The sequence below is a fragment of the Brevibacillus sp. WF146 genome, assembly GCF_001673705.2.
In the GTDB taxonomy this organism is placed as follows: domain Bacteria; phylum Bacillota; class Bacilli; order Brevibacillales; family Brevibacillaceae; genus Brevibacillus; species Brevibacillus thermoruber.
The window spans coordinates 2,496,531-2,727,216 of the sequence record NZ_CP109943.1 but is presented as its reverse complement, the minus strand read 5'-3'; the positions used below and the strand labels follow the sequence as shown (position 1 = coordinate 2,727,216).

Sequence of the window (230,686 nt, the reverse complement as noted above, 5' to 3'; positions counted from 1 at the left end):
CAGCAACCAGGGGGACTTCCACGAAGGGGCCAACTTTGCCGGCGTTCACAAGCTGCCCGTCATCTTCTTCTGCGAGAACAACAAGTACGCCATCTCTGTGCCGTTGAAAAAACAGCTCGCCTGCGAAAGCGTGGCGGACCGCGCGATCGGATACGGCTTTCCGGGCGTCAGCGTGGACGGCAACGACCCGATTGAAGTGTACCGGGTGATGAAGGAAGCGGTGGAGCGGGCCCGCTCCGGCGGAGGTCCGACGCTGATCGAAGCGGTCATGTACCGCCTCGTCCCCCACTCCAGCGACGACGACGACCGCACCTACCGGACGCGTGAAGAAGTGGAAGAAGCGAAGAAAAAAGACCCGATCCTGCTGTTCGGCCAATACCTGAAAGAGGTGGGCCTGATGGATGAGAACAAGGAGCAGGACTTGCTGGCCCGCGTGCAGATGGAAGTGGACGAGGCGACGGAGTACGCGGAAAACGCGCCTTATCCGGCGCCGGAATCGACGCTCACGCACGTGTACGGGGAATAAGGGGGTATCCAGATGGCAGTCATTTCGTTTATTGATGCGATTACCATGGCGATGCGCGAGGAAATGAGGCGCGATCCCAACGTGTTCATTCTCGGAGAGGACGTCGGCGTGCGCGGCGGCGTGTTTCGCGCCACCGTCGGTCTGATCGAAGAGTTTGGCGAAGAGCGCGTCATCGACACGCCTCTGGCGGAATCGGCCATCGTCGGCGTGGGGATCGGGGCCGCGGCGTACGGCATGCGCCCGATCGCCGAGATCCAGTTCGCCGACTTCATCATGCCGGCCGTCAACCAGATCGTCAGCGAAGCGGCGAAAATGCGCTACCGGTCCAACGGCGACTGGTACTGCCCGATCACGATCCGCGCCCCATTTGGCGGCGGCGTGCACGGAGCGCTGTACCACTCCCAGTCCGTGGAAGCGCTGTTTACCAACGTGCCCGGCCTGAAAGTGGTGGCGCCGTCCACGCCGTACGACGCCAAAGGCCTGCTGAAAGCGGCCATCCGCGACGACGACCCCGTCCTCTTTTTCGAGCACAAGCGCTGCTACCGCCTGATCAAAGGGGAAGTGCCCGAGGAGGATTACGTCCTGCCGATCGGCAAGGCGGACGTCAAGCGGGAAGGGACGGACATCACGGTGATTTCGTACGGGCTGACGCTCCACTTCTGCCTGCAGGCGGCGGAAAAGCTGGCCGAAGAAGGCATCAGCGCCCATGTGCTGGATCTGCGCACGCTGTATCCGCTGGACAAGGAAGCGATTGCGGAAGCGGCCGCCAAGACGGGCAAGGTGCTGATCGTCCACGAAGACAACAAGGAAGGCGGCGTCGGCGCGGAAGTGGCTGCCGTGATCGCCGAACAATGTCTGTTTGACCTGGATGCGCCGATCAAGCGCCTGTGCGGCCCTGACGTTCCGGCCATGCCGTACAGTCCGCCGATGGAGAAGTTTTTCATGCTCAACCCGGACAAAGTGCTGGAAGCGATGCGGGAACTGGCGCATTTTTAAGGGGTTCAATAAGGCGATAGGAGGACCGTGGACATGGCAACAAAAGTGCTAATGCCCCAGCTTGGCGAAAGCGTGACCGAAGGCACCATCACCAAATGGCTGGTGAAGGTGGGAGATGTGGTCAAGAAATACGATCCGTTGGCCGAAGTGACCACGGACAAGGTAAATGCGGAAGTGCCGTCCACCGTCTCCGGTCGGGTAACGGAGATCGTCGTGCCCGAGGGAGAGACGGTGGCAGTGGGGACGCTGATCCTGTACATCGAAGAGGAGGGCGTCGCGGCTGAGCCGCAGGCCCCGGCGGCAGCGGAGCCCGTCGCGGCAGCAGCGCCCGCAGCTCCGGCCAAGCCCGTCAGCGCGACGCCGAAAGCCCCGTCCCAACCGGCAGCGGCCGCCGAACGGCAGGGCGGCAAGCAGCGCTATTCGCCGGCGGTGCTGCGATTGGCGCAGGAACACGGGATCGACCTGTCCCGCGTCAACGGAACCGGACTGGGCGGACGGGTGACGCGCAAAGACGTGCAGGCGATCATCGACGCGGGCGGCCAGCCGCCGGCAGCGGCCGAGACCCCGGCAGCGGCGGCACCTGCCCAGCGGCCTATGGAAGCTTCGGCGGTAAGCACTCCGTCCGCCCAGCCCGCTGCGCCGGCCGCCTCCGCTGCGGCGTCGGCAGGCGCGAGCGCCTTTGACATCCCGGTGGCGGCGGGTGATCAGATCATCCCGGTGACGCCCGTGCGCAGGACGATTGCCAACCGGATGGTGCAGAGCAAACACGAAGCCCCTCACGCTTGGACGATGGTGGAAGTGGACGTGACCAACCTGGTCAACTTCCGCAATCAGGTCAAAGAGGAGTTCAAGCGCAAGGAAGGGGTAAACCTCACCTTCCTGCCGTTTTTCATCAAGGCCGTGGTGGAAGCGCTCAAGGAATACCCGATGCTCAACTCCACCTGGGCGGGCGACAAGATCATCGTCAGGAAAAACATCAACATCTCCATCGCCGTGGCGACGGAGGAGGCGCTGTTCGTGCCCGTGATCAAGGACGCGGACCAAAAGTCGATTCTCGGCATCGCCAAATCGATCGAGGATCTGGCGGCCCGCACGCGCGCCGGCAAACTGACGGTGGAAGACATGACAGGCGGCACATTCACGGTGAACAACACCGGCTCGTTCGGCTCCGTTCTGTCCATGCCGATCATCAACGCCCCGCAGGCGGCCATTCTCAGCGTGGAGGCGATCGTCAAACGGCCGGTGGTGATCGACGACATGATCGCCATCCGTTCGATGGTGAACCTTTGCCTCTCGCTGGACCACCGCGTGCTGGACGGCCTCGTCTGCGGCCGCTTCCTGCAAAGCGTCAAGCAGAAGCTGGAGGCCATCGGCCCGGACACCAAACTGTACTAGCCAACGCGACACAAGGCCAGATTCCCACAGGAATCTGGCCTTTCTCATGTTTGCTGAATTTTTGTGTAACCATTTTGTAACCTTTTGCCTGCTTCCGTCGTCATACCATAATGAACCGGTTGGGTTTACCATTTTCCGATGAACAGATTCCCTCTGTTTCGTATTTATGGTAAACTGATAGCGGTTCGACAAAAAGAGAGTGTGAAAGATTACGAGAAGCATGGGAGGACGAACATGGAGAAGAGCAAGAAGACACTTCCAATCGTGTTGGCTACTGCGCTTGTATCCACGCCGCTGATGGTGACCCCGCCATCCGCATATGCAATCGACGACCTGTACGTTGACCCTGAGGACGATACGGCTGGCGAAGAAAGCGCGTATACGATCGAGTTCACGCTGGAAAAAGACTTGAAGAAGGGCGACATCATCTACATCAGGTTTGACAAGGACTTTGACATCGATTCCGACATTGATGAAGACGATATCGATGCCAATGTGGATATTAAGAAAGTCGCAGTCTCCGGCAGAACGATCGAGATCACCGTTGACGAAGCCGTGGATGCGGGAGAGGATATCTCCATCGACATCGACAGCGGCATCACCAACCCGGATGACGAGGATACCTACATCGTCTCCGTGAAAACGTCCAGGGAAACCTGGGAAGACTACGAGGTCGACATCTACGACGACAGCTCAAGTTCGGGCAAGAGCAGCGAATTTGACGTGTCCATCAACCGCACGACAGAAGGTGACACGGCCAAATACGAATTGGGCCCGATCAAGTTGAAGGACAAACTAACCAAAGGCGATTGGGTCACCGTCTACTTCCCGGATGAAGACATGCTGCCGAGCAAAATTAGCACGGACGATGTGGACATCAACGAGTATGAACCCGACGACGTCAGAATTTCCGGCAAGAAAGTGGAACTCAAGGTGCCGTCCAAAGCCGCCGGCAGCAAATCATTGACCATCACGTTCTATGAAGCTGCGGGAATTGAGAATCCCGATGCAGACGACGACTACGTTATCGAAGTCAAATGGGATGGCACTACATACAAATCGGAAAAATTTGAAATCAAACGTTCCAGCTCCAGTTCGACCAGCGGTTCGGGGGACTTCAGTATTACCCTGTCCGACTCCGGTGTGGGAGCGCGTTCCAGCTATACGTTTGAAGCCGACTTTGGCAGCAAGAAGCTGAATTCCGACAGCGACGTAATCATCGAATTCCCGTCCGCCGACATGGTCCCGGGCTATCTCAATCCGTCCGACTTTTCCATTAACGGCAAAACACCGCGCAAGGTGGCGCCGTCCGGCAACAAAATCTACCTGACCACGCCGTACAGCTTCACCTCTTCCAGCAAAGTCAAGGTGGACATCTCGTACGATGCCTGGCTGACCAATCCGAAAACGGCGGGAAGCTACCAGTTGAAGATGACGGTGGACGGCAAAACGATCACGTCCAAACCTTTCACCATCTCGGGTACGTCGGTCACGCCGGCACCGACGCCGACACCGAACCCGGCTCCGGCAGCGGGCACGCCTGCCCAGGTCAACAACAGCACGTCCACCATCACGCTGACCAACACGGCCGTGGGCAAACCGACCGGCGTCAACATCGCGATCAAGGGCGTGACGATGCCGCTGTACAAGCAGCGCGACTTCATCGAGATCGTGTTCCCGGCCGGCTACCGCGTACCTGCCTACATCGCTCCGGCGAACGTGACGGTAAATGGCGTCGCTGCCAACTTCGTCGCCGTTCGCGGTCAAAATGTGCTGGTCTATCCGGCGCAGGACATTCCGGCTGGCGGCGCAGCCAATGTCGTGATCGGCGCAGGCGCCAACATCATTAACCCGTCGGTGAAAAACGCGTACAGCATCAGCGTGTTTACGTCTGAGGAAAAAGGCCTGCTGTTTGCCCGTGCCGTCGGCGTAGGCATGCCGGCACCGGCGCAAAACCCGGCAACGCCGCAGCCGCAGCCGCAACCGCAGCCTGCGGTGACCGTTCCGGCAAACGCGGCGCTGTTTAAACTGAACACGCCGTCGTTCACGCTGCACGGCAAGAGCTACCCGCTGCAGGCGGCGCCATACCTGGCCAACGGCAGCACGACAATGGTTCCGGCGCAGTTCTTTAAAGAAGCGCTGGCGCTGACCACCATCTGGAACAACAATACCGTAACGATTGTCAGCGGCACGAACCAGATCAAACTCACGGTTGGCGCCAAGACAGCCCGTGTCGGCGGCAAGGAAGTAACCCTGCCCGCGCCTGTCGTGCTGAAAAACAACATGCCGATGATCCCGATCCGTTTCGTGACGGATTCGCTCGGCTACAAAGTGGGCTGGGATGCCAAAACGTCCAGCGTGTACGTCTACCGCTAATCCCCAGCGGCGCATGAAAAACCCCCTTCCAATGCGGAAGGGGGTTTTCCGTTGTACGGGGCTGGATGCCGCCTGCCTGTCTACGGCTGAAAGTAGAAAAACATCGGGACGACCAGCGAAATCACCAGCACGATTACCAACACTTTGGCAAACAGGGACTGATTCCTCATCGTAACTACCTCCTGAACCGGGCCTTGCAAAAATTACTTCACGAAAAGTGGAAATTGTCGCGTTATTGTGTACTTCGCTGTGCTAGAATTGGAAGGGGGAGCCTTTCCTTCCTCCTTGCCAATTACACAGGAAACGGGGGTTGACCGGTGACTACAAAAGATTGTACCGAACTGTACCGGAAGTGGCAACAGGAGCTGGCCGCGCGTCTGGCAAAGACGCCGGAGCGCAAACAGCGCTTTGCCACCTCGTCGGATATTGAGATAGATCCGCTGTACGTGCCGGATCCGATTGATGACGCTTACATGGAAAAAATTGGGTTCCCGGGCGAATATCCCTATACCCGCGGCGTTCAGCCCAACATGTACCGCGGCCGTCTGTGGACGATGCGCCAATACGCCGGATTCGGTTCGGCGGAGGAGACCAACAAGCGCTTTCGTTATCTGCTGGAACAGGGACAAACCGGGCTCAGCGTGGCCTTTGACCTGCCGACCCAGATCGGGTACGACTCCGACGATCCGATGGCGGCTGGCGAGGTGGGCAAGGTGGGGGTCGCGATCGATTCGCTGGAGGACATGGAGACCCTGCTGGCGGGAATTCCGCTCGACAAGGTCAGCACGTCGATGACGATCAACGCGCCCGCTTCCGTGCTGCTGGCGATGTACATCGCCGTGGCGGAAAAGCAGGGGGTGCCGTCGGAAAAGCTGTCGGGCACGATTCAAAACGACATTCTCAAGGAGTACATCGCGCGAGGCACGTACATCTTTCCGCCGAAGCCGTCGATGCGGCTGATCACCGACATCTTTGCCTACTGCGCCAAACACGTGCCCAAGTGGAACACCATTTCCATCAGCGGCTACCACATTCGGGAGGCCGGGTCCACCGCCGTGCAGGAAGTCGCCTTTACCCTCGCGGACGGCATGGCCTACGTGGAAGCGGCGCTGCGGGCCGGATTGGACATCGATCAGTTTGCGCCGCAGTTGTCGTTTTTCTTCAACGGGCACAATCACTTCTTTGAAGAGATCGCGAAGTTCCGCGCGGCACGCCGGATGTGGGCGCGCCTGATGCGGGAGCGCTACGGGGCCAAGAATCCGAAGTCCTGGCAGTTCCGCGTCCACACCCAGACGGGCGGTTCGACGCTGACCGCGCAGCAGCCGGACAACAACATCGTGCGCGTGACCATACAGGCCCTGGCCGCGGTGCTGGGCGGCACGCAAAGCCTGCACACCAACTCGCGCGACGAGGCGCTCGCCCTGCCGACGGAGGAATCGGCGCGGATTGCGCTGCGGACGCAGCAAATCATCGCGTTTGAGAGCGGCGTGACCGACACCGTCGATCCCCTGGCCGGTTCGTACTACGTCGAGTACCTGACCGACCAGATCGAGTCCAGAGCGCTGGAATATCTGGAAAAAATCGAACAGATGGGCGGGGCGGTGGCCGCCGTGGAAGCGGGCTACATGCAGCGAGAAATTCAAAAGCAGGCCTATGAAACGCAGCGGAAGATCGAATCGGGCGAAGAAAAAGTGGTCGGCATGAACTGCTTTCAACTGGAAAACGAGCCGCAGCCCGAGCTGCTCCGCGTCGATCCGGCCTTGGGCCGCAAACAAAAGGAGCGCCTGGATGCGCTGCGGGCGCGTCGTGACAATCTCATTGTCGAGCAAACGCTCAATCGGCTGCGGGCAGGCGCGGAGGGGACGGAAAACCTCATGCCGCTGATTTTGGAGTGTGTCCGAAGCTACGCCACCATCGGCGAAATCTGCGGCGTGCTGCGCGAGGTGTTCGGCGAGTACCGCGCCGTGTAGGAACAGCCGCTGTCAAGGATTCACAGTGAACAAGGGGGATCAACATGGAACGAACCATTCGCGTACTGGTAGCCAAACCGGGGCTGGACGGCCATGACCGCGGCGCTTTGGTGGTCGCGCAAGCGCTGCGGGACGAGGGCATGGAAGTGGTCTATACCGGGCTGCGGCAAACGCCCGCGCAGATTGTCAGCGCCGCCATACAGGAGGACGTGGACGTCATCGGCCTGTCGTGTCTGTCGGGCGCCCACAACGAGCTGTTTCCGGAAGTGGTGCGCCTGCTCAGGGAACAGGGGGCGGACGACATACTCGTCATCGGCGGCGGGGTCATTCCGCAGGAGGACATTCCCTATCTGAAATCGCAGGGGATCGCCGAGGTCTTTACTCCGGGGACGCCGACGCGGGTGACAGCCGATTTCATCCGCTCCCAGGTAAAGCGCAAACGGATGAGCCTGCAGCCCGCTCCCAACAAAATCGCCCACATCGGCATCGCCGTCAAAAGCCTGGAGGATGCCCTGCCGTTCTACACGGAGCAGTTGGGGCTGCCGCTGCTGGGGACGGAAGAGGTGGCTTCGGAACAGGTGCGAGTGGCGTTTTTGGGGATCGGCGAGAGCCGCATCGAGCTCCTGGAGCCGAGCGGTCCGGACAGCCCGATCGCCCGTTTCATCGAAAAGCGGGGAGAAGGCATTCATCACATTGCCCTCGACGTGGACGATGTGAACGAGCGCTTGCTCCGCCTGCGCGAAAACGGCGTTCCGCTGATCCATGAAACGGCCAAGCCGGGTGCCCACGGTGCGCAGATTGCTTTCCTGCACCCCAAGGGGGCGCATGGCGTCCTGTACGAACTGTGTCAGGGTCCGGCAGCATCCGAGAGCAAGGAGGAAGCGGCACATGAATGAAGCGATGTACGAAAAAATAGACGACATGTACGAACGGAAGCGGAAGGTGGAGATGGGCGGCGGCGACGAAAAAATCGCCGCCCAGCACAACCGGGGCAAACTGACGGCCAGGGAACGGCTTGACATCCTGCTCGATCCGGACAGTTTCGTGGAACTGCAGCCGTTCGTCAAACACCGGGCCACCCACTTCGGCATGGACAAGCTGGAGGCGCCAGGCGAAGGCGTGGTCACCGGTTACGGCAGGATCAACGGACGCCTGGTGTACGTGTTTGCCCAGGACTTCACCGTCTTTGGCGGAGCCCTGGGAGAAATGCACGCCAGAAAGATCGCCAACATCATGGATTTGGCGGCGAAAAACGGCGCCCCGATCATCGGCCTGAACGACTCCGGCGGCGCGCGGATCCAGGAAGGGGTCGTCTCCCTGGACGGGTACGGCCATATTTTTTACCGCAATTCCATTTATTCCGGGGTTGTCCCGCAAATCTCCGTGATTCTCGGTCCGTGCGCGGGCGGGGCGGTGTATTCGCCGGCCATTACCGACTACGTCTTTATGGTGGAGAAGACGTCGCAGATGTTCATCACCGGCCCCAAGGTGATCGAGACGGTCACCGGCGAAAAAATCTCCAGCGAAGACCTGGGCGGCGCCTCGGTGCATTCCGCCATCAGCGGCAACGCCCATTTCACGGCGGAGACGGAAGAGGACGTGCTGCAACAGGTGCGCCGCCTGCTCGCCTTTCTTCCGCAAAACTACCGCGAGGAACCCCCGCGCCTCCCGTACGAGGGGGACCCGGGCGACTGGCTGGAAGAGCTGATCGAGTTGGTACCCGTGGCCGGAACGAAAGTGTACGACGTGAAAAAAGTGCTGGAGAAAGTGGTGGACCACGGCGATTTTCTGGAGGTGCAGCCCAATTTTGCCCGCAACATTGTGGTCGGCTTCGGCCGCATCAACGGACAAAGCGTGGGGTTGATCGCCAACCAGCCCAAAGTGATGGCCGGCGGGTTGGACATCGATTCCTCGGACAAGCTGGCCCGGTTTATCCGCACCTGCGACGCGTTTAACGTGCCGCTGATCACGTTTGTGGACGTCACCGGCTTTTTCCCGGGCATCAATCAGGAGCACGGCGGAATCATCCGCCACGGGGCGAAAATCCTGTACGCCTATTCGGAAGCGACCGTGCCGAAGATCAGCGTCATCACGCGCAAGGCGTACGGAGGAGCGTACGTCGCGCTCAACTCCAAGGCGATCGGTGCAGATGTGGTCTACGCCTGGCCGAACGCGGAGATTGCCGTGATGGGCCCGGAGGGGGCGGCCAACGTCATCTTCGCCCGGGACATCGAGCAAAGCGACGATCCGGCCGCCACACGGCAGGCGAAGATCGCCGAATACCGCGAGAAATTTGCCAATCCGTACGTCGCGGCGGAGCACGGCATGGTGGACGACGTGATCGATCCGCGGGAGACGCGCAAGTACCTGAAGCTGTCGCTGGAGATGCTGAAGAACAAACAGGAGCAGCGGCCCGCCAAGAAACACGGAAACATCCCGCTGTGATCCGTTTGTTTGGCGGAAGAGTCCCGTACTTTTGAATGTTCAGGCAGTCGGCCGGACGGTTTGCGGGAATGCATGGTAGAAAAAAATTTTTTGCGGTATACTGGTACATGTGGGTAATTGGCAAGGAATGTGAATCCTCCCGGCCCGAGCGGCAGCAGCGTGCGGCATGAGGAGAAAAGCCAGGACACGGCCGCATCGGTGGTGCGGCGGACCGGGGTTCCCGCAAAAATCTGGGCCCTGCCGGCTGCGGAGCAATCATCGCGAAGCGGCAGGCCATCTTTCAGGGAGGAATCGGGTGTGATCAACCAGGAACGATTGCTGAACGAGTTTCTGGAGCTCGTCCAAATCGACAGCGAGACCAAACATGAGGCGGCCATTGCCAAGGTGCTGAAGGAAAAATTGACGGACCTGGGCTTTACGGTGCAGGAAGACGACGCGGCTGCCAAAACAGGCCACGGCGCCAACAACCTGATCGCGACGCTGGAGGGCACCGCCCCAGGGCCGACCATTCTGTTCAGCAGCCACATGGACACGGTCGTGCCGGGCAGCGGCATCAAACCGCAGGTGCGCGACGGTTACGTCTATTCCGACGGGACCACCATTCTCGGCGCTGACGACAAGGCCGGCATCGCCGCGATTTTTGAAGCGATGCGCACGCTGAAGGAGCAAAATTTGCCGCATCCGACGATCCAGGTCGTGCTCACGGTGGGCGAAGAGTCCGGCCTCGTCGGTTCCCGCGCCATGGACGCCAGCCTGCTGAAGGCGGAAATGGGCTTTATCCTGGATTCCGAGGGACCGGTGGGCAAGATCACCGTCGCCGGAGCGGGTCAGTATCGGATTGTGACGAAAATCTACGGCAAGGCCGCACACGCCGGCGTCAATCCGGAGGACGGCATCAGCGCCATCACCGTCGCCAGCAAGGCCATCTCCCGCATGCCGCTCGGCCGCATCGACGCGGACACGACCGCCAATGTAGGCCGCTTTGAAGGCGGCAAGGCGTACAACATCGTGACCGACTACGTGGAAGTCTGGTCCGAGGCGCGCAGCCTGGTGATGGACAAGCTGGAGGCGCAGGTGAAAAAGATGACCACCGCCTTTGAAGAAGCGGCGGCGGAAATGGGGGCACGCTGCGAAAACGACGTGATCTTCATGTATCACGGCTACAAATACAGCGAAGAGACCCCGGTGGTGCAAAAGGCGATCGCCGCCGTGAAGCGCATCGGCCGCGAACCGGAGCTGATTGCCAGCGGCGGCGGCAGCGACGGCAACATTTTCAACGGATTCGGCATTCCGAGCGTCAACTTCGGCATTGGGTACGAAGAAATCCATACGAAAAACGAGCGCATGCCGATTGCGGAACTGAACAAGGCAGCGGAACTGGTGCTGGCGATCATCGCCGAAGTGCTGGAATAAGGAGCGCGGTGTGCGGGCCGGGATACCTGACAGGGGTCCCGGCCATTTTTTGTGCGCGTGCGAGCGGTGCAAGGGAAAGGGTGGCCATGCCGCTTACGCGAAAGGACGCTCATCCCGGGAACATCTCGACGATTGGGACAAGCCATGCCGAACATAGACTGAACATGAGAAGACCCCTGAAACAAAGAAGGGGAGGAGGGGAGTGACATGCTTCGCGTGGCAGTGGGGATGGTGACAGAGGTACGGGAGAAGCGGCCGGGCGTGCAGATCCTGGAAGTGCGCCTGCACGACAGCGGCCTCGCCGAGCCGGCCGTCTCGTTTTTCGACGAGGAGTTCGCCGCGGGCGACGAGGTTCTGGTGAACACGACCGCCGTTCGGCTTCAACTGGGAACGGGCGGGTTCCACATCGTCATGGGGAAAACGGGGAGAACCGTCGAAACGGATCTGTCCCCAGGGGCATGGGGACACGTGATGAAAATGCGCTATGCGCCCTCGCAGCTCGCCGTCGATACGGTGGAAGAGCAGGACAGCCCGTATCACGAACGGTTCCGGGATGAGTCGCTTTCGCTGGAGGGAACACCTGTGCTGATCGGTGAACTGCACAGCCTGCTTCCGGCAGCCGCAGCGGCGGTCGCATGGGCGGCACCGGAAAAACGCCTGGTGTACGTGATGCCGGACGCCGCTTCGCTGCCGATCGCCCTGAGCCGACAGGTGGCGCGCCTGAAGTCGGCAGGCGTGCTGGCGGCAACCGTCACCACGGGACACGCCTGGGGCGGCGACCGGGAAACCGTGACAATCCACAACGGCCTCTTGGCGGCCCGGCATGTGGAACGGGCGGACGTGATCCTGTGCTTTCTCGGCCCGGGTGTGACCGGAACAGGAACGCCGCTGGGCTTTTCGGGCATGCAGTTGGCGGAGGTGATTCACGCCGTTTCCCTTTTGGGAGGCGTCCCCTTTTTCATCCCCCGTCTCAGCTTTGCCGATCCCCGCGAACGCCACTTTGGCGTCAGCCATCACTCGCGGACCGTCCTTGGCCGATTTGCGCTGCGGCCGGTGCTTTTGGTGGTGCCCGCATTTGGCGACGGGCGCGACGACATTGTGCGCAGCCAAACGGCCGATCTGATCCGCGGCGGCAGCCACGTGCCCGTGAGCGGCCCGGCACCGGATCATGGGCATCTGGAGCGGTTGGAGCGGACCTTTGGCCTGTCGTTTGTCACCATGGGCAGGCACTGGCGGGAAGATCCGGCCCCGTTTCAGGCGGCTGTTCTGGCCGGGGACCTCGCGGTGCGGAGCGCTCCCTTTTTGGCCGGGTGTGCTAGCGGCGGGAAACACCGCTGCGTCGGGCCAGATACTCTTGCAGCGTTAGCTCTTTTTTTGACCAGGAGCGGAGTGTAGCGCGGATTTCCCACACTTTGCCGACCATGCGCAGCTGCTTTTCGCTTACATAGGTTTTCATCCCTGTACGCCTCCGATACAATAAGGGTGGACAAGCGTCTTGCTCCCAACTTATGAGGCAGCCGGACGCGTTTAGAACCAGACCCTGCGAAAAAGGATGATGAGCGTGAGCGATCAAGACCGTTTTTACGAAAAGACCATCAGCAGCCAGCCGATTTACGACGGACGGATTATCAAGGTAAAGGTGGATGAGGTGCTGCTGCCCAACGGCAAGACGGCAAAGCGGGAAATTGTCAACCACCAGGGAGCGGTGGCGGTTCTGCCGCTGACGACGGACGGCAGGATGGTGGCCGTGCGCCAGTTCCGCAAACCGCTGGAGCGGACCATCGTGGAGATTCCGGCAGGCAAGCTGGAGCCAGGAGAAGAGCCGCTTGCCTGCGCCAAGCGCGAACTGGAAGAAGAGACGGGGTATCAGGCCGCCAAGTACGACCACCTCAGCTCGTTCTACACCTCACCGGGGTTTGCCGACGAAATCATGCACCTCTATGTGGCCACCGGCTTGACAAAAGGGGAAAGCCGACCCGACGAGGACGAGTTTGTCGAGGTGCTGGAGCTGACGCTGGAAGAGGCGAAAGAACTGCATCGCACGGGAGAGATTTGCGACGCCAAGACCGTCGCGGCACTGTTTGCCTGGGAGAATCGGGTGCTGCATGAACGGGGTTGACAGCCGCCTGCCGCGCTACTTCTGTGACATGCACATCCACATCGGCGGAACGAACAGCGGCAAACCGGTCAAAATCACCGCGTCCCGGCAGATGACCCTGACGCGGATTCTGGAAGAAGCGTCCGAGCGGAAAGGCATGGACGTCATCGGGATCATCGACGCTCACGCCCCGGAGGTGCAGGAGGAGCTGATCGGCCTGCTGGAAAAGGGAGCGGCGGAAGAGCACAGGGACGGCGGCGTTCAGTACAAGCAGACCCTGCTGATTCTCGGATGCGAGGTGGAGATTAAGGAACCGGGACGGGGAGAGGCCCATTTCCTCTGTTACCTGCCGAGCGTGGGGGACATGCGGCTCTTCACCGACTGGCTCTCCCGCCGCTGCAAAAACGTCCATCTCAGCTCCCAGCGGATCGGCGCCACACTGCGGGAACTGCAGGAGAGGGTCGCCGAAGGGGGCGGCGTGCTGGTTCCGGCCCATATTTTCACGCCGCACAAAGGCTTGTACGGAAGCTGCACCGATTCGCTCGCGGAGGTGGCGGATCCCTCGCTGATCCCCGCCGTCGAACTGGGGCTCAGCGCCAATACGGACATGGCCGACCGGTTGACGGAACTGCATGACAAGACGTTCCTGACCAATTCCGACGCCCATTCGCTGGCGAAAATCGGCCGCGAGTACCAGGCGATCGCCATGGGCGAACGCTCGTTTCGGGAGTGGAAACGGGCCCTGCGCAGGGAAGCGGGGAGAGGCGTCGCGGTCAACTACGGTCTTCATCCGCAGTTGGGGAAATACCATCAGACCGCGTGCCAATCGTGCCAGTCGACGCTTCCGGCGGACGCCGTTGGCCGCTGTCCGCAGTGCGGCTTCAAACGGGTGGTCCGGGGTGTCTTTGACCGGATCGAACAGTTGGCTGATTGTCCGCCCGGCGTCCATCCGCCGTTTCGTCCACCGTACGTGGAGCAGGTGCCGCTGGAGTTTATCCCCGGAGTCGGCCCCAGGCTGCGGGACAGGCTGTACCGCGCGTTTGGGACGGAGATGAACATTCTTCACCGGGTCGGCAGGGAGGAGTTGGCCGGCGTCGTCGGCGAGCGGATTGCGGACCTGATCGTCCAGGCCAGGGAAGGACGGCTGAACGTCAAGGCCGGAGGAGCCGGCACGTACGGCAGGATCGTGACGGCGGGCAAGGCATAGGCGCCCGGGTTTCCGCATAAGCTGTACAGTAATCAGCGTTGCGGGAGGGGAACCGGCGTGCGGGCAAGAGTCGGACAAACAATCCAGGCATATGCGAAAGACCATCAGTCGCTTTACTGGTTCACGATCGTACTGTTTGCGATGGGCATTATTTTTGGAGCCGTGATCGTCAATTCCTTGCCGCTTTCCCAGAGGCAGGAGCTGTTCGGCTTTCTGCAGTACTTTTTCAACAATCTCGGCAGCCAGGGCATTCCCGAGCCGACGGCCCACTTCCAGCAGGCGTTCGGCCACTACGCGAAAACGGTGGGGATCCTGTGGGTGCTGGGGCTGTCCATCATCGGCCTGCCGATGATCCTTCTGCTGCTGTTTCTCAAAGGGGTGGTCGTCGGATTTACGGTCGGCTTTCTGGTGAATCAGCTTCAGTGGCACGGCGTGACGCTGGCGCTGGCGGGCGTGCTGCCGCAAAATCTGCTGGTGGTGCCGGCCCTCTTTATCGTCGGGGTGAGCGGCATCTCGTTTTCCCTGCGGCTGATCAAGACGCGGCTCCTGAGCAAACGGGACGTGATTCTGCCCCACTTCGTCGGCTACACCGTGCTGGTCGTCGCCATGCTGGCCGTCCTGACGGTGGCGGCGCTGTTCGAGACGTTCGTTTCCCCCAGGTTGATGCAGATGGTGCTTAATTAAGAATAATTCTCATCTAATAACGTATGCATTTGACTTCTGGAACACCCCTCTACTATAATAGGAGCAGGTTTCATGCGAGCGGGGAGGGGCACTTATGTTGGAAGAAAAGTTAGAGAAGATCAAGCAGCAACTACATTCCCAGAACTATAAACTGACGCCACAACGTGAAGCCACTGTTCGCGTTTTACTGGAAAACGAGGAAGATCACCTGAGTGCGGAAGACGTCTACCTCTTGGTCAAGGAAAAAGCCCCGGAAATCGGTCTCGCCACGGTGTATCGGACCCTGGAACTGTTGAGCGAGCTGAAGATCATTCACAAGATGAACTTCGGCGACGGGGTGGCCCGCTACGATCTGCGCGACGACAACGCCGAGTACCACCACCACCACCTGATCTGCCTGAACTGCGGCACGGTGGATGAGATCTTTGAAGACCTGCTTGTCTCCGCAGAGGAAAAGGTCAAGAATGTTTACAACTTTTATATTACCGACCATCGGCTCACCTTCTACGGCATTTGCCATCGCTGCATTGACAAGGTGAATGTGGAGGACTTCAAATAGAAAAACTTCTCTGTGACGGAGAAGTTTTTCTTTTTTTCCCGCGCCGGGTTATGGAGCGGGACGTCCGGTGGCATGATAAGGAAAGCGCAACGCGAGCCACAGGAGGCGAATGAGTGATGATCATCGGGGTGCCAAAGGAAATCAAGGACAACGAAAACCGCGTGGGGCTGACCCCCGCCGGAGTGAGCGCATACAAACAGGCGGGCCATCGCGTGCTGGTCGAGACGCAGGCGGGGACCGGTTCCGGTTTTTCCGACGAAGACTTTTCCGCGGCCGGCGCGGAGATCCTCGGCAGCGCCAAGGAGGTATGGCAGCAGGCGGAAATGATCTGCAAGGTGAAAGAACCGCTGCCCGCCGAATATGGGTTCTTTCGCGAAAACCTGATCTTGTTTACCTATCTGCATCTGGCGCCGGAGCGGGAGCTGACCGAGCAGCTTTGCGCCAAGAAAGTGGTGGCGATCGCCTACGAGACGATCCAGACCGATGACGGTTCCCTGCCGCTGTTGATGCCGATGAGCGAGGTGGCCGGCCGCATGTCGGTGCAGATCGGCGCGCAGTTCCTGGAAAAGCCGCACGGAGGCAAGGGGGTCCTGCTGGGGGGCGTCCCCGGTGTCACGCCGGCCAACGTGGTCATCGTCGGCGGCGGCATCGTCGGGACCAATGCAGCCAAAATGGCGGTCGGCCTGGGGGCGCAGGTGACGATTCTCGACATCAACGCCAACCGGCTGCGCGAACTGGACGATCTGTTCCAGGGACGGCTGCGGACGCTGATGTCCAACCAGTACAACATCGCGCAGGCAGTGAAGGAAGCCGACCTCCTGATCGGGGCCGTCCTGATCCCCGGATCGCGGGCGCCCAAGCTGGTGACGGAGGAGATGGTCAAGTCGATGTCTCCCGGATCGGTCATCGTCGACGTGGCGATCGATCAGGGGGGCTCGATCGAGACGGTGGACCGGATTACCACGCACAGTGAACCGACATACGTCAAACACGGCGTCGTCCACTACGCGGTGGCCAACATGCCGGGAGCGGTGCCGCGCACGTCGACAATCGCCCTGAGCAATGTTACAATACCCTACGGCCTGCAGTTGGCGAACAAAGGGTATCGCGCCGCCATCGCGCAAAACCGGGCGCTCGCCCGCGGTGTCAACGTGCTGAACGGCCACGTGGTGTACGAAGCGGTGGCCACATCGCTGAATCTGCCGTATGTGCCGCTGGATGACGCGCTGCACGACCTGCCGGTGTAGCGTTCAGAATGGAGCGGGGGACAGGCGCATATACTGGAGGTAACACGGAAGCGGGGAGGATTGTCATCGATGCGATTTCCGTTTCGGCGGCTGATGGAGATACTCCGGTTTTTCCTCCTATTCGTTACCTGCACGCTGTTGTCCTACGGGATCATCAGCCTGCTGTCCGACAGGTTCATGCCAGGCGATCCCTACCGCGAACCGCACGGCAATGCCGTCAAAGTGGTGAAGCTGATCAATGCCCAGGGGTCCGAAGATTGGGACGGGTACCTGGCCCGGCTGCAGTTGTTTTACCTGACGGGAGAGTAACGGTCACCTTTTTCGCGGGAAAAAAGAGGACTTTTCCGCTCCGCGTGGAAAGCATAACAAGACACTTACCTGAAGGGGAACAGCTTCATGGACATGCTGATCGATCAATTCATCCATTTCCTTGCTGTGGAAAAGGGGCTGTCGCCCAATACGCTCGAATCGTATCAGCGGGATATGGTTGCCTATACGGCTTACCTGCAGGAGCAGGGGGTGAACCGTATCGAGGACTCCACGCGGAGCCAGATTATCGGCTATCTGATGACCCTGCAGGAAAAGGGGCGGGCCACGGCCACCCTGTCCCGCAACCTGGCGTCCATCCGGGCCTTTTATCAATTCCTCGTCCGCGACAAATACATAGACAAGGACCCGTCCATCCATCTGGAGACCCCCAAAATCGAAAAGCGCCTGCCCAAGGTGCTCTCGGTCGAAGAAGTGGAACGGCTTCTCGACAGCCCGCCGGTCAACTCCCCGGCGGGGCTGCGCGACAAAGCGATGCTGGAACTGCTTTACGCGACCGGCATCCGCGTCTCCGAACTGGTCAACCTGGATGTGAGCGACGTCAACCTGGAGATGGGATTCGTCAAATGCATGGGCAAGGGGTCCAAAGAGCGGATCATCCCGCTCGGCTCCGTCGCCATTCAAATGGTTCGCCACTACCTGCAGGCGGGGCGGCCGAAGCTGTTGAAGGAGCCGGGCGAGACCGCCCTGTTTCTCAACCATCTGGGCAAGCAGATCACCCGGCAGGGGTTCTGGAAGATCATCAAGCGCTACGCGCAGAAGGCCAACATCCGGACGGAAATCACGCCGCACACGCTGCGCCACTCGTTTGCCACGCACCTGTTGGAAAACGGCGCGGATCTCCGGTCGGTTCAGGAAATGCTGGGTCACGCGGACATCTCCACGACGCAGATCTACACCCATGTGACCCGTTCGCGCATCAAGGACATTTACGCCAAAACCCACCCGAGAGCATAGTCTCTCTTTTTTTCCTCGTCAGACGTCTGACGACTGAACACTTGGATGATTGTTGCAGGAGGCGGTTCACATGCCACGTTTTTCTCGAGTCTTTTTAATTGTGATGGACAGCGTCGGAATCGGGGAGCTGCCGGATGCGGCCCGCTTCAACGACGAAGGCGCCCATACGCTGGGCCATATCGCCGAACACGTCGACGGCTTTGCCGTGCCCCATCTGCAGGCGCTCGGCCTGGGCAATATCGCCCCGCTGCGGAACGTCCCGGCAGCGGAGGCTCCCAAGGCGCACTGGGGGAAAATGAAAGAGATCTCCATCGGCAAGGACACGACGACGGGACACTGGGAGATCATGGGCCTGCACGTGTCTACGCCGTTTCGCACCTATCCGAACGGCTTTCCCGCCGAGCTGATCCGCGAATTTGAGCAGCGGATCGGGCGCAAGGTGCTGGGCAACAAGGTGGCGTCCGGCACCGAGATCATTGAGGAACTGGGCGAGGAGCACATGCGGACCGGCGACGTGATCGTCTATACCTCGGCCGACAGCGTGTTCCAGGTGGCGGCGCACGAAGAAGTGGTGCCGCTGGAAGAGCTGTACCGGATCTGCCAGATCGCCCGCGAGCTGACGCTGCGGGACGAATTTGCCGTCACCCGCGTCATCGCCCGTCCGTTCGTCGGCAAGCCGGGGGCGTTTGTGCGCACGGCCAACCGGCATGATTACTCCGTCAAGCCGTTTGCGCCGACGGTCATGAACCGGCTTGTGGAAGCGGGGTTGACGTCGATTGCGATCGGCAAAATCAGCGACATTTACGCCGACGAGGGCATCACCCGCTCCATCCGGACCAAGGACAACATGGACGGCGTGGACCAGCTGCTGAAAACGATGAACGAGGAGTTTACCGGCTTGAGCTTTGTCAACCTGGTCGACTTTGACGCCAAGTTTGGCCACCGCCGCGATCCCGAAGGCTACGGCCGGGCGCTGATGGAGTTTGACGCCCGCATTCCAGAGCTTCTCGGCGCGCTTGGCGACGGCGACCTGTTGATCATCACCGCCGATCACGGCAACGACCCGGTTCACCACGGCACGGACCACACCCGCGAATACGTGCCGCTTCTGGTCTACCACAAGGGCATCGTCCAGGGAAGCGATTTGGGCGTTCGCGGCACGTTTGCCGACGTCGGCGCCACGATTGCCGAAAACTTTGGCGTCAAGGCGCCCGAGATCGGGGAAAGCTTTTTGGCCAGACTGTAAACGGATGAAAGAATTGGATTGAGAGGGGAAAACACGATGAGCAGCGTACAGGAGGCAGTTGCCTACATCCAACCGAAACTGACGGAAAAACCGTCGATCGGCCTGGTGCTCGGCTCCGGTCTGGGCGTACTGGCGGACGAGATCGAAAATCCGGTCGTCATCCCGTACCACGAGATTCCCGGCTTTACCGTCTCCACGGTGGTCGGACACAAAGGACAGCTTGTCATCGGCAGCCTGCAGGGCAAGCAGGTCGTGGCCATGCAGGGGCGCTTCCATTATTACGAAGGTCACGGACTGGACGCGGTGGTGTTCCCGATCCGCGTCATGAAACAGCTCGGCGTGGAGACGATCATCGTCACCAACGCCGCCGGCGGGATCAACGAGAGCTACAAGCCGGGCAACCTGATGCTGATTCGCGACCACATCAACATGACGTTCCGCAACCCTTTGATCGGCCCCAACGACGACACGCTCGGCCCCCGTTTCCCCGACATGTCGGAGGCCTATTCCAAATCGCTTCGCGCAGTGGCCAAAGAGGTGGCGGCGGAGCTGGGCATCGAGCTGCAGGAAGGGGTCTACGTCGGGCTGCTGGGGCCGAGCTACGAGACGCCGGCGGAGATCCGCATGCTGCGGATTCTCGGAGGAGACGCCGTCGGCATGTCGACCGTGCCGGAGGTGATCGCGGCCCGGCACATGGGGATGAACGTGCTCGGCATTTCCTGCATCAGCAACATGGCGGCCGGCATTTTGGAACAGCCGCTTTCCCACGATGAAGTAATGGAGACGACCGAACGGGTGAAGGCCCAGTTCCTGTCACTCGTGAACGGGATTGTGGCGAAATTGTAGGCAGACAGCAGTACAACAGGTTGAGGTGAAGCAGCATGCGCATGGTGGATATCATTGCGAAGAAACGGGACGGCAAGGAGCTGAGCACGGAGGAGATTCGGTTTCTCGTCGACGGCTATACGAATGGAAGCATTCCCGACTACCAAATGTCCGCCTGGGCCATGGCCGTGCTCTTCCGCGGCATGACGCCGCGCGAGACCGGCGATTTGACCATGGCGATGGCTGAATCCGGGGAGCAGTTGGACCTGACGTCCATCCCGGGAGTGAAAGTGGACAAACACAGCACCGGCGGCGTGGGCGACAAGACGACGCTGGTCGTGGCGCCGCTGGTGGCGGCCGCCGGCATTCCCGTGGCCAAAATGTCCGGCCGCGGCCTGGGGCACTCGGGCGGAACAATCGACAAGCTGGAGTCGTTTGCCGGGTTTCAGGTGGAACGCACCCGCGAGCAGTTCCTCCAGCAGGTGCGGGACATCGGCGTGGCCGTCATCGGTCAGTCGGGCAACCTGACTCCCGCCGACAAAAAGCTGTACGCCCTGCGTGACGTAACCGCCACGGTGGAAGCGGTGCCGCTGATCGCCAGCTCGATCATGTCCAAAAAAATCGCGGCGGGGGCGGATGCCATCCTGCTCGATGTAAAAGTGGGCAAAGGCGCGTTCATGAAGACGCTGGAAGAGGCGGAGACGCTCGCCCGCGCGATGGTGGACATCGGCAGCCAGGTGGGGCGCAGGACGGTGGCCGTCATCAGCGACATGAACCAGCCGCTGGGCTTTGCCGTGGGCAACGCGCTGGAAGTGAAAGAGGCGATCGAGACGCTCGCCGGAAACGGTCCCAAGGACTTGACGGAATTGGCGTTGGCGATCGGGGCGCGCATGCTCATGCTGGGCGGGCTGGCATCGTCCGTGGACGAAGGGCGCGGCCGTCTGGAGGAGATCATCGCCAGCGGCAAAGCCGTGGATAAACTGGCGCAAATGGTACAGGCACAGGGCGGCGACAAGCGCGACGTGTACGAACCGGACCGCCTGCCCAAAGCGGGATTGACCGCACAGGTCACGGCGAAACAGGACGGCTATCTGGCCGGGATCGACGCCGAGACGGTCGGACACGCCTCCGTCGTGCTGGGAGCGGGCCGCTTGACCAAGGAGATGCCGATTGACCTGGCCGTCGGCATCGTGCTGCACAAAAAGCGGGGGGATCAGGTGCGCGCCGGCGAACCGCTGGCCACCCTGCACGCCAACGACGAGCGCCTGCTGCAAAATGCCCTGCAGGAAATGGACGAAGCGTTTGCGTACAGCAGCGAGCAGCCGCCGGAACAGCCGCTCATTTACAAGATTGTGGAATAAAAAGGGAACATGCTTGGAGCCGACCCGTTCGGCGGAACAGGGGGTGCGGTCGATGCCGCACGCCCTGTTTGCATAGAGCGAGAACGGCGGAGAGTGAAGAGCGGTTGCGGTTTTTCTGCGATTCGGATTGAAATGTGCGATTCTCGATAAATTTTTATTGATTAATCAACTGAATTGCGGTTCAATGGAAGAAAAGAGCCTTGCGCAAAAATATAAAAAATTATTTATTGTTAGGAATGAGTTTATAATTTTTTATAATTCTACTTGTCAAATTTCGTTGACACCATTAACAATTGCGTATATTTTTAAGGTGACAGGCAAAATGTTAACGATTTTTTCGAATTTCGTAAAAAACTGATGGAGGTTCTACAAAAATCGTATTTATGAGAAAGCTGGACCATGTTGATAAACAGATCCTGCAGATCCTCCAGGAAGACGGAAGACGACCCTATACCGAAATTGCTCATCAACTTGGCTTGAGCGAGGGCACCATCCGTTCGCGCATCACCCGCCTGTTGCAAGATGGCGTGTTCCAGTTCGTCATTCACCCCGATCCGGAAAAGCTGGGTCTGCACGTTCAGGCCATTATCGGACTGACCACCAAGCTGGGGTCGCAAAACAGCGTGGCCGAGGAGCTGAGCAAGTTTCCCGAGGTGCGGTTCGTGGGTGCGTTCAGCGGCAAGCACGACTTGATCATTCAAGCGTGTTTCCATAATAACGATGAACTCATAACCTTCGTCAACGAGCGCCTCTCGCAAATTGAAGGAATCGCCGCGGCCGACGTGTCGCTGGAACTGAAGCAGTACAAGGATTCCTTCTCTTTCGTTCGTGACGACGAAGTGCCGATCCAGTGAAAGGAGTTGATGCCAGCCGAAGTCATTTGCCGCACTTGTCCATTCGTCGTTTTTGAATTTTCTGAAAAAAGACAAAAAAAGAAACAGACAAAAAAGAACTGTGTATTGGGGGTTATTGCGTTGAAAAAGAGCATTTTTGCACTTGTCAGCTCCATAGCCGTTCTCGGTGCGGCCTTGGCCGGTTGCGGCGGACAGCAAGCATCCACGGGCGACCAAAACGCGCCTGCCGGTCAGCAGCCTGCCGCAAACGCAGAGAAGAAACCGCAGCTTCTGAGACTGAACCTGCATTCCGAGCCGCCGACGGCTGACCCGGGCATTGCGGAAGACACGACGTCCGGTGCGATCATTCAGGCGACGTTCGACGGCCTGACCCGGATTGGCAAGGACGGCAAAACGCCGGAGCCGTCCGTAGCGGAAAAAATTGACATTTCCGAAGACGGTCTGACGTACACGTTCCACCTGCGCGACAGCAAGTGGAGCAACGGCGATCCGGTAACGGCACATGACTTCGAATACGCGTGGAAGCGCGCGCTCGATCCGAAAACCGCGTCCAACTACGCGTATCAGCTCTACTACGTGAAAAACGGCGAAGCCTACAACAAGGGGAAAGCCAAAGCGGAAGACGTCGGCGTGAAAGCGCTGGACGACAAGACACTGGAAGTGAAACTGGAAAACCCGACTCCGTTTTTCCTTGAATTGACCACCTTCAGAACGTATTATCCGGTCAATAAAAAAGTGGTCGAAGCGAATCCGAAGTGGGCGAACGAAGCGAGCACCCACGTGGGCAATGGCCCGTTCAAGATGGAGTCGTGGGAGCACAAGAGCAAGATGGTGCTCGTGAAAAACGACAATTACTGGGACAAGGACAACGTAAAACTGGACCGCATCGAGTTCTCCATGGTGGAAGACGAGACCACCGAGCTGTCCATGTTTGAAAACGGCGAGCTCGACTGGGCCGGCGCACCGATGAGTTCCCTGCCGACGGATGCCATCCCGGCGCTGAAAGACTCCGGCAAGATGACGACCCAGCCGATCGCGGGCACGTACTGGTACAAGTTTAACACCGAGAAACCGCCGTTCAACAACGTGAAGATCCGCAAGGCATTTGCCTACGCGATCGACCGCCAGTCCCTGATCGACAACATCCTGCAGGCCGGCCAGCTCCCCGCCATGGGCGCCGTGCCGCCGTCGATGGCGCTGAACAAGGACGGCTATTTCAAGGACAACGACGTGGAAACGGCGAAAAAGCTGTTGGCCGAAGGCATGCAGGAGCTGGGCATTTCCAAGCTGCCGACGATTACCCTGTCCTACAACACGCACGAGGGGCATCAAAAGATCGCCCAGGCGATTCAGGACCAGTGGAAGAAAAATCTCGGCGTAGACGTGAAGCTGGAAAACAAGGAGTGGAAGGTGTACCTGGAAGACCTCCACGAAGGGAAATTCCAGATTGGCCGCATGGGCTGGCTGGGTGACTTCAACGACCCGATCAACTTCCTGGAGCTGTACAAAGAGAAGGATGGCGGCAACAACGACACCCGTTGGGAAAACCCGAAGTTCAAGGAGCTGCTGAACCGATCCGCGAAGGAGTCCGGAGAGCAGCGCTTGAAGACCCTCGCCGAAGCGGAAGCGATCCTGATGGACGAAATGCCCATCATTCCGATCTATTTCTACACCCTTTCCTGGGTGAAGGACGACGATGTCAAAGGCGTCGTGATCGATGGTCTGGGCGGAGTCGACTGGAAATGGGCGTACATTGAGTAAGCGCGATTTCCCCGCCGCCTGAGCGGTTGCCAGACGGAAACCGGTTCTGCAGGGATAAGGTATATGGAACCCCATATACCTTATCTTTTGCGGGCCGGTTCCAAAGAGACAGACGGCAGCAGGCCGATAGAGAGAGAAGATGGGTGCAAGAGATCGAACCAAAGGGGTATTTGCACAGCCGATTTTTGCACTGCATTCCGCGCGAACGCAGTGCAAAGATGGGTCGTGAAAGCAACAAACAATCTGCAAGGGGGTAAGTTTTTTGATCCGTTATCTTGGCAAGCGTATCTTTTTCATGCTTCTCTCGCTTTTCCTGATCGTAACGGCCACCTTCTTCATCATGAAGGCGGTGCCGGGCGGTCCGTTCACGTCGGAAAAAAACGTTCCGGACGAAATTCGTGCCGCGCTGGAGGCCAAATACAAGCTGAACCTGCCGCTGCACGAGCAGTATCTCGATTACTTGAAGGGCATCATCACCTGGGATTTGGGACCGTCTTTCACGGAAAAATCCTCTACGGTCAATGACATGATCAACCGCGGCTTCCCCGTGTCGGCACACCTGGGTGTGCAAGCGCTGCTGCTGGCTGTCTTCGGAGGCATTACGCTGGGGGTCATCGCGGCGTTGAAACACAACAAATGGCAGGACTATACCGCCATGGTGATCGCCGTGCTCGGATTGTCTGTTCCCGGCTTTATCCTTGCATCATTTTACCAATATTTCTTTGCAATTAAATGGGGCTGGTTTCCTATTGCGAAGTGGGAAGGGTTTGAATACACCATCCTGCCTTCTCTCGCGCTGTCTGCGATGCCGATGGCGTTTATCGCCCGTCTGACCCGTTCCAACATGCTGGAAGTGTTGAGCCAGGACTACATCAAGACGGCCAAAGCGAAAGGCCTCAATACGTTTACGATTACCGTGAAGCACGCGATTCGCAACGCTCTCCTGCCTGTCATTACCTACCTGGGTCCGCTTGTTGCCAACATTTTGACGGGTGCGTTTGTCATCGAGCGCATTTTCGGGGTCCCCGGACTGGGACGCGAGTTCGTTCTCTCCATCACGAACCGCGACTACACCGTCATCATGGGGACGACGGTGTTCTACTCGATTATTCTCGTCGCGGCGGTTCTGCTCGTAGACATCGCGTACACCCTGGTTGACCCTCGGATCAAGCTGAGTGACACAGGAAGGGAGTAATGATTCATGCAACTGACGAAAGAGCATTTCGAGCCAATATCCGTCGACCTTCGCCAGGCGGAGGAAATCAAGCGTCCCAGCCTCTCTTTCTGGGCGGACGTCTGGCGCCGGCTGAAAATGAACAAGGTGGCCATGGCCTCCCTGATCTTTATCCTGCTGCTGGTCGCCTGTGCCATTTTCATCCCGATCTTCAGTTCCCACGACTATTATACGACCAACCTGGCCGGCAAGAACAAACCGCCGTCGGCCGAACACTGGTTTGGGACCGACGACTTGGGGCGTGACGTGTTCGTCCGCGTCTGGTACGGCGCCCGCATCTCGCTGGAAGTAGGGTTTGCCGCAGCCCTCATCGACTTGATCATCGGGATGATCTGGGGCGGCATTGCCGGATTCTACGGCGGCAAAGTGGATGAAATCATGATGCGCATTGCCGATATTCTGTACGCGATTCCGTACCTGCTGGTGGTCATTCTGCTCATGGTGGTGATGGAGCAGGGGGTTGTGACGATCATCATCGCCCTGACCATTACCGGCTGGATCGGGATGGCGCGGATTGTCCGCGGACAGATCCTCCAGTTGAAAGCGCAGGAATTTGTCCTGGCCGCCCGTTCCCTCGGCGCGGACAACAACCGTCTGATCTTCAAGCACCTGATCCCCAACGCGCTGGGGCCGATTATCGTGACGTTGAGCTTGACCGTTCCGACCGCGATCTTTACCGAGTCGTTCCTTTCCTTCATCGGATTGGGGGTTTCCGCGCCGGTCGCATCGTGGGGCACGATGTCGGCCGAAGGCTTGGCGGCGATGAAGTACTATCCGTGGCGGCTGATGTTCCCGGCCATCTTCATCTCCGTTACGATGTTGGCATTTAACCTGTTCGGTGACGGTCTGCGCGACGCCGTAGACCCACGCTTGCGCAAATAGGAGGGATCATCGCAATGGAACGCATTCTTGAAGTGAAAGACCTACATGTCTCCTTCCACACGTACGCGGGGGAAGTAAAAGCGGTACGCGGCGTGAACTTTCACGTAAACAAGGGGGAAGCGGTCGCGATCGTAGGGGAGTCCGGCTGCGGCAAATCCGTGACGGCGCAGACCCTGATGAAGCTGATTCCCATGCCGCCGGGTGAAATCAAAAAAGGGGATATCATCTTTAACGGCGAGAGCATCGTCAAGAAGTCGAACAAAGAGATGGAAGCGATTCGCGGCAAGGAAATCGGGATGATTTTCCAGGACCCGATGACCTCGCTGAACCCGACCCTGACAGTCGGCAACCAGATTATGGAAGGGTTGATCAAGCACCAAAAGATGACGCGCGCCGCTGCCCGTGCGCGTGCCATCGAACTCTTGACCATGGTCGGCATCCCGCAGCCGGAAAAGCGCGTCGACCAGTATCCGCACGAATTTTCCGGGGGGATGCGGCAGCGCGCCATGATCGCCATTGCGCTCGCCTGCTCGCCCAAGCTGCTGATTGCGGATGAGCCGACCACGGCGCTGGACGTGACGATTCAAGCTCAGATTTTGGACCTGATGAAAGACCTGCAGAAAAAGACGGGCACGTCCATCATCCTGATCACGCACGACCTGGGTGTCGTGGCCGAGATGTGCGACCGCGTCATCGTCATGTACGCCGGCAAGGTGATTGAAACGGGAACGGTCGACGACATCTTCTACAACCCGCAGCATCCGTACACTAAAGGGCTGCTGCGCTCCGTTCCGCGCCTGGACCTGAAACGCGACGAGCCGCTTACGCCGATTTTCGGCACTCCGCCGGACCTGCTTCGTCCTCCTGTCGGCTGCGGATTTACCACCCGCTGCGAATCGGCCATGCGCGTCTGCCAGGAGTACGATCCTGAACTGAAAGAAATCAGCTCGACGCAGCGCGCCGCCTGCTGGCTGCAGCACCCGCTGGCGCAAAACCGCGCAGGATCGTAAGAGGAGGGGTAACCAGTGGAGAAACGCGATACGCTGATTGAAGTGCGCAACCTGAAGAAATTTTTCAAGATCGGTGACATTACCCTGAAAGCCGTAAACGATCTGTCCTTTGAGATCAAGCGCGGCGAAACGCTCGGCGTGGTAGGGGAGTCCGGCTGCGGCAAGTCCACGGCCGGCCGTACCATCCTTCGTTTGTACGAGCCTACGGCAGGCGACGTCCTGTTTGAAGGCCAAAGCGTGATGAAGCTGAACCATCAGGAAATGAAAGCGATGCGCCGCAACATGCAGATGATTTTCCAGGATCCGTACGCGTCGCTCAACCCGCGGATGACGGTGGGCGACATCATCGGAGAGGCGCTGGACATTCACGGCCTGGCATCCGGCCAAAAGCGCAAGGAACGAATCCAGGAGTTGCTTTCGCTGGTCAGCCTGAACCCGGAGCACATGAACCGGTTCCCGCACGAATTCTCCGGCGGCCAGCGCCAGCGGATCGGGATTGCCCGCGCATTGGCCGTCGAGCCGAAGTTTATCGTCTGCGACGAGCCGATTTCCGCGCTGGACGTGTCGGTGCAGGCACAGGTGGTCAATCTGCTGCAGCAGCTTCAGGAAAAGATGGGCCTGACCTACATGTTCATCGCCCACGACCTGTCGATGGTGAAGTACATTTCCGACCGTGTCGCCGTCATGTACCTTGGCAAAATGGTGGAGCTGGCCGATAGTGAGAAGCTCTACGAAAAACCGCTCCATCCATATACCCAGGCGCTGCTGTCGGCCATCCCGATTCCGGACCCGGAAGTGGAGCGCAAACGGGAGCGCATCGTCCTGCAGGGCGACGTGCCCAGTCCGATGAATCCGCCCAGCGGCTGCCATTTCCGCACCCGCTGCCCGAAGGCGATGCCGGAATGCGCCGCTGTCGAGCCGGTTTGGAAAGAAGTGGAACCGGGCCATTTCGCGGCCTGCCATTTATACAACTAGAATCGCGAGGACAGGCATTCCCGATCAATCCGATTGGGAATCCTGTCTTTCCTGACAACACTGCACAATGTGGCCTCTGCGAAACGACCGGGTATCACACCCTGAACGTGTTCGTGGAGGCTTTTTTTTACCGCCTGCCTGGCATAATATGGAGCTGCTGATTGAAAAAAGGGGGCTGTTGCTCATGCGGAAAATACGACTGCCGCGTTTTCGAGAAATGCGTTTTCGAGGAATTCGAGAAATACGTTTTGGAGGAAAGGGAATGTCTCTTCGTTGGCTGCGTGATGCGCCCCGGGTGCTGGGGTCGCTGAAGGAACAGCTCCAGGGGTCCCTCGCCACCAAAATGATTGCGTTTGGCATTATTCTTGTTTTGGTCATTATTGGTTCCCTTCAATACATAGCGCTGTCCCTTTCCAAGTCGACGCTGATCGGGATCACGTCCGCCCAGGCGAAAATGCTGGCGGAACAGCATGCCGCCAGCATGGAAGACTGGATTCAGGACATGATGAACTCTGCGCTGGATACGGCGTCCAAGCGCGTAATGACGACGGAGATGGAGCCGCTGATCATGGAGCAGTTCCATCTGCTGCGTCAAAGTCACAAGGAGATTGCGAAAATCTACCTGGTGGATACGGCCAGCGGAAAAGCACTGTACTCGCTTACGGGGCGAAGCGAGACTGATTTCAAGCAGAAGAAGTTCGTTCAACAGGCCGTCTCGACAGCGGCCCCAGTCATCTCAGATGAAGAGATCGTGCAGGGCAGCGACAGAAGCTATCTCTACCTCGCCGCGCCGGTCGGCGAGAAAAACAAGGATACCTCCCGCGTGCTGGTGGTCGGCTTTACGATTGAGCCGATCGTCAGCAAAGTAGAGTCGATTCCGTTCATGCAGGCCGGGTACGCGTTTGTGGTGCGGCCGGACGGGCTGGTGATCGCCCACCACGACCGCGAACACAACGGAAAGCTTTCGCTGGCCGAGAATGGCGACTACGAGGAGATGCTCGAGCTGGCAGGACAAAAGCAAAGCAGCAGCCTGCTGTACGAAGCGGACGGGACGGACTCCTTCGCGGCGCTGGCGCCCATCCCGTCGCTCGGCTGGAGTGTCGTCCTGACCACCGGCACCGACGAGGTGTACGGCGACGTAAATGGCATGGGGCTCTACTTCGCCCTGATCAGCCTTCCCGTCATTGCCCTGTCGGCCCTGCTGATCTGGTGGTTCGCCAAGCGCATCCGCCAGTCGCTGTACGCCATCGCCCAGGACATGGAGCGCATCGGTGCCGGCCGGTTTGACGTGGAGGTCGAAGTCAAAGGCAGCGACGAACTGGCCATGGTGGGACGAAAAATGAACGAAATGGTGGCGGAACTGCGCACGCTGATCTCCCTCGTGCAGGGACAAGCCGCCCGATTGAACGCGGCTGCCGACGAGCTGTCGGTTTTTGCGCAGCAAAACAAAGGGGCCATTCAGCTCATTACGGAAAACGTCACCACCATTTCCGAGCGGGTCTCCCTGCAAACGGGCGAGGTGGCGGCGGCCGTCCGAACCGTATCGGAGATTTCCCAAGGGGTGGAACAAGTGGCGGTAGCGGCTGAATCGACGACGCTGGCCACGACACGCACCTTCGAGCGGGCTCAGGACGGGATGGAACTGGTGAAAAATGTCATCTCCACGGTCCGGCAGGCGACCGGTGAAGTGGAGCGGACGGCCCGGCAGATGCATGGCCTGCGCGACCGGGCCCGCCAGATCACCAGCATCGTGGAGATGATCAGAAGCATCGCCTCGCAGACCAACCTGCTGGCGCTCAATGCGGCAATCGAGGCAGCTCGCGCCGGCGAGGCGGGACGCGGCTTTTCCGTCGTCGCCAGCGAAGTGCGGAAGCTGGCGGAGGAGAGCAGCGCCTTCTCCGAACGCATCGCCTCCATCGCCCATTCGATCAACGACGACGCGATGGGCATGAGCACCCACATGGACGAGATCGTCGCGATGGTCGGCGACGGACTGCAGTCCGTGGAGTCGGTGGGCGTCGCCTTCCAGCACATCGTCTCCGACATCCAGTCGGCGGCGGAGCAGAGCGAAGCGATGTCGGCCGCTTCGGAAGAGATGGCCGCCGGCAACCAGGTGGTAACCAGCTCGATGCACCGGCTCTCCGCCATGTCGGACGAGATCAACCAGTCCCTGAGCGGCGTCGTGGAAACGGTCGACGAACAACTGAACGCCATCGCGCGAATCAGCGAAAATGTGGAACAACTGAAAACGCTGGCGGACGAATTGTCGGACAACGTTCGCAAGTTTGTCATCTGAATGCGGTCCCCTTTCGCCCAGGCGAAGGGGGCTTAGTGTGCAGACAAAGACTGCTGGGGGGAGAAGTACGTTTCCGGCATCCGCTCCATGCTCGACCAGCAGAGACGCATAGACTGCACGCTCCGCACCGATTTGCGGGGGATCGCCAAAGTAGCATCGATACGAAGCCCCTTCAGAGGTGGCGCTCCTTTTTCCCGCAAATCGATGCTCCGCTCGGTAGGGCTCACAAGTCGCTCTGCCGGAAACATGCTTCTCCTTCGATACAATCGGTTTGTCCTCAATCTGCGGCTCCCCTTTCGTTCAGGTGAAGGGGGGGCTTTTTTTGTGCCGAAACGCCATTTCCCTCTTGTGAATATTTTCCTGTCCGATTGGTGAGAATAAAACCATGAATGGAGGGAAGGGGATGCTATGAAAAGGACGCTGTATCTGGGTTTGTGTGTGTTCGTCACATGTGTTGCTTTCTTTTCTCCGATGGCGGTGGCTGCCAACGAAAAGCCCGCACCCGATCAAAAGGAGATGAACTTCGCGCCGCGCGCGACGTCCGCCATCTTGATGGAAGCGGATACGGGAACCGTTTTGTTCGAGAAGAACGCGCATGAAAAACTGCCTCCCGCCAGCATCACCAAAGTGATGACCCTGCTTCTGATCATGGAGGCGCTGGATCGGGGCGAGATCAAGCTGACCGACAAGGTTCGCACCAGCGAACGGGCGGCGTCGATGGGGGGCTCGCAAATTTTTTTGCAGCCCGGGGAAGAAATGACCGTCGATGACATGATCAAGGGCATCGCGATCGCGTCCGGCAATGACGCCTCCGTCGCCATGGCAGAGCATCTGGGCGGCACGGAAGAGGCTTTTGTAGCCCGGATGAACGAGCGAGCCAAGCAGCTCGGCATGAAGAATACGCATTTTGTGAACTCCAACGGCCTGCCGGCCCCCGAACATTACTCCTCGGCGATGGACATTGCGATCATGTCCCGCGAGCTGTTGAAACATGAATTGATCACCAAATATACCGGGACCTATCAGGACTATCTGCGAAAAGACTCGGACAGTCCGTTCTGGCTCGTCAACACCAACCGTCTCATCCGGTTTTACGAAGGGGTGGACGGACTGAAGACGGGCTACACCAGCGAAGCCAAATACTGTCTGACGGCAACCGCCAAGCGCAACAACATGCGGGTCATCGCCGTCGTGATGGGAGAACCCGACACCAAGACGCGCAACGCGGAAGTGTCCACGCTGTTCACCTACGCGTTTACCCACTTCAAGGTGCAGTCGGTCTACAAAAAGGGAGAAGTGGTGCAGCCGATCACCGTGGACAAGGGAAAGCATCCGCAGGTGAACGTCATCACGCCGCAAGCGGTCAGTCTGCTGATGAAGCGGGGCGAATCGCCTGATCACTTCACCAGGGAGGTCGTCTTGAATCCGACGGTGTATGCGCCCGTCAGCAAGGACCAGATTGTCGGTCATATCTTCATCCGAACCAAGGAAGGCAAAGAAGTGAGCCGCATTGATCTCTATCCGGAGCAATCGATAGAGAAGGCAGGCATGTGGGAGATTCTCAAGCGAACCACAAAACACGTCTTGATTGGCTACTGAACAGACATCACGATCGCGAAAAGAATCGAGTTGCCACGAATGTGACCTTCGGCTGCTCGATTTTTTTGTTCTTTTGTCGCCTGGCAGGAAATGGAATGGGCCTGGAAGAAAAGAGAGAGAACTACGGGATGAAGGAGAGTGTGTCAGCTATGAGTCTACGCATCGCCACGGAAACCAAGCAGGACGTGCTGGTCGTCCGTTTGCAGGGAGAACTGGATCACCACACGGCGGAAGAACTGCGCAGCAAAGTGGATGAGATCCTGCGCAATCCGCATATACGCCACATCGTACTCAGTCTGGCCGATTTGGCGTTTATGGACAGCTCTGGCATCGGAGTCATTCTCGGCCGATACAAGCAGATTTCCGCCCGCTCCGGCGAAATGGTCGTGTGTTCGATCAATCCGACCATCTACCGGATTTTTGAGATGTCGGGCCTGTTCAAGGTGATCAAGTTCCGCGAAAGCGAAGCGGAAGCGCTGCACGTACTGGGGGTGGCGTAAGATGACCAAGCGCAATTTCATGACGGTGTCGTTTGCCGCACTGAGCCAAAACGAGGCGTTTGCCCGCGTGGCCGTCGCATCGTTCATCTCGCAGTTGGATGTGACGGTCGAGGAGTTGGAAGAAATCAAAACGGTTGTGTCCGAAGCGGTTACCAACGCGATCATTCACGGGTACGACGAAAACGCGGAAGGCGTGGTCCGCATCTCCGTCAGCATCGAAGACGGCCTGGTCGATTTGGTGGTGGAAGACCAAGGTAAAGGCATCGAGGACGTCGATCTGGCCATGCAGCCGCTCTACACCAGCAAGCCGGAACTGGAACGCTCCGGCATGGGCTTTACCATCATGGAAAATTTCATGGACACGCTGGAGGTGGTGACAGCCGTCGGAAAAGGAACCACCGTTCGCCTGACCAAACGCCTTTCGTGTGCCAAAGCCTTGCAAAATTAGGGGTAGTGCCAATGGGTGCCGATATCAAAAATGCCAGTCAGCCCTTTCTGACCAATGATCAAGTAAAAGAATTGATTGCCAAAAGCCAGAATGGAGATGCCGAGGCCCGCGAGCTTCTCGTCAACAGCAACATCCGGCTGGTGTGGTCTGTCGTCCAGCGCTTTATCAATCGCGGCTACGAGGCGGACGACCTGTTTCAGATCGGATGCATCGGCCTGCTGAAAGCCGTGGACAAGTTTGACCTGGCGTACGACGTCAAATTTTCCACGTACGCCGTGCCGATGATCATCGGGGAAATTCAGCGGTTTTTGCGCGACGACGGGACGGTCAAGGTGAGCCGCTCGCTCAAGGAGACGGCCAACAAGGTGCGGCGGACAAAAGACGAGCTGTACAAAGTGTACGGCCGGTCGCCGACCATTTCGGAAGTGGCGGAGGCGGTGGGCATCACGCCGGAAGAGGTGGTGCTGGCCCAGGAAGCGAGCAGGGCGCCGTCGTCGATTCACGAGACGGTGTTTGAAAACGACGGCGATCCGATTACGCTGATTGACCAGATTGCCGACGACGGCGTCAGCCGATGGTTTGAAAAAATCGCCCTGAAGGACGCCATCAGCCGGCTGAACGAGCGGGAGCAGCTCATTGTCTATCTGCGCTACTACAAGGACCAGACCCAATCGGAAGTGGCAGAGCGGCTGGGCATCTCGCAAGTGCAGGTATCGAGGCTGGAAAAGCGCATTTTGCAGACGATCAAGGACCAGATTGAGCAGTAAGCTCGTCTGGTCTTTTGTTGTGGCCGCACAAACGTTTTCCCCGACTGCATGACCGGGCCGGCAAACGGCGCATACTAGCGGAAGATCGGCAGGGCACAAAGGAGGGGTTGACGTGCAAGAACCTTTGTTTCTGCGACTGCGAAAACGGCTGTCTGTCAAACCGCAGGCGGTGATCACCCTGGGAGACATCTGCCAACTCTATTGGGACGGGGAGCGGGAGGCGGCACTGGCGAAGATGCCTGTCTATCGCGTTCAGCCGGAAGACGGCGATTTGATCATCATCGATATCATGCAGGTGATTCGCAAGATCCGGACCGCCTATCCGGAAGCCAGTCTGGAGATTCAGGGATCGACGCAGATCATCGTGGAAGTGCTCAACCCGCGGAAACGACCCAAACCGGTGCTGGTAGCCGCGGTATGGCTGCTGCTGTTCGTCGGGTCGGGTCTCGCGATCATGAACTTTCATACGGACGTGAGCATGCTTCAGGTCCATCAGCGGATCCACTACCTGATTACCGGGAAGGCAAGCGAGCAGCCGCTGTGGCTGCAAATCCCCTATTCGATCGGGATCGGACTGGGGATGGTGCTGTTTTTTAATCACTTGTTTAAAAAACGGATCACGGAAGAACCCAGTCCGCTGGAGGTGGAGCTGTTCATGTATCAGCAAAGCCTGGACCAGTATTACATCCAGCACGAAAACAAGGAAAACGAGCGGACCAAGTCATGAACGCCTGGCAGTATCTGCTGCTGGTGTTGATCGGACTGGGAGGGGGAGTGGCTGTCGGCAGCGGATTCGTCGCCTTTATCACCGTGCTGGACATCATTCCGCGTCTGACGCAGTTGACCAATGCCCACCGCCACATACGGGCGCTGGAATGGGCGCTGGTGGCCGGGGCCCTCTTTTTTACGATGGCTGACTTTTTTCAATGGGTGGTCCGTCTGCCGCTGGTGACCACCTCTCTGTACGGCCTTTTGGCCGGTGTGTTTGTGGGCACGCTGGCGGCGGGGTTGACCGAAGTGCTGAACGTGTTTCCGATTTTGGCGAAAAGGCTGAACGTGGACGAAAAGCTGATCGTCCTGCTGATGGCGATGGTTTTTGGAAAGATCGGCGGTTCGCTCCTGCAGTGGCTGCTTCGCTTGTAATCGTGTGGAAAATACAGCCATTCATAGATGTGAATAGAAACAGGAACCATATGGATGAACCATATGCATACGGTGGCAGGACTGGCGGCACCTATGATCAGAAGGAGTGAACAAGATGGGGACCAAGACGAAAACGTCCAAATCGATGCCCATGACGAACCAACTGTATCAGCAGCAGGCGGCCAAATACCAGCCGAAGCGAAACGTCCTGCTCAACTCGCTGCGCGCCTTTTGGGTAGGCGGGGCGATCTGCCTCTTGGGACAAATCTTGCAGAACATCTATATCACCTTTTTCGGGTTTACGGAAAAAACCGCAAGCAATCCGACCGTGGCCACCCTGATCTTTTTGGCCGTGCTGCTGACCGGCTTGGGCGTCTACGACAACATCGGCCAGTATGCGGGAGCGGGCTCGGCCGTGCCGGTGACCGGGTTTGCCAATTCGATCGCCTCGGCCGCGATTGAGCATCGCAGTGAGGGGTTTGTGCTGGGGGTCGGCGGCAACATGTTCAAGCTGGCCGGCTCCGTCATCGTGTTTGGCGTGGTGGCCGCCTTTGTCGCGGGCGTCCTGAAGACACTCTGGAAGATGTTCACGTAAGGAGGACAAACGGTGGGTAGCCAAGCAGCGGAATTCCGTGTCAGCCGGCAAACCTGGCAGTTTACCAGGGACGTGCGGCTTGTGTCTACGGCGACGGCGGTCGGGCCCAAGGAAGGGGAAGGGCCGCTGGGGACGTTTTTTGACAAGGTGTATGACGACATGTATGCCGGCCAGGATTGCTGGGAGAATGCGGAGCGCCAATTGATGGAGGACGCGGTGCAGTTGGTCTTGGACAAGGCCGGGTTGACCGAACAGGATGTCGACCTGATCGTCGCCGGCGACCTGTTAAACCAAAACATTACCACCAACTTTACGGCGGAGCAGTTGGCCATCCCGCTCCTGGGCATGTACGGCGCCTGCTCCACGTCAATGCTCACCCTGGCGAACGCGGCGGCGCTGGTGAACGCCGGCTACGTCAACCGGGCGATCGCCGCCTGCAGCAGCCACAACGCGACGGCCGAGCGTCAATACCGCTATCCGACCGAATACGGCGGACAGAAGCCGCCCTCTGCCCAATGGACCGTGACGGGGGCGGGGGCGGGACTGGTCGGTATCGGCGGAAACGGGCCGCGCATCACCTATGCGACCATCGGCAAAGTGGTGGACATGGGCGTGAAGGACCCGTTTGACATGGGATCGGCGATGGCGCCTGCTGCCGTCTCCACCCTGCAGGCGCATTTCTCCGACACCGGCCGTACCCCGCGCGATTACGATTTGATTGTCACGGGCGACCTGGCCGCCGTCGGGTATCCCATTGTCAAGGAATGGATGCAAACGGACGGGTATGACATGGAAGGGGTATACAACGACTGCGGCTTGATGGTGTATTCGCCCGACCAGGACGTGTTCGCGGGCGGCAGCGGCTGTGCCAGCAGCGCCGTGGTCACCTACAGCTACATCGTCGACCAGTTGAACAAAGGGCTGCTGAAAAAAGTGCTGGTGTGCGCCACCGGCGCTTTGCTCAGCCCGGTCAGCTACCAGCAGGGCAATTCCATCCCGTGCATCGCCCACGCCGTGGCGTTGGAAGGAGGAGAATCGTAATGGAATACCTCATTGCGTTCGTGGTGGGCGGATTGATCTGCGTCGTGGGCCAACTGCTCATGGACGTCGCCAAACTGACACCTGCCCATGTCATGAGCACGCTGGTCGTCTCGGGTGTCGTCCTGGACTTTATCGGCGTGTACGACAGGTTGATCGACTTTGCCGGCGCCGGAGTCACGGTGCCGATCACCAGCTTTGGCCACGCGCTTTATCACGGGGCGATCAGCGAAGCGGAACAACACGGGCTGATCGGCGTTGTCACCGGCATATTCGAGGTTACCAGCGCAGGGATCTCCGCAGCGATCGCCTTCGGATTCCTGGCGGCGCTTGTCTTCAAACCCAAAGGCTGAAAACGGACGTGAGCGGGACGGTGACCCTCATGGGCGGACAACGGCGAAAAGTCATTCTGGTAACCGACGGCGATCACGTCGCGCAAAAAGCGGTCGAGACCGTCGCCCGGCAGGTCGGCGGCCGCGCCATTTCCCTGTCGGCGGGAAATCCCACGCCCCTGTCCGGCGAACAGATGGTGGAACTGATCAAGATGGCCGCCTCCGATCCGGTGCTGGTCATGTTTGACGACAACGGCGACTTTGGACAGGGCCAGGGCGAACGGGCGATCGAATACGTGGTCCGGCATCCCGATATTGAGGTCCTGGGCGCCATCGCCGTCGCCTCCAACACCAAATGGGTGAGGGGAGCGTCGGTAAGGGTCTCGGTCGACAACCGGGGGCGGATCGTGGACGAGGCGGTGGACAAGGACGGATTTGCCGACGGCTCGCTGGAAAACCGCATTTACGGGGATACGGTGGACGTCCTCAACGCGCTGCAGGTGCCCAACATCATCGGCATCGGGGACGTCGGCAAGATGCAGGGCAGGGACCATCTGCACAAGGGGTGCCCGGTCACATTGACTGCGGTGAAATGGATACTGGAAAGGAGCGGTTCCCATGGCACAGAAAGACGCGACGAAACGGCGCCCCATCTCGGAACGCGTGGAAGAGAACAAGGAGTATCTGAATGAAAAGCTGGGGGTGGGCATCAGTTTTGACGTGGGTGTGCATGAGTTTACCGTGGGCGGCACACGTCTCCTGCTGTACTACATAAACGGCTTTGCCAGTTCCGACATCGTCGTCCAGGTGATGCGCGACCTGAACAATTTGAGGGAGCGGGACATGCAGTCCCATGCGCTTGAGCATTTGTACCACAAGTACATCCCGTTCTATCAGTTGACCAAGGTGTCCACCACCGACGAGTTTTTGGACAAGTTGCTCGTCGGCCAAGTGGGGATCATCATCGACCGGTCCCCCGAGGCGATCATCATGGACGCGAAGGTGCTGCCCACCCGTCAGCCGGAAGAGCCGGATACGGAGCGAATCGTCCGCGGCGCCCACGACGGGTTTACGGAAACGCTGGTGATCAACACCGTTCTGACGCGGCGGCGGATTCGCGACGAGCGGCTGCGTTTTGAAATCATGCAGATCGGGGAGCGGACCAAAACCGATGTGGCCCTCGCCTACCTCAAGGATGTGGCCAACGAGGAATTGGTCCAGAAGCTGCGGCACCGTCTGCAAAACATCCAGATCGACGGCATCCCCATGGCGGAGAAAACCGTCGAGGAATTCATCATCGGCAAGTCGTTTAATCCGTTTCCCCTCGTCCGCTATACGGAGCGGCCGGACGTGGCGGCGGTCCACCTGCTGGAGGGGCACGTGCTGGTCTACGTGGACACGTCGCCGAGCGTCATGATCACGCCCGCCACCTATTTTCATCACGTCCAGCACGCCGAGGAGTACCGCCAAACCCCTGTCGTCGGTGCCTATCTGCGCTGGGTGCGCTTTTTCGGGATTTTCGCCTCCGTCTTTCTGCTGCCGGTCTGGCTGCTTCTGGCGATGCACCCCTCGATGATACCGGATCAGCTCGCCTACATCGGCATCAAGAAAAAGGCGGAAATCCCCCTGCTGGGGCAGTTCGTCCTGGCGGAATTGGGACTCGATCTGATGCGGATGGCGGCGATTCACACGCCGCAGCCGCTGTCGATCGCGATGGGCTTGCTCGCGGCGATTCTGGTGGGGGAAGTGGCCATCAAGGTGGGCCTGTTTGTGCCCGAAGTGATCCTCTACCTGGCGGTGGCTGCAGTCGGCATGTTCGCCACCCCCAGTTATGAGCTGGGACAGGCCAATCGGCTGGTCCGCCTCTTCCTCATCCTGATGGTCGGCTTTTTTTCCACGACCGGCCTGATGCTTGGCCTGACCGTCGTCCTGGTGGGCTTGGCCTTCACCCGCTCGCTGGATACGCCCTACCTCTGGCCGTTCATTCCATTCAACTACAAGGCGATGAAGGACGTGGTCATCCGCATGGCCGTGCCGATGAAAAACAGGCGGCCGAGCATTGTCCGCTCCCCCGATTCCTCGCGGCAGTAGACCAGTCGGGGAATTTTCTGACAATAAAAGCCACGACCCATTGTCAAACGCACTTTATTGTAGTAAATTGAATGGTAAGCCTAACGGATGCTAGGTGGATACGGCAACTGGCGAATCGCGCTCAGTTGCCTTTCTGTATAAAGACACAACGCAACCGCACGGTATGCAGCAGGAGATTGGAGAGGATTTGGGGATGCTTTTGCACGGGACAAGTCGAGTAAACGAATTGGGACATTTGGAAATCGGCGGCTGTGATGTCACCGAGCTGGCTGCCCGGTACGGGACGCCGCTGTACGTGTACGATGAGGCGCTGATTCGCAGCAAATGCCGGGCGTACATGGAGGCGTTCCGCCAGTCCGGGTTCCGTTTTCAGGTCGCCTATGCGAGCAAGGCGTTTTGCACGATGGCGATGTGCAAGCTGGTAGAGGAGGAGGGGCTGTCTCTCGACGTCGTCTCCGGCGGTGAGCTGTACACCGCCCTGCAGGCCGGGTTTCCCGCCGAGCGCATTCACTTCCACGGCAACAATAAATCGATGGAAGAAATTGTCATGGCATTGGATGCCGGCATCGGCTGTTTCGTCGTCGACAACTTTTACGAGCTGGACATCCTCCGGCAGTTGGGCGAGGAGCGAAACGAGAGGGTGGCGGTGCTCCTGCGCGTGACGCCCGGCGTGGAGGCGCATACGCACGAATACATTTCCACCGGCCAGCAGGACTCCAAGTTCGGCTTTGATGTCAAGAGCGGGCAGGCACTGGACGCGATCAAGCAGGCCCACGAGAGCGCCTGGCTGAACCTGCTGGGCGTACACAGCCACATCGGCTCGCAAATCTTCGAGACGGACGGCTTTATCGTCGCCGTCGAGCGGTTGGCGGAACTGCTGCGAGAAGCAAAGGACCGGTTCGGCTATCTCCCGCAAGTGCTGAACGTCGGCGGCGGCTTCGGCATCCGCTACGTGGAGGGCGACACGCCGCTTCCGCCTGAGGAGTACGTCAAGGCGATCACGACAGCCGTGCGGCAGGAACTGACCGCCCGTGACATCCCGCTGCCGGAGCTGTGGATCGAACCGGGCCGCAGCATCGTCGGAGAGGCGGGCACCACGTTGTATCGCATCGGCTCCCGCAAGGAGATTCCCGACGTGCGCAAATACCTGGCCGTGGACGGCGGGATGACGGACAACCTGCGGCCTGCGCTGTACCAGGCCCAATACGAGGCGGCTGTCGCCAATCGCATGAACGAACCGGCGACGGAACAGGTCTCCATCGCGGGCAAATGCTGCGAGACGGGGGACATGCTGATATGGGATGTCACCCTGCCGCCGGCACAGGCGGGCGACATCCTGGCCGTCACCAGCACCGGCGCCTACGGCTACGCCATGTCCAACAACTACAACCGGATCCCGCGCCCCGCGGTCGTCTTTGTCAAAGACGGCGAAGCGGAACTGGTGGTGAAGCGGGAGAGCCTCGCCGATCTGATCCGTCACGACCTGCTTCCCAAGCGCGCTCAGGTGCTGCGATAAGACAGCGCGTTCAAGCCTTCCCGACATCGGGAAGGCTTTTTGCGGTGCGCCCGGCATGGGCGGTAGCTATAGGGTGAAAGTCCCGAACGGGGGTTGGCTGTACCAACCGTTAGCCTAAGGCAAGGGTGTCCGCCGCGAGGCGGAATCTGAAGGAAGCCGGCGGCAAAGTCCCGACCTGAGGTACACGAACCCGATTTGAGGCTGTTGTACTTGGGCGAGCCTGCCGCACAAGGTGAAGCCCCATACAGCCAAAGGGTACAACAGTAAATTGGGCAGGTACATGGGACGAAGGCTACCGCTCTTACCCGGGGAGGTCTGCATGGTACGCCTACTATCGTTGGCAACCGCCTCCGTGAGGGGGCGTTGAACATGCAGAAGTCAGCAGAGGCCATAGTACCCCAATCGGGGACGCCTGAGGGGGAAGGGCCGAACATCAAGTCAGCATATGTCCCAACCTCTTTCGATACGGTGTGTCGAAGCAGAATTCAGAACTGGAACTTCCTCTGGAGAGTAGGGGTGAAGCCCCGAGGGTACAGAGAAGGGCTGAGCATCGTACGGCAAGCTTGGCGACATGTGCGCGGAGGAAGGAGTATCGTTATGGATCTGCTGGAGAAGGTTCTGTCTCGGGACAACCTCACGGCCGCCCTCAAACGAGTGGAAGCCAACAAAGGCGCTGCGGGAGTCGACGGTGTTTCAACTGAACAACTGCGCGACTACCTTCGCCTGCACTGGGCGACCATCCGGTCGCAAATCGAGACGGAAACCTACAAACCGACTCCTGTTCGCAGGGTCGAAATCCCGAAACCTGACGGGGGAATACGGTTGCTAGGCATCCCTACCGTGGTAGATCGCTTCATCCAGCAGGCCATCCTGCAGGTATTGACTCCCATCTTTGACCCAGAATTCTCCGATTCAAGCCTCGGATTCCGCCCAGGTCGCCGCGCTCACAATGCTGTGCAGAGAGCGCAACAGTACATCAAGGAAGGATTCCGGTATGTGGTCGACATCGACCTGGAGAAGTTCTTCGACCGGGTCAACCATGACATCCTGATGAGCCGGGTAGCCCGCAAGGTGAAGGACAAGCGTCTCCTTAAACTAATCCGCGCTTACCTGCAATCCGGAGTTATGGTCAACGGAGTGTGCGTCTCAACGGAAGAGGGTACACCGCAAGGTGGCCCCCTGAGTCCGTTGTTGGCCAACATTCTGCTGGACGACTTGGACAAGGAACTGGAAAGGAGGGGACACCGTTTCTGCCGCTATGCGGACGACTGCAACATCTATGTCCGCACCAAACGCGCGGGGGAACGGGTAAAGGCGAGCGTGGAGCGATACTTGACCAGGGTGCTCAAACTCAAGATAAACCAACAGAAAAGTGCGGTAGATCGGCCGTGCAATCGAAAGTTCCTCGGCTTTAGCTTTGCTCCGGGAAAAGAGGCACGGATACGCCTGCATCCCAAATCGATCATCCGGTTAAAAGAACGAATTCGCCAACTGACCAACCCGCATTGGAGCATCCCTATACAGGAGCGAATTCAAAAACTCAACCAATACCTCATGGGATGGATCGGATATTTTGCGTTGGCTGAGGCGAAAACCCACCTCCTGCGGATTGAGGAATGGATTCGCCGAAGGCTCCGTCTCTGCCTGTGGACGCAATGGAAACGAATCCGTACGCGATACCGCGAACTTCGTTCCCTCGGTCTTCCCCACAGCAAAGCACTGGAGATTGCAAATACCCGCAAGGGTGCATGGCGAACAACCAAATCTCCGCACATTCACAAAGCCCTTGGTATTACCTACTGGCAACAACAAGGGCTCATGAGTTTGGTGCAGCGATATTTCGCACTTCGTCAAGCTTGATGAACCGCCGTATACCGGACGGTATGTACGGTGGTGTGAGAGGACGGGGGTTAGTCGCCCCCTCCTACTCGATTCCCGGCGGGGAATTGTTCACCATTTATTAATCGTGGGTTTACATGATCTCAAGAGTGGCCTGCCATACTGGGGAGCGAGGAGGAAAGATCCACCATGTGGTCGACGTCATTGGCGGCACCGACTTTATCGTCATCACCACCCCGGAGTGTGCGGAACCGATCGTCGCGTTTCTGATCGAGCAGTTCGGGTCGTACTTCGCCGACATCTATGAGAAACGGCGGGTCAGCGACGACTCGATCCTGTCGATGTCGATGGCCGGCGTCAGCCTGCTTCCCGGCAGGTTTGGCAGCGTGGAGGAAATCGCGCAGCAGGCGGCATGGGTCAAACGGCTGGCGAAGGAGCGGCCCGGAACCGTCTTTGTCTCCGACCAGGACAGGGAGTGCGCGGAAGCGAATGACAGCGGAAGAGATTGGACGCGGGCAGAGCAGCGTGGTAAAATGGGGGCGTTATGACTCTTCCCACGTCTGGAGGCAATGGAATGAAAAAAGCGCTGATCACCATGGAAAACGGCAACCAGATCGAACTGGAACTGTTCGAACAGGAAGCGCCGGGAACGGTGGCCAATTTTGAAAAATTGGCAAATTCCGGATTCTACAACGGCCTGACGTTCCACCGCGTCATCCCGGGCTTCGTGGCGCAGGGCGGGTGCCCGTACGGCACGGGAACCGGCGGACCGGGCTACACCATCAAGTGCGAGACCGAAGGCAATCCGCACAAGCATCTGCGCGGCTCCCTGTCGATGGCGCACGCGGGCAAGGATACCGGCGGAAGCCAGTTCTTCATCTGCTATGACTCCTTCCCGCACCTGGACGGCGTACATACCGTTTTCGGCCGCGTGACGAAAGGCATGGAGCACGTGGATGCGATCAAGCAGGGCGACAGAATGGAAAAAGTGGAAGTGTTCGCCGAATAACGGCAAGGGAACACATCCGTTGCGCAATCGAATCCCCTCGCGGTGGACTGCGGGAAAACGCCCAGGTGAAGACAGGGGCGAAGACAGTCTGCCGGAGGGGATTTTGTCATGCCAAAAGGGCAGACGTGTCCCCATGCGCCAGGAGAACGGAGAGGTGGGGGGCAGGAGCCGCTTCGTTCATCTGGGTTTCTCTGGGTTTACAGCATTTCCAATCCTGTGATAAAACGTAGGTAGTGAACAAACGACCGGCATCGGGAGCGGAAAAACCGGACAACTTGCGGCACAGCCAACCGATAGTGGCTCAGGTCGTGACAGGGCAGCGGTTCAGCATGATGAACCGTTTTTTTGCAGCTCCACAAACGTAGTCAGCTTACTAACTTCTACGGATCCGGAGGGATGTCTTGTGACAGCAGAACTGTTTTTGGAGGACAGCTATCGTTGCGAATGCGCGGCTCGCATCGTGGAGATTTCCGGCGAAAAGGTGATCCTCGATCAGACGGTGTTTTATCCGACGGGCGGCGGACAGGAATGCGACACCGGGACGCTTGAACAGGACGGACGGCTGTTTGACGTCTACCAGGTGAAGCGGGAGGGCGGCCGGATCGTCCATTACGACAAGGAACCGGAAGGACTGGCGGCCGGTCCGGTCACGGCCAGAATCGACTGGCAGCACCGGTATGGAATGATGCGTCTCCACACGTCGCTGCACGTGTTGGCTGCGGTCGTATACGAGAAGTACGGCGCCCTCTGCACCGGCAACCAGATTTACCCGGAGCGGGCCCGCATCGATTTTAACCAGCTTCATGACTTGACGCCGGCGGAGCTGGATGAGATCGTCGCGGAAACCAACCGCGTGATCGCCGCCGATCATCCCATCTCGTACCGGACCATCGGCAGGGAAGAGGCGGAGCGCATCCCCGGGATCATCAAAACGGTGGTCAGCCTGCTGCCTCCCTCGATCAGGGAAGTGCGGCTGGTGTCGATCGATTCCGTAGACGAGCAGGCGTGCGGCGGCACCCATGTCAAACGAACCGGGGAGATCGGCCGGTTGGAGATCACGGACGTAAAAAGCAAAGGGAAGAACAACAAGCGGCTGGAAGTGCGGGTGCTCCCGCTCAACATGGAAAACGCGCGGGGATGAGCCCGTTCCCGGTCACCCGCTCCAAAGGCACGCTTCATGTCTGAGCGACCCGTTCTCCTCCGCACTCGGGGTTGTAACCCTCCGAGTCTGCTGGTATGCTAGAAGATAGCGACTTTTTCGGAGGAGAACGGAATGGACTTTCCTAATCTGTTTCACTTTGAGTGGGAGACGGTGCCGTTTCGCTTGATCGCGTTCGTCATCGCCTTTACGCTGCACGAGTGGGCGCACGCCTACGTGGCCTGGAAGCTGGGGGATGACACGGCCAAGCGGGAAGGGCGCCTGACGCTCAATCCGATTCCCCACATCGATCCGTTCGGGCTGATTTTGATTTTGTTCGGACCGTTTGGCTGGGCCAAGCCCGTGCCGATCAATCCGCTGCAGTTCCGCGGCAACAAACGGCTGGGGATCGTCTACGTGTCGGCGGCCGGGCCGCTGATCAACCTGGTGCTGGCCGTTTTCTTCATGACGATCTACGGCTGGGTGGCGCAATCGAACGTGCTTGCGGGCATGCATGAAATGGCTGCCGTCGCCATTCATGAAACGCTGTTCAACTGCGTGCTCATCAACTGCGCGCTGTTTGTGTTCAACCTGCTGCCCATCCATCCCCTGGACGGCTCCAAAATTGTCCGTTTTCTTTCGCCGCGCCGCTGGGACGGATTCTTTTACAAGCTGGAGGTTTACGGACCGTGGCTCCTGCTGCTGCTGATCTTCCTGCCGGCTCTGCGGGGCCTGATTCTGAATGCGCCGCTGAGCATGACCGTCTCGTGGGTGGTAGATGCGGCTACCGCCATTTTATCGCTGTTCTAGCCAGTGGGAAACGAGGGAGTTACTTGTGTCATACAGCATCAAACTAGATTCCTTTGAAGGCCCGCTCGACCTGCTTCTGCACCTGATCGAAAAGGCGGAGGTGGACATCTACGACATCCCGGTCGCGGAGATTACCGAGCAGTATCTGGCGACGATCGACACGATGCAGCAGCTTCAGTTGGATGTGGCCAGCGAGTTCGTCGTGATGGCGGCCACGCTGCTGTCGATCAAAAGCAAGATGCTGCTGCCGCGAAAGGAAGAGCACGTGTTTCAACCGCTTTTGGACATGGACGTGGAAGAGGCCGACCCGCGCGAGGAACTGGTGCAGCGGCTGCTGGAGTACAAACGGTACAAGCTGTTGGCCGATCAGCTCCGCGAGATGGAGACGGGGCGCAACCAGGTGTTCACGCGTCCGGCGGAAGACTTGTCCCCTTACGTCCGCGAAGAGGAGCAGACGATCAAGGACGTCACCCTGTACGACCTGTTGAGCGCGCTGGAAAAGCTGGTGAAGCGGGTCAAGGAGAGGGACCCGATTGCCAAGGTGTCGCGCGACGAAATTTCCATCAAGGACAGAATGCAGGAAATCCGGCAGCTTTTGCGGGTGGGCGGCGGCATGATCCGCTTTTTCCAGCTTTTCTCGCCGGGGGCGTCGCGCACGGAGATCGTCACCACGTTTCTCGCCCTGCTGGAGCTGATGAAGGCCAAACACGTCACCTGCGTGCAGCACAAGCTGTTTCACGACATCATGATCTGCGAGAATACGGAGAAAGGAGCCCAAGCCGATGGACTATGACAAGCTGAAAGGCGTCATCGAAGGCTTGCTGTTCATCTCGGGCGACGAGGGCATTGACGCCAAGCAAATCAGCGAGATAATCGAAGTGCCGGAAGAAACGGTCGTCGATTTGATCGAGGACATGAAAGCGGATTTTCGCCGTGCGGGACGCGGCATTCAAATCGTGGAGGTGGCCCGCGCCTACCAACTGACCACCCTGCCTGAGCACGCGCCCTATTTTGAGCGGCTGGCTTCATCGCCCAGCCAGTCCACGCTCTCCCAGGCGGCGTTGGAGACGCTGGCGATCATCGCGTACAAGCAGCCCATCACCCGCTCGGAAATCGAGGAGATTCGCGGCGTCAAATGCGAAAAGGCGCTGAACACGCTGCTCTCCAAGCAGCTGATTCGCGAGGCGGGCCGGGCGGAAGGCGTGGGGCGTCCGATCCTGTACGCCACGACCAAGGAGTTTTTGGAACATTTCGGGCTGCGGGAATTGAGCGATCTGCCCGAGCCGCCCGTCAACCTGAACATCGAGGAAGCCCGGATGGAGGCGTCCGCCCTGTTCGGAAAAGCGGAAGAGACGACAAACGACTAGTCGCCTGCGGACAGTTTCGGTACTACCAAACGACTCGTCCCCATATACTGGTACAAACTGCCGGTACTACAATCGTTGGGGAGGACGTTATGAAAGTGCGGAAAAAACTGTCCGGCGTACTCGTCGTTTTTCTTTTTTGGCAGATGCTCTTCATGCAGCAGCAGGTGGAGGCCGCAGACGGCCCCCCCGACGTCTCCGCGGAAGCGGCCGCCCTGATCGATGTGGCCAGCGGGCGCATCCTGTACGCCAAAAACGGATCGAAAAAAATGCGGATCGCCAGTCTGACCAAAACCATGACGGCGATTGTGGCGATCGAGTCGGGCCGGCTTCAGGACGTCGTGACCGTGCCAAAGGAGGCGGTCGGGGTGGACGGCTCCTCGATCTACCTCAAGCAGGGCGAAAAGCTGACGCTCGAAGAACTGCTGTACGGGCTGATGCTCCGCTCCGGCAACGACGCCGCCGTGGCCGTGGCGCATCACGTCGGCGGATCGGTGCCCGGATTCGTCTACCTGATGAATGAGAAGGCGGCGCTGATCGGCATGACCCACACCAACTTCACCAATCCGCACGGTCTCGACGACAGCAACATGCACTATTCCACCGCCGAGGATATGGCCAAGCTCTCCGCCTACGCGCTGCACAATCCCGTCTTTCGCCAGATCGTCTCGACCAAGGTGAAGAGCATCTCGTGGGAAGGGGAAAAATGGGACCGGCGTTTGCAGAACAAAAACAAGCTGCTTCATCTGTACAACGGCGCGGACGGAGTGAAGACCGGCTACACCAAGCTGGCCAAACGCTGTCTGGCTTCCTCCGCGACGCGGGACGGTCGGCAGTTGGCGGCGATTACGCTCAATGCGCCGGATGACTGGAACGACTCGATGAAGCTGTTGGACTGGGGGTTTGAGCACTTTGCCGTGAGCAGGGTCGTTACCAAGGGGCAAACGGTCCAGGTGAGTTTTGCAGCAGAAGATCCGTCCCTCCGCCTGGTGACGATCAACGAGTTCGCCTATCCGCTGCAAAACGGCGAGGCCGAACAGCTCCGCACGCAGGTGGAGCTGGTTCAGCCGTCCGTGACGAAGCGCATGGTCGGCAGGCACGTCGGGTTTTTGCAGGTGTATCTCGGCGACCGGTTGATCGGCCGGGTGCCGCTCACCGTACAGGATTCGTCGCCGGCCTCGACGCCCGGGCGGACGCGGTCGTTCTGGGACCATGTCTGGGAGATCATGGCGGGAGGGATGTGGAGTGCTTAACGTCATCTGGCTCGCCCTGATCGTCATCAGCATCGTGGTGGCCGCCGTCAACGGACGGCTGGATGCGGTCAATCAGGCGGCGTTTGAAGGAGCCAAAACGGGGGTGACCGTCGCGTTCGGGCTGGTAAGCGTGCTGGCGTTCTGGATGGGCTTGATGCGCATTGCCGAGAAAGCGGGGCTTCTGGACGTGCTCGCCCGGCTGTTGGCGCCGCTCATCAACCGGCTGTTTCCCGACGTGCCGAACGGACATCCGGCCATGGCCTACATTTTGTCCAACATGAGCGCCAATCTGCTCGGGCTGGGCAACGCGGCCACGCCGATGGGACTGAAGGCGATGGAGGAACTGCAAAAGCTGAATCCCGACAAGCAGCACGCCACGCCGGCCATGTGCACGCTGTTGGCGATCAACACGGCCAGCATTACCCTGATTCCCACGACCATGATCGCGATTCGCATGCAGTACGGTTCGGCCCATCCGGTCGAAATCGTGGGCACGACGCTGCTGGCGTCGTTCGGCGCCACGGCTGTCGCCCTGCTGCTGGATCGCTGGTACCGATACCGTCACACCCGCAGGCTGAAATAAAGGAGGGAAGCCGGCATGTACCAATGGGTTTCCCTGATCTCGCTGTGGGCCATTCCGGTCACGATCGCGTTCGTGCTGCTGTACGGCTGGCACAGGCGGATTCCCGTGTACGAGACGTTTGTCGACGGAGCCAGAGGCGGGCTGACCACGTCCATCCGCATCCTTCCCCATCTGATCGCGATGATGGTGGCCGTCACGATGTTCCGTGAATCGGGAGCGCTGGAACTGCTGCTCTCCGTCCTGAAACCGCTGCTCGCGGTGCTGCACGTGCCGGAGGAGATCGTCCCGCTCGCGCTGCTTCGCCCGCTCACCGGCACGGGGTCGCTGGCGGTGGCCACCGACCTCATCGCCCAGTACGGGCCCGATTCGTTTATCGGCAGGCTGGCCGCCACCATGCAGGGAAGCACGGATACGACGCTGTACGTGCTGACCGTCTACTTCGGCGCGGTAGGCATCCGCCATTCCGCGTACGCCCTGCGGGTCGGGCTGTGGTCGGATCTGGCGGGCGTAATCTTTTCGCTGCTGATCGTTTCGTACGTCTTTGGCTGAGCCGTGATGGGCTGGCTGGAAAACTTCCCGGTCGAGGGAAGTTTTTTCGTTTTTCTTGTCCACACTGGTAAGAATGGGTATGATGTTGTAGAGGTGAACCATCCATGGAACGGTTGCAAAAAGTGTTGGCACACGCCGGCGTCGCCTCTCGCCGCCACTGCGAAGAATTGATCGTGCAGGGCCGGGTGCAGGTGAACGGCAAAGTGGTGCGGGAACTGGGAACGCGGGTCGATCCCGGCACGGACCGGATCGCCGTGGACGGCCGACCGGTTCGCCTGGAACAGCACGTCTACCTGCTGCTGTACAAGCCGACCGGCGTCATCACCAGCGTCTCCGATCCGCAGGGCCGGCGCGTCGTCACCGATCTGTTGAAAGGAGTAAAGGAACGGGTCTATCCGGTGGGACGGCTGGACTACGACACGTCGGGCCTGCTGCTGATGACAAACGACGGGGAACTGGCCAACATGCTGGCACACCCCTCGTACGAGATCGACAAGGTGTACCGCGCCTGGGTGAGAGGAGTGCCCAGCCCGGAAAAAGTGGACAGGCTGGCGCGCGGAATCAAGCTGGAGGACGGCATGACGGCTCCCGCGCGGGCAAGGCTGCTGAAGACGTCGGCCGCCGGGGATCGGGCGCTGCTGGAGCTGACCATTCACGAAGGGCGCAATCGCCAGGTCCGCCGCATGTGTGAAGCGATCGGCCATCCGGTGCTGACCCTGGAGCGCGTCAAGCTGGGCTTCCTCACGCTGGAAGGACTGGAGCCGGGACAGTACCGGCCGCTGACGACGGCGGAAGTAGAGCGGTTGAAACGGGGCCTGACCCGGGACCGCAAAATCCCGCCGCACCGCCGCTGACCCGGCGCGAGACGTTCAAAATCTGTTCATATCTTGTGCGCTGGCGGAAAATCAAGGAACGCTATAATAAAATAAGGAAGCAAACAGGCCGGCAACAGGCACAGATGGGAGTTTGGACATTCATGGACAAGAGCAATCGCACATACATCAGAGTGGCTGTTTTGGGCGTTTTGCTGGTGGCGCTGGTCTTCGCCGTCTATTCCAGCTTTGTGAAGGACCCCAACGCCGTGAAAGTGGGCAGGGACGCCCCAAATTTCAGCCTGGAACAGCTAAACGGCCCGTCCATCACCCTGTCCGATTTGAGGGGAAAAGGCGTCGTGCTCAACTTCTGGGGGACGTGGTGCGGCCCCTGTAAACAGGAAATGCCCGCCCTGCAGAAGCAGTACGACGCGTACAAAGACAAGGGACTGGTGGTTGTGGGCGTGAACATCGGGGAATCGCCGATCACCGTGGAACCGTTTGTGAAGCAGTTTGGCGTGACCTTCCCGATCCTGTTGGACCGCGAGTCGCAAATCACCAAGCTGTATCGCATCGGACCGATTCCGACGACGTTTTTCATCGATCCGGACGGAGAAGTGAAGGAAATTTTCGTCGGGCAGTTGAACGAGGACATGATCGCCCAAAAAGTGGCCAAAATCTTGCCGTAAGAGAGGAGCAACATGGATCAGCGAAAATGTGAATGCGGACATGCCAATCCGGTCGGCACGCTGCTCTGTGAATCGTGCGGCAGGCCGCTGGAGCAGGAGCTGACCGCACAGACCGGAGAGGCTGCACAGGTCGGACAGGCCGCCTTTCCCGACATGCGTTACGAAGGGATGGCCCGCCGATCCCAGACCTATACCAATACCTTGATTGACCGGGTGTGGAACACCTTTTCATCCGTCAAGGTCGCCATTGGCATCATCATCGTTATCTTGATCGCCTCCGCCATCGGTACCATCTTTCCGCAGCAGCAGTACATCCCCGTGCCGGTGCCGACGGAGGCGGACGTCGCCCGGTTCTACAGCGAGACCTACGGAACGCTGGGGCAGATCTACTACGCGTTGGGCTTCCACAACATGTACTCGTCGTGGTGGTTTGTCACGCTGCTGGTCGCCTTGGGCACGTCCCTGGTCATCTGCAGTCTGGACAGGGTGATCCCGCTCTACAAGGCGCTGAACAAACCGCGCGTCAACCAGCATGTCTCGTTCCTGAAAGGGCAAAAGCTGTACGGCGAAGCGGAGCTTTCCGCCGAGACGCAGCCGGGTGCGGTCGCCGACAAGGCCGCCGATGCCCTGCGGAAAAAAGGCTACCGCATCTTCCGCGACGGCGACGCGCTGATGGCGGAAAAAGGACGCTTCAGCCGCTGGGGGCCCTACGTCAACCACATTGGACTGATTATTTTCCTGATTGGCGTCCTGATGCGGAATATCCCCGGCTTTTACCTGGACCAGTTCGTCTGGGTGCGCGAGGGGCAGACGGTGGCGGTGCCGGATACCCCGTATTACGTAAAAAACGTGGCGTACCATACAGAGTACTGGTCGGAAGAAGAGATGCCGCAAAAGCTCGATCTGAACGGGGGCGCGATTCCGAAAAAGTTCCAGACGGACGCGATTCTCTACCTGAACAAAAACGCCGATCTGCCCGGTGCCAAGCCGGAGCTGGTCGAGGTGAAGCGGGGACCGATCGTGGTGAACCATCCCATGATCCATGAAGACCTGTCTCTGGTCCAGTCGGGCGTGCAGGAGATGCAGTTGGGCGCCCTCAATTTTGTCCTGATCGACAGGCAGGCCGGCGGCAAACCGGTCGGGCCGATCAAGCTGGATCTCTACGAGCCCAATCCGGAACTGCAGGTGGGCGACGGAATCAAGGTTCGCGTACTGGAGTACTTCCCCGACTTCATCATGGGGCCGGACAACAAACCGGCGACGAAGACCAACCTGCCGAATAATCCGATGTTCGCGCTGGAAGTGATCTCGGAAAAAGACAACGTGCGGGAGAAGATGGTGTACCTGCGCGGCACGATCATCACGCAGAAAGCCGACTCCCGTTACACACTGGAGATCAAGATGCCCGACCTGATCGACATCTCGGGACTGATGGTGCGCATCGACAAGGCCGTACCCGTGATCTACTTCGGCGCGATCATCTTCATGATCGGCGTGGTGATGGGCTTCTTCTGGCAGCACCGCCGGATATGGGTGCAGTTTCATGAGGGACGCCTGCTCCTGGCTGGCCACACCAACAAAAACTGGTACGGGCTGCGCCGGGAGATCCAAACTTTGATTGAACAGACGGAGCTGCCGATCGCGCTGGAAGACAGATCGAAAGCGTAAGCGGCTCCAAGGAGGGTAACTGGACGTGCAGCTCATCCAACTGAGTGATTGGCTACTGGATATCGCCTTTGTGCTGTACGTGCTCTCGTCGATTGTGTTCGTCGTCGCGATGACGGGGAAGAACTGGGCGGGACGCGATCCGAAACAGCACGAACTGAAGTATGGCCGGACCGCCTACTGGCTGGCGGTAGTCGGCTTTCTCGCCCAAACCGGCTACGTGGTGACGCGATGGATTGCCGGCGGCCACAGCCCGACCAGCAACATGTTTGAGTTTATCGCGTTTCTGGACTACTGTATTATCCTGGCCTACCTGATCATCTACCGCATCTACAAGCTGACCGTGATCGGCATGTTCGTGCTGCCGCTGGGGGTCATCATGCTGGCGTACTCGTACGTCTTTCCCAAAGAGGTGACGCCGCTGATCCCGGCGCTGCAGAGCTACTGGCTGCACATTCACGTGACCACGGCAGCGCTGGGCGAGGGCATTTTGGCGGTCGGCTTTGCCGCCGGGCTGATGTACCTGGTGCGGACCGTTCCGCAGGACAGGGCGACGAAGAGCACCCGCTGGCTGGAATTTGTCCTGGCCGTGGTGCTGATGCTGGTCGGCTTCATCGGCATGGACTCCACGTTTGCCCGCCTGGATCACAAGACCGTCTTTGAGCTGAACCAGGAGCAGGCGAACAATCAGGGCCAGATGGAGAAAATGAAGGTAGAGTACACCCTGCCGGCCATCGTCGCGCCGAACGGCTCCACGGTTGTCAAAGCGGGACCGATTACGCCGCTGTTCGAGGCGCCCGCCTGGATGGAAGGCAAAGATGCGTCCCGGAAGCTGAATACGATGCTCTGGTCCGTCATCTCCGGTTTGGTCCTGTACGGTATCCTGCGGCTGGTTTTCCGCAAACGGCTGGGGGCGGTCATGCAGCCTTCGCTGAACGGCATCGATCCGGAACTGCTGGACGAAATCAGCTATCGCGCGATCAGCATCGGCTATCCCGTGTTTACGCTGGGAGCGCTGATTTTCGCCATGATCTGGGCGGAAGAGGCATGGGGCCGCTTCTGGGGCTGGGACCCCAAAGAAGTGTGGGCGCTGATCGTCTGGCTGTTTTACAGCGCGTACCTCCATCTGCGCCTGTCGCGCGGCTGGATCGGCGCCAAATCGGCCTGGATGTCCGTCATCGGGTTCGTCATCATCCTGATCACGCTGGTGGTGGTCAACCTGGTGATCGCCGGTCTGCATTCCTACGCAGGGGTGTAGCGCAGGCATACGTCGCAAAAAGCTGGTCTGTCCGCCAGCTTTTTGGACTATCTGATTCACATTCGATTGATAACATGGACCCAAGAGGTGTATGGTATGGAAAAAGCGGCACGCATTCTAGTGGTGGATGACGAGGAACGCATTCGCCGTCTATTGAAAATGTACCTGGAACGAGAAGCTTTTGTCATTGACGAAGCGGACAACGGGGAACAGGCGTTGGAGATGGCGCTGGCGACCGACTACGACATCATTTTGCTCGACTTGATGCTGCCCGGCATGGACGGCATCGAGGTGTGCCAAAAAATCCGCGAGCACAAAGCGACGCCGATCGTCATGCTGACAGCCAAAGGGGAAGAGACCAACCGCGTTCACGGCTTCGAGGCCGGCGTGGACGATTACGTCGTCAAGCCGTTCAGCCCGCGTGAGGTCGTCTACCGCGTCAAGGCCATCCTGCGCCGTTCTTCGGCTACCGCGTACCTGAAGACGGATACGTTCAACAGCCATTCGGTCCTCGTTTTCCCCGATCTGACGATTGACCATGACGCCCACAAGGTGATCGCCAGCGGGCAGGAAGTGAGCCTGACGCCCAAAGAATACGAGCTGCTGCATTACCTGGCGCTGTCGCCGGACAAGGTCTTCACCCGCGAGGAGCTCCTGAAAGACGTATGGCATTACGAGTTTTTCGGCGATCTGCGCACCGTGGACACGCACATCAAGCGGCTTCGGGAAAAATTGAACCGCGTCTCGCCGGCCGCGGCGCAGATGATCGCCACGGTCTGGGGCGTAGGCTACAAGCTTGAGGTGCCGAAGTAACGTGGACGTCATTTTCAAGAGCGTAGTCGGCAAGCTGTGGATGACCATCATCGCGCTGTTTGCCCTGGTGCTGACGCTGTTCAGTCTGATGCTGGTCCAGTCGTTTGACTCCTTTTACTTTCACCGGCAGACGAAAAACCTGCAGGAATTGGCGGAAGGTCTGTCCGAGAGCCTGGCCGCCTACCCGGACAAGCGGGCGGCGCTCGACATCGCCTCCAGCTTCGGCGTCATTCACCGCACCGGCCTGGTGATGGTCGATCAAACGGGCAAGCTCGTGGGCAAAAGCGAAGGCAGAGGGGAGCCGATGGTCCCGGTGGAGCAGCTTCTCGCGGCTCCGGAGCTGAAGCTGTCCGAGGCCTTGGCCGGCAAACACCCCGCGCCGGGGCGCATCCTCTTCACCGACAATCCCAGCGACCGGAACGCGCGGATGCAGATTTTGGCCGTGGCCGTTCCGATCGAGCTATCTCCAGGCATGCGGGGCTCGATCGTCATGTACCAGGCGATTGAAGATTTCGACGATACGGTGCGGGAAGTGCGCAAGCTGATTTTCGTCGTCGGCGTCATCGGGTTCATCTTGACGACGGTCTTCGCCTTTTTCCTGTCGTCGCGCATCACCTTTCCGCTGCGCCAGATGAAAGAGACAGCGCATCGGATCGCGGAAGGGGATTTTCACGCCGAGATCCCGATCCGGACGACGGACGAGATCGGCGAACTGGCCGCTTCGTTCAACACCATGGCCAGCCGGTTGAACCAACTGGTGGACGCCCTTTCCAAGGAAAAGGAGCAGTTGGCCAGCGTCCTGCGCAGCATGGTGGACGGCGTGGTGATGATCGACGAGCAGGGGAAAATCGCCGTCGCCAACCCGCCGGCCGAACACTTTCTGCGCGACTGGAAGTACGAGCATCCGGATGAACCGGTTCCGCTGTTTGCCTTCTATCAGCAGGTGGTGCAGACCGGCCAGGAGGTGACGGAGGATCTGCCCGTCCAGGGCCGAATCTGGTCGCTGGTGATGGTACCGCTGAACGACCGGGAGCAGATTCGCGGGGCCGTGGCCGTGCTGCGCGACATGACCCGGGAGCGAAAGCTGGACAAGATGCGCAACGACTTTGTCGCCAACGTGTCGCACGAACTGCGCACGCCGCTTTCCATGCTGCAGGGGTACAGCGAAGCGATCGTGGACGATATCGCCGCCTCCCCGGAGGAGCACAAGGAATTGGCCCGGATCATTTACGACGAGTCGGTCCGCATGACCAAGCTGGTCAACGAACTCCTGAGCCTGGCCCGAATGGAAGCCGGCCATGTCGAATTGAGTCTGGAGCCAATCGAGCTTCGCCCCTACCTGGAGCGCATTCAACGGAAATTTACCAACCTGGCGAGGGAACGCGAGATTCATCTGCTGCTCGAGATCGACACGGAGCAGACGACGGCGCTCGTCGATCCCGACCGGATGGAGCAGGTGCTGACCAACCTGATCGACAACGCGCTGCGTCACACCCCCAACAAGGGGACGGTGACCCTTCGCGCCCGGGGAGACAAGACGCTCCTGCTGGAGGTGAGCGACACGGGCAGCGGCATTCCGCAGGAAGACCTGCCGTTTGTGTTTGAGCGCTTTTACAAGGCGGACAAGGCGCGGACGCGGGGCAAAGCGGGCGGCACCGGACTGGGATTGGCCATCGCCAAAAACCTGGTGGAAGCCCATGGCGGAACAATCAGCGTGCAGAGCAAACTGGGGGAAGGCACGACCTTTACCATCGCCTTGCCTGACAAAACCAAGCACAAATAGGAGTGGAGAGAAATGATCAAGATGATACTGTTTGACGTCGACGGCGTCATGCTGAGTGAAGAGCGCTATTTTGACGCTTCCGCCCTGACTGTCTGGGAAATGCTGCACAGCCCGCGCTATCTCGGCCTGGCGGGAGACACGTTTACGCCCTGTCCGGAAGAAGCGGAGATCCGGCGCGTCCGCCGGCTCGTCTTTGCCGACGACGACGTGCTCACCTTCATCAAGTCGCGCGGCATCAATTCCAACTGGGATATGGTGTACCTGACCTTCGCCTACCAGGTGATCCGGCTGTGCGAAGCCCTGAAACCGGCACTGGGGCAGCAGGCCACCGATTTGCTGGCCGGCCAGTTGAACCGCGCCCAGCTCGCCCGACTGTCGGAGTGGGCCAAGGCGTACGCCCCTGACTTTACCGTTGAATACGCCAAGTTTACCAAGGATTTTGCCCGAGGCTCCGCGCAGAAGGCGGAAATGCTGCTCTATCTGAACCAGATTGCGTTTGAGCGCTGCGGCGTCGTGACCAACGCCTTCTCGCGCAACAGCGACTTGTGGCGGCTGTGCCAGGAGACGTTCCAGGAATGGTACCTGGGTGATGAACGAGTGGCCGCGTCCATCGGTCGCGAAACGCACCAGCCGGGGAAAAAGGGGTTTTTGACCGACGAAATCCCGATCGTCAGCCCGGAGGAACTGCGCAGCCTGTTTCGCACGTTGAAGGAGAAGGGGTATACGCTCGGCATCGGCACGGGACGTCCCACGATCGAGACGCATGTCCCGCTCAGCGAACTGCAGGTACTGGAATGGTTTGATCCGGAACGAGTGGTGACTGCCAGCCACGTGTTGGAAGCGGAAGAGGAGTTCCCGGCCAGCGCGCCGCTGTCCAAGCCGCATCCGTTTTCCTACCTGAAAGGGCTGCTGGGGCTGTCCACGCCCAATCGCGAGGTGCTTGGCCATCCGCTGCCGATTGCCAACGGCGACGAGGTGCTGATCGTCGGCGATTCGCTGGCGGATCTGCTGGCCGCCCGCGCCATCGGCTGTCGCTTTGCGGCTACGCTGACCGGCTTGTCCGGACAGGAGGCCCGCCGCAAGTTTGAAGAAGAACAGGCCGATTACATTCTCAACGACGTGCGCGAAATTCTCTCCATCCTCGAATAGCGAATCACAAGGCTTCGCCGCCCCGGCAGGGGGACAGGCGAAGCCTGATCTCTCCAAAACAAAAACGGCTCCCGCGGGAGCCGTTTTTGTTACCTGCCCATGCACCCTTTTGCCTACAAGACAAAATACCGCAGATAGACGTACACATGCGACAGGATGATGGACATGATCATCAGCGGAAACGCCACTTTCAGAAATCCCAGGAAGCTGATGTGATGGCCTTCCTTCTCGGCCAGTCCGGCGACGATCACGTTGGCGCTGGCGCCAATCAGCGTGCCGTTGCCGCCCAGGCATGCACCCAGCGCCAGGCTCCACCACAGCGGTTCCAGATTGGTGATGCCCAGTGCTCCCATTTCCTTGATCATCGGGATCATCGTGGCGACGAACGGAATGTTGTCCACAAACGCGGACGCAATCGCGCTCAGCCAGAGAATCAGCAGGGAGGTGTGCAGCGCATTGCCGCCGGTCAGGTGTATGGCCTCTTCCGCCAGTTTGGCGATCACGCCGGTGTGAACCAGACCGGAGACGAGGACGAACAGGCCGACAAAGAAAAAGATGGTGGTCCACTCCACCTGGCTGATCGCGTCTTCCAGGTAGTGTTCACCGGTGAGCAGAAGCAGCAGGAACGCCCCGCTCAGGGCGATCGTTGCCGTTTCCAGATGAAGCACGTTGTGCAGCATGAAGCCGATAATCGTCAGCGCCAGCACGGCCAGTGACTTTTTCAGCAGCGTGACATCGGTGATTTCGTCGCGTTCGTTCAGGTTCATGATCTGGGCCTGCAGTTCCGGCGACGCGACGAGCTGCTTGCGGTACAGCAGCACAAAACAGCCGATCGTGGCGACCATGATGATCGCGACAATGGGCGCCAGGTTGACCAGGAAGGCCATGAAGTCCAGTTCCGGGACAGCGCTTCCAATCATGATGTTGGGAGGATCCCCGATCAGCGTGGCGGTGCCGCCCGCATTGGACGAGATAATTTCGCTGATCAAATAGGGCATCGGGTTCACCTGGAGCTGCCGGGCGATGCTGAAGGTCACCGGCACGATCAGCAGCACGGTGGTGACGTTGTCGAGGAAGGCGGAGGTCACGGCCGTGATGGCGCTCAGGTAGACGAGGATGCGCACGGGATTGCCCTTGGCCGCCTTGGCGGCGCGGATGGCCATGTACTTGAAGACGCCTGTCTTCGCCGTGACGGCGACGAGAATCATCATCCCGATCAGGAGGCCGAGCGTGTTGAAGTCGATGTGCTCGATCGCCTGCTCCTGGTTGACAATGCCAAACAGGACCATGAGGATTCCGCCGGCCATGGCGACGATGGTGCGGTGAAGCTTTTCACTGATGATGAATGCGTATGTAACCAAAAAAATGCCGATGGCGAGCAGTGCCTGGTTTGCCATAACGATCTCCTCTCATGTTTTGACTGGTCTTGGTCTTGTACTATTATACCTGTACCCGTTTGGTCAGGTAAAGAAACGGCCTGGTGCATGAGACCAGGCCGTGCAGAGGAGATCCTGCGGCGAGCGGTCGCGCCTACAGTTCGATCTGCGTCACGCTTTTCACTTCCGGCAGTTCGCCCATGGTGTCCAGCAGTTCGGCGGAGACCGGCTTGTCGACGGAGAGCATCATGATCGCGTCGCCGCCCATGTCGCGCCGCCCCACCTGCATGGTGGCGATGTTGACGTCGTTGTTGCCGAGAATCGATCCGACGCGGCCGATGACGCCGGGACGGTCGTTGTGGTGGATGTACAGCAGATACCCTTCCGGCGCCACGTCGATGGCAAAGTCGTCGATCTTGACAATCCGCGCCCCGTAGCCGTTGAGCCGGGTACCGGCAACCGTACGCGTCTGCTGCGTGGTCTTCAGCGTGACCGTCAGCAGGTTGGTAAATCCGCGATTGTGCGCCGATTTTTTCTCCGTGACGGTAATGTCGCGCACTTTGGCCAGGAGCGGAGCGTTGACGTAGTTCACCTCTTCGCCCAGGCGGAAGGAGAGCACGCCTTTCAGCACGGTCCGGGTCAGCGGTGCCGTGTCCACATCGGTCAGTTCGCCGCTGTAGGCGATGGCGATTTCCTGAATCGAGCCGACCGTCACCTGTGCCAGGAAGTGCCCCAGTTTTTCGCCGAGCGTAAAGTATGGCTGCAGGCGTTCCATGACATGAGCCGGGATGGACGGGAGGTTGACCGCGTTTTTGAACGGCTCGCCGCGCAGCACCTTGAGAATTTCGCCCGATACGTCGACCGCCACGTTCTCCTGCGCTTCCACAGTGGAGGCACCCAGGTGGGGAGTGACGACGACCTGCGGCAGGCCGATCAGCGGGTTGTCCACCGGCGGTTCCACTTCAAACACGTCCAGGGCCGCGCCCGCCACCTTGCCGGTCAGGATGGCTTCGTACAAAGCCTTTTCGTCAATAATGCCGCCGCGGGCGCAGTTGATGATGCGAACGCCGTCCTTCATTTTGGCAAACTCGCGGGAGCTGATGATATGGCGCGTTTCCTTCGTCAGCGGGGTGTGGACGGTGATGAAATCGGCTTGCCGGCAGATGTCGTCCACGGTGGCGTGGGTGACGCCCAGTTTTTGCGCGCGTTCTTCCGTCAGGAACGGGTCGTAGGCCAGCACGGTCATGCCGAACGCCTTGGCCCGCTTGGCCACCTCCGTTCCGATCCGGCCCAGGCCGATGATGCCCAGTACCTTGTTGTTCAGCTCAACGCCCTGAAAGCTTTTTCGGTCCCAGGTTCCCTCCGTCAGTTTTTTGTGCGCCTGCGGGATGTTTCGGGCGACGGCCATCAGCATGGCGAAGGAGTGCTCCGCCGTGGAGACCGTGTTGCCGTCGGGAGCGTTGATGACGACCACCCCGGCTTCGGTGGCGGCGTTGATGTCGATGTTGTCCACGCCCACGCCGGCGCGTCCCACCACTTTCAGTTTCTTGCCGGCGGCCAGCACCTCGGCGGTCACCTGCGTCTGGCTGCGGACGAGCAGGGCGTCGTAGTCCCCGATCACGGATAGCAGATCAGTGGGAGAGAGGTTGGGTTGCCGCACCACTTCCACGTCGGGGGCGTCGAGCAGTTGTTGTATGCCGTGTTCGCTCAGCGGGTCGGTAATCAGGATTTTATACATGAGCAAGAAGCACCTCCTGTGCAGCTTTGACACCTGCCCCCAGTTCCACGGGAGCACCAATTTGACGAAGCGACAGTTCGATGGCGGCGATCACCTGCAGCACGTCGAGCGGTTCGCAGTAGCCCATGTGGCCGATGCGGAAAATCTTGCCCTTGAGGTGCTGCTGGCCGCCGGCGATCACGATGTTGTGGCGGGTGCGGAGCACTTTTCTCAGCTCCTCCGCGTCGAACGCCCCTTGGGGATCGCACGAGGTGACGGTCGGAGAAGCGTACGCGTCCTCGGCCATCAGCGGCACGTTCAGCGCCCGCATCGCGGCGCGGGTCATGTCGCGCATCACTTCATGCCGCTTGATGATGGCGGGCAGTCCCTCTTCTTCCAGCATGGAGCAGACTTCGTCCAGGCCGAACACCAGCGAGACGGCCGGCGTGTACGGCGTCGTGTTTTCGGCCAGGCTTTTGCGGTAGGCCTTCAAGTCGAGGTAAAAGGCCAGCGGCTTTTTCTGGTCAATCACCTGCCAGGCTCGCTCGCTCGCGGCCAGGAACGCCAATCCGGTCGGTAGCATGAACGCCTTTTGCGAACCGGTCACGACGATGTCCACGCCCCAGGCGTCCATTTCGCAGGCGACCGCGCCCAGGCAGCTTACCGCATCCACGATGAACAGCGCGTCCGAATGCTGGCGCACCACCTGTGCCAGTTCGCGGATCGGGTTGAGCACGCCGGTCGACGTTTCGCAGTAGGTGGCGAAGACGGCTTTTACCTGCGGTTTGTCAGCCAGAAACGCCTGCAGCAGATCCGGCGTAACCGCCTTCCCCCAGGGAACTTCCAGGCGGTGGGCAACCACGCCAAACCGCTCGCAGATTTTGGCGAACCGTTCACCAAACGCGCCGCTTACCAGAATCGCCGCTTCTTCGCCCGGCTGCAGCGTGTTGACCACGCTCATCTCCAATGCGCTGGTACCGCTGCCGGCCAGGATGAACACGTCCTGGCTCGTGCCGAAATACGGCTTCAGCCGCTCGGCGGTGCGGGCGAACAGCGCGGAAAACTGTCCGCTGCGATGGCCGATCATCGGCTGGTTCATCGCCTGCTGGACGCGAGGGGGGATGGGGGTAGGGCCGGGTATGCGCAGGATCATTTTGTCGGCAAACATGTGTTTCTCTCCTCCTTGACAAGTACATATGAAAAAAACCTCCCGTTCCCACACTGCTCCTGTTCGCGGAACAGTGAGGGACGAGAGGCTTGCTTCGCGGTGCCACCCTCATTCGTTCTTCTTTTCGCAAAGAAGAACCTTGCCAGGTACGGGACCTGAGAGATAACGGATCAACCGTTCGCGCCTACTGGATGCCCGGGACATCGGTTCAGCGCAACAACTCGGAAGTGCTCATCCTTGGAGGGAACCACCGATTCGCAGCGACCATCGGCTCTCTGAGGGTTTCCCGTCCAAGGCATCTCTTCGTCATCGTTGTTGAAGTATTCAAGCAGTTTCAGATTTGTTATTTACAATATCACGAGGGCATGCGGCCGTCAAGTACAAAGAACACAAAAAAGGAACATTACTGGTAAAAGCGAATTTATCGTTCGTGAAATAATAGCGTTTTCACTGGAAGGAAGCGTATTTTAAGAGTAAAAACCGAACGTTCTTATATCGGTTTCATAAAAAATGGGAATATGGGAGCTGGATCGTTCGGATTTTTCCGCATGTTCCTGGTGGAACTGAACGTATGCAAAAGCCCTGCGTCTCCGCAAGAGACACAGGGCTCATCGTGGATCGGCCCAACGCGATCAGTTGTTGGCGGCGTAGCGGGCCAGGCACTCGTCGATCAGGGCTGCCGCCTTTTCGGGACCTTCCCAGCCCTCGATCTTGGTGGTTTTGTTCTCCAGGTCTTTGTAGCGCTCGAAGAAATGGGAGATTTCCTTCAGCACATGGGGCGGCACGTCGTCCAGGGATTTCACATGGTCGAAGCGCGGATCGTCCACCGGAACGGCCAGCAGTTTTTCGTCCTGCCCCTTGTCGTCGGACATGATCAGTACGCCGATCACGCGGGACTTGATCACGCAGCCCGGGAACGTCGGGAACGTGGTGAGCACGAGGATATCCAGCGGATCGCCGTCCAGCGCCAGCGTTTTGTCCAGGTACCCGTATTCGGTCGGATAGTGCATCGGAGAGTAGAGGACGCGGTCCAGGCGGAAGACGCCGGCTTCCTTGTCATACTCGTATTTGTTTTGGCTGCCCGCGGGAATTTCGATAAACGCGTCAACGACTTTGTTTTCGAAAGACATCAATGCTCCTCCTCATAAAAAAATAAATATGTACGGACTGCCCACATTATAGCAGGAACCGGCAGCAAAAGAAAGAAATGAAAAAACCCCCCATGTCTCGAGAGGCATGAGCGGTTTTTTGGTTTGTGGGAAATTACTCTTCCACTTTAATGGAATCGGTCGGGCATCCTTCTGCGGCGTCGCGTACGTCGTCCTGCAGGATGTCCGGGATTTCGGCGGTATTTGTGTTGTCATCCAGCTTGTTGAAAGCCAGGCCCTCGTCGTCGTAATCGAAGACGTCCGGAGCAGTTGCGCCACAAGCACCGCAAGCAATACAGGTTTCTTTGTCTACCCATGTGGTCATCGTGGTTTCACCTCCCATACCAGATGGTACGTCCACTGTCATAACTCATTTTATTCGTTGTATGAAAAGATTTCAAGAATGAATCGCATCTAAAAATAGACGTCTATCGAAATATGGGAAGTTCCGGCGTCTTCACAGCCGGGTACAGTTTGATCTGAAGCTGCTTGAAATCGCCGCCGTGCACCGCGCCAGTGGCGGTCAACAGCCGGATGGCCGCATCCACGTCACGAATTCCGAGGCTCTGCCACTCATTCGACGACACCAGCATGTCCAGCCGGGCCGTCAGATCTTCCGGATTGTACGCCGTCCATTTTTGATGATGGGTCAGCGCGGCTGCGGCCAGGTACGTGCGGTAGTGGAACGGGTACTGCTTCCACTGGGCGATGCTGACCGTCATCGGCGGCGCTTTCGGCATCGGCTGTTTGGTGACATATGACGACTCCCACGCGGCCAGCGCCTGGTAGACCAGCTCCTGTCCCTTCAGCCAACTGTTTTGGGACAAGGTGAGGCGGGAAGCGATCTCGTCGGGCCCGAGGGCATTACTATTCTGATCGGAAAGCAACTGCTCCATACTATCCAAATAAGCCCGGACGCCGTCCCGGAAGATGCTCTGGGACTGGATCAACAGGGGGGCGGTAGCGAGCGGCACCGGTTTCTCCAACTGCTTGATCGTCTCTTTGGCCGTCTCCGCCAACTGGTTCAGCGAATCGGTCCGCTGCTGTTTGTCCATGCGGCTCCAGTCCGCCATCTTGTCAAAGTGGGCCTGCTTCAGCTCCAGCAGCGGCGCGTATACGGTATAATGAAAACGGATAAAGTCCTGCTCGCTGTACAGTTTTTGTTCCCGCAGCATCTTCTCCTGCTCCTGCGCCTGTTTCTGCGCCTCCGCAGCCGCGGCCTGCTGTTCCTCAATCGCTGCTTTCATGTACCGGGCGCCGAAAAAAAATCCGCCAACAAAGCAGGCAAGTGTTATGATGATCATGTACGCAACCAGAAATTCAGACTTGGTCAATCGCTTGTTCATACAATCCTCCAGTATCCTTTGTACGATAGTAAGTGTGTGTTTGGGGAGTGAAAAAACGAGTACCCATGAGCAGTCCAACCATAACCGAACTGGAGCATGATTTCATGCAGTCTGTCACGCTCAACGGATTGCGTCCGCTGGCGGGAGAACGGACCATCCAAGCGCTGTACTACATCCTGCGCGGCCGCAAGACCAACCAGACGCTGCAGGATGTGCATTTGTTCGCCCTTTATCCGTATTATCGGATGATTCCCCGCCTTTTGAAAGAGGATTGGGATAAAATTGTTGCCGCTCTGCTTCAGCAGGGCTTGATCCGCCTGCTGCCCGCTCCGGGGGAAGGACGCAAGCCGTCCTTTGGCCTGACGGAAGCGGGGGAGACGTACGCCGCAGCCGGACGGGAGAAGTACCGGTTGGGATTCTGGTTCCAGCCGTTTGCCGGGACCGAGGCGGCTGAACCGCTGGACCTGTTTTGGCGCCGTCTGCACCTGCTCGTCCAGACCGTTTCCCACCTGCTGGCAAACGACCTGTCCTTTCAGCCCGTCGTACAGGACAAGCAGGTGCAGCAGTGGGTGAAGCAGCGTCTGGCAAGACCGGAGCAGCGGGAACGCTGGCAGGAACATCTGGCCGACGAGCTGTACCGCCTGCTGGAGCCGCTTCCCGCCTCTGTCCAGGAAGTGGTCATCGCCCGCTTTTCCGGTGCAGCCCAGTCCGGGCAAACCTTGACCCAACTGGCGCTGCACAGGCGGGAAGCCCCTTCGTACATACAGCTTCAGTTTCGTTACGGGCTGGCGCGGGCCATGGAAGCGCTGCGAATTGATAGCGGACGGTTTCCGCTGCTGGCCGAGCTTGCCGGTCCGTCTGGCGAAAGGGAACGGCGGCTGAGCGAAAGCGCCGAGCAGACGTACGCGCTCCTGAGACAAGGATTCTCGGTCGAGGAGATTGCCCGCAGGCGAAGGATCAAACCCAGCACGGTGGAGGATCACCTGGCGGAAATCGCCCTCCGCTGCCCCGAGTGGGACTGCTCGCGTTTTTTGCCGACCGCGTTGGCAGAGAGGATCGTCCAGGCCTGTGAGCAGTTGGGCACGAGCCGGCTGCGCGTCGTGAAGGACCACCTGGGGCCCGACGTCTCCTATCTGCAAATCCGCCTGGCGCTGGCGCGGCGGAAAGGAGGGAAAACGACGTGGCAAACGGGGATCTGCTGACCGAAGCGCTGCGCCGCCACTTTGGCTACGACGCGTTTCGGCCCGGCCAGCGGGAGATTATTTCCCGCCTGCTGCAGGGAAAAAACGTCCTCGGCCTCCTGGCGACGGGCGGCGGAAAGTCGCTGACCTACCAACTGCCCGCGCTCCTCTTGCCGGGAGTGGTCGTCGTGGTCTCTCCGCTGATTTCCTTGATGGTGGACCAGGTTCAGCAGCTTCGCGCCAGCCGGAAAATTCCCGCCGCCTACCTGAACAGCACCCTGGACCCGGCAGATGCCCGGCAAATCATGCGGGACATCGGCAGCGGCGCCTGCAAACTGCTCTACGTGTCTCCGGAAAAGCTGCAGCAGTCGGCCGTGCAGGAGACGCTGCGCCGCGCAGGTGTCTCGCTGGTCGCCATCGACGAAGCCCACTGCATCTCCCAGTGGGGGCATGATTTCCGCACCGACTATCTGCGACTGCCTGACGTGATTGAGAAGCTCGGCAGTCCGCCGGTACTGGCCGTAACCGCCACTGCCACAACAGCGGTGCGGGAGGAGATATGCCGCCTCCTGAAGATTGAACCGGAGGACGTCGTGGCGCTTCCGCTCAACCGGGCCAATATTGCGATCGACGTGATCGCCGCCGACAGCGAAGCCGAGCGCCGGGCGCAGGTGATGGCCGCGATGGACAGCCTGCGCGGGCCGGGCATCGTCTACTGCAGCACGCGGCAGGCTGTGGAGGCGCTCGCCGCCGCTTACCAGTTGGATGGAAAAAAACGGGTGCACGCGTATCACGGCGGCATGAACAGCATGGAACGGATGCTGGTTCAGACGCAGTTTTTGCGCGGCGAACTGGATGTGATCGTGGCGACCAACGCGTTTGGCATGGGAATCGACAAGGCCGATATCCGCTACGTGATCCACTACCACTTTCCCGCCAGCCTGGAAGCCTACGCCCAGGAAATCGGACGGGTCGGCAGGGACGGGGCCCCCGGTTATGCTGCGCTGTATTATGTGGCGGAGGATCTCCACATCCACGCGCACATGCTGGAAAACGAGTACCCGACCGAAGAAGAGGTGGCCCGCTTTCTTCGCCTGCTGAACGGGGACGGTTCGCTGCCTGTAGAGATGCTCGCCGCAGCGGAGATCGGCGAGGACATGGCCCGCCTGCTGTTCTTTTACGCGGAACAGAGCGGCCTCTTGAAGGAAGTAGCCGTCACGCGCGAACAGTACCGCTACGTCCTGGCCGATGCGCCGCCGGACGGCGAAGCGCTCCAGGTGCAGCGGATTTGGCAGGCCACGGAACGGACCAGGCGGCAAAAGCGGCAGAAGCTGTCGGACATGCTGCGCTGGCTGGAGGGAAGCGGCTGTTTGCGCCGCGAGCTGAACCGGTACTTTGGCGAGGAGGATCAATCCTATTCCCTGGCATGCTGCTCCCGCTGCGGCCTGGAACGGTCCCCCTATCTGGAGGATACACCCGCGGCTCCTCCGCCCCAGAGGGACACGATCTGGAATTTGCGGGAGGCGTTGGCACGGCTGCTGCCGAATCGTAAGGGAGGGAAGGGGCCGTGAAGCGTCGATGGGAAGAACTCGATCCGGCCGCTCTGAGGCTCAACCTGTGGCTGACCCAGTTCATCGTGCTGGCGGTGGCCGCAATCGGCAGCGGAATGGTGCACGGATGGGAAGGGACCCTGTCGCTGTTTGCGCTGCCGTCCCTGCCGGATCTGACGCGTGCAGGAGCCGTCGCGCTCGCCGTTGTCCTGGCCAGCATCCTGATGGACCGTTATCTGCCGCGCCGCTGGCAGGATGACGGCGACATCAACGAGCGGATTTTCCTCGACCTTCCCTTTGGGACCACCGCTTTGCTGTGCGCAGCGATCGGGATCGGGGAAGAATGGCTGTTTCGCGGCGTGCTGCTTCCGCTCATCGGCAATGGATGGACAAGTCTGGTGTTCACCCTGGTCCACGTCCGGTACCTGCGGAAGCCGCTGCTTGCCGTCAGCGTCTTTTGCACAAGCTGGCTCCTGGGCTGGCTGTTTGAAACCGGCGGGCAGCTCGTCACGCCGATGCTGGCCCACATGGTGATCGATTTGCTGCTGGCTCTCTACATTCAATACGGATTCGCAAGCGAGAGGAGGAATCAGGAGTGACAAAGGGGAGAAGAAAACGAAAGCCGGAGACGGTCCGGGTGCGGGCGGAAGCGTCAGTGCACGAACTGCCGCCGCGGCGGCTGCGCCACAAACGGGCGCGGCTGTCGTACAAAACCGTTCTCGGCTCCGGCCTGGCCGTTTTCGGCACGCTGTTTCTCACGCTGGTCGTCGTGGAACTGTACCAGGCCCACCAAACGCTGTCGGAAACGGCCCCCCTCGGCAAGAACGAGACTGCACTGGAAGAGCGAGCCGCAGACGGACAGGTGTCTGATTTCGCCCATGCGGACGGTTCGGCGGCTCCGCCTACTCCGCCCGCCGGCTCTACCGCTGTCAGCGGCGGAGAGGGACAACGGGCAGCGGCTACCACAAAAATCGCGAGCAGCGGTTCGCTTCCTGATGGATCGTTGAGCACGGGAGCGAAGGCAGTCGCGGGCGCGGCGGCAGAGAAGCCGACCGCAGGGGCAGCGCCGCGTCCGAACGTGCCGCCGCAAAATCCGGCTGCAGGCGGTGCGACGAATCCGAAGCCGGCCGCAGGAAACACTAACGGCGCCACCACCCCCGCCTCATCTCAGCCGACTTCTTCTTCCGGCGCGGTCCCGGCCGCCAAGCCGGCGCCCAAGGTAAAGCGCCACGTCGTGCAAAAGGGGGACACGCTGTACAAGCTGTCCCGCCTCTATTACGGTAACAACGGAGGGGTTACCCGGATCGCGGGGTACAACGGTCTCAGCCCGGAGGCCCAGTTGAAAGCGGGAGACGTATTGACCATTCCCCTGTCGCCGTGATGAGCCGGCAGTCAAACGGACAAGCTAAAGGAAAACGGACAGGCGGCAGGGGGCGATGGCATGGTCTTTGACTCGATTATCATTGGCGGCGGAATTGCCGGTTTGCAGACGGCGATTCAGCTTTCCCGATGCCTGCGAAAAGTCGCCGTGGTGGACGCCAACGGAGGCAGGTCAACTGCGGCCAAGGCGTACCGCAACATCCTCGGGTTTCCCGACGGCGTCAGCGGTAAAGCGCTGCGCGAGGCCGGACGAACACATGCTGTCCGTCTGGGTGTTCAACTGTTTTCCGACGAAGTGTCGGAGCTCTCCGAACGCGACGGGCTCTTTTCCGCCCGGCTCCGTGTTGCCGGTTCCCATCTCCAGGGGCGTACGGTGGTGCTGGCGGCCGGGATCAGCGACCCGTTCCCGGACATTCCGGGAGTCGGCGCGTGCCTCGGAAAATCGGTCTTCATCTGCCCCGACTGCGACGGGTACGAGACGGTCGGCCAGGCGACGGCGGTCATCGGAGCCGTTCCTCAAGCGGCGGACATGGCCGTCCAGCTCCGTTACTACACCGACCGCCTGACGGTGATAAACCACGCCGGATCGCCGATCGGGCCGTGGGAGGGCGAGACATTCCGATCGCTGTCGCTCGACGTGCTCAACGAACGGGTGGAGCGGTTTGACCACCAAAACGGAATGCTTACCGGCCTGGTCTTGTCCGGCGGCGACACGCTGTCCGTCTGCCGGGCCTTTCTCGCTTTTCCCGGCGCGCGCGTCAATACCGACCTGCTGCGTCCGTTTTCGGTCCGCTTCAACGAAAAGGGGCACGTCCTGGTCGATCCACGTACCAAGGAAACCGACCACCGGAACATCTGGGCCGTGGGCGACGTTATTCCCCATTCCCAGCAGGTGGCGATCGCGATGGGAGATGGGGCGCAGGCCGCGATCTGGATCCACAAGCGCCTGCAGGAAAACGGCGAATAGCATTTCACGGGACGGATCGCTTTTTTCTTTTTCGTGATCAGGCACAAGCAAACGCGGTCGTCCGTATGCTTTGATAGAATCAGGGCAGTGCGGAGGGACAAAAGCGAGATGACCGCCTACATAAGAGATTTGCTGCTGGGCCTGCTGGCATGGTGGTGCGGAAACGGCGCGTTCAGGCTGTTTCCCTCCACGCCGCTCCACCTCGATCGACAGGGGGACTGGATTGCCTTCTTGCTGTTCAAACCGGTCGAATTGGCATTGGCGGCGATGTTGTTTGTGCTGGGGTCGATCGTGTTGGGCGGACTGATCCGCGCCCATGCGGCCGAAGCCATCCGGCGAGGGTTTTCCGGCGGGGGCTGCTTGAACGCCGTGTTGTGCGTTTACGCTGGTTTCCTCGCGTACATTCAGTACGTCAAAATGCCGATGCCGACGGCTGTTTTCGGCGGAGCCGCGCTCTTGTGCCTGCTGGTTCGCATGCTGCGCAGGCGGGCTCTGCAGACGGAAATCATCGAGTTGACGAAAAGCACGCAGCAGCCCTCCCTGCCGGAGGCTTTCCCGGGAAAGCGCAGAATCTGACAGACCTTTACACAATCGGCTGTTCCGGCGCGTCCGGTCGACAGGATTTCCAAGCGCTCTTCCTTCCGCACACGCGGATGGACCCGAGCGCTATATTCTTGCTCGCAAATATGTTATGATAGAGCCAGTCCCGCTTTTTCGCGACGATGTGAAAAATGGTGGATGGCCGTGGGGTATTCGTCGGAAAATGCGGAGAACTCTTACAGGCTCTGGTTCATACTTTGTAGTACGACTGGATGGCGAGGAGGGACAGTCATGCGTGTTGAACGCCTTGGTCAAGACAAGATACGGATCTTCCTAACGTTTGACGATCTGTCGGAGCGAGGAATTGAAAAAGAAGACATGTGGCGTGACATTCCGAAGGTACATGAACTGTTCAACGACATGATGGAACAGGCCTACAACGAGCTGGGCTTTGAAGTGTCCGGGCCTGTCGCCGTTGAAGTGTTTGCCTTGCCAGCACAGGGAATGGTCGTAATCGTAACGCGCGGCAAAACAGGCTCAAAGGTGGAAAAGGAAGAGGAAGAGTACGAGGATGATGATGTATATGAACTGGAGGTCACTCTGGAAGAGAGTGAACTCGTGATCTATTCCTTCCGCGACTTTGAGCATCTGGTTGAAGCAGCTCATCGCATAAACGCGATGCTGACCAACGGAGGAGCCGCTTATTTTTACCAGGGCAAATACTACCTTGTTCTGGAGGAGCTCGATTTGGATCAGGAGCGGTACCAGAAGCTGATTGCGATCCTCTCTGAATACGGAGAAGCGACGCCGACTACCGTTTACGTCCTGGAGGAATACGGCAAGGTTGTCGTTGCTGACGACGCTGTCAAGGAGATTTGCAGACATTTTCGGTAACATGTCTTGCAGACAATTCCTGTACAATAAAACAGCACCTAGCTGCTGCTAGGTGCTTTTGCTGTGTTTACAGCCCGGCGAACAGGTCGTTCTCCTTATCCGCGCTGTCGGGCGCGTACCCCTTGAGGTTGTGCCAGACGAGAATGAAGTGATTCACGGTGCGGACGTTCTCGAGGCGGCCGGCCAGCACGCCCGGGAAGACACGCTCCACGGACATGTGCTGGGTCCGGTGAGCCGCAAGCGCCCGGGCCACCTGCGGGGCGTACTCCGGCGCGCTGATTTCCGTCGTGATCGCTTCGTACGGATCCATGTAGGGAGGCGCGAACATACCGACGTGTTCGCCCGACGCGTGCGTCACATGGTACAGCTTGCGCACCGAAGTGCCGGGGGGAAGCTGCTTGACGGCCCGCGTCGTCGCTTCGGAAATGGCCTGGTGGTCCGGATGGCCGGAGATGCCGTGCGGCGCAAACGTCACCACGACCTGCGGCTGATAGGTGGCGATGGCGGCCTGGATGCGGCTGATCAGTTCGTCTGTCGGCACGGAGGAAAGCCGCTTGTCGGCGTAGTCCAGGAAAAGCAGGTTGTCGATGCCCAGGATCGCCGAAGCCTCACGCAGTTCCCGCTCCCGGCAGAGCGGCAGTTCGGCAGGTGTGCACAGCGGCGGATCTCCCGCCTTGCCTGCCTCTCCGCGGGTGGCGCACACCAGGGAAATGGTTGTGTCCGGCTGCTGCGCGTACCTGCAAATCGTCACTCCGGACGTGAACGTCTCATCATCCGGATGGGCAAACACAAACAGGACATGTTTTTGTTCCATAACAACCCCTCCGTCTGTCAGCGTGCTGCTCTGCCGTCTATTATCGCACAACCCAGACGATTTGACATGCGCGCGGGTGTACGGCAGGGTAATATCCTTTCGTTTCGGGCACGCTAACCGTACTGCTCCGCATATGATGCGCCTCTTGGCGGGGAACGATGCGGGCCTCGCCGCGACAGGAGGAACGCCTGTAACGCCTTTTCGGAGACAAATGGGAATTTTCATCTTCTCATCCCTGATACAAGCGTGTATACTAAACGATGGGTTTACCGACAACTATTTTGAGGTGAATATGTAATGGGTAATCAAGAAATGGTAACCGAAAACACCCAAGGGAAAGAACAAAAGCAGGAGAGCATGAACTTGCTGCAATCTACCCAGACGGTGATCAAGGAAGCACTGGAGAAACTAGGTTACCAGGAATCGATGTATGAACTCCTGAAGGAGCCGCTGCGCGTTCTGACCGTACGCATCCCGGTCCGCATGGATAACGGGGAGGTAAAGGTGTTCACAGGCTATCGTGCCCAGCACAACGACGCAGTTGGACCGACCAAGGGGGGCATCCGTTTCCACCCGGACGTTACAGAGGATGAAGTTAAAGCGCTTTCTATTTGGATGAGTTTGAAGGCCGGCATCGTCGACCTGCCGTACGGCGGCGGGAAAGGCGGAATCATCTGCGATCCTCGTGAAATGTCTTTCCGCGAGCTGGAGCGCCTCAGCCGCGGTTACGTTCGTGCGGTCAGCCAAATCGTGGGACCGACGAAAGATATTCCGGCACCAGACGTCTTCACCAACTCTCAAATCATGGCCTGGATGATGGACGAGTACAGCCGCATCCGCGAGTTCGACTCGCCTGGATTCATCACGGGCAAGCCGATCGCGCTGGGCGGTTCGCACGGACGCGAAACGGCGACGGCCAAAGGTGTAACCATCTGCATCCGCGAAGCGGCCAAACGCCGCGGCATCGACTTGAAAGGGGCGCGCGTGGTCGTGCAGGGCTTCGGCAACGCCGGCAGCTACCTGTCCAAGTTCATGCACGATGCGGGTGCGAAAGTAGTCGGCATCTCCGACGCTTACGGTGCCCTGTACGATCCGAACGGGTTGGACATCGATTATCTGCTGGACCGCCGCGATTCGTTCGGTACGGTTACCAAGTTGTTTACCAATACGATTACCAATAAAGAACTGCTTGAGCTGGATTGCGACATTCTCGTTCCGGCTGCGATCGAAAACCAGATCACTGCCGCCAACGCTCACAACATCAAAGCCAAAATCGTGGTGGAGGCAGCCAACGGCCCGACCACGCTTGAAGCGACCAAAATCCTCACCGAACGCGGCATCCTGCTGGTACCCGACGTACTGGCAAGCGCCGGTGGTGTAACCGTCTCCTACTTCGAGTGGGTACAGAACAACCAGGGCTACTACTGGTCCGAAGAAGAAGTGCAGGAGAAACTGGAAAAAGTGATGGTAAAAGCGTTCGAGAACGTGTACTCGCTGGCCCAAACGCGCCGCGTCGACATGCGCCTGGCCGCCTACATGGTGGGCGTGCGCAAGATGGCCGAAGCGTCCCGCTTCCGCGGCTGGGTGTAAGGCAATCCGTTCAAACGCATTTGACATGAACAAAACCTCCTTGGTCAGACCAAGGAGGTTTTTTCTTGCGGTGATGTTGCGAGCGCTGACCGCCTGCAGGAGCTGCTGTTTACTGCTCGAACAAGCGCTGCAGTTCGCCAAAATCGCGCGTCTGCTGCAGCACCACCATCAGCTTGATGCGGGCTTTCTGGCCGTTCAGACCGTTGGAAAAGACGACGCCCAGCTCTTTCAGTTGGCGGCCGCCACCCTCGTAGTCGTACACGTCCTGTACCTGGCCGTTGTAACAGCGGGACACCAGGACGATCGGCACCCCTTTGTCCAAGAGTTGGCGCAGTACCGGCACGACCGCCGGGGGCAGGTTGCCCAGGCCGAACGCCTCCACCACCAGGCCGTCCACCGGCTGCTCCAAGAGAAAGCCCAGCCAGTTCGGGTCCATCCCCGCGACCGCTTTGATCAGCGGCACGTTGGCATCGGCATGCTCGATCGCATAGTGCTCGCGAACCAGGGGAGCATGGTGGTAGTTGACGCTTTTTTTGGAGATGGTGCCGATCGGGCCGTACGCCGGCGACTGGAAGGTGGCCACGTTGCTGGTATGCGTTTTGGTCACGTGGCGGGCGGCGTGGATTTCGTCGTTAAACACGACCAGAACGCCCTTGTCGCGGCTTTGCGGATCGGCCGCCACACGCACGGAGGAAATCAGGTTGACCGGGCCGTCTGCGCCCAACTCGTTGCTGCTTCGCATGGCGCCGGTCACCACGACGGGTACCGTCACCGGCAGGGTGATGTCAAGGAAGTAGGCCGTTTCTTCCAATGTGTCGGTACCGTGCGTCACGACCACGCCGTCGTAGCCGTGTTGGTTCAGCTCCTGTTCGATAAAGAGACGCAGTTGGTTCATCACGGCGGGCGTGATGTGGGGACTTGGCAAATTCAAAAAGTTGACCATCGTCACGTCTGCATACCGCTGCAAAAAGGGCAGAATTCTCTCCACGGCCTGATCGTCCAGCGGCTTGACGCGCTCGGACGCGTCGACGGACATGGCGATGGTGCCGCCTGTATTGATCACAAGAATCTTTTTCATGGTGCCGTCTCTCCTGTAGCGGGTTTTCAATCAAGCAGTATTCATGGTACGATGAGTGTTAGTCTTGTGTAAAGGAGCAATACGCAGATGATTGCTGTCATCGGAGCGGCCATTGCCCCCGGTATTGCCATTTTAAGTTATTTTTACCTGCGCGACAATCTTCAGCCGGAGCCCGTCTCGATGGTCATCCGGACATTTATTTTTGGCGTTCTGCTTGTGTTCCCGGTGATGGTCCTGCAATACATCATGCAGACGGAGTGGAACTGGCGGAGCGAATTCGTCGCCGGCGTGGTGCAGTCCGCGGTGGTGGAAGAGTTTTTCAAATGGATGGTCGTCTATTTTACCGCATACAAGCATGTGGAGTTTGACGAGCCGTACGACGGCATCGTGTACGCAGTGGCGGTCTCGCTGGGCTTCGCCACGCTGGAAAACCTGTTCTACCTCGTCATCAACGGGGTGGACATCGCGTTGTGGCGCGCGCTTTTGCCCGTGTCGAGCCACGCGCTCTTCGCCGTCTGGATGGGGTACTATCTCGGCCGGGCGAAATTTTCCGGCCAGGCGGGCAAGGAAGTCAGGTACCTGTGGATCTCGGTGGGACTGCCGATCGGGCTTCACGCGGTCTACAACGCCATTTTTCTCGCCACCCAGCACTGGCTGTTGCTCATCGTTCCGTTCATGGCAGTCCTGTGGTGGCAGGGCTTGAAAAAAGTGCAGCGCGCCCACGATTTCGGTTCTAAAACGCTCACCTCCCGTCCACACTAGGACGTGAGGAGGAGAGTCATCGTGCCAAAAAGCCGACGAGCAAAAGTGACGATACGCTGCAACGTATGCGGAGAAACCTTCACCCTTCGCGGCCGTAAAGACCCCAGCGGCGGTGTGGACACCGGCTTCAAGCAGTGCCTGTGCGACAACGACAAGCATTTCAGCATTCAGGAAGAACCCTGAATCGGCGCCCCCTTTGCCTCGGCGCCGGGCGGGGGCGAACATATGGAACGACGGCGGGGTGAAGCCCTGCCGCAAGCAACGGGGACCGGCAAACGCCGGTTCTTTTTTACTGTCTCCACACGCTTCAACTTTCCGTACGGAAATGCATAATCCACCCTCGCTCCACTAACACTATGCAAAGATTTCATTACGTGCCAAGGGGGATGCAAACCGTGCGAACGAAGCTGATTGCGACAGGGCCTGCGCTGGCGGCAGGGGATGGTTTTCTCGAAAGGCCGGCGGGACTGAAGCGGAAAGCGTCTCGTTAGCGAAGGGGGAAGCGGACCGCAGGTCAAACGGATTGACAGGCACAGCTTTTGCCGCCAGCAGAGCGGCTGGAATTGGTGAAGGGAGGATTGGATGAAAAATGGTATACGGAACAGTGGCGCGCGTCCTCTTTCCCGTCGCCCTGGTTGCGCTCGTCGGCGCCGGGGTGTGGGGCTATCAGGAGCACAACGAGAAGAACTCGATTTTGATCAAGGCGGAAAACCAGTATCAGCGTGCCTTTCACGAGCTGAACTACCACATCGACAACCTGCATGACGAACTGGGCAAATCGCTGGTAATCAACACCCGCAGGCAGATGACCCCATGCCTCACCAACGTCTGGCGGCTGGCCAACGCCGCCCAGTCCGACGTCGGCCAGCTGCCGCTGACCTTGATGCCGTTCAACAACACGGAAGCGTTTTTGTCCCGCGTCGCCGACTTTTCGTACAGGGTGGCGGTACGCGATCTGGAAAAGGAGCCGCTGACAAAGAAGGAGTACCAGACGCTGAAAGACCTGCACAAACACTCCAAAAACATCCAAAACCAGCTTCGCCACGTGCAGGCCAATGTGTTTACCAAACAGCTGCGGTGGATGGACGTGGAGACGGCGCTGGCTTCAGACGACAAAAAGTCAGACAATACGATTATCGACGGGTTCCGCACAATTGAAAAAAACATGTCAGAGAACCCCGAGATCGACTGGGGCGTCGGCATCCGAAGCATGGAAACAAAAAAGAAGCAGCGGATCAAAGGGATCGACGGAAAGCCGATCAACAAGGAAGAGGCGAAGCGGATCGCGCTGGAATTTACGGGACTGAGTCCCGCGGAAGCCAAGGTCGAGGTGGACGAAAACGGCAAGGCCGAAGGGTACTCCGCCTACAGTGTCCGGATTACCTCCAAGAAAGCGGGCGCCCCGATCAATATGGATGTGACGAAGCGGGGCGGGAAGGTCGCCTGGCTGATGAACGAACGGGAAGTCGGTGAAGAACGCATCGGCCTGGACGAAGCGGAGGCAAGCGCGCGCAAGTTTTTGCGTGCCCACGGCTTCGGCGACATGGTGGTGGCGGAGAGCGATAGCTACGACAGGCTCGGCATCTTTACCTTCGTGCCGGAGCAAAACGGGGTGCGCCTCAACCCCGATGCGGTCACGGTCAAAACGGCGCTGGACAACGGCACCGTGATCGCGTTCAATGCGACCGAATACCTGTTCAATCACAAGCCACGCAAGCTGCCTGAGCCGCGCGTGACCAAGGAGGAGGCGAGGGCCAAGGTGAATCCCGGCGTCAAGGTGACGAGACAGCGCCTGGCCTTGATCGAGAGCAAAAACGACGGCAAGGACGTGCTGTGCTGGGAACTCACCGGGACGTATGACAACAGCACCTACACGGTTTACATCAACGCCCTGACCGGAGATGAGGAAGAAGTCGTCAAAATGGACACCGGTGCGGAAGGGGAAGCGGGATAATTCCCCCTCGCCGCCGAATAGGGAAAGACGGGGACGTCCGGCTTTCCCTATTTGCCGTTTCCAAAGAAAACAGGTTATAATAAAAAGGAGAGGAGAAAAGGGGGAACGTTCCGTACATGATGCTGCCACGAATTGGACAAACACTCCGCCTGAGCCTCGTCCACGCTTCCGAAAAGCGAAAGGGCCAGACGTTCAAGACCCGGGTCGCCGATCTGAAGGAGCAAATTGTCGTCATCGAGCTTCCGACCAGTGAAAAGACGGGTAGAACCGGCCCCTTTCCCGCAGGGACCGAATGCGACGTGTGGTACATAGGGGACGACGGCACCCGTTACGAGTTCCGCACTGTCATAATCGGCAGGCAAAACGAAAACATTCCCGTCCTGCTGATGAGGCTGCCGGAAAAAAACGCGGTCAAACGAACGCAGCGGCGCCATTACCTGCGCATCAACACGGCGGTGGAAATTGCCGTCAAAACGACGGACCCCATCCGGCGCTACCATTTTCTCGCGCGGACCATCGATCTGAGCGGGGGCGGCATCTCGTTTACGTGCGCAGCATCCTACCGGCTGCAGGAAAAAGACCGGCTGCAGGTGTGGATGTCCCTGCCCGGCAAAACCGGACAGGTGCAGCACGCCTATGCCGAAGTGGAAATCGTCCGCTGCCATCCCGTAGAGGAAAAGGGGCTGCATCAGTGGATCTCCGGGAAGTTCGTGCAGATCAGCGAAGCGGACCGGGCCAAAATCGTCCGCGCCTGTTACGAACGGCAGCTTGATTTGCGGAAAAAGGGTGTACTCGATTGACGGTAACGAGGGAAGGATGACCCCGATGGCCAACGACTTCAACGAGCGCTATCGCCGTTTCTCCCGGCGGGTGGAAAAGGGAATCATCGCGCTGATCGCCATCAGCTTCATCATGCTGACGTTCGGGGAGCTGCTGATCGAGCTTGAACCGGTTCGCGCCTTTTTCGTGGAGACCCACCGGCTGGAAGGTGTGCCGGGACAGCCCTAAAGGTTTGCGCATGCTTCCATACTATGGTACTATTAAAGATAACATAGAGAGTGGCGACGACGCGAAAGGGGCTTCGACAGAAGCTTTTCTTGTTTCTATTTTTCTTCTTTTCTTCCAGGACTTTCATACATAGCAGGTGAGAACAGAATGAACATTGCAATCGACGGTCCGGCCGGGGCGGGCAAAAGCACCGTTGCCCAGCAGGTGGCGAAACGGCTGGCATACCTGTATATCGACACGGGCTCGATGTACAGGGCGCTGGCGTGGGCGGTGCTGAACAACCGCGTCCCGATCGACGACGAAGCGGCGGTGTCCGGACTGCTGCGGGAAAGCGAAATCCGGCTCGAACGGGAACGCGACAGCCAGCGCGTGTTCTGGAACGGTCAGGACATCACCGATCAGATCCGCACGCCCGAAGTGAGCCAGTACGCGTCCATCGTCGCCAGCTACCCGTCCGTGCGGGAGCAGATGCTGGTGCTGCAGCGTCATATGGCAGCAGGCGGCAACGTCGTCATGGACGGCAGGGACATCGGTACCCACGTGCTGCCGGATGCCGATGTAAAAATCTTCTTGACGGCTTCCACCCGGGAGCGTGCCGAGCGGCGGTTGAAAGAACTGCTGGCGAAGGGGCACCAAACCGATCTGGCCACGCTGGAAGCGGAAATCGCCGAGCGGGACAAACGGGACATGGAGCGGGAAGCGGCTCCCCTGCGCCAGGCGGACGACGCCGTGCTGGTGGACACGACAGGGATGACGATCGATCAGGTCGTGGAGCGAATCTTGAAAATTTGCGAACGGTCGGGTGAGTCGATACAGTGAGCACTTATCGTTTTTTCCGCGGCCTGTTCCGCGCCATATTTTCCATCGTCTTTCGTTGGCAAGTAATCGGTGCGGAACATATACCTAAGGAAGGCCCTGTTATTCTCTGCGCCAATCACATCTCGCTGTGGGACCCGCCCCTTTTGGGTGCGGGAATCGACCGGCCGGTGCACTTCATGGCGAAAGAGGAGCTGTTCCGCATCCCGGTCCTCTCCTACTTCATCACCAAGTTCGGCGCTTTTCCCGTCAAGCGGGGGGCTGGCGACCGCGCTGCCATCCGCACGGCCCTCAAGTTGCTGGAAGATGGAAAAATCTTCGGAATTTTTCCGGAGGGGACCCGCAGCAAAACGGGGAAACTGGGACCGGGCATGCCCGGAGCGGCCATGTTTGCCCTGAAATCGGAGGCCGTGGTGATACCGGTGGCGATTGTCGGCCCGTACAGGTGGTTCCGCCCGGTCAAGATCGTGTACGGCGCGCCCATCGACTTATCCGCCCAGCGTACAGCCAAACCGGGGTCCGACACCCTCAAGGAGACCACCGACCTGATCATGTCGCACATTCAGTCGCTGCTTGATCAGCACCGTTCATCGTGAGGCGGTATAGAAATAACAAAGGGTAGAATACTAATTCTGCTGGAACTTCTTGGCTTGTCAACTAACTGCTAGCCTACCGGCGGTAGTTAAAAATATACTGCTCCCGCTTCTTTTTAGACAGCATGGGACTGGATGGTATTTAAGGAGGTTTTATTCATGATGGAAGAAAGCAACGTAAGCCTGACGGATGCAACAACCATTTCCGTAGGGGATGTAGTGAAGGCTACCGTCACCAAGGTGGAAGACAAACAGGCCTTGGTAGACGTAGGCTACAAATACGACGGCCTGATTCCGATCAGCGAGCTCTCTCCGCTGCACGTGGAGAAAGTATCCGACGTGGTCTCCGTCGGCGACACCTTTGACGTAAAGGTGCTGAAGCTGAACGACGAGAAAGAAGAGCTGGTCGTATCCAAGAAAGCCGTCGCCATGGAAGCGGCGTGGGCGGACCTGGAGAAAAAAATGGAATCCGGCGAAATCATTGAAGCCGAAATCAAGGAAGTGGTCAAAGGCGGTCTCGTCGTGGACGTAGGCGTGCGCGGCTTCATTCCGGCCTCCATGGTGGAACGCTACTTCGTGGAAGACTTCTCCGATTACAAAGGGAAGACGCTGCGGCTGAAAGTGGTGGAGATGGACAAGGACAAGAACAAAGTGATCCTGTCCCACAAAGCGGTGCTGGAAGAAGAAGCGAAACAGCAAAAACAATCCGTACTGGAACGCCTGCAGCCGGGCCAGGTGCTGGAGGGAACGGTACAGCGCATGACCGACTTCGGCGTGTTCGTCGACATCGGCGGCGTAGACGGACTGGTTCACGTGTCCGAACTGGCTTGGCACCGCGTGGAAAAACCGTCCGACGTCGTCAAGGAAGGCGACAAGGTACAGGTGAAAGTGCTGAAAGTCGACAAGGAAAACGAGCGCATCAGCCTGAGCATCAAGGAAACCCAGCCGGGTCCCTGGGCAAAGGTGGGCGAACAGTTCAAGCAGGGAGATGTCGTGACCGGTACCGTGAAACGCCTCGTCTCCTTTGGCGCTTTCGTGGAGATCGCGCCGGGCGTCGAGGGACTGGTGCACATCTCGCAAATCGCCAACCGCCGCGTTGCTACGCCGGGTGAAGTGCTGAAGGAAGGCCAAGAGGTGCAGGTGAAGGTACTGGATGTCGTTCCCTCCGAACAGCGCGTCAGCCTCAGCATTCGCGCCGTCGAAGAGGAACGCGCCGAGCAGGCGGAGCGCGCCAGCAAGCGGGAACAGCAGCAGTTCCAGCAGGAAAACAACCAGCCGCTGGGCGTTACGCTGGGCGAACTGTTCGGCGATCTGAAAGAAAAATTGAAGTAAGAACCGAGGGGATACGCGCAGGCGTATCCCTTTTTTCAGGTCCGGTCCGCTGTGGGCGCTGCCCATGACGGACGGGGATAGCAGTGGAACGGGAGGCGGACATGGAGCGAGCGAAGCGAAAAATGGAGCACATCGAGTACGCGTTGGCGACGGCGGACGAGAAGGGAAACGCCTGGGACGATCTGTCGTTTGTGCCAAACAGTTTACCGAATATATCTTATGGTAACACGAAATTGGAGACGGACCTCCCGCCGTTTCGCCTCTCGTCCCCCTTCCTGATCAATGCGATGACAGGGGGAGCGGCGGCCGCCACTGAGATCAACCGGCTGCTGGCGATCGTCGCCCGGGAAAAGGGACTGGCGATGGCCGTAGGGTCGCAAATGGCGGCGCTGCGCGATCCGGCCGTGGTGGAGAGCTACGCGGTGGTGCGCCGGGAAAACCCGGACGGCATCGTGTTTGCCAACCTGGGGGCGGAAGCGACGGTGGAACAGGCGCAGCGCGCGGTGGAGATGATTCGCGCCGACGGCCTGCAGATTCATCTCAACGTCATGCAGGAACTGCTGATGCCGGAGGGAGACCGCGATTTTACCGGCTATCTGGAACGGATTCGGGCGATTCGCGAGGCGGTCGGCGTTCCGGTGATCGTCAAGGAAGTGGGGTTTGGCATGTCCCGCCGTTCGATCGAGCAGGTGGCTTCCGCCGGTGTCTCGATCATCGACGTAGGCGGCAGGGGCGGCACCAATTTTGCAAAAGTGGAGAATCAGCGCCATCCAGCGCCGCTGCCGATGTTTGAAAGCTGGGGGCTGTCGACGCCGGAGAGCTTGCTGGAAGCGGATGCCTGCCGCCTGGATGGCGTCCGTCTGATCGCAACAGGCGGGATCCGGCACGGGCTGGATGCGGCCAAGGCGCTGGCATTGGGCGCTTCCGCCGTGGGCGTGGCGGGCGCCCTCTTGCGCCTGGTGACACACGAGACGCTGGAGGCGTGCCTCGCTGCTGTCGACGCCTGGCATCATCAACTGCGGGTGGCGATGACGGCACTGGGTGCGGCGGAGCCGGCCGATTTGCGGCGGATTCCGGTATTGATCACGGGGATGACGGCAGAGCGGGCGCGGCTGCGCGGCCGCGAACCGGAGCGCTACGCCCGGCGGGACGAGGAGCCGCTCTGATACACTCATGAAAGGCCGCCGGATGAGGCATACTTTGGAAGACACCCGCAACGTGAGGAGATGGACATGAACGAGGGAACGCTTGCGATCCTCATCCAGTGGTGTTTTCTCTGTCTCGTCTGGATGGGCAGTTTCGACCGGCCGCTGAAGCGCTGGGGCCTGACGCGCGCGGGCACCCTGGCCGTGCTCGCCGCGTTTCTCGTTTGCACGTTTGTCAGTTGGCAGCTCACGTTTCTTCCCCTGCAGGTCAGCCTCAGCGGAACGATTCTGCCTCTTCTCTGCGGCGGTTGGTTGTACGGCCGGCTGGCCGAAGACAAGCGCCGCCTCCATTTGCTGGCCGGAGCCGCTGTTGGCATGACGCTGTTCTGGCTGCGCTGGCTCTTTTTTACCGACCCGGTTCTGCAGGTGTGGGACGAAGCGGTTCTCCTGCCGGCGGCAGCGGTGCTGGCCGTGTTCGCCATCGCCCGAAGCGGACTGGCCCGCCTCTATTTGCTCGCCGTTTCCCTTCCCGCCGCCGATGTGCTGTACGCGCTCTATGTGTGGAGGCTGTCGGGGACCGGCGAGATCGGCGGCGGATATGCCCAGGATCTGCTGTGGAGCGCTGCCTCGCTCTGGACCCTGACCGGTTCGTTGCTGGCGGCGACCAGACGGCTGTTTGGATACCGGGAGACAGAATCGTCCCATTCCGATACGCACAGGTGATGCCGATGTTTCGAGAACTGTTTGCCAATGAGTATGTCATTCCGCTGGCGCTCGGGTTGGGTTTCGGCATTCTCTGCCGGCTGTACCTGCTTCGCACCGACTACCGGCAGTATCCGACCTTTCCCCACGGCAAGATCATCCACATTTCCCTCGGCGTCATCGCGTCCGCGCTGGGGTCGCTGGCCGTGCCGTCGCTGCTGAAGCAGGACTACACCGCCGTCACGTTTCTGACCGTGGCGGCCCAACAGTTTCGCGATGTCCGCAACATGGAGCGGACGACGCTCACGGAGATCGACAAGCGGGAGCTGGTCCCCCGGGGCGGGCCGTACATCGAGGGGATTGCGATGGTGTTTGAAGGGCGCAACTACCTGGTCATCTTCACCTCGCTGGTGACGACGTTTGCCACCGTGCTGTTCAACTGGTGGGGAGGCTGCCTGGTGGGGATCGCGGCACTGGTCATCTCGCGCCTGCTCAAATCCGGCCAAACGCTCGCCAGCATTGTAGAAGTACAGCCGGCGGAGGTTCGGGTGGAGGGGAAAGACCTGTACGTGGGCGACATTTACATCATGAACGTCGGCTTGACAAACGCCCAGGAGCTCATCCAGAAACGGGGCATGGGCTTCATTCTGGTGCCCAAGGATGACAACGCCACCGTCTCGATTGCCCATCCGGGGCAGCGGCAGGCGATTTTGCACGACGTGGCGACGCAGATGGGCGTGTTTACCGACGAGGGAGAGCCGTCGCTCACGCCGCTGGTGAAACGGGATCTGGAGACGGGCCGATTGGGCGTGTTTTTGCTGCCGCAGGTGCGCAGTCACGAGCGGGCCAAAGCGGTCATCGAAGCGGTGCCGATTCTGGAGAGCGTCTATCGGATGCCGAAAGAGGCACCTCCAGTCGAACAGGGAGGGTAGGGCCATGTCCGCCAGGATCGTAGCGGTGGTCACCACCAACAAAGAGCACGTCGCCGGGGGCGTTCCCGTTTTCGTCGTCCCCAGCCGGGAGCGAATGCAGCAGACGGCGTTTACGCTGGAAAAAGTGCTGGACGCGATGGTGCACGAACTGGATGACGAGACCCTGATCGTTGTTCGTCACAAGTAGAGTGTGGTATGATTAGCTAGTCAAAACAGATATGAGAGAGAGTGTTGTCAACTATGGGATTGCCAGTGGTAGCCATTGTGGGTAGACCCAACGTGGGCAAGTCCACGATTTTTAACCGATTGGTCGGCGAGCGCATCGCCATCGTGGAGGACAAGCCGGGCGTGACCCGCGACCGCCTGTACGGGAAGGGGGAATGGCTGAACCGCTACTTCCACGTCATCGACACCGGCGGCATCGAATTTGGTGAGACGGACGCAATTCTCACGCAAATGCGCCACCAGGCGGAGCTGGCCATCGACGAGGCAGACGTCATCCTGATGGTGACCGACGGCCGCGCCGGCGTAACCGATGCCGATCAGGAACTGGCGCGCATGCTGAACCGCACCGGGAAGCCGATCGTTTTGATCGTCAACAAGATCGACAATCCGGACATGCGTGCTGACATTTACGACTTTTACACGCTGGGACTGGGCGATCCGTTCCCCGTTTCCGGCAGTCACGGGCTTGGCCTGGGCGACGTGCTCGAAGAGGTGGTGAAGCACTTCCCGGGCGGAGAGGAAGAAGAGCGGGACGACGACGTAATCCGCATCGCCATCATTGGACGGCCCAACGTAGGGAAATCTTCACTCACCAACGCCATCCTGGGCGAAGAGCGCGTCATCGTCAGCGATGTGGCCGGCACGACGCGGGATGCCATCGACACGCCGTTTGAGCGCGACGGACAGCATTACATTCTGATCGACACCGCCGGGATGCGCAAACGGGGCAAGGTGTACGAAACGACGGAAAAATACAGCGTGATGCGGGCGATGAAGGCCATCGAAGAGTCGGATGTCGTGCTGGTTGTCCTGAACGGGGAAGAAGGCATTATCGAGCAGGACAAGAAGATCGCCGGCTACGCCCACGAAGCGGGCCGCGCCGTGATTATCGTCGTTAACAAATGGGACGCGGTTGAAAAGGACGACAAGACGATGCTGCGGTTCACGGAGCTGATCCGGGAAGAGTTCAAGTATCTGGACTACGCGCCGATCCTGTTCGTCTCGGCCAAGACCAAGCAGCGGATTCACACGATTTTGCCGAAAGTCAACCAGGTGGCGGAAGCGCATTCGATGCGCGTCTCCACGGCGGTGCTGAACGACCTGATCACGGACGCGACGATCATGACGCCGCCGCCGTCCGACCGGGGCAAGCGGCTGAAGATCAACTACGCGACGCAGGCGGCCGTCAAACCGCCGACGTTCATTCTGTTTGTCAACGACCCGGAACTGATGCATTTCTCCTATGAGCGTTACATTGAAAACAAAATACGGGAGGCGTTTGTCTTCGAAGGCACGCCGATCCGGATCTGGACGCGCAAAAAAACATAGGGAGAGGAAACAACCATGGTGTTTTTGTCCTGGGTGATCAGTTACCTGATCGGATCGATCAGCTTCAGCTATCTTATCGCCAAAAAGATCGCGGGCATTGACATTCGCTCCCACGGCAGCGGAAACGCGGGCGCGACCAATACCCTGCGCGTTCTGGGGAAAGGACCGGCCATCGCCGTGCTGGTCCTGGACGCGCTGAAGGGGCTGGCCGCGATGGGCATCACACACCTGCTGACAAACGGCGATCCGACGGCGTACGCGCTGTCCGGCCTGTTTGCCATCGTCGGGCACAACTGGCCCGTTTTTTTCGGATTTCGCGGGGGGAAGGGCATCGCCACCACGCTGGGCGTGGCACTGGGCTTCTCTCCTTTGGCCTTTCTCATCACAGTCATCATCACGGTACTGGTCATTGCCGTGACGCGATATGTGTCGCTGGGATCGCTCGTGTTTGTGACACTCCTGCCGGTGTGTCTGTTTTTGCTCTCCAAGGACATGGCGTTCGTCTGGGTCAGCGTGGCCCTGGCCGTCTTCGCCTACGTCCGCCATTACGACAATATCCAAAATCTTCTTGCAGGCAGAGAGCGCAAGCTGGGGGAACCGTCCCAGCGCAATCTGCAGTAGGGCAGGCGTGCCCGGATACACATCGCATGGGAACATGGAAAAGTGGAGGGGGATCATTTGAGTCAGGATGTTGCCGTTATCGGCGCCGGCAGTTGGGGTACGGCGCTGGCCTCGGTGTTGGCGGACAACGGCCATCGCGTGAACGTCTGGGTGCGCGATCCGAAACTCGCCGACGAGGTCAACACTCGTCATACCAATGAAAAGTACCTGCCGGGCGTGACGCTCTCGCCCGGGATTCGCGCGTCTGTCGATCTGCGGGAGGTCGTGTCGGACAAACCGGTGGTGCTGCTGGCCGTCCCGTCGCACGCGATGCGGCAGGTGACGCGCGAGCTTGCGCCCTTTTTGCGCCCGGACGTGCTGCTGATTCACGCCGCCAAAGGCTTTGAGCTGGAGAGTTTGAAGCGCATGTCGGAGGTGATCGGCGAGGAAGTGCCCGAGCCCATCAGCAAAGGGCTGGTTGTGCTGACCGGACCGAGCCACGCGGAGGAAGTGGTGCGCCGGTCGCCGACCACGGTGGTGGTCGCTTCCGCCAGCGAGGATTGCATGCTGCGGGCGCAGGACCTTTTCATGAACACGTATTTCCGTGTCTACACCAACTCTGACCTGGTCGGGGCGGAAATCGCCGGCGCGCTGAAAAACATCATCGCGCTGGGAGCGGGGATGTCCGACGGGCTGGGATTTGGCGACAACGCCAAAGCGGCGCTGCTCACCCGCGGCCTGGCGGAAATTACCCGGCTCGGTATCAAGCTGGGGGCCATGCCGCTGACGTTTGCCGGACTGGCCGGCGTGGGCGACCTGATCGTCACCTGCACCAGCAAGCACAGCCGCAACTGGCGGGCCGGCTATCTGCTCGGCCAGGGCAAACCGCTGGACGAGGTGCTGCAGCAGATGGGCATGGTGGTGGAAGGCGTGCGCACGACCAAAGCTGCGTACGCCCTGGCCAGCCGCAAACAGGTCGACATGCCGATCGCCTCGGTGCTGTACGGCATTCTGTTTGAAGGCAAGTCGCCCCGACAGGGCGTGGAAGAACTGATGGGACGCGGCCGCACGCGCGAGATGGAGTACCTCGGTCCTTTCGGCGTGTAAAGACGCGTAGGCGTTCGCTCACCTTTTTAGGCTCCCGCACATACGTTAATGATGTGGCTGTAACGCCTAAGGCCGTAAGGAGGAGCTGAAACGATGAGCAACAACGTGTCGCGTCGTTTTTTGGACCGTTTGCAGGGAAAAGCGGGAGGAAACGTGGATGAGGGCAGGCTGCGTGCGCTGGCCAGCCAATTCACGCGCAGCGACTTTGAAGACGAAGCCAAACTGCGCCACGTGATCCGATCGCTCGCCGCACTGAGCGGCAAAAAGTTGAACGAGGAACAGGAAGACAAGGTCGTGCAGATGTTCCGCAACCAGGAGATCAACCTCAACGACCTATCCTCGCTCGGCAAGTTGCTGAAGTAAGAGAATTGGGCGATTATGCCCGTTCCCCGCTGCGTAAATCGTCATACAGTATGACTAGGAACAATCATGGCTCTACAGGGACATGGCTGGCCTACAGATTCAAGAAAAAAAGAGGGATGTCATCCCTCTTTTTTTCGTTTCGCGGCTCCGTTTGCCGTCTGGCTCAGCAGGCTTTGCACCAGCGGGGACTGCAGCAGGCCGAGAAGCTGCCCGATGTCGATGTTCCCCAGCGGATTGCCGCCCCCGCTGCTGCCTTCCGTCCCTTCGTTGGCCGGGCTGCTTGTCTCTGCAGACTGCCGTTTGCCGGCCGGCTTTTCCGCAGTCTCCGCATCCGCAGAGCGTTTTCCCAGTCTTTCGAAGATTTGCATCGCGCCGTACAGCGTATCCATCGTTTCTTCGACCTGGCGGATCGTGCTGCTGATCCCCTTGATGTTGCTGCGCATCCGGGAGACGGACGTGCGCAGGTCGATGACTTCCGGCACGGCCTTGCGCGGCGTGACGGCGAGCGATACCTCCTGCGCCTTCTCGTTCAGCTTTTTGCTGGGTATGGGGGCGTAGGGATTACGCCATTTCCGTGTGGTCATCTGCCATCCCTCCAATAGGCGGATTCATCACGATAGTCTATGCGAACGTCCAGAATGAGGTTCACCGGACGGGAGCGGCAGAAAAAGAAGTATGGTATAATGTTTCAAAAACGGAAAAGAGGATGCTGTCGTACATATGCCTATCGATCCAATGACCAAGATGAACATCTCGCTTGTCGCCATCGCGCTGATGTTCGTTTGCAATTTCATGGTGCTCTATGCGCGGAAGACCAAAAACGGCCTGGTGTCGTTCCTGCTGAAGACGGTCGCGTTTCTGATGCTGCTGGCCGTATTCGTGATGATTCTGATCGTGATTTTTGCATAAAGGAGGGCAAGCGATGGCGCAATTGACATTGATCTCGCGTACCGGCACCCATCAACTGCCCGTGGAAACCGATGTGACGATCGTGTCCATCGCCAAACGGCACAAGCTGGGGTGGGGATACGCCTGCGAGCGGGGGATTTGCGCCCAGTGCCGAACGCTGGTGCAGGAGGGAGCCGACTGCCTCAATGACGTGACAAACGAGGAGAAGCTGCGGCTTCGCAAGGCAGAGCGCGTGGAAGGGTACCGTCTGGGCTGCCAAATCCAAATAGTCAGACAGGGGCGTGTGACATTGGCTCACCGCCCGTATTGACAGGGGGCTGACAGCATGGGAAAACTGACGTTTTTGCCCGCGGGAAAAAGCGTAAAGACGCGGCCGGGACAATTGGTCACAAGCGCAGCCCAGGCGGCGCGGGTCGTCATCCCGCAGCGGTGCGGCGGACACGCCTCCTGCCTGATGTGCCGCATCGTCCTGGAAAGCGGAAGATTGTCCGAACCGACGCCGTTGGAGCGGCGCAAGATGCCGGAAGAGGATTTGCGCAAAGGCATCCGGCTGGCCTGTCAGGCGAAAACGACCGGGCAGGACTGCACGGTGCGAATCCCGGAGAGCCGATGGAAGTCGGTCGTGCGGGCGGCGCTGGAGTCGCAGCGCGCCCAGGAAGAAGAATGGTAGCAAGAGGTGTAACAGGTGATGTGGCAAACATGGCGCACTACGTTGCGGCTGCCGGTGATGCTGGCGGTCTTGTCTGCCCTGTTGGGCGGCTGTCTGTATCCGGACGAACGGAAACTGGAGAACCAGATTCCCAGCGAATTTTACCTGGAGGCGACGCAAAAGGCGGTGGAACAGTTCCAAAAGGACACGGGCGTGCTTCCGATTGTGACGAAACCGCTGGATACGCCGATCTTCGAGAAGTACGAGATCGATTTTCGCAGAATGATGCCCAAATACCTGCCGGATGCGCCGGGCAACTCGTTTGAAAAAGGCGGCGTGTACAAGTACGTGCTGATCGATGTGGAAACCAAGCCGACCGTTCGGCTGATCCATCTGGGCGCCGTCAGCAAGGTCGCCGACGTGCAGAGCGCCGTCAACCGCTTCCTGCGGAATTACGACAAGCTGCCGATCAGAGCGGATCTGGGCAACGGCTATTATTCCATCGATTTCGAAAAGATGTCCATGCAGGACGTGCAGGTCCAGTCGACGGTAGGCAGCTATCTGCTCCCGCTCGTCATGAACGCCAAAGGTGAAGTCGGCATCGACTACGCCGCCGACATCGCCAACGTCCTGCGCAGCACAAAAGCGGAGGTCAAGGAAAATACCGACCCGCGCTATGTGATGGCGCGGCATTCCATGTTCGTCCCGGCCAAGTCGTTTCCCTACGAAATGGTAAACGGCGAACCGCGCCTGCTGAAACTGTAAGGAGGCGCAAAGGCGGCCCGTTAAGCGGCCGCCTTTCTCACATGTTCATACATCCCGCCCGACTCGATGCGGATGCTTCCCGGCTGCACAGCCTGCGGCCGGCAGGGGGAGTCCTTCCGCACGTCCGGGCGGTTTTTTTGTTCTAGCGGACCGGAGCGCACATATACATGTATTGTCCACGATTCTAGTACGAGATTATCGGGAAAATACTGGCGGTCAGGGATAATTCGGAAAAATGGTCATAGTGTATCAATAGACAAATAGAAGGAGGTCATCGATGGTGGAACGAGTCGACATCTTTAAAGACATTGCCGAACGGACGGGCGGGGATATTTACCTGGGCGTCGTGGGACCTGTCCGGACGGGCAAATCGACTTTTATCAAACGGTTCATGGAACAGGTCGTCATCCCCAACATCCAGTCGGAGGCAGAGCGGATACGCGCCACGGATGAACTGCCGCAGAGTGCGTCCGGCCGAACGATCATGACGACGGAACCCAAATTTGTTCCGAATCAGGCCGTACAGGTAAACGTGACGGAAGGGCTCAGCATCAACGTTCGGCTCGTTGACTGCGTCGGCTACACCGTGCAGGGCGCGAAGGGATTTGAAGACGAAAACGGCCCGCGCATGGTCAACACGCCGTGGTACGAGGAGCCGGTTCCATTCGAGGAAGCGGCGGAAGTGGGAACGCGCAAGGTCATCCAGGAACACTCCACCATCGGGATTGTCGTCACCACGGACGGGAGCATCGCGGAGATTCCCCGCAGCGGTTACATCGAAGCGGAAGAGCGGGTCGTGGCCGAACTGAAGGAAGTGGGCAAGCCGTTTGTCATCCTGGTCAACTCCACCCGTCCCCGTTCGGAAGAAGCGCAAAACCTGCGGCTGGAGCTGCAGGAGAAATACGACGTGCCGGTGCTGGCCCTCTCCGTCGACAACGTGACGGAACACGAAATCCTGCTCTTGATGCGGGAAGTGCTGTTCGAATTCCCTGTGCACGAGGTAAACGTGAACCTGCCCAGTTGGGTAATGGTACTGGAAAATGGACACTGGCTGCGTCAAAACTACGAAGAAGCGGTGCGGGAGACGGTGAAGGACATCCGCCGCCTGCGCGACGTGGACCGAGTCGTCAGCTATTTCAACGAGTACGATTTTGTGGAGCGGGCATCGCTGGCCGGAATGCACATGGGGCAGGGGATTGCCGAGATCGACCTGTACGCGCCGGACGAACTGTACGACCGCATCCTGATGGAAATCGTCGGCGTCGAAATCAACGGCAAGGATCACCTGCTGAAAATCATGCAGGAATTTGCCCATGCCAAGCGGGAATACGACCAGGTGGCGGAGGCGCTGCACATGGTCCGGACGACCGGCTACGGCATCGCCGCACCGTCGCTGCATGAGATGACCTTGGACGAACCCGAACTGATCCGGCAGGGGCCCCGTTTCGGCGTCCGCCTGAAAGCGACGGCTCCGTCGATTCACATGATTCGCGTCGACGTGGAGTCGGAATTCGCGCCGATCATCGGCACCGAAAAGCAGAGCGAAGAACTGGTCCGCTATCTGATGCAGGACTTCGACAGAGACCCGCTGTCGATCTGGAACTCGGACATCTTTGGCCGCTCGCTGCATTCGATCGTGCGGGAAGGGATCCAGGCCAAGATCACGATGATGCCGGACAACGCCCGCTACAAGCTGCAGGAGACCTTGGGGCGGATCATCAACGAAGGATCGGGCGGACTCATCGCGATCATTCTATAAGACACTGGAAAAAGCGGGCGTTAAGTCCTACGAAAAGCAGGGCAAACAGAGGCTCCCGGCGGGACGGGAAGCCTTTTTTTCTTGGATTTCGCTTAAATTCGACAGGAGGGGGCTTGAATTTACAAGGATGGTGTATTACTATAAGCTTGTCAGAGCGGTAAAAACACCCAATCGTGTGTATAAAACGATTGGATTCGGTTAAGAAAAGTAGTAATACCAACGATGTGGCGTACATTGAGGGGAGGTGAACAAGAAATGAATAAAACAGAACTGATTGCAAAAGTGGCTGAGACCACCGAACTGACCAAGAAAGATGCAACAAAAGCTGTTGATGCAGTTCTTGACGCAATTGCGGAAGCACTGAAAAACGGAGAGAAAGTTCAACTGATTGGTTTCGGTAACTTCGAAGTTCGCGAGCGTGCGGCTCGTAAAGGTCGCAACCCGCAAACCGGCGAAGAGATCGAGATCGCTTCCAGCAAGGTACCGGCATTCAAGCCTGGTAAACAACTCAAGGACTCCATCAAGTAATCGTTACATCGGTTAACGAAACACTTACATAAAAATCCACATTGATGAAATGTGGATTTTTTTCACGTTCTCAGATGCTTCGCGATATGCGGATCGTTTTGTTTTTTTCAGGGGAATGTGATAAGATGGGCTTGTTTCATCCGCAGGAGAGGGAGGTTTTGACATGAAAGAGGTCGATCTGGAGAAAATTCAGCAGGCGGTCCGCATGATCATCGAAGCGATCGGCGACGATCCGGATCGGGACGGATTGCTGGATACGCCCAAACGGGTGGCGAAGATGTATGCAGAAGTGTTTGAAGGCATGAGAATAAACGAAGAAGAGTACTTTGAGACGGTGTTCAGCGAAGATCACGAAGAGATGGTGCTGGTGAAGGACATTCCGTTCTACTCCATGTGCGAACACCATTTTGTGCCCTTCTTCGGCAAGGCTCATGTCGCGTACATCCCTCGCGGCGGCCGTGTGGTGGGCTTGAGCAAACTGGCCCGGGCCGTCGAAGCGGTAGCCCGCAGACCGCAGCTGCAGGAGCGCATTACGTCGACCGTAGCTGACGCAATCGTCCGCAAGCTGGACCCGCACGGAGTCGTTGTGGTCGTGGAAGCGGAGCATATGTGCATGACCATGCGCGGAGTGAAAAAGCCGGGCTCCAAAACGGTGACGTCCGCGGTACGCGGCATCTTTGCGAATGACGCGGCAGCGCGCGCGGAAGTGTTCAGCCTCATACGTACATAACTTGCATAACTTGGAAAGAGAAAAGAGACAGAAAGGTATTGACACCCTGGTTAAAATATTGTATAGTACAGATGTACAGTCGGGATGTGGCGCAGCCCGGTAGCGCGCACCCTTGGGGTGGGTGAGGTCCAGGGTTCAAATCCCTGCATTCCGACCATCTACTTCTATCATGGAAGAACGCCTCTCGTGCCAATCCGATTGGACGAGAGGCGTTTTGTTTGTGCAGGTCGCGGCCATGCCGCGGCAGGATCCGGCTTCCGGCACGTTGGTTTCCGGGCCGGTAGGGGGGACAAACGACCGCGCGAGGTATGGCCGTACCTCCCGATTGGGGAAAAGCCCCAGCCGTGTTCGAATGTCGCGTAAAACGGATCGGCCTGCGTGAACGCATACTTTCGCACGTTTTTTTTCCATGATTCTCTTGCCAGAATGGGTGTGGTTCCCTTATAATAGGCGATGTTCCACTCAGGAATGTTTCGTCGGGATGTGGCGCAGTCCGGTAGCGCGCACCCTTGGGGTGGGTGAGGTCCAGGGTTCAAATCCCTGCATTCCGACCATTTCAACCAAAAACGTCTCTGCTGGGATCATCCGGCAGAGACGTTTTTGGTTTCATGAAGCGTTTGGGCTGAAAAGGCCGTACGGGCTGGCCTGCACCATGTCGGTGATATACCATCCGGTCGTCCCGTTTGCGGACAGCCGCTCTACCACAAACTGCTCCGTCGCTGTCGGATAGGGAGGCCCTGCGGACGTGATCTCCGGGAACGTCACGGTATAGGCAAAGGCGGTCTCGCTCAGCTTTTTCTTTTCCTTCACGGTAATCGGGCCGACCCAGGGGCTGGACACGCCGGTCACCCAGTTCATCTCGTCCGGGATGCGGTTCAACTGTTTGCGAAGTTCGGGTGAGAGGGCGGCGTACTGCAGGGCGCCGCTCCGCGTCTGTTCGCCGCGTCCCCACAGCATCACCGCTTCGTCAGGCGTGGACGGAACGAGATGCTGTTCAATCACGGCAATCTGCTCCTCAATCGCTTCCGGCTGCGGCGTCTGGATGGACAGGGTGCGGGCCGTCTTGTCGTACTGCACGCGGGCGTGGAACAGCTCCTCCAGCCAGTCCTGCAGGACGTAGACGCGGCCGTCGCGAAACGCCGCGTCGTAGATGACGTACCCGTCGTTCCCCTGGGATACGGTCAGTTTCGGTTTGCTCCCCTGCCCGGTTTGTTTCAGGTGCAGCACCAGGGGACGGGTCTCGCCGTCAGGGAGACGAAGCTGCCTGGCCCCGGCAGGGATCGGACACATCTGCTTCTCCTTTTCCGGACTCTGGAGCGTAAGACCCTGCCGGTACGAATCGAGCATCTTTTGTTTCGCCATCACGGGCGGCCTGCTGATGATGACGGCTCTGGCGGACGGCTCCCACTCCACGGTGGCGCCCAACTGCTCGGATGTCCAGCGAAGCGGTACCATCAACTGGTCGCCGGCTGCGTGGATGCCGGCCGGCGTCTCTACGACGGCACCGTTTACCTGAATCGTCAGCGGCGCGTCGGCAGCGGCCGCAAAAGCGGAAGGTGCCCAGCCGCTCATGCATGCAGCGAGAACGACGGTGGCGAGGCGGTATCTTCCTTGCTTCATGGGGACATTCTCCTTCGGGTTTCTTGTCTTTACTGGTATAGACAGGGAAAGGGGTCCGTTCGTTTCGCGTCCGCGCCAGTTTTTTCAATCGGTCGCCGCCGCGGCGCTTCCTTTTGGCAAATTGGCTATTGGCTTCCTGATTTTTCTTCCCTATAATGAGGGGTGAAGACAAGCGAGGAAAGGTTGTTCCCGAATGAAGATGTCCGTATCGTTTCAGCCGTATCTCCACATCACACCGCAGCCCCGGATCAATGGCACGGGCACGTCTCCCGATCCGCTCGGCGGGGACGCGCAGTTTGCCGACCTGCTGCAGGCGGAACTGGCCAGCGGGCAGCGTGTCATCGCCGCCGAAGAGATACTGGCGGAACTGGACGGCTCTCCCGACTGGGAGTTTGACCGGGCCTTCGGTGACGAGCCGCCGCGCGACGCGGAGAAGACGGCGCACACGCCTGTCAGCCGCCAGTCCATCTTGAAGAAAATCAGCGATGTCGCCCGCACGTTCGGGGTGGATGAAGACCTGGTCCGGGAAGTGGTTCGGGCGGAGTCCAACTTTAACCCCAATGCCGTTTCCCGCGCAGGGGCAAAAGGGCTGATGCAGTTGATGGACAGCACGGCACGGGCCATGCACGTGCGAAACGCTTACAACCCCGATGAAAATCTGGCGGGGGGCACCAGGTACCTGCGCAGCCTGCTCGATCGGTACGACGGAAATGTGAAGGTCGCCCTGGCCGCCTACAATGCCGGTCCCGGCCGCATCGACCGCCTGGGCATCGACACCGACGAAGAGCTGGAAGCCCGGTACGATCAACTGCCCCGCGAGACCCAGCGCTACGTTGCGAAAATCATGCAACGGTTGAACGGCGGCGGGACATCATAGGGGTAGCAGTTCAGCAGGGTAAGGAGGAAACAAGGTGGCACAATCGCCATATACGCAGCAAGATTACTTTGTCGTCAAAGCAAAGGAAAACGGCGTTCACGTCATCGGCTTGACGCGCGGTTCCGACACGCGCTTTCACCACACGGAAAAGCTGGACAAGGGCGAAGTGATGATCGCCCAGTTCACGGAACACACGTCCGCCATCAAGGTGCGCGGCAAAGCGGTGATCTACACCCATCACGGCGTGATCGAGACGTCGGAGTAAAAGCAGGCATAGCCTGCTTTTTTGTTTTGTACAATGGTGGTGAGGAGGGATGTCTCATGCCCCGCAGGCTGCTGGCCGCCATTGCCGTCTCCACGCTGCTCGCTCTCATGCTGTCGCTGGTTCCCGGCGTGCCCTGGAACCAGCCCGACATACCCGCGTTCCAAGCGTCTCGCCCGGTCGACCTGAGCGAGCAAAATGTCGTGGATTTATTTACTTTCATGTCGACTCATTATAATATTAAGCGTGTAAAATGGGAAAATCCGTCGGTTCATGTCGATTTGGCCGTTTCCTCCGGTCAGCGTGCGGAACTGCCGCTCGTGTACCGCGATTTTTACTTCCTAGTGCGCGATCTGTTTCGGTTGACTGCCAACGTGGAGCAGGTCTACATCCGCCTGCTGGAAGTGGAACCCGACACGCCGGCCCCCAAGCTCCTGATCGCCGTCGAAGCCCAACGGAAGGACAAGTCAGCCTACGAAACGCCGCCGGAGCAGATTGCCGATCTGGAATCGCACATCAGAGCCCGTTTTCCCGTACGAATCGACCCTTATTTTTACCAGAGAGTTAGTCCCTGACCAAAGAAGTGTGGTATGATGGTAGGGACGGACTTTTTGCCGGGTCCCGGCGAGAAGGTGAAAGCGAACGGAAACAGGCACCAACCAGGTTGAACCGCTTGTGGAGGAGGACGCATGAGCAAAGAACAGACCCCATACGTAGACGAGGTTCGAGCGATCATCGACCAGATCTACCAAAGCATCACCCATTCGTTTGTAGAACAATACGTCGATGTTCCGGCCATAGCGGAAAACCGGCTTGCGCTGTTGTACCTGTTTCTGCTGGAGCGGGGCATGACCAAGGAACGGGCGCGGACGTTCTCCATGTCGACAGGCCTCGTCCAGTTGGGACTTGACATGCACGAGCGCGTCAAAAATGCCTATGACAATTCGCTGGCGGCAGAGCGCAGCCGGCAGCTCACCGTTCTGGCCGGCGACTACTACAGCAGCCGGTACTACCAAATGCTCGCCGAAGCCGGTGAAATGGAAGCGATTCAAGTGCTGTCGGACGCCATCCAGCGGGTAAACGAAGCGAAAATGACGCTGTACATGGCAGAACGCGACGGCCGGCTGTCGTCCGACGAGTACCTGACGCTGCGGACGGAGATTGACACGGGATTGTACGTGGCCATCGTGGACAAGTACGCGGACAGTGAAGAAACGCGCCGGTTTTGGACGGCCCTGTTTGAAGAGACGGCGGCCGTGGAGAACATGCTGGGCGAGTGGGAGCAGTTAAAGTGGCAACAACAGGTTCCCTTTGGCTTCTCCCGCTTTCTGTTGCAAAAACCGGGAGCGACGATCGCCCAGGTGGCGGCGGCTCTGGAAGCGAAAGCGATGGAACTGATGAGCATCTGCGAACAACTGGTTCGTTCGCTGCATCCGCCAGAGACCCGTCACGTGCTGACGTGGATCACCTCCCGCTACTCGCACCGCGTCAACCGGCTGAAACGGGTCATTGAGGAGATGTAGTCCAGGTGAATCAGATCCAGATGAAGGAAAAAGCGAAGTACGTCCATTCCGTGTTTGAAAGCATCGCGGAAGAGTACGACAAGATGAACAACATCATCAGTTTCGGCAGCCACATCGCCTGGCGCAATTACACGATGAAGCAGATGAACATACGGCCGGGCGACACGGCGCTTGACGTGGCCTGCGGCACCTGCGACTGGACGATCGCGCTGGCCAAGGCGGTCGGGGAAAAAGGGCGCGTCGTCGGTCTGGACTTCAGCCAGAACATGCTTGACGTCGGCGCGTACAAGGTGGAGCGGGAAGGCGTCGGCAGCGTGGTCACGCTGGTCAACGGCGACGCGATGCAGCTCCCGTACGAGGACAACACCTTTGATTTCGTCACCATCGGCTTTGCGCTGCGCAACGTCCCCGACATCCAGACGGTGCTGAACGAGATGACGCGCGTGGTCAAACCCGGCGGGAAAGTGGTCTCGCTGGAGGTGTCCAAACCGCCGTTTTTACCGTACCGCAAGCTGTTCTACCTGTACTTTTACAAGATCCTGCCGCTGATCGCCAAATGGACGGTAAACAAATACGAGGAGTATGCCTGGCTGCCGCAGTCGCTGACCCATTTCCCGGACAGCCGCGAACTTGCCCGCATGTTTCAACGGGCCGGACTGGAGCCGGTTCAGGTAAAGCTGTTCATGGGCGGAGTGGCGGCCCTGCACATCGGCACAAAAGCATAGTTTGCCAGTAGGCATCCTTCTGTGGATGGGAAGTGTTTTCACGTGAGTCTTCGCAAATTGAAAATTATTTTGGAAATGATCAAGTTTGAACACTCGATTTTTGCCCTTCCGTTTGCTTTCATGGGAGCGGTCTTGGGCAACATTGTAGTAGAGAACGCCTGGCCCACCTGGAGGGAGATTTTCTGGGTGACCGTGGCCATGGTGGGAGCCCGCAGCGCGGCGATGTCGCTGAACCGGCTGATCGACCGGTACATCGACGCGAAAAATCCGCGTACCGCCAACCGGGCCATTCCGGCCGGACTGATTTCCGTGGCCGAGGTTGTCGTCTTTATCGTTGCCTCTTTCGCCGTGCTGTTTTTCGCCGCCTTCCAGTTGAACGCACTGGCCGTCAAACTGCTGCCGCTCGCGGTGTTTGTCCTGATCCTGTACTCGTACACGAAACGCTTTACGTGGCTTTGCCATTTCGTGCTCGGCGTGGCCATCGGGTTCGGGCCGCTGGGGGGCTGGGTGGCGACGACCGGCCAGGTGGATTTCACCGGACTGCTGCTGTTCCTGTCCGTCATGTTCTGGACCGCCGGCTTTGACATCATTTACGCCTGCCAGGACTTCGAGTTTGACCGCAGGGAAGGGCTCTATTCCATGCCCAGCCGCTTTGGCATCGCCAACGCCCTGCTGGTGGCACGGGCCTGCCACGTCATCACGTTCGTCGGCCTCCTGTCCCTGTACGTTACCGCCAACCTGTCCATCTGGTTCCTGATCGGCGTGCTGATTTCCGGCGCCATCCTGGTGTACGAGCATACACTGGTAAAACCGACGGACCTGTCCAAGCTGGACGTGGCCTTTTTCAACATGAACGGCATTTTGAGCATGGTCATGTTTACGTTTACCATGATTGATCTGGTGATAACATGAGCGCACAAAAATGGGCCGTTGGCATCACCGGGGCGAGCGGCGCCGTCTACGGCGTCAGACTCGTCCGGGAACTGCTGCGCGGCGGCCATACCGTACACTTGATGATCACGGAGGCCGGCTGGCAGGTGTTTCGGGACGAGCTGGACTGGAACACCGACGACCGGGAGGCCCTGATCCGGGAAAAACTGCAGCAGGATTTACCCGGCGCCCTCCATTACTGGGGCATGCGCGATTTCAACTGCCCGGCCGCCAGCGGCTCGTACCGGTGCGACGGGATGGTGGTCGTCCCCTGCTCGATGGGAACGCTTTCCGGCATCGCCCACGGGGCGTCGGGCAACCTGCTGGAGCGGGTGGCTGACGTGATGCTGAAGGAGCGGCGCCGGCTGGTGCTGGTCCCGCGGGAGACGCCGCTGAACGCCATCCAGCTCGAAAACATGCTGAAGCTGAGCCGCCTCGGCGTTACCATTCTGCCGGCCATGCCGGGGTACTATCACAAGCCGCAGACCATGGACGACCTTGTCAATTTTGTCGTGGGAAAAGCACTGGACGCGCTGGATGTACCGCACGAGCTGTTCCGGCGCTGGGGGGAATAAGATCATGCAGAAGTCCTTGCGCATTGGACAAATCCTTTACACCAACGTACTCCCTGTCTACTTTTACTTTGACCAGGAGCGCTTCGAAGACCGGATCGACTTCATCCGGCAGGTGCCCGCCCAGTTGAATCGGGCGATGGCCCGCGGCGAGATCGATCTCGGACCGATTTCGTCCTTCAGTTACGCCGAGCATGCCTCCCGCTATCTGGCGCTGGCCGACCTGTCCGTCAGCGCCAAGGGGAGAGTAGGCTCCATTTTCTTGTTCAGCAAGCGGCCGATCGAGGCGCTGGACGGTGCCCGGATCGCCCTGACCAACACGTCCGCCACGTCGGTCAATTTGCTGAAAATCATTCTGCAAACGTTTTACGGCCTGCACGTCTCGTACGTGACACAGGAACCGGTGCTGGCGGAGATGATGCGGGACGCGGACGGGGCGCTCCTGATCGGCGACGACGCGATTTTCGCCTACCGTCAGGGCGGGCCCTATCACGTCTACGATCTGGGTGAACTGTGGCATCGCTTTACCGGGTACACCATGACGTTTGCCCTGTGGGCCGTGCGCAAAGAGGTGATCGGCGAACAGGCCGACCTGCTGCGCGAGGTTCACGAGGCCTTTTTGGCCAGCAAGGAGAAGACCCGCCAAAACCTGGACCCGCTGGTGGACTACGTGCACGGGCAGTTTGGCGGCGAAAAGGAACACTGGCGTCAGTACTTCCGGGGGCTGGTGCACGATTTCCGGGACGAGCAGCGGACGGGGCTGGAATACTACTACCGGTGCGCGGCGGAGCTGGGCCTGCTGCCCGAACCGGTGACCGTGTCCGTGTGGGAACATCCCGGTTGTCAGTCCCACATTACGTTGACGAAATAGGTGGAGCGGATGAACCTAGTCGATATTTACTTTCAACTGAAAAACGACGTCCAGTACATCGAAAAGGAACTGGAACAGTCGATCGATACCGGCGTGCGGGACTTGTACCTCTCGTCCACACACCTGCTCAAGGCGGGGGGAAAACGGATACGCCCGGTGTTTGTGCTGCTCGGCGGAAAGTGGGGCAACTACGACGTGAAGCGGCTGAAGCACGTGGCCGTGCCGCTGGAGCTGATCCACATGGCGACGCTGGTGCACGACGACGTGATCGACGATGCGGACAAGCGGCGCGGGAGAGACACCGTTCGCACCCAATGGGACAACAAGGTGGCGATGTACACGGGGGACTACATATTCGCCCGGGCGCTGTCCATCGCGGCCGAGCTGCGCATTCCCGAACTGCACCGGATTCTCTCCAACGCGATTGTGGAAGTGGTCAAAGGCGAGATCGAACAAGTGCGCGACCTGAACAACTGGGAGCAGAACTTCCGCGCGTACCTGCGCCGGATCAAGCGGAAGACGGCGCTCTTGATCGCCATTAGCTGCCAGATGGGGGCGATTGCCAGCGGTGCCGGCCCCGAGCTGGTCCGCAAGATGTACCGGTACGGCTACAACGTGGGGATGGCGTTTCAAATTACCGATGACATCCTCGACTTCACCGGAACGGAAAAGCAGTTGGGCAAACCGGCGGGAAGCGACCTGCGCCAGGGGAACATTACGCTGCCGGCGATGTACACCGCCCGGTTCGGCAAGTCGCGCGACCGCTTTCAGGCGTGGATTCGCGACAATACGCTCCGGAATCACGTAGATGAAGCGATCCAACTGGTGCGAAACGACGACGGCATCGCCTATGCGCAGGGGCTGGCGGAGCGGTACATTGCCCGTGCGCGGGAGGCGCTGGCCGGACTGCCGGACAACCAGACCAAGAAGTCCCTGCTCGGCATCGCCAATTTCATGGTGGATCGGAAATTTTAATCGCTTTTTCACGGGGGGGCTGTTGCTTGCCCCACGCTCTTTTGATAAAATTTTCGTTGGTGTGCAAGCACCAATACATAGCTGTACTGGAGGCATACTTACGATGGAAAAAACGTTTCTGATGGTGAAACCTGACGGCGTGCAGCGCAACCTGATCGGGGAAATCGTTTCCCGCTTTGAGAAAAAAGGCTTCCAACTGGTAGGCGCGAAGCTGATGAACGTCAGCCGCGAACTGGCCGAGAAGCACTACGCTGAACATAAAGAGCGCCCGTTCTTCGGCGAACTGGTCGACTTCATCACGTCCGGTCCGGTCTTTGCCATGGTATGGCAGGGCAACAACGTGATTGCGACCGCGCGCGCCATGATGGGCAAAACCAATCCGGCGGATGCGGCACCGGGCACCATCCGCGGCGACTTCGCCACTTCCGTGGGCATGAACATCATCCACGGTTCCGATTCCCCGGAAAGCGCCGAGCGCGAAATCGCTCTCTGGTTCAACGAAGGGGAAGTGCTCTCCTACGAAAAAACGATCCAACGCTGGATCTAAGAGGGATGGGGAAAGACTCCGCACGCGGGGTCTTTTTCTTTTTTCGCCAAATGTCAACAAAAATCGGCAGGATTTTGCAGAAAAAGGGCGAATCGCATGGATAAGCGGCAAAAAGCGCCGTCCCCGCCAACTGAAGCAGCGTCTTCCAGGGGGCGTTTCGCCGCTTCAAAACGTGCAGCGCTTGCCGGCGGGCACGCCTTCCAACACGAGTAAAAGGGGTATTTTCGCAATCATGGAAGACAAGGATTTTCTCCAGTTTATCGCCAACGTAAAGAAACTGACAGGAATCGATCTCGCCCTTTACAAAGAAGCCCAGATGAAGCGGCGGTTGACCTCGCTCAGGCTGAAGCGGGGCTATACCACGTTCGCCCAGTACTTTGAGGCCATCTCCAAGGACAAGGACCTGTTCTACGAATTTCTCGACCGAATGACAATCAACGTGTCCGAATTTTTCCGCAACCCCGGCCGGTGGGAGGTATTGGAACACAAGATCCTGCCCCGCTTGGTCAAGCAGTCGCCCCGGCTGAAGTGCTGGAGCGCCGCCTGCTCCACCGGCGAAGAGCCGTACACGCTGTCGCTGATCCTGATGCGCAACCGCTGGGAGGCGTCGCTGCTCGCCACCGACATTGACGAAGGGGCGCTGGCCAAGGCCAAACAGGGGGTCTACACCGAGCGGTCGCTGCAGGATTGTCCCAAGGATCTGGTGGCCAAGTACTTCGTCAAGGACACGATGAGCTACCGGATTGCCGACGAGGTCAAAAACCGGGTGACGTTCCGCAAGCACAACCTGCTGGCTGATCCGTTCGACTCCCAGTTCGACCTGATCATCTGCCGCAACGTCATGATCTACTTCACCGAGGAGGCGAAGCACGAGCTGTACCACAAGTTCAGCCGGGCGCTAAAGCCGGGCGGCGTGCTGTTCGTCGGGAGCACGGAGCAGATTTTCCAGCCGCAGCAGTATCAGTTGGAGTCGGAAGACACGTTTTTTTATCGGAAAATGGGATAAGGCGGACATGCCCTTGGTATATCCCTGCTGTTTTTTCCCAACACTAATGCTATCTACCAATAGGGGAGGAAGCAGATGGACAAGCAAAAGGTCATCGAAGCATACCGACGCGGTCTGATTACGCTTCAGGAGTGCGGGCAAATCCTCGGTGCGGAAAAGGAGCAGTTGGACAAACTCGTCCGCGCGAATCACCTCCGGCGGCCGCTTTCCTCTTATCTGACGGTTGATCATCACATGTGAGCGCCGCGAATCCGATTGACGCTTCTCCTGCGAGGGAGAAGCGTTTTGCCTGTCTGCGCAGGGCGTACGGACAGTTTGTCACTTTTGTATTTGCACGGACTGACAGGTATGATATTATAACGCTTAAAAGTGATAAAGGACAGCACCCCGCGTCAGAGGAGGGGAATGCTGCCTGAGGATGGAGGAAGCGAGAGATGCGATACTTGACAGCAGGGGAATCTCACGGACCGCAGCTCACCGCCATTATTGAAGGCGTTCCGAGCAACCTGCCCTTTTCCGTCGAAGCGGTCAACGAGCAGTTGGCGAGACGGCAAAAGGGACACGGGCGCGGCCGGCGGATGCAGATTGAAAAAGACCAGGTGAAGGTGCTCTCCGGGGTTCGGCATGGATACACGACGGGCGCGCCGATCACGCTGGTCGTGGAAAACAAGGACTGGACGCACTGGCAGGGAATCATGAGTGCTGAGCCGGTGGAAGGAGCGGAAGAGAAGCGGCGCGTCTCCCGTCCCCGTCCGGGTCATGCCGATCTCAACGGCGCGATCAAGTACCATCAACGGGATATGCGAAATATTCTGGAACGTTCCAGTGCGCGGGAAACGGCCATCCGCGTCGCAGTCGGGGCTGTTGCCCGGCAGCTATTGGCCGCCTTTGGCATCCGGATCGGCGGTCACGTGCTGCAGATCGGCGATGTGGTGGCCAAGCGGCAGGACGTTACGCTGGACGAACTGATCGCCCGTTCCGAGGAATCCCCCGTGCGATGTCTGGACAAGGAAGCGGAGCCGCGCATGATGGCGGCGATCGACCAGGCCAAACAGGACGGCGATTCGCTCGGCGGCATCGTCGAAGTGATCGTGGAAGGCGTACCGATCGGGCTGGGCAGCCACGTCCAGTGGGACCGCAAGCTGGACGGTCGGCTGGCCCAGGCGATCATGAGCATCCAGGCGTTCAAAGGAGTGGAGATCGGGATTGGCTTCGCCGCGGCGGGCCTGCCCGGTTCCCAGGTGCATGACGAGATCGTGTGGAGCCAGGACACCGGATACAGCCGCAAGACAAACAACGCCGGCGGTCTGGAAGGCGGCATGACGACAGGCATGCCGATCGTCGTGCGCGGCGTGATGAAGCCGATTCCGACGCTGTACAAACCGTTGATGAGCGTGGACATCGACACCAAGGAGCCGTTTTCTGCCAGCATCGAACGTTCGGACAGCTGCGCTGTTCCTGCCGCCAGCGTCGTGGCCGAAGCGGTGGTCGCCTGGGAAATCGCTCGCGCCATGTGCGAAAAATTCCCGTCCGACTCGATGGACGACATGCTGGAAAACGTGCGCCAGTATCGCGTGTACACGGAGCGGTTCTGATGGCGGTCGAAACCCTTTACGTGGAGTTGGGGGAGCGCACGTATCCGATCGTGATTGGCGACGGTGTCATGCGGCAGGTGGCGGCCCTGCTGCAGGATGCGGGCATTTCCCCGGCGAGCCGGCTGTTTGTCATATCCGATGAGAACGTAGCCCCGCGCTATCTGCAGCCGCTGAAGCAGGCGCTGGAGACGGCGGGCTATCGCGTGGCGGACTGCGTGATTCCCCCGGGAGAGCAGTCCAAAAGCCTGGCGGTCTACGAACAGGTGATGACCCGGGGCATCGAGGCGGGGCTTGACCGCAAATCGGCCATCCTCGCCCTGGGAGGCGGCGTGGTTGGCGACTTGGCCGGCTTTGCCGCCGCCACCTACATGCGGGGCATCGCCTTTGTGCAGGTGCCGACCACGCTGTTGGCGCACGACAGCTCGGTGGGCGGCAAGGTGGGGATCAACCATCCGCTGGGCAAAAATCTGATCGGCGCCTTTCACCAGCCGCGGCTGGTGCTGTACGATACGGCCGCGCTGCGCACGCTGCCTGAGCGGGAAGTGGCGGCCGGTTTTGCCGAGGTGATCAAGCACGGACTGATCGCCGACGAGTCGTTCGTCGACTGGCTGGAGGAGCATGCGGAGCGCCTGTGGCAGCTTGATGCTGAATGGGTGGGCCGCGCCATTCGCCGGGGATGTGCGATCAAAGCGGCGATCGTCTCGGCTGACGAGACGGAGCAGGGACAGCGCGCCCTGCTCAACCTGGGGCACACCTTCGGCCACGCGTTCGAAGCGCTGTGCGAATACGCCGTGCTGAACCACGGGGAGGCGATCTCCATCGGCATGTGCTTGGCCGCAAAAGTGGCCGAGCGCATCGGCTTTGCCCAGGCAGGCGTTTTTGCGCGGACGGAACGGCTGCTTCGCCTCTTCCGCCTGCCCACCGCCTGGCCAAACGGCCTGGAGCCGGAAGCCGTGCTGGACGTCATGAAGCGGGACAAAAAAGCCGTCGGCGGCAAGCTGGCCTTGGTGCTGCCGCGGGCCATCGGGCAGGTGGAACTGGTCAAGGACGTGGATGAACAGGAGATATTGACAGCGATGAAAGAAGAAGCGGGGGCTTAGAGAAATGGGAGTGCGAGGAATCAGGGGAGCGATCACGATCGAGAACGACACGCAGGAAGAGATCGTTTCCGCCACCAAGCTGCTGCTGGAGGAGATGGTCAGCCGAAACGGCGTACGGGCTGACGACATCGCCAGCATTCTTATCACCACGACGGAGGACATCAAGGCGACATTTCCGGCCCAGGCGGCGCGTCTCCTGGACGGATGGCAGTACGTGCCGCTGATGTGCGCCAGGGAAATTCCCGTGCCGGGCAGTCTGCCCCGCTGTATCCGCGTGATGATGCACGTCAACACGGACAAGGCGGCGTCGGAAATACATCATGTGTTCATGCGCGATGCCGTCAAACTTCGTCCCGATTTGGCAAATCGCGGTTGACAATGTGGGCGTTCTCTTTTACCATAAAGTGAAACGAGGACGCCTCGTTTTACCGGTAATGCAATGATACCGGCAGAGAGTTGAGAGTGAGCAGAGCAGAGTTGAGAAGAGTTAGGCAGAGGAGAGAAGAGCGAGCCGGATGGACCAGCACAGACCAATCCAGGACTCTTCCTGGATTTTTCTTTTTCTCCCCCTATCTCTTCACCTGACAAACGGGCGGGTGCCGCGCCTGGAGCGGTTTTCCACGCGTGTAGGGCGCCCCGCGACGAGAGGTGAGAGAAGAGATGTATTCCCCTACCCTGGCCGAGGTCCAATCCCTTTCGGCCGACTATTCCCTGATTCCCGTACGCATGACCCTGCTGGCAGATGAGGAGACGCCGATCCGAATCTACCAGAAAATTCGCACGCACGATTCGTTTCTCCTGGAGAGCGTGGAAGGCGGAACGCGCTGGGCCCGATACTCGTTCATCGGAATGAATCCGTTTCAAACCGTGGAGGCGCGCGGGGAGCAGATCACCGTCAGCCGCCGCGGCGGGGAGACGCTGACGTTCTGCGGCAATCCCGTTCACTTTTTACGCGAAGAGACGGCCCGCTTCACCAGTCCCAAACTGCAGGGGGCGCCCCGATTGTGCGGCGGTGCCGTAGGTTTCTTCGGCTATAACACCCTGCACTACTTCGAAAATCTTCCGTACCACCGGCAGGAAAGTCTGGATGTGCCGGACATGCGCTTTTGGTTCGTCGATGAACTGATCGCGTTTGACCATCTCAAGCAGGAGATTCAGGTGATGGTGAATCTGCACGTCGACGCGACCGATTCGCCGGAGTCGATCGCCCGCAAGTACGAACAGGTCTGCAGCCGGCTGGAGCAGCTTGCCGCGCAGGTGACCGCTCCGGCCGAGACGGACGGCAGCCGGATTCCTGTCGGCGCCGGCGCGCAAGGCGGGCTGAAACTCGAGCCCAACATGAGCCGGGAGCAGTACGAACGGATGGTGGAACGGGCCAAGTCGTACATCGCGGCCGGCGACATCTTTCAAGTGGTGCTCTCCCAGCGTTTCCGCGTGCGCACGGACGTCGACCCGTTTGCCGTCTACCGGCTGCTGCGCACGCTGAACCCTTCGCCGTACATGTACTACCTGCAGTACGACGGCGAGACGGTGGTCGGAACGTCGCCCGAGCTGCTGGTTCGGGTCGAAAACAATCGGGTGGAAATGCGGCCGATCGCCGGCACACGCAGGCGAGGGCGCACGGCGGCAGAAGACGAGGCCCTGGCCGCCGACCTCCTGGCCGATCCCAAGGAGCGGGCGGAGCACTACATGCTGCTTGACCTGGGGCGCAACGACGTGGGACGCGTCGCCCGGTACGGCAGCGTCCGCGTGGAGGAAGCGCTGGTGATCGAGCATTACTCCCACGTCATGCACATGGTCTCCCATGTGACGGGAGAGCTGCGCGAAGGGCTGGATCCGTTCGATGCGCTGCTCTCCGCCTTCCCGGCGGGAACGGTGTCCGGCGCGCCCAAGCTGAGAGCGATGGAAATCATCGCCGAGCTGGAGCCGGACGCGCGCCATCTGTACGCCGGGGCGATCGGGTATTTCGGCTTTGACGGGACGCTGGAGACCTGCATTACGATCCGCACCCTCCTGTTCCAGAACGGATACGCCTACGTGCAGGCGGGCGCCGGCATCGTCGCCGACTCTGTCCCGGCCAACGAGTATCAGGAAACGGTGAACAAAGCGGCAGCCATGCTCTCCGCTCTGGAGAAGGCGGAGCAGTTGTTTGCCCCAAAGGAGGAACAGCCATGCTGACAACAGCGTTGGAACACATATTGCGCGGACGTGATCTGGACCGTCTGACCGCCCGCCAGGCGATGGGCGAAATCATGGACGGCAGGGCCACCCCCGCCCAGATCGGCGCCTTTCTCGCCGGACTGCGGCTGAAGGGGGAACAGGTGGAGGAGATTATCGGCTTCGTTCAGGCGATGCGGGAGCGGGCGGTCCGGTTCCCGCTGGAACTGCCGGGCCTGGTGGACACGTGCGGCACGGGCGGGGACGGCGCCCAGACGTTCAACATCTCCACCGCAGCCGCCATCGTGGCGGCCAGCGACGGCGTCTGCATCGCGAAACACGGCAACCGGGCGGTCTCCAGCAAGAGCGGCAGCGCGGACGTGCTGGAGGCGCTGGGCATTCCGATCACGCTGACGCCGGAAGCGGCAGCCGACTGCCTGCGGGTGACCAACCTGTGCTTCCTGTTCGCGCCGCTCTACCATCAGGCGATGAAGCACGCGGCCGGCCCGCGCAAGGAACTGGCGGTGCGGACCGTGTTCAACCTGTTGGGACCGCTGACCAATCCGGCGGGGGCCAAGCGGCAGCTCCTGGGCGTGTACGACGGGCAGCTTCTCCCCGCCGTGGCGGCTGTCCTGCGCGAACTGGGCGTGGAACGGGCCCTGGTGGTGGCCGGGGCTGACGGCCTCGACGAATTGACCGTGACGGGTCCGAGCCGCATCGCCGAGCTGCGCGACGGCGAGATCCGCACGTACGAGATCGAGCCGGAACAGTTCGGCTTGAGGCGGTATCCGATGGAGGAACTGCGCGGCGGCGACGCGTATGAAAACGCGACGATCATCCGCGAAGTGTTCGCCGGCAAGCGGGGAGCCGCCCGCGACATCGTCCTGCTTAACGCGGGAGCCATCCTGTACCTGGCGGATCGCGCAATCAGCATAGAGGCAGGCGTGATCCGCGCCGCGGAGCTGATCGACGACGGCGCGGTCCTGCGCAAACTGGAACAAATCCGGCAGGTGGCGGGAGGGATGATTCATGCTTCGTAAGATCGTCGACGCCAAAAGGGAAGAAGTGGCCCGGCTGCACGCTTCCACGACCCTGCAGACGCTGCTGGACGAGGCGAAACGCATGCCCGCCCCGCGCGGTTTTCGCTCGGCGCTGGCGGAAAGTGCACGCCCCGTCAGCGTCATCGCGGAAGTGAAAAAGGCTTCGCCGTCCAAAGGCGTGATCCGTCCTGACTTTGACCCGGAGGGGATCGCACGGGCCTACGCGGCGGCCGGTGCGGAGTGCATCTCCGTTCTGACGGACGAACCGTTTTTTCAAGGAAAGACCGAGTATCTGCGGAACATCCGCGCGGCGGTCGACCAGCCCCTGCTGCGCAAGGATTTTCTCATCGACGAATGGCAAATCGCCGAAGCCAGGGCGTGCGGCGCCGACTGCATCCTGCTCATCGCCGCGATTTTGGAGGGGAAGCAGCTTCGTGAGCTGTCGCAGACGGCGGAAGCGCTCGGCATGGACGTGTTGATCGAAGTGCACGACAGGCGTGAGCTGGAGATGGTGTTCCGCCATGTGACACCGGTGCTGATCGGCATCAACAACCGCGACCTGCGGACGTTTCGGACAGACCTGGCGGTGACCCACGAGGTGGCGGCGGAGATTCCGCCCGGTGTCCTCATCGTCAGCGAAAGCGGCATTTCTTCCCCGGCGGACGTGGAGCGCGTGCGGCAGGCGGGCGCGCGGGCGATTTTGGTCGGGGAACACTTCATGCGGCACGAGGATGTGGCCGAAGCCGTGATCCGGCTGGTGGGAGAGCGGGAAGGCGCCAGCCCGCAGGTGCGGTCGTGACACGGATCAAGATTTGCGGCGTCAAGCGGGCGGAAACCCTCCACCTGCTGGCCCGGCTGGATGTTGACTACGTGGGACTGGTCTTTGCCGAAAGCAGGCGGCGGGTGGATGCGCAGACGGCAGGGGCGCTGCTCGCGTCCGTACCGGATCATCCGCCGGCGGTCGGGGTGTTTGTCAACCCGACGGAAGCGGAGCTGGAGCACGTGCTGGCCCATGTGCCCCTTGCCGTGATTCAACTGCACGGGCAGGAATCGCCCGCCTTTTGCGAAAGCGTGCGGCAGCGGTTTTCCCTGCCGGTCTGGAAGGCGCTGGCGGTCGGGAGCGGCGAGCCGCTGGTGAATGTCGTAAACGCGTACCGGGGAGCAGCCGACGCGTTTCTGTTTGACACCTACGATCCCCGGCAGGCGGGCGGCACGGGCAAACGCTTTTCCTGGGAGCAGATTCCCCTGCTGCGGGAGTGGACGGCTCCCGCCCCCTGCATCATCGCAGGCGGCATCAACGCGGACAACGTGGCCGAGCTGGTGGGCGGATTCCGGCCCGCGATCATCGACGTGTCCAGCGGCGTGGAGAGCGACGGAGAAAAAGATGCGGAGAAAATCAGGCAATTCGTGGAGAGGGTGAGGGAACATGACCGTATCGCAGAAGGAAACGCGTACCGTGCCTGACGAGCACGGACGCTTTGGACCATTTGGCGGCAAGTTTGTGCCGGAGACGCTAATGAGCGCCCTGGCGGAATTGGAACAGGCGTTTGCGGAAGCACGGCGCGATCCGTCGTTTCGCGCCGAGCTGGGGCAGCTGCTGCGCGAATACGCCGGACGGCCGACGCCTCTGACCTACGCCGACAAACTGACGGAAGCGCTGGGAGGCGCGCGCATCTACCTGAAGCGGGAGGACCTCAACCACACCGGGGCCCACAAGCTGAACAACGCGCTGGGGCAGGGACTCCTGGCCAAGCGGATGGGCAAGACGTCCATCATCGCCGAGACCGGGGCGGGGCAGCACGGTGTGGCCAGCGCCACGGTAGCGGCCAAACTGGGGCTGTCCTGCAAGGTGTTCATGGGCGAAGAGGACATCAAGCGGCAGGCGCTGAACGTGTTTCGCATGAAGCTGCTCGGAGCGGAGGTGATCCCCGCCGTCTCCGGTTCCCGCACGCTGAAAGACGCGACCAACGAAGCGATCCGCTACTGGGTCTCCCATGTGGATGAGACGTTTTACGTGATCGGCTCGGTCGTGGGCCCCCATCCGTATCCCTACATGGTGCGGGAGTTCCAGAAAATCATCGGCGAAGAAACGCGCAGCCAGATCCTGGAGCAGGTGGGCCGCCTTCCCGATGAAGTGATCGCCTGCGTGGGCGGAGGCAGCAACGCGATCGGCATGTTTTACCCGTTCCTGCAGGACGAGACCGTTGCCCTGCGCGGCGTGGAGGCGGCCGGACAGGGCGTGGATACCGACAAGCACGCGGCGACGCTTTCCCTCGGACGGCCCGGCGTGATTCACGGCGCGATGACGTATCTCTTGCAGGATCAGTACGGGCAGGTGCAGGAAGCGCACTCCATCTCGGCCGGGCTGGATTACCCGGGCGTGGGACCCGAGCATGCCTACCTGAAGGAAACCGGACGGGTGCAGTACACCTCCGTCACGGACCGGGAGGCGCTGGAGGCGGTTCAACTGCTCTGCCGGACGGAGGGGATCATTCCGGCATTGGAGAGCGCCCACGCCGTGGCCGAGGCGGTCAAACGGGCCCCGCAGATGGGAGCGGATCAAGTCCTGGTCATCTGTCTGTCGGGCCGCGGAGACAAAGACGTGGCGACGATCCAGGCCGCGCTGGACGACGAACGGAGAGGGGGAGACGCACAATGACAGCGTTCGCGAATCGAATCGACCGGCTGTTTGCCGACCGCAGCCGCAAGCGTTTCATCCCGTTCATCACGGTTGGCGACCCTCACCTCGACGCGACGTTTCAAATTGCCCACGCGCTGGTGGAAGCGGGAGCCGACCTGCTGGAGTTGGGGATTCCCTATTCGGACCCGCTGGCGGATGGCCCTACCATTCAGCGCGCCTCCCAACGGGCGCTGGCCAACGGCGTGACCATCGACGACGCCCTGGAACTGGTCGCCAGCCTGCGAGCATCGGGGATGCAGGTGCCGATCGTGCTTTTCTCCTACTACAATCCGGTGCTGCAGTACGGCGTGGAGCGCTTTTTTACCGCGCTGGCGGAAAAAGGCGCGGACGGCATCGTCATTCCCGACCTGCCGGTGGAGGAAAACGGGCCGGCGGTAGCGGCTGCCCAAGCGCACGGGGTGCACGTCATCTCCCTGGTGGCCCCCACATCGGAATCCCGCATCCGGACGATTGGCGCGCAGGCGAGCGGATTCCTGTACTGCGTGTCGTCGCTCGGCGTGACCGGCGCCCGCGCAAGCCTGCGTGAAGATCTCGCCCAGTTTTTGCAGCGGGTCAAGGCGAGCACCTCCGCGCCGACCGCAGTCGGGTTCGGCATCTCTACGCCGGAGCAGGTGCGGGCGGTGGCACAGCACACGGATGGGGTAATCGTCGGCAGCGCGATCGTGCAGGAGATGGAGCGGCACCTGGAGCTGCTGTCCGATCCCGAACAAATGGCGCAGGGTGTCACAAAAATAAAAACGTTTGTACAACAGTTGGCCGGTGCGCTACAATAAGGGGAAAACGTGACTTGACTGGAGTGAGACGCAGATGCTACCGAAGCAGCGCATTCTCGGCGCCCCGGTGTACCAGCCCGGGAAGCCGATCGACGATGTGAAACGAGAATTCGGCCTGACGGAAGTGATCAAGCTGGCGTCCAACGAGAACCCGTTCGGCTGCTCGCCCAAGGCGAAAGAAGCGATTGCCGCCCAACTGGATACGCTGGCCATCTATCCGGACGGCGCCAGTCTGCAGCTTCGTTGGGAGCTGGCCGAGTTTCTCGGCGTCAAGCCGGAGCAGCTGATTTTCGGCAACGGTTCGGACGAAGTGGTGCAGATGATCGCCCGCGCCTATCTGGAGGAGGGCACCAACACCGTGATGGCGACGCCCACCTTTTCGCAGTACCGTGCCAATGCCATCATCGAGGGCGCGGAGCTGATCGAGGTGCCGCTGAAAAACGGCGTGCACGACCTGGAAGCGATGGCGGCCGCGATCAACGGACAGACCCGCGTCGTCTGGGTGTGCAACCCCAACAACCCCTCCGGGACGATCGTTACGCGTGACGAGCTGGAGGCGTTTTTGCAAAAAGTCCCGAAAGACGTCCTGGTGGTGCTGGACGAGGCCTATTACGAGTACGTGGTGGATCCGGCGTATCCGCAAACCGTGCCGATGCTGAAGCACTACCCCAACCTGATCGTCCTGCGCACGTTCTCCAAAATCTACGGCCTGGCGGCGCTCCGCATCGGATACGGCATCGCGTCGGAAGAGATCGTCGGCCACCTCGACCACGTGCGCGAACCGTTCAACACCAGCACGCTGGCTCAGGCAGCCGCCCGCGCCGCGCTGAAGGACCAGGCGTTCGTGGAAGAATGCCGCAAGCGCAACCGGGAAGGCTTGAAGCAGTTGACCGACCGCTTTGACGAGTGGGGACTGTCGTATTTCCCGTCCCAGACCAACTTTGTCCTGGTCGATCTGCAGCAGGACTCCGACGAGGTCTTCCGCAGGCTGCTGGAGCAGGGGATCATCGTGCGCTCCGGCCGGGCGCTCGGATTCCCCGGGTATCAGCGGATCACGGTCGGCTCGGCGGAACAAAACGAAAAGGTTCTGCAGGCGCTCGGCAGCATCGTGGCCGGCGCGTTGAAATAACGAAGAAGATGCCGGCGTCCGTCCGGCATCTTTGTCTACACGTATACAGAGAGGATAGACAGTGGAGATGAAAACGACCATCACAGTAATCGGCGTCGGGTTGATCGGCGGTTCGATCGCGCTTGCCCTGCGGGAGGATCCGCACAATCGGATCATCGGCTTCGACGTCCGGCAGGATTATCTGGACAAGGCGATGACGATCGGCGTCCTTCATGCGGGCACCACCGACCTGCAGGAGGCCGTGCGGGAAGCGGACGTGATTTTTCTCGCCGTGCCGGTGGAACAGATTTACGCCACGCTGGACCGCCTGCGCGATCTGGACCTGAAGCCCGGCGTCATCGTCACGGACGTGGGCAGCACCAAATCGGGCGTTGTCCGGTATGCCGAGGCGCATATCCCGTCCAATGTGACGTTTATCGGCGGCCACCCGATGGCCGGCTCGCACAAGTCGGGCGTGGAAGCGGCTTCGGACCGCCTGTTTGAAAATGCGTACTACGTACTGACACCCGCGCCGGGGACACCGGAGGAGCAGGTGGAGCGGCTCGAGAAGCTGCTGGCGCTGACCCGTGCCAAGGTGGTGCGGATGGACCCGGACGAACACGACCAGGTAGTGGGAGCGGTCAGCCATTTTCCGCATATCCTGGCGTCCGCCCTGGTCAATCTGGTGGCCGGGTACGACGACGAAAACCCCTGGCACCACCGGCTGGCGGCCGGAGGGTTTCGCGACATTACCCGCATCGCTTCCAGCAATCCGCGCATGTGGCGGGATGTGCTCCTGAACAACCGCGAGCACTTGCTGAAGATCGCCGATGACTGGACCAAGGCGCTGGACGGCGTAATGACATTGGTCCGCGAGGGAGACGCCGACGGCATCGAGCAATTTTTCAAGTCGGCGCGTGATTTCCGCGAAGGACTGCCGGAGCGGAAAAAAGGGGCGCTGCCGCCGCTGTACGACCTGTACATCGACATTCCCGACCATCCGGGAGAGATCGGCCGGATCACCACCCTGCTTGGCGCCAAGCAGATCAACATCACCAACATTCAAATCAGGGAGACCCGGGAAGACATGCTGGGCGTGCTGCGGATCACCTTCCGCTCCCTGGCGGAACTGGAAAAGGGAGAAGAACTCCTGCGCTATTTCGATTACAATGTATACAGGCGCGAGTAGACCGGCCGTGCCGTCGTACTTTGGGGCGTAGACGCTTTGACGCGCGACTGCAGCCGACTTTTTGCAACGACTGACGTAACAGAGAAAAAAGGGGAGTGGAACCGTGCTTCGCGTACAACCAGCAAAACGGATAGAAGGGACAGTCCGGGTGCCCGGAGACAAGTCGATTTCGCACCGCGCCGTCATGTTTGGCGCGCTGGCGGAGGGAACCACCACGATCGAAGGCTTTTTGCCGGGGGCTGACTGCCTGAGCACGATCGACTGCTTTCGCAGGATGGGCGTGGACATCGAGCAGGAAGGGGATCGCGTGACCGTCCACGGGAAAGGATGGTACGGCCTGCAGGAACCGTCGCAGCACCTGGACGTGGGCAACTCCGGCACGACCATCCGGCTCATGGCGGGGATCTTGGCAACGCAGCCGTTTCACGCCGTCATGGAGGGGGACGAGTCGATCGCCAAGCGGCCGATGCGGCGCGTCATCGGGCCGCTGCGCCAGATGGGGGCCAAAATTGACGGCCGCAAAGACGGCGAGTACACCCCGCTGTCCATTCGCGGCGGCGACCTGCAGGGCATCTCGTACCAGTCGCCGGTTGCCAGCGCCCAGGTGAAATCGGCGATCCTCCTGGCCGGCCTGCAGGCCAAAGGCGTCACCAGCGTGACGGAGCCGCAGCTCTCCCGCGACCATACGGAGCGCATGCTGCAGGCGTTTGGCGTGAAGGTGGTCCGCGACGGTCTGACCGTATCCGTCGAGGGCGGCCAAACCTTGAAGGGCAGGGCGATCCGCGTGCCGGGCGACATCTCGTCCGCGGCGTTTCTGATCGCGGCCGTGATGATGGTGCCGGGCAGTTCCCTCTTGATCGAGAATGTGGGCATCAACCCAAGCCGCACGGGGATCATCGATGTGGTCCGCGCCATGGGTGGCCGCATCGAGCTGCAGAACGAACGGGTCGTAAACGAAGAGCCGGTGGCCGACCTGCTCGTCACCCATGCCGAGCTTCGCGGCATCGAGATCGGCGGCGAGATCATTCCGCGTCTGATCGATGAAATCCCCGTCATCGCCGTCATGGCCACGCAGGCCAGCGGCCGTACCGTGATTCGCGACGCCGAGGAGCTGCGTGTAAAAGAGACGGACCGGATCGCCACCGTCGCCAGCCAACTGTCCAGGTTTGGGGCAAAGGTAACGCCCACGCCGGACGGTCTGATCGTGGAGGGGGCGACGCCGCTCACCGGCGCGACGATTGACAGCATGGGCGACCACCGCATCGGCATGGCGATGGCGATCGCCGGACTGGCGGCGGTGGGCGAAACGGTGATTGAGAATGACGAGGCCATCAACGTCTCCTTCCCTGGCTTTGCCGACATTTTGGCGCACATCAGCAAAGCGTAAGCAGAACAGAGCAGAAGAAACCCGCCGCGCGCGGGTTTTTTCATCGCTTTTTCCTTTCTTCCGCCGCATTCCTGCCTGAGACGAAATAAGAATGTTGAAAAAAAGATTTGACAAGCGCTTACATTCCGTTATAATAAAGGTACAGTATGGTTTCTCTCCACTCCTATCCAATATATTTTGCACGAATAGTGCTACCGCCGTTTGAATGCGCTTACATCAACGGCGGTCTTTTTTGTTCTTTTTTCGCTTTCCGCGCATATGCTCGTACGGAAACAAGCCGCCAAGTGCGGTCGGGGGAGGGACGAGCCGTGCGGCAGGAAGAGGTCGTGATTCGTGGAGGAAGCGTCGTGACGTCATATGGAGTCGTCGAAGCGGACGTCTGGATTTCCGGAGGGACAATTCGCCGGATCGCAAAAGACAGCTTGCCGAGAGAAGCGAAGGGAACGGCCCGTCCCAACGAGATCGACGCGTCCGGGATGTACCTGCTGCCCGGCTTTGTCGCCATGCCGGAACGGCCGCACGGGCGGATCAGGCGGCTGCCCGAGTACCTCGACGCGATCCGCCTGCTCATCCGGCAGGGATATACCTGTCTGGTGGACACGCTCCAGCCGGAAGCGTGGATGGATCATCCGCAGGTGCGCTATCAGACGGCGATGCACTTCAACAATCTGATCGATTACACGTGGCAGGTGGAACTGCCGGCTTCGCGGCTGAACGGCGAGACGGTGCGCAGGTGGTGCAGCGAGGGATACCGGCTGCTTCGGGTCGTCGTGCGCCGGCCCGAAGAACTTTTTCGGATGGATTGGGAAACGATTTCGCCCCTGCTGACGTCATACAAGGTGATGCTGCAGTTGCGGGTGCCGAAGGAAGCGGGACTGAATGGTGAGGAGCGTCTCCGCCTGCATCGGCAGTGGCTCTCTCTGTGCCGCTGCTGGCAGATCCGCACGTGGGTGGATGGAGAGGCGTTGCTTACCTTTGAGGAAGTCGATCCGTACTACCATGTCTTCCGTCTCCGCGGCGAGCATTGTGAACGGGCGCTGCGCCATCTCGCCGGCCACTGGTTCCGTTCGCTGCCGGTCATCGCCGCGCTGGACGAGGTGCAGGTCAACCTGCGCCGGAGGGAATGGGACCCGGAATCGCTGCTGTGCCTGCTCGTTCGCGTCGCTTCGACAAACGCCGCCAAGGCCGCAGGTCTGTATCCGCGCAAAGGCTGCATCATTCCCGGGGCTGATGCCGACATTCTTTTCCTGAAAAAGGAACACTGGTTGACAAAATTTGTTCTTTCCACTATTCTCAACCTTAGTGATTTTCTTCTGCCAACATCTGTCATGTCAAAAGGAAAGTGGTTGTACCGCAACCAGTGCTTTGCTTCGACCATAGGAATGGGACGATGCCTCCTCGACATCAAGCCTTATAATTATGTCATATAACCCCAAATCTGGGGGTTTTTTCGTAGAGGATTCCGGCCGCCAGGCGAGGAAAAAGAATCGCCTAGGCAGCGCAACTTTTTACATCCCCGGCAGTCTAATGTAACAAAGGCCGCTGAGGGATCGGAATCGCAATAGGAGGTAATCCTGCACATGACCGATTCCCAGCTTATCCGCGAAATAAAAGAAGGCAACCTGGAATGCTATGCCGAACTGATCCGGCGATACGAAAAAAAGATTCTTGCATTTGTCACCCACTTGCTGCGCCAGGCCCATCTGGAGCACATGGCGGAGGATATCTGTCAGGAGACGTTTTACAAGGCGTATAAAAGCATTCACTCGTTCCGCGATGTAGAAGCGACCTTTTCTACCTGGCTCTACACCATTGCCCGCAATACCGTGCTGAGCGAGCTGCGCAAAAGCCGGAATTCGGACGTATACCTCGAGGATAACCCGCAAGTGCCGCTTGCGTCGTACGAGCGCCTGCCGGAGCAGGTCCTGCTGCGCAACGAACGGGAGCACCTGGTCAGACAGGCCATCAACAACCTGCCGGAAAAGCAGCGCTCGGCCTTGATCCTGAGGGAATACGAGCAGATGGATTACAACGAGATCGCCACCATTCTGGATTTGACGGTGAGTTCGGTGAAATCCCTGTTGTTTCGCGCGCGGCAGAGCATTAGAGCACAGTTGGAAGCCTACATCCTGGACCCTCATTTGGATGAAGCTGAAGGGATGAATCGATGATGAAATGTGAAGAAGTACAGGAATTGATGCCGGATTACGCCGACGGCCTGCTGTCCGAAGTGACGCGCCGGCGGATTGACAACCACTTGACGAGCTGCCGCGCCTGCGACGCCGACTACGCGCTGTGGAAAGACAGCGGCGACTGGATGAAGTCGGACAGGGAGCAGTACCACGCGGTCGCGCCTTCCAAGTCGATCGTCGATGCCGTGATGGCCCGAATTCTTTCGGAAGAGAAGTGGGCGATTCCGATCGGGAGAAAAGTGTTTACCGTGACGGCCCGCATGCGTCGCGTGGGCGCGTGTGCCGCGATTATCCTGCTGATGCTCTGTTCGTTTACGTTGTACGTCAATACGAGCAGTACGGAGCAGGCCAACTCCCTGATGATCGACGGGGAAGTGGTGGCGATGGGGAAAAAGGCGCAGGTCATCACGTCCTCCATGCAGACGGCGGACGGCACCTACGTCGTGGAACCGCAGCCGTTGGTATCAGACGAAAAGCCGCTGGTGAAGGGGACCGCCTCGATCGTCCCGTTCAACGGCGATCATGAGCCGACCGACCCGACCAAACCCAACTACGGGATCATGCTCAGTGTGTTTGGCATTTTGGTCACCGTCCTCTCCATGAGTTGGCTGACACGGGCATAATGGTATATGATCTTATAGAAGGGACATACGGAAAAAGACCGTCTTCGGACGGTCTTTTGCGGCTCTTTCGCACGACAAGAGCAACCATACATACGAGGTGAGGACGATGACAGACAAATGGCTGTACGTCATAGACGAAGCGATCAAACGGATTGAAAACGACGAGGTGGAACTGGGGCTCAAAGCGCTGCAAAAGGTGCAGGAGCACGGCAAGGATTTGCCGGAGGTAATGATGTACCTGGCGGAAGTGTGGTACCGCCTCGGCCATCTCGAACAGGCCTCCAGCCTGCTCTCCGACATTTTGCGGGAACATCCCGAGCTGGAGGCGCCGCAGCGGCGCGAATGCCAGATGCTGCTGGCGGAAATCGCGCTGGACCTGAGCGATTTTGAGACCGCGCAGCACCTGCTGTACGAATTGAAGGAATCGGGGTTTGAACACATCCGGCTGGACCTGCTGCTGGCTGATCTGTACGCCATGCAGGACCTCGACGAAGTGGCGGTCAAGTACCTGGAACAGGCCCGCCAGAAGGAGCCGGACGATCCCGACATCCTCGCCGCGCTGGGCGACATGTACTTCCGGGTGGGACGCGACGCGGAGGCGCTGAAGCTCCTGGAGCAGGCCGGGGAGGAGAGCCTGCCGCTACTCATGGCCAAGGGACGCTCGCTCGCCCAAAACGGGCAGTTTGAACAGGCCTATCAGGTGTATCGCCAGGCGTTGGCCCTGGAGCGCTCGGAGGAGGTGCTGTACGGCTGCGCGCTGATGGCGTTTCACCTCGGCAGGCTGGAGGAAGCGGCGGAGCTGGTGGCCAGCCTGCAGGCGATCGACGAGGAATACGTCGCCTCCTATCCGCTTGCGGCGGACATCTACCTCTCGCTCGGCCGGACGGAAAAGGCGATCGATGCGCTGAAGCAATACGTGGCGCTGTCCGGGTTTGACCTGGACCACATTCGCCGCCTGATCGCCCTCTTGACGCAAGCGGGCCGATACGAAGAAGCCAAGGAATACCAAAAGCTGCACGACGAATGGAATGTGGACGACGAATAGCAAACTGCCCTGACAGGAAGCCGCGCTGGCGGCTTCCTGTTTATTTTGCCGTAATTTGGCAAGAATGAAGGGTAAGAAAAACCCTCGCAAAGAAGGGATGCGCAGATGAACTTGGCTGAGATCTTGGTCTACACCGATATCCGGCAGCTCCATCAAATCGCCGATTACTACGGCTGCGAATGCAACCCTCACTCCAAGAACGAACTGATCACGTCGCTTCTCGCCAATTTGCGGTACCGGCAGACCATCGCCCGGGAAGTGGAGCAGCTTTCCCTGGAAGAAGTCCATTTTTTCCTCCTGCTCTTTCTCGACAAGCGCACGGTGCTGTCGCTGGAAGATCTGCTGGCCAAGGCCGGCTTGGCACTGGATGCGCGCAAGGAGCGGAAGGCGGAAGAAGCGCGCAAATTTATCGCCGACGCGATGCGGCGCGGCTGGATCTTTCCGGCGAAAAGCAGGACGGCCGGCCAGTACCAGATTCCCCTGGACATGCGGGAACCGTACCTGCAGGCGTGGCTGGACAAATGGCGGGACACCGTCACGGCAGCGGAACCGGCGGCCTACCGCGACGAAGGAACTGCACTCTGCGACGATATCATGCAATTTTTACAATTCCTGCAGCAGGAGCCTGTGCCGCTGACCGCGGACGGCGCCATGTACAAGCGGTACCAGCAGCAGCTGTTTCAGTTTCTGCACGTCAAGGAAGAGCCGCTCCCGCCGCAGAAATGGCGCTTCGGCTACGGGCTTCACTTCGACCTGTACCCGGACCGGTTTTCGCTGCTCTACGACTTCTGCTACTACCAGAAATGGATCGAGGAGTTGCCGGGACGGGTGATGCTGACGGAAGCGGGGGAAGAACGGCTGAAACAGCCGTATGACGATCACCTGCACCACGATCTGATCCGCTTCTGGATGCGGCTGTACAAGCGGGCGGTCCCCAATCTGCCGATGCTTGTCCAATTGATTCCCCTGTTGGGGGCGGGAGGATGGGTCAGCCAGGACGCGCTTTCGGAGCGGTTGCTTTCCTGGATCAGGCCGTTTTACTACGATGATGCGGTCAATATTTTGACCAACCGCGTTCTAAAAATGATGGTCCATCTGGGACTGCTCCGGGTCGGGCAGGACGAAAGCGGTCAGTGGCTGTACGCCGGGACGTATGCCAGCCAGACATGGCTTCGCAAATACAATGGCTTTACCGAAACGACTATTCTGCTGAAGTGAGGGATGTATCATGGAGTGGCCAAATTTCTATTCCAATGCGTACGGGACAAACAACCAACTGGTGTCGGGGCTGTTGTCGGAAATGGTGATTGACGAGCAGGTGCGCCTGTACCGCAAGCGCACCCTGTACCAGGAGATCGACGAAGCGCTGGCGATGAAAAACAAGGAGAGGTTCATGCGCCTGACCGACGAACTGCGCGAGATCATGGCCTACGAACAATCGTAATTCCGGGCGGGACATGACGATTGCCTGTCTCCTCCTCTTCGTGGTACGCTAGTTTCCAGATGTTAATGGAAAGAGGAGACGCCTTATGCAGTGGAACGTTCAAGAACTGGAGAATTGGGAGGAGCTGCGGACCTACGTGGATACCGCGCTGCTCCCTCTTTATTTGTACCGGCCGGAGAAGCCGGTGAACGAGCACGTGCAGCGGATGAGTTATCTGGTGCAGGTGGCCGCCTCGATCGAACAGCGTTTGAAGGGCCGGGTGCTGATGTTCCCGATCTGTTACCAGATCGGCGACGAGCCGCTTGCCCAACGGCTGCCGGCCGGGTTTGCCCACTACGTCCTGCTGCAGTTCAGCGGGGAGCGGCTGGATGCGCGCGTGGATGAAGGCAGACTGTTGAGGCTGACAGTGGGGGATGAAGACCTGGATTCCGCGCTCCGCTTTGAGGTGACCGTCGATGTCCTCAGCCGGGAAATTATTCGTCTCTGGCAGCACGGCGACCGTCAATAGACGGAGATATTTCAGGAAATACTATATCAATCAGGGTAGAGTTGCCATATTTGACAAAATGGCAACAATCTCTCAATCAGACGAGGTTGGCGCCGGGCGCGTCCCCCGGATATTCTTGACATCTCTATAGGCGTTAGCTATGATTGGGATTGACCTAGTGTATATGTATGGAAATCGCCATTGTTGCGCTATTCTACAGAGTAAGGAGGGAAAAAGACATGGGCGACAAACGGGAAATTTCCAGACGTACGTTTCTCAACTACGCACTCATGGGAACGGGCGGATTCCTCGCTGCGGGAATGATCACACCAATGATTCGTTTTGCAGTCGACCCCTTGCTGAAAGGCCATGCGGGTACAGATAAAGTGGCTGTCGGCAGCGTGGACGAGTTCGGTCCCGAGCCGAAGCGTGTGGATTTCAAGGTACATACCAAGGACGGTTGGTATGAGTCCGAGTCGACGCTGGCTGCGTGGGTGACCAAGAATGAGAAGGGCGAGATCCTCGCACTGTCCCCGATCTGTAAGCACTTGGGCTGTACAGTGGACTGGAACACGAGCCCGGATCACCCGAACCAGTATTTCTGTCCGTGCCACCTGGGACGTTACGACAAGGAAGGTGCGCACATTCTGGGAACTCCGCCGACAGCATCCCTCGATGAATACGAGACGGAAGTGAAGGACGGCAAGCTCTATCTGGGCAAACTGAAACCAAATCCTCGTCCGGGGGTGAGTGGCTAAGATGTTGCAAAAAATGTATGACTGGGTTGATGAGCGCCTGAACATCACCCCGATGTGGCGCGATTTGGCCGACCACGAAGTGCCAGAGCACGTAAACCCGGCGCACCATTTTTCCGCGTTTGTGTATTGCTTTGGTGGCCTTACGTTCTTTATTACAGTCATCCAAATCCTGTCCGGTATGTTCCTGACCATGTACTATGTACCGGACATTATCAATGCGTATGAATCGGTCAAGTACCTGCAGAACGAAGTGGCATTCGGGGTGATCGTCCGCGGCATGCACCACTGGGGTGCCAGCCTGGTCATCGTGATGATGTTCCTGCACACGCTGCGCGTGTTCTTTACCGGTTCGTACAAAAAACCGCGTGAAATGAACTGGGTAGTGGGCGTGCTGATTTTCTTCGTCATGCTCGGCCTCGGTTTCACCGGTTACCTGCTGCCGTGGGACAACACGGCGTACTTCGCGACCAAGGTAGGTCTGGAGATCGCGAACTCCGTGCCGCTGATCGGTCCGTACGCCAAGACCCTGCTGACCGGCGGCGACATCGTAGGGGCGCAAACCCTGTCCCGCTTCTTTGCGATTCACGTGTTCTTCCTGCCGGGAGCCCTCTTGGGTCTGTTGGGAGCACACTTCATCATGATTCGCGCGCAAGGTATCTCGGGTCCACTATGATGAGTCTTCGATTTTAAGGAGGAAATAGCATGGCGAAACATGACAAAGATGCTACCTTCGTCGGAGACTCCCGGATACCGGCGAAGCGCATTCCGAACATTGCCCCGTCGTACTCCGACTTTCCGGGAAAAACGGAGCCGTTCTGGCCGAACTTCCTGTTGAAAGAGTGGATGGTGGCAGCCGTCTGTCTGGTCGGGTTTCTGGTGCTGACAGTCTCTCACCCGTCGCCGCTGACCGACAAGGCGAACCCGAACGATACGTCGTTCGTTCCGCTGCCGGACTGGTACTTCCTGTTCCTGTATCAGATGCTCAAGTATCCGTGGGCAGCAGGTGACTGGGTAGTCCTGGGCACCGTCATCATTCCGGGTATCGCATTTGGCGCGCTGCTGCTGGCTCCGTGGCTGGATACCGGCAAAGAACGCCGTCCGTCCCGCCGTCCGGTGGCAACCGGTCTGATGATGACTGCGCTGGTATCGATTTTCTACCTGACGTGGGCAGCAGACCATGAGCACTCCCTGAACCACGCGTCCAATCACGGCGGAAGCGGCAGTGGAGGAGGGTCCAACGCGGCCGCTCCTGCGCCGGCTGATCCGAGCTTCAAGGCCGATGCACTGTGGACGGCTCAAACGGGCTGCATGGGCTGCCACGGCAAGAACATGGAAGGCGGCATGGGGCCGAATCTGCAGAAGATCGGCAGCAAGTATGACGCGAACCAGATTGCCGAAATCATCAAGAACGGGAAACCGCCGGCAATGCCGGGCGGCCTGATCAAGGATGAAGCGGAAATCAAGAAATTGGCTGAGTACATGGCAACGTTGAAATAAGCCCATACAAGAAAAGCTGACTGACGTTCGGTCAGCTTTTTCTTTAACGGCGCACATAGCGGGAGACGATGTTCATGAGCTGGTTATGGGAGTGGTTCTGGCAGTCTTTGGGGAAAAGGTGGTTTCTCTGGACCCTGTTCGTCGTCAACTTGCTGGGAACCATCTACGGCTTTGTCTGGTACAGCAATCAACTGGCAGCTACCCCGGGGTACTTGCGGCCGTTTGTTCCGGACAGTCCGACGGGGAGTGGACTATTTACCATCGTGCTGTTTACCTACTTGATGGGACGGCACATCCCGGTGCTGGAAGCTCTGGCCGGCATCACCAATTTTAAATACGGCGTATGGGCGGTAGGCATCATCGTGGCCGGATGGCTCTTGGGTGACGAGGTAAGCGGGACGGATATCATGCTTATGATCTCCCATGCAGGCATGGCGGCCGAATCGGTGCTGTATGCCCGATTTTTCAAGCTGAGCTGGCTGCCGGTGGGAATCGCTGCACTGTGGACGTTGAATAACGATTTCCTCGATTACGTCATGGCCATCCATCCGTGGCTGCCTGCCGTGCTGGATCCGTATGAGGGAATCGTCGGTCTCTGCACGGTTCTGCTCAGCCTGATTTCCATTGCGGTGATCTGGTTCACCAACGCGCGGTTCAGCAGAAACAAGGTCTAATCTTGTCCTCCTTTCCATAGTCTGTACTAGGGGAAGGAGGGTTTTTGCTTTGAAAAAAAACATCCGGTTTCTGCTGTTCTTCCTGATCATCGGGCTGATGCTGGCCTGGCCCATCCATACGTTGATCAACAGGCTTGACCGTCCGGCTGAAGAAAAACAGTTGGCCGCGTTGGATCACATAGCGCAAGAACTGTTAACCCTTACGAAAAAAGGGGAGCTGGAGGAGGCGCAGGAGAAGATTCGGCTGCTGGCGGACCGCTTTCCCCAGCAGCGCCTGCCCGTCTCGCTGCGGATCGACAGTCTGAATGCCGTGACGCAGTCAATCCTGGCGGCGAAAAACAGCTTCGCCACGTCGAGCCCAAGCGATCAACTGCTGTGGCATGCGACCCGCGTGAGGATCGCCATCGACGCGCTTACCCATGATCATCAGCCGATGTGGCGGAGCTACTACGTTTCCTATGCCACCCAGATGCAAAATCTGATGGAGTCGGCGGTGGAGCGGAATTTTGACCAGTTTCGCCGGCAATTTGACGAAAACACCCGCCTGTATCTGGCGATCAAACCGGCGATGAGCATCCATCTGCGGGAAGAGCAGATCAAGCAGATCGACGCTGCGTACGATCTCATCTCCAAAGAGCTGCGCCGCAGCCGAATTGAGTGGCAGATGGTTCGGAACGCCCTGCGCGATCTGAACGGCACGATGCAGTCCGCGTTCATCGGAAAGGATCAGAGCGCCATCGCCCTGTTGATTCATCCGGCTTCGCCGTTTCCGGTGTTTGTGGCGATTGTCGGAGCCGTGCTGCTGACGCTGGCGTATGTGGCCTGGAAAAAATACCGCGGGCAGATGCACTCTGCCTGACTGTGCGGAGGCGTACCGGAACATATTCGTCCGACGGGAGAACCTTCCGTTTCCCTGCAGGGCCCCTTTACAGACAGAGAGCTTCTACCTTGTGCGTAGAAGCTCTCTGTTCATTTTTGCAGAAAAACACACCAGCAAAAAATCGGTATGGTACGGCGGTGGATGATGACGGATGCGGCTGCAATGGGGAGCCGGATCGGAAGGGGAAGAGACGTGTACCACCAGCGGACGGCCGTCTGTTTTTGCTCCCCACCGGGGCTTTCCTGCGACAGACGCATAGGCAGCGCGCAAGATCGAAATAATGAGGGATGAAAAGAGGGCAAGGAGGTTGTCATGACCATTAAGTGGGTTTCCTTTCTCGCCGGGTCGTTCGCCGGGGCATTCCTGGCCATTCTCTGTACGGGTCTGATCGCCATCGTGTTTGCCCGGCCATTGATCAAATGGGGGATCGGGCGCTTTACGAAACGGCTGATGGCTGACCGTTACCCGGAAAACATCTGGGAGATGGTGTCGGCGCTCACGAGAACAAGCCCCAGAATCGTCGTGGAAAACAGTCTGCGGGCATCCAGCGGCGGCGTAATCGAGCGACCGTTCGGCAGTCCGCGCAAGTTTCTGGACTTTGACGGCCTGGTTTTTTCTCCCGCTCAGCTTGCCACGCTTCCCGCACCGGAAAACGCTCCCGTCGACATGATGATCACAATCGGCCCGCTTGCCCAACGGCCGCTGATCCTGAACATCCCCCTGATGGCCGGCGCAATGGGCTACGGCATCGGGGTATCCGAGAAAGTAAAAATCGCGATCGCCAAAGGAACGGCAGCGGTCGGAACCGCGACGAACTCGGGCGAAGGACCTTTGCTGCCCGAAGAGAGGGCACTCGCCGCTCATTACATTCTGCAGTACAATTCCGGGCACTGGTCGAAAGAGCCGGAGACTCTCCGGCAGGCAGACGCGATCGAGATTCATTTCGGTCAAGGTGCGACAGCCGGTTCCGCGAGCAGAATCCCGCCCGAGTATTTGAAGGGAAGGGCCCGTGAACTTCTGCAGGTTCCGGACGGTGAGGGCCTCGTCATCCCTTCCCGTCATTCGGAAATCGTCAAACCGCAGGACCTGAAGCCCCTGGTCGACAGACTGCGCTCCCTAACCTATGGCATCCCCATTGGCGTGAAGATGTGTGCCAGCGGAAAACTGGAAGCCGACCTGGAAGCGGCAGTTCAGGCCGGGGTGGATTTTATCAGTCTGGACGGCGGACAGGCCGGCACCAAAGGAGGGCCGCCGATTTTGGAAGACGACTTTGGCCTGCCCACGATTTTCGCCTTGTCGCGTGCGGTGGCTTATCTCAAAAAGCGGGGCGTAAAAGACCGGATCAGCCTCTTGACAGGTGGAGGATATGCTACGCCCGGCCAATGTTTGAAAGCGCTCGCCTTGGGAGCGGACGCCGTGTACATGGGAACAGCCCTGCTGTGGGCCATGACCCATGATCAGGTGACAAAAGCCATTCCGTGGGAGCCGCCCACGCAGCTTGCCTATTACACGGGCAGCCAAAAGGACGAGTTTCAAATCGAGAAGGCCGCGCAGTCTTTGGAGAACTTTTTTCAATCCTTTACAGAAGAGATGAAAATCGCCATTCGCGCGTTGGGAAAAACCTCCTTGAGGGACGTGAACGCGGACGATCTGGTAGCGCTCGACGAATGGACGAGCACGGTAACGAAGGTTCGGCTGGTCAGTCAACCATATGAGATTGTTCCCGGCGCATCGTCAGGTGAAGCGGAACCTGCCGCCGCTGCGCCGACACCGGGAAAGGAATCGGCAGAGGAGCGAGGGACAGAACACGAGCAGCGAAGTGTTCTGAGTCTGTTCCAAACGTTTTGACACGACAAGCGAGAGGAGGGGGCTGACATCAAAGGCACGTGGATCATGACGCAGACATGGGACGATCTTCTGTTTGCCCATTGGCCTGTTCCTGCTGAAAGGATTCGGCAGTTTGTTCCTCCTCCTTTGGAAGTGGATATATTTGACGGCATGGCGTGGATTGGCGTCATTCCGTTTGAAATGAGCGAGATCCGGCTCAGGTTTCTGCCGGTCATTCCCTATACGGTTCCGTTTCCGGAAATCAATGTGCGCACGTACGTGATCGCAGGCGGAAAACCGGCGGTATTCTTTTTGACACTGGACGCGTCCAATCCGGTGGCCATCCGTGCCGCCACATGGACGTATCACCTTCCGTACTACCCTGCCGGAATGACAATCAAACGAACGGCAGCGGGCATCGATTTCCATAGCGAGCGGAAAGGGGGGGTACAGCGGTTCGACGCGATCTACCGGCCCACTTCCGAACCGTTCACGGCGAGACCGGGCAGCATTGAGCATTGGCTGACCGAGCGCTACCGTTTTTGCTGTGTGTGCCGCCGCACGCAGCGGATCTACGGCGGGGACATTTACCATGAGCCATGGCGGCTGCAGGTCGCCCAGGCGGTGATCCGGGAAAACACGATGGCGGACCTGTACGGAGCAGAAATGTCCAAGGCCCCTGTGCACCTGCATTATGCACAGGGCGTGAAAGCGTGGATTTGGCGGTGCAGAAGGATGTTCGGATGACAGGTTGTCGCCTAGTTTTTTCCGTTTCACAATGCTGAAGGTGTACCGGCTCTGTCAGTGGGGACGGCTGTCTTCCAGTCACTCGTGAATGGGCTGCTTGTTTTCGTCCAGCGTAAACCCTTCGCCGAGCACCTCGTGCACGTCATTGACAATCACGAACGCATGGGGATCGATCTCCTGCACGATGCTTTTGTAACGCATCACTTCGTTGCGGCTGACCACGACGTACACGACCTGTTTCTCCTCGCCGGAAAACGCTCCTTTGCCCGCCAGCAGCGTGACGCCGCGACCCAGTTCCAGAATCTGTTTGGCGATCGCGTCGGCGTGATCGGAGATGATGGTGAGCGCCTTTCCGGCGTAGGCGCCGTCCTGAAAAAAGTCAATGACGCGGGCGGCGATGAAGACGGCCACCAGGGTGTACATCGCGCTTTCGAGATTCAAATAGATCAGCGACGCGCCGATCACCAGCATGTCGCCGAAAAACAGCGTGCGGCCCATGCTGATGCCCATGTATTTTTGCAGCACGCGGGCGATGATGTCGACACCTCCCGTGGTGCCCCCGTAGCGGAAAATGATCCCGAGGCCCACCCCGATCGCCACGCCGGCGTACAGCGAGGCGAGCAGCCGGTCGTGCATCGGCAGGGGCAGCACGCCCTCAAACAGGGAGAGAAAGACGGAGAGGGCGACCGTGCCGAGAATGGTGTAGGCAAACGCGGTGCGTCCCAGCACTTTCCACCCGAGCACGAACAGCGGCACGTTCAGGACGAAAAAGACGATCCCCTGGTCGACGCTCGGGATCATCAGCTTGATCAGAATACTGATGCCGGTAATGCCGCCCTCGGCCAGGTTGTTCGGAATGTTGAAGGCGTTGATGCCGAATCCCATGATGGCGGATCCGACGATGATGGCGATGATGCTCTTGAGGCGCAGTTTCATAAGCGTTCTCCCTTCTTGCCGGTGATCCTGCGTCCGGAGGCTTCCTTCCGAGGGAAGCCGGAGGCAGCAGGCCCTCTGTGGGATTCCTCTCGGCGGCAGACACTCGCGCAGTTGGCTGCGGCCGACGCCGTGCGGACCTGCCTGCTTGCCGCATCCGTGCGGACGGATGAAGGCTTGTTGGTAGGTACGACTGCCATTATAATGGAATGTTGATTTGATTGTCCATATCCTGCCAGCCTGCGTATTGAGATTTGGCAAACGCAGGCTTTTCAGGTACGATAAAGTCACGAATATTTTCTGGCAGACAAAGGAGTGACCCGATGAATCAGCGGAAGACCTTGCAGGAGATCCAACAGGAAGTGGACCAATACATATCGCAATTCAAGGAAGGGTATTTCTCCCCGCTGGCCATGATGGCCCGGATGACGGAAGAGGTGGGCGAACTGGCGCGGGAGATCAACCACTACTACGGTGAAAAACCAAAGAAAAAAGACGAAGCGGAGAAAACCATCGACGAAGAGCTGGGCGACGTCTTTTTCATTGTGCTGTGCTTCGCCAATTCGCTCGGCATTGATTTGCAAGAGGCGTTTGATCGTATTATGCACAAATTCAACACACGCGATAAGGATCGCTGGACGAGAATAGAGGAGACGAACTAGAGATGGACAAACAGATTCGCGTAGCAGTAGCGGGAGCCCACGGGCGGATGGGCCAGGAAGTCGTCAGAATGCTGGGACAAGATGCGGAGTTGGTGTACACAGGGGCACTGGACACGCGGGGGGACGATGAGGCGGTCCGCCGGCAGTTGGACGAGATGCGTCCCGACGTGCTGGTTGACTTTACGACGCCGCACAGCGTCTACCGCCACCTTGAACTGTGTCTAAACCACGGCATTCGGCCGGTGGTGGGGACGACCGGACTGACGCCGGAGCAGCTGCAGGAGCTGACGGCGCGGTACCGGGAGGCGGGTCTCGGCGGCATCATCGCGCCCAACTTCGCGATCGGGGCCATTCTGCTGATGAAATTTGCCGCCATGGCGGCGAAATACATGCCGCATGTGGAGATCATCGAGCTGCACCACGACCGGAAGCTGGACGCGCCCAGCGGAACGGCGCTGAAAACGGCGGAGATGATCGCGGCTGTTCGCGAGGAGATCAAACAGGGCCACCCGGAAGAGACGGAAAGCATCCCGGGGGCGCGCGGCGCGGAGTACCACGGATTCCGGATTCACAGCGTGCGGCTGCCGGGACTGGTGGCTCACCAGGAAGTGCTGTTCGGGGCAACGGGCCAGACGCTCTCCATCCGTCACGACTCGATCAACCGCGAGTCGTTCATGCCGGGAGTAAACATGGCGATTAAGGCTGTGATGAACCTGGGCGAACTGATCTATGGACTGGAGCACCTGATTGATTAGGCACGGGCACACCGTTGTGCAACGCTACTTACACCGAGGGAGAGGTTTGCGTGAAAATTGCTTTGATCGCACACGACCGAAAAAAGGAAGAAATCGTTCAATTGGCGATGGCCTACGAGTCCATCCTGCGCGAGCATGAATTGTACGCCACGGGGACGACCGGACTCAGGATCATGGAAGCGACATCCCTACAGGTCACGCGGTTTCTCTCCGGCCCCCTGGGAGGAGATCAGCAAATCGGGGCGATGATCGCCCGCAACGAGATGGATCTGATCATCTTCTTGCGCGATCCTCTGACGGCGCAGCCGCATGAACCGGATATCATCGCGCTGCTTCGCCTGTGCGACGTGCACAAGATTCCGTTTGCCACCAACATGGGAACGGCGGAAGTGCTGCTGAAGGCGCTGGAGCGGGGCGAGCTGCGCTGGCGCGAGGTCGTGCGCAAGGAGGAGCAGGCATGAGCGAGCTGGACATCCTCGCCATCGGAGCGCACCCCGACGACGTGGAGATCGGGGCGGCCGGCAGTCTGCTGCTGGCAGTGAAACAGGGCAAACGCGTCGGCATCCTCGATCTGACCTACGCCGAGCTTTCGTCCAACGGCACCGTGGAGCGCCGGCAGGCGGAGGCGGCGGAGGCTGACAAGCGGCTGGGGATTGCGGTCCGCTATAATTTCGGCTTGCCGGACCGCGGCCTGGAACGGGTGCGCGACGAGGCGATCAGCCGGGTCGTCGACCTGATTCGGCAGACGCGGCCGCGCGTGGTGCTGGCGCCTTACTGGCAGGACCGTCACCCGGATCACGAGAGCGTCAGCCGGATCGTCCGGGAAGCGGTCTTTTCCGCCGGAATTCGTCTGTTTACCGCGGAACGATCCCTGCCCGCCTACCGCCCCAGCCAATTGCTGTACTATTTTATCAACACGACGGCGACGCCAAATGTGGTCGTGGACGTCACGCCGGTGTACGCGCAAAAAATGGAGGTGCTGCGGTCGTACCGCAGCCAGTTTGAAAAAGAAGAAGGCAGCGTCTCTACGCCGCTCAACAACGGGTATCTGGAACTGGTGGAGTACAGGGAGCGCCTGTTCGGGCAGCAGGCGGGCGTCATGTATGCGGAGGGGTTTGTCAGCGCTGCACCTTACGTGCTGACAAGCTTGTAGGAAGGAGAGGACACCCGGATGAAGATTGGCATCACCTGCTACCCGTCGTTGGGCGGGTCGGGCGTCGTTGCCACGGAATTGGGCAAACTGCTGGCGGAGCGGGGCCATCAGGTTCACTTCATCACGTCCAGCATGCCCTTCCGCCTGGGAACGTTTCATCCCAACATTTTTTACCATGAAGTGGAAGTCAATCATTACGACGTGTTCAAATACCCTCCGTACGATTTGACGCTGGCCAATCGGATGGCGCAGGTGGCGCAGAACGAAAAGCTGGACCTGCTGCACGTCCATTACGCCGTTCCCCACGCACTGTGCGCCTATCTGGCCAAACAGATGGTCGGCGAACGGCTCAAGATCGTCACCACCCTGCACGGAACGGACATTACCGTACTGGGATACGACTCCAGCTTGAGCGGCATGATCCGCTTCGGGATCGAACAAAGCGACCTGGTCACCGCCGTGTCCAAGGATTTGATCCGGCAGACGCGGGAACTGCTGCACGTCGACAAGGAGATCGTCCCGGTCTACAACTTCGTGGACAAGCGGCGCTACTACCCCAAAGAGGTGGGCGAGTGGAAGCGCGTGTTCGCACCGAACGGGGAAAAAATCCTGATGCACATCTCCAATTTCCGTCCGGTCAAGCGGGTGCCGGACGTGATCGAGATTTTCCGGCTGGTGCGGGAGCAGCTTCCGGCCAAGCTGATGCTGATCGGCGAGGGGCCCGACCTCGGTTCGGTCCGCAACATGGTGGCCGAGCTGGGGCTGGAAGGCGACACCCATTTTCTCGGCAAACAGGAGGATGTGGCCGAGGTAATCTCCATGGCCGACGTCATGCTGCTGCCGTCGGAAAAGGAGAGCTTCGGGCTGGTGGCGCTGGAGGCCATGGCCTGCGGCGTGCCGGTCGTGACGACCAATGCGGGCGGACTGCCGGAAGTGGTGCCGGACGGTGAGTGCGGCTTTCTCCTGCCGGTCGGGGACGTCGCCGGCATGGCGGAACGGACCGTGCGCCTGCTGACCGACCCGGACCTTTACCGGCGTCTGTCCCGCAACAGCATCCAGCGGTCGAGTGAAACCTTCTGCCACGAGAAGATCACGTCCCAGTACGAATTGCTGTATCGCGAGCTGCTCGGCCCCGGATCGTTGTGACGGTCACGGACGGTGCAGGCTGCTTTTGGCCAACTGAAACAGCTTGGAAACCATGATGAACAGGCCATACACGATTTTCACACAAACGCCTCCTTTGCTGGGCGGACGGAAAACGGGGTGAAGGAGTTGCTCAAGGAACTGGCGGTTCGCATCCTGCGCACGCTGGAGGACAACGGCTATGAAGCCTATTTCGTCGGCGGGTGCGTCCGCGATTGGCTGCTCGGCAGAACCGTGCACGATATCGATATATGTACGAATGCCCATCCCGGCGACGTCATGCGGCTGTTTCCCGATCACGTCCCCACCGGCCTGCAGCACGGGACCGTCTCCGTCAGGCTGGACGGGCAGATGTTCGAAGTGACCACGTACCGGGTGGAAGGTACGTACGAGGACTACCGCCGGCCGAAAGAGGTCCGCTTCGTCTCCGACCTGCACCTCGACCTGGAGCGGCGGGACTTTACCATCAACGCGATGGCGATGGACCGGTTCGACCGTTTGCGCGATCCGTTCGGCGGGCGGGACGACCTGCGGGATCGGCTGATCCGGGCGGTGGGGACGGCGGAGCGGCGCTTTCGCGAGGATGCCCTCCGACTGTTGAGAGCGGTGCGGTTTGCCGCGCAGCTTGACTTTTCCATCGAGCCGGTTACCCTGGCGGCGATGGAGCAAACGGCACCGCTCTTGTCGCATATCGCCGCGGAACGGATTCGGGAAGAACTGCACAAAATCGTCGACAGCGCGGCGCCGCAAAAGGGGATCGGCCTGATCATGCAGACGGGCTTGGCCGGTTTTTCTCCTCTGCTGGATCGCCTGTTCCGGACGTCGCACGAGCAGGCGTGGCGGCTGGTGCACCTGGGCACGCTGAACCAGAAGTGGGCCCTGCTCATGTATGCCGCCCGGTTTGACCCGCAGGAGGCGCGCACGCTCTGTCTGCAGCTGCGGATGTCCAAGCGGGAAGCCGAAGCGATCGCCCAATTCGTCGGGCTTCTGGCGGCGCTGCGGCCGGACTGGGATGAGCCGCGCGATGTGGAGTGGGGACGACTTTTGCTGCAGGCGGGTTGGCCGGTCTGCATGGAAACGGACAACCTGCTGCAGGCGTGCTGGTGGAAGCGGAAGGACCGCCGTTCCTCCCGGTCGCTGATCGCCGCCTACGAGTCGATGCCGGTCAAGTCGCTGCGCGAATTGGCCGTCACCGGTCGCGATCTGCAGGCGGCCCTGGAGCGAAAACCGGGGGAATGGATTCAGCGCGTGCTCATGCACCTGCTGGAGCAGACGGCGCTGCACGGGCTGCCCAACACCCCGGAGGCGCTGGTGGAAGAGGCAAGGAGAGAGGTAGCGCGTCATGAACATTAAGCAGGAAATACTGAAGGCGTTCCACGCCAATCCCGGCCGGTTCATCTCCGGCGAGGAGCTGAGCCAGACCTGCGGCTGCTCGCGGACGGCGGTGTGGAAGCACATCGAGGAACTGCGTCAGGAAGGGTATGAGGTGGAAGCGGTCCGCAAGGCGGGATACCGGCTGCTGGCAGCACCCGACCGCCTGTCCGCCGAAGCGATCATGGCCGGCCTGGACACGAAGCGGATCGGCCAGCACGTGCAGGCATACGACACCGTCGTCTCCACCCAGCCGCTGGCGCATGAAGCGGCTGCCAAAGGGGCGCCGGAAGGGACCCTGGTGATCGCGGAGCAGCAGACCGGCGGCAAAGGGCGCCTGGGACGGGTCTGGCATTCGCCCAAGGGCACGGGTATCTGGATGAGCCTGATCGTCCGTCCCGTGATCCCGCTCCCGAAAACGCCGCAGATGACGCTGCTGACAGCCGTTGCAGTGGCGAAGACGATGCGGGAGGAGACGGGGGTGGCGGTCAAGATCAAATGGCCCAACGACATTTTTGTCGGTGACAGAAAGGTGTGCGGCGTGCTGACGGAGCTGAACGCCGAAGCGGACCGCGTCAACTACCTCGTCATCGGCATCGGGATCAACGCCAACGCCGTCGCGGCCGATTTTCCCGAAGAGCTCAGGGCCATTGCCACTTCGCTTGTGATCGAGAGCGGAACGACTGTCAACCGGGTGCGGTTCATCCAGCGGTTTTGCCGCATCTTTGAAGCGGAGTACGACCACTATCTGCAGCACGGCTTCGACCGGATCAAGACGGAGTGGGAAGCCTGCTCCTACACGATCGGCCGGTGGGTGACCGTCAAAACCATCCATTCCACGCTGGAAGGACGGGCTGTCGGTCTGGACGAGGAAGGCGTCCTGATCGTCGAGGACGCCGCGGGTGCACGGCATAAAGTGTATTCCGCCGACGTCAATTATGGTGCAAACGAATAAGTCTTCTGGTATACTCCTAAGGTGGAGGCCGTATCGTCCGGCGAACGGCACTCCAAACCGGGAGTATTTTTTATCAAGCATCAACACATCGTAATGGACAACAATCTGCTCAGAGCCTGTGTGGACCGAGACAGAAGGAATCCAGCGACCATGGACAAATGTTTGCATGGACACCCTTCTCCCTTTTTCGGCGAGAGGGTTTTTTATTTCCGGATGGGTCCACGGGGTGGGGCGCACAAAGAGGTGGGAGAGATGACAAACAACCTGGCGCCGGTCACCACGTCCGATTTGCGTAAAAAAAAGCGGGACGGCCAACCGATCGCCATGGTCACCGCGTACGACTTTCCTTCCGCCAAGCTGGTGGAAGAAGCGGGAGCGGACATGATCCTGGTGGGAGATTCGCTCGGGATGGTGGTACTGGGATACGATTCGACGATCCCGGTCACGATGGACGACATGCTGCACCATACCAAAGCCGTGACCAGGGCGGTCAAGCGGGCCTTTGTGGTCAGCGACATGCCGTTTCTCAGCTACCACGGGACGGTGGAGGAAGCGGTGAAAAACGCGGGCCGTCTCCTGCAGGAAGGGCTGGCCAAAGCGGTAAAAATGGAGGGAGGCCGGGAACTCGCGCCGATCGTCACGCGCTGTGTGCAGGCCGGCATTCCGGTGATGGGGCACATCGGTCTGACGCCGCAGGCCGTTCACCAACTGGGCGGCTACAAGGTGCAGGGGCGTGATCTGGAACAGGCCCGCCGCCTGCTGGAAGATGCGATGGCGCTGGAGGAAGCGGGCGTGTTCGCGCTGGTGCTGGAATGCGTGCCGCAGGAAGTGGCTGCCGTCATTGCGGACAAGCTGGAGATTCCGGTCATCGGCATCGGAGCGGGACCCTCCTGTGACGGCCAGGTGCTGGTGCTGCACGATCTGGTTGGGTACGGGTCGTCGGATTGGAAGCCCAAATTTGCCAAGCGCTACGCCGACACAGGGACCACCATTCGCGAAGCGGTGGCGGCGTACGTCTCCGAGGTGAAGGACCGCCGTTTTCCGGCTCCGGAACACGTCTTTCACGCGGCGGAGGAAACGGTGAAACAGCTCTACGGAGAAGGAGGGGTCCGGCGATGATCGAGCGCATGCTGCAGGTACCCACGATTGCCGAACTTCGCCGCCATGTCGGCGAAGCGCGCCGGCAGGGGAAACGGATCGGCTTCGTGCCCACCATGGGCTATCTCCATGACGGTCACCTCAGCCTGGTCAAGAAGGCTCGGGAGACGTGCGATTTCGTCGTGATGAGCATTTTCGTCAACCCGCTGCAATTCGGGCCCAACGAGGATTTTGAGCGCTATCCGCGCGATATTGAACGGGACCGCGAACTGGCCCGGTCTGCCGGAGTCGATCTCTTGTTCACCCCGAGCGTGGAGGAAATGTATCCGCGCCAGGTGCTGACGACCGTCTCCGTGGCTCAGGTGTCCGAGCCGCTGTGCGGTCAATCCCGGCCGGGTCACTTCGACGGCGTGGCGACCGTCGTGCTGAAGCTGTTTCACATCGTCCAGCCGGACGCCGCCTTTTTTGGACAAAAGGACGCCCAGCAGCTTGCCGTCATCAGCCAAATGGTGGAAGATCTGTCCGTTCCGGTGGAGATCGTGCCCTGCCCGATCGTGCGCGAACCGGATGGCTTGGCGATGAGCTCGCGCAACGTCTATCTCAGCCCGGAGGAACGGCGGCAGGCCACCGTCCTTTACCGCAGCCTCAAACAGGCGGAAGCGTGGCTCAAAGAGGGGGTCCCGCTTGACGAGATTAAGGAGCGCATGGCGGCGATGATCACGGCGGAGCCGCTGGCCGAGATCGATTACGTCGAGGTGCTCACGTACCCGCGGCTGACGCCAGTTCACACAGCCAGCCCCGGCCAGCGGCTTATTTTCGCCCTGGCGGTGCGGTTCGGCCGCACTCGCCTGATTGACAACATGATGGTTACCGTATAGCTAACACGACTGAAAAGGGGAGGAGACCGCCGTGTTTCGCACGATGATGAAAGCAAAAATCCACCGCGCCACCGTCACGGAAGCCAACCTGAACTACGTCGGCAGCATCACCATCGACAAGGAGATTCTCGATGCGCTGGACATCCTGCCGAACGAAAAGGTGCAAATCGTCAACAACAACAACGGCGCGCGTCTGGAAACCTACGTGATCGAAGGAGAGCCGGGCAGCGGGGTCATCTGCCTGAACGGAGCCGCCGCCCGCCTGGTGCAGCCGGGCGACATCGTCATCATCATTTCGTACGCGATGATGACGGACGAAGAGGCTCGCACCCACAAACCGCGCGTCGCCATTATGGACGAGAACAACAAGATTGCCCAACTGCTGGCGGAGGAAGTGCACGCGACCGTCTATTGACGCGAGCGGCGGGCCTGCATAGAGCCACCTGCCTTGTGAGACAATGAGACTACTCACGCCTCAAGGGGGGTGGCTTTTTTATGAAGCTGGAAGAATGGTTCTCCGCGCTGCGTTCCAAAGCGGAGACGATCGAACGGAAGTGGCCGACGGCGTCGGAGGACGAAAAGCTCCTGCTCGCCGATCAATTGTTTGAACTGCGCCAGGTGAGCGATCGGGTGGTCGATCTGTGGCTGCAGTTTGAGGAAAAGCTGTCCCTCGCGATTCGCCGCATCAAGCAGTTGGAGGGAGAGTACCCGCCTGCCGATGAAAGTCAGCCAGGGACCGCCGCGCCGGCGAAGGCAAAAGCGGGCGCCGACGCATCGCCGGGCGGACATCATGACCATGGCGGGGACGCGGCCGCAGTCAATCTGGGCGCAATCCAGGCGGAAGCGGCCGGCCGTCCCTTCGAGCACATGTACCGCAAAGGTGAAGGGTTTTATCAGCTACGCCTCTATCAGGACGCCCGGCAGTGCTTTGCCGAACTGGTCAAGGAATCGCCGGACTGGGAGAGCGGCCGGCTCTACTACGCCTACAGCCTGTTGTTTTCCGAGGCGAGGGAGGAAGCACTCCGGGAGTTCCGCCTGCTCAGCCGCTCGGCCCAATCGCCGGTGGTGGCGGCGATCAGCTACAACGCGATCGGCTGCATGCTGGCGGAAGAACGGCAGTGGCTGGAGGCGGCACAGGCCTTCAAGGCGGCGCTCGAACACCATCCGGGACAGCGGGAGGCACGGTTCAACCTGGCGCTCTGCTACCTGCAGGACGGCGATGTGCAGGAGGCGCTGGAGACGGTCGAATCGCTGCTAAATGAAGGGGACTCCGACTGGGAAGCGCAGATGCTCTGGCTGAGAGCGGCCCGCATCCTGCAGGCGCGTGACGAGACGGCGGACCCGCAGCCTCCGGACTCGCTGAAACTGCCGACGCGCAAGCTGGACAGCGAGACGCTGCGGGAGATGGCCAGCCTTTACGAATCGTTGGGCAACTATCACCGCGCCCAGGTCTGCTACCACTTTTTGGCGGAGCGGTTTCCCCGCGAAGGGTGGGCGTGGCACGGACTGGCCTGGAACACCTGGCTGATCGCCGGCACGCGGCGGGCGCTGACCCTGATGAAAAAGGCGATCAGCCTCGCGCCGGACAATCCCGACTTTGCCTTCAGCTACGGCTGGATGCTGCTGTTTGACGGCAGGGTGGACGACGCGCTGGCATCGTTTCGCTCGATCCTGAGCAAGCAGCGGGATCACCGGCTGGCCCAGTCCGGGCTGATCACCGCTTACGAGCGGCTGGGGGACACGCCGACGGCCAAACGTTTGGCCGCGCCGTTTACCGAGGACGGGGATCCGTATATTCGTTCGCTCGGGTATTACCATCTCGGCCGGATTGCCGTTGCGGAGGAGAACTGGCGGCTGGCGGAGCAATATTTTCGGCGGGTGCTTCCCCACAGCGACCACTTTCAGGAGATCCCGCTCTACCTGCAGTTGTGCGCCGCCAAGCTGGGGGGACCGACGGCTGCAAGCGAACTTTTGCAGCCGGAAACGGCGCCCGGAGCAGGAAAATTCCCGGACGCTGCCGAATGCTAGGGAAGCGGACGCCCTACTGTCCGCGCACGTACGAGGTGACAAGAGGTTGAATCGATTTATCGTCGTAGACTTTGAGACAACGGGAAGCCACCCGCGGCAGGGGGACAGCATCATCCAGATCGGCGCCGTCGCCATCGACGACGGGCAGATTACGGAGAGCTATTCCACCCTGATCAACCCCGGGCAGCCGATCCCGCCGTTTATTACGCAGTTGACCGGCATCACGGACGACATGGTGGCCGATGCCCCCACGCTGGAGGAAGCGCTTCCCAGGTTCCTCCGCATGCTGGACGGGCGGGCCTTTGTGGCTCACAATGCCGCATTTGACCTGCAGTTTCTGCAAGAAGCCCTGCTGAGCCAGGGCTATTATACGTTTGACGGATATGTGCTGGACACGGTGGAACTGTCCCGCTTTTTGATGCCGATGCAAAACAGCTACCGCCTGGGTGAACTGGCCGACGACCTGCAGATCGAACACGACCGTCCGCATCAGGCGGACAGCGACGCGATGGCGACGGCCCGCCTGTTTTTGCATCTGTTGGACATCCTGCGCCAACTGCCGCTGGTGACGGTGCAGCGGCTGCAGATGCTCGTCTCGTCGTTTCGCACTGACATCGACGTCCTGCTGCGCCACATCGAGATGGAAAAGCTGGCGGAGGTGCCGCTTTTGGACGAATCCGGTACCAAGACGGACGAGTCAGAGCTGTGGGACGTGTACCGTCAGCTTGCCCTGCGCAAGCGGGAAGGACGCGCCAAGACGCCGCTGGAACGCGCCGAGCCGCTGACAAAACCGTTTGCCGAGATGCTGGAGCAGATGCTTGACGAAAAGGCGGCGCTGGGGCGCAGCCTGCCCGGCTATCAGCGGCGGGAAGCGCAGGAAGCGATGATGCGCGCGATCCATGACGCGATGAGCGACGGCGTGCATCTGCTCGTGGAAGCGGGGACAGGGACCGGCAAATCGCTCGCCTACCTGCTGCCCAGCATCGTGTGGGCCAAACAGCACCGTGAGCCGGTGGTGATCAGCACGCACACCATTCACCTGCAGGAGCAGTTGTTTCACAAGGACATCCCCGCTCTCAAGCAGTCGCTGCCGTTTGACTTTACCGCCGCCACGCTGAAGGGGCGGGGCAATTATCTCTGCCTGCGCAAGTTTGAACAAAGCCTGGAGGAGCCCGTGGAGGGAAACAGTCAGGAACTGCGCCTGGTCAAAGGGCAGATGCTCACCTGGCTGACCCAGACGGAAACAGGCGACGTGGAGGAGTTGAGCCTGCCCGCTGCCGGACAGTTGTACTGGCAGCAGGTGAAAAGCGACGCCGCCTCCTGCCTGCACCGCAACTGCCCCTGGTTCAGCCGCTGCTACTATTTCCAGGCCCGGGAGCGGGCGCGGGACGCGGACATTCTGATCGTCAACCACGCGCTCTTGATCAGCGATTTGCAGGCGGAGAACCGGATTCTGCCGCCGTATGAGACGGCGGTCATCGACGAGGCCCACCATCTGGAAGAGATCGCCACCGCCCATCTCGGCAAGCAGTTGTCCACTGCCGGAATGATGTTTTTGCTGGATCGGGCGGCGGCGGAAGAAGGGAGCGTTGTGCGGCGCTTCGCCGCCGAGCTGCAGGATTGGCAGGCGGAGGATGGCGGCAGGGTCGCGGAGACCTTGGCGGAGATGGACAAGCTGTTCCCCGCGCTGCGCGAAAAGGCGCTGCAGATCACGCAGCTTCTGTACCAGTGGGCGGCGGACCGGGGAGAGGAGACCACCGACACCGGGCGGGAAACGGTGCGGTACCGCAAGGAGTCGTTTTCCGGCCGGCACGAACGGATTCGCAGGGCGGCGCGCCGGGTGATCGAAGCGCTCACCGCGTACGCGGCGTCCATGGACCGCCTGCTGCAGTGCATCCCCGCCGACGAAAAACCGCCGTACGAGCTGCGCAGCCTGCGGACGGATGTGTCCGGCCTGGTGGACGAACTTCAGGAAACGGCCGAACTGCTTCACTTCTTTTTGCTGGAACCGGACGCGGAGTACGTCTGCTGGATGGAAGTGGAGGCCCGCACCCCCCGCAAGCACGTCTATCTGCACGCCGCGCCGCTGAAGGTCGCCGATGCGCTCGCCCATCCGCTGTTCGCAGCAAAGCGCAGCCTGATTCTCACCTCGGCCACCTTGACGGTCAAGAACAGCTTTGCTTACATGATCGAGCGGTTTGGCCTGGATCGGATGCCGGAGGAACGGGTGCGTACCCTGGCCCTGCCCTCCCCGTTTGCCTACGAGGAACAGGGGCTGCTGTTCATCCCTTCCGACTTTCCCGCCCCGGGAAAAGAAAGCGACGAACACTACCTGGAAGCGGTCGTGCAGGGCTGCCTGGACGTGATCCGCGCCGCCGGCGGCCGAACGCTGATTCTGTTCACGTCCCACTCGATGCTCCGCCAGGTGTACCAGTTGATGAAGGAGCAGTTGGCGGACGAGCCGTACACCCTGCTCGGCCACGGCATCGACAGCAGCAACCGCAGCAAGCTGGTCCGGCTGTTCCAACGGCTGGAACACGGCGTGCTGCTGGGGACCAGCAGTTTTTGGGAGGGCGTGGACATCCCCGGCGAAGCGCTGAGCTGCCTGGTCATCGTGCGGCTTCCCTTTACGCCGCCCAATCACCCCGTCTACCAGGGGAGAGCGGAGCAGTTGAAAGCGGACGGGAAAAACGCCTTCATGTCGCTGGCCCTGCCGCAAGCGGTGATCCAGTTCAAGCAGGGCGTCGGCCGGCTGATCCGGCATCATTTGGACCGCGGCGTCGTGGTCGTGTTTGACGGACGAATCGTCGAGTCCCGCTACGGCCGGGCGTTTTTGCAATCCCTGCCGCCGTTTCAGGTGCAGACGGGCACCTGGCCGGAGCTCCGCGAGCGGATCGGTCCGTTTCTGGCCCAAGAGACCGGCACGGAGCTGTAGGCGTTGAGCGGCCGGCTGCATGCAATCCCGGCGAGACTCATAAAATGAAGCAATAGTCTCGCAGGGATTTAGGTGATAGAATAAATGCTGGGGAATACGCGTAGGGCTTGGCTGCTGCTGCTGTGCGTCGTGCTGTTTGCCGGCTGCTCGATCGACAGCCATTTGCAGGGAGTGGTAAAGGTGGAGGACCCCTTCGCCAGCGACGACGAACGCGAATTTGTCGGCCTGGTGATCCACTTTCTCGCCCTGCCGCATGGCGAGAGCACGCTGATCCGACTGCCGGGCGGAAAAACCATGCTGGTCGACACGGGAAGCGCGGAAGACTGGCCCGTCTTGTTCGGCATGCTGTCCGAGCGAAAGCTGACGCGTCTGGACTACGTTGTCGTGACCAACGATCAGCCGGAACAAGCGGGGGGCTTTGCCTTTCTCAGCGACCGGATGCCGGTGGATACGGTCATTCTGCCCCGTCTGATCGAGCCGTCGATTCGCAGGCTGGTCCCGCTCAAAGGGGACAAAAAGCTGCTGCCCGTCGCGGACGGCGACGCGATCAGACTGGACAACGACGTGGTGTTGGACGTGCTTCATCCCAGCGAACCGCTGTTTTTGTCTCCGCAGGACAATTCCCTGGTGTTCCGGCTGCGGCACGGCCAGCTTCGCTTTCTCTTCGTCAGCGCCGTTAATGAAAAGGCGGAAGAGCGCCTGCTGGAGAAGCACGGCGGCCAGTTGAAGGCGGAAGTGCTGAAAGTGGCCGACCAGGGGAGAAACCAGGCCTCTTCCCAGCCGTTTCTCACCAAGGTGGACCCACAGGTGGCGGTGATTCTGACCGGCAGGTCCCGAAACGAGATGAAAGACAGCCAGGAGGAAGTGCTCGAACGCCTGGGCGAATCGTGGGCGGAGACCTACATCACCAGCCAGCACGGCACGATCGCGATCCTGTCCAACGGCAGGGATTACCGTGTCGTCAAGCGAAAAAAGTAAGGAGGAAGGACCGTACGTGGCCAAAAGTGAAAAGATTTCGGAAGCGGTCGTTCGCCGTTTGCCGATTTATCTGCGCTACCTGAGTTATTTGCAGCAAGTGGGCGTGACGACGGTATCCTCCCAGCAGATGGGCAAAAATCTGGACGTCAACCCCGCCCAAATCCGTAAAGACTTAGCCGCGTTCGGCGATTTCGGCAAGAAAGGCATCGGCTATGACGTCAACTTCCTGGTGGAAAAAATCCGCCAGATTCTCAAACTGGATCAGGAAATTCGCGTCGCGCTCGTCGGCGCCGGCCATCTCGGCCATGCGATCAGCAACTACAACGCGTTCCTGAAGGATCAGATGCGGATCGCGGCGATTTTTGACAGCGATCCGGCCAAGCAGGGCAAGCAGATTGCGGGCATTACGATCCAGCCGCTGGAAGAGCTGAAGCAGACGGTGAAGGATCGGCACATTCGCCTGGCGATCATCACGGTCCCGGCTGCCGCCGCCCAATCGGTGGCCGATCTCTTGATCGAGGCGGGGATCGAAGGCATCCTCAACTTCGCGCCGACGACCATCCGGACGGAGAAAGAGGTGCGCATCCACTATGCGGATGTGACGTCCAGCCTGCAAAGTCTCGCCTATTATTTAACGTAAGAACGGAGTGGAACGATGAAACAGACGATCTTGACTCACGCCACCGTGATCACCGTAAACGACCAGAACGAGGTGATCCACGACGGAGCCGTCGCGTTTGCCGGCAGCACGATTACGTACGTCGGCCCCACGCCTGAGGACGTGTCCGGCTACGACGAGGTGATCGACCTGAAGGGCAACTACCTCCTGCCGGGCCTGATCAACACGCACGGCCATGCGGGCATGTCGCTCTTGCGCGGATACTCCGACGACCTGCCGCTGCAGCAGTGGCTCGAAGACAAAATGTGGCCGCTGGAAGCGCAGTTTACCGCCGACCATGTGAAATGGGGCACATACCTGTCGCTGATTGAGATGATCCGCACGGGAACGACGACCTTCGTCGACATGTACGACCACATGGACGAAGTGGCCAAAGCGGTGGAAGCGACCGGAATGCGCGCCCGACTGTGCCGCGGCATGATCGGCCTCTGCTCGGAGGAAGAGCGGGCGGCCAAACTGCGGGAGGCTACCACTTTTGCCAAAAACTGGCACAATCAGGCGGACGGCCGCATCACCACGATGCTTGCACCTCATGCGCCGTACACCTGCCCGCCGGAATTTATCACGCAAATTGTGGAACGGGCGGAAGAGCTTTCCCTGCCGATCCACATCCACATGTCGGAAACAAAGTGGGAAGTGGGCCAAAACGAGCGGGATTACGGCCTTCGTCCGGTCGCCCACCTGGAAAAACTGGGCGTGTTCCGCCGTCCGACGCTGGTAGCACATGCCGTTCATCTGACGGATGAAGAAATGGACGTATTGGCAAAATATCAAGTGAAAGTCTCCCACAACGTGGTGAGCAACCTGAAGCTGGCCAGCGGCGTGGCGCCGGTTCCCCAAATGCTGGCGAAAGGAATCAGCGTTTCGCTGGGAACGGACAGCACCGCCAGCAACAACAACCTGAACCTGTTTGAGGAACTGAAGCTGGCCGCCATTCTGCACAAGGGAGTGGGCTACGACCCCGTGGCCGTTCCGGCGGAAGAAGCGCTGCGCATGGCGACCCGCTACGGGGCGGACGGCGTGTTCCAGCCGGATGAGCTGGGTTCGATCGAAACCGGCAAGCAGGCGGACCTGATCGTCCTGGACAGCCATCAGGCCCATTTCCATCCCGCTCACAACCCGGTCTCCCACGTGGTGTATGCGGCCAACGGACGGGACGTGACCGACACGATCGTGGCTGGCCGGTTCCTGATGCGCAATCGCGAGCTGTTGACCGTGGACGAAGAGCGCGTGATTTTTGAAGCGAACCGCGTGTTCCAAACGCTGAAACGGTAAAAGGCTCCTGTCAGGGTAAATGACAGGAGAAGGGGAGCGTAGGTGTAGGTAGAGGAAGTTTTGTTTGGACGCCATGCCGCGCTCATTTTTGCCACACGTCCGTAAGCGGGGCGTGGCGGAACTCCAGTGTGGGCGAGTGGGTCAAGGTTCTCAGCGGCGACGACAACGCTGCCCAGGAGACGCGGTATTCCTGCAGCAGATACCCAAGCACGTCAGGAGATGTCGATCGTTGCGACGGTTTCACGCGCTCACCTCCTCGGGGTGTATCTGTAGTATGGCCGGGACGCCGGGGGGTATGTTTAGCAAGTTTTCCGTACCGTTCTAAAACCTTCCCGCCTCACATAGGTTAAGGAAAAAACGGGACAGGAGGGGAAGGACATGTACGTCCGGCCCAAGCAGCTCTGGTGGCTGCTGCCCATTTTTCTCGGCCTGTTTTTCCTTGGCGTGTCGTTGGGGGCGCTGCACAACCGGCATGACGAGAAGGGCGTGCCCATCATGGCACCGGCGGAACGTGAGGAAGCGGATCGGATGGTCGTGGCCGATCTCTTGGACCAGCTCACCGAGCAAAAGGAACGGCCATTTGAAGTATACCTGCAAGATCACGTCCTGAGCGGACGTTTCCAGGGACAGCGGTTTCAAGTAAGCGGGGAGATCGGCGGCCACCACGTGGAACTGCGGCGGAACGAGCAGGACGTCAGCGTGACGGTGGACGGGCAGGTGCAGGAGCAAACGGCGCTGCCCTATGCCCTGTTCACGCCGCAGGAGCATGCGGTTCTCCTGAAGGACCACCTGCGATCGGTCACGCCGCTGGCCGTGTCGGACCCCTCCAACCGGGCGTGGCAGGGGTACCGCTTGTCCATCCCGGCAGGAGAGGTCACCTCGCTCCTGGCGACGTGGCTGGGACCGTCTTTTCCCATCCAGGAGGCGGGACTGGCCCGCCAGATCGCCGTCGATTACCATGTGTGGTACGATGGTACGACACGGGAATTGCGGCAGTTGGACGTGCTGCTGCAAATGAAGACGCCGGCCGGCATGAAGCAGGACCAGCTTCGCTTCCGGCTGTAACGTTTGGAGGATAAAGGGGATTGTCATTGTGTACGTACGAATCTTTCTAGGGGCAGTGGCCGTTTGTCTGGTGGTCACCCTGGGTGCCGCCTATCACCTGACCTCCACGGTCGTGGGCAAGCGGCACGACTTCGAAGACCAGGTGCGGCAGTGGGTACAGGAACGGACGACGATCGCCCAGATCGATGCGATTGACGAGTACCGCGGCAAGAAGGCGTACGCCGTCGTGCTGGGCAAAAACATGGCCGGAACGCCGGTGGTCGCCTGGCTGACAGCCGACAAGGCCGAATTTGACACGATGGACAGGGCGGTAAGCCGGGAAAGTGTCGAAGCGGCGGTCAAAAAAGGCTTCCCGGACGCGCGGGTGCTGCACATCGTCCCGGGGTTGGACGAGAACAGCCGCTTTTGGGAAGTCACCCTGCAGGATCGCGACGGCCGTTTTCACTATCTCCACTACGACCTGTTCAGCGGCAAGCTGCTCACGTCTTACATCATCTCGCCGGCGTAGACCGGATGCAGATGTACGCTCGCAAGGCCTTTTTCCAAGCGAAAAAGGCCTTTTTGCCGTTCTAGTCGAGTCCCGCTATCCAACATCTGCATACCAAAAACGCTATACGGGTGTGATATACTGGAACCGATGACAGAGAGCACAAAACAACAAGGGGGGAGTAGCTGTGCAACTGCGAAAACGTGCGATAGGCCTCTCGCTGCTGGCGACGCTCACTCTCCTGTTCGGTGGTTGGTTCTTGTACCAGAAAATGGAAGTAGAAGAACCGCTTCGCACCCAAATCGGACAGATGCAGTCAGCGGAACTGACGCACTTGGATGTAAGCAAGGATCGCATTGAGATAAAGCTGCAGGTGACCCGCCCGGATCTGTTCCCGCAGGAATACCGCCGCTTGCTCCAGGAAACCGCGGCCCTGGCCGGGGGCAAGACGGTGGAAGTTGGAGTGGACAACCGCTCCCAAGACCTGGAACAGATTTGGATGGACGGGTTGTTTTCCTTTACGGAAGCGGTGGATCTGCACCAGTACAGCCGCATTCCGCAGATGTTGACGGAGTGGAAGACGGCCCATCGGCTGGATGAAGCGTCCGCATTGATGGACGACCGCAACGTCTACGTCTACATGAAAAAGGGGAAGGACGACTTCTACGCCATCGTTCCCCGTTCGGCCGGAAACGAGGTGACGACGCATGGGTAAGGAGATCTTGTGCGGCGTGATTCCCGGCATCCTGATCTTCCTGCTGTTCCTCGGTGTCAACATCACGCCGTTTCTCGTGTTTGCGGCCGTCCTGACGGCCATTTATTTTCTGATCGTACGGCAGAACCAGGGAAAACTTTCGTTCGGCGGCAAGTCCAAGCCGAGCAAACACGCCGTTCCCGCCTCCAACGTGACGTTCTCCGACATCGGCGGACAGGAGCGGGCCAAAAACGAGCTGAAAGAAGCGCTCGATTTTCTCGTGCACAAGGACAAAATCGAGCAGTACGGCATTCGCCCGATCAAAGGGGTGCTGCTCACGGGTCCCCCGGGGACGGGGAAAACGCTGATGGCCAAAGCGGCGGCCAATTACACCAATTCCGCGTTTGTGGCCGCTTCCGGTTCCCAGTTTGTGGAGATGTACGTCGGGGTGGGCGCCCAGCGCATCCGCGATTTGTTCAAGGAAGTCAAAACCCTGGCAGAAAAGAACGGGCAGGACAGCGGGATCATTTTCATCGACGAAATTGACGTGATCGGCGGCAAGCGCGACGGTCAGCAGCAGCGCGAATACGACCAGACGCTGAACCAGCTCTTGACCGAGATGGACGGCATCGCCACCAGCGACAAGCCGCGCATCCTGCTGATTGCCGCGACCAACCGTAAGGACATGCTTGACCCCGCTCTGCTTCGTCCCGGACGCTTTGACCGGCACATCAGCGTCGATCTGCCGGACAAGACCGCGCGCGAGCAGATTCTGATGATCCACACCGCCAACAAGCCGCTTGCCCCCGACGTCTCGCTGGAAAAAGTGGCGCAGGAGACGTTTGGCTTCTCCGGCGCGCAGTTGGAGAGCGTGGCGAACGAAGCAGCGATTTACGCCATGCGCGAACAGTGCGAGAAGATTGAGGCGCGCCACTTTGCCCATGCGGTGGACAAGGTCATGCTGGGGGAAAAAGTGGACCGGGAAGCGTCGCTGGAAGAAAAGAAGCGGGTGGCGCTGCACGAGCTGGGACACGCGATCGTCAGCGAACACGTGCGCCCTGGTTCCGTCTCCCAGGTGACGCTGAGTCCTCGCGGCAAAGCGTTGGGTTACGTCCGTCAAAATCCGCTGGAGGATCGCTACCTGTACACCAAGGAAGCGCTGGAACAGCAGATCATGGTCTGCCTCGGCGGCGCCGTCGCCGAAGAAATCTACTACGGCGGCCGGAGCACCGGCTCCAAGAACGACTTTGAGCAGGCTCTGAACATGGCGACGGAGATCGTCCAGAGCGGGATGTCCCGCTTGGGGATCGTCCACCTGCAATTCGCGGACAAGACGCAAATACACGAAGAAGTAAACCGGTTGCTGGAGGAACTGCTGGAGAAGACGCGCGCGCTGCTGCGCCAGTTCGACTCCGTGTTCCAGATCGGCCTCAACACCCTGCTGGAAGAGGAAGTGCTGCATGGCGACGCGTTCCGCAGCCTGCTGGCCGAAGCCCGGCAATCGTCCGAGGAGCTGGCGGTTTGATCCGCCGGCTTTTTTTGTGTTCATCACAACGTCTGTCTGGGAAAATGCCGTGCCTGTTTCCCGCTGATCCGTCTTGCGGAAGTCTCGGACTTTTTTTCCGGGACAGGGTACCCAACCGCGCCCGCGTTGAATATTCTACAAGAGCACATGGGAGAGACATCAGAAGGGAAGGAGACCCAATGGCAAGATTAAACCGACGAAAACTGAACAAATCCTTGGGAAAAAGCCCGAAGAACGAGTCGTTCGAGATTCCCTTTCTGCCGCAGACATCGGACCTGGTCTGGCTCGAACGGCTGGAGTCGGAATTGACGGATGAAGACGATTACGAAGAAATCGAGCCGAAACCGGTCCCAACTACCAACAAAAGCAGCGCCGTCATCCCGCCCCTGCAACATGTTCCCCCGCAGAACGTTTCCTCCAATCAAACAATGTTCTCCAAGATCATCAAGGAGCGGAAACAAGAGCAAGGCCATTCCTTTGTCTATACGGATGATCTGAGCGATCAGGCGGTGACGGCCGAAAAGATCGCGAACCGGGCGATCGACGCTTCCAAGATCAAGCCGGGCAGCATCGACAACAGCCTGCTGAAAGACTACGCCGTCGACAGCGCCAAGCTGGCCGACAACAGCGTCACTTCCGGCAAGATTGCCCCGGATGCCATCCAATCCGTCCACATCGGCAGAAACGTCATTACCGGCGAGATGATCCAGGACCGCTCCATTTCCGGTGACAAGCTGATGAACAACAGCATCACGTCGGATAAGCTGGCGGACAAGACGATCGACTCGATCAAGTTTGCCGAGGGGGCCATCCAAACCAAGCACATTCAGGAACAGGCGATCACCAGCGAGCTGATCCAGGATCAGGCGATCACGTCGGAAAAGATCAAAATGGGCGCGATTCAAAAAGGCAATCTGGCCAACTTTATCATCAACTCCGTCAAGCTGGAGGACGGCGCGGTCACGACCGACAAACTGAGGGACGCGGCAGTGACCGCAAGCAAACTGGACGAGGAAGCGGTCGAATCCCAGCACATCAAACACGGGGCGATTCTGCACGAGCATCTGGCAGAGCGTGCCGTGGACAGCGTCAACCTGATGCCGGGCAGCATCGAGGATCAGCACATCGCTCATCTCGTCATCGGCACCCATCATCTGGCTCCGGAGGCGGTCAACGGCCAAAAGCTGGCGCCGTTTGCGGTTCAGACGGAACATTTGGACAGCAGCTGCGTCACCGGCGAGAAGCTGGCCAAGGGGGCCGTCAGCGGGATGCATCTGCAGGCGGCCATCATTCAAACCAGTCATCTGCAGGACAACGTGGTGACCAGCAAGAAAATCGGCGACCAGCAGGTGACCACCAGCAAACTGGCCCATCAGGCGGTGGACGCCGACAAGCTGGCGCCGCGCAGCGTCTACGGGGTCCATGTGGCCGATGAGTCGATCGAAGCCAGACACATCGCCGAGGGGGCCATCACGAAGGAGAAGCTGGCCAGGGGCGCAATCGAGGATGTGCATCTGCGCGAGCGCATCATCAGCAACGTTCATTTAAAGGATCACATCATCCAGACGCACAACCTGGCGGATCACGTGGTGACCACGTCGAAGCTGGCCAGCGAATCCGTCTCCACCGACAAAATCACGGAACTGAGCGTCACGACCCCCAAGCTGGCGGACGGGGCCGTCACATCGGCGAAACTGGCGACGGAGTCCATCAAGGGTCGTCACTTGTCAAAAGGCGTCATCACCGGGGAAAAACTGGCCGACAAATCCGTGCAGGCCCAGCATCTGGTGAGCGGTTCCGTGCAGAACGAACACATCCAGGCAGGCGCCGTGACGGCGAAAAAGCTGGCGGACGGCAGCGTCACCCGGGAGAAACTGGCGGACCGCAGCGTGGACGGTACCAAACTGGAAGCCCGTTCGGTGACCGGGGAGCACGTGGTGAAAGGCAGCCTGACCGGTGAGCACCTGGCTCCCGGCAGCGTGACCCGCGACCTGCTCACCCCCCGGATCGTCGACAGCGACCACATTTGTCCGCAGGCGATCGGCCCTCACCATCTCCAGCCGGAGTTGATCGGCACCCAACTGCTGGTCGATCAGGCGGTCACCCGGGAAAAGCTGGCGGCACGCAGCGTGGACGGCGAAAAGCTGGACGTGTTTGCGGTGACAACGGATCACATCGTCGACCGGTCGATCAATCGAGATAAGCTGGCCAACGGCTCCGTTCATGCCGAACACGTGCAGCGGAAAAGCATCGGGTCTCACCATCTGCAGGAATCCATCGTGTCCGCGGTTCACCTGAAGGAGGAGGCTGTGACTCGGGAGAAGCTGGCAGCCGGCGCCGTGACGCAGGAAAAGCTGGCGGACGGAGCTGTGACGGCCGATAAATTGGCAGACCGCGCCGTAACCGCCAAGCATGTGACGGAGAAGGCGATCGCCGCGGAGCATCTGGCCGATGCTTCTGTCACACCGGAAAAGCTGTCGTTTCGGCCGGTGGAAACCGCCAGCATACAGGGGATCACCCTGCAGCAGTTCGGATTTGTTCCGTTTCGCCTGGCTGCCGGCAAAAAATCGACAGATGTGACCATCCGGCTCAACGTTCCCTACGTGGACCCCCATTACTGTCTGATCGCCATGACCAATCAGGCGGGATGCTGTACGTCGCTCAAGTACACGAGCAGGACCTATGCCGTCGTGAACGTGTTCCGCACCCGTTTTGGCCAGGAGACTTCTGGCGTACTGCAGTGGATTGCGGTCGGGGAAAAAGGAACGGCGCTGGCGCTGAACGAGGAGCTGCCGGTCGTGCTGACGGAGGAGGACGAAGAACCGGACGTCGACCCGAGCGCAGAAGCGGAGACGGAAGAGGCTGAAGATGTCCATGACGATGACTTCGGGCAGCCCGAAGATGTGGAGGGTGACGTCCAAGGGCAAGCACCTGTGCAGCGTGCGGCGACGAATGCGTCGCGCGGGCAGGTCCATTCGGCCCAAGCGGCCATCGAACCGGACGCGGCAGAGGACGCCCGCGGTCCCGCGGAGGCGGCGACGGGATCGAAGCGGGAGGATCCGGTGCCCGAACCAAACGGCCATCCCGTCGAAGCGAAAGAGCGGTTCGCCGAAAACGAACCGGGCGCCGCGCACTCCGTCCATCCGGATGAGACGAATCAACACTGACAGCAGCGAAACGGGGCCTCTCTGGCAGTGCGAAGGGAGGGCCCCGTTTTGTTGCCCCCGCTCACCTGCAGGCGGGACAGTCACATTCGTCACGTTTTACCAGGGTTTGCCGCGATTCGCAGAACCTCAATAAGTTACCATAATATTTTTATGGTCACCTCAGTCCGGTTAGTCTTTCATTGAATTTGTGCATACCCGATAGTATAATTGATTCGTTACAACCAAGTCGGAATTTGTTTGGAATGGCATATTGGAGGGAAAACAAACCGATGATGACGACCATTGCCCAGATCGGGCAGCACGTGGGACAAGAAGTGCGACTGGGCTGCTGGCTTTACAACAAACGCAGCAGCGGTAAAATACAATTCCTGCAGCTTCGCGACGGCTCCGGTTTTATCCAGGGCGTCGTGGTCAAGGCCGAGGTGCCGGAAGCGGTGTGGGAAGCGGCTTCCAAGCTGACTCAGGAAAGCTCCCTGTACATAACCGGCGTAGTGCGTGCGGACGAACGGGCACCCAGCGGCTTCGAGCTGACCGTCACCGGAATCGACATCATCCAGATCGCTCACGATTACCCGATCTCGCTCAAGGAGCACGGCGTTGACTTCTTGATGGACCATCGTCACCTGTGGCTGAGAACGCCGCGCCAGCGAGCCGTGATGGCGATCCGTTCCGAGGTGATCCGCGCCGTTACCGAGTTTTTCCAGCAGCACGGGTTTTACAAGGTGGATCCGCCGATTCTCACGCCGACATCCGCAGAGGGAACGACCAACCTGTTCCACACCAAGTATTTTGACGAGGACGCCTACCTGTCGCAATCCGGCCAGCTTTACATGGAAGCGGCCGCCATGGCGTTGGGGCGCGTCTATTCCTTCGGGCCGACGTTCCGTGCGGAAAAGTCCAAAACTCGCCGCCACCTGATCGAGTTTTGGATGATCGAGCCCGAGATGGCCTTCGTCGATCACGAAGAAAACCTGCGCATTCAGGAGGCGTTCGTCTCCCATATCGTGCAGTCCGTTCTGAAAAACTGCCAGCGCGAACTGAAAACGCTGGACCGCGACACCAGCAAGCTGGAAAACGTGGTGGCTCCGTTCCCGCGCATCACGTACGACGACGCGATCAAACTGCTGCAGGAAAAGGGCAGCGACATCAAGTGGGGCGACGATTTCGGCGCGCCGGACGAAACGATGATCGCCGAGCATTTTGACAAGCCGGTCTTCATCACCCATTATCCGACCGAGATCAAAGCCTTCTACATGAAGCCGGATCCGAACCGGCCGGAAGTGGTTCTCTGTGCCGACCTGATCGCGCCGGAGGGCTACGGTGAAATTATCGGCGGCAGCCAGCGGATTGACGATCCGGTCCTGCTGGAGCAGCGCTTTAAGGAACACAACTTGTCCGAAGACGCCTACAAGTGGTACCTGGATCTGCGCAAATACGGCACGGTGCCGCACTCCGGTTTCGGCCTCGGGCTGGAGCGGACGATCGCCTGGATTTGCGGTCTTGACCACGTGCGCGAGACGATTCCGTTCCCGCGCATGCTGTACCGTCTCTACCCATAATGACCCGACCGTATTCGGCAGCCTGGCTGCCTGACGGCCCGACACCCTGTTGCCGGAGGGCGGCAGGGTGTTCGCTTGCCTGGATTTGCCGGATGACCGGCCCGTCAATGAGGTGAAAGCGTTTCATGGACTCCCATATTCTGCAACTGCTGCAAGAAGGCGCGACGTCCGTCTCCAATCTGCTGTTGAAAATGTACAAGCGCATGTCTCTTTCCGACGAGGAGATGATGCTGATCATCCATCTGCTGTCGTTTCAGCAGGAGGGGAACCGGTTTCCCACCCTGCAGGAGCTGGAAGAGCGCATGTCCCTCACGCCCGCGAGGCTGATCCAGACGCTGCAAAAGCTGTTGAAGGAAGAGTGGATCAGGATTGACGAATACATTGACCAGCAAACGGGGCTGCGCCACGAGCAGTACAATTTGACGCCGCTGTACCGCAAGTTGTACCAGAGCTGGCGCGAGCAGCTCACGGCTTCCCGCATCGTCGACTCGGTGGCGGAACCGTTCGCCGAGGCGGCTGCGGCGTCCGCCGAGGAGCCGGTCGGTCTGTACAGCCGGTTCGAACAGGCCTTCGGACGTCCCCTGTCCCCTTTTGAAATCGAGACGATCCACATGTGGACCGAGCAGGACGGCCACCCGGAGGAGTTGATCCTGACCGCCCTGCGGGAAGCGGCTGCCGTGGGCAAACTGCACATCCGCTACATCGACCGGATTCTCCTGGAGTGGCAAAAACAACAGATCACCAGCGTGGAGGAGGCGCGGCATTACAGTCTGCGCTTTCGCCGACAGGCCCCTTCGCGCGATTACCGGCAACCGCTGTGAGCACGTGAGTCACAGCGGTTTTATGTTGGGCGCGGTCCGGTGCGTGAACAGCCGCTGCCGCGGTTTTGCGGCTGTACACGTACCCAATTCCGCATCGCTTCATACCATATTACGAAATACGTGACGTGTGCCCGTGCGGCATCGGTTTGACGTGCGACGCACGTTGACGCGCTGCCGCCGGGGCACGCAGGTTGGAGGGATGTTGCCGTGGAGAAGCGAAAACGAGGGGAACCGCCCCACTGGGTCATGCCGGGCGTCTTTTCCGGTCATGTCATCATCGAGGAAGCCGTTGAACGGGTTACCTCCGTCAAACTGCCGGAGTTGCTTCCGTTTGAAGGGCCGGCGTCGAAGGAGCGGATCGAACAGCCTGAGGAGCCGTTGTGGAAGGAGCGGATCGAACAGCTCGAGGCGCAGGTGGCTGCGCTGAGGGAATCGCTCGCCGCCTGGGAGGAACGCTTCAAGGCGCTGGAAGCCGAACAGAAACGGGAGTGCGAGTACTTGTACCAGGTCGTCCTCTCCTTGAAAAAAGAGTGGGAGAAAGAGCGAGATGAACATCGCCATCATTAGCCCCGGGCCGTTTTCCGTGCCGCCGGTCAAGGGCAGCTCCGTGGAGCACGATATAGACGAAGTGAGCAAAGTGTTCGGGCCGGGGCATCAGGTGACGATCTACACCCGCACGTGTCCCGACTATCCGCAGTCCGCCCGGGAGGAACACCGGGAGTTCGTCCGCTTCGCCTACAGCGGTCCGCGCCCATACCTGCGCAGGGTGATCCGCGATTTGCGCAAGCGGCAGCCGGACGTGATTCTGGTGGAAAACCGGCCGCATTTTGTACCGGCGCTGCGGCGCCATTTTCCCCGTGCGCCGATCGTTGTGAACATGCACTCCCACGTCTACGCGTCCCCGCCGCTCATCAGCCCGGAACAAATGCGGCGGGTAGGCCGCCTGGCGGACGGCATTCTCACAAACAGCGAGTATTTGCGCAGCCATTTTATCGAAAAACTCCGGCTGCCCGCGTCCAAGGTGCACGCCGTACACCTCGGGGTGGACGTTGCGCCCTATCAGGCGGCCCGAAACAGCCGCGCGGTGAAAAAACTGCGCCGGCAGTTGGGGCTGAAGTCGCATCATCGGGTGCTGTTCTACGCGGGCCGGCTGATTCGCGAAAAAGGGGTCCACGTTTTGCTGACGGCGTTTCGGAACGTAAAAGAACGGGACCCGAAAGCGCGGCTGGTGATCGTCGGAGGGACGGGATACGGCAGCAACCGCGAGAATGCCTACGTGCGCCGTCTGAAAGCCTTGGCGGAACCGCTGGGCGACGCGGTGATATTCGTCAACTTCGTGCCCGGCGCGCAGATGCCGCTGTACTACCAGATCGGCGACGTGGTGGCGACGCCGTCGGTCTGGCAGGAGCCGTTTTGCCGCGTCAATCTGGAAGCGATGGCTTCCGGCAAGCCGGTCATCACCACGCCGCGGGGGGGCATCGGGGAAGTGGTCAACCACCTGGGAAGCGGGTTTCTCATTCCGCCCAAGGAGTGGCCAAAGGAACTGCCGGCCGTCTGGGAGACGCTGTGGAGCGCTCCCCGTTTCCGCTCTGACATGGGACGGCGGGCGCTGATGCGAGCCAGGCAATTCTCCTGGCATGCGACCGCCCAGGAGTATCTGCGTATATTCGAGGAAGTCATCGCCAAACGCACAGGGCGAAAGCAGGCACAGGGCAGGCAGCCGCTGCGCAGCATCGGCTGAGCTGACGACCGGCCGGAATGGGTGGTCGCCCGTTCTTTCCCGGTTGTGGACGTCCGCCCTGTTCAGAAGGGGGAAGCCGCATACCTTATAAGTATCGCAGAGCACAACTGGGGAGTGATTGTCGTGAAAGGGTTAATCTTGTGTGCTGGACGCGGTACCCGCCTGCACCCCTTTTCCTATTCCCAACCCAAAACCCTCCTCCCTGTAGCGAATCACCCGGTTTTACACTACTGCTTACTCAAACTGCGTGAAGTGGGTGTGCGTGACATCGGAATTGTCATACAACCGTCCCAAATGCAAATTCCTCAATATGTGGGCGATGGTAGTCAATTTGGGGCTACCATTACCTTTCTTGAGCAAAAAAAGCCGTTGGGAATCGCCCATGCCGTGCAGCTGGCGCAGCCGTTCCTGCGTGACGAACCGTTTATCCTGCTATTGGGCGATAATTTACTGATGGATTCCCTGCACGAGCTGACGCAGACCTTTACCCGCACCCGTGCGGACGGTGTCGTGATGCTGAGCAAGGTGGACAGACCGGAGGATTACGGGATCGCGGAAATACAGGAGGAGCGTCTGATCTCCGTAGAAGAAAAACCGCAGCGGCCCAAAAGCAATCTCGCGGTGATCGGCGCCTACCTGTTTACCCGCCCGATCTTTGCGTCGATTGCCACCCTGCGTCCGTCCAGCCGCGGCGAATACGAAATCACGGACGCGATCCAATCGATGATCGACCGCGGCTATCACATCGCCCATACCGTCACCAACGGGAAATACACGGATGTGGGAACGATTGAACGCTGGCTCGAGGCCAACCGCTGGATGCTGAAGCAGGAGCTGGGCGTCCGGCACGAGGTCGGCAGCGACAGCATTGTGGAAAACTGCACCATCGTCGGCCCGGTGGTGATCGGGAAGCGATGCCGTATCGAGAACTGCCGGCTGGGTCCCTATGTCGCCATTCAGGACGGCGTTCAGTTGAAAAACTGCAAGCACATTGAAAACAGCATTCTGCTCGAGAACAGCTCGCTCAAGGACGTGGAATGGCCGGTGACCAACAGCGTGTTTGGCCGTTCCTCCCATCTCGCCGGCAGCGCAGCGGACAGCGGAGGGGTGTTTATCCTCAGCGACAAATCCTCCATCCGCATGCCCGGGGCAAAGGGGAATCCGCCATGACGACGATGACGCCGGAGACCCCTACTTTCACCGTTGTCATTCCCACGTACAACCGGGAAGCGTATATCGACAAGGCGATCCGCAGCGTTCTCAAACAGACGTCCACGGACTGGAAATTGCTGATCATGGACGATGCGTCCACAGACCAGACGTACCAGAAAGTGGCCCCCTATCTGATGCATCCCCGCATCCAGTACTACCGGATGGAGGAGAATTCCGGCATTTCCAAGGTGATGAACCAGGCGCTGGCGATGGTGGATACGCCGTTTCTGGTCCAGTTGGATTCGGACGACTGGCTGCCGAGTGAGACACTGTCCATCCTGAAGCGATACATCCGCAAAGACAAGAAGAACACGGCGCTTTTCTACGGAAACGTGAAAATCTGGCGGGTCAGGCGCGGGCGCTGCTGCGATCCGTTTTTGATCACACACAAGCAGTTTCACAACAAATACGACTTTTTACAGTACACCCGCTGGATGGTGGCGCCGCGGTGCTATCGGGTAGACGCCTTGCGGGAGGTGGGAGGATGGGATACCTCTGATCCGTATGAGGGGCGGATCATGGAAGACCGGCGAATGATTCTCCGGCTGATTGAACGGTACCCCGTGAAGTGGATCAACCGCAAGCTGTACAACAGGACCAAGCACCGGGGACAGCTTACCGACAAAGAGATGAAATGGAAACGGAACCAGCTCCGCAGAGAGACCTTCCAGCACTTTCTCATGCGCTGGGGGGACGAATACAAACCCGTCTACGGCTATAAAAGCGGGTATCTCATCATCAAGCGGCTGAAGAGAGTGAGGCGGCAAGACGGATGAGAACCGTGCCGACCACGGGATGGGCGGGGGATCGTTTCTTGACTGCCCCCGCGAACAGCAGCGCGCAGACATGCGCACCGTCCAAAACGGCTCACACATGAAATCGGGAGGCCATCGCATGCATCGGGTTCTTGTCTACCGGCGAAAATTCCTGCCGAAAAGCGAGACGTTCATCTACGAACAACTGCTTGGCCACCAGCGCGTGAAGCCGGTCGTGCTGACGCGGCGGCAGTGCAACCGCGAGCAGTTTCCCTACTGGCCCGTGTACGTGCGCAGACGGTTCAAAGGTCTTGCCGGCTGGCTGAAAAAAAAGAAGATCGCATGCCTGCACGCCCGATTCGGCCCGGCCGGGTTGGAGCTGCTGCCGCATGCGCGGAAGGCGAAACTGCCGCTGATCACCTCCTTTCACGGGTTTGACGCCACCAAGCGCGTGCAGGAGGACCGCCGTTACCGCCGCGCGCTGAAGCGGCTGTTCCGTCAAGGGAAGGCGTTTACGGTCGTCAGCAAGCACATGAAGCGGCGGCTGATCCGGCTCGGCTGTCCCGGCAAAAAAATCACCTTGATCCGCTCCGGGATCGATCTGCGCAAATTTCCCCTGCAGCCCCCGCAGCCGGTCGTCGACGGGGCGTTTCGCCTGTTGAGCGTCGGCCGTTTGACAGAAAAGAAAGGGATGGATACGCTGATAAAGGCGTTTGCCCGCATCCGTCCCCAGTTTCCCCGTGCGACGCTGACGATCGTCGGCGACGGGGAAGAGAAGAAGAAGCTGCGCCGCCTGATCAGGCGCCATCGCCTGCAGCATGCCGTTACGCTGCGCGGCGCCCAGCCTCATCAGGAGGTTGGGCGTGAACTGGCGAACTGCCATGTGTTCGTCATCGCCTGCAAAACGGCGAAAAACGGCAACCAGGAAGGCATTCCCAACGTCCTGATGGAAGCGATGGCGACCGGCAGGCCGGTCATCTCCACCTATCACGCGGGCATTCCCGAACTGGTGGAACACGGCAGGACGGGATACCTCGTACCGGAGCGGTCCGTCTCCAAGCTGGCCGACATGATGAAACGCGTGCTGAAGGAGCAGGACCGGTGGCCGGACGTGGTGATCCGGGCGAGAGAAAAGGTGGAGCGCCGCCACGATATAGAGAAACAGCGCGCAAAACTGGAAGCCTTGTATCTGCGCGTACTGAAAAAGCAGCGATGAGGTGAAACGATGGAGGTAGCCGTAGTAGGTACGGGATACGTGGGTCTGACGACGGCGGTGTCCCTCGCCTTGCACGGACATCGGGTGACGGGCGTGGATGTCGACGCGGCGAAAATCAGCCGCTTGAAGCAAAAAATCTGCCCCATCTACGAACCCGGTCTGGAGGAAGCGTTGGCCCGGGCGGTCGACAGCGGCGCGCTTCGGTTTGCCGCCAGTCTGAACGAGGGCGCCCGCGATGCGGAGGTGCTGTTCATCTGCGTCGGCACGCCGGAAGCGGCCGACGGTTCGGCCGATCTGTCCTATCTGTTTGCCGCCGTGGATGACATTCGCGCCCTGCAGGACGACGTGCCGAAGCAGCGCACCGTTGCCATCAAAAGCACGGTTCCTGTCGGTACGGCCGATCGCGTGGCCGCCCGGCTTGCCGCCTGCGGGGGGATTCACGTGGCGTCCAATCCGGAGTTTTTGCGGGAAGGGAGCGCCTTGCAGGACGCGCTGTCGCCGTCCCGCATCGTGATCGGGGCCGATGCGGATGAGGCGTTTGCCGTCCTGGAACGGTTGTACGAAGGGGTAACGGCGCCGCGCGTGCTCACTACGCGGGCCGATGCGGAGCTGATCAAATACGCGTCCAACGCGTTTTTGGCCACGAAGATTTCGTTTATGAACGAGCTGGCCCGGCTGAGCGCGGTGCTGGGCACGGACGTGCAGACCGTAGCCCGCGGGATGGGGCTGGACAGCCGGATCGGGCCGGAGTTTTTGCAGGCGGGGCTGGGCTACGGCGGGTCGTGTTTTCCCAAGGACACGATCGCCCTGCTGCAGCTCGCCAAACAGCACGGCGTCTCCCTCTCCATCCTGGAGAAGGTGCGGGACGTGAATGCGACGCAGCCGGACTGGTTTATCGCTCGGCTGCGCGAGCGGATGGGGGCGCTGAACGGCAGGCGGATCGCCGTGCTGGGCCTGGCGTTCAAGCCGAATACGGACGACATTCGGGAAGCCCCGTCTCTGAAGGTGCTGGATGTTCTGCTCCGTGAAGGGGCGGCGGTGTCCGCTTACGATCCGGTGGCGTCTCCGGCAGTCGCCCGGCTGTACCCTCAGGTGGCGTTCGCGTCCGACCCGTATGCGGCGCTCCAGGCTGCGGATGCCGCCCTGCTGGTGACGGAGTGGAAACACTGCGTAGACCTTGACTGGCAGCGGGTGAAGGCGGCGATGAACGCTCCCGTGCTGTTTGACGGGCGCAACGCCTGGCCGGCCGAAGCGCTGTCGAAAGCCGGGTTCGTCTATGCCGGCGTGGGCAGAAGCTGACTTTTCCGTCGAGAAAAGTCGGCTTTTTGCGTACGGGGCCATTTGAACCGGATGGCAGAATGCGCTACCATACACATATGGAATGGTTCCCCAACGAGACGAAAAAACGAGGGAGTGATCGCGGTGAACAAAAGCAAAAACCTGCCGAAGCGAAGCGAAATTCCGGCCGAGTACAAGTGGCGGCTGGAGGACATCTACAAAAGCGACGCTGACTGGGAGAACGACGTCCGCAGAGTAAAGGAGATGGCCGAGCAGATCGCGGCCAAAAAAGGCACGCTGTCGCAGTCCGGCCAACAACTGCTGGAGGTCCTGAAGCTGCAGGACGAACTGCTGATGACGCTGGACCAGGTGTACGTGTACGCCCGCATGCGGCGTGACGAAGACAACACCAACAGCACCTACCAGGCGTTGACCGACCGGGCGACCGCCCTGAGCACGCAGGTATACGGAGCGATTTCGTACATACAGCCGGAAATTCTGGCGATCCCGACCGAGCAGTTGGAAGCGTGGCTCAGTCAGGTGCCGGGGCTGGATCATTACCGCATCCTGCTGGACGAGATCACCCGCTACAAGCCGCATACGCTGTCGGCCGAGGAGGAGGCGATCCTGGCCAACGTCAGCGAACTGGCTTCGGCGCCGTCCAAGATTTTCGGGATGCTGAACAACGCCGACATCAAATTCCCGATGATCACCGATGAAAACGGCGAAGAGGTGGAGCTGACCAAGGGGCGGTACGTCCAGTTCATGGAGAGCAAGGACCGCCGTGTGCGCAAGGAGGCGTTCGAGGCGCTGTACGCCACGTACGACAAGCACCGCAACACGATTGCCGCCTCGCTTACGTCTGCGGTCAAGGCGGACGTGTTCTACGCCCGCACCCGCAAATACCCGTCCGCCCTGTACGCCGCCCTGTTTGCCGACAACGTCGACATCTCGGTGTACGACAACCTGATCGCCACCATCCGTGAGCACCTGCCGCTGATGCACCGCTACATCGCGCTGCGCAAAAAGATGCTGGCGGTGGACGAACTGCACATGTACGACCTCTACGTGCCGATCGTGCCGGAAGTGGAGATGAAGATTCCCTACCAGCAGGCGGTGGAGACGATCAAGGAAGCGCTGCGGCCGCTGGGAGAGGAGTACGGCCGCGTCCTCGCCGAAGGATTTGCGGGCGGCTGGATCGATGTATACGAAAACCAGGGCAAAACCAGCGGCGCGTACTCCTGGGGGGCGTACACGACGCATCCGTTTGTGCTGATGAACTACCAGGACAACGTCAACAACATGTTTACCCTGGCGCACGAAATGGGGCACGCCCTGCACAGCTACTACTCCAATCAGACGCAGCCGTACACCTACGCCGACTACAAGATCTTCGTCGCCGAGGTGGCCTCCACGCTGAACGAGGCACTGCTGATGCACCACCTGCTGAAGACGACCACGGACAAAAAGCAGCGGATGTACCTGATCAACTACTACCTGGAGCAGTTCCGCGGCACCGTCTTCCGCCAGACCATGTTTGCCGAGTTTGAAAAAACCGTGCACGCCAAGGCGGAACAGGATGAGCCGCTCACGGCCGACAGCCTGAGCGAAATCTACCGCGAGCTGAACGTGGCCTACCACGGGCCGGAAATGGTCGTGGACAGCCAGATTGATCTGGAGTGGGCGCGCATTCCCCACTTCTATCGCAACTTTTACGTCTACAAATACGCCACCGGGTTCTCCGCCGCCACGTCGCTGGCCAAGCAAATTCTCGAAGAAGGGCAGCCGGCGGTGGAGCGGTACCTGCAGTTCTTGAAGAGCGGCAGCTCCGACTACCCGCTCAATCTGCTGAAAAAAGCGGGCGTCGACATGACCTCGCCGCAGCCGATCCGCGAGGCGCTGGGCGTCTTCGCCGAGATGCTCGCGGAAATGGAACAACTGGCGGAAGCGAAGTAAACGGAAGTACAAAACCGGGACAGAACCGGGACAGCGTGTCCCGGTTTTTTTTGCGTTCTTTTGCTGTGTTCGGTCTGTTGTCCATTTTTTGGTCATATCCTGTAACGGTTTTCCATGTACGACGTAGTACTGTCCAGGGAGAAGTGCCGGGGGTGGCTCCGTCTCGAGGCGGAGAGGAAGTTCCACCCGCTGACTGTTTTGGAAAAGTGGGACTCCTGGCACAATATCCCTTGGAAATGACTGTCACAGACTTGGAGGAATCATTGTGAGCAAACGCGCATCCATCTTTCTTGCTTCCCTGCTGGCCATCACCGCCGGCTGCGGACCGGAAACGGCTCAACCGCCGCAAGAGCAGCCCGCCAAGGCCAAAGTCGTCGAGGTGCTGACGGTGAAGAAGCCGGATCACCCCGTCGTGCTGACCGTGACCGGCATCGTGGAAGCGAAGCGAGATGCCATCCTGCAGTTTGGCACGGGAGGCACGGTAGCGGCCATCCACGTGACGAGAGGGGCGAAAATCGCCCAGGGTCAGCTTCTGGCCTCGCTGGATACCCGCTACTACCAAAAGGAAGTGGAAGCGGCGGCAGGCCAGGTGGAAGAAGCGGCGGCCCGCAAGAGCAAGACGTTGAAGGGTGCGACGGAAGAGGCGATTCAACAGCAGCGTCTGCAACTGCAAAGCGCCCAGAACCAACTGGACAAGGCCAAGCGGGAGTTCGAGCAGGGCCAAAAGCTGTTCGAAGGCGGCGCCATCTCCCGAAGCGAATGGAACGACCGGAAATGGGCCGTGGACCAGGCGCAGATAGCCGTGAACAACGCCAAGCTGGCCCTCGATGAACTGCTCAAGGGAGCCCAGCCCGAAGACATCGCCATGGCCAACGCCTCGCTGAAACAGGCGGCCGGTCAGGTGGAGCGGGCGAAAAAGACGCTCGACGACACCAAAATCGTCGCCCCGTTCGCCGGTACGGTGGTGGATGTCTCCAAGCAGGTGGGCGAACTGGCCAATCCGGGCGAAGCCATCATCCATCTGGTCGATTTGTCGGAGGTGAAAGTGACGCTGGACGTCACCAACGAGCTGATCAGCCAGTTCCGCGAAAAGGCCAAGGTCCAGGTAATCGGCGAAGACGGCCAGAAGAACGAGGGAACCGTCACCTTCGTGTCGCCGGTGGTCGACAAGCAGACCGGGAAGTTTCGGGTGGAAGTGACCGTCCCCAACCCGAAAGGCGCATGGCGCGGGGGGATGGTGGCGACCGTGGAGATCCCCCGGACGATCAACGGTTTTCTCGTGCCGCTGGAAAGCGTCGGCGTGAGCGAATCTACCCACTATGTGATGGCGGTGGAAAACGGCGTCATCGTCAAGCGGGAAGTGAAAACGGGCCAACTGGTGGGAGACCAGATGGAAATTGTCTCCGGCGTCAAACCGGGCGACAAACTGCTGCGCGCCGGCATTACGTTCTACGTTGAGGGGCAAAAAGTGGAGGCGAAAGGGGAATAACGCATGGAAAAGACGATTCTCTTTTTGCTGAAACGGCGCCTGATTGTGTTTCTGGTCACCTTTGTCATCGTCATCGCCGGGCTCGGCTCGCTTTTCAGCTTTCAAGTGGAGCTGGTTCCCAAGACCAACTTCCCGTGGATTACCGTCAGCGTTTCCGGCGGTTCGCTTCCGCCCGAGGAGATGGAAGAAAAGGTCACGAAGAAGATCGAACAGGAGATCAAGTCGATTGCCGACGTGAAAGAGTACTCGTCCACCACCTCCACCGGGCACGTCAGCATCACGGTGATCGCCGAAGAAGGCAAAGGGGACAAAGTGAAGCAGGACGTGCAAAACGCGGTGAACCGCTTGCGCAACGGATTCCCCAAGGCGGTTGACACGGTCAACGTCAACCAGGCCAATTTCGGAGACGATGCCCTGATTGACTATGCCCTGGTGGGGGCGGACCCGCAAACCATGCTCGGCCTGGCGAAGACCGCGATCAAGGACCGGATCGAATCCGTCCCCGGGGTCAAGGAAGTGGAAGTGTCCGACCGCAGTTTTGAAAACCAGATCGCCGTCACGCTGCGGCCGGAACGGCTGTCCGCCTACCGCACGACGCCCGCATCGGTGATGGAGCAGCTCCAGGCGACCAACTGGAAACAGGCCGTCGGAACGCTGGAGAATCCCGGGTTTGACACCGTCGTCATGATCGACAACACCTACACGACCGTCCAGGAAATCAGCCGGTTGAACATCGACACGCCGGAAGGGACGGTGACGCTGGACCAGTTGGCGACGATTGAGGATCTGCGCGGCAAGGTAAAGGATTCGATCGCGCTGACAAACGGCAGCGTGTTCGTTCACCTCAGCGTCAAGCGGGCGGAAGGGAGCGATCTGATCACCACCCAACGGAACGTGGAGGAGGTCGTGAAACAGATCAACGCCGAAGCCGGCGGACGTTATGAACTGAAGGTGATGTTTGAGGCCGCCTCGTACATTCAGCACGCCGTGAGCAACCTCAGCCGGGACGTGCTGATCGGCGGGGCGCTGGCCATCATCATCCTGTTCGTCTTCCTGCGCAACTGGCGCGTGACGCTGGTCATCGCCACGACGCTTCCGCTGTCCGCCTTGATGACGTTCATCGCGATGAAATGGGGCGGGTACAACATCGACATGGTGAGCCTGCTGTCGCTTTCCCTGTCGGTCGGCCTGATCGTTGATGCGGCCATTGTCGTTCTGGAAAGCATTTACCAGTTCCGGGAAAAAGGGGAGCCGCTGCAGCGGGCGATCGTGAAAGGAACGCGGGAAGTGCTGACCCCGGTGTTCACCTCGCAGTTGACGATTATCATCGTCTTCCTGCCGCTGGTCTTTGCCGACTTTGAAGACTGGTTGAAACCGATTCTGCAGTCGATCGCCTTCACGGTCACGTCGGCCATCGTGGCGTCGACCATCGCCGCGTTCTTCTTCGTCCCGGTGTTTTCCGACCGGTTTCTCAACAAGGACAAGAACGTGTCGCTGGAGGGCGAAGGCAAGGATCATGCGATCGTGCTGTGGTTTAACCGACTGCTGCAGGTGGCCTTGCGCCACAGGGTGAAAACCGTCATCCTCGCGATCGTCATCTTTGTCGGTTCCACCTTCCTCCTGCCCTTTGTCAAAATGGGGCAGGGCATCGACGCGAACGAAAACCTGGTGTTCGCTTCGCTGACCATGCCGACCGGGTCCACGCTGGAAGATGCGCAGCGGGCGGGCGTGGCGGCGGAAGCCTCTCTCCGGCAAATACCGGAAGTCAAAGACGTCTTTTTCTTCGGTGACAAGGAGAAGACGGAACTCTTCATCTCCCTGAAGGGAAAGAAGGAACGGGAGCGCGACAAGGAAGCGCTGACCCAGGACATCAACGACCGGCTCAAGGCGATTCCCGGCATTGAGAGCATCTCGACCGCATTTGGCGGCCAGGGAAATGAGCCCCCGGTCCAATTGGACATCGTCGGCGAAGACATGGAGAAAATGCGGCAGCTCGCCGGCGACGTGGAAGCCATGCTGGCAACCATCCCGGGCGTGACCAACATCCGCAACGATTTCAAGGAGGGCAAGGAGAAAATCACCTTGCTCCCCAAGCAGGACGCGCTTGCCCGGCTGCAGGTAGATCCCCGCTCCCTGCTGCAGCAGATCAGCATGATGATCGGGGAACAGCCGGTCACGACGATCACGTCGGACGGGATTGAGGTGGACGTGGTCGCCAGGATGCCGGACAACTGGCTGAAGCATCCGGAGCAATTGCACCAAATCATGATCAGCTCCAAAACGGGTGAGCAGGTGCCGCTCTCCGAACTGGTGGAGTGGCGGTACAGCAAGTCGCCGGTCACCATCGCCCGTGAAAAGGGGGAGCGGATCGTTACCGTTTCCGCTGAACTGCTCGGCAGCGATTTGGGGACGGTGGGCCGCCAGGTGGCGGAGAAACTGCCTGCGCTGGCCGTCCCGGCCGGGTACAAGGTGGAGATCGCCGGCAAATTGAAAGAGCAGAGCGCCAACATGACGCAGGGATTGTTCGTCTTTCTGGGCGTCATCGCCTTGATTTACGTCATCATGGTGGCGCAGTTTGGACGACTGTCCCAGCCGCTGTTGATCATGCTGACCATTCCGATGGCGCTGGTCGGCGTCATCCTCGGGTTTGTGCTGACGCAGCGGATCCTCGGCGAGATGGCGATGATCGGGATCATCATGCTGGTGGGGATCGTCGTCTCCAACGCCATTCTCCTGATCGACCGCATCAACCTGCTGCGCAGCCGGGGCATGGCGCTGATGGACGCCATCCTGCAGGGCACGAAAGACCGCGTGCGGCCCGTGATCATGACCAAACTGACCGCCATTCTCGGCATGCTGCCGATGGCACTGGCCATCGCCGAAGGGTCCGACCTGGAAGCGCCGCTGGCGACGGCCGTCATCTCCGGCCTGATCTTCCACACAATGGTCACCTTGGTCTTGGTGCCGGTCCTGTACTCGCTGTTTGAGAGCGCCAGGGAGCGCCGGCTGGCCCGCAAAGCGGCCCGTCTAGCCAAACGGCTCGCCAAAAAGCAGGCGAAGAACAAGGTGCCGGCCGCCGAACTGTAAGCGGCATCGGTCCGCAGCGAATCCGAACAAGGGCCCCATCCCGGGGCCCTTGCTGCTGGCATCCATGCGCACACGGGCTGCAGCCTGCGCCATACTGCCGATGAGGCCGGTAACTGTCCGGCCTCTTCCCTTTTGCTTGCATTGGTCAGATTTTTCTGTAGAATGGAGGCAGACAAGGAATACCAGAACATTGCGAAAACCGGAAAGGAGAATCGATATGGATCTGCAATTGCAGGGAAGAACGGCCATCGTGCTGGCCTCGACAAAAGGACTGGGAAAAGCGACCGCGCTGTCGCTCGCGGCGGAGGGGGCGAACGTCGCCATCTGCGGCCGTGATGAAGCCGCCCTGGCCGCCACCCGGACGGAGATCATCGACAATACGGGGAAAGAACCGCTGGCCATGCTGGTGGACGTGACCAAAGCCGAGGACATCCGGCGGCTGGTGGACGAGACGGCCGCCCGATTCGGCAGCGTGGACATTTTGATCAACAACGCCGGCGGTCCGGCAGCGGGCACCTTTGATCAACTGACCGACGAGCAGTGGATCGCGGCCTTTGAGCTGAACCTGCTCAGCTTTGTGCGGGCGATTCGCGCGGTGCTGCCGCACATGCGCAGGCAGCAGTTCGGCCGCATCGTCAATTTTGCCTCCTCTTCGTTCAAACAGCCGCTGGAAAACCTGATCCTGTCCAACACCTTCCGCACCGGGATTGTCGGGCTGGCCAAAAGCCTGGCCGTGGAGCTCGGCCCGGACGGGATTCTCATCAACACCGTCGGGCCCGGACGAATCGCGACGGACCGGGTCGCTTCGCTGGACCGGCTGCGGGCGGAGCAGCTCCAGGTGGACGTCGGCGAGGTGAAACGGCAGGTGGAGGCTGCGATTCCGCTCGGCCGTTACGGCCAACCGGAGGAGTTCGCCCGCGTCGTCACCTTCCTGGCGTCCCCGGCCAACAGCTACGTGACGGGCCAGTCGTTCCTCGTCGACGGCGGACTGGTCAAGGCGATCTGACCGCCGCTGTGCTATAATGGATGGAAAATACAGGTGAAGGGGAGCTGGCATGAGCAAGGAAAGTTCGTTTGACATCGTATCCAAAGTGGATCTGGCCGAGGTGACCAACGCCATCCACACGGCTGTCAAGGAGATCGAAAACCGCTTTGACTTCAAAGGCAGCAAGAGCAGCATCACGCTGGAGAAAGAGGAGATCGTGCTGATTTCCGACGACGAATTTAAGCTGGGCCAGGTCAAAGACATCCTCCTCGGCAAACTGGTCAAACGGGATGTGCCGGTCAAAAATCTGGAGTACGGCAAAGTGGAGCCCGCCGCGGGCGGGACCGTCCGTCAGCGGGTCAAGCTCGTACAGGGCATCGACAAGGAGAACGCGAAAAAAATCACCAGCATCATCAAGGAGACCGGCCTGAAAGTGAAATCGCAGATCCAGGACGACCAGATCCGGGTGGTTGGCAAAAGCAAGGACGATCTGCAGGCGGTGATCGCCGCCATCCGCAAGGCCGACCTGCCGATTGAGGTGCAGTTCATCAACTACCGATAAAAAGTTTTGCTTCTATTTTTTCTCTCTTCGCGTATGCATGTACCAATAGGCGACAAGCATCTGCGAAAGGGAGAGTAGGATATGAAGGTCTTTATCGTCAGTTTGCGCAATCTGATCCTGGGCGGCATTGTCTTTCTGATCGTGCTGGTGGCGGGTATCGTACTGCTGGTCAAAGACCCGCTGCATGTATCCGACTCCTACAGACCGGAAGAACCGAGCGTCCCCGCATCCGCACTGCCCGCTGCTCCGCCGGACGGCGCCGCGAAGCCGACCCTCAACCTGGACGTGAAGGTGGAGGGAAGCACGGCTGACGTCAAACTGCTCACCCAGAACTTTCAGTTTGTCGAGGATTCGGGCGATCCCAACCAGGCTGTCTTCGGCCAAGGGCACGCGCACCTGTACCTGAACGGCGAACCGAAGGGGATGATCTACCATCCGGAGTTTCTGCTGAAGAAGCTGCCAAAAGGGGAGCACGAGCTGCGGGTTGAGCTGAACTACAGCAATCACCTGCCGTACAAGGTGGAAGCGGTGCAAAAATTCGTGGTGCAGTAAGGAAAAGGCGTTCCGACAAAGGGACGCTTTTTCTTTCCCGCCGGATGTCGGACCGGCTTCACGACAGGAGAACCATTCCGAAAAAACGTATGACAGGAAGGAATATACAGCCGGCGAATCGAATCAACTACAACAGACAGAATAGTCAGACGTTTAGGGGAGAAGGGGGGCTTTCGATGTTGCGTTCCATTACGATCGGCGACCTGCTGGACGAAACGGCAGGCCGCTTTCCTGACAAGGAGGCCGTGGTCTACAAGGAGCGGAGCCTGCGCTACACGTTTTCACAGTTCCGGGACGTGTGCGACCTGGCCGCCCGGGGGTTTCTCTCGCTGGGGATCCAAAAAGGGGAACACATCGCCATCTGGGCCACCAACGTGCCGGAGTGGGTGATCAGCCAGTTTGCCACGGCGAAAATGGGGGGAGTGCTGGTCACGGTCAACACCAGCTATCGCGTTCACGAGCTGGAATACCTGCTGCGCCAGTCGGAATCCACCACGCTCCTGCTGATCGACTCGTTCCGGGGCGCCAGCTACCTGGAGATGATCCGGGAAATCTGCCCCGAGCTGGACGAGTGCGAACCGGGGCGGCTGCAGTCGGCACGGCTGCCGCATCTGAAAAACGTCATCTACATCGGGGAGGACCGGCAGCCCGGCATGTTTTTATGGCGCGATCTGCTGGAACGCGGCGCGGCCGTACCTGACGGGGAGCGGATGGCCCGCCAGCGGGAGCTGCATCCGGACGACGTCATCAACATGCAGTACACGTCGGGGACGACCGGGTTTCCCAAAGGCGTCATGCTGTCCCACAACAACATCGTCAACAACGCGATCAAGGTGGCCGAGTGCCAGCGGCTGGGCGCGGAGGACCGGGTGTGCATCCCGGTGCCCTTTTTCCACTGCTTCGGCTGCGTCATGGGCACGCTTGCCTGCGTGGCGACGGGAGCCACGATGGTGCCGGTGATTACCTTTGATCCGGGGACGGTCTTGTCCGTCGTGGAGGAGGAGCGCTGCACCGCCTTGTACGGCGTGCCGACCATGTTTATCGCCGAGCTGAACCACCCGTCGTTTGCGGAGCGAAACCTTCGCTCGCTGCGCACCGGGATCATGGCCGGTTCCCCGTGTCCGACCGAGGTGATGAAGAACGTCGTGGAGAAAATGGGCATCCGCGAGATCACGATCGCGTACGGACAGACGGAATCGTCCCCGGTCATCACGCAGACGCGGCCGGACGACACGATTGAGCGCCGCGTCTCCACCGTGGGCAGGGCGCATGACGGCGTGGAGGTGAAGGTGATCGATCCCGTCACCGGAGAGACGGTGCCTCCCGGTGTGCAGGGAGAGCTGTGCACGCGCGGCTATCTCGTGATGAAAGGATACTACAACATGCCGGAGCAGACGGCCATAGCCATCGATCACGAAGGCTGGCTGCACACCGGCGATTTGGCGACGGTGGACGAAGAGGGCTACTTCCGCATCACCGGCCGGCTGAAAGACATGATCATCCGCGGCGGAGAAAACATCTACCCGCGTGAAATCGAGGAATTCCTCTACACCCATCCCAAAGTGCTGGACGTTCAGGTGGTCGGAGTGCCGGACCCCAAATACGGCGAACAGGTGCTGGCCTGCATCAAGGTGAAACCGGGGGAGACGCTGACAGCGGAAGAGGTGCGAACATACTGCGAAGGCAGGATTGCCCGGTTTAAAATTCCGCACTACATCCAGTTCGTCAGTGAATACCCGATGACCGCCTCCGGCAAAATCCAGAAGTTCAAGCTGCGGGAGCAGGCGATTCGCGCTTTCGGCCTGGAGGCGGCGGACGGCATCGAAACCGCGTGACAGACGGACAGCGAAGAGCGTGAAACACGCGGCGAACAGTGAGACGATGTATCGCGAGCAGCGTGGAAAGCGGACAGCGAAAAACGCCGGGGCATGCCCCGGCGTTGCAGTGTGCAGACAAAGTGACTGCTGGGGGGAGAAGCACGTTTCCGGCATCCGCTCCGTGCTTTACCCACCGAACACAAGCTAACGCTCGCGTTCGGCGGGGCCCAGTTTACGCCCAGCAGGGAAGCAGGGACTGCACGCTCCGCATCGATTTGCGGGGGATCGCCAAAGCCGTATCGCTGGGCTTGCTCCACTCGGTAGGGCTCACAAGTCGCTCTGCCTGGAAACATGCTTCTCCTTCGATGCAATCGGTTTGTCTTCAGTCTGAAACGCCGGGGCATCCCCCGTCGCGAAAAGGGCAATCTTTACTTTCCGGCCGTTCTGCACTATGATGGGTGGGAAAAGCTGGAGGAGGCGCTGTTTTTGTCACAAAAAAGCGAAGGCACGGAGCGGTTCCATGCCTTCGCCGGTGTGCGGGGCGTTATACGAACGTTTCCCGCTTTGCCTCGTAGGCGGCGATCTTGTCTTCGTATTGCAGGGTGATGCCGATGTCGTCCAGCCCGTTGAGCAGGCAGTACCGGCGATACGCGTCCACTTCGAACGGATAGGAGAGGCCGGCGTCGTCCGTAATCACCTGCTCCTGCAGATCGATCGTGAGCTGGTAGTTGTCGCGGCTCTCGGCGCGGCTGAACAGCTCCTGCACCTGTTCCTCGCTCAGCTTGATCGGCAGGATGCCGTTTTTAAAGCAGTTGTTATAAAAGATGTCGGCAAACGACGGCGCGATGATGGCGCGGAAGCCGTAGTCCAACAGTGCCCAGGGCGCGTGCTCGCGGGAGGAGCCGCAGCCGAAGTTGTTGCGGGCCAAGAGGACGGTGGCGCCGGCGTATTTGGGCTGGTTCAGCACGAACGATTCGATCGGGCTGCCGTCGGCGTTGAAGCGCCACTCGTAAAAGAGAAACTGGCCGAAGCCGGTGCGCTCGATGCGTTTGAGAAACTGCTTGGGAATGATGGCGTCGGTGTCCACGTTGACGCGGTCCAACGGCGCTGCGATTCCGGTGTGTACGACAAACGGTTTCATTATTGCAGGACCTCCTTGTTCACGCCTTCACGTTTCCATTCGCGCACGTCGACGAAGTGGCCGGCGATGGCTGCCGCCGCCGCCATTTCCGGGCTGACCAGGTGGGTGCGGCCGCCCCGTCCCTGGCGCCCTTCGAAGTTGCGGTTGGAGGTGGAGGCGCAGCGTTCACCTTCCTGAAGCACGTCCGGGTTCATCGCCAGGCACATGGAGCAGCCGGAGTCGCGCCATTCAAAGCCGGCCTCCTGGAAGATCAGGTGCAGGCCTTCTTGTTCCGCCTGCTGCTTCACGGCTTGCGAGCCGGGGACCACCATCGCGTGCACGTGGGGCGCGACGCGGCGTCCCTTCGCCACTTCGGCCGCGCGGCGCAGGTCTTCGATCCGGCCGTTGGTACAGGAGCCGATAAAGACGCGGTCGATCTTGATCTCGGTCATCGGGGTGCCCGGTGTGAGCCCCATGTAGGCGAGGGCGTCCTGGGCCGCTTTTCGCTGCGCCGCCGTCGGGAACGAATCGGGATGGGGGACGGTGCCGGTGATGTCGGTGCCCATGCCCGGGCTGGTTCCCCAGGTGACTTGCGGCGCGATTTCGCTCGCGTCGATTTCCACGCGGTGATCGTACGTGGCACCCGGGTCGGTGCAGAGCTGTTTCCAGCGCTCGACGGCCCGCAGGAAATCTTCCCCTTGCGGCGCGTAGCGTCTGCCCTTGAGGTAGGCGAACGTGGTCTCATCCGGCGCGATCAGGCCGGCCCGCGCTCCCGCTTCGATCGACATGTTGCAGACGGTCATGCGCTCTTCCATCGTCAGTTTGCGGATGGCCTCACCGGTGTACTCGATCACGTAGCCGGTGGCAAAGTCCGTCCCGAATTTTGCGATGATCGCCAAAATTAAGTCTTTGGCGCTGACGCCGAAGGGGAGCTCGCCTTTCACGTGCACTTCCAGCGTCTTCGGTTTGGCCTGCTGGAGGCATTGGGTGGCCAGCACGTGCTCCACTTCGCTCGTGCCGATCCCGAAGGCCAGAGCGCCGAATGCGCCGTGCGTGGAGGTGTGGCTGTCGCCGCAGACGATCGTTTTGCCGGGGAGGGTCAATCCCAGCTCCGGTCCGATCACGTGGACAATCCCCTGATCGGGGCTGTTCAGGTCGGCCAGCGTAATGCCGAACTCCTCGCAGTTTTTCGTCAGCGTCTCCATCTGCTGCCGGGAAATCGGGTCTTTGACATTAAACCGGTCAGCCGTCGGCACGTTGTGGTCCATCGTCGCAAACGTCAGGTCGGGACGGCGGACGCGGCGGCCGGCCAGGCGGAGTCCTTCAAACGCCTGGGGCGAGGTGACTTCGTGGACCAGGTGCAGGTCGATGTACAGCAGGCTGGGTTTGCCGGGCTCTTCGTGAATCACGTGGGCATCCCAGATCTTTTCAAACATCGTGCGGGGTTTCATGTGGACATCCTCCTTCGTGCGAAACTCTTATCACGGTTGTATCATGGCCATGGGAATAGTTCAAAGATATAATTATTATGAGATGGATAGCTTTTGCCTATCGGGAGGTCTTCATGGAATTACGACAGATTCGTTACGTGCTGGCTGTGGCGGAAGAGCGCAGCTTTTCCCGGGCGGCGGGCCGGCTCCATCTGGCCCAGCCGTCGCTCAGCCAGCAGATCGCCAAATTGGAAAAATTGCTCGGGGTTACCCTGTTTCATCGCCTGCCGCAGCACGTGGAGCTGACGGACGCGGGTCAGCGTTTCGTTCAGGTGGCTCAGTCGCTGATCGATATGGCGGAAGGGCTTGAGCGGGAGATGCGCGCCTACGCGGTCGGCGAGAGCGGAAAACTTTTGGTGGGCAGTCTGCCGATCACCGGCGCGTACGTCCTGCCCCGGGTCATCCCCGCGTTTACCAAGCAGTTTCCGGGTGTCGAGCTGCAGTTGATCGAGGACACGTCCAGCAATCTGGAGCAGCTTTTGGTCCGGGGGAAAATCGACGTCAGCCTGCTGACGATGCCGATCGCCGATCCCTCGCTGGAGGTGATCCCCGCCATTCACGAGGAGATTTACCTGGCGGTTCCCCCGCAGCACCCGCTGGCGAAGCGGCAGGAAGTGGATCTGGCCGAGCTGGCCGGACAGCCGTTTATCCTGCTGAAGGAAGGGCAGGGGTTTCGCACGATTTCGCTGCGGCTGTGCGAACAGGCCGGGTTCCGTCCGCGGATCGTCTTTGAGAGCAGCAACATCCAGACGGTGCAGTCGCTGGTGGCGGCGGGGATGGGCTTTTCGTTTGCCCCCAAGATGATTACGCTGGCGCCGGGCACGACGGAGCCGCCCGTCTACCTGAGCCTTACCGGCCGGCCGTTTCGCACGCTGGTCGTCGCCTACCGCAAGGACCGGCCGCTCTCCCGTCCGGCGGAATCGTTCGTCCGTTCCCTGGTGGAGCAGGGAGGCGCGATGTAGCCAAGTGCGGCCCCGCCGGGACAAACGCCTGCGGCTGTGGTACACTTAATCCACAAGAAATCCGAGAAAGGATGATCAGACATGAAGGAAATCAAGACCGAAGCGGAATTTGAACAGGCCATTGCCTCGGAAAAACCCGTGGTCGTCAAGTTTTACACGGACTGGTGCCCGGACTGCCACCGGATCGATCCGTTCATGCCGGAAGTCGAGGAAGCCTACAAGGACAAGCTGGACATGGTCGCCGTCAACCGCGACACCCTGCCGGAGCTGTCGCAAAAGCTGGACGTCTTTGGCATCCCCAGCTTTATCGCCTTTTCCAACGGCAAGGAACTGGTCCGGTTCGTCAGCAAGCTGGGCAAAAGCCGCGAGGAAATCGAACACTTCCTGAACCGCGCGGTTGAAGTGTACGAGGGACTGAAGCAGGCGTAACCAGACGAGAAACCAACCAACCGGGAGACACGACGGCATGATACACATGAAAAAAGACGGGGAATGGCTGGTCGGCCATCTCGCGGAGGACGCCGTGTCCGTGGGCGCGCTGCTCCGGGAGCAGTGGAGGCTGCCGCGCAAGCAGGTTCACCTGCTCTTTCAGCACAAGGAGGTCTTGCTGGACGGCGCACCGGTCGCCCAGCATGCGAAGGCGGAGGCGGGGCAGGAGATCCGCCTCCGTCTTTGCCAGCCGGAACCGCTGGGGCTTGAGCCAGTGGACGAGCCGGTAGACATCTTGTACGAAGACGACCATCTGCTGGTCGCCAACAAACCACCCGGGCTGCTGCTCCATCCCACGGAGCCGCGTCACACCAGGACGCTCGATCATCTGATCGCCGGCCATTTCGCGCGGACGGGCGTGGCAGCCAAGGTGCGTCACGTCCACCGGCTGGACCAGGACACTTCCGGGGTCGTTCTCTACGCAAAGCACGCCCTGGCGTCGGCCCTCCTGGACGAACGGTTGCGGGAGCGGAATATTTCGCGCACCTACATCGCGTTCGTGCACGGAGTGGTCAAACAGAACAGCGGCACGATCACCCAACCGATCGGCAAGGACCGGTTTCATCCCAATCGGCGCCGGGTGTCACCCAATGGCGATCCGGCGGTCACGCACTACCGCGTGGTGGAGCGGTATGCGCAAGCGTCCAAGCTGGAGTGTCGGCTGGAGACGGGCCGCACCCATCAGATTCGCGTCCACCTCAGCCATTTGGGCCATCCCCTTATCGGTGATACCCTCTACGGCGGAAAGGCCGGCATGATCGGCCGACAGGCCCTGCACGCCGCCGTCCTGCGCTTTTCCCACCCGTTTGGCGAAGAGACGATGGAGGTCCGATCACCGCTGCCGGACGATTTGCGCCGTATGGAACAGGCCCTGCGGCAAGCGCCAATGCGCCGCTAGGTGAATACACTGCCAGGGAAGGGAACGAAAGAGGGTGGTGTGATGAAACGACCCGTGATCGGGATCCTGACCTGGCGGGAGGGAAAACGATTTGCCGAGCCGGCCTACTTTCGCCGGCTGATCCGGGCGGGCCAGGCGTTGGGCGGCACGGTTTTTTTGTTTTCGCCGCAGGACGTGTCGCCGTCCGGCAGGCAGGTGCGCGGTTTTGTGCCGGATGGGCGGGGCTGGAGGTCCCGCATGTTTCCCCGTCCCGACGTGGTGATTGACCGCTACCGCTACACGCCGACGGCGGCCTTTCGGCAGTATGTCGCGTTTCGCCGGACCAACGGCTTCCAGTATGCCAACAACCGGCTGGCCAACAAGTGGAACGTGCATAAAGTCCTGTGGCGGGACGCGCGGATGCACCGCTGGCTTCCCGAGGCGATGCTGTACAGCCACGCCCATCTGCGCAGCATGCTCACGCGCCATTCGCTTCTCTACCTGAAGCCGCTGAATGGCACCGGCGGCAGGGGGATTGTCCGCCTCAAGAAGACGGCTGAGGGATACCGCCTCCTGGGGCGAAACAAGGATCGGACCAAAGTGTCCGCGCTGATCAGGCGCATCCCGGCCCTGCTGCGCTGGATCGACCGGTGGAAAAGCGAGAAGATGATCATCCAGCAAGGTCTTCGTCTCGATCTGGTTCCGAAACGGTCAGTAGACATGCGCCTGCTGATCCAGAAAGACGGGAACGGCTGCTGGAGCATCACCGGCGCGGGCATGCGCGTCGGCGGGGAGAGGAGCGCCACGGCCAATCTGCACGGCGGCGGCAAAGCGGTGCCCGCCCAGGCGTTTTTGCGCGCCCGGTTTGGCGAGCAGCGGGCGCGGGAGATCATCCGGGACTGCGAGCAGTTGGCCTATCAGACGGCGGAGACGATCGAGCAGCACTTCGGCCGGATGATCGAGCTGGGACTGGACATCGGCATCGACGTCGACGGCCGGGCCTGGCTGATCGAGGTGAATCCCAAGCCGGGGCGGGAAATCTTCCGCGAGCTGGGGACTCCTCAGGTATACAAGGAAGCCATCCGCAAACCGATTCAATACGCCCTGCACCTCGCCCGGCAGCAGTCCGGCGGCGAGCGGCAGGCGCCACGAGCGGCGCTGTGACAGCGGGGCTTCAGGCTGTTGATAAGGACGTCAGCCTGCCATTTGTCATCAACAGAATGGTCACGTCTCGCAAAAAAGAAACGGGGCTTCCCCAATCGTTCCGGGACAGCCCCTTTGTCATGCAAACAAACACAGTAGGTTTACTCCTGCTTCTTGAACACAGGTGCAATCTTATCGATGCGGTTGGTCCAGATTCCTCCGGTATAGTTGGCGGGCAGACGTTCAAGGTCTTCCACCGAATCAAACCCCTGGGAGACATCTCCATTTCCCACAACCAGAATGGTTCGGGTATCATGGTCGTCCATTCGATTGAAAAACTTGTCGGGCCATCCCCACAGCCAAGGGGCAATCTTTTCCGGAATATGCAGTTCCGTTCTTGCGCAGGCCTCCGGAACATACCCGGTCCATCCCACTGCGATATACGGGAGCAAACAACGCTTCATCGTCGCGAGAGACATAACGCGCAGCTGCGGAAGCTCTTCACGCAGCGCTTCGATCGGCTGATCTCCCCCGTATACCGTCAACTGTTCCAGGCGCTTTTCCGGCAGGGTGGACAAGTACCGGGCCAATTGTTTTCCTTCTTCCGGGTCGTTGCTTTTCACGTGAATCAAGAAGGACTGGTGGGGAAAATGAGCGAGCACGTCATCGAGAGAAGGCATCATGCCGACGCCTTTTCCGCGAAACGGATACGTTTTCCCGTGGTCATACGTATAGCCGTAGCCAATGTCCAGCTTCTTCAATTCTTCCAGCGTATGCTCTCGGGTAACCCCTTTTCCATTGGTTCTGCAATCCAGCGTCCAATCGTGGAAGACGGCAAATTTTCCATCCTTTGTCGGATGGACATCAAACTCGATGAGATCGGCACCCGCCCTGACGGCAGCCTCCATGGACGGAATCGTGTTCTCCAGGTAAGGATGCTCCGGTTTGTGGATGCGCGCGGCTGTACACGTTTCATTGGTGATGCCTTCCATGTTGAACGTTTGAGCCAATCCCCGATGGGCCAAAAGCAAGGGGGTTCCTGTCCGCTCCTCGGCCAGCAGCGACGTATTGTTCACATACATGAAGGCAACGAGCGCGATGCAAAACAACACGATCTTGTTCTTGAAAAACGCACGAAATCTGTTCATTCTACTCTCCTCGTCCATCATGCTTTTCGTACAGAACACCATGATACCATGGATGGGCGCGTTGTTCGACAAACAACGTATGGGGAGGAGGCCTTTTCCAGCGAAACGATCGCCCGCAAAGGGAACGCGCGGAGAAAGCGGACAGTCATATCCGACTCCCTGGTGCGGCGCTGCGATGGCGCCTTTTTGAGTTCCGTGCCGCTGTCGGGAATGGCACCCTGCATTTTTGCGTTTTTGCCGGGGCCTGCCCCTGGACTGTAACGATCAGGACGGGCTGTTCGTATTGAGTAGAGGAGGGGAAAGCGCGGCGCCATTTGACCGGACCGTTTGCGAACATTCATAATAAGAATAGCTTCTGGCGAAACACATGCGGGGAGCCGTTCTTCTTGTGGGGGCACGGATAGGTCCGGCCCCGTTTGGGTCAGAATGGGTAAAGAAGGAGTGATAGATGTGGAATCGCTGCTCAACCTCGTTACAGACTATTGGCCCATCGTCATATGCGCGATCGTGGTGATCGCAGCCTTTCAATGGATCATGCGAAGCCTGTTTCGGCTGTTTGCCATGATGGCGGTGATCGGCGTCATTCTCGTGCTGGTCTTCCATTTCAGCCCGGAGCAGGTGATCGATATGGGACGCACAGCCGTGCAGACCACGCAGGATGCGGTGCAGAAGACGGTCGTCCCCATCCTGGAGTCGGAACTGAAGGACGCGGACATCTTGTTTCATGACGACGGCAGCTATGAAGTAAAGACGGCCAGCATCCGGATCACCGGGAAAAAAGGCGAATCCAAGGCGACTGTCTATTACAAAGAGAACAAATGGGAAGTGGATATCGGGGTGTTGGGTGACATGTTCAAGGAAAAGCTGAACAAAGCGGAGCTGTCCCAGACTACGCTGTAAACGGGAGCGCATGCGGCGGCGTCACGTCATCGAACGCCGCGCCCATCCCGTCTGCCCGGCCGCTCGCCCTTGACCGGATGCACGAAGCCTGAAACGGGCTGGGACCGGCGCATACTTCTGGCGCAACGAACATTCGCAAAACGAAAAAACTGGCATGAGAAAACTCCGGTATGTTCCCGCAATTGGACAAACACCGGAGTTTTCGCGTCTCCCGGCGGAGCGGCTGTCTCTGGCGGCCGTACCTGCCATCCGGTCATGCGGTCATGTGCGCTGCCCTGATGCAAGTCATGGCGTTTCCGCCCTTGATCACACAGGGCGGCAGTTCGGCTGCACCCAACGCGAAAACATGAAGCGAGAGCCGTTTTTTCGGGGCCCGCGTCGTTCACATTCCGTTCATATACGTGTTGTATCCTGTTCACGCCGAAACGGGATGAAAAGGAGAGAACACGTATGGCAAACAGGAATCCGCGAGTCGGGCTGGAGAGGGACCCGGACGTCCAGGCGGCCGAGAGCGTTTAACCCTAAGCGTTGTGAGGATCACAGCCTACGTTTTTGAAAAAGGAGATGGAGAACATGTCGAAGCAACAAACGGGTGGCTGGCGCCCGTTTCTCAATCTGATCAGACAGACGAACCCGCCCGCTCTGCCGCTGGCCATCGCGCTGTTCCTGAGCGTGGCCTCCACCGTGGTGGGCCTGTTCGTTCCGCTGTTCACGAAAGACCTCGTCAACAGCTTCTCGCTCGCGTCGCTGGACAGGTGGCAGGTAGCCGTGCTGGTGGCCGCCTTTCTCGCCCAGTCAATCGCCGGCGGACTGTCGATCTACCTGCTCAACCGGATCGGCCAGGGCGTGGTGGCCGGACTGCGGGACCGCTTGTGGAAAAAGCTGCTCGTCCTGCCGGTTTCCTATTACGACGACCACCAGACCGGGGAGACGATCAGCCGGATGACGAATGACACGGCGGTCGTCAAGGGGCTGATTACGGATCATTTGACCAACTTTTTTACCGGCGCGATCTCCATCGTCGGCTCGGTGACGATCCTGCTCATTCTGGACTGGAAAATGACGCTGCTGATGCTGACCGCCGTGCCGCTGTCGATTCTGATCCTGATGCCGCTGGGGAGGACGATGCACAAGATTTCCCGCGGGATGCAGGATGAGACCGCCGCATTTTCCGCGACCTTGAACCAGGTGCTGTCGGAGATTCGACTGGTGAAGGCGTCAAACGCGGAGGCGATTGAGTACCAAAACGGCAAACGGGGCATCACCAACCTGCTTCACCTCGGCATCAAAGAAGGGACGGTGCACGCACTGATCTCCCCGTTTGTCTCCCTCGTCCTGATGGTGCTGCTGGTGGTCATTCTCGGGTACGGCGGCATGCGGGTGTCGTCCGGAGCGCTCACGGCGGGCGATCTGGTCGCGTTTATCCTGTATCTCTTTCAAATTGTCATGCCGATGAGCCAATTGACAATGTTTGTAACCCACCTGCAAAAGACGAGGGGAGCGACCGAGCGGATCATTGCCACGCTGGAAGCGGCGGAAGAAGACCTGACGGCCGGACGCGAGGTCACCAACCCGCATCAGCCGATCATCCTGGAGCATGTGAGCTTTTCCTACAAGTCGGGCGAACCGGTACTGGACGACGTCAGCTTCACGATCGAGCCGGGGCGGGTCACGGCGATCGTGGGGCCCAGCGGAAGCGGGAAAACGACGCTGTTTTCGCTGATGGAGCGCTACTACCGGCCGACGCGGGGGACGATCAGGCTGGGCGAGGAACCGATCGACGCGTTTTCTCTCCAATCGTGGCGGAGCCAGATCGGGTACGTGTCCCAGGAGAGTCCGATCATCGCCGGAACCATCCGGGAGAACATCTGTTACGGAATGGAAAGGGAGGTCAGCGAGGAAGAGCTGCGCCGCGCCGCGCGCATGGCCTACGCCGATCACTTCATCGAGGAGATGCCGGACCAATACGACACCCAGGTGGGAGAACGAGGGGTCAAATTGTCCGGCGGCCAGCGCCAGCGCATCGCCATCGCCCGGGCGCTTTTGCGCAATCCGCGCATCCTCATGCTGGATGAAGCCACGTCCAGCCTGGACAGCAAATCGGAAATCGAGGTGCAGAAAGCGCTGCAGAATCTGATGAAGGGGCGAACGACGCTGGTAATTGCCCACCGCTTGTCCACCGTCATGGACGCGGATCACATCATCTTTCTGGAAAAAGGCAGGATCACGGGCCAGGGAACGCATGAGGAACTGTTCGCCACCCATGCGATGTACCGCGAATTTGCCACCCAGCAGCTGCGGATCGATCAGCGGACCGCGGCGGAAATCCAATCGGGAAAGGGATGAGGACCATGGCCACCATACTGGTTGTAGACGACGATCCCCACATTCGGGAGCTGGTCGGCGTTTTTCTGCGGGAGGAAGGGTTCATCGTCCTGGAGGCCGCCGACGGCAGGGAAGCGCTCGCGCTCCTGGAAACAACCCGGGCGGATCTGGTGATCCTCGACATCATGATGCCCAACATGGACGGGTGGCAGCTTTGCCGCGAGCTGCGGGAACTTTACGACACCCCGCTGCTCATGCTGACCGCCAAAGGAGAAACGTCGCAGAAAATCAAAGGCTTCCAATTGGGCACGGACGACTACCTGGTCAAGCCGTTTGAACCGCTGGAACTGGTCGCCAGGGTAAAAGCGCTGCTGAGGCGCTACCGGATCGCCGTATCGCAGCGGGTGCAGATCGGCGAACTGCTGCTTGACCGCAAAACCTACGAAGCGCAGGTGGGCGACAAGCAGGTGACCCTGCCGCTCAAGGAGTTTGAACTGCTGTTCAAACTGGCCAGTTACCCCGGAAAGACCTTTTCCCGCGAGCAGTTGATCGAGCAGATCTGGGGGTACGATTACGAAGGGGACGAGCGGACCGTCGACGTGCACATCAAGCGACTGCGCGAGCGTTTTCCGGAAGAGCGGCACTCGTTTCGGATCAGCACCATCCGCGGGCTTGGCTACCGATTGGAGGTTCGTTCATGAAAGGAAAGCTCTTCCTGCGCCACGCGGCGGGCATCGTGTTTGTGCTGGGATTCTTTACCGTGTGCTGGTCGGCCGCCTATTTCTTGACGTCGCTGTACGTCGGCGGGCTGACCAACCAGATGCCCGATTACGTCAGGCAGCTCGTCACCGTGGTGCTCGGCTATGTGCTGGCGGGAATGGTGATGGCTGTCATCGGCTTCTTCGCCCGCTCCAAACAAAGAGCGGTGTGGCAGTCGCTGTACGATGCCCTGCGGCGAATCGCCAAGGGGGATTTCAACGTCAACCTGCAGGTCAAGCCGGGTGAACACCATCCGCTCGGACAGCTTGTCGAGAGCATCAACCACATGGCCGTCGAGCTGAGCCAAATGGAGAAAATGCGCCAGGAGTTCATCTCCAACGTCTCCCACGAGATCCAGTCGCCGCTCACCTCCATCGGCGGGTTTGCCCGGGCGCTGCAAAACGACCGGCTCAGCCGGGAGGAGCGCCTGCATTATCTCGGCATCATCGAGACGGAATGCCAACGCCTGTCGAAGCTGAGCGAGAACCTGCTGAAGCTCACGTCCCTGGAGTCGGACCATCATCCGTTCGAGCCGAAGCGCTACCGCCTGGACCGTCAATTGCGGCAGGTGATCCTCGCCTGCGAACCGCAGTGGGTGGACAAAGGGATCGACATGGACGTGTCCCTGGAGGAAGTGAACGTCGTCGCCGATGAAGAACTGATGAGCCAGGTGTGGGTCAACCTGCTTCACAACAGCGTGAAATTTACCCCAAACGGCGGGAGCATCACCATCCGTTTGGAGCGGAACGGGCAGGACGTGATCGTATGCGTTGCCGACACCGGCATCGGCATCGCCGAGGAGGATCAGCCGCATCTATTCGAACGCTTTTACAAGGCCGACAAATCGCGCAATCGCTCCAGCGGCGGCAGCGGGCTCGGTCTGTCCATCGTGAAGAAAATCGTCGACATGCATCACGGAACCATCAGCGTGAAGAGCAAACCGGGGGAAGGGGCGGCCTTTACCGTTACGCTGCCCGTTGAGCCGTAGCGGGCCTTCCGCTCCGCAGGACTTGAAGTTCGGACGGCCGACAGGGAGGAACGGCTGTGGAGGGCAGATGCTATCACTGGCAAAAAAACAAGCTGATCTCGTCACGGAGATCAGCTTGTTTGCCTGTTTACGCCTGGGAGCCGGCTGCCTGCAGCTTGGCGTTTTCTTCTTCCACGTAGCGGTTGCGCGGATGCTCGCGGCATTCGTCGGAGCAGGAACGCTTGTACTTCACTTCGCATTCCGGGCAGCAGAAGTGCTGCTTGTTGCAGAACGGGTTGGCGCAGTTGACGTAGCGGTCTTCCGGCTTACCGCAGTAGTAGCAGCGGCCGATGACCGTGTCTTCCTCGGTGTGGTTGATCTTCACGGAGATGCGCTCGTCAAAGACGTAGCATTTTCCGTCCCACAGGCGCCCTTTCACCTCGGGGTCCTTGCCGTAGGTGACGATGCCGCCGTGCAGTTGGTACACATCCTTGAAGCCTTCCTTCAGCAGGATGCCGGTCAGCTTTTCGCAGCGGATGCCGCCGGTGCAGTAGGTGAGCACCTTCTTGTCCTTGAACTGGCCCAGGTTCTCGCGGATCCACTGCGGAAACTCGCGGGAAGAGCGCACGCCCGGCTTGATGGCGCCGCGGAAGTGACCCAGCTCGTACTCGTAATCGTTGCGGCCGTCGATGACGACCACATCGTCCCGCTGCAGCATTTCATAGAATTCTTTCGGCGTCAGGTACTTGCCCGTCAGTTCGGTCGGGCTGAAATCGTCTTCCAGACGCCAGGTGACCAACTCTTTTTTCGCGCGAACAAACATTTTCTTGAACGCATGTCCGTCCGCTTCATCTATCTTAAACCAGATGTCCGCAAAACGCGGATCCTTGCGAACGAATTCCATGTACGCGTCGGTCTGTTCGATGGTGCCGGACACCGTGCCGTTCAGGCCCTCCGGCGCGACGATGATGCGCCCTTTCAGTCCGAGCTCCTTGCAGAACTTGAGGTGTTCCGCCGCGTATTCCTCGTAGTCGTCAAGCTGGACGTACTTGTAGTAAAGCAAAACACGATACGGTTTTTGTACTTGCAAGGTACAATTCACCCTTCCTTCTATTCTTATTGAATTTTTGACGCAACCGTGATTATATCACATTGCGCCGAAACATGCCGAAAAAATGTCAGGAAGGATGTGACCATTTGATGTCCGCCGGTCACGCGTGAGCCGCAAACGTCCGCACATGGTCCAGTATGTCCGTATACAGCCGGGTGTGGTAGTACATGCCCAACTGCATGCCGCGTTCCACCAGCGGCTTGTTGTCGCCCGCGTACACCTGGGCGACCACTTCGTAGATTTCGTTGGCATGCGTGACATCCAGGGTCTCGTGGTCGGTAAAATGGGCCAGATCGGCCGTGCCGCCGTACGCGGAGGCGGCGTAGGCGCCGACGAGCGGAGAGACGCGGGCCACAATCTCTTCAATCACGCCGAGGGCGGCCAGTCCCTCCGGGTAGGGGTAGTGCAGGCAGAGATCGGTGACGGCGCGGTTGTACGCCAGTACGGGAATGATCGGACGGCTCGCTTCCCGTTCGGCGTCCGTCACGCCGATACCGCGCAAAAAGAGCTTGTACGTTTCCAGGTGCACATGCGCTGCGTTTATCCGGCCGTGCTCTTCAAACAGGTTTTCCACCAGCGGCATGCGCAGCCGGTAATCAGGCAGATTGGTCAGGATGGCGGACAAAAAGCGGGGGAAATGCTCCACGACGTGATAGATCTGCAGGGCCGCTTCCTTGGCCTGCGCCGAGGAAAACGTTTGGTCGTGCAGCGCGAGAAACAGCGGATGCCGCTCCACCTCGTGCCGGGCAAAGAGCTGCTGCGCCAGGTGCTTCACTTCCGTGTATGCATTTGTCATCGAATCCCTCCTACAGTAAGGTGAGTTCGCGGGCGTCCAGAGCCAGGCCGGGCGGGACATCTCCGTAGGCGTAGGCGGTGGAGCCCAGCTTGATGAACAGCGGGTGGCGATACGTCTCCGCCAGTTCCGGGGAGACGCCGGCAAAGACGTAGGGATACTCCTGCCGGTGAAAGCGGGCCAGATAGGCGAAAAACGCCCGCCGCCCGTCTTCCCCGTCCGCGCAGGCGTAATAGGCGAGATAGGCGTGCGGAAACGGCTCGCCGGGACCGGGCAGGGAAGCGGTCCCGCGCCACCGGCAGGCGGCATGGATCAGGCGCAGCGGGAGAGGGAGCGAACGGGTGACGACCAGCCGGCGCTCCGCCGATTGGTCGATGACTTTGCAGACGGCGCGCAGTTTCCCGCCGTCATGCAGGCCCAAAAACCAGCCATCCCGGCGCAAAAAGCGGGCGCGGTCGGCGTACGCAAACGCAGTGCCCGCCGCCCAGCGCTCGTAATGGGACCACGCTTCCTCGCCGTCGATCGGACAGACGCGCGGCCAGTCTCCGTTCACCGGCCAGAACAGCGGCACGCCAAGGTGGACGGTGCGGCCGATGGGAACCGCCGGCGGGAACACGCTGTTTGCCCGCGTCAGCGGCGAGCGGTGCCGGCTGCTGTCCAGGACGACGGCAAACACCCAGCGGCACGCTTGGCGCAGGCTCTCCACGGCATGACCCGCCAGCCGCTGAAAGGCGCGGGTGCCGGTATAGTCAGGGTGAATCCTGACATCGTGCAGGTAGAACACGGGTTCCGCCCGGCCGTTCAGAAAGCGGACCTGCCGCGTCACCCCGAAGCAGCCGATCAACCGGCCGCGGCGCCACAGCCCCGTGTACCGCGATTCCCCCCAGCTCTCTCCCAGCCGGAAGAAATCGGGGGAGCGATCCACAACAAACAGGTCGCTGCCCGTATCCGTCGCATGGGCCAGGGCCAAGAGCGCGTTGTTGTGTTCCATCGTCAATGGGGATGTCGTGTAGTTCATCTCAGCACACCCACGGTAATCTGCCGGTACATCATCGACCGATCAAGGCCGGTCATCTCCCGGGAACACGCTTCGTCCACCGCCAGCCGCTCCCGAAATGCCTCGGGCAGGGGAGGAGCGGACAGCATGTTGCGGTACAGCAAGACCGCTTCCCGGCTTTTGGCCCCGAGCACGGCGGCGCAAATCGCCGCCCGCTGCGATTCGTCCGACCAGTCGAAAACATTGGAGAGGAAAAAGGCGTCGATGCCCTGCATCTGCGGCAGCGCCTGCTGCAGGGAGAGCGGCAGCACCCGCAGTTTGTGCAGGTTGCGCTTCGCCGCGGCAAAGCCCTCCTCGCTCAAGTAGTGGGGAGCTCCTTCCGGTCTGTCGAGCAGGTACGTGCCAAACATGAGCTGGGTGAAAAAATAGTTGTTGCCGATCAACCGTCTCTCCAGCTCTCTTCTGAACATCATGTCAAAAAATGCGCCAAAGTCCTGTTCCCTGGCCTGGGCAAACATGTGGGCAGGGAAGAACTGCAGGTGGGTGGTTTTGCTCAGCAAAAGACGCACGGCTGTGCGCCAGGCGTCTGTGTTCAGGTAGCGCTCGCGAAAGGCGGCTTGCTCGTCCAAGGTGCGGCAGGACAGCAGCTCCTGCCAGACCTCGTCCCCGTAGAGGTTGAGGCGAATATTTTGGCTGATGAACCGGTAGAAACGCTCCGTCGCGCCGCACTGATTCACGCCAAGCGTCAGCAGGTGCGGATGGCGGTCCCAAAAGGAGCGGGCGTATTCGGGGAGCAGCGGCGACAGGCGGCGGTACGTTTCCTGCCGGTCCGTCTCGTCCGTCTCTCCCGCGAACGCCAGGTATTCCTCGCGGCTCAATTCCCCGATGGCCGCCTTTTTCAATTCGATCAGCGCGGCCTGTGCGGGGTTGACATCTATCGCGTAGATTGTCTGCACATCGTCGCGCAGCAGGGAAAACGCCGTACACCCCCCGGACCCGACGACGGCGATCGTCTCCGGATGGTACCGGTCCGCAAGCGTTCGTTCCACCATGCTGTCTTCGCGAATCTGAGCAAAATACAGGTCAGTCACGGGCAGCTCCCTCCTCAAATTTTCGCAGCATCACCGGCCGAAACCGCTCCCAGTGCGCGAGCATCAGCCGGCCGCGTTCCATCTCCCGCATGAGACGGGAGCGGGATGAAGCATCCGCGGGGCAGGTGAGCAGCAGGATCTGGCTGTCTCCCCGGTCCAGCCGCACGCCCCTGGCGTGCAGCCAGGTCATGACCGCATCGCTGCCGGCCGCCGCGCGGTACAGGGTATGGCTGCCGCGCGAAGACAGGTTGTCCGGCCTGAATCCCTCGATATGCGCAATCCGTTCGACGAAGACGTGGGCCGTTTGCCGAACGGTCAGGGGGATTTTGCGGGTTTGGAGAAGCGGGTACGACCGCTGAAACAGGGTTTTGCAGACGAGCAGCAGGTCGGGATTCTGCAGTTCGGCCATGAAGTGAAGCGTCTCGTCCGGCCATGTGTCCATCGCGCTGCGGAAGAAGTGGAACAGCATCTGCAGATAGGCCTTCCGCCGGGAGTACAGGGGGCCCAGGTAGACAAACCAGCCCTGGTCCGTCCGAAACCGCTGCATCAATTGAAAGGCGGCCAGTCCGGATTCGTCATGGGCCATCAGCACTGCGTCATACAGGGGGAAGCGTTCCGTCAGGTAGGCGGTTTGGTCGCAGTGGGGAAAAGCGCTGTTGGCGGTCTCCACACATGCCTGTCTGTCGGCGGCGGACAGGGAGGAGAGCAGGCGGTAGGAAAACTGGATCATGGTCCCCACCCTTTCCAAAATTTTCGCGCGTCTCCATCCGATTGTAAATCTTCTGACGCTTCGCTGACAAGCACACTGGAAATGGGTCTTCGGTCCCGTTTCTTTTTGGCCAGTCTTGTGTTACATACACAGCCACCCTATCGAAATCAATATCTTGTGTCGAATTTGTCGAAAAATTTATCAGCTTGCTAGATATAGTGGCATCCTGTACACTATGAAAAAGGTTCACGACATCTCGCCAGCCCTCTTTTTTCCTGGAAGGTGCGCGAGAAACACGGGAGAGGCAGGGGTGGCCCTATGAGCGCAGTAAGCACCATTCAAATCGTCAAGCGCAGCGGCGAGACGGAGGACCTCCGCATCGACAAGCTGAAAAAGGTGATCGGCTTTGCGTGCGCCCATTATCCCGCATGCGATCCGCTCGAACTGGAGATGGACGCCTGCATTCAGTTTCGCGATCGCATGACGACCAAGGAAATCCAGCGGATCGTCATGCAGACCGCCGTCGAGAAGACCAGTGTGGACAACCCGGACTGGCAGTTTGTGGCCGCCCGCCTGCTGGCGTACGACCTGTACAAGGACGCCGCCATCAACCGCGGGTACCGCGGCCATTTCGGATACGGCGACTTTGCGCAGCTCATACATACATTGACGGATAAAGGCCTCTACGGCACGTATCTGACGGAAACATACACGGATTTCGAATTGGCGGAATTGGGGGCGTACATCAAGCCGGAGCGGGACGAGCTGTTCAACTATGCAGGCCTGCGCCTGCTGGCCGACCGGTACCTGATCAAGGACTTTGGCGGCGGCGTGATGGAACTGCCGCAGGAGCGATTCATGGTCATCGCCATGCACCTGGCGATGAAGGAAAAGGACCGCCTGAAACACGCCAAGGACTTTTACGACATTCTCTCCAAGCTGGAGATTACGGTGGCGACGCCGACCCTGTCCAACGCCGGGACGCCGTTTCACCAACTGTCCTCCTGCTTCATCGACACGGTGGACGACTCGCTGTCCGGCATCATGAATACGGCCGGGGCCACGTCGATGGTTTCCAAGTATGGCGGCGGCGTGGGCATCTACCTGGGCAAGGTGCGCAGCCGCGGCGCGTCCATTCGCGGCCACAAGGGAGCGTCCGGCGGCATCGTGCCGTGGACCCGCCTGTACAACCAGATCGCCATCAGCGTCGACCAGTTGGGGACGCGGGCCGGAGCCTTCGCCATCTACCTCGACGTCTGGCATGCCGACATTCTGGACTTTTTGAACCTGAAGACAAACAACGGCGACGACCGCATGAAGGCGCACGACATCTTCCCCGGCGTCTGCATCCCGGACTTGTTCATGCGGCGGGTCAAGGAGCGGGGGATGTGGTACCTGTTCGACCCGCATGAGGTCCGTCAGGTGATGGGCTTCTCGCTGGAAGACTTCTACGGCGAAGAATTCGAACGGCGCTACGAGCTGTGCGTCAGCGAAGAGCGCCTGGCGATCAAGACGGAAATCCCGGCCATCGAGATCATGAAGCGGATCATGTCCAGCGCATTTGAGACGGGTACGCCGTTCATCTTTTACCGGGACACGGTCAACCGCGCCAACCCGAACAAGCACGCGGGCATGGTGTACAGTTCCAATTTGTGTACCGAAATCATGCAAAACATGAGCCCCACGGTCTTCGCCGGCGAGGAGCTGGAGGACGGCGACGTGGTGCTGCGCTACAAACCGGGCGATTTTGTCGTCTGCAACCTCTCTTCGCTCAACCTGGGCCGCATCCGCTCGATGGACGACATCGCCCGGATCGTGCCGATCCAGATGCGGATGCTGGACAATGTGATCGATCTCAACTACTATCCTGTCAAACAGGCGGCGGTCACCAACCGGAAGTACCGCGCCGTCGGACTGGGGACGAGCGGCTACCATCAGTACCTGGCGCAGCACGGCATCAAGTGGGAGAGCGACGAGCACGTCGAGACGGCGGACAAGCTGTATGAGGAAATCGCCTACCACGCCATCAAGGCGTCGATGGAACTGGCCAAAGAGAAAGGGACGTACGCCGTGTTCGAGGGCAGCGAGTGGCACACCGGCGAATACTTCGACCGCCGCGGCTATGCGGACGAACGCTGGACCGCGCTGAAGCGGGACGTCGCCCGATTCGGCATGCGCAACGCCTGGACGTTTGCCGTCGCGCCAACGGGCACGACCAGCCTGATCGCCGGCTCCACCGCGTCGACGGACCCGGTCTACGCCAAGTTTTTCGTGGAGGAAAAACGGAGCGGCAACATCCCGCAGACCGCGCCCAACCTGAATGACAAAACCTTCTTTTACTACAAGGAAGCGCACCGGATCGACCAGCGCTGGTCCATCAAGGCGGCGGGGGCGAGACAGCGGCACATCGACCAGTCGCAGTCGTTCAACCTGTACATCACGCCCGAGATTACCGCGCCGGAGTTTCTCGACCTGTACATCCAGGCATGGGAAAACGGATTGAAGACGATCTACTACGTGCGCAACCAATCCGTCGACGTGGAAGACTGTGTGAGCTGTTCCGCATGATGAGCAGCCATCACGCCGGTTCCCCGGTCTCTCTTGGCCGGGGAATCGAATTGCCGGAGGAGTGTGACACGCATGCAATTGGAAAAAAAGCGGCTGTTCAACGAAAGCGGCCAGCGGGGCACGCAGCGCATGATCGGCGGAAACACCACCAACCTGCGCGAGTGGAACCGGATCAAATACCCGTGGGCGGCCAAGCTGTACCGGACGATGCTGAACAACTTCTGGATTCCGGAAGAGGTGCCGCTGGCCAACGACGCCAAGCAGTTTGAATCGCTGTCCCCGGCGGAGCGGCGCGCCTTTGACAAGACCATCTCGTTTCTCAACTTCCTGGATTCGCTGCAGTCGGTCAACCTGCCGAACATCTCCGACTACATCACGGCGTCGGAGGTCTGCTCGCTTCTGAACATCCAGACCTTCCAGGAGGAGATTCACGCCCAGTCCTACAGCTACATCCTGGATTCCGTCTGCTCGCCGCAGACGCGGGAGAATATCTACGACGAGTGGCGCAACGACGAGCGGCTGTTGGAGCGGAACAAGTTCATCGCCGACTTGTACCAGCAGTTCGTGGACAACCCCAACGACGTCAACTTCGTCAAGACGGTCATCGCCAATTACCTGCTGGAGTCGCTGTACTTCTACTCCGGTTTTTCCTTCTTTTATACATTGGCGCGTCAGGGGAAAATGACGGGAACGGCGACGATGATCAAGTACATCCAGCGCGACGAGCTGACGCATGTGGTGCTGTTCCAGAACATGTTCCGCGAGCTGCGGACGGAAAACCCGGACATCTTTACGCCCGAGCTGATCGAGGAACTGCGCGGCATGTTCCACACGGCGGCCACGCACGAAATCCGCTGGGGCCAATACGTGACCAACAACGAAATCCTCGGGATCAACAACGACATCCTGGAGCGGTACATCAAATATCTGGCCAACCAGCGGCTGAAGGCGCTCGACCTGGAGATCCTCTATCCCGCGCATACCGAACACCCGATGAAGTGGGTGGACAGCTTTGCCAACCTGAACCAGACCAAGACCGATTTCTTTGAGCAAAAGGTGACCAACTACACCAAATCGAGCGGCTTGAATTTCGGCGATTTGTAAGAAAAAACGCGTACACATCAGCAAGGAGAGACCTGACATGAGCACAATCGCAATCAACCAACGGCTTGTTGCCCCGGTGAAAATCAAACGGCTGCACGAAGACGCCGTCATTCCCCGGTACGCGCGGGCGTTTGACGCCGGCTTCGACCTGGTGGCGGTGGAGGACGTCTTGATCCCGCCCGGGGAGACGGCGAAGATTCCCACCGGGCTTGCCTTCGCCCTGCCGGACGGCTATGAGCTGCAGGTGCGGCCGCGTTCCGGCATCAGCGCCAAGACGAAACTGCGCATCAGCAACGCGCCTGGTACCGTAGACGCCGGCTACCGGGGGGAGGTATGCGTGCTGATGGACAACATCCGCACGCCGTCCGGCGAAGTGGGTCATACCTGCCTGGACGTCAGCGAAAAACCGGCGACGGTCGACCGGGAAGTGGACCGCCACACCTACCTGATCCGCAAAGGCGACCGCATCGCCCAGGGCGTGCTGGCCCTCGTCCCGCTGGCACAGTTTGAAGTCGTGGACGAGCTTGACGAGACGGAGCGCGGCGCTGGCGGGTTTGGCAGCAGCGGCGTCCAGTAAGGCAGCCGGACCGGCTCCGAAACAGAAAACCCCTGTCCTCCTTTTGCCATGAAAGGGGGCAGGGGTTTGGTCTTTTGTTTGGCTGCGGAATTCGAATTCAGCTCTTGGCAGCCAGATAGCGGCGGACCGTCTCGACGTCCTCCTCAGTGAGCGACGTGCCGTCTTCCTTGACAAAGACGCACGTCCCGTAGACCCAATCGAGGTAGCCGTCGGTGGTCACGGGAAAGTTGTTGGCCTCGATGCCGCGGGCCTCTTCGTTGACGATCAGCGAAAAGCCGGGGAGGCGGTCGTCACGCACCACGTCGTAGTCGCCGCCGACCAGTTCGCTCAGCTCGTCCGCACCGGCAATGGCGACGGGCTCCGCTTCCTCGTGGGGACGTTTGATCAGGACGGTAATCACGGGGTATCACTCCTTCTCCATTATCATAATCGAAAAGAAGGACGGACGCTAGGTATCAGAATCATCAGCCCATTCTGACAACAGCCGGAGGGCTCTTCCCCGTGGTACAATGAGCAGAAAATGGAAGGGGAGGTCGTCTCCGTGGAAGTGGTATCCGTCAATGCGGGCAAACCGCAGACCGTGACATATCAGGGCAGGGAGCTGAGCACCGGGATTTACAAACAGCCGGTCACAGGTCCCGTCTATCTGGACTGGGCGCAGTTGGAGGGGGACGGACAGGCCGACCTGCGCTATCACGGCGGTCCCGACAAGGCCCTCTGCGTCTACAGCGCCGATCATAATGCGTATTGGGAAGACGTGCTGAAACGGCCGTTGGCTCCCGCCGCATTCGGGGAAAACATCACGGTTCGCGGGCTCACCGAAGAAGAGGTGTGCATCGGGGACATCTTTCAGTTGGGAGAGGCGGTGGTGCAGGTGAGCCAGCCGCGCCAGCCCTGTTTCAAACTGAACGTCAGGTACGGTCGGGCCGATCTGGTGGTTCTCGTACAGCAGACCGGCTTCAGCGGCTTTTACTTCCGCGTGCTGCAGCCGGGCCTGATCGGGACAGACATGCCGTTTCGCCTGCTGGAGCGGCAGCAGCACGAGGTAAGCGTCGCCTTTGTCAACCGGATCAAGTATCACGACACGGACAACCGCGCCGCCATCGAGCGGATACTGGCGGTGAAGGAACTGGCTGACAGTTGGCGCGCGTCATTCGAATCGAGACTGCAGGCAGGGAAAGTGTAAACGGACAGGCCGCTTCGGCTGTCCGTCTTTTTTTGCCGATCGCCGGCTGCCTTGCCGGATCGCGCGGAATCGATGCGGCGCCCAAGCCAAGGGCGCCTTTTTTTTGCGTGCCGAGACGAACGCTGCCCATGCCGGCCGCATAGGGTAAATTGACGTTACCGGGCGTCAGCCTGGGTCATGGGGAAAAAAGTGTTGACAGGGAGAAAATAGGGGAAATACAATACATATAATTCCGATTACATTACTATGACTTTTCTGGGGGAGAAACTGGCATGGAACGTACGAAACATGTTCGTCAACCGTTTTACACCAAACTGCTGCCGATCGTCCTGGCGTTCAGTCTGGCCGGCTGCGCCGGATCGCCGGGCGGACAACAGACGCAGTCGGGCGGAGAGCAGGCCAAACCGGGCGGTGAGCAGGCTGCCGCAGCAGGTTCGAGTGTCGAGCTTCTCAACGTCTCCTACGACCCGACCCGTGAATTGTATCAGGACGTCAACGAGCACTTTGCCCAGTACTGGAAAACGAAAACGGGGCAGACCGTCACCATCAAGCAGTCCCACGGGGGATCGGGGAAGCAGTCCCGCTCCGTCATCGACGGTCTGGAGGCGGACGTCGTGACGCTGGCCCTGGCCTATGACATCGACGCCATCGCCCAATACGGCCTGCTGCCCGCCGACTGGCAGAAGCGCCTGCCGGACAACAGCTCGCCGTACACGTCCACGATCGTCTTCCTGGTGCGCAAAGGTAACCCGAAACAGATCAAGGATTGGGACGATCTGGTGAAGCCGGGCATCTCCGTCATCACCCCCAATCCCAAAACATCGGGCGGCGCCCGTTGGAATTACCTCGCCGCCTGGGGATACGCGCTGAAGAAACACAACGGCGACGAGAAGAAAGCCCAGGAATTTGTCACCGCCCTGCTGAAAAACGTGCCGGTGCTCGACTCCGGCGCGCGCGGCGCCACCACCACCTTCGTGGAACGGGGCATCGGCGACGTGCTGCTTGCCTGGGAAAACGAAGCCTATTTGGCGATCAACGAGCTGGGCAAGGACAAATTTGAAATCGTCAACCCGTCCGTCAGCATCCTGGCGGAGCCGCCCGTCGCGGTCGTGGACAAAAACGTCGACAAGCACAACACGCGGCAGGTGGCCGAAGCGTATCTCCAGTTCCTGTACAGCAAAGAGGGGCAGGAGCTGGCCGCCAAACATTACTACCGTCCCCGTTCCGAAGAAGTGAGAAAGGCGCATCAAGCGGAGTTTCCCGACATCGAGCTGTTCACCATCGACGAGGTGTTCGGCGGCTGGGAGAAAGCCCAGAAGACCCATTTCGCGGACGGAGGCGTGTTTGACCAGATTTACCAACCTTGATTTTGCGGTAGGGAGTGCCATCCATGAACAAACGTAAGCGAGCCAAAGGGGTCCTGCCCGGATTTGGCCTGACCATGGGCTATACCGTGATTTACCTCAGCCTGCTGGTGCTGATCCCGCTCTCCGTCCTGTTCCTGAAGACCTCCAGCATGACGTGGGAACAGTTTATCGACACGGTGCTGAATCGGCGGGTGATTGCGTCGTTTCAGGTCAGTTTCCTGACCTCCTTTTTCGCGGCGTGCCTGAATGCGGTGTTTGGCGTGCTCGTGGCCTGGGTGCTGGCGCGGTACCAGTTCCCGGGGAAGCGGGTGATTGACGGGATCGTCGATCTGCCGTTCGCCCTGCCCACCGCCGTGGCGGGGATCGCGCTGGCTTCCATTTATGCGGAAAACGGCTGGATCGGCCAGTGGTTTGCCGTCTGGGGGATCAAAATCGCCTATACGCCGCTGGGCATTTTCGTGGCGCTGACGTTTATCGGACTGCCGTTCGTCGTCCGAACCGTCCAGCCGGTCCTGCAGGACTGGGACAGACAAGTGGAAGAAGCGGCGGCGACGCTGGGAGCGACGCGGTGGCAGACGTTCACCCGCGTGATCTTGCCTCATCTGCTTCCGGCGGTAGTCACGGGATTCGCGCTGGCGTTTGCGCGAGCCCTGGGCGAATACGGCTCTGTCGTGTTCATTTCCGGGAACATGCCGCTGAAGACCGAGATCGTGCCGCTTTTGATCATGACCAAGCTGGAGCAGTTCGACTACACGGGGGCAACGGCCATCGCCTCCGTCATGCTGGTCGCCTCCTTTGTGATGCTTTTGGTCATCAATTACCTGCAGTGGAAGACGAATAAACTGAACGCCGCCCGATCGGAGGGATAACCTGTGACCAATCAGACGGAACCTGTTGTTGTGCGCTGGCTGTTGATCGGCTTGGCCCTCGTCTTTTTGGGATTGTTCCTGATTGTTCCCTTGATCGCGGTCTTTTCCCAAGCCTTCCGTCAGGGGGTGGACGTGTTTCTTGAAGCGGTGAGCGATCCGAATACGCTCGCCGCCGTCAAGCTCACCCTGCTGACGGCGGCGATCAGCGTCCCGCTCAACGTCGTGTTCGGGCTGGCGGCCGCGTGGGCCATCGCCAAGTTTTCCTTTCGCGGAAAAAACGTGCTGCTGACGCTGATCGACCTGCCGTTTGCCGTCTCGCCGGTCATTTCCGGACTGATTTTCGTGCTGCTGTTCGGCAGTCAGGGGCTGTTCGGCCCCTGGCTGGAGGCGCACAATCTGAAAATCATCTTCGCCGTGCCGGGCATTGTGCTGGCGACCACGTTTGTCACCTTTCCGTTCGTCGCCCGTGAGCTGATCCCGGTCATGGAGGCGCAGGGGAAGGACGAGGAGGAGGCCGCGCTGTCGCTGGGAGCAAACGGCTGGCAGACGTTTTTCCGCATCACGCTGCCCAACGTCAAGTGGGGCCTGCTCTACGGGGTGATCCTCTGCAACGCCCGGGCGATGGGGGAGTTTGGCGCGGTGTCCGTCGTCTCCGGCCACATTCGCGGCCAGACCAACACTCTGCCCCTGCACGTGGAGATTCTGTACAACGAGTACAACTTTGTCGCCGCGTTTGCCGTGGCCACGCTGCTTGCCGCCCTGGCGCTGGTGACGCTGGTGGTCAAAAGCGTCATCGAATGGAAGACGGAGCGGCACGAGCAGGCGGAGGAACCTCAGTTTCATGCGATGGGAGAGGCTAGCTGATGAGCATACAAGTGGTCAACATCACCAAATCGTACGGGTCGTTTACGGCCGTCAACGACGTCAGCCTGGAGATTCCCGAGGGGAAGCTGGTCGCCCTGCTGGGGCCGTCCGGCTCGGGCAAGACGACGCTGCTCAGGCTGATCGCCGGCCTGGAGTCGCCGGACCGGGGGCAGATCTACTTCAACGGGGAAGACAACACGCATCGCGACGTGAGAGAGCGGCGCGTCGGGTTTGTCTTCCAGCATTACGCGCTGTTTCGGCACATGACCATTTTTGACAACGTCGCGTTCGGGCTGACCGTCCGCCCGCGCAAGGTGAGGCCGACGAAAGAAGAGATACGCGAACGGGTTCACGACCTGTTAAAACTGGTTCAGCTTGACGGATTGGCCCACCGCTATCCGTCCCAGCTCTCCGGCGGGCAGCGGCAGCGGGTCGCGCTGGCCCGGGCGTTGGCCGTCGAGCCGAAGTTTCTCCTGCTGGATGAACCGTTTGGGGCGCTGGACGCCAAAGTGCGGCAGGAACTGCGCCGCTGGCTTCGCCGCCTGCACGAAAAACTGAAGCTGACGATCGTGTTTGTCACCCACGATCAGGAAGAGGCGCTGGAGCTGGCCGACAGCGTGGTGGTGATGAACGAAGGGCGGGTGGAGCAGACCGGATCGCCGCAGGAGGTGTACCACCGGCCGGCCAATCCGTTCGTCTACGGTTTCCTGGGCAGGGTCAACCTGTTTCAGGGGCGCATCCGCGGCGGCAAAGTGACCCTGGGGGATGCGGAGTTTGCGGCGGAGTGGGCGGATCAGACGGAGGAACTGCCAGCCGTCGGCTACGTCCGTCCGCACGATGTGGAGCTCAGCCGGACGCCGCAGCACGCGCAGAGCCTGGCGGCCGAGGTGCGGCACATCTACGCGCTGGGGTCGCTCATGCGGCTGGAGCTGAAACGGCTGGATACCCAGGAGACGCTGGAAGCGGAAGTGAGCCTGCAGCATTTTGCCGAGCTGAACGTCCAGACGGGCGACACCCTGTACGCCACGCTGCGCAACGTGTACGTGTACGTGGAGCCGGAGAACCGGTTTGTCCAGGCGGCATTGCCGGCTGCCTCCGCGCTGGCTCTCCGGGCAAACGGATAGGGAATGAACAAGAAAAAACCGGTCTGCCGCGTGCGGACCGGTTTTTTGCGACAGCTATTCCCCGTGCTGCTTGGAGCGTGTTTCTTCTTTACTGATCGTGTTGGAGGACCGGGTCTGCGGCGGATTTTCCTTGCCGCCCCTCTCGTTTTTGACGCCGTTATGCTTGGACATGTGCTTCCACCCCTTTCCGCGATTGGCATGGGCTGCATCTGTAGTGTGCCCGCGACGACACTCTTCTATCAGCGGGGAAAGGGACGCGCCGCCGTCCGCAGGCGTCCGCCGTCCATGCCGGCGAAAGACGACAACGCCGCCCGCCATCAGGCGTCCGCCTTCATGCCGGTGAAAGCCGACATCGCCGCCCGCCCGACCCGTTTTTTTGCAAAACGGAGCCGACTCTGCTATGATAAATGTTTGAACGATTGGAAAAAGGCAGGTATTGCGATGATTAGTACACATAACGTGACGCTGCGTTACGGCAAACGCGTCCTGTTTGAAGACGTCTCCATCAAGTTTACGCCCGGCAACTGCTACGGCCTGATCGGCGCAAACGGCGCCGGGAAGTCCACGTTTTTGAAAATCCTCGCCGGAGAAATCGAGCCGACCAGCGGACACGTTTCGGTGACGCCCGGCGAACGGATCGCCGTGCTGAAGCAGAACCACTTCGAGTTCGACGAGTACGAGGTGCTGAAAACCGTCATCATGGGCCACAAGCGCCTCTACGAGATCATGGAGGAGAAAAACGCGCTCTACATGAAGCCGGACTTCAGCGAGGAGGACGGCCTGCGCGCGTCCCAACTGGAAGCGGAGTTCGAGGAGCTGAACGGCTGGATGGCCGAAGCCGACGCCGCCGAACTGCTCACCGGGCTGGGCATCCCGGCAGAGCTGCACGACAAGAAGATGAAGGACCTGACCGGTAACGAAAAAGTGCGCGTACTGCTCGCCCAGGCGCTGTTTGGCAACCCGCACATCCTGCTGCTCGACGAGCCGACTAACCACCTGGACATCGAGTCGATCCGCTGGCTGGAAAACTTCCTGGCCGACTACGAAAACACGGTCATCGTCGTCTCCCACGACCGTCACTTCCTGAACAAGGTGTGCACGCACATCGCCGACATCGACTACGGCAAAATCCAGCTCTACGTGGGCAACTACGACTTCTGGTACGAATCCAGCCAACTGGCCCTGAAGATGGCCAAAGAACAGAACAAGAAGAAGGAAGAAAAAATCAAGGAACTGCAGGAGTTCATCGCCCGGTTCAGCGCCAATGCCTCCAAGTCGAAGCAGGCGACCTCCCGCAAGAAGCTGCTGGAGAAAATCACGCTGGAGGACATCAAACCGTCCAACCGCCGCTATCCGTTCATCAACTTCAAACCGGATCGGGAAGCGGGCAAGAACCTGCTGGCGATCGAGGGCTTGAGCAAGACGGTCGACGGCGAAAAGCTGTTTGAAAACCTGACGCTGACGATCAACAAAGGGGAGAAAGTGGCCTTTGTCGGCCCCAACGAGCTGGCCAAAACCACGCTGTTCCGCATCCTGATGGGCGAAATCGAGCCGGACAGCGGCACGTTTGAGTGGGGGGTCACCACGTCCCGGGCGTATTTCCCGAAAGACAACTCCGAGTATTTCAACACCGACCTCACCCTCGTCGACTGGCTGCGCCAGTTTTCCAAGGAGCAGGACGAGACGTTTATCCGCAGCTATCTCGGTCGGATGCTCTTCTCCGGCGACGAGTCGCTGAAAAAGGCAAACGTCCTCTCCGGCGGTGAAAAGGTGCGCTGCATGCTGGCGAAAATGATGCTCTCCGGCGCCAACGTGCTGATTCTGGACGAACCGACCAACCACCTGGACCTGGAGTCGATCACGGCGCTGAACAACGGGCTGATCGACTTCGAAGGCACGATCCTGTTCGTCTCCCACGACCACCAATTCGTGCAGACGATCGCCAACCGCATCATCGAAATCACACCGAAAGGCGTCATCGACAAGCTGATGACCTACGACGAATACCTGGAAAGCGAAGAGATCAAGCGGCTGCGCGAAGAACATTACGCGTAAGGCCGGATCGTTTTCCCCGAAGGCCCCCGGCTCTTCCCTGCGAGGAGCGGGGGCTTTTCGCGTCCGCCGGTCGGCGGAAGGAGGGCTCACCCGGCGCTGCGCACGGTCAGCGCGATGCGAAACAGAAGCTGGTCCCGGCCGCACTCCGGCTGCAGGCCGGTCAGCTCGCGGATCAACTGCAGCCGGTACTTGACGGTGTTTTTGTGCACGAACAGTTTTTCCGCCGCCGCCGCGTGATTGCCGTCGGCCTCCAAAAACGCGTGCAGGGTGCGAACGAGCTGTCCGTTCCGCTCCCGGTCGTAGCGGCTCAGGCTGTCCAGGCATTCATCGGCCAGGCGCCTGGCTTCCTGTTCGGGGCTCGCTGCGAACAGCACCCGTTCCAGACCCAGCCGGGCAAACCATCGCACGACCAACGGCGCCGATTGGCCGCCGGCAGGGGCGGTCGGGACGGCGTTCAGGGCGGCCCGGCACGCGATCACCGCTTCCCGGTAACTGTGCGGGACGGCCTCCAAGCCGGGATGGAGGCGGCCGATGCCCAAACAGAGCGGGCGCGTATGACGGCGGGCGATGCGCTTAACGCTCTCCACCGCCTCGGGGGATGGCTCCGCCGCCCCTGCGTCGGCGGGGAACAGGAGCAGGATCCGGTTCTCACGGTCCAGGCCGCAGAGGACGGACGGGGAGATGTGTTCCCACTCGCTCCGCAGCGCCTCTAATAGAGCGGCCCGCTCCTTCCAGGTGTGCATGATGTCGGGAGCGCCGGCGTCGCTCAGCACGGCGGCCGCATAGTGGTCCGCCAGGCTCCAGCCGGCTTCTTCCGCTTTGCGGTAGAGGAGGTCGCGCGAACCGTCACAGCCGGCGACCAGCAGGTGCAGGAAGTCGTTGCGAAACCGCTGGCAGGACGCCGCGACCGTCTGGTGCCGCTCGATTTCCAGCGAGAGCAGCGCGGCCGTCTGTTCAATCGCCACCTTTTCCCACGGGTGGAGGTCACGTTCCACCTCCCACAGCAGGATGGCCCCCTGTGTTTCGCCGTGGTGCAGAAGCCAGCGGATCAGGTGACGATCCCGGTAACGCGTGAGGGGCTCACGGGTGGACACATTCGGGCCTGTCCGGCCGAGCAGCTTTTCCAGCGGCGGCGCGTGGGTGACGGTGGCGGGTACGTCCAGCCTTTTGCGAGGGGTGCGCAGGTAAATGCTGACCGGCCGCTCCAGGACGCGATGCAGCAGTTCGGCCAGATTTTCCACGCCGCCGCCGCAGGTGAGATGGCGGTGAAACCGTTCGTAGATCGCGTGGGTCCGGTCCAGTTCCTGCCGCTGTTTGGCGTTGATGTAGCTGGTGACCGGCACGATCACGTCCGACCAGCCCTTTTCCATGGGAAACGAAAGCACCGGCATCTGCCTGTCGATGGCACGGGCGATCACCGCTTCCGGGAGCGCGTCGACGTACCGGCCCAGCTTGATGGCAAACCCGGTCGTTCCCCGTTCCGCCAGGGCGTCGATCAACTGGATCAAGCCGGACGCGGTTTCCCGCCCCTGGGCGACAAACGGAAAACCGGTCGTCAGGACAAATTCTCCCGGGCGCAGCCAGCGGTGGCCGTCGGGCGAATCAAACGACGTGACCCCGCGCAGTTCCTTGTCCAGAAACGCTTCCCCGGCCAGCACAGCAGTGGTGTCCATGCCGGCCACCTCGATCAATTCACGCACAGTAATCATCTGACCCCTCCCCATACGTGCATGTGTCGTTCATCCGTTGGTCCCGCGGACAAAAAGCGCCGGTTCTTTCTGGCTGACGGGACAAAGGAAAAGAGTGAATCTTTCGATAATAGTAGCATACAAGTCCGAAAAGCCGGCCGGCAATGGGACAAACCGCATACCAAAAGGGGGATGAGGATGAAGGTCAAACACGCGCTGGGCGCGCTGCCGTTTATCGGGATGCTGGGCGGGGTGGCGTTTGTCAACCGGGTGGAGCCGTACGTGTTGGGCATGCCTTTTGTGCTGTTTTGGATTGTCATGTGGGTGGTGCTGACCTCGCTCATCATGTTGGCCGTCAACAAGCTGGACCAATCCGACGGGAAGGGGGAGAAACCGTGAATCCGGCACTCGTCATCCTCTTTCTGTTTCTCGCCCTGTCGCTTTACCTCGGCATCCGCGCCCAGAGAGGAAAAGACATGAACATGGAGCAGTGGACGGTAGGCGGCCGCGGCTTTGGATCGGTCTTCATCTTCCTGCTCGTTGCCGGCGAGATCTACACCACATTCACGTTTCTGGGCGGCAGCGGCTGGGCGTACTCGAAAGGCGCCCCCGCCTACTACGTGCTGGCGTACATTTCGCTTGCGTACGTGCTGTCCTACTGGCTGCTGCCGCCTATCTGGCGGTACGCCAAGGAGCACAGGCTGGTTTCCCAATCCGATTTTTTCGTCAGCAAGTACAACAGTCCGGTGCTCGGCATCCTCGTCTCCACGGTCGGCGTGCTGGCGATCATTCCGTACCTGGTGCTGCAGTTCAAAGGGTTGGGGATTATCGTGTCGGAGGCCTCGTACGGGACGATTGCCCCGACGGCCGCCGTCTGGATCGGCGTGCTGGCGGTGACCATCTACGTCATGATCTCCGGCATTCACGGCTCCGCCTGGACGGCCGTGATCAAGGACATCATGATCTTTTTCGTGGTCGTCTTCCTCGGCCTGTATCTGCCCTATCACTACTACGGCGGGATTCAGCCGATGTTTGAAGCGGTAGATGCGGCCAAGCCGGGCTTCTTGATTTTCCCGGCCGAAGGGATGAGCATCTCCTGGTTTGTCTCCACCGTGCTCTTGACCGTGTTCGGGTTTTACATGTGGCCGCATACGTTCGGCTCCGTGTTTTCCGCCAAAAATGAAAACGTGTTTCGCAAAAACACGGTCGTGCTGCCGCTCTATACCCTGATGCTGCTGTTCGTCTTCTTCGTCGGATTCACCGCGATCCTGCAGGTTCCCGGACTGCAGGGAGCGGAGGGCGACCTGTCGCTTTTGCGGCTGTCGATACGGACGTTTGACCCCTGGGTGGTGGGACTGATCGGCGCGGCCGGTTTGCTCACGGCCCTGGTGCCCGGGTCGATGCTGCTGATGACGGCAGCCACCCTGCTGGCGAAGAACGTCATCCACGTGTTTGTGCCGGCGGCCTCGGATGAGCGGATCGGCCGCATCGCCAAAGGGCTGGTGCCCGTGCTCTCACTGATCTGCCTGTATTACACGCTGAGCGGGGGAGAGGCGCTGGTCACGCTGCTGTTGATGGGATACAGCCTGGTGACGCAGTTGTTTCCGGCGCTGCTGTTCAGCCTGCCCGCACGTCCGCTGGTCAACAAGTACGGGGCGTTTGCGGGCATTGCCTGCGGCGTGCTGACGGTCGTCTACGTGACGGTGGCCGAGGTGACGATAGGTACCCTGTTTCCCGCGCTGCCCGCCGTCATCAAGGACATCAACGTGGGCGTGATCGCCCTGCTCATCAACGTGGCGGTGATGGGGGCGGTCCATGTCCTGACCGCCCGGCTGACAGCGTCCGGGACCCGTGCCGCGGCGGCGGAAAAGTCGCCGACAATCTAGGAGCAGGAAAAGGGAGGACACGACATGGCTGACATCGTTTTTCTGAACGGACAGGTAGTGACGGCAGACCCGCAAAACCGCGTGGCGGAAGCGGTGGCGGTGAGCGGAAACCGGATCGCCGCCGTGGGCGGAAACGAAGAGATGCGCCGCCACGTGCACGAGGGCACGCGCGTGATCGATCTGGAAGGCAGGAGCCTCCTGCCCGGATTCATCGACGCCCACCTGCACATCACCCTCTACGGCACGAACAAATTGGGGGTGGACTGCAAGGCGGCGGGCATCGACTCGGTGGACGGCCTGCTGGAGGCGTTGAAGCGGCAGGCTGAGCGGACGCCGGCGGGATCGTGGGTGCGCGCCTCCGGATTTGACGAAAACTGGATGAAGGAACGGCGTTACCCCACCAGGCGGGAACTGGACGAGGTGTCGACGGAACATCCCATTTTCGTGATGCGGACCTGCGCCCATCACTCCGTCGTCAACAGCCGGGCGCTCGCCTTGGCCGGGTTTGACGAACGCACGCCCGATCCGCAGGGGGGACGGCTTGACCGGGACGAGACGGGGGCGCTGACGGGACTTTTGGTGGAGACGGCGCACATGAAGATGTTTGAAACGGCAGCATTCAGCCAGGAAGAGTACCGGAGAGCCCTGCGCCTGGCTTCGGACGACTTTGTGGCGGCGGGCATCACCAGTGTGCACGACGCGGGCGGATACGGGCCGGACAACCTGCGGGCGATGCAGAAAGCGGTGCGGGGCGGCGACGTCAAAGTCCGGATCTACGCGATGATCTGCGCGCTGAACGAGTCAGACGCCTTCGTCCGCCGCATGATGGAGGCGGGTGTCGTGACAGGGCTGGGAGACGAGCGCTTTCGGATCGGCCCGGCCAAAGTGTTCGCGGACGGAGCCAGCATCGCAGCGACGATGGCGATGCGGCAGCCGTACGACAGTCGTCCCGGCGACTGCGGAATCCTCTACTACAACCGGGACGAGCTGCATACGATTTTGGGAGAAGCGCATGCAAAAGGGTTCCAGATTACCGCCCACGCGCAGGGGGACCGGGCCATCGACATGCTGCTCGACTGCATCGAGGACGCGCTGCGCAAACATCCGCGGGACAACCACCGCCACCGCATCGAGCACGCCGGCGTCTCCGCCCCCGACCTGGTCGAGCGGATGGCCCGTCTCGGCGTCGTGCCGATACCCAATCCCGCCTTTCTCTACGAGTACGGCGACGGCTACGTCCGGAGCATCGGCGATCGGGTCGGCCACATGTATCCCGTCGGCGACTTTTTCCAAAGCGGCATCGTGTCGGCAGGGGCGTCGGACTGCCCGGTGACGGATTTTTCGCCGCTGTTGGGCATCCACGCCGCCGTCAACCGCAGGAGCAAAAGCGGCCGGGTCGTGGGGGACCGTCAGCGGATCGGGGTGATGGAGGCGATCCGCCTGTTCACCGTAAACGGCGCCTATGCCAGCTTTGAAGAGGACATCAAAGGCAGCATCGAAGCGGGCAAACTGGCCGATCTGGTCGTCTTGAACGGACGGATTCTCGACGCGGCGCCGGAGCGGATCAAGGACCTGCATGTGGAGCTCACCATGATCGACGGGGAGATCGTCTACCAAAAACAGGGCAGGGAGGTCATGAAGGGATGAATACCGAGGCAGGATCGCTTGCGATCAACCGCGAACGGCTGCAGCAGCGGATCGACGCATTGGCGCGGATCGGCAAAATCGGGGAGACGGGGGTGTGCCGACTGGCGCTGTCCCCCGAGGACCGGGCGGGCGTGGAACTGGTCAAACGCTGGATGGAAGAGGCGGGACTCACGACGCGGATCGACCACTTCGGCAACCTGATCGGGCGGCTGGAGGGAAGACAGCCGGATGCGCCGGTGCTGATGATCGGCTCGCACATCGACTCCCAGCCGTACGGCGGCCGTTTTGACGGCACGATCGGCGTGCTCGGCGGGCTGGAGGCGGTGCAGACGATGATCGAGACCGGCTTTCGGCCGGATCGGCCGGTTGAGGTGGTCGCGTTTTGCGATGAAGAAGGCTGCCGGTTTCAAAAGGGGCTGTTCGGCTCTCGCGGCATCCTCGGGCAGTTGGAGCCCGAAGAGTTGGAACGTACGGACAAAAACGGCATCTCGCGCAGACAGGCCTTGATCGACTTTGGCTGTGACCCGGAGCGGCTAGCCGACTCCGTCTATCCGGCCGGGGCGATCGGGGCGTATCTGGAACTGCACATTGAACAGGGACCGGTGCTGGACCAGGCGGGGCAGCCCGTCGGCATCGTCACCGGCATCTCCGGACCGCTCTGGTGGACCGTGGAATTTGCCGGCTTTGCCGGTCACGCCGGCTCCGTGCCGATGACGATGCGGCGCGACGCTCTTTTGGGGGCCGCCAAGGTGATTGCCGCCCTCAACGAGATTGCCGGTCAGGACCCGAACGCCCCCACGGTCGGAACGGTCGGCCATCTGGAGGTCTTTCCCGACTCGCGCAACATCATCCCGGAGCGGGTCCGGTTCAGCATCGACCTGCGCGACATCGACCTCGACCGGCGAAACCGGCGGGAGGCGGAACTGCGCGAGGCGATCGAACGGGCCGCGGTCGAAGGCGGACTCACGTACACGATCACCGAGGACACGAACAGCGAGCCGCGCTACTGCGCCGAGTGGATCAAGGCAGTGATGCGGGAGGAGAGCGGACGGATGGGCCTCACGCCGCCCGAGCTGATGAGCGGCCCGTTCCACGACGCCCTGGCGCTTTCCTACGCCTGCGAGTACGGGATGATTTTCGTCCGCTGCAAGGACGGCATCAGCCACAACCCGCAGGAGTATGCCTCCCCCGAAGACATCGCGCTCGGCACCGAACTGTTGTACCGCACTGCCACGCGGGTGGCCGCGCTGGGGTAGGCGGCAGCGGTCGCCGGCTGTCATGGGTTTCGGCAAATAGCAGTTCTACCATCAGCGCCAATTACCATTTGTCTGCACGGCCGTCTGTCCCGGTACAGACGGCCGTGAGCCGTGTTCTGGATTCCCGCAGCGAAAAGTGCAGCTACAGGAAGACTTTGGCCCGCTTTTTTGCTATAGTTTAGCTATCATGAATTTCACAAGGAGGAAGTCGTCTACATGAAGATGCGCGTTTCCGCGGTGCAGTATCACCTGCATACCATACAAAGCTTTGACGAATTTGCCCGCCAGGTGGAGCACTACGTGAAAACGGCGGAGGAGTACGAAACGGAGTTCCTGCTGTTTCCGGAGCTGTTCACCACCCAACTGATGTCGATCGGCGACGGCAAAGGCAGCGCGCTGCCCATTACCGCCCTGCCATCTTTTACGGAGGACTACGTCAACCTGTTCTCCACGCTGGCCGCCCGGCACGGCATGCACATCATCGGCGGCACCCACATCATTGAAGAAAACGGCCGGCTCTACAACACGGCCTTCCTCTTTTACCCGGACGGACGTGTCGGCCGTCAGAAAAAGGTCCACATCACCCCGTGGGAAATCAAGGGATGGAACATGGGCGCGGGAGACGGCCTGGAGATTTTCGAGACGGACAAAGGGAAAATCGCCATGATCATCTGCTACGACATCGAGTTTCCCGAACTGGTGCGGATGGCCAAGGCGCGCGGCGCCGACGTCATCTTCTGTCCGTCGTGCACCGACGATCGGCACGCGTTCCACCGCGTCCGCTACACCAGCCACGCCCGCACCATTGAAAATCAGGTGTACGTTGTCGTAACCGGCACCGTCGGCTCGCTGCCCACGGTCGATTTCATGCGGGCCAACTTCGGGCAGGCGGCCGTGCTGACGCCCAACGACGTGCCGTTCCCGCCGCGCGGCGTCCTGGCCGAAGGGGAGATCAACCACGACATGATCGTCACCGCCGACCTGGATCTGCAGCTCCTGTACGACGTGCGGGAAAAAGGCTCCGTCACCACCTGGCGCGACCGCCGCATCGACCTGTATCCCGATTGGAAGTAAAGCGGGGAGGGAGAGCCATGTACCGCAAAGAGCTGTACGTCTTTGATCAGGACAAGCCGGTAAAGGCGGTCATCCGCAATTACACGCGGGACGACTTTGCCGAGCTGATCCGGATCCAGCAGGAGAGCTTTCCGCCGCCGTTTCCCTCGGAACTGTGGTGGAACGAAGAGCAGCTGACCAACCACGTCACGCTGTTTCCCGAAGGAGCCGTCTGCGTCGAGGTGGACGGCGTCCTCGCCGGCTCCATCACCGGCCTGCTGGTCACGTTTGATCCGGCCCACCCGGACCACACCTGGGAGGAAGTGACCGACAGCGGCTACATTCGCAACCACGATCCCAACGGCGACACCCTGTACATCGTGGACATCTGCATCCGTCCGTCCCACCGCAAGCTGGGGCTGGGCAAATGGATGATGCAGGCGATGTACGAACTGGTAGTCCACAAGGGGCTGAAGCGCCTGTTGGGCGGCGGCCGCATGCCCGGCTACGGCCGGTACGCCGACCAGATGACGGCGGAAGCGTACCTGGAAAAGGTGGTGGCGGGGGAATTGAAGGACCCGGTCGTGACGTTTCTGATGCGCTGCGGCCGCACGCCCCTGAAAGTGGTGGCCAACTACCTGGAAGACGAAGAATCGCGCAATTACGCCGCGCTGATGGAGTGGAAAAACCCCTTTTTCCGCCACGAGACGGAAGCGCGCCCATGAACCATTGGCTAGGAGGAATTGTTCCGTGCAGTACATTCGCATTCAAAGCATTGACGACCCCTTGTTTGCCCGCATGCACCGCCTGATGCAGGAGGTGTTCCCGCCGGAAGAGGTGCTGGCGTTCGACCTGTGGAAGGAACCGCTGGAAGACCCGGGCATCCGCGTGTTTGTAGCCGTCCACGAAGGAGAGGTCGTGGGAGCGACCGAGTACCGCTACTACGCAGACCTGAACGTGGCCATGACTGACTTTACGATTATCGGCCGGGAGGGGCTCGGCATCGGACGTTTTCTCGCGCGTGAACGGCAAAAAGACCTGAACGCCCTCGCTGCGGCCAACGGCAAGCAGTTGTACGGCATGTTCGCGGAGATTTACGATCCGTATCGCGTCGAGGATCACGTGTTTGGCGGGATCAAGCCGATGGACCCGTTCGTGCGGCGGGAAGTGCTGTCCCATCTCGGGTACAAGCGGATTGACTTCCCGTACGTCCATCCTTCCTGGCAAAATGACGGCGAGGCCGTCACCGGTCTCGACCTGTGCTTCCTGCCAACCGACGAGGACCAGGACAGCCTGGAAGCCGACCTGATCGTCACCTTCCTCACCCGCTACTACGCCGTCCTGCCGCAAAAGCCGCAGGCGTGGGTGGAGATGGTGGAGCGGCTGTCCGGGTTGGACCGCGTCGCCCTTCGCCCGATCTGACGGGAAGCTGTCGGCCGTCCGCAAAACTCCTGTGAAGCCTGGGACGCTTCACGGGAGTTTTTTGCACCGGTACGAAATAAATCCGCTCGTACGTGCGGGAAAAAGGAGAGACGGGAATTGAATGCGCACAATCTGGCCGCCATTCTGCTGTACGTGGCTGTGCTCTTCCATCTGCTCGGGATGAGCGGGTGGGTGGTCCCCGAGATGGTGCAGCCGATTCAGTTGGCCACGCTGGGCTTGATGCTGGCGGCGCTGGTGTCCCTCAGGAAGAAGAAGCGCAGGACCAAACGGCGGACGGTGCGAAAACCGCCCGCAGAAGCAAACGCCCTGGTGGAACGGGCGCAGGAGGGGGATTCGGCGAAGTGAACAGCAGCATCCACATCCAGGCCATTTTGGACGCGTCGCATGACGGCATCATCGCCGTCGACCGGGATTCCACCGTCATCTGGGTGAACAAGAACGCGATCGAAATCCTCGGCCTCCCCGCCGACATCGTCGGAGAGAAGATCACCCGCTACATTCCGAATTCCGACATGCTGCGCATCCTGGCGACCGGCAAAAAGGAGATCGGCGACATCGCCACCGTGCTCAACAGGCAGATCATCATCAACCGCCTGCCGATCGTCGTGGACGGTGAGATCGTGGGAGCCGTCTCCACGTTCAAGGAGATCACCGACATTCAAAAAATGGAAATGCGCATCCGCAAGCACTGCATGGAGAGCGGCCTGGAGGCCAAATACCGGCTGGAAGACATCGTCGGCCGCTCGGCGGCGATCCGCGAGGCCAAAGCGTGGGCGGCCACCTTCGGGAAGACGGAGGCGACCGTGCTGATCACGGGCGAGACCGGGACGGGAAAGGAGCTGTTTGCGCAGGGTATCCACCTGGGCAGCCAACGGGCGGCCGGCCCCTTCATCGCCGTCAACTGCGCCGCTCTGCCCGGCAACCTCCTGGAAAGCGAGCTGTTCGGCTACGAGGACGGGGCGTTCACCGGAGCGCGCAGGGGAGGCAAGCCCGGGCTGTTCGAACTGGCCCACGGCGGCACCTTGTTCCTGGACGAAATCGGGGAACTGTCGCTGCCGATCCAGGCGCTCTTGCTTCGCGTGCTGCAGGAGAAAAAGGTGAGACGAATCGGAGGAGAGCGCATCGTGCCCGTCGACGTGCGGATCATCGCGGCCACCAACCGCGATCTGGAGCAGCAGATCGCATCCGGCCAGTTTCGCTCCGATCTGTACTACCGGCTGAACGTGCTGACATTGGAACTGCCTCCTCTGCGGGAACGGAAAGAGGACATCCCCGACCTGGTCTGGTCAATCATTCACGAGGTAGGCGAGCGGGGAGACAAACGGATCAGGGACGTCGATCCGGCGATCTTTGCCCTGCTGCAGCGGCACGACTGGCCCGGCAACGTGCGGGAACTGCGCCGTTTTTCCAACCGGATCGCCAACGGATTGCAGTCGCTCGGGATTTCCCGGGGGGACAAGGTCCTGGTGCTCGTCCCGCGAGGCAAGGAAGCGTACGGGCTGTACCTGGGGCTGCTCAAGCTGGGGGCGGTGATCATCCCCGGTTCCGAGATGCTGCGCGGCAGAGATATCGAATATCGCGTCAATCACGCGCCGGCCAAGGCCGTGATCGGCTTTGACGGCATTGTGGAGGAAGTGGACGGGATTCGCGGCCAATGTCCGTCGCTGCAAGCCTTTCTCACCATTGGCGGGGCGCGCGAAGGCTGGATTGCCCTGACTGAACTGTTGGGCGAGCAATCCGATGAATTCGTCTGCGCCGATACGCGTTCGGACGAGCTGGCCTTTTTGTCGTACACGTCGGGCACCACCGGCGGTCCCAAGGGCGTGATGCACGTGCACGGCTGGCCGTATGCCCACCTGGAAGTCGCCGGCAAGCTGTGGCTGGATGTGCGTGAAGAGGACCTCGTATGGGCGACCGCCGGACCCGGCTGGGCCAAATGGGTGTGGAGCCCGTTCGTCTCCACGCTGGGCATGGGCGCGACCGCATTCGTGTACAAGGGACGCTTCGACCCGCTCGCGTATCTCGCGCTGATGCAGCAGTACCCCATTACCGTCCTCTGTGCCACGCCGACCGAGTATCGGCTGATGGCCAAAGTCTCCGGTCTGGAACAATACAAGCTGCAGGCGCTGCGCACGGCATGCTCCGCCGGCGAACCGCTCAACCGGGAAGTGATCGACACCTTCCGCCGGGTCTTTTCCATCACCGTGCGCGACGGATACGGCCAGACGGAAAACACGCTCCTGATCGGGACGTTTGCCGGCATGGATCCCAAGCCCGGCTCGATGGGCCGCCCCTCTCCCGTCGTCCGCGTGGCCATCGTCGACGAAGAGGGGAACGAGCTGCCCCAGGGCGAAGTGGGGGACATCGCCATCGACCGCGGGATGATCGCCCTGTTCAAGGGCTATCTGAACGATCCGGAGCGCACGGCCCGGGCGTTTCGCGGCAATTGGTACGTCACCGGCGACCAGGGACGCATGGACGAGGACGGCTACATTTGGTTCGAAGGCCGCTCCGACGACATCATCATCTCCGGCGGATACACGATCGGTCCGTTTGAAGTGGAGGACGCCCTGGTCAAGCATCCGGCGGTGGCGGAATGCGCCGCAGTCGCCAGTCCGGACCCCGAACGGGGCCACGTCGTCAAGGCGTTCGTCGTGCTGAAACAGGGAGCCGCGCCGTCCGATGCGCTGGTCAGCGAGCTGCAGGAACATGTCAAGAAACTGACCGCCCCCTATAAATACCCGCGCAAGATCGAATTCGTCGCTGACCTGCCCAAGACCACGTCCGGCAAAATCCGCCGCGTCGAGCTTCGGCAGAGGGAAAGCAACCAGATGCGCACGTGACAGCGGCCGCACATCCATCCACCCGCAGCAGGTCCGAAAGCCAGCATGGCCGGACCTGTTTTGCGTTGTTGCGTTCTGCGCAAGCTGAAGGAGATCGCCGTCGCCGCCGAGTTGGAGCGGCGCTACAGCAAGCGGGACCTGCTGGAGATGTACCTCAACGTGATCTACTTCGGCCAGGGCCGTTACGGGATCGGCAGTGCGGCCGACCTGTACTTTGGCAAAGGCGGCGAAAAGGGAATCCGAACGCTCACCGTGGGAGAGGCCGCCCTCTTGGCGTCACTGCCCAAGGCGCCGGAAGCGTACTCCCCGCTCAAGCATTGGGAGAAGGCCAGGCAGCGTCAGCAGGTTGTGCTGGAGCGGATGGCCGCCCTGCACATGATCAGCGAAACGGAGAAGAACAAGGCCATCTCCGAACCCATCTCGCTGAACAGGCAGGCGCAGTCTGCCGCTTACTGAGAATGGGGGCCATCTGCATAACGCCGTAGACCGGGGACGTTTCCCGGCTTTTTTTATGTAGGAGCCCCGGGGGGTTCGTCCATCGGATCGTGCGCCTCTTTCGGTTCGGGGGAGACGGCGCCCAACGTGCGGGTCGTCCGGTTGACCGCTTCGCTCAAGGCATCCTCCAGCACATGGGCGTACTGCATCGTCGTTTCCAGCTTGGAGTGGCCCAACTGCGCCTGAAGCTGGTGCGGATCGGGGTTAAGCCGGAGAAACTGGGTGGCAAAACTGTGCCGCAGCTTGTGAACGGACAGGTCGGGAATGCCAAACGCCTGGGCGTATTTCTTCACCAGCTTCTGCACGGAGCGCACCTCGATCCGGTGGCCGTGCGGTTTGGTGGGAGAGACGGCGAGAAACACCGCCTGTTCCCCCTCGGCCGGGCGATACTTGCTCCTCACCTGCAGGTAGCGCTGCAGGTACTCCTTTCCCCAGTCGCTGAAAAACGGCGCATCTTCCTTTTTCCCTTTGCGCACCATTTTGAGCTGGTTTTTTTCCAGCACCACGTCCGACAGGTTGAGGTTGACGATTTCCGAAACGCGAAACCCACCGGACAGGATCAGGGCGATGATCGCCGCGTCCCGATCGCGGTTCTGGTAATGGTACTGCTGTTTTTTGGTGGTCGTGCAGTGGGCCAGATACCCGTTGTAGACAAAGTCGACGAACTGGTGAATCTCCCCGTCGATCAAAATCTTGGCGCGCATGGCGTGAGCGCGGGCGAGCGGCGTGAGTTCGTCCGCCTCCACCTCGATTTTGGCCATGACGTTGCGGGTGAGGTAGGATTCGCCGTTTTCGTCTTCCGCCAACGATGCCAAATAGTGGAACAGCGACTTCAGGCTGGAGATCTTTCGCTTGATCGTCTGGTCGCTGTACTCCCGGCGGGAGCTGCGCGTGGGCTTGTCCAGCAGGGCGGCCCGCTCGTAGAGGTGGGATTCCTGCAGGTAGAGGATGTAGCTCTCCACGGTCTCCTTTTTCAAGTCGTTCAGCGCTTGCAGCGGAATCTCCTTCATCTCCGCTGCGTCGGTCAAGCCCTCGGCCATCATCCAGCGAAAAAAGAAGGCGAAGTCGCGCAAATACCCCAACAGCGTGGAAGGGGAGTGTTTTTTCGCCTTCTTGTGCTCCACAAACTTTTCCACGTACCAGGGGAACGACGGGATGGTCTGCAGGAGCTGCAGAGCGTCACGCTGCTTGGTCACGGACATGTTCACACCACCATTCTCTCCTTCAATGTTGCCAAGACCAATGATACCGAACATATATTCTAGCAAAAAGGCGAATGGTTGAGAATCCGCCTTTTTGCTAGACTGTAACCGAACAGGAAGAGGGGTCGCCTGGTACGCGCGGGCGGACACAGCAAGGAACGGGGAGATGGACATGAAGCGGATCTGGATGAAACTGGCGCTGGCGTTCATGGCGGTCGGGGCGAGCGGCATACTGATGTCCGCCCTGTTTTCCATAAAAGAAATGGAGATTCATTTTTCCATGTACGTGGACGAAGTGCGGGAACAGCAGCACCGCGACCTCGTCGCCGCCGCCAGGGAAGCCTACAGCATGGACAACGGATGGGGAAAGAGCGCGGATGTTCAGTTGGACGCCGTCTCCCACGTCCTGGGCGTGGAGGTGCTGTTGTACGACCGCGAACAGCGCCTGATCAAACGCTACGGCAACCATCCGTTGTTCCGGCAGGCCGACGCGGTGGAAAAACTGCCCGTGACGTTGGACGGACACGTCGTCGGCTATCTCGCCGTCCGCCGCTATGAGGAGTCTCCGATGCGCGGCGTGGAGGCCCATTTCCGTCAGGCGCACGCGAGCGCCATGTTGTGGACGATGCTGGTCCTGCTGGGCCTGGTCGTGCTGGTCAGCGTCAGCGTGGCCCGGACGATGACCAGACCGCTCGTGCGCATCAGCCGGGCGGCGCTGGATGCGGCGAGAGGGAAGCTGTCCGTGCGCGTGCCGCCGGTGCGGGGAAACGACGAACTGGCCGACCTGGTCGGCTCGTTTAACCACCTGATCGCCAGTCTGGAGCGGCAGGAGGAACTGCGCAAACGGCTCACGTCCGACATCGCCCACGAGCTGCGGACGCCGCTCAATACTCTGCTGGCGCAGACGGAAGGCATGATCGACGGCGTTTGGGAAGCGTCGCCGGAGCACCTGGAAGCGACGCGGGCCGAAGTGCTGCGGCTCATCCGGCTGGTCAGCGATCTGGATCAGGCGATCCGGGCGGAGTCGGGCGTTTTGGAGATGGAGAGCAGACCGCTGGACCTGAGCGACGTGGCGGAAACGACCGCCGATTCGATGAGCGCTGCGTTTGCGAAAAAAGGGGTGGCGCTGGAGAAGCGCCTGAGGACTCGGGCGATGATCGCAGGCGACCGGCAGCGGCTGGGCCAGGTGTTTGCCAACCTGCTGTCCAATGCCCTGAAGCATACGCCGCCGGGGGGACGGGTGAGCATCGAGGTACACAAGTCCGGAGATGACGTCCATGCCGTCGTGAAGGACAGCGGCAGCGGGATTTCGGCTGAGGACCTGCCGCATGTGTTCGAACGATTTTACCGGGGAGACCGCTCCCGCAACCGCGAACGGGGCGGCGCGGGTCTGGGGCTGACGATCGTGAAAGGCATCGTCGAAGCCCATCGGGGAGAGATCCGCATCGACAGCGAACCGGGGGCGGGGACGACGGTGACGATTCGCTTTCCGACCTTGCCCCATGCGGATCGCGGGGGTGACGGGCAGGACAGCGAATCAAACGGGAACGGAAGAGCGTGAAGGGGATGGCCGCCTGGGCGCTGAAGTGTGTTTGCCAATCGGAGTGCGCCAGGTCGCAGCGGAAACCGCAGCCCGATTCGGCAGCAGCCGGTCGGGGCAGCGGTTTTTTGCTTGCCCGAAAAGACTAAATGTGCCGCGGGCAGGGAATGGTAAGCATGCTGCACCGACATGATACCGCTTTCTTTGTTGTCTTTGCCATATGGACATTTTGTGAAAACGATGATATGTTTGTAGGAAAGAGTATTGATTTATTGCTTTTTCCAAACGGATGATACGTCTTTTCCACGAGGACATTTGTACATCGGATTGCGACTTTTCTGGTGAAATCGGATGGTCCGTCGCGGAAAGGTGATTTGGTCGGGAGGGATCTATCTTGGCAAGCAAAGTGTTGGAACAGTTTCTTCACGAGAATTTGGCCGACTTGAAAAGCAAAGGGTTGTACAACGTGATCGACCCCCTGCAAAGCGCAAACGGCCCTGTCATTACCATCGCCGGAAAAGAACTGATCAACCTGTCGTCCAACAACTATCTGGGGTTGGCCACGGACCAGCGCTTGATCGACGCCGCGGTCAAGGCGGCCCAAACGTACGGCGTCGGCGCAGGTGCGGTGCGGACGATCAACGGCACGCTGGAGCTGCACGTCCGGCTGGAAGAAAAGCTGGCCGCTTTCAAGCACACAGAAGCCGCCATCGCCTATCAATCCGGTTTTAACTGCAACATGGCCGCAATCTCCGCCGTCATGGACAAGGACGACGCGATCCTGTCCGACGAACTGAACCACGCGTCCATTATTGACGGCTGCCGGCTGTCCAAGGCGCAGATCATCCGGTTCAACCACTCCGACATCGACGACCTGCGGGCCAAGGCCAAGGAAGCGAAAGAATCGGGCAAATACAAAAAGATCATGGTGATCACCGACGGTGTCTTCTCCATGGACGGCGATATTGCCAAGCTGCCGGAAATCGTCGAGGTGGCGGAAGAGTTCGACCTGATCACCTACGTCGACGACGCGCACGGCTCCGGGGTTCTCGGCAACGGCGCGGGCACGGTCAAGCATTTCGGCCTGTCGGATAAGATCGACTTCCAGATCGGGACACTCTCCAAGGCGATCGGCGTGGTCGGCGGATACGTTGCGGGCCGCAAGGAACTGATCGACTGGCTGAAGGTGCGCTCTCGACCGTTCCTGTTCTCCACGGCGCTGACACCGGCAGACGTGGCGGCCTGCATCGCTGCCATCGACATCCTGCAAAACAGCACGGAACTGCAGGATCGCCTGTGGGAAAACGGCAACTACCTGAAGAACGGCCTGAAAGCGCTGGGCTTCGACATCGGGCACAGCGAGACGCCGATCACCCCCTGCATCATCGGCGACGAACAGCAGACCCAGGAATTCAGCAGACGGCTGTATGAAGCGGGCGTCTACGCGAAAGCGATCGTCTTCCCGACGGTGCCGAGAGGAACGGGGCGGGTGCGCAACATGCCGACGGCCGCCCACACGAAAGAAATGCTTGACCGCGCGTTGGACATCTACGAAAAAGTGGGCAAGGAAATGGGGATTTTGCAATGAAAAGGATACTGATTACCGGGGCCCTGGGACAAATCGGCTCCGAACTCACCATGAAACTGCGCGACGTCTACGGAGCAGACAACGTCATCGCCACCGACATCCGACAGCCGGAGGACAACCCGGTGGTGCAGTCCGGCCCGTTCGCCATCCTGGACGTGATGGATGCCAAGGCCATGTTTGAGCTGGCCCGCACGCACAAGGTGGATACGATCATCCACCTGGCCGCGCTGCTCTCTGCCACGGCGGAGGCCAAGCCGCTCCTGGCCTGGAACCTCAACATGGGCGGGCTGGTCAACGCGCTGGAGGTGGCCCGCGAGCTGAACTGCCAGTTCTTTACGCCCAGCTCCATCGGCGCGTTCGGCCCGACCACGCCGAAAGACAACACGCCGCAGGACACCATTCAGCGGCCGACGACCATGTACGGCGTGAACAAGGTGTCCGGCGAGCTGCTGTGCGACTACTACTTCCACAAGTTTGGCGTCGACACCCGCGGCGTCCGTTTTCCCGGACTGATCTCGTACGTCACGCCGCCGGGCGGGGGCACGACCGACTACGCGGTGGAGATTTACTACGAAGCGATCCGCCGCGGCTCCTATACCTCCTACATCGCCAAGGGGACGTACATGGACATGATGTACATGCCGGACGCGTTGAACGCGATCATTGCGCTGATGGAGGCCGATCCGGCCAAACTGAAGCACCGCAACGCGTTTAACGTCACGGCGATGAGCGTGGAGCCGGAACAGATCGCCGCCGCGATCCGCAAGCACATGCCCGAATTTACGCTGGACTATCAGGTGGACCCGGTGCGCCAGGCGATCGCGGAAAGTTGGCCCAACTCCATCGACGCGTCCGCTGCCCGGGAAGAGTGGGGCTTCAAGGCGGAGTACGATCTGGAGAAGATGACCGAAGACATGCTGGCCAAGCTGCGCGGCAAGCTGCTTCAGGAAATCGGCTGAGCGAGAGGCGTGGGCGTGTGATCGCGACGAGCTGCATGACGAGTGGATGTTTGCAGTGGGATACGGCCATCTGCCTCATTGCCTGACGGAGAAAGAAAAAAGGACAATCTTTCCGATAAAAAACAGCGGCTGTCCGATTCACGGACAGCCGCTTTTCCTGCTGCTTGCTTTTCGTTCTCCATTGAATTTCAACCGGGCGCGGTTCCCTTTGCCGTTACAAGCGGACGTTGTCTCTGACCTGCTGCAGGGTAAACGCGTTGGACACCGCTGTCCAGATATCCGGGACCGGCGCCCCCACGTACCAAAACGCGAACCCGGCCACCGGCCAGTTCAGACTGGTCTCCAGTTTTCGTCCGATGGAACGGCTCTCTTCCATCCAGATGGAGTGCGAAACGCCGTTTTTCCGATAGCTGGCGCGGTACTGACCGAGCGATGGGTCCCAGCGGACGCTCGCGCCGCTGCCGGCGGCCAGCCGGTAGGATTCGGGAATCGTCAGGTCGGTGGAGAGCCATTTTCCGTTCGCCTGATACCAATCACGCGTGTAGAGCGGCAAACCCACGATCAGCTTCCCGGCCGGGACCCGTCCAATCAGTCCCGAGATGCTGTCGGCCAGCCACGGGAGGGAGGAGACGGAACCGGCTTTCGGACCGCTGCTCCAATGCTCTTCATACCCCATCAGCACCAGGTAATCGGCATGTTGGGCCAATGCTGCATAGTCGTAGGGATCGCTCCAGTCACTGCGCAAATCGCGCGGCACGTCGACGGAGACGACCGCTCCCTTTGCATGCAGGGCGGCCGAGAGTTCGCGGACAAACGCAGTGAAGGCGTTCCGGTCATTCGGATCCATGTTTTCAAAGTCGATGTTAATCCCGTCCAGTTGGTACTTCTCGACGAGCGCGGCCAGCTTGTCCACAATGGCGTCCCGCTTGGCCGGGGCCGACAGGGCCTCGTGTGTCGCCTTCGCGTCAAAGCGGTTGCCGAACAGCGCCCACACCCGCTTCCCTTTTTCGTGTGCCCACTGGACGAGGGCAGGATCGGCGGAATCGGATACGGACCCGTCCGGATCCAGAAAGAACCAGCGGGGCGAGAGCGTGTTGACCTCAGAGCCGTTCACCAGGTTAAGAAATTCCTGGGTAGTCGACTGGTACTGCCAGCCGAGGACGACGGGGGGCTTCGCCGGTTGTTTGTCCAGACGCGACAGCATCCGGTGCAGGATGACGGCCGTTTCTTCCCTGCTGAGCGGGTCAGTTGGGCGGAAGTACCCCGCGTAGCCGACCAGCAGCTCGGTCTTGAGCGCTTCGCTGACGTACGGTTGGGCCCACGCCGATATCCGGGAGGAATCGGCGACGGGGAGGCTCGCCGTCCCGCTGGGCTTTGTGCCCAACGCCCGCATGATGATGACGGCCGCTTCCTGGCGGGTGAGCGTCCGATTCGGCGCGAAGGTCGTCACGCTGGTGCCGTTGACGATGCCCAAGGCGGCGGAAGCCTGCACGTCGCCGTAGGCCCAGGCGTATTTCGGCACGTCCGTGTAGGCCTGAATCTGGCTGGAGACGGGGCGGATTCCCAGCGTGCGGTTCAGCAACGCGACGAACTCCGCCCGTTTGACGGGCTGGTGGGGGTGGAAAAAGCCGTCGGGGTCGCCGACAATCACGCCGGCCTGAACCAGCGACAGGATCTGCTCTTCCGCATAGCTGTCGGAAATATCCCGCAGCGGCATGGTTTTGGCCGTCGACGCGGGCACCGCGACGGTCAGGAACAGGAGGGAAACGATCCACAGAAAAGATAGACATGTCATATGTACGTTTGTTTTTCGCATAGATGTACTCTCTCAAATTGTCAATGTTTTTGCGCGAGACCAGTCACATCCAGTGTAAAGGGAACCATTCGCACTTTCATCGCTTAATTTCTGGAAGTAGAATGAAATCATGAAAATTCGATGCACATTCCGGTCTTTTCTCTGTGAACGGGTATGGTATCATGGAAATACGCCTGCCAGAACGTGAGGAAGGAAAAGGAAGGAACGAGGATATGGAACAGGTGATCATCATCGGAGCCGGACCGTGCGGATTGGCGGCGGCGGTGGAATGCAAGCGGGCGGGGATCGACCCGCTGCTGATCGAAAAAGGGCCGCTGGTCAATTCCATCTACCGGTATCCGACGTACATGATTTTTCACAGCACGCCGGAGCTGCTGGAGATCGGCGACATTCCGTTTACCACGGCCAATGAAAAGCCGACCAGACTGGAAGCGCTCAACTACTACCGGTTGGTGGCGTCCCGAAACGACCTGCGCGTCCGCTGCTACGAGACCGTGACGGCGGCGGAGCGGACGGAGGACGGGTTTCGACTGACGACCGTCGACCGGTTTCAGGCGGTGAAGACGTATGAGTGCCGCCGCTTGATCATCGCCACCGGCTATTTTGACAACCCCAACCGGTTGGGCGTGCCGGGCGAGAATCTGCCAAAAGTCTCGTCGTTTTACAAGGAAGCCCACCCGTATAGCGGGATGAAAGTGGCGGTCGTCGGCGGCAACAACTCGGCGGTGGACGCCGCCCTGGAGCTGGAGCGGGCGGGAGCCGACGTGACCGTGATTTGCCGCAAGCCGCAACTGTCCGACCACGTCAAGGCGTGGACGCGCCCCGTGTTTGAAAGCATGGCGCAGAAAGGGCGGATTCGCATTCTCTACGAAGCGACCGTTCAGGCCATCACGGAGCGGGAAGTGCTGGTGCGGCAAGGGGAAAAAACGCTCACGCTGGAAAACGACTTCGTCTTCTCGCTGATCGGGTTCCGGCCCGACCGGTCACTGCTGCACGCCCTGGGAGGGAAGACCGACCCCGAAAGCGGCGTGCCCGTACACGATCCCGAGACGATGGAGACCAATGTTCCCGGTCTCTACATCGCCGGCGTGATCGCCTCCGGCCACCATGCCAACGCCATCTTCATCGAGAACGGCCGCTTTCACGGCAAGCTGATCGCCCGCCACCTGGCCGGTCAGCTCCGATCCGAGGGGTGAGCGAAAAAAGACAACGCGCCCTTGCAGCGAAGGGCGAACGTTGTCTTTTTCTTTCGTCTCGACGGTCTTTGGCCGCTTACATCGTCCACTGAAGCTGACGGCCGCCGATCACGTGGTAGTGGATGTGAAAAACGGTCTGCTGGCCGTGCTTGCCGACGTTGGTGACGACGCGGAATCCGTCCTGGCTCACGCCGGTCAGCTCGGCCACCTTTTGCAGCCCCAGGTGCAGGTGGCCGATCAGCTCCTTGTCTTCCGGCTGAATCTCCATCAGCGAGGTGATGTGTTTCTTCGGGATGACCACCACATGCACCGGCGCGATCGGATTGATGTCGTGAAACGCCAGGATGCGATCGTCCTCGTATACCTTTTTCGATGGCAGCTCTCCCTTTACGATCTTGCAAAAAATGCAGTCCATTGCGGCATCCTTCCTTTTTATCGGGTTTCTCCTACGGATGACATTCGCCATAAATATGCCGTTTCCTGTCGGGAGGAGACCGCGTGTAAGCGTTTTTACCTTGCAATATTCCCCCATTTGGTTATAATGAAAGTGGGAAGTTCATCGATGCTTGCGGGAATGCACACATTTCTGGCACATCCTGGCTTCTCATCTTTTTATGGCGGGATTGATAACTGGTACGAAAATGCTAAGTATTAACCCACCATAAAACAGCTTGAGCGCTTTTTTGCAGGCGCGGGTTGTTTTATGGTGGGTTTTTTGCTGCAGAGGAGGAACCATGGAACAGAAAACAGTGCGATTTCAATTGAACGGTGAGGTCCACGAGGCCAAAGAAGGAACCCGCATCCTGGACTACATGCTGGAGAACGGGATCGAACATCCGCACATCTGTTATTCGCCGGTGTTGGGGCCGATTCAGAGCTGCGACACCTGTATGTGCGAGATCGACGGCAAGATCATGCGCGCCTGCTCCACGACGATCACGGAAGGCATGAACATCCAGAGCGCATCCGCCCGTGCCCGCGCCGCCCAGCTGGAAGCGATGGACCGGGTGCTGGAAAACCACATGCTGTACTGCACGGTGTGCGACAACAACAACGGAAACTGCCGCGTGCACAACACCACGGAACTCCTGCACGTGGAGCATCAGAGCCGTCCGTTCCGGGAAAAAGGGTACGAAGTGGACATGTCCCACCCGTTTTACCGCTACGATCCCAACCAGTGCATTCTGTGCGGACGCTGCGTCGAGGTGTGTCAGGACCTGCAGGTGAACGAAACGCTGACCATCGACTGGGCGCGGGATATGCCGCGGGTCATCTGGGACGACGACAAGCCGATCAACGAGTCGTCCTGCGTCTCGTGCGGCCAGTGCGTCACCGTATGCCCGTGCAACGCGCTGATGGAGAAGTCGATGCTGGGCGAAGCGGGATTCATGACCGGCCTGGACAAAGACCTGCTCAATCCGATGATCGATCTGGTCAAGGAAGTGGAGCCGGGCTATGGCAGCATCATGGCCATTTCCGAAATCGAAGCGGCCATGCGCGAGACCCGCACGAAGAAGACCAAGACGGTCTGCACGTTCTGCGGGGTGGGCTGTACGTTTGAAGTGTGGACGAAAGGACGCCAGATTTTGAAAATTGAACCGACGGAAGACGCGCCGGTCAACAGCGTCTCCACGTGCGTCAAAGGCAAGTTCGGCTGGGATTTTGTCAACAGCGACCAGCGCCTGACCACGCCGCTGATCCGCAGAGGGGACGAATTCGTTCCGGCGAGCTGGGACGAGGCTCTCACGCTGATCGCCGAGAAGATGGGAGCGATCAAGCAAACGTATGGCGGCAGCGCGCTCGGCTTCATCAGTTCGTCCAAGACGACCAACGAGGAAGCGTACCTGATGCAGAAGCTGGCCCGTCAGGTATTTGAAACCAACAACGTGGACAACTGTGCCCGTTACTGTCAGACGCCAGCTTCAGACGGGCTGATGAACACGGTGGGTATTGGCGGTGACTCCGGCACGATCAAGGACATCGCATCCGCTGGATTGGTGATCATTGTCGGAGCCAACCCGGCAGAGGGGCACCCGGTGCTTGCGACCCGCATCAAACGGGCGAAGAAGCTGCACGGCCAGAAACTGATCGTCTCCGATCTGCGCAAGCATGAGATGGCGGAACGCTCCGACCTGTTCCTGCATCCGCGGCAGGGGACGGACTTCGTCTGGATCACCGCTGTGGCCAAGTACATCATCGACCAGGGCTGGCACGACGAAGCCTTTATCAAGGCCCGCGTGAACAACTACGAAGAGTTCCAGGCGCATGTGGAAAAATACACGCTGGACTATGCGGAAGAGGTGACCGGCATCCCGAAGGAGCAGCTCATCAAAGCCGCCACGATGATTCACGAAGCGGACGGCACGTGCGTGCTGTGGGGAATGGGCGTGACGCAGAACATCGCCGGATCGCACACCTCCATGGCGATCGCCAACCTGCTTTTGATCACCGGCAACTTCGGCCGTCCGGGCGCGGGCGCGTATCCGCTGCGCGGCCACAACAACGTGCAGGGCACCTGCGACATGGGGGCGCTGCCCAGCTTCCTGCCGGGATATCAGAGCGTCAAAGATGACGTGGCCCGGAAGCGGTTTGAACACGCATACGGCGTCGCCATTTCCAGCGAGCCGGGTCTGACCAGCATTCAAATGGTGGAAGCGATCGGAAAAGGCACGCTGAAAGCGATGTACGTGATGGGCGAAGACATGGCCTGGGTGGATTCCAACTCCAACCACGTCCAGGACATGCTGAGCCAACTGGAGTTCTTCGTCGTACAGGACGTCTTTTTCACCAAGACGGCCCAGTTTGCCGACGTGATTCTGCCGGCCGCGCCGTCTCTCGAAAAGGAAGGGACGTTTACCAATACGGAGCGCCGCATTCAGCGTCTGTACCAGGTGTTTGAACCGCTTGGGGAGTCCAAGCCGGACTGGTGGATCATTCAGGAAATTGCCAAGAGGATGGGCTTCGATTGGAACTACAGCCATCCGGGCGAAGTGATGGACGAAATCGCCTCGCTCACGCCGTTTTTCGCCGGCGTCTCCTACGATCGCCTGGAAGGCTGGAACAGCCTGGTGTGGCCGGTTCACCCGGATGGAACGGACGAACCGCTTCTCTACAAGGAGCGCTTCAACTTCCCGGACGGACGGGCGCGCTTGTCGCTGGTGGATTACGTGCCGCCGGTCGAATATCCGGCGGAATTTGACCTCGTCGTCAACAACGGCCGGATGCTGGAACATTTCCACGAGGGCAACTTGACGGACAAATCTTCAGGCATCAAGTACAAGGTGCCGGACGTCTTCGTCGAGGTGTCGCCGGAGCTGGCCCGCGAACGCGGCATCAAGGACGGCACGCTGGTCCGCCTGGTGTCCCCGTACGGCGCGATCAGGCTGCGGGCGGTGGTCACCGATCGCGTCCAAGGCAAGGAACTGTTTGTCCCGATGCACTCCGCCAGCCACGAAAACGCGATCAACATCCTGACCGGCAACGCCGTGGACGTGCGGACGCAGACCCCGGCCTACAAGCAGGCCAAGGTGCGCATGGAAATCCTCGAACGGGACGGGGAAAATCCGCTGCCGAGGTACAATCCGCGCTACGCCAAGCGCAACCCGCAGTTGGGCGTGCAGGTGGAACGCAAATGGGCGCGCAGCGACTACGAGCCCATCGCTGATGTCAATGTGGCAGGAGGTGCGCAATAATGGCGAAACCGACAACCAAGATCGTGCGTCCCGTGCTCACCGAAGCGGAAAAGCAGGCGCAGGCGCTGGAGCAGGTGAAACAGGATGCGGCGCAGCACGCGGAAGGCATCCGCGAAGCGCTGAAACTGCTGCAGGAACTGCACGACAGCGGGATCCTGGAGGCGCTGAAGTCGCTGCTCGAAGCCAAGGAAAAGGTGGCCAAGATCGCCGTGGGCCAACTGCTTCGCCCGCCCGTCACCAACTCGATCAACAACGCGATGGCGGTGGCCGAAGCCCTGTCGGAAATCGAGCCGGACATGACCAAAAAGCTGGTCGGCAGTCTGGTCCAAGGGCTGCAGCAGGCCAAGGAGGGGCTCGAACAGGACAGCAAAGTGGGCCTGTTCGATCTGGTCAGAGCGCTGCAGGACCCTGACATCAACCGGGCGATCGGCTTCGGCCTCAACCTGTTGAAAGGCATGGGGCAAGGATTGAAAGAATAGCGGCAAGAGCCGGCCGGAAACGTGGTGATTCGGTGACCAGACGTGTGGAACATGAATTCAGCATGCTCGTACGCGAGATTCGCAAGGAATACGTGGGCAGCGGCCCGCAGCAGATCCGGACGCGCTTTGTGGGCCAGTGGGCCATCACCGAGATGAACGGCAACTTGACCGACGTGGAGAAGTGGATGATCGACTCGAATGAGGGCCGGCGCATGATCCATGAGACGAGAACGAAAATGGTCAAAGACATTTACAAACATGCCGAGGTGGTCAAGAAACTGGAAACCCTGGTCAACGCGAAACTGGTGACCCTGTTTGCGGACATCAACCTGGAGAACGATGTCGCGATCACGGTGTTCGTGTTTGACCGGGACATCCAGTTCGGTACCCGTTCGTCCGCCCGTTCGCCGGCGTCCCGGCGAACGTCCGCGGGCTTCCCGTAATCCCGCTCTCCGGGAGAATGCGGCCGCGTCTGCATCCAGTCTGGATGTGGACGCGGCTTTTTTTTGTCCGTGCAACTTTTTGGGTGCGTACAATCAGCATGTCGGCCGCGCAGCGGCCTCGTCTGCTTATCCGCCGCCCTTTTGGGAAACGATGAGACAGGAAGAAGGCGGGCGTCTCCATAATCTCTTCACGATGTTTTGCTACCATCGGAACGGAGACAGAGCAGAAGGAGGAATTCACGGTGAAGCGAAAAATAATGCTCGGCGCGGCTGGAGCGGTCATTCTCGCCGCCCTGGCGGTTGGGGTTTTTCTCAACGGCAACGACAGCGGGACACGCGCGCATGCCCAATACATGGCAGAGCCCGTCGTCACGCAGGAAAACGGCAGGACCGTGCGCAGCTTTGAACTGGTTGCGAAGGAAGCGGACTGGCCGTTGTCCGCGGACAAAATGGTGCGCGTCTGGGCGTACAACGGCGTCGTCCCCGGAAGCCAGATCCGGGCAAAAGTGGGCGACGTCATTCGCGTCACACTGAAAAACGAGCTGGCGGAGCCCACCAGCATTCACTGGCACGGGTATCCGGTGCCCAACGGCATGGACGGCATCCCCGGCATTACGCAAAACGCGGTGAGACCGGGCGAGACGTTTACCTACGAGTTTGAAGCGACCGTCCCCGGCACGTACTGGTACCATTCCCACCAGGACAGCGCCAACCAGGTGGATCGCGGCCTGTACGGCACATTGGTGGTGGAGGAAAAAGAGGAGCAAGGGGTGCAGCGCGACTACACGCTGGTCCTGGACGAGTGGAACACGGCAGCGCTCCAGGGAGGCGGCACGGATCACGGCGGCATGAACCACGGCCAGTCGAACCCGGGCAGGGCGGACATGTCCAGCATGAGCCACGGCAATATGAATCACGGCAGCATGAGCGTCCCCCACGTGGATCACGGCCACATGGGCATGGCCAGCGGGAACGGCGGCACCATGTCCCACGGAACTCATGGAAGCGGCTCCGCTGCCGAAGGGACGCCGGGAACAGGGATGGCGCCGGGGGCTATGCACGACCGGATGATGCGGGAGATGTACACGACCTTTACCGTCAACGGCAAAAGCGGAGCGGCGATTGAACCGCTGGAAGTGGCCAAGGGGGAACGCGTCCGCCTGCGCTTTGTCAACGCCGGCTTCCAGAGCCATGTGATTCATCTGCACGGCCAGGAGTACGCCATCGTCAGCACCGACGGGCAGTCGATTCAGGAGCCGCCGATGGTCAAGGACCGCCCGTTCACAATCGCTCCCGGAGAGCGGTATGACGTGGAGTTTGTCGCCCATGCGGACAGCGACTGGGTCATCGAGAGCCATGACGAAAGCGACGCGGCCAGGCAAATGGTCATTCCCGTCAAGGTAAAAGGCGGGAAGGCCGACAGCCAAGCCGCAGCGGACACCGTCAAGGCGGAGCCTGTCGACATCGCCGGGTACGGCCAGGCGGGCGGCGGTGCGTTCGACCTGTCGATGACGTACGATGTGGAGTACCGGATGGAGCTGGGCGAAACCATGGGCAGGGACGGCATGGAGCCGCTCTTTACGATCAACGGCCGGACCTATCCGGACATCAAGCCGCTCCAGGTAAAACCGGGGGACAAGGTAAAAGTGACGCTGGTCAACAAGGGCTCTTCCGATCATCCGATGCACCTGCACGGCCACTTTTTCCAGGTGCTCAGCAGAAACGGAACGCCTCTGTCTGGTGCCCCGCTGATGAAGGATACGCTGAATGTGAAACCGGGCGAATCGTACGTGGTGGCGTTCGCAGCGGACAATCCCGGCGAGTGGATGTTCCACTGCCACGATCTGCACCACGCGGCAGCCGGCATGGTCTCCACCGTGCACTACGAAGGATCACCGAAATTCGTGGAAGATCCCGCTGTCGGCAACAACCCCCATTGAATCTCCGAGCGCGTCCCGGGGCACCGCCCTCTGGGGCGCGTCGGCTGTGAAAAGCTCACGACACCATCCGATGGAGGCAAACGTCATGGCGACCATCCTGATCGTGGACGATGAACCGCAGATTGTGGACATTCTCTCATCCTATCTGCAAAAAGACGGCTATCACGTGATCACCGCCGCGAATGGCAATGACGCGCTGGAGCTGGCTGCGGGCGGCCAGCTCGACCTGATCATCCTGGACCTGATGCTTCCTGATATCAGCGGGGAGGAGGTTTGCGGCCGCATTCGCCGCGAATCTCGCGTGCCGATCCTGATGCTGACGGCCAAAAGCGGCGAATCGGACCGGATCACCGGACTGGAGATCGGTGCCGACGACTACCTGGTCAAGCCGTTCAGCCCGCGGGAGCTGGTCGCGCGGGTTCGGGCCATCCTGCGCCGGGTGGGGGATTTTCAGTCGCTCACCGATCGGATCGAGATCGGGGACCTGGTTGTCTCCCTGCGGGAAAAGCGCGTGCAGAAACAGGGAGTGACCGTGGAGCTGACCCCCAGTGAATACCGGCTGTTGACCACGCTGATCCGCCATCCGGGGCGAACCTGGACGCGCGAGGAGCTGGTCGAGGAGGTGCTGGGAATGGATTTTGACGGGTACGACCGGACCATCGACACCCACGTGAAAAATCTGCGCCACAAACTGGAAGACGATCCCAAGCGGCCGGAATACATAAAAACCGTATACGGAGTGGGGTACCGATTTGACACGCCGGCCAAAGAGCGCTGAACCGGTGATCGGCCAGCCTCCTTTTTACCGTTCCCGACGACGAGACCGGCCTCGGCCGGAAACTGCGACAACACGGGGGCAGGTTTCGAAACCGCGAAACAGAAGCCTTCCCCCCTCCCAAACCACCCTAGCCAAAAGGAACTAGGCGCATAGACAGGGAAACTTTTGACGAAAATGAACAAATATGGGAAGTAATTCCCGAGAAAAAAGACAGGCCAGCCTTTATGATTAGGATAGACTTACAGAATTTTCTGACACCAACAAACCAACACAGAGAGGGGGACGCAGGAATCAAGAGGGTTTTGCGACGGGGTGAAAGCGAATATCGCTCCTTCATCCGTTCACAGGCGATTGGCACTACGTTCAAAAACATGAGGTGATGCTGTTGAAACCCATCCGCTGGTCGATGCTTCTTTTGTCACTGGCGCTCCTGGGCACCATGACCGTGGCGGGAGCGGCCGCCCCCGGATTTGCCAAGGAAAAGCCGAACGGCCGCAGCGTCCAGACGGGCATCGAGGTGCTGCTTGACAATCCGGAGCTGGTAAAAGGAAAAAAAGTGGGGCTGATCACCAATCCGACCGGCGTCACCAGCGACCTGACGCACGACGTCGATGCCCTGCTGGCCAAAAAGGTGAACCTGGTGGCCGTCTACGGGCCGGAGCACGGCATTCGCGGGACGGAACAGGCCGGTTCGGCGCCCGGCACCTACGAAGACCCGAAAACGGGGCTGCCGTTTTACAATCTGTACGACAAGTCGCCGGAAGAGATCGCGCCGCTGTTTCGGGATGTGGATGTCGTCCTGTTTGACATCCAGGACGTCGGCTCCCGATTCTACACGTACATATCGACCATGGCGTACGCGATGAAAGCGGCGGCATTGGAGAACAAGCCGTTCATCGTGCTGGACAGACCCAACCCGATCGGCGGGGAAAAAGTGGAGGGACCTGTACTCGAGCCCGGTTACGAATCGTTTGTCGGGATCTATCCCATCCCCATCCGCCACGGTATGACCGTGGGGGAACTGGCCATGCTGTTTAACGAACGGTATCTGAAAAAGGAGATCGGGAAAAAGGCGGATCTTACGGTCGTGAAGATGAAAGGCTGGAAGCGGGACATGTGGTATGACGAAACGGGCCTTCCCTGGGTACTGCCTTCCCCCAACATGCCGACGGTGGAGACGGCGGCGGTCTATCCGGGAAACTGTCTGTTCGAAGCGACCAACCTCTCCGAAGGCCGGGGAACGACGCGGCCGTTTGAACTGATCGGCGCGCCGTACATCAAGGCATGGGAGCTGGCCGACCGGATGAATGCGCTCCGTCTGCCCGGCGTCAGCTTCCGCGAGGCGTATTTCAACCCGACGTTTTCCAAGCACGCGGGCAAGAATGTCGGCGGGCTGCAGGTATACGTGACCGACCGGGACAAGTACGACCCCGTTCACACCGCCCTCTCCATCATCGCGGAAGTAAAAGCCCTGTATCCGGACGACTTCGCCTGGAGAACCGACAATTGGATCGACAAGCTGACAGGATCGGACAAGGTCCGCAAGGCGATGGACGCGGGCACGCCTGTCGACGCGATCGTCAAAGCGTGGCAGGAGGAATTGGAAGCATTCAAGAAACTGCGCAAGTCCTATCTGCTCTACCACTAGGGAGGAGAAGAGAATGAACCAACGCGCCGCAATGATTGGACTCTGCGTCTGCTTGTCATGGGGAGCGGTCTTTCTGCCGACCGCCGCGGCCAAACACGGCGACGGCGAGTCGTCGGCAATGGAAGCGCAGGAAAAAAAGACGAAGCCTGTCAAGCACCCGCTGTCCCATCCCTGGGACAAACCCGGCCGGTCCTCCGGCAGCCTGCATCCGGGAACGCCTGCAGCCGCAGGGATGACGCCTGCGCCGTTGGGAGAAATCGACTCGTTCATCGAGTCGGCGATCCACGACGGCGTGATGCCGGGCGCGGTCGTGCTCATCGCCAGACGCGGGGTGATTGTCAAGGAACAGGCGTATGGCCATGCCGCCCGCTACGCCGACGACGGGGGGACCTTGCTGGACCTACCGGTCGCGATGCGGACGGACACCCTCTTTGACCTGGCGTCGATCAGCAAGCTGTTCACCTCCACCGCCGTCATGCAGCTCCATGAACAAGGGCTGTTCCAACTGGATGATCCGGTGGCCAGGTACATTCCGGCGTTTGCGGAAAACGGCAAGGACGCGGTGACCATCCGACAGCTCTTGACCCATACCTCCGGGTTTGAACCGTTCATTCCCCTGTACACGATGGGGAACAGCCGGGAAGAGCGGCTGGAGATCGTCTTTCGCCATCCCCTTGTCAACAAACCGGGCAGCGCGTACGTCTACAGCGATCTCAACCTGATCACGCTGGGGGCGTTGGTGGAGAAGCTGAGCGGCCAGCGCCTGGACGAATACGTCCGCGATCACATCACGAAGCCCCTGCGCATGATGGATACGATGTACAATCCGCCCGAGAGCCTGAAGAAACGGACGGCGGCGACGGAGTACCAGCCCTGGACAAACCGGGAACTGGTCTGGGGACAGGTCCATGACGAAAACGCCTGGGCGCTGGACGGCGTCGCCGGGCACGCCGGGGTGTTCAGCACCGCCCGTGATCTGGCTGTCTTTGCGCAGATGATGCTCAACGGCGGCACCTACGGCGGAAAGCGGATTTTGTCCAAAAAATCGGTGGAGCTGATGACGGAAAACCAGATTCCGGAATTACCCGGTGACGACCACGGACTCGGCTGGGAGCTGAACCAGGGCTGGTACATGGACGCGCTGGGCGACAGCCGGACCATGGGGCATACCGGCTACACCGGCACGTCGATGGTCGTCAGTCCCAACAACGAAACGATCTGCATCGTGCTGACCAACCGCGTCCATCCCACCCGCAACACCGTCTCCACCAACCCGGTTCGCCGGGGAGTCGCCCGGCTGGCGGCGCTGGCGATACCGGTGGACCTGCCCGGCAAGGAAGGGGCCTGGTTTGCAGGTACAGGCGACGAGCTGGACAACACATTGACGGCAAAGACCGATCTGCCGGAAGGGGGAACCCTGACGTTTGACACCTGGTACCGGATCGAAAACGAGAGCGACTACGGCCATGTGGAAGCGTCAGCGGACGGCGAGCATTGGACGGAAGTGGGGAGCGCGCTTACCGGCGAAGGCGACTGGCAGACGGTCACGTGGCAGCTTCCCGTGGGTACGGAACAGGTCCGGTTCCGCTACGCCACCGATCCCAGCGTGAACGGCCGGGGCTGGTATGTGCAGCACCCGTCCATCGCCGACCCGTCCGGCAAGCCGGTGAAGGCTGTCTGGAACCCGCAAGGCTGGTCGTACGAAGGCAAAAACAGGGGGAGATAATCGTGGATCACAAAAAACGTACAGGATTGGCATCTTTCTTTGCGTTGGTGCTGCTGTTCTGCCAGGCAATGGTTACCGCAGGCGCGGCGCCTGCGACTTCAGCGGCGTCTGCGACAGCGGCGGACAAGGCCGGCGTCACCGATTTGATCATCAGCCTGAACATCCCCGAGGCGGAAGCGGTCGTGTCGGGCAAGACGCTGCGGCTTCAGGCGCTGCATCTGTACGCGGACGGCCATTTTGAGCAGACTACGCAGCATTTGAGGTGGCAGTCCTCCAACAAAAACGTGGCCGCTGTCGACGCGCAGGGCACCGTCACGTTTGCCGGCCACAACGGCAGAACCTTCATCTCCGTAACCGACGGCAGATTCGAGGACCGCATCGCCCTCGATTACAAGGAAAAAGGGGAGCCGCAGGTACAGGCCGTCAAGCAGAAAGGGAAGCGGTACGACGTCATCGGCAGAGCGATAGCCGGCATGACACTGGAAG

Annotated in this window: 223 protein-coding genes, 2 tRNA genes, 1 pseudogene and 1 other annotated feature (2 of these 227 only partly in view); of the genes and pseudogenes, 201 read left to right on the top strand and 25 right to left on the bottom strand. The window is 60.0% G+C overall.

Annotation, left to right across the window (positions count from 1 at the left end; genetic code table 11):
- The 55 genes from A6764_RS13515 to A6764_RS13245 form a co-directional block, all read left to right on the top strand.
- A protein-coding gene (locus A6764_RS13515) for a thiamine pyrophosphate-dependent dehydrogenase E1 component subunit alpha (RefSeq protein ID WP_035297914.1) crosses the window boundary here: on the top strand, positions 1-526 show its 3' portion. It extends 467 nt beyond the left edge of the window; only the last 526 of its 993 coding nucleotides appear in the window; its start codon lies beyond the left edge, outside the window; the stop codon is at positions 524-526.
- Positions 527-538: 12 nt separating this feature from the next.
- Positions 539-1,522 carry an alpha-ketoacid dehydrogenase subunit beta gene (locus tag A6764_RS13510; RefSeq protein WP_035297912.1) on the top strand — a complete coding sequence of 328 codons (984 nt, stop codon included), beginning with the start codon at positions 539-541 and terminating at the stop codon, positions 1,520-1,522.
- 33 nt (positions 1,523-1,555) lie between these two features.
- A complete protein-coding gene (locus A6764_RS13505) occupies positions 1,556-2,917 on the top strand; it encodes a dihydrolipoamide acetyltransferase family protein (protein ID WP_264622252.1) in 1,362 nt (453 codons plus the stop codon).
- Between the two features lie 234 nt (positions 2,918-3,151).
- Positions 3,152-5,293, top strand: coding sequence for a copper amine oxidase N-terminal domain-containing protein (locus A6764_RS13500; protein ID WP_065066243.1), 2,142 nt, complete (start codon positions 3,152-3,154; stop codon positions 5,291-5,293).
- A 317-nt stretch (positions 5,294-5,610) separates the two neighbouring features.
- The gene (locus A6764_RS13495; protein ID WP_065066244.1) at positions 5,611-7,263 is read left to right on the top strand and encodes an acyl-CoA mutase large subunit family protein; all 1,653 of its coding nucleotides are present in this window, start codon (positions 5,611-5,613) and stop codon (positions 7,261-7,263) included.
- Positions 7,264-7,307: 44 nt separating this feature from the next.
- A complete protein-coding gene (gene mce / locus A6764_RS13490; RefSeq protein WP_035289710.1) occupies positions 7,308-8,159 on the top strand; it encodes a methylmalonyl-CoA epimerase in 852 nt (283 codons plus the stop codon).
- The gene (locus A6764_RS13485; protein ID WP_065066245.1) at positions 8,152-9,708 is read left to right on the top strand and encodes an acyl-CoA carboxylase subunit beta; all 1,557 of its coding nucleotides are present in this window, start codon (positions 8,152-8,154) and stop codon (positions 9,706-9,708) included. The genes mce and A6764_RS13485 overlap by 8 nt, the downstream gene beginning before the upstream one ends.
- 297 nt (positions 9,709-10,005) lie before the next feature.
- Entirely contained in the window at positions 10,006-11,121 is a 1,116-nt protein-coding gene (locus A6764_RS13480) for a M20/M25/M40 family metallo-hydrolase (protein ID WP_065066246.1), read from the top strand.
- 207 nt (positions 11,122-11,328) lie between these two features.
- Positions 11,329-12,516, top strand: coding sequence for a DUF3866 family protein (locus tag A6764_RS13475; protein ID WP_065066247.1), 1,188 nt, complete (start codon positions 11,329-11,331; stop codon positions 12,514-12,516).
- A gap of 166 nt (positions 12,517-12,682) precedes the next feature.
- A complete protein-coding gene (locus tag A6764_RS13470; protein WP_083989703.1) occupies positions 12,683-13,240 on the top strand; it encodes an NUDIX domain-containing protein in 558 nt (185 codons plus the stop codon).
- On the top strand, positions 13,227-14,426 hold the full coding sequence (locus tag A6764_RS13465; protein ID WP_044898947.1) for an endonuclease Q family protein: 1,200 nt from the start codon (positions 13,227-13,229) through the stop codon (positions 14,424-14,426). Before A6764_RS13470 ends, A6764_RS13465 begins: the two co-directional genes overlap by 14 nt.
- Before the next feature lie 57 nt (positions 14,427-14,483).
- Positions 14,484-15,110, top strand: a complete 627-nt coding sequence (gene spoIIM / locus A6764_RS13460; protein ID WP_035297905.1) for a stage II sporulation protein M — start codon at positions 14,484-14,486, stop codon at positions 15,108-15,110.
- 94 nt (positions 15,111-15,204) lie between these two features.
- Positions 15,205-15,669 (top strand): ferric iron uptake transcriptional regulator, encoded by a 465-nt coding sequence (locus A6764_RS13455; RefSeq protein WP_035289716.1) that lies wholly within the window; start codon positions 15,205-15,207, stop codon positions 15,667-15,669.
- Between the two features lie 116 nt (positions 15,670-15,785).
- The gene (gene ald / locus A6764_RS13450) at positions 15,786-16,916 is read left to right on the top strand and encodes an alanine dehydrogenase (protein WP_029099517.1); all 1,131 of its coding nucleotides are present in this window, start codon (positions 15,786-15,788) and stop codon (positions 16,914-16,916) included.
- A gap of 69 nt (positions 16,917-16,985) precedes the next feature.
- Entirely contained in the window at positions 16,986-17,225 is a 240-nt protein-coding gene (locus tag A6764_RS13445) for a YqzK family protein (protein ID WP_029099518.1), read from the top strand.
- Positions 17,226-17,312: 87 nt separating this feature from the next.
- Positions 17,313-18,200 (top strand): site-specific tyrosine recombinase XerD, encoded by an 888-nt coding sequence (xerD, locus tag A6764_RS13440; protein ID WP_065066249.1) that lies wholly within the window; start codon positions 17,313-17,315, stop codon positions 18,198-18,200.
- Positions 18,201-18,270: 70 nt separating this feature from the next.
- On the top strand, positions 18,271-19,446 hold the full coding sequence (deoB, locus tag A6764_RS13435; RefSeq protein WP_065066250.1) for a phosphopentomutase: 1,176 nt from the start codon (positions 18,271-18,273) through the stop codon (positions 19,444-19,446).
- 36 nt (positions 19,447-19,482) lie between these two features.
- Positions 19,483-20,292 carry a purine-nucleoside phosphorylase gene (locus A6764_RS13430; protein ID WP_065066251.1) on the top strand — a complete coding sequence of 270 codons (810 nt, stop codon included), beginning with the start codon at positions 19,483-19,485 and terminating at the stop codon, positions 20,290-20,292.
- Between the two features lie 35 nt (positions 20,293-20,327).
- The gene (locus A6764_RS13425; protein ID WP_044898944.1) at positions 20,328-21,632 is read left to right on the top strand and encodes a pyrimidine-nucleoside phosphorylase; all 1,305 of its coding nucleotides are present in this window, start codon (positions 20,328-20,330) and stop codon (positions 21,630-21,632) included.
- Between the two features lie 383 nt (positions 21,633-22,015).
- Positions 22,016-22,486: an Lrp/AsnC family transcriptional regulator gene (locus A6764_RS13420; RefSeq protein WP_029099523.1), complete on the top strand. Its 471-nt coding sequence runs from the start codon at positions 22,016-22,018 to the stop codon at positions 22,484-22,486.
- Positions 22,487-22,606: 120 nt separating this feature from the next.
- Positions 22,607-24,247 (top strand): peptide ABC transporter substrate-binding protein, encoded by a 1,641-nt coding sequence (locus tag A6764_RS13415; RefSeq protein ID WP_065066253.1) that lies wholly within the window; start codon positions 22,607-22,609, stop codon positions 24,245-24,247.
- A gap of 262 nt (positions 24,248-24,509) precedes the next feature.
- Complete coding sequence (locus tag A6764_RS13410; RefSeq protein ID WP_065066254.1) at positions 24,510-25,442, top strand: ABC transporter permease; 933 nt, start codon at positions 24,510-24,512, stop codon at positions 25,440-25,442.
- Positions 25,443-25,448: 6 nt separating this feature from the next.
- Positions 25,449-26,363, top strand: a complete 915-nt coding sequence (locus tag A6764_RS13405) for an ABC transporter permease (RefSeq protein WP_065066255.1) — start codon at positions 25,449-25,451, stop codon at positions 26,361-26,363.
- A 14-nt stretch (positions 26,364-26,377) separates the two neighbouring features.
- Entirely contained in the window at positions 26,378-27,373 is a 996-nt protein-coding gene (locus A6764_RS13400) for an ABC transporter ATP-binding protein (RefSeq protein ID WP_065066256.1), read from the top strand.
- Positions 27,374-27,388: 15 nt separating this feature from the next.
- Entirely contained in the window at positions 27,389-28,348 is a 960-nt protein-coding gene (locus A6764_RS13395) for an ABC transporter ATP-binding protein (RefSeq protein WP_065066257.1), read from the top strand.
- A gap of 262 nt (positions 28,349-28,610) precedes the next feature.
- Positions 28,611-30,644: a methyl-accepting chemotaxis protein gene (locus A6764_RS13390; RefSeq protein WP_065066258.1), complete on the top strand. Its 2,034-nt coding sequence runs from the start codon at positions 28,611-28,613 to the stop codon at positions 30,642-30,644.
- Between the two features lie 408 nt (positions 30,645-31,052).
- Entirely contained in the window at positions 31,053-32,243 is a 1,191-nt protein-coding gene (locus A6764_RS13385; protein WP_029099531.1) for a D-alanyl-D-alanine carboxypeptidase family protein, read from the top strand.
- Between the two features lie 149 nt (positions 32,244-32,392).
- Positions 32,393-32,743 carry an anti-sigma F factor antagonist gene (spoIIAA, locus tag A6764_RS13380; protein ID WP_029099532.1) on the top strand — a complete coding sequence of 117 codons (351 nt, stop codon included), beginning with the start codon at positions 32,393-32,395 and terminating at the stop codon, positions 32,741-32,743.
- A 1-nt stretch (position 32,744) separates the two neighbouring features.
- Positions 32,745-33,191, top strand: coding sequence for an anti-sigma F factor (gene spoIIAB, locus A6764_RS13375; RefSeq protein WP_029099533.1), 447 nt, complete (start codon positions 32,745-32,747; stop codon positions 33,189-33,191).
- A gap of 11 nt (positions 33,192-33,202) precedes the next feature.
- On the top strand, positions 33,203-33,958 hold the full coding sequence (gene sigF, locus A6764_RS13370; RefSeq protein ID WP_065066259.1) for an RNA polymerase sporulation sigma factor SigF: 756 nt from the start codon (positions 33,203-33,205) through the stop codon (positions 33,956-33,958).
- Between the two features lie 112 nt (positions 33,959-34,070).
- Entirely contained in the window at positions 34,071-34,685 is a 615-nt protein-coding gene (locus tag A6764_RS13365; protein WP_065066260.1) for a stage V sporulation protein AA, read from the top strand.
- On the top strand, positions 34,682-35,101 hold the full coding sequence (locus A6764_RS13360) for a stage V sporulation protein AB (protein WP_065066261.1): 420 nt from the start codon (positions 34,682-34,684) through the stop codon (positions 35,099-35,101). The genes A6764_RS13365 and A6764_RS13360 overlap by 4 nt, the downstream gene beginning before the upstream one ends.
- Before the next feature lie 115 nt (positions 35,102-35,216).
- Positions 35,217-35,696, top strand: coding sequence for a stage V sporulation protein AC (spoVAC, locus tag A6764_RS13355; RefSeq protein ID WP_065066262.1), 480 nt, complete (start codon positions 35,217-35,219; stop codon positions 35,694-35,696).
- Between the two features lie 12 nt (positions 35,697-35,708).
- A complete protein-coding gene (spoVAD, locus tag A6764_RS13350) occupies positions 35,709-36,737 on the top strand; it encodes a stage V sporulation protein AD (protein WP_065066263.1) in 1,029 nt (342 codons plus the stop codon).
- The gene (gene spoVAE / locus A6764_RS13345) at positions 36,737-37,087 is read left to right on the top strand and encodes a stage V sporulation protein AE (protein ID WP_029099539.1); all 351 of its coding nucleotides are present in this window, start codon (positions 36,737-36,739) and stop codon (positions 37,085-37,087) included. Before spoVAD ends, spoVAE begins: the two co-directional genes overlap by 1 nt.
- A gap of 29 nt (positions 37,088-37,116) precedes the next feature.
- Positions 37,117-37,758: a stage V sporulation protein SpoVABEA gene (locus A6764_RS13340; protein ID WP_029099753.1), complete on the top strand. Its 642-nt coding sequence runs from the start codon at positions 37,117-37,119 to the stop codon at positions 37,756-37,758.
- The gene (locus A6764_RS13335; RefSeq protein WP_065066264.1) at positions 37,685-39,157 is read left to right on the top strand and encodes a spore germination protein; all 1,473 of its coding nucleotides are present in this window, start codon (positions 37,685-37,687) and stop codon (positions 39,155-39,157) included. Before A6764_RS13340 ends, A6764_RS13335 begins: the two co-directional genes overlap by 74 nt.
- Before the next feature lie 193 nt (positions 39,158-39,350).
- On the top strand, positions 39,351-40,673 hold the full coding sequence (gene lysA / locus A6764_RS13330) for a diaminopimelate decarboxylase (RefSeq protein ID WP_065066265.1): 1,323 nt from the start codon (positions 39,351-39,353) through the stop codon (positions 40,671-40,673).
- 597 nt (positions 40,674-41,270) lie between these two features.
- Positions 41,271-42,533: a group II intron reverse transcriptase/maturase gene (ltrA, locus tag A6764_RS13325; protein WP_065068426.1), complete on the top strand. Its 1,263-nt coding sequence runs from the start codon at positions 41,271-41,273 to the stop codon at positions 42,531-42,533.
- A 170-nt stretch (positions 42,534-42,703) separates the two neighbouring features.
- Complete coding sequence (locus A6764_RS13320; protein ID WP_065066266.1) at positions 42,704-43,060, top strand: hypothetical protein; 357 nt, start codon at positions 42,704-42,706, stop codon at positions 43,058-43,060.
- A gap of 26 nt (positions 43,061-43,086) precedes the next feature.
- A complete protein-coding gene (locus tag A6764_RS13315) occupies positions 43,087-43,521 on the top strand; it encodes a peptidylprolyl isomerase (RefSeq protein WP_035297866.1) in 435 nt (144 codons plus the stop codon).
- Between the two features lie 403 nt (positions 43,522-43,924).
- Positions 43,925-44,662, top strand: a complete 738-nt coding sequence (locus tag A6764_RS13310) for an alanyl-tRNA editing protein (protein ID WP_065066267.1) — start codon at positions 43,925-43,927, stop codon at positions 44,660-44,662.
- A gap of 132 nt (positions 44,663-44,794) precedes the next feature.
- Entirely contained in the window at positions 44,795-45,469 is a 675-nt protein-coding gene (locus tag A6764_RS13305) for a site-2 protease family protein (protein WP_029099544.1), read from the top strand.
- Between the two features lie 25 nt (positions 45,470-45,494).
- Positions 45,495-46,262 (top strand): segregation/condensation protein A, encoded by a 768-nt coding sequence (locus tag A6764_RS13300; protein WP_035297863.1) that lies wholly within the window; start codon positions 45,495-45,497, stop codon positions 46,260-46,262.
- The gene (gene scpB, locus A6764_RS13295) at positions 46,252-46,836 is read left to right on the top strand and encodes an SMC-Scp complex subunit ScpB (protein ID WP_029099546.1); all 585 of its coding nucleotides are present in this window, start codon (positions 46,252-46,254) and stop codon (positions 46,834-46,836) included. The genes A6764_RS13300 and scpB overlap by 11 nt, the downstream gene beginning before the upstream one ends.
- 89 nt (positions 46,837-46,925) lie before the next feature.
- Entirely contained in the window at positions 46,926-48,086 is a 1,161-nt protein-coding gene (locus A6764_RS13290) for a D-alanyl-D-alanine carboxypeptidase family protein (protein WP_065066268.1), read from the top strand.
- Complete coding sequence (locus tag A6764_RS13285) at positions 48,079-48,669, top strand: nucleoside recognition domain-containing protein (protein ID WP_029099548.1); 591 nt, start codon at positions 48,079-48,081, stop codon at positions 48,667-48,669. The genes A6764_RS13290 and A6764_RS13285 overlap by 8 nt, the downstream gene beginning before the upstream one ends.
- Before the next feature lie 15 nt (positions 48,670-48,684).
- Entirely contained in the window at positions 48,685-49,218 is a 534-nt protein-coding gene (locus A6764_RS13280; RefSeq protein ID WP_035297860.1) for a spore maturation protein, read from the top strand.
- A 104-nt stretch (positions 49,219-49,322) separates the two neighbouring features.
- Positions 49,323-50,072, top strand: a complete 750-nt coding sequence (locus tag A6764_RS13275) for a pseudouridine synthase (RefSeq protein WP_029099550.1) — start codon at positions 49,323-49,325, stop codon at positions 50,070-50,072.
- A gap of 122 nt (positions 50,073-50,194) precedes the next feature.
- Positions 50,195-50,719 (top strand): thiol-disulfide oxidoreductase ResA, encoded by a 525-nt coding sequence (gene resA / locus A6764_RS13270; protein ID WP_065066269.1) that lies wholly within the window; start codon positions 50,195-50,197, stop codon positions 50,717-50,719.
- A gap of 12 nt (positions 50,720-50,731) precedes the next feature.
- Positions 50,732-52,387: a cytochrome c biogenesis protein ResB gene (locus A6764_RS13265; RefSeq protein ID WP_065066270.1), complete on the top strand. Its 1,656-nt coding sequence runs from the start codon at positions 50,732-50,734 to the stop codon at positions 52,385-52,387.
- 25 nt (positions 52,388-52,412) lie between these two features.
- On the top strand, positions 52,413-53,642 hold the full coding sequence (gene ccsA, locus A6764_RS13260; protein WP_065066271.1) for a cytochrome c biogenesis protein CcsA: 1,230 nt from the start codon (positions 52,413-52,415) through the stop codon (positions 53,640-53,642).
- Positions 53,643-53,738: 96 nt separating this feature from the next.
- The gene (locus A6764_RS13255) at positions 53,739-54,455 is read left to right on the top strand and encodes a response regulator transcription factor (RefSeq protein ID WP_029099554.1); all 717 of its coding nucleotides are present in this window, start codon (positions 53,739-53,741) and stop codon (positions 54,453-54,455) included.
- A gap of 1 nt (position 54,456) precedes the next feature.
- Positions 54,457-56,238, top strand: a complete 1,782-nt coding sequence (locus A6764_RS13250) for an ATP-binding protein (protein ID WP_065066272.1) — start codon at positions 54,457-54,459, stop codon at positions 56,236-56,238.
- 12 nt (positions 56,239-56,250) lie between these two features.
- A complete protein-coding gene (locus tag A6764_RS13245) occupies positions 56,251-57,387 on the top strand; it encodes an HAD family hydrolase (protein ID WP_065066273.1) in 1,137 nt (378 codons plus the stop codon).
- A 113-nt stretch (positions 57,388-57,500) separates the two neighbouring features.
- On the opposite strand, the gene A6764_RS13240 is transcribed toward A6764_RS13245, so the two are convergent.
- The 6 genes from A6764_RS13240 to A6764_RS13215 all read right to left on the bottom strand — a co-directional run bounded on the left by A6764_RS13240 (position 57,501) and on the right by A6764_RS13215 (position 64,142).
- Positions 57,501-58,784 carry an ArsB/NhaD family transporter gene (locus tag A6764_RS13240; RefSeq protein WP_065066274.1) on the bottom strand — a complete coding sequence of 428 codons (1,284 nt, stop codon included), beginning with the start codon at positions 58,782-58,784 and terminating at the stop codon, positions 57,501-57,503.
- A 133-nt stretch (positions 58,785-58,917) separates the two neighbouring features.
- On the bottom strand, positions 58,918-60,501 hold the full coding sequence (gene serA, locus A6764_RS13235; RefSeq protein ID WP_065066275.1) for a phosphoglycerate dehydrogenase: 1,584 nt from the start codon (positions 60,499-60,501) through the stop codon (positions 58,918-58,920).
- Entirely contained in the window at positions 60,494-61,648 is a 1,155-nt protein-coding gene (locus tag A6764_RS13230; protein WP_065066276.1) for a pyridoxal-phosphate-dependent aminotransferase family protein, read from the bottom strand. The genes serA and A6764_RS13230 overlap by 8 nt, the downstream gene beginning before the upstream one ends.
- A gap of 73 nt (positions 61,649-61,721) precedes the next feature.
- Positions 61,722-61,967, bottom strand: a binding site (T-box leader).
- A gap of 313 nt (positions 61,968-62,280) precedes the next feature.
- Entirely contained in the window at positions 62,281-62,778 is a 498-nt protein-coding gene (locus A6764_RS13225) for an inorganic diphosphatase (RefSeq protein ID WP_029099560.1), read from the bottom strand.
- Between the two features lie 133 nt (positions 62,779-62,911).
- Positions 62,912-63,121: a ferredoxin gene (locus A6764_RS13220; protein WP_029099561.1), complete on the bottom strand. Its 210-nt coding sequence runs from the start codon at positions 63,119-63,121 to the stop codon at positions 62,912-62,914.
- Between the two features lie 103 nt (positions 63,122-63,224).
- Positions 63,225-64,142: a hypothetical protein gene (locus tag A6764_RS13215; protein ID WP_065066277.1), complete on the bottom strand. Its 918-nt coding sequence runs from the start codon at positions 64,140-64,142 to the stop codon at positions 63,225-63,227.
- Positions 64,143-64,246: 104 nt separating this feature from the next.
- Here A6764_RS13215 and A6764_RS13210 point away from each other — a divergent pair, with 104 nt between their 5' ends.
- The 7 genes from A6764_RS13210 (at position 64,247) to A6764_RS13180 (ending at position 70,654) form a co-directional block, all read left to right on the top strand.
- The gene (locus tag A6764_RS13210; RefSeq protein WP_255309589.1) at positions 64,247-65,344 is read left to right on the top strand and encodes a YpbB family protein; all 1,098 of its coding nucleotides are present in this window, start codon (positions 64,247-64,249) and stop codon (positions 65,342-65,344) included.
- Positions 65,323-66,894 (top strand): RecQ family ATP-dependent DNA helicase, encoded by a 1,572-nt coding sequence (locus A6764_RS13205; protein WP_065066279.1) that lies wholly within the window; start codon positions 65,323-65,325, stop codon positions 66,892-66,894. Before A6764_RS13210 ends, A6764_RS13205 begins: the two co-directional genes overlap by 22 nt.
- Positions 66,891-67,472 carry a CPBP family intramembrane glutamic endopeptidase gene (locus A6764_RS13200; protein ID WP_065066280.1) on the top strand — a complete coding sequence of 194 codons (582 nt, stop codon included), beginning with the start codon at positions 66,891-66,893 and terminating at the stop codon, positions 67,470-67,472. The genes A6764_RS13205 and A6764_RS13200 overlap by 4 nt, the downstream gene beginning before the upstream one ends.
- The gene (locus A6764_RS13195; RefSeq protein ID WP_264622251.1) at positions 67,469-68,254 is read left to right on the top strand and encodes a LysM peptidoglycan-binding domain-containing protein; all 786 of its coding nucleotides are present in this window, start codon (positions 67,469-67,471) and stop codon (positions 68,252-68,254) included. Before A6764_RS13200 ends, A6764_RS13195 begins: the two co-directional genes overlap by 4 nt.
- A gap of 60 nt (positions 68,255-68,314) precedes the next feature.
- Positions 68,315-69,220: an NAD(P)/FAD-dependent oxidoreductase gene (locus A6764_RS13190; protein ID WP_065066281.1), complete on the top strand. Its 906-nt coding sequence runs from the start codon at positions 68,315-68,317 to the stop codon at positions 69,218-69,220.
- Positions 69,221-69,328: 108 nt separating this feature from the next.
- On the top strand, positions 69,329-69,796 hold the full coding sequence (locus tag A6764_RS13185; RefSeq protein WP_035297845.1) for a hypothetical protein: 468 nt from the start codon (positions 69,329-69,331) through the stop codon (positions 69,794-69,796).
- 255 nt (positions 69,797-70,051) lie between these two features.
- Complete coding sequence (locus tag A6764_RS13180; protein WP_065066282.1) at positions 70,052-70,654, top strand: genetic competence negative regulator; 603 nt, start codon at positions 70,052-70,054, stop codon at positions 70,652-70,654.
- A 67-nt stretch (positions 70,655-70,721) separates the two neighbouring features.
- On the opposite strand, the gene A6764_RS13175 is transcribed toward A6764_RS13180, so the two are convergent.
- A complete protein-coding gene (locus A6764_RS13175) occupies positions 70,722-71,468 on the bottom strand; it encodes a PIG-L deacetylase family protein (protein ID WP_065066283.1) in 747 nt (248 codons plus the stop codon).
- Between the two features lie 312 nt (positions 71,469-71,780).
- Between A6764_RS13175 and A6764_RS13170 the strand changes: the two genes are divergently transcribed.
- The gene (locus tag A6764_RS13170) at positions 71,781-73,058 is read left to right on the top strand and encodes a Glu/Leu/Phe/Val family dehydrogenase (RefSeq protein ID WP_029099571.1); all 1,278 of its coding nucleotides are present in this window, start codon (positions 71,781-71,783) and stop codon (positions 73,056-73,058) included.
- A gap of 109 nt (positions 73,059-73,167) precedes the next feature.
- On the opposite strand, the gene A6764_RS13165 is transcribed toward A6764_RS13170, so the two are convergent.
- Complete coding sequence (locus tag A6764_RS13165) at positions 73,168-74,136, bottom strand: asparaginase (protein WP_065066284.1); 969 nt, start codon at positions 74,134-74,136, stop codon at positions 73,168-73,170.
- A gap of 87 nt (positions 74,137-74,223) precedes the next feature.
- Here A6764_RS13165 and prsW point away from each other — a divergent pair, with 87 nt between their 5' ends.
- The 16 genes from prsW (at position 74,224) to A6764_RS13085 (ending at position 87,004) form a co-directional block, all read left to right on the top strand.
- Positions 74,224-74,898 carry a glutamic-type intramembrane protease PrsW gene (prsW, locus tag A6764_RS13160; protein ID WP_029099573.1) on the top strand — a complete coding sequence of 225 codons (675 nt, stop codon included), beginning with the start codon at positions 74,224-74,226 and terminating at the stop codon, positions 74,896-74,898.
- A 21-nt stretch (positions 74,899-74,919) separates the two neighbouring features.
- Complete coding sequence (locus A6764_RS13155) at positions 74,920-75,081, top strand: hypothetical protein (RefSeq protein ID WP_162836728.1); 162 nt, start codon at positions 74,920-74,922, stop codon at positions 75,079-75,081.
- Between the two features lie 406 nt (positions 75,082-75,487).
- Positions 75,488-76,852, top strand: a complete 1,365-nt coding sequence (gene ypeB / locus A6764_RS13150; protein ID WP_065066285.1) for a germination protein YpeB — start codon at positions 75,488-75,490, stop codon at positions 76,850-76,852.
- A gap of 116 nt (positions 76,853-76,968) precedes the next feature.
- A complete protein-coding gene (locus A6764_RS13145) occupies positions 76,969-77,652 on the top strand; it encodes a flagellar brake protein (RefSeq protein WP_065066286.1) in 684 nt (227 codons plus the stop codon).
- A 25-nt stretch (positions 77,653-77,677) separates the two neighbouring features.
- Positions 77,678-77,860, top strand: coding sequence for a hypothetical protein (locus A6764_RS13140; RefSeq protein ID WP_029099577.1), 183 nt, complete (start codon positions 77,678-77,680; stop codon positions 77,858-77,860).
- Positions 77,861-78,007: 147 nt separating this feature from the next.
- Entirely contained in the window at positions 78,008-78,679 is a 672-nt protein-coding gene (cmk, locus tag A6764_RS13135; RefSeq protein WP_035297839.1) for a (d)CMP kinase, read from the top strand.
- Complete coding sequence (locus A6764_RS13130; protein WP_029099579.1) at positions 78,676-79,272, top strand: lysophospholipid acyltransferase family protein; 597 nt, start codon at positions 78,676-78,678, stop codon at positions 79,270-79,272. The genes cmk and A6764_RS13130 overlap by 4 nt, the downstream gene beginning before the upstream one ends.
- Before the next feature lie 156 nt (positions 79,273-79,428).
- Positions 79,429-80,601: a 30S ribosomal protein S1 gene (gene rpsA / locus A6764_RS13125; protein ID WP_029099580.1), complete on the top strand. Its 1,173-nt coding sequence runs from the start codon at positions 79,429-79,431 to the stop codon at positions 80,599-80,601.
- 101 nt (positions 80,602-80,702) lie between these two features.
- Positions 80,703-81,767 (top strand): type 2 isopentenyl-diphosphate Delta-isomerase, encoded by a 1,065-nt coding sequence (fni, locus tag A6764_RS13120; RefSeq protein WP_065066287.1) that lies wholly within the window; start codon positions 80,703-80,705, stop codon positions 81,765-81,767.
- 66 nt (positions 81,768-81,833) lie between these two features.
- Positions 81,834-82,469: a YphA family membrane protein gene (locus tag A6764_RS13115; protein WP_065066288.1), complete on the top strand. Its 636-nt coding sequence runs from the start codon at positions 81,834-81,836 to the stop codon at positions 82,467-82,469.
- Positions 82,470-82,474: 5 nt separating this feature from the next.
- Positions 82,475-83,380, top strand: coding sequence for a YIEGIA family protein (locus A6764_RS13110; RefSeq protein WP_065066302.1), 906 nt, complete (start codon positions 82,475-82,477; stop codon positions 83,378-83,380).
- A 4-nt stretch (positions 83,381-83,384) separates the two neighbouring features.
- The gene (locus A6764_RS13105) at positions 83,385-83,567 is read left to right on the top strand and encodes a capping complex subunit for YIEGIA (protein WP_029099584.1); all 183 of its coding nucleotides are present in this window, start codon (positions 83,385-83,387) and stop codon (positions 83,565-83,567) included.
- A 53-nt stretch (positions 83,568-83,620) separates the two neighbouring features.
- Positions 83,621-84,934: a ribosome biogenesis GTPase Der gene (der, locus tag A6764_RS13100; RefSeq protein WP_065066289.1), complete on the top strand. Its 1,314-nt coding sequence runs from the start codon at positions 83,621-83,623 to the stop codon at positions 84,932-84,934.
- A gap of 15 nt (positions 84,935-84,949) precedes the next feature.
- Complete coding sequence (gene plsY, locus A6764_RS13095; protein WP_035297832.1) at positions 84,950-85,555, top strand: glycerol-3-phosphate 1-O-acyltransferase PlsY; 606 nt, start codon at positions 84,950-84,952, stop codon at positions 85,553-85,555.
- Between the two features lie 57 nt (positions 85,556-85,612).
- Positions 85,613-86,641, top strand: coding sequence for an NAD(P)H-dependent glycerol-3-phosphate dehydrogenase (locus A6764_RS13090; RefSeq protein ID WP_035297830.1), 1,029 nt, complete (start codon positions 85,613-85,615; stop codon positions 86,639-86,641).
- 93 nt (positions 86,642-86,734) lie between these two features.
- Positions 86,735-87,004, top strand: a complete 270-nt coding sequence (locus A6764_RS13085) for a stage VI sporulation protein F (RefSeq protein ID WP_065066290.1) — start codon at positions 86,735-86,737, stop codon at positions 87,002-87,004.
- Between the two features lie 119 nt (positions 87,005-87,123).
- On the opposite strand, the gene A6764_RS13080 is transcribed toward A6764_RS13085, so the two are convergent.
- Positions 87,124-87,588 (bottom strand): hypothetical protein, encoded by a 465-nt coding sequence (locus tag A6764_RS13080; protein WP_035297828.1) that lies wholly within the window; start codon positions 87,586-87,588, stop codon positions 87,124-87,126.
- Between the two features lie 136 nt (positions 87,589-87,724).
- On the opposite strand from A6764_RS13080, the gene A6764_RS13075 reads away from it, so the two are divergent.
- From A6764_RS13075 to A6764_RS13035, 9 genes are all read left to right on the top strand, one after another.
- Positions 87,725-87,913 (top strand): DUF2768 family protein, encoded by a 189-nt coding sequence (locus tag A6764_RS13075; protein ID WP_029099590.1) that lies wholly within the window; start codon positions 87,725-87,727, stop codon positions 87,911-87,913.
- Between the two features lie 13 nt (positions 87,914-87,926).
- Positions 87,927-88,223, top strand: a complete 297-nt coding sequence (locus A6764_RS13070) for a 2Fe-2S iron-sulfur cluster-binding protein (protein ID WP_065066291.1) — start codon at positions 87,927-87,929, stop codon at positions 88,221-88,223.
- Between the two features lie 15 nt (positions 88,224-88,238).
- Positions 88,239-88,583 carry a 2Fe-2S iron-sulfur cluster-binding protein gene (locus tag A6764_RS13065; protein WP_044898452.1) on the top strand — a complete coding sequence of 115 codons (345 nt, stop codon included), beginning with the start codon at positions 88,239-88,241 and terminating at the stop codon, positions 88,581-88,583.
- An 18-nt stretch (positions 88,584-88,601) separates the two neighbouring features.
- On the top strand, positions 88,602-89,327 hold the full coding sequence (locus A6764_RS13060; protein ID WP_065066292.1) for a hypothetical protein: 726 nt from the start codon (positions 88,602-88,604) through the stop codon (positions 89,325-89,327).
- A 280-nt stretch (positions 89,328-89,607) separates the two neighbouring features.
- Positions 89,608-91,086 carry a stage IV sporulation protein A gene (gene spoIVA / locus A6764_RS13055; RefSeq protein ID WP_029099594.1) on the top strand — a complete coding sequence of 493 codons (1,479 nt, stop codon included), beginning with the start codon at positions 89,608-89,610 and terminating at the stop codon, positions 91,084-91,086.
- A 255-nt stretch (positions 91,087-91,341) separates the two neighbouring features.
- The gene (locus A6764_RS13050) at positions 91,342-91,614 is read left to right on the top strand and encodes an HU family DNA-binding protein (protein ID WP_029099595.1); all 273 of its coding nucleotides are present in this window, start codon (positions 91,342-91,344) and stop codon (positions 91,612-91,614) included.
- A gap of 163 nt (positions 91,615-91,777) precedes the next feature.
- Positions 91,778-92,344, top strand: coding sequence for a GTP cyclohydrolase I FolE (folE, locus tag A6764_RS13045; protein ID WP_029099596.1), 567 nt, complete (start codon positions 91,778-91,780; stop codon positions 92,342-92,344).
- 80 nt (positions 92,345-92,424) lie between these two features.
- Positions 92,425-92,501 (top strand) — tRNA-Pro (locus A6764_RS13040).
- A gap of 320 nt (positions 92,502-92,821) precedes the next feature.
- Positions 92,822-92,898, top strand: a tRNA-Pro gene (locus A6764_RS13035).
- A gap of 52 nt (positions 92,899-92,950) precedes the next feature.
- Here the strand turns inward: A6764_RS13035 and A6764_RS13030 are convergent.
- On the bottom strand, positions 92,951-93,964 hold the full coding sequence (locus A6764_RS13030; RefSeq protein ID WP_065066293.1) for a stalk domain-containing protein: 1,014 nt from the start codon (positions 93,962-93,964) through the stop codon (positions 92,951-92,953).
- A gap of 193 nt (positions 93,965-94,157) precedes the next feature.
- Between A6764_RS13030 and A6764_RS13025 the strand changes: the two genes are divergently transcribed.
- The 38 genes from A6764_RS13025 to A6764_RS12840 all read left to right on the top strand — a co-directional run bounded on the left by A6764_RS13025 (position 94,158) and on the right by A6764_RS12840 (position 127,476).
- Complete coding sequence (locus A6764_RS13025) at positions 94,158-94,841, top strand: lytic transglycosylase domain-containing protein (RefSeq protein WP_029099597.1); 684 nt, start codon at positions 94,158-94,160, stop codon at positions 94,839-94,841.
- 34 nt (positions 94,842-94,875) lie between these two features.
- On the top strand, positions 94,876-95,106 hold the full coding sequence (mtrB, locus tag A6764_RS13020; protein ID WP_029099598.1) for a trp RNA-binding attenuation protein MtrB: 231 nt from the start codon (positions 94,876-94,878) through the stop codon (positions 95,104-95,106).
- Between the two features lie 56 nt (positions 95,107-95,162).
- Positions 95,163-95,678, top strand: a complete 516-nt coding sequence (locus tag A6764_RS13015) for a hypothetical protein (protein ID WP_065066294.1) — start codon at positions 95,163-95,165, stop codon at positions 95,676-95,678.
- A 114-nt stretch (positions 95,679-95,792) separates the two neighbouring features.
- Entirely contained in the window at positions 95,793-96,626 is an 834-nt protein-coding gene (locus tag A6764_RS13010; protein WP_065066295.1) for a heptaprenyl diphosphate synthase component 1, read from the top strand.
- 5 nt (positions 96,627-96,631) lie between these two features.
- A complete protein-coding gene (locus A6764_RS13005) occupies positions 96,632-97,351 on the top strand; it encodes a demethylmenaquinone methyltransferase (protein WP_029099601.1) in 720 nt (239 codons plus the stop codon).
- A gap of 42 nt (positions 97,352-97,393) precedes the next feature.
- Positions 97,394-98,263: a UbiA-like polyprenyltransferase gene (locus A6764_RS13000; protein ID WP_065066296.1), complete on the top strand. Its 870-nt coding sequence runs from the start codon at positions 97,394-97,396 to the stop codon at positions 98,261-98,263.
- The gene (locus tag A6764_RS12995; RefSeq protein ID WP_029099603.1) at positions 98,260-98,856 is read left to right on the top strand and encodes a UbiX family flavin prenyltransferase; all 597 of its coding nucleotides are present in this window, start codon (positions 98,260-98,262) and stop codon (positions 98,854-98,856) included. Before A6764_RS13000 ends, A6764_RS12995 begins: the two co-directional genes overlap by 4 nt.
- A 4-nt stretch (positions 98,857-98,860) precedes the next feature.
- Positions 98,861-99,724 carry a menaquinone biosynthesis protein gene (locus A6764_RS12990; protein ID WP_029099604.1) on the top strand — a complete coding sequence of 288 codons (864 nt, stop codon included), beginning with the start codon at positions 98,861-98,863 and terminating at the stop codon, positions 99,722-99,724.
- Between the two features lie 9 nt (positions 99,725-99,733).
- The gene (locus A6764_RS12985) at positions 99,734-100,699 is read left to right on the top strand and encodes a polyprenyl synthetase family protein (RefSeq protein ID WP_029099605.1); all 966 of its coding nucleotides are present in this window, start codon (positions 99,734-99,736) and stop codon (positions 100,697-100,699) included.
- 103 nt (positions 100,700-100,802) lie between these two features.
- Positions 100,803-101,246, top strand: a complete 444-nt coding sequence (gene ndk / locus A6764_RS12980; protein ID WP_029099606.1) for a nucleoside-diphosphate kinase — start codon at positions 100,803-100,805, stop codon at positions 101,244-101,246.
- Between the two features lie 232 nt (positions 101,247-101,478).
- Positions 101,479-102,252 (top strand): CheR family methyltransferase, encoded by a 774-nt coding sequence (locus A6764_RS12975; protein WP_065066297.1) that lies wholly within the window; start codon positions 101,479-101,481, stop codon positions 102,250-102,252.
- 75 nt (positions 102,253-102,327) lie between these two features.
- Positions 102,328-102,492: a hypothetical protein gene (locus tag A6764_RS12970; protein WP_176703209.1), complete on the top strand. Its 165-nt coding sequence runs from the start codon at positions 102,328-102,330 to the stop codon at positions 102,490-102,492.
- A gap of 194 nt (positions 102,493-102,686) precedes the next feature.
- Positions 102,687-103,847, top strand: a complete 1,161-nt coding sequence (aroC, locus tag A6764_RS12965) for a chorismate synthase (protein WP_065066298.1) — start codon at positions 102,687-102,689, stop codon at positions 103,845-103,847.
- Positions 103,847-104,947, top strand: coding sequence for a 3-dehydroquinate synthase (gene aroB / locus A6764_RS12960; RefSeq protein WP_065066299.1), 1,101 nt, complete (start codon positions 103,847-103,849; stop codon positions 104,945-104,947). Before aroC ends, aroB begins: the two co-directional genes overlap by 1 nt.
- Positions 104,948-104,951: 4 nt before the next feature.
- Positions 104,952-105,323 (top strand): chorismate mutase, encoded by a 372-nt coding sequence (gene aroH, locus A6764_RS12955; RefSeq protein WP_029099610.1) that lies wholly within the window; start codon positions 104,952-104,954, stop codon positions 105,321-105,323.
- 284 nt (positions 105,324-105,607) lie between these two features.
- A complete protein-coding gene (trpE, locus tag A6764_RS12950) occupies positions 105,608-107,125 on the top strand; it encodes an anthranilate synthase component I (protein WP_065066300.1) in 1,518 nt (505 codons plus the stop codon).
- A complete protein-coding gene (gene trpD / locus A6764_RS12945) occupies positions 107,119-108,144 on the top strand; it encodes an anthranilate phosphoribosyltransferase (RefSeq protein WP_264622250.1) in 1,026 nt (341 codons plus the stop codon). The genes trpE and trpD overlap by 7 nt, the downstream gene beginning before the upstream one ends.
- A complete protein-coding gene (trpC, locus tag A6764_RS12940) occupies positions 108,134-108,943 on the top strand; it encodes an indole-3-glycerol phosphate synthase TrpC (RefSeq protein WP_065066303.1) in 810 nt (269 codons plus the stop codon). Before trpD ends, trpC begins: the two co-directional genes overlap by 11 nt.
- Positions 108,940-109,608: a phosphoribosylanthranilate isomerase gene (locus tag A6764_RS12935; protein ID WP_065066304.1), complete on the top strand. Its 669-nt coding sequence runs from the start codon at positions 108,940-108,942 to the stop codon at positions 109,606-109,608. Before trpC ends, A6764_RS12935 begins: the two co-directional genes overlap by 4 nt.
- Complete coding sequence (gene trpB, locus A6764_RS12930; protein WP_029099615.1) at positions 109,571-110,803, top strand: tryptophan synthase subunit beta; 1,233 nt, start codon at positions 109,571-109,573, stop codon at positions 110,801-110,803. Before A6764_RS12935 ends, trpB begins: the two co-directional genes overlap by 38 nt.
- The gene (gene trpA, locus A6764_RS12925; protein ID WP_029099616.1) at positions 110,800-111,618 is read left to right on the top strand and encodes a tryptophan synthase subunit alpha; all 819 of its coding nucleotides are present in this window, start codon (positions 110,800-110,802) and stop codon (positions 111,616-111,618) included. Before trpB ends, trpA begins: the two co-directional genes overlap by 4 nt.
- A gap of 34 nt (positions 111,619-111,652) precedes the next feature.
- On the top strand, positions 111,653-112,747 hold the full coding sequence (gene hisC / locus A6764_RS12920; RefSeq protein WP_029099617.1) for a histidinol-phosphate transaminase: 1,095 nt from the start codon (positions 111,653-111,655) through the stop codon (positions 112,745-112,747).
- Between the two features lie 67 nt (positions 112,748-112,814).
- On the top strand, positions 112,815-113,915 hold the full coding sequence (locus A6764_RS12915; protein ID WP_065066307.1) for a prephenate dehydrogenase: 1,101 nt from the start codon (positions 112,815-112,817) through the stop codon (positions 113,913-113,915).
- Between the two features lie 103 nt (positions 113,916-114,018).
- Positions 114,019-115,302, top strand: a complete 1,284-nt coding sequence (aroA, locus tag A6764_RS12910) for a 3-phosphoshikimate 1-carboxyvinyltransferase (protein WP_065066308.1) — start codon at positions 114,019-114,021, stop codon at positions 115,300-115,302.
- Between the two features lie 308 nt (positions 115,303-115,610).
- Complete coding sequence (locus A6764_RS12905; protein WP_065066309.1) at positions 115,611-116,732, top strand: amidohydrolase family protein; 1,122 nt, start codon at positions 115,611-115,613, stop codon at positions 116,730-116,732.
- Between the two features lie 150 nt (positions 116,733-116,882).
- Positions 116,883-117,473, top strand: coding sequence for an RNA polymerase sigma factor (locus A6764_RS12900; RefSeq protein ID WP_029099621.1), 591 nt, complete (start codon positions 116,883-116,885; stop codon positions 117,471-117,473).
- Complete coding sequence (locus A6764_RS12895) at positions 117,470-118,117, top strand: zf-HC2 domain-containing protein (protein WP_051967924.1); 648 nt, start codon at positions 117,470-117,472, stop codon at positions 118,115-118,117. Before A6764_RS12900 ends, A6764_RS12895 begins: the two co-directional genes overlap by 4 nt.
- Before the next feature lie 106 nt (positions 118,118-118,223).
- Positions 118,224-119,162 carry a tetratricopeptide repeat protein gene (locus A6764_RS12890; RefSeq protein WP_029099623.1) on the top strand — a complete coding sequence of 313 codons (939 nt, stop codon included), beginning with the start codon at positions 118,224-118,226 and terminating at the stop codon, positions 119,160-119,162.
- 105 nt (positions 119,163-119,267) lie between these two features.
- Positions 119,268-120,380 carry a hypothetical protein gene (locus tag A6764_RS12885; RefSeq protein ID WP_065066310.1) on the top strand — a complete coding sequence of 371 codons (1,113 nt, stop codon included), beginning with the start codon at positions 119,268-119,270 and terminating at the stop codon, positions 120,378-120,380.
- Between the two features lie 10 nt (positions 120,381-120,390).
- On the top strand, positions 120,391-120,606 hold the full coding sequence (locus A6764_RS12880; protein ID WP_029099625.1) for an IDEAL domain-containing protein: 216 nt from the start codon (positions 120,391-120,393) through the stop codon (positions 120,604-120,606).
- An 85-nt stretch (positions 120,607-120,691) separates the two neighbouring features.
- The gene (locus tag A6764_RS12875) at positions 120,692-121,114 is read left to right on the top strand and encodes a DUF2487 family protein (protein WP_029099626.1); all 423 of its coding nucleotides are present in this window, start codon (positions 120,692-120,694) and stop codon (positions 121,112-121,114) included.
- A 218-nt stretch (positions 121,115-121,332) separates the two neighbouring features.
- On the top strand, positions 121,333-121,851 hold the full coding sequence (locus tag A6764_RS12870) for a Rieske (2Fe-2S) protein (protein WP_029099627.1): 519 nt from the start codon (positions 121,333-121,335) through the stop codon (positions 121,849-121,851).
- A 1-nt stretch (position 121,852) separates the two neighbouring features.
- Positions 121,853-122,524: a menaquinol-cytochrome c reductase cytochrome b subunit gene (gene qcrB / locus A6764_RS12865; RefSeq protein WP_029099628.1), complete on the top strand. Its 672-nt coding sequence runs from the start codon at positions 121,853-121,855 to the stop codon at positions 122,522-122,524.
- 29 nt (positions 122,525-122,553) lie between these two features.
- The gene (locus A6764_RS12860) at positions 122,554-123,348 is read left to right on the top strand and encodes a c-type cytochrome (RefSeq protein WP_029099629.1); all 795 of its coding nucleotides are present in this window, start codon (positions 122,554-122,556) and stop codon (positions 123,346-123,348) included.
- Between the two features lie 74 nt (positions 123,349-123,422).
- Positions 123,423-124,022 (top strand): DUF1405 domain-containing protein, encoded by a 600-nt coding sequence (locus A6764_RS12855; RefSeq protein WP_065066311.1) that lies wholly within the window; start codon positions 123,423-123,425, stop codon positions 124,020-124,022.
- 49 nt (positions 124,023-124,071) lie between these two features.
- Positions 124,072-124,881 (top strand): sporulation protein YpjB, encoded by an 810-nt coding sequence (locus A6764_RS12850; RefSeq protein WP_065066312.1) that lies wholly within the window; start codon positions 124,072-124,074, stop codon positions 124,879-124,881.
- Positions 124,882-125,214: 333 nt separating this feature from the next.
- Positions 125,215-126,750, top strand: a complete 1,536-nt coding sequence (locus tag A6764_RS12845; protein WP_083989707.1) for an FMN-binding glutamate synthase family protein — start codon at positions 125,215-125,217, stop codon at positions 126,748-126,750.
- Positions 126,751-126,795: 45 nt separating this feature from the next.
- On the top strand, positions 126,796-127,476 hold the full coding sequence (locus A6764_RS12840; protein WP_083989708.1) for a YqjF family protein: 681 nt from the start codon (positions 126,796-126,798) through the stop codon (positions 127,474-127,476).
- 78 nt (positions 127,477-127,554) lie between these two features.
- Here A6764_RS12840 and A6764_RS12835 read toward each other — a convergent pair whose 3' ends face one another.
- Complete coding sequence (locus A6764_RS12835) at positions 127,555-128,412, bottom strand: YitT family protein (RefSeq protein WP_029099632.1); 858 nt, start codon at positions 128,410-128,412, stop codon at positions 127,555-127,557.
- Between the two features lie 320 nt (positions 128,413-128,732).
- Between A6764_RS12835 and A6764_RS12830 the strand changes: the two genes are divergently transcribed.
- The 15 genes from A6764_RS12830 to A6764_RS12760 all read left to right on the top strand — a co-directional run bounded on the left by A6764_RS12830 (position 128,733) and on the right by A6764_RS12760 (position 144,319).
- Positions 128,733-129,071: a nucleotide pyrophosphohydrolase gene (locus A6764_RS12830; RefSeq protein WP_029099633.1), complete on the top strand. Its 339-nt coding sequence runs from the start codon at positions 128,733-128,735 to the stop codon at positions 129,069-129,071.
- Between the two features lie 2 nt (positions 129,072-129,073).
- Complete coding sequence (dapB, locus tag A6764_RS12825; protein ID WP_029099634.1) at positions 129,074-129,826, top strand: 4-hydroxy-tetrahydrodipicolinate reductase; 753 nt, start codon at positions 129,074-129,076, stop codon at positions 129,824-129,826.
- Positions 129,827-129,876: 50 nt separating this feature from the next.
- Positions 129,877-130,287, top strand: a complete 411-nt coding sequence (locus A6764_RS12820; protein ID WP_029099635.1) for a methylglyoxal synthase — start codon at positions 129,877-129,879, stop codon at positions 130,285-130,287.
- Positions 130,284-130,979, top strand: a complete 696-nt coding sequence (gene bshB1 / locus A6764_RS12815; protein ID WP_029099636.1) for a bacillithiol biosynthesis deacetylase BshB1 — start codon at positions 130,284-130,286, stop codon at positions 130,977-130,979. The genes A6764_RS12820 and bshB1 overlap by 4 nt, the downstream gene beginning before the upstream one ends.
- An 18-nt stretch (positions 130,980-130,997) precedes the next feature.
- A complete protein-coding gene (gene bshA, locus A6764_RS12810) occupies positions 130,998-132,125 on the top strand; it encodes an N-acetyl-alpha-D-glucosaminyl L-malate synthase BshA (protein WP_065066314.1) in 1,128 nt (375 codons plus the stop codon).
- A 126-nt stretch (positions 132,126-132,251) separates the two neighbouring features.
- Positions 132,252-133,475: a CCA tRNA nucleotidyltransferase gene (locus A6764_RS12805; protein WP_065066315.1), complete on the top strand. Its 1,224-nt coding sequence runs from the start codon at positions 132,252-132,254 to the stop codon at positions 133,473-133,475.
- Positions 133,465-134,448, top strand: a complete 984-nt coding sequence (locus A6764_RS12800; protein ID WP_264622249.1) for a biotin--[acetyl-CoA-carboxylase] ligase — start codon at positions 133,465-133,467, stop codon at positions 134,446-134,448. Before A6764_RS12805 ends, A6764_RS12800 begins: the two co-directional genes overlap by 11 nt.
- 252 nt (positions 134,449-134,700) lie before the next feature.
- Entirely contained in the window at positions 134,701-135,567 is an 867-nt protein-coding gene (gene panB / locus A6764_RS12795) for a 3-methyl-2-oxobutanoate hydroxymethyltransferase (RefSeq protein ID WP_065066317.1), read from the top strand.
- A gap of 8 nt (positions 135,568-135,575) precedes the next feature.
- Positions 135,576-136,424 carry a pantoate--beta-alanine ligase gene (gene panC, locus A6764_RS12790; protein ID WP_065066318.1) on the top strand — a complete coding sequence of 283 codons (849 nt, stop codon included), beginning with the start codon at positions 135,576-135,578 and terminating at the stop codon, positions 136,422-136,424.
- A gap of 31 nt (positions 136,425-136,455) precedes the next feature.
- On the top strand, positions 136,456-136,839 hold the full coding sequence (gene panD / locus A6764_RS12785) for an aspartate 1-decarboxylase (RefSeq protein WP_029099642.1): 384 nt from the start codon (positions 136,456-136,458) through the stop codon (positions 136,837-136,839).
- Positions 136,840-136,919: 80 nt separating this feature from the next.
- Positions 136,920-138,452 carry a tetratricopeptide repeat protein gene (locus tag A6764_RS12780; protein ID WP_051967922.1) on the top strand — a complete coding sequence of 511 codons (1,533 nt, stop codon included), beginning with the start codon at positions 136,920-136,922 and terminating at the stop codon, positions 138,450-138,452.
- Positions 138,453-138,498: 46 nt separating this feature from the next.
- Complete coding sequence (gene dinG, locus A6764_RS12775; protein WP_264622248.1) at positions 138,499-141,387, top strand: ATP-dependent DNA helicase DinG; 2,889 nt, start codon at positions 138,499-138,501, stop codon at positions 141,385-141,387.
- Positions 141,388-141,471: 84 nt separating this feature from the next.
- A complete protein-coding gene (locus A6764_RS12770) occupies positions 141,472-142,365 on the top strand; it encodes a ComEC/Rec2 family competence protein (RefSeq protein ID WP_065066319.1) in 894 nt (297 codons plus the stop codon).
- Positions 142,366-142,381: 16 nt separating this feature from the next.
- On the top strand, positions 142,382-143,005 hold the full coding sequence (locus A6764_RS12765; RefSeq protein WP_065066320.1) for a redox-sensing transcriptional repressor Rex: 624 nt from the start codon (positions 142,382-142,384) through the stop codon (positions 143,003-143,005).
- Positions 143,006-143,020: 15 nt separating this feature from the next.
- Positions 143,021-144,319, top strand: coding sequence for an amidohydrolase (locus A6764_RS12760; RefSeq protein WP_065066321.1), 1,299 nt, complete (start codon positions 143,021-143,023; stop codon positions 144,317-144,319).
- An 82-nt stretch (positions 144,320-144,401) separates the two neighbouring features.
- On the opposite strand, the gene A6764_RS12755 is transcribed toward A6764_RS12760, so the two are convergent.
- A complete protein-coding gene (locus tag A6764_RS12755; protein WP_156110418.1) occupies positions 144,402-144,563 on the bottom strand; it encodes a hypothetical protein in 162 nt (53 codons plus the stop codon).
- Positions 144,564-144,697: 134 nt separating this feature from the next.
- Between A6764_RS12755 and A6764_RS12750 the strand changes: the two genes are divergently transcribed.
- The 20 genes from A6764_RS12750 (at position 144,698) to A6764_RS12655 (ending at position 170,305) form a co-directional block, all read left to right on the top strand.
- The gene (locus A6764_RS12750; RefSeq protein WP_065066322.1) at positions 144,698-145,384 is read left to right on the top strand and encodes a hypothetical protein; all 687 of its coding nucleotides are present in this window, start codon (positions 144,698-144,700) and stop codon (positions 145,382-145,384) included.
- A 28-nt stretch (positions 145,385-145,412) separates the two neighbouring features.
- The gene (locus A6764_RS12745; protein ID WP_065066323.1) at positions 145,413-145,892 is read left to right on the top strand and encodes a cell wall elongation regulator TseB-like domain-containing protein; all 480 of its coding nucleotides are present in this window, start codon (positions 145,413-145,415) and stop codon (positions 145,890-145,892) included.
- A gap of 166 nt (positions 145,893-146,058) precedes the next feature.
- Positions 146,059-146,586 (top strand): hypothetical protein, encoded by a 528-nt coding sequence (locus A6764_RS12740; protein ID WP_029099649.1) that lies wholly within the window; start codon positions 146,059-146,061, stop codon positions 146,584-146,586.
- On the top strand, positions 146,579-148,090 hold the full coding sequence (locus A6764_RS12735) for an AAA family ATPase (protein WP_035297776.1): 1,512 nt from the start codon (positions 146,579-146,581) through the stop codon (positions 148,088-148,090). The genes A6764_RS12740 and A6764_RS12735 overlap by 8 nt, the downstream gene beginning before the upstream one ends.
- Before the next feature lie 179 nt (positions 148,091-148,269).
- Positions 148,270-151,257, top strand: coding sequence for a WIAG-tail domain (locus A6764_RS12730; RefSeq protein ID WP_065066324.1), 2,988 nt, complete (start codon positions 148,270-148,272; stop codon positions 151,255-151,257).
- Positions 151,258-151,526: 269 nt separating this feature from the next.
- Positions 151,527-152,816 (top strand): asparagine--tRNA ligase, encoded by a 1,290-nt coding sequence (gene asnS, locus A6764_RS12725; protein WP_035297774.1) that lies wholly within the window; start codon positions 151,527-151,529, stop codon positions 152,814-152,816.
- 125 nt (positions 152,817-152,941) lie between these two features.
- Positions 152,942-153,637 carry a DnaD domain-containing protein gene (locus tag A6764_RS12720; protein WP_065066325.1) on the top strand — a complete coding sequence of 232 codons (696 nt, stop codon included), beginning with the start codon at positions 152,942-152,944 and terminating at the stop codon, positions 153,635-153,637.
- A gap of 207 nt (positions 153,638-153,844) precedes the next feature.
- Positions 153,845-154,204 carry a hypothetical protein gene (locus A6764_RS12715; RefSeq protein ID WP_029099653.1) on the top strand — a complete coding sequence of 120 codons (360 nt, stop codon included), beginning with the start codon at positions 153,845-153,847 and terminating at the stop codon, positions 154,202-154,204.
- A complete protein-coding gene (locus A6764_RS12710) occupies positions 154,185-155,378 on the top strand; it encodes a glycosyltransferase family 4 protein (RefSeq protein ID WP_065066326.1) in 1,194 nt (397 codons plus the stop codon). Before A6764_RS12715 ends, A6764_RS12710 begins: the two co-directional genes overlap by 20 nt.
- Positions 155,379-155,501: 123 nt before the next feature.
- Positions 155,502-156,548 carry a glucose-1-phosphate thymidylyltransferase gene (locus A6764_RS12705; protein WP_029099655.1) on the top strand — a complete coding sequence of 349 codons (1,047 nt, stop codon included), beginning with the start codon at positions 155,502-155,504 and terminating at the stop codon, positions 156,546-156,548.
- Positions 156,549-156,553: 5 nt separating this feature from the next.
- Positions 156,554-157,366, top strand: coding sequence for a glycosyltransferase family 2 protein (locus A6764_RS12700; protein ID WP_065066329.1), 813 nt, complete (start codon positions 156,554-156,556; stop codon positions 157,364-157,366).
- A gap of 118 nt (positions 157,367-157,484) precedes the next feature.
- A complete protein-coding gene (locus A6764_RS12695) occupies positions 157,485-158,561 on the top strand; it encodes a glycosyltransferase (protein WP_065066327.1) in 1,077 nt (358 codons plus the stop codon).
- Positions 158,562-158,570: 9 nt separating this feature from the next.
- Positions 158,571-159,860, top strand: a complete 1,290-nt coding sequence (locus A6764_RS12690) for a UDP-glucose dehydrogenase family protein (protein WP_029099658.1) — start codon at positions 158,571-158,573, stop codon at positions 159,858-159,860.
- A 123-nt stretch (positions 159,861-159,983) separates the two neighbouring features.
- Positions 159,984-161,795 (top strand): oligoendopeptidase F, encoded by a 1,812-nt coding sequence (gene pepF, locus A6764_RS12685; RefSeq protein ID WP_029099659.1) that lies wholly within the window; start codon positions 159,984-159,986, stop codon positions 161,793-161,795.
- A gap of 265 nt (positions 161,796-162,060) precedes the next feature.
- Positions 162,061-163,284 (top strand): efflux RND transporter periplasmic adaptor subunit, encoded by a 1,224-nt coding sequence (locus A6764_RS12680; protein ID WP_065066330.1) that lies wholly within the window; start codon positions 162,061-162,063, stop codon positions 163,282-163,284.
- A gap of 3 nt (positions 163,285-163,287) precedes the next feature.
- Positions 163,288-166,371, top strand: coding sequence for an efflux RND transporter permease subunit (locus A6764_RS12675; RefSeq protein WP_065066331.1), 3,084 nt, complete (start codon positions 163,288-163,290; stop codon positions 166,369-166,371).
- Positions 166,372-166,588: 217 nt separating this feature from the next.
- The gene (locus tag A6764_RS12670; protein WP_065066332.1) at positions 166,589-167,377 is read left to right on the top strand and encodes an SDR family oxidoreductase; all 789 of its coding nucleotides are present in this window, start codon (positions 166,589-166,591) and stop codon (positions 167,375-167,377) included.
- A 49-nt stretch (positions 167,378-167,426) separates the two neighbouring features.
- A complete protein-coding gene (locus A6764_RS12665) occupies positions 167,427-167,918 on the top strand; it encodes a YajQ family cyclic di-GMP-binding protein (protein WP_029099663.1) in 492 nt (163 codons plus the stop codon).
- An 81-nt stretch (positions 167,919-167,999) separates the two neighbouring features.
- Positions 168,000-168,470, top strand: a complete 471-nt coding sequence (locus A6764_RS12660) for a hypothetical protein (protein WP_044898484.1) — start codon at positions 168,000-168,002, stop codon at positions 168,468-168,470.
- Positions 168,471-168,646: 176 nt separating this feature from the next.
- A complete protein-coding gene (locus A6764_RS12655; protein ID WP_065066333.1) occupies positions 168,647-170,305 on the top strand; it encodes an AMP-binding protein in 1,659 nt (552 codons plus the stop codon).
- A 526-nt stretch (positions 170,306-170,831) separates the two neighbouring features.
- Here the strand turns inward: A6764_RS12655 and leuD are convergent.
- Both leuD and leuC read right to left on the bottom strand, forming a co-directional pair.
- Entirely contained in the window at positions 170,832-171,428 is a 597-nt protein-coding gene (leuD, locus tag A6764_RS12650) for a 3-isopropylmalate dehydratase small subunit (protein ID WP_029099666.1), read from the bottom strand.
- A complete protein-coding gene (leuC, locus tag A6764_RS12645; RefSeq protein WP_029099667.1) occupies positions 171,428-172,858 on the bottom strand; it encodes a 3-isopropylmalate dehydratase large subunit in 1,431 nt (476 codons plus the stop codon). The genes leuD and leuC overlap by 1 nt, the downstream gene beginning before the upstream one ends.
- A 113-nt stretch (positions 172,859-172,971) precedes the next feature.
- On the opposite strand from leuC, the gene A6764_RS12640 reads away from it, so the two are divergent.
- The 4 genes from A6764_RS12640 (at position 172,972) to A6764_RS12625 (ending at position 176,389) form a co-directional block, all read left to right on the top strand.
- A complete protein-coding gene (locus tag A6764_RS12640; RefSeq protein ID WP_029099668.1) occupies positions 172,972-173,859 on the top strand; it encodes a LysR family transcriptional regulator in 888 nt (295 codons plus the stop codon).
- Positions 173,860-173,940: 81 nt separating this feature from the next.
- A complete protein-coding gene (locus A6764_RS12635) occupies positions 173,941-174,288 on the top strand; it encodes a thioredoxin family protein (protein ID WP_029099669.1) in 348 nt (115 codons plus the stop codon).
- Positions 174,289-174,325: 37 nt separating this feature from the next.
- On the top strand, positions 174,326-175,246 hold the full coding sequence (locus A6764_RS12630; RefSeq protein WP_065066335.1) for an RluA family pseudouridine synthase: 921 nt from the start codon (positions 174,326-174,328) through the stop codon (positions 175,244-175,246).
- Positions 175,247-175,288: 42 nt separating this feature from the next.
- The gene (locus tag A6764_RS12625; RefSeq protein WP_065066336.1) at positions 175,289-176,389 is read left to right on the top strand and encodes a YheC/YheD family endospore coat-associated protein; all 1,101 of its coding nucleotides are present in this window, start codon (positions 175,289-175,291) and stop codon (positions 176,387-176,389) included.
- A 140-nt stretch (positions 176,390-176,529) separates the two neighbouring features.
- On the opposite strand, the gene A6764_RS12620 is transcribed toward A6764_RS12625, so the two are convergent.
- Entirely contained in the window at positions 176,530-177,516 is a 987-nt protein-coding gene (locus A6764_RS12620; RefSeq protein ID WP_065066337.1) for a glycerophosphodiester phosphodiesterase family protein, read from the bottom strand.
- Positions 177,517-177,966: 450 nt separating this feature from the next.
- Between A6764_RS12620 and A6764_RS12615 the strand changes: the two genes are divergently transcribed.
- From A6764_RS12615 to A6764_RS12600, 4 genes are all read left to right on the top strand, one after another.
- Positions 177,967-178,416, top strand: a complete 450-nt coding sequence (locus tag A6764_RS12615; protein WP_065066338.1) for a hypothetical protein — start codon at positions 177,967-177,969, stop codon at positions 178,414-178,416.
- A 564-nt stretch (positions 178,417-178,980) separates the two neighbouring features.
- On the top strand, positions 178,981-180,762 hold the full coding sequence (locus A6764_RS12610; RefSeq protein ID WP_065066341.1) for an ABC transporter ATP-binding protein: 1,782 nt from the start codon (positions 178,981-178,983) through the stop codon (positions 180,760-180,762).
- A gap of 5 nt (positions 180,763-180,767) precedes the next feature.
- Positions 180,768-181,442, top strand: a complete 675-nt coding sequence (locus tag A6764_RS12605) for a response regulator transcription factor (protein WP_065066339.1) — start codon at positions 180,768-180,770, stop codon at positions 181,440-181,442.
- Positions 181,439-182,488, top strand: a complete 1,050-nt coding sequence (locus A6764_RS12600) for a sensor histidine kinase (protein ID WP_065066340.1) — start codon at positions 181,439-181,441, stop codon at positions 182,486-182,488. The genes A6764_RS12605 and A6764_RS12600 overlap by 4 nt, the downstream gene beginning before the upstream one ends.
- A gap of 127 nt (positions 182,489-182,615) precedes the next feature.
- On the opposite strand, the gene A6764_RS12595 is transcribed toward A6764_RS12600, so the two are convergent.
- The 5 genes from A6764_RS12595 to A6764_RS12575 form a co-directional block, all read right to left on the bottom strand.
- Positions 182,616-183,557 (bottom strand): oxygen-dependent tRNA uridine(34) hydroxylase TrhO, encoded by a 942-nt coding sequence (locus A6764_RS12595; protein ID WP_035297742.1) that lies wholly within the window; start codon positions 183,555-183,557, stop codon positions 182,616-182,618.
- A 121-nt stretch (positions 183,558-183,678) separates the two neighbouring features.
- Positions 183,679-184,374 (bottom strand): iron-containing redox enzyme family protein, encoded by a 696-nt coding sequence (locus tag A6764_RS12590; protein ID WP_051188219.1) that lies wholly within the window; start codon positions 184,372-184,374, stop codon positions 183,679-183,681.
- Between the two features lie 10 nt (positions 184,375-184,384).
- Positions 184,385-185,389, bottom strand: a complete 1,005-nt coding sequence (locus A6764_RS12585) for a GNAT family N-acetyltransferase (RefSeq protein WP_264622247.1) — start codon at positions 185,387-185,389, stop codon at positions 184,385-184,387.
- Positions 185,386-186,459 (bottom strand): DUF3419 family protein, encoded by a 1,074-nt coding sequence (locus A6764_RS12580; RefSeq protein WP_065066342.1) that lies wholly within the window; start codon positions 186,457-186,459, stop codon positions 185,386-185,388. The genes A6764_RS12585 and A6764_RS12580 overlap by 4 nt, the downstream gene beginning before the upstream one ends.
- On the bottom strand, positions 186,452-187,189 hold the full coding sequence (locus tag A6764_RS12575; RefSeq protein WP_029099680.1) for a hypothetical protein: 738 nt from the start codon (positions 187,187-187,189) through the stop codon (positions 186,452-186,454). Before A6764_RS12575 ends, A6764_RS12580 begins: the two co-directional genes overlap by 8 nt.
- A gap of 297 nt (positions 187,190-187,486) precedes the next feature.
- Between A6764_RS12575 and A6764_RS12570 the strand changes: the two genes are divergently transcribed.
- The 3 genes from A6764_RS12570 to A6764_RS12560 all read left to right on the top strand — a co-directional run bounded on the left by A6764_RS12570 (position 187,487) and on the right by A6764_RS12560 (position 191,417).
- A complete protein-coding gene (locus A6764_RS12570; RefSeq protein WP_176703213.1) occupies positions 187,487-189,736 on the top strand; it encodes a ribonucleoside-diphosphate reductase subunit alpha in 2,250 nt (749 codons plus the stop codon).
- 72 nt (positions 189,737-189,808) lie between these two features.
- A complete protein-coding gene (locus A6764_RS12565; protein ID WP_218059919.1) occupies positions 189,809-190,840 on the top strand; it encodes a ribonucleotide-diphosphate reductase subunit beta in 1,032 nt (343 codons plus the stop codon).
- A 37-nt stretch (positions 190,841-190,877) separates the two neighbouring features.
- Positions 190,878-191,417 (top strand): dUTP diphosphatase, encoded by a 540-nt coding sequence (locus A6764_RS12560; protein ID WP_035289728.1) that lies wholly within the window; start codon positions 190,878-190,880, stop codon positions 191,415-191,417.
- 97 nt (positions 191,418-191,514) lie between these two features.
- Here A6764_RS12560 and A6764_RS12555 read toward each other — a convergent pair whose 3' ends face one another.
- Positions 191,515-191,817 carry a DUF3846 domain-containing protein gene (locus tag A6764_RS12555; RefSeq protein ID WP_035297732.1) on the bottom strand — a complete coding sequence of 101 codons (303 nt, stop codon included), beginning with the start codon at positions 191,815-191,817 and terminating at the stop codon, positions 191,515-191,517.
- Positions 191,818-191,937: 120 nt separating this feature from the next.
- On the opposite strand from A6764_RS12555, the gene A6764_RS12550 reads away from it, so the two are divergent.
- From A6764_RS12550 to A6764_RS12525, 6 genes are all read left to right on the top strand, one after another.
- Positions 191,938-192,603, top strand: a complete 666-nt coding sequence (locus tag A6764_RS12550; protein ID WP_065066343.1) for an MOSC domain-containing protein — start codon at positions 191,938-191,940, stop codon at positions 192,601-192,603.
- Positions 192,604-192,875: 272 nt separating this feature from the next.
- The gene (locus A6764_RS12545) at positions 192,876-193,970 is read left to right on the top strand and encodes a sulfate ABC transporter substrate-binding protein (protein ID WP_065066344.1); all 1,095 of its coding nucleotides are present in this window, start codon (positions 192,876-192,878) and stop codon (positions 193,968-193,970) included.
- Between the two features lie 23 nt (positions 193,971-193,993).
- Positions 193,994-194,839: a sulfate ABC transporter permease subunit CysT gene (gene cysT, locus A6764_RS12540; protein ID WP_035297727.1), complete on the top strand. Its 846-nt coding sequence runs from the start codon at positions 193,994-193,996 to the stop codon at positions 194,837-194,839.
- Positions 194,840-194,842: 3 nt separating this feature from the next.
- A complete protein-coding gene (cysW, locus tag A6764_RS12535) occupies positions 194,843-195,703 on the top strand; it encodes a sulfate ABC transporter permease subunit CysW (protein ID WP_035297725.1) in 861 nt (286 codons plus the stop codon).
- Positions 195,703-196,827 (top strand): sulfate/molybdate ABC transporter ATP-binding protein, encoded by a 1,125-nt coding sequence (locus A6764_RS12530; protein WP_029099689.1) that lies wholly within the window; start codon positions 195,703-195,705, stop codon positions 196,825-196,827. The genes cysW and A6764_RS12530 overlap by 1 nt, the downstream gene beginning before the upstream one ends.
- A gap of 441 nt (positions 196,828-197,268) precedes the next feature.
- Positions 197,269-198,882, top strand: coding sequence for an ABC-F family ATP-binding cassette domain-containing protein (locus tag A6764_RS12525; protein ID WP_035298370.1), 1,614 nt, complete (start codon positions 197,269-197,271; stop codon positions 198,880-198,882).
- Between the two features lie 86 nt (positions 198,883-198,968).
- Here the strand turns inward: A6764_RS12525 and A6764_RS12520 are convergent, their stop codons facing one another.
- Positions 198,969-200,591, bottom strand: coding sequence for a PucR family transcriptional regulator (locus tag A6764_RS12520; protein ID WP_065066345.1), 1,623 nt, complete (start codon positions 200,589-200,591; stop codon positions 198,969-198,971).
- A 177-nt stretch (positions 200,592-200,768) separates the two neighbouring features.
- Here A6764_RS12520 and A6764_RS12515 point away from each other — a divergent pair, with 177 nt between their 5' ends.
- The 11 genes and pseudogenes from A6764_RS12515 (at position 200,769) to A6764_RS12460 (ending at position 211,154) form a co-directional block, all read left to right on the top strand.
- Positions 200,769-200,969: a DUF3311 domain-containing protein gene (locus A6764_RS12515; protein ID WP_065066346.1), complete on the top strand. Its 201-nt coding sequence runs from the start codon at positions 200,769-200,771 to the stop codon at positions 200,967-200,969.
- A complete protein-coding gene (locus A6764_RS12510) occupies positions 200,966-202,456 on the top strand; it encodes a sodium:solute symporter family protein (RefSeq protein ID WP_065066347.1) in 1,491 nt (496 codons plus the stop codon). The genes A6764_RS12515 and A6764_RS12510 overlap by 4 nt, the downstream gene beginning before the upstream one ends.
- A 24-nt stretch (positions 202,457-202,480) precedes the next feature.
- Positions 202,481-204,103: an amidohydrolase gene (locus A6764_RS12505; protein ID WP_065066348.1), complete on the top strand. Its 1,623-nt coding sequence runs from the start codon at positions 202,481-202,483 to the stop codon at positions 204,101-204,103.
- Positions 204,100-205,359: a M20 family metallo-hydrolase gene (locus A6764_RS12500; protein ID WP_264622246.1), complete on the top strand. Its 1,260-nt coding sequence runs from the start codon at positions 204,100-204,102 to the stop codon at positions 205,357-205,359. The genes A6764_RS12505 and A6764_RS12500 overlap by 4 nt, the downstream gene beginning before the upstream one ends.
- 216 nt (positions 205,360-205,575) lie before the next feature.
- Entirely contained in the window at positions 205,576-206,433 is an 858-nt protein-coding gene (locus A6764_RS12495; RefSeq protein WP_029099696.1) for a carbon-nitrogen hydrolase family protein, read from the top strand.
- A gap of 17 nt (positions 206,434-206,450) precedes the next feature.
- Positions 206,451-207,137, top strand: a complete 687-nt coding sequence (locus A6764_RS12490; protein WP_044898507.1) for a GNAT family N-acetyltransferase — start codon at positions 206,451-206,453, stop codon at positions 207,135-207,137.
- Positions 207,138-207,162: 25 nt separating this feature from the next.
- Positions 207,163-207,834 (top strand): GNAT family acetyltransferase, encoded by a 672-nt coding sequence (locus A6764_RS12485; RefSeq protein WP_065066351.1) that lies wholly within the window; start codon positions 207,163-207,165, stop codon positions 207,832-207,834.
- A 117-nt stretch (positions 207,835-207,951) separates the two neighbouring features.
- Entirely contained in the window at positions 207,952-208,200 is a 249-nt protein-coding gene (locus tag A6764_RS12480; protein ID WP_029099699.1) for a hypothetical protein, read from the top strand.
- Positions 208,197-209,093: pseudogene (locus A6764_RS22270) on the top strand (sigma-54 interaction domain-containing protein); the annotation flags it as partial. The gene A6764_RS12480 and the pseudogene A6764_RS22270, both read left to right, overlap by 4 nt.
- Before the next feature lie 9 nt (positions 209,094-209,102).
- Entirely contained in the window at positions 209,103-210,698 is a 1,596-nt protein-coding gene (locus A6764_RS12465; protein WP_319800811.1) for an acetate--CoA ligase, read from the top strand.
- A 45-nt stretch (positions 210,699-210,743) separates the two neighbouring features.
- Positions 210,744-211,154: a transglycosylase domain-containing protein gene (locus A6764_RS12460; protein WP_065066352.1), complete on the top strand. Its 411-nt coding sequence runs from the start codon at positions 210,744-210,746 to the stop codon at positions 211,152-211,154.
- A 53-nt stretch (positions 211,155-211,207) separates the two neighbouring features.
- Here A6764_RS12460 and xerS read toward each other — a convergent pair whose 3' ends face one another.
- Positions 211,208-212,395, bottom strand: coding sequence for a tyrosine recombinase XerS (gene xerS / locus A6764_RS12455; RefSeq protein ID WP_083989716.1), 1,188 nt, complete (start codon positions 212,393-212,395; stop codon positions 211,208-211,210).
- 172 nt (positions 212,396-212,567) lie between these two features.
- On the opposite strand from xerS, the gene A6764_RS12450 reads away from it, so the two are divergent.
- The 3 genes from A6764_RS12450 to A6764_RS12440 all read left to right on the top strand — a co-directional run bounded on the left by A6764_RS12450 (position 212,568) and on the right by A6764_RS12440 (position 216,482).
- Positions 212,568-213,956 carry a sensor histidine kinase gene (locus tag A6764_RS12450; protein WP_065066353.1) on the top strand — a complete coding sequence of 463 codons (1,389 nt, stop codon included), beginning with the start codon at positions 212,568-212,570 and terminating at the stop codon, positions 213,954-213,956.
- A 373-nt stretch (positions 213,957-214,329) separates the two neighbouring features.
- Entirely contained in the window at positions 214,330-215,523 is a 1,194-nt protein-coding gene (locus tag A6764_RS12445; protein ID WP_029099725.1) for a glycine C-acetyltransferase, read from the top strand.
- Positions 215,520-216,482, top strand: coding sequence for an L-threonine 3-dehydrogenase (locus A6764_RS12440; protein ID WP_029099726.1), 963 nt, complete (start codon positions 215,520-215,522; stop codon positions 216,480-216,482). Before A6764_RS12445 ends, A6764_RS12440 begins: the two co-directional genes overlap by 4 nt.
- 214 nt (positions 216,483-216,696) lie before the next feature.
- Here the strand turns inward: A6764_RS12440 and A6764_RS12435 are convergent, their stop codons facing one another.
- Entirely contained in the window at positions 216,697-218,298 is a 1,602-nt protein-coding gene (locus A6764_RS12435; protein WP_065066354.1) for an S-layer homology domain-containing protein, read from the bottom strand.
- A gap of 212 nt (positions 218,299-218,510) precedes the next feature.
- Between A6764_RS12435 and A6764_RS12430 the strand changes: the two genes are divergently transcribed.
- A complete protein-coding gene (locus A6764_RS12430) occupies positions 218,511-219,494 on the top strand; it encodes a YpdA family putative bacillithiol disulfide reductase (RefSeq protein ID WP_065066355.1) in 984 nt (327 codons plus the stop codon).
- A 76-nt stretch (positions 219,495-219,570) separates the two neighbouring features.
- On the opposite strand, the gene A6764_RS12425 is transcribed toward A6764_RS12430, so the two are convergent.
- A complete protein-coding gene (locus tag A6764_RS12425) occupies positions 219,571-219,909 on the bottom strand; it encodes a histidine triad nucleotide-binding protein (RefSeq protein ID WP_029099729.1) in 339 nt (112 codons plus the stop codon).
- A gap of 319 nt (positions 219,910-220,228) precedes the next feature.
- On the opposite strand from A6764_RS12425, the gene fdhF reads away from it, so the two are divergent.
- The 8 genes from fdhF to nagZ form a co-directional block, all read left to right on the top strand.
- Positions 220,229-223,186, top strand: coding sequence for a formate dehydrogenase subunit alpha (fdhF, locus tag A6764_RS12420; protein ID WP_065066356.1), 2,958 nt, complete (start codon positions 220,229-220,231; stop codon positions 223,184-223,186).
- Positions 223,186-223,665 (top strand): helical membrane plugin domain-containing protein, encoded by a 480-nt coding sequence (locus A6764_RS12415; RefSeq protein WP_035297668.1) that lies wholly within the window; start codon positions 223,186-223,188, stop codon positions 223,663-223,665. The genes fdhF and A6764_RS12415 overlap by 1 nt, the downstream gene beginning before the upstream one ends.
- A 32-nt stretch (positions 223,666-223,697) precedes the next feature.
- Complete coding sequence (locus A6764_RS12410) at positions 223,698-224,108, top strand: Na-translocating system protein MpsC family protein (protein WP_065066357.1); 411 nt, start codon at positions 223,698-223,700, stop codon at positions 224,106-224,108.
- Positions 224,109-224,365: 257 nt separating this feature from the next.
- Positions 224,366-226,048 (top strand): multicopper oxidase family protein, encoded by a 1,683-nt coding sequence (locus tag A6764_RS12405; RefSeq protein WP_083989717.1) that lies wholly within the window; start codon positions 224,366-224,368, stop codon positions 226,046-226,048.
- Between the two features lie 85 nt (positions 226,049-226,133).
- The gene (locus A6764_RS12400) at positions 226,134-226,826 is read left to right on the top strand and encodes a response regulator transcription factor (protein WP_065066359.1); all 693 of its coding nucleotides are present in this window, start codon (positions 226,134-226,136) and stop codon (positions 226,824-226,826) included.
- A gap of 379 nt (positions 226,827-227,205) precedes the next feature.
- The gene (locus A6764_RS12395; RefSeq protein WP_083989714.1) at positions 227,206-228,474 is read left to right on the top strand and encodes an exo-beta-N-acetylmuramidase NamZ family protein; all 1,269 of its coding nucleotides are present in this window, start codon (positions 227,206-227,208) and stop codon (positions 228,472-228,474) included.
- A 13-nt stretch (positions 228,475-228,487) separates the two neighbouring features.
- On the top strand, positions 228,488-230,200 hold the full coding sequence (locus A6764_RS12390; RefSeq protein ID WP_065066360.1) for a serine hydrolase domain-containing protein: 1,713 nt from the start codon (positions 228,488-228,490) through the stop codon (positions 230,198-230,200).
- A gap of 68 nt (positions 230,201-230,268) precedes the next feature.
- Positions 230,269-230,686: the start of a beta-N-acetylhexosaminidase gene (gene nagZ / locus A6764_RS12385; protein WP_141669579.1), read on the top strand. The gene runs 1,634 nt beyond the window's last position; the window shows 418 of its 2,052 coding nt (coding positions 1-418); it begins with the start codon at positions 230,269-230,271; its stop codon lies beyond the right edge, outside the window.

Coding starts and splice junctions, on each gene's coding strand:
- deoB (WP_065066250.1), top strand. CDS start 18,271: ATGCCACGTTTTTCTCGAGTCTTTTTAATTGTGATGGACAGCGTCGGA.
- A6764_RS13280 (WP_035297860.1), top strand. CDS start 48,685: ATGTACCAATGGGTTTCCCTGATCTCGCTGTGGGCCATTCCGGTCACG.
- A6764_RS12870 (WP_029099627.1), top strand. CDS start 121,333: ATGGGCGACAAACGGGAAATTTCCAGACGTACGTTTCTCAACTACGCA.
- A6764_RS12860 (WP_029099629.1), top strand. CDS start 122,554: ATGGCGAAACATGACAAAGATGCTACCTTCGTCGGAGACTCCCGGATA.
- A6764_RS13340 (WP_029099753.1), top strand. CDS start 37,117: ATGGGCGGACAACGGCGAAAAGTCATTCTGGTAACCGACGGCGATCAC.
- fni (WP_065066287.1), top strand. CDS start 80,703: ATGGAGCGAGCGAAGCGAAAAATGGAGCACATCGAGTACGCGTTGGCG.
- cysT (WP_035297727.1), top strand. CDS start 193,994: ATGAACAAACGTAAGCGAGCCAAAGGGGTCCTGCCCGGATTTGGCCTG.
- A6764_RS12425 (WP_029099729.1), bottom strand. CDS start 219,909: ATGGACTGCATTTTTTGCAAGATCGTAAAGGGAGAGCTGCCATCGAAA.
- A6764_RS13050 (WP_029099595.1), top strand. CDS start 91,342: ATGAATAAAACAGAACTGATTGCAAAAGTGGCTGAGACCACCGAACTG.
- A6764_RS13060 (WP_065066292.1), top strand. CDS start 88,602: ATGTGGCAAACATGGCGCACTACGTTGCGGCTGCCGGTGATGCTGGCG.
- A6764_RS12730 (WP_065066324.1), top strand. CDS start 148,270: ATGGCAAGATTAAACCGACGAAAACTGAACAAATCCTTGGGAAAAAGC.
- A6764_RS13360 (WP_065066261.1), top strand. CDS start 34,682: ATGAACGCCTGGCAGTATCTGCTGCTGGTGTTGATCGGACTGGGAGGG.
- A6764_RS12415 (WP_035297668.1), top strand. CDS start 223,186: ATGGCGAAACCGACAACCAAGATCGTGCGTCCCGTGCTCACCGAAGCG.
- A6764_RS13390 (WP_065066258.1), top strand. CDS start 28,611: ATGTCTCTTCGTTGGCTGCGTGATGCGCCCCGGGTGCTGGGGTCGCTG.
- A6764_RS13405 (WP_065066255.1), top strand. CDS start 25,449: ATGCAACTGACGAAAGAGCATTTCGAGCCAATATCCGTCGACCTTCGC.
- panC (WP_065066318.1), top strand. CDS start 135,576: ATGCTGCAGGTACCCACGATTGCCGAACTTCGCCGCCATGTCGGCGAA.
- A6764_RS13070 (WP_065066291.1), top strand. CDS start 87,927: ATGGCGCAATTGACATTGATCTCGCGTACCGGCACCCATCAACTGCCC.
- leuC (WP_029099667.1), bottom strand. CDS start 172,858: ATGAAACCCCGCACGATGTTTGAAAAGATCTGGGATGCCCACGTGATT.
- A6764_RS13140 (WP_029099577.1), top strand. CDS start 77,678: ATGGCCAACGACTTCAACGAGCGCTATCGCCGTTTCTCCCGGCGGGTG.
- A6764_RS12575 (WP_029099680.1), bottom strand. CDS start 187,189: ATGATCCAGTTTTCCTACCGCCTGCTCTCCTCCCTGTCCGCCGCCGAC.
- scpB (WP_029099546.1), top strand. CDS start 46,252: ATGGACTATGACAAGCTGAAAGGCGTCATCGAAGGCTTGCTGTTCATC.
- A6764_RS13015 (WP_065066294.1), top strand. CDS start 95,163: ATGCCCCGCAGGCTGCTGGCCGCCATTGCCGTCTCCACGCTGCTCGCT.
- A6764_RS12605 (WP_065066339.1), top strand. CDS start 180,768: ATGGCCACCATACTGGTTGTAGACGACGATCCCCACATTCGGGAGCTG.
- A6764_RS13420 (WP_029099523.1), top strand. CDS start 22,016: ATGAGAAAGCTGGACCATGTTGATAAACAGATCCTGCAGATCCTCCAG.
- A6764_RS12400 (WP_065066359.1), top strand. CDS start 226,134: ATGGCGACCATCCTGATCGTGGACGATGAACCGCAGATTGTGGACATT.
- A6764_RS12690 (WP_029099658.1), top strand. CDS start 158,571: ATGGAGGTAGCCGTAGTAGGTACGGGATACGTGGGTCTGACGACGGCG.
- fdhF (WP_065066356.1), top strand. CDS start 220,229: ATGGAACAGAAAACAGTGCGATTTCAATTGAACGGTGAGGTCCACGAG.
- A6764_RS13240 (WP_065066274.1), bottom strand. CDS start 58,784: ATGGCAAACCAGGCACTGCTCGCCATCGGCATTTTTTTGGTTACATAC.
- aroB (WP_065066299.1), top strand. CDS start 103,847: ATGGCGGTCGAAACCCTTTACGTGGAGTTGGGGGAGCGCACGTATCCG.
- A6764_RS13085 (WP_065066290.1), top strand. CDS start 86,735: ATGAGCAACAACGTGTCGCGTCGTTTTTTGGACCGTTTGCAGGGAAAA.
- A6764_RS13225 (WP_029099560.1), bottom strand. CDS start 62,778: ATGTCTTTCGAAAACAAAGTCGTTGACGCGTTTATCGAAATTCCCGCG.
- A6764_RS13485 (WP_065066245.1), top strand. CDS start 8,152: ATGAATGAAGCGATGTACGAAAAAATAGACGACATGTACGAACGGAAG.
- A6764_RS13255 (WP_029099554.1), top strand. CDS start 53,739: ATGGAAAAAGCGGCACGCATTCTAGTGGTGGATGACGAGGAACGCATT.
- A6764_RS12390 (WP_065066360.1), top strand. CDS start 228,488: ATGAACCAACGCGCCGCAATGATTGGACTCTGCGTCTGCTTGTCATGG.
- A6764_RS12525 (WP_035298370.1), top strand. CDS start 197,269: ATGATTAGTACACATAACGTGACGCTGCGTTACGGCAAACGCGTCCTG.
- leuD (WP_029099666.1), bottom strand. CDS start 171,428: ATGAAACCGTTTGTCGTACACACCGGAATCGCAGCGCCGTTGGACCGC.
- A6764_RS13075 (WP_029099590.1), top strand. CDS start 87,725: ATGCCTATCGATCCAATGACCAAGATGAACATCTCGCTTGTCGCCATC.
- A6764_RS12560 (WP_035289728.1), top strand. CDS start 190,878: ATGAGCACAATCGCAATCAACCAACGGCTTGTTGCCCCGGTGAAAATC.
- A6764_RS12600 (WP_065066340.1), top strand. CDS start 181,439: ATGAAAGGAAAGCTCTTCCTGCGCCACGCGGCGGGCATCGTGTTTGTG.
- A6764_RS12710 (WP_065066326.1), top strand. CDS start 154,185: ATGAACATCGCCATCATTAGCCCCGGGCCGTTTTCCGTGCCGCCGGTC.
- A6764_RS13475 (WP_065066247.1), top strand. CDS start 11,329: ATGCTTCGCGTGGCAGTGGGGATGGTGACAGAGGTACGGGAGAAGCGG.
- A6764_RS13425 (WP_044898944.1), top strand. CDS start 20,328: ATGCGCATGGTGGATATCATTGCGAAGAAACGGGACGGCAAGGAGCTG.
- A6764_RS13065 (WP_044898452.1), top strand. CDS start 88,239: ATGGGAAAACTGACGTTTTTGCCCGCGGGAAAAAGCGTAAAGACGCGG.
- A6764_RS12550 (WP_065066343.1), top strand. CDS start 191,938: ATGGAAGGGGAGGTCGTCTCCGTGGAAGTGGTATCCGTCAATGCGGGC.
- A6764_RS12610 (WP_065066341.1), top strand. CDS start 178,981: ATGGAGAACATGTCGAAGCAACAAACGGGTGGCTGGCGCCCGTTTCTC.
- A6764_RS12915 (WP_065066307.1), top strand. CDS start 112,815: ATGAAAACGACCATCACAGTAATCGGCGTCGGGTTGATCGGCGGTTCG.
- spoIIAA (WP_029099532.1), top strand. CDS start 32,393: ATGAGTCTACGCATCGCCACGGAAACCAAGCAGGACGTGCTGGTCGTC.
- A6764_RS12500 (WP_264622246.1), top strand. CDS start 204,100: ATGAATACCGAGGCAGGATCGCTTGCGATCAACCGCGAACGGCTGCAG.
- mce (WP_035289710.1), top strand. CDS start 7,308: ATGGAACGAACCATTCGCGTACTGGTAGCCAAACCGGGGCTGGACGGC.
- panB (WP_065066317.1), top strand. CDS start 134,701: ATGACAAACAACCTGGCGCCGGTCACCACGTCCGATTTGCGTAAAAAA.
- rpsA (WP_029099580.1), top strand. CDS start 79,429: ATGATGGAAGAAAGCAACGTAAGCCTGACGGATGCAACAACCATTTCC.
- A6764_RS13305 (WP_029099544.1), top strand. CDS start 44,795: ATGGACTTTCCTAATCTGTTTCACTTTGAGTGGGAGACGGTGCCGTTT.
- ypeB (WP_065066285.1), top strand. CDS start 75,488: ATGGTATACGGAACAGTGGCGCGCGTCCTCTTTCCCGTCGCCCTGGTT.
- A6764_RS13245 (WP_065066273.1), top strand. CDS start 56,251: ATGATCAAGATGATACTGTTTGACGTCGACGGCGTCATGCTGAGTGAA.
- A6764_RS12635 (WP_029099669.1), top strand. CDS start 173,941: ATGAAGGAAATCAAGACCGAAGCGGAATTTGAACAGGCCATTGCCTCG.
- A6764_RS13445 (WP_029099518.1), top strand. CDS start 16,986: ATGCGATTTCCGTTTCGGCGGCTGATGGAGATACTCCGGTTTTTCCTC.
- A6764_RS13430 (WP_065066251.1), top strand. CDS start 19,483: ATGAGCAGCGTACAGGAGGCAGTTGCCTACATCCAACCGAAACTGACG.
- A6764_RS12515 (WP_065066346.1), top strand. CDS start 200,769: ATGAAGGTCAAACACGCGCTGGGCGCGCTGCCGTTTATCGGGATGCTG.
- trpE (WP_065066300.1), top strand. CDS start 105,608: ATGTATTCCCCTACCCTGGCCGAGGTCCAATCCCTTTCGGCCGACTAT.
- A6764_RS12990 (WP_029099604.1), top strand. CDS start 98,861: ATGCAGAAGTCCTTGCGCATTGGACAAATCCTTTACACCAACGTACTC.
- A6764_RS12695 (WP_065066327.1), top strand. CDS start 157,485: ATGCATCGGGTTCTTGTCTACCGGCGAAAATTCCTGCCGAAAAGCGAG.
- folE (WP_029099596.1), top strand. CDS start 91,778: ATGAAAGAGGTCGATCTGGAGAAAATTCAGCAGGCGGTCCGCATGATC.
- A6764_RS13290 (WP_065066268.1), top strand. CDS start 46,926: ATGAAAGTGCGGAAAAAACTGTCCGGCGTACTCGTCGTTTTTCTTTTT.
- A6764_RS13185 (WP_035297845.1), top strand. CDS start 69,329: ATGACCGCCTACATAAGAGATTTGCTGCTGGGCCTGCTGGCATGGTGG.
- A6764_RS13175 (WP_065066283.1), bottom strand. CDS start 71,468: ATGGAACAAAAACATGTCCTGTTTGTGTTTGCCCATCCGGATGATGAG.
- A6764_RS12660 (WP_044898484.1), top strand. CDS start 168,000: ATGAAGGTCTTTATCGTCAGTTTGCGCAATCTGATCCTGGGCGGCATT.
- serA (WP_065066275.1), bottom strand. CDS start 60,501: ATGTATAAAATCCTGATTACCGACCCGCTGAGCGAACACGGCATACAA.
- spoVAE (WP_029099539.1), top strand. CDS start 36,737: ATGGAATACCTCATTGCGTTCGTGGTGGGCGGATTGATCTGCGTCGTG.
- A6764_RS12840 (WP_083989708.1), top strand. CDS start 126,796: ATGACGCAGACATGGGACGATCTTCTGTTTGCCCATTGGCCTGTTCCT.
- A6764_RS13025 (WP_029099597.1), top strand. CDS start 94,158: ATGAAGATGTCCGTATCGTTTCAGCCGTATCTCCACATCACACCGCAG.
- A6764_RS13465 (WP_044898947.1), top strand. CDS start 13,227: ATGAACGGGGTTGACAGCCGCCTGCCGCGCTACTTCTGTGACATGCAC.
- A6764_RS12975 (WP_065066297.1), top strand. CDS start 101,479: ATGGAAGACAAGGATTTTCTCCAGTTTATCGCCAACGTAAAGAAACTG.
- A6764_RS13335 (WP_065066264.1), top strand. CDS start 37,685: ATGGCACAGAAAGACGCGACGAAACGGCGCCCCATCTCGGAACGCGTG.
- A6764_RS12450 (WP_065066353.1), top strand. CDS start 212,568: ATGAAGCGGATCTGGATGAAACTGGCGCTGGCGTTCATGGCGGTCGGG.
- A6764_RS12565 (WP_218059919.1), top strand. CDS start 189,809: ATGCAATTGGAAAAAAAGCGGCTGTTCAACGAAAGCGGCCAGCGGGGC.
- A6764_RS12430 (WP_065066355.1), top strand. CDS start 218,511: ATGGAACAGGTGATCATCATCGGAGCCGGACCGTGCGGATTGGCGGCG.
- A6764_RS12995 (WP_029099603.1), top strand. CDS start 98,260: ATGAGCGCACAAAAATGGGCCGTTGGCATCACCGGGGCGAGCGGCGCC.
- A6764_RS13400 (WP_065066256.1), top strand. CDS start 26,378: ATGGAACGCATTCTTGAAGTGAAAGACCTACATGTCTCCTTCCACACG.
- ald (WP_029099517.1), top strand. CDS start 15,786: ATGATCATCGGGGTGCCAAAGGAAATCAAGGACAACGAAAACCGCGTG.
- xerS (WP_083989716.1), bottom strand. CDS start 212,395: ATGTCCGTGACCAAGCAGCGTGACGCTCTGCAGCTCCTGCAGACCATC.
- A6764_RS12845 (WP_083989707.1), top strand. CDS start 125,215: ATGACCATTAAGTGGGTTTCCTTTCTCGCCGGGTCGTTCGCCGGGGCA.
- A6764_RS13210 (WP_255309589.1), top strand. CDS start 64,247: ATGCAGTCTGTCACGCTCAACGGATTGCGTCCGCTGGCGGGAGAACGG.
- A6764_RS13220 (WP_029099561.1), bottom strand. CDS start 63,121: ATGACCACATGGGTAGACAAAGAAACCTGTATTGCTTGCGGTGCTTGT.
- A6764_RS12875 (WP_029099626.1), top strand. CDS start 120,692: ATGCAGTGGAACGTTCAAGAACTGGAGAATTGGGAGGAGCTGCGGACC.
- A6764_RS13105 (WP_029099584.1), top strand. CDS start 83,385: ATGTCCGCCAGGATCGTAGCGGTGGTCACCACCAACAAAGAGCACGTC.
- ltrA (WP_065068426.1), top strand. CDS start 41,271: ATGGATCTGCTGGAGAAGGTTCTGTCTCGGGACAACCTCACGGCCGCC.
- A6764_RS12700 (WP_065066329.1), top strand. CDS start 156,554: ATGACGCCGGAGACCCCTACTTTCACCGTTGTCATTCCCACGTACAAC.
- A6764_RS12640 (WP_029099668.1), top strand. CDS start 172,972: ATGGAATTACGACAGATTCGTTACGTGCTGGCTGTGGCGGAAGAGCGC.
- A6764_RS13080 (WP_035297828.1), bottom strand. CDS start 87,588: ATGACCACACGGAAATGGCGTAATCCCTACGCCCCCATACCCAGCAAA.
- A6764_RS12490 (WP_044898507.1), top strand. CDS start 206,451: ATGTACCGCAAAGAGCTGTACGTCTTTGATCAGGACAAGCCGGTAAAG.
- A6764_RS13505 (WP_264622252.1), top strand. CDS start 1,556: ATGGCAACAAAAGTGCTAATGCCCCAGCTTGGCGAAAGCGTGACCGAA.
- A6764_RS13030 (WP_065066293.1), bottom strand. CDS start 93,964: ATGAAGCAAGGAAGATACCGCCTCGCCACCGTCGTTCTCGCTGCATGC.
- trpD (WP_264622250.1), top strand. CDS start 107,119: ATGCTGACAACAGCGTTGGAACACATATTGCGCGGACGTGATCTGGAC.
- A6764_RS12395 (WP_083989714.1), top strand. CDS start 227,206: ATGCTGTTGAAACCCATCCGCTGGTCGATGCTTCTTTTGTCACTGGCG.
- A6764_RS13230 (WP_065066276.1), bottom strand. CDS start 61,648: ATGTTTGCCGACAAAATGATCCTGCGCATACCCGGCCCTACCCCCATC.
- A6764_RS12590 (WP_051188219.1), bottom strand. CDS start 184,374: ATGACAAATGCATACACGGAAGTGAAGCACCTGGCGCAGCAGCTCTTT.
- A6764_RS12780 (WP_051967922.1), top strand. CDS start 136,920: ATGAAGCTGGAAGAATGGTTCTCCGCGCTGCGTTCCAAAGCGGAGACG.
- A6764_RS12585 (WP_264622247.1), bottom strand. CDS start 185,389: ATGAACTACACGACATCCCCATTGACGATGGAACACAACAACGCGCTC.
- A6764_RS12835 (WP_029099632.1), bottom strand. CDS start 128,412: ATGAAACTGCGCCTCAAGAGCATCATCGCCATCATCGTCGGATCCGCC.
- dapB (WP_029099634.1), top strand. CDS start 129,074: ATGGACAAACAGATTCGCGTAGCAGTAGCGGGAGCCCACGGGCGGATG.
- A6764_RS13275 (WP_029099550.1), top strand. CDS start 49,323: ATGGAACGGTTGCAAAAAGTGTTGGCACACGCCGGCGTCGCCTCTCGC.
- A6764_RS12970 (WP_176703209.1), top strand. CDS start 102,328: ATGGACAAGCAAAAGGTCATCGAAGCATACCGACGCGGTCTGATTACG.
- A6764_RS13315 (WP_035297866.1), top strand. CDS start 43,087: ATGAAAAAAGCGCTGATCACCATGGAAAACGGCAACCAGATCGAACTG.
- A6764_RS12505 (WP_065066348.1), top strand. CDS start 202,481: ATGGCTGACATCGTTTTTCTGAACGGACAGGTAGTGACGGCAGACCCG.
- A6764_RS13265 (WP_065066270.1), top strand. CDS start 50,732: ATGGATCAGCGAAAATGTGAATGCGGACATGCCAATCCGGTCGGCACG.
- A6764_RS12880 (WP_029099625.1), top strand. CDS start 120,391: ATGGAGTGGCCAAATTTCTATTCCAATGCGTACGGGACAAACAACCAA.
- aroH (WP_029099610.1), top strand. CDS start 104,952: ATGGGAGTGCGAGGAATCAGGGGAGCGATCACGATCGAGAACGACACG.
- A6764_RS12750 (WP_065066322.1), top strand. CDS start 144,698: ATGTACGTCCGGCCCAAGCAGCTCTGGTGGCTGCTGCCCATTTTTCTC.
- A6764_RS12570 (WP_176703213.1), top strand. CDS start 187,487: ATGAGCGCAGTAAGCACCATTCAAATCGTCAAGCGCAGCGGCGAGACG.
- A6764_RS12900 (WP_029099621.1), top strand. CDS start 116,883: ATGACCGATTCCCAGCTTATCCGCGAAATAAAAGAAGGCAACCTGGAA.
- A6764_RS12620 (WP_065066337.1), bottom strand. CDS start 177,516: ATGAACAGATTTCGTGCGTTTTTCAAGAACAAGATCGTGTTGTTTTGC.
- A6764_RS12760 (WP_065066321.1), top strand. CDS start 143,021: ATGAAACAGACGATCTTGACTCACGCCACCGTGATCACCGTAAACGAC.
- A6764_RS12545 (WP_065066344.1), top strand. CDS start 192,876: ATGGAACGTACGAAACATGTTCGTCAACCGTTTTACACCAAACTGCTG.
- resA (WP_065066269.1), top strand. CDS start 50,195: ATGGACAAGAGCAATCGCACATACATCAGAGTGGCTGTTTTGGGCGTT.
- der (WP_065066289.1), top strand. CDS start 83,621: ATGGGATTGCCAGTGGTAGCCATTGTGGGTAGACCCAACGTGGGCAAG.
- xerD (WP_065066249.1), top strand. CDS start 17,313: ATGGACATGCTGATCGATCAATTCATCCATTTCCTTGCTGTGGAAAAG.
- A6764_RS12625 (WP_065066336.1), top strand. CDS start 175,289: ATGAAACGACCCGTGATCGGGATCCTGACCTGGCGGGAGGGAAAACGA.
- A6764_RS12895 (WP_051967924.1), top strand. CDS start 117,470: ATGATGAAATGTGAAGAAGTACAGGAATTGATGCCGGATTACGCCGAC.
- A6764_RS12855 (WP_065066311.1), top strand. CDS start 123,423: ATGAGCTGGTTATGGGAGTGGTTCTGGCAGTCTTTGGGGAAAAGGTGG.
- ndk (WP_029099606.1), top strand. CDS start 100,803: ATGGAAAAAACGTTTCTGATGGTGAAACCTGACGGCGTGCAGCGCAAC.
- A6764_RS12520 (WP_065066345.1), bottom strand. CDS start 200,591: ATGATTACTGTGCGTGAATTGATCGAGGTGGCCGGCATGGACACCACT.
- cmk (WP_035297839.1), top strand. CDS start 78,008: ATGAACATTGCAATCGACGGTCCGGCCGGGGCGGGCAAAAGCACCGTT.
- trpC (WP_065066303.1), top strand. CDS start 108,134: ATGCTTCGTAAGATCGTCGACGCCAAAAGGGAAGAAGTGGCCCGGCTG.
- A6764_RS12890 (WP_029099623.1), top strand. CDS start 118,224: ATGACAGACAAATGGCTGTACGTCATAGACGAAGCGATCAAACGGATT.
- trpA (WP_029099616.1), top strand. CDS start 110,800: ATGACAGCGTTCGCGAATCGAATCGACCGGCTGTTTGCCGACCGCAGC.
- qcrB (WP_029099628.1), top strand. CDS start 121,853: ATGTTGCAAAAAATGTATGACTGGGTTGATGAGCGCCTGAACATCACC.
- A6764_RS13455 (WP_035289716.1), top strand. CDS start 15,205: ATGTTGGAAGAAAAGTTAGAGAAGATCAAGCAGCAACTACATTCCCAG.
- A6764_RS13500 (WP_065066243.1), top strand. CDS start 3,152: ATGGAGAAGAGCAAGAAGACACTTCCAATCGTGTTGGCTACTGCGCTT.
- lysA (WP_065066265.1), top strand. CDS start 39,351: ATGCTTTTGCACGGGACAAGTCGAGTAAACGAATTGGGACATTTGGAA.
- hisC (WP_029099617.1), top strand. CDS start 111,653: ATGCTACCGAAGCAGCGCATTCTCGGCGCCCCGGTGTACCAGCCCGGG.
- sigF (WP_065066259.1), top strand. CDS start 33,203: ATGGGTGCCGATATCAAAAATGCCAGTCAGCCCTTTCTGACCAATGAT.
- A6764_RS12460 (WP_065066352.1), top strand. CDS start 210,744: ATGGCCGGACCTGTTTTGCGTTGTTGCGTTCTGCGCAAGCTGAAGGAG.
- A6764_RS12735 (WP_035297776.1), top strand. CDS start 146,579: ATGGGTAAGGAGATCTTGTGCGGCGTGATTCCCGGCATCCTGATCTTC.
- A6764_RS12720 (WP_065066325.1), top strand. CDS start 152,942: ATGGACTCCCATATTCTGCAACTGCTGCAAGAAGGCGCGACGTCCGTC.
- A6764_RS13115 (WP_065066288.1), top strand. CDS start 81,834: ATGAACGAGGGAACGCTTGCGATCCTCATCCAGTGGTGTTTTCTCTGT.
- A6764_RS13165 (WP_065066284.1), bottom strand. CDS start 74,136: ATGAAAAAGATTCTTGTGATCAATACAGGCGGCACCATCGCCATGTCC.
- A6764_RS12830 (WP_029099633.1), top strand. CDS start 128,733: ATGAATCAGCGGAAGACCTTGCAGGAGATCCAACAGGAAGTGGACCAA.
- A6764_RS13190 (WP_065066281.1), top strand. CDS start 68,315: ATGGTCTTTGACTCGATTATCATTGGCGGCGGAATTGCCGGTTTGCAG.
- A6764_RS13510 (WP_035297912.1), top strand. CDS start 539: ATGGCAGTCATTTCGTTTATTGATGCGATTACCATGGCGATGCGCGAG.
- A6764_RS12630 (WP_065066335.1), top strand. CDS start 174,326: ATGATACACATGAAAAAAGACGGGGAATGGCTGGTCGGCCATCTCGCG.
- spoIIAB (WP_029099533.1), top strand. CDS start 32,745: ATGACCAAGCGCAATTTCATGACGGTGTCGTTTGCCGCACTGAGCCAA.
- plsY (WP_035297832.1), top strand. CDS start 84,950: ATGGTGTTTTTGTCCTGGGTGATCAGTTACCTGATCGGATCGATCAGC.
- A6764_RS13170 (WP_029099571.1), top strand. CDS start 71,781: ATGGTAACCGAAAACACCCAAGGGAAAGAACAAAAGCAGGAGAGCATG.
- A6764_RS13215 (WP_065066277.1), bottom strand. CDS start 64,142: ATGAACAAGCGATTGACCAAGTCTGAATTTCTGGTTGCGTACATGATC.
- A6764_RS12530 (WP_029099689.1), top strand. CDS start 195,703: ATGAGCATACAAGTGGTCAACATCACCAAATCGTACGGGTCGTTTACG.
- A6764_RS12770 (WP_065066319.1), top strand. CDS start 141,472: ATGCTGGGGAATACGCGTAGGGCTTGGCTGCTGCTGCTGTGCGTCGTG.
- A6764_RS13180 (WP_065066282.1), top strand. CDS start 70,052: ATGCGTGTTGAACGCCTTGGTCAAGACAAGATACGGATCTTCCTAACG.
- A6764_RS12985 (WP_029099605.1), top strand. CDS start 99,734: ATGAACCTAGTCGATATTTACTTTCAACTGAAAAACGACGTCCAGTAC.
- A6764_RS12675 (WP_065066331.1), top strand. CDS start 163,288: ATGGAAAAGACGATTCTCTTTTTGCTGAAACGGCGCCTGATTGTGTTT.
- A6764_RS12800 (WP_264622249.1), top strand. CDS start 133,465: ATGAACATTAAGCAGGAAATACTGAAGGCGTTCCACGCCAATCCCGGC.
- A6764_RS12670 (WP_065066332.1), top strand. CDS start 166,589: ATGGATCTGCAATTGCAGGGAAGAACGGCCATCGTGCTGGCCTCGACA.
- prsW (WP_029099573.1), top strand. CDS start 74,224: ATGATTGCTGTCATCGGAGCGGCCATTGCCCCCGGTATTGCCATTTTA.
- A6764_RS12495 (WP_029099696.1), top strand. CDS start 205,576: ATGAAGATGCGCGTTTCCGCGGTGCAGTATCACCTGCATACCATACAA.
- A6764_RS13010 (WP_065066295.1), top strand. CDS start 95,793: ATGAGCAAAGAACAGACCCCATACGTAGACGAGGTTCGAGCGATCATC.
- A6764_RS13110 (WP_065066302.1), top strand. CDS start 82,475: ATGTTTCGAGAACTGTTTGCCAATGAGTATGTCATTCCGCTGGCGCTC.
- A6764_RS12440 (WP_029099726.1), top strand. CDS start 215,520: ATGAAAAGGATACTGATTACCGGGGCCCTGGGACAAATCGGCTCCGAA.
- A6764_RS13145 (WP_065066286.1), top strand. CDS start 76,969: ATGATGCTGCCACGAATTGGACAAACACTCCGCCTGAGCCTCGTCCAC.
- spoVAC (WP_065066262.1), top strand. CDS start 35,217: ATGGGGACCAAGACGAAAACGTCCAAATCGATGCCCATGACGAACCAA.
- A6764_RS12655 (WP_065066333.1), top strand. CDS start 168,647: ATGTTGCGTTCCATTACGATCGGCGACCTGCTGGACGAAACGGCAGGC.
- A6764_RS12885 (WP_065066310.1), top strand. CDS start 119,268: ATGAACTTGGCTGAGATCTTGGTCTACACCGATATCCGGCAGCTCCAT.
- bshA (WP_065066314.1), top strand. CDS start 130,998: ATGAAGATTGGCATCACCTGCTACCCGTCGTTGGGCGGGTCGGGCGTC.
- A6764_RS12405 (WP_083989717.1), top strand. CDS start 224,366: ATGCTCGGCGCGGCTGGAGCGGTCATTCTCGCCGCCCTGGCGGTTGGG.
- A6764_RS12435 (WP_065066354.1), bottom strand. CDS start 218,298: ATGCGAAAAACAAACGTACATATGACATGTCTATCTTTTCTGTGGATC.
- trpB (WP_029099615.1), top strand. CDS start 109,571: ATGACCGTATCGCAGAAGGAAACGCGTACCGTGCCTGACGAGCACGGA.
- asnS (WP_035297774.1), top strand. CDS start 151,527: ATGATGACGACCATTGCCCAGATCGGGCAGCACGTGGGACAAGAAGTG.
- bshB1 (WP_029099636.1), top strand. CDS start 130,284: ATGAGCGAGCTGGACATCCTCGCCATCGGAGCGCACCCCGACGACGTG.
- A6764_RS13385 (WP_029099531.1), top strand. CDS start 31,053: ATGAAAAGGACGCTGTATCTGGGTTTGTGTGTGTTCGTCACATGTGTT.
- A6764_RS12665 (WP_029099663.1), top strand. CDS start 167,427: ATGAGCAAGGAAAGTTCGTTTGACATCGTATCCAAAGTGGATCTGGCC.
- aroC (WP_065066298.1), top strand. CDS start 102,687: ATGCGATACTTGACAGCAGGGGAATCTCACGGACCGCAGCTCACCGCC.